The organism is Loktanella sp. R86503, from assembly GCF_042466455.1.
GTDB lineage: Bacteria > Pseudomonadota > Alphaproteobacteria > Rhodobacterales > Rhodobacteraceae > Loktanella.
Genome location: NZ_JAXHCI010000002.1, coordinates 2820756 through 3025035 on the forward strand (window position 1 = coordinate 2820756; position 204280 = coordinate 3025035).

Below are 204280 nucleotides of genomic sequence, written 5' to 3' on the forward strand. Positions count from 1 at the left end.
CAACCAGCTGATTTCCGGCGTCGCGATCAACTTTTTGGCCGCCGGCCTGACCGTCGTCATCGCGCAAAGCTGGTTCGGCCAAGGCGGCCGCACGCCCCAGCTATCTGGCGGCGCACGCTTCAACCCGATCACCCTGCCCTTTGCCGACGCCCTGCGCGACGTGCCCCTGCTTGGCCCGATCTATTACGAACTGATTTCAGGCCATACCGCACTGGTCTATATCGCCTTGCTGATCGTGCCCGTGACGTGGTGGGTGCTCTACGCCACCCGTTTTGGCCTGCGCCTGCGCGCCGTCGGCGAAAACCCGGCTGCGGTCGATACCGCTGGCGTATCCGTTGTCGGCCTGCGCTTTGTCGCTGTGGCGATCTGCGGTGTGCTTTGCGGTTTGGCCGGTGCCTACCTTGCCACTGCGCTGCAAGCCGGGTTCACCAAAGACATGAGCGCAGGCCGCGGTTATATCGCCCTTGCCGCACTGATCTTTGCCAAATGGAAACCCTGGCCCGCCCTTGGCGCAACCATGCTGTTCGGCTTTTTGCAGGCGCTTGCCCTGCGCCCCGACCTGATTCAGCGCACGCTTGGCTTCAGCGTTCAGACCCAGCTGCTGGACGCCCTGCCCTATATTCTGACTGTCGTGATCCTTGCCGGCTTCGTCGGCAAAGCCATCCCCCCAAAAGCCGGAGGCGAGCCCTACGTCAAAGAACGCTAAGCTGCCTGTTTGACACTGCCGCCGATCCGCAGTCTGGTAGGTTAAACCACTTCCAATCGGACGTTCGATGCAACTTTACCTGCCCATCGCAGAAGTTTCGGTTAACATTTTCCTAATTCTGGGATTGGGCGGGCTGGTTGGCGTCTTATCGGGTATGTTCGGCGTCGGCGGCGGCTTTTTGATCACGCCGCTGTTGTTCTTTGTCGGCATCCCGCCTGCAGTGGCGGTCGCCACCTCGACAAACCAGATCGTCGCTTCGTCCTTTTCCGCGCTGCTTGCCCACCTGAAACGGCGCACCGTCGATTTACGCATGGGCACGGTTTTGCTGATCGGCGGGCTTGCGGGATCAACCCTTGGCCTGCTGATCTTCAACTACCTGCGCAGCTTGGGCCAAGTCGATTTGCTGGTCAGCCTGTTCTACGTCGTCTTCCTTGGCATCATCGGCGCACTGATGCTGGTGGAAAGCCTCAATGCAATGCTGAAATCGCGCAAGCCCGGCGCGCGAAAAACACGCAAGCATCACTACTGGGTCCACAACCTGCCACTAAAGGTCAAGTTTCGCGTTTCCGGCCTTTATATCTCGGTCATCCCGCCTCTGCTGGTCGGCGTTCTGGTCGGCATCCTGTCCGCAATCATGGGTGTTGGCGGCGGCTTTATTATGGTGCCGGCGATGATCTATCTGCTGGGCATGCCAACCAAGGTGGTGATCGGCACTTCGCTGTTCCAGATCATCTTTGTCACCGCCTATACCACGATGCTGCATGCCACGACGAACTATACCGTCGATATCATGCTGGCCCTGCTGCTGATCCTCGGCGGCGTCATCGGGGCCCAGGTCGGCACCCGCATCGGGGCCAAGCTAAAGGCGGAAAGCCTGCGCATCCTGCTGGCTTTGCTGGTGCTGCTGGTCTGCGGCAAACTTGGCCTTGATCTGCTGCTGCAACCGGCAGAGCTTTATACCCTTAGCGCCGCAGGTGCCCTATGATCCGCGCCTTACTGACCCTGCTTTTTTTCGCCACTCAGGCGCAAAGCGAAACCATCGTTTTGGGGCTTAGTCAGGATTCCGTGTCCATCACCGCGACCTTCGACGGCTCTGACATCCTGATTTTCGGTGCCGTTAGCCGCACCGCGCCGGAACCGCAGGACATGGGCGATCTGGGCGTCATCGTTGCCGTATCCGGCCCCGACCAGACCGTATCGGTTTTTCGCAAACAACGGCGGATGGGCATCTGGATCAACACCGACGAAGTAATCGTCGACCGTGCGCCGTCCTTTTATGCCGTGGCATCCAGCGCACCGATTGACGACGTGTTAAGCGATACCGAAGACCTGCGTAACCGCGTGACCATTCCCCGCGCCATCCGGTCCGTTGGTGCCACGGTGGACGACAGTGCAAACTTTACAGAGGCGTTGATCCGCATCCGGGCCAAGGATGCGCTGTTTCAGGTCAACGAAGGCGGAGTCGATCTTGAACAGGATACGCTGTTTCGCACCGCATTTCGTCTGCCAGCTAATCTGCTGGAAGGTGACTATCTTGCCCGCATTTTTCTGACCCGCGGCGGCAAGGTGATCGACACCCACAGCACGGTCATTCCCGTTCAAAAGGTCGGGCTGGAACGCTGGCTTTATAACCTCGCCCATGTGCAGCCATTCCTGTACGGCTTGCTGTCGCTTGTCATCGCAGTCGCGGCAGGCTGGGCCGCCTCTGCCGGGGCTGCTGCACTTAAACGGTAAAAACCTTATAAATAAGGCGTTCGTTATACCCGCGGATAAGGTCGCACCCTATGCGCCGTCTTCGTCCTGCATTGTCAGGGTCAGCGGCGCCGGCCCCTTGTCCAGATCGTCGATCCGCAAGAACGGCTCTGCCGGTTTTGCCAGACGGTTACGCACGACCCAGCGCAATTGGTTTTCCGCCCGCGTGATGGCGACATAAGCCAGCCGTTTCCACAGCGGCTGCCCCGCCTCTACCCGGCCCATACGCGACGCCATTTCGATATCCGGGGCAAAGACCTGCACCGTATCCCACTGGCTGCCCTGCGCCTTGTGGATGGTCACGGCGGCACCATGCAAAAACGTTGCGCCCATCTTGGCGGCAAAGGGAATGAACGGCTCTTCGTCACCCTCATGTTCAATCTTGACGATACTCGCCGCAGACATTTGCGGATCAATCGCACCTAGCACATGCAGCTTGCTGAAACCGGGCCGCTTTCCCGGCCCCAAATAGATGACCTGCGCGCCTTTGATCAGGCCCCGCGCCTCGAGGTCCAGCCGCTTTTTGCGGTGCTTGACGGGTAATTCGATACCATCGCAGATCAACGGCTCGCCCGGCAACAGACTGTCGCCCGGTGCATCATAGGCGGCGCGAAAGGCGTGGATCAGGCGGATGCGGGTCTTGTTCGTCCAGACAAGGCAAGGCGAGCGGGCCATCAGATCCGCCTCTACCCGCTGCGCCATGACGACGCGCTCGTCCTTCTCTGCTGCCTCAGCGACCATACGCTCGAAATGGTAGAAATCCAGCATGGGATCGGCAAGCGCATGGGCCAGGTCAAGGATCGGGCTATCCGCGCTTTGCCGATGGATACGGTTCAGTGTCAGCACGCGCTTTTCCGGTAGCGTTTCAAACACCATGCCGCCACTGGATTGCACCGGCGGCAACTGCGCCGGATCGCCGAACAGGATCAGCGTAGGAAAAATTTCCTGAAGGTCTTCAAACTGTTTGGCATCCAGCATGGAGGATTCGTCGATGAATCCGATATCCAGCGCCTCTTCGCGCCGTTTCCACCCGGTGATGAAATCGCTGCCGCGCAGCCCCGCGGCGGCCAATGCGGCGGGAATGGATTTGTGCCCCTGATACGACACATAAGCCCGGTCCAGCGCAACATCAGTCAGCTGTTCCACATCCGGCCGTTCGCCCTGCCCGGCCAGCCATTCGGCAACCTTTTCGTATTCAGGATCATAGACGGGGGTGTAAAGGATCCGGTGGATCGTTGTCGCCGGCACGCCGCGATTGCGCAGCACGGATGCGGCCTTGTTCGTCGGGGCCAAAATCGCCAGCGTGCGCCGGCCGCTGCGTTTCTTACCCTCATAATCGCCCGAGACGATTTCAACCCCGGCTTTTTCTAATGCGCGGTAAAGCTCTGCCAGAAGCATGGTCTTGCCACTACCCGCCTTGCCGATCACGGCAAGAACCTCGCTCACCTCGCTTTGCGGTGGTTGGAGGAGGTCATTGTTCAGATCGACGCCAGACTGGCGCAGGGTCATTTCGACACTGTCCCAAGCGGCGGCCTGATCTTCGGAAAAGGTGATGGTGGGGGCGGGTGTGTTCATTGCGCGACCCTATCCGCCCCCGCCGCCCCCTGCCAGATGTCAGGCCGCCTTTTCTGACGATGCCTGCCCGATTACATGGCCAAAGGATCGCGCGAACCACGCCTCTGATATGGCAGAGCTAACGCCAGCCCGGCGCAACACCTTTAGCCGGTCCTCCGCGCGGTAAGGCCAAAGCCCGACGCTGATCGCATCACGCCCGCTGCCGGAACTGCCCAGCACCTCTGGCGCGGCCCCGATGGCGTTGTAGATGCGGATCATGCGGGCATCAAAAACGCCGAGCAGATGGGTCAATGAAAATGCCCGCATCAATTCCCCGCCCGCCAGCATCAGCAGGCCAGCAACGCGGGGGCTGGCACCCTGCGACAGGCAAAAGCGGGTGCATTCCCAGATCAGCGGGCTGCTGATTTCACCGTCCATCAGATCCGAAAAGTGGTCGTTTACCATGGTACGCCCCGACATCGGCAAAAAGCGCATAGACCCGCCATGCACGCCGGGTCTTTCTTCCCAGACGACATATAGCGGGTTCATCGCATCGTATTCGTCCCGTTCCCAGCCGTTCTTATCGACTGACACCTCCCATTTCAGGCGGTCGCGGAATTGGGCAGCACGGTCCTTGTGCATACTGGCTTGCAGGTCCGGGTGATGGTGAAAGTCGTTGGCATAGATATAGCGAATCATGGCGAAGGCCCCTGTCATTGCGATGGGGTAGTCTTCGGACCGGGTGGTTAAGATTATGCTGCCCTGCGAACGGTGCCTAGCTGGCCGCAACATCCGTATCAGCGTGGCGCCCAGGCCAACCGCCGGGCGCATCCTTTGCGGCCCCCCCGATCATGATCAACCCTTCCGACAAGGCGCGGGCAACTGCGTGAACGGTATTCAGTGCCCCCAACTTGTGCCGCGCGCTTTCGATGTAAGCCCGCAGGGTATGTTCGGAAATTGAAAGCAAATCAGCAGCCTGAGAGCGAGAATAGCCCATGGCCAGAAAGCTGAGCGCATCGACTTCGCGCGGGGACAGCGGGCGTACGGCTTCGGGCGTGCGCCCGGCTTCGATCTGCAGTGCCTTGGCGTTGAGGAAGTGGGCGATCACGATCAAATCGCGCTGGTTGTCGGCGGTAAAGCTATCCCATTCCGCATCGGTGGCGGTATGTGACAAGGTAAAAAGGGCGAACTGCCCATTGGGGCCGCGTATTGGAATCGTGAATCCCTAGTTGCCAACACCATGCGCAATCGAATCGGCGCGAAAGGCACGGGCTGCCTTGGATGACCAATCCATCCGCTTCCAATCGACAGGATGGAAACGCTGGAAACAGCCCGACACAACGGGATCCACGCGAATATAATCCATGTCCTGATACCGCTGCGCCCAACCGGGATCATAGGTGCCAAAACCGTATTGTTCGCCGTCGACACTGACCCAGTGATAGACGACATGATCGACATTCAGGGTCTGCCGCAGGCTGACAACCAGTTCCTGAAGTTGATCAAGCCGGTCGGTGGCTTCGAGCCGCTGCAAAAAGCGGTTCAGTTTGTTCCGCATCTATACGTACCCGGCCTGACTGGCCCTCGGATGTCGACGCGATTTCTGCCGTTGCCACGATTGCGGCTTCGCGCATCCGGTCCGCCACAAGGGGCAGACCATTCTGGAAGGCGAAAGACTCCAAATCGGCCAGAACGTCGATGATCCACTTATGTCCCACGTTCACACTCCCTTACAATTCGTTAACAGGTCATTAACAACTCACGGTAGCATGGGTTAATATTGCAAAATACTCGCTTCTTAAGCCTCCCCCGATATAGGGGGAGGCTTTCAGCATAAATAATTGACACTGCATAGGTCGGTCCCACAAGCGGCGATTTTTACCGCGGTCATCGGTCAGACAGCGCGCTGCCGGAATCAGTCATATTGATAAAGAGATTCTGAACAAGAAAAGGCGCCTGCCATAGCAGACGCCCTTTCATCAAAAGCGGTCGCCTTACCTAACCGCGGGATTCAAACTGTGCGTCTTCAAAGGTGCGCAAACCGGTGCGCGGGCTTTGAACCAGCACCGCCATGTTGCCGGGCTTGTGCTGGTTTTTGCGCATCTTGGTATGGGCGGCGGGAATGTCGTCCCAACCGAACACTTCGGACATGCACGGATCAAGGCGGCGTTCGACCATCAAGTTATTGGCGGCAGAGGCCTGCTTGAGGTTCGCAAAGTGGCTGCCCTGCAAACGTTTCTGGTGCATCCACATATAGCGCACGTCAAAGGTCAGGTTATAACCAGTTGTCCCGGCACAGATTACAACCATCCCGCCGCGCTTGCACACGAAGGTGGACACAGGGAACGTCGCCTCTCCGGGGTGTTCGAACACCATATCAACGTTATTACCCTTACCGGTAATGTCCCAGATCGCCTTGCCGAACTTGCGAGTCTCGTTGAACCATTCCTTGTATTCAGGCGTGTTTACCGTGGGCATCTGACCCCAGCATTTGAAATCATTGCGGTTCAGCACGCCCTTGGCCCCCAGCGACATGACGAATTCGCGCTTGGATTCGTCCGAGATAACGCCGATGGCATTGGCCCCTGCCGTATTGATCAGCTGGATCGCATAGGACCCAAGGCCGCCGGAGGCCCCCCAGACCAGCACGTTCTGACCGGGCTTTAGGTCGTGCGGTTCATGGCCGAACAACATGCGATAAGCGGTGGCCAGCGTCAGGGTATAGCAGGCCGATTCTTCCCATGTCAGATGCTGCGGGCGGGGCATCAATTGCTGCGACTGCACACAGGTGAACTGCGCGAAAGAGCCATCGGGGGTTTCATAACCCCAGATCCGCTGGCTGGGCGAGAACATGGGATCGCCGCCATTGCAGTGCTCGTCATCGCCGTCGTCTTGGTTGCAATGAATCACAACCTCGTCGCCGACTTTCCAACGCTTCACCTTGTCGCCCACAGCCCAAACGATGCCAGAGGCGTCGGAACCGGCGATGTGAAAATCAGCACCGTGCACGTCAAAGGGGCTGATCGGCACGCCAAGTCCGGCCCAAACGCCGTTATAATTAACGCCAGCAGCCATCACCATGACCAGCACTTCATTGCTGTCAGGCTTGGGGCAGGCCACGGTTTCCACCTCGAACGCTTTTTCGGGTTCGCCGTGCCGTTCCCGCCGGATTGTCCAAGCGTACATCTGGTCTGGCACATGCCCAAGGGGCGGCATTTCACCGATTGCATAAAGGGGCTTTGGGCTCGCCTTGGTGGCGGTGTCCAGATCAAGGGGCATGTCCGTCTCCATCATTGCATCCATCATGTTTTCGCCGCGCTGCAGAGTCGGCCTGTACGCTTGAGTATGCAAGCGCAGCGCAATGATGCAACCCCCTTGGTCTATATTTTGTAATTTTATTACGTAACGGATTTTTCTTCGGGAAAGTGATGGGCAATAGATCTGGCGTAATAGGGCAGGATGTCCCGCCCCCGATCGGTAATCGTGATCGCGTCGGGTGTGACCGCAATCAGCCCCCGCTGGGTAAACCGGGCAAGCGTATCAGCGACAAGGATTGACGGACTGCGCTGCGGCAACGGCATGTCGCGGGTATGCAGGGCATCGAGGCAAATGGTCGTTTGTGTCAGCAGGTCTGCTGCAGACAGGCCAGGATTGCGCAGCATCAGACGGGCGATCAGCGGTGCCGCCAACACCGGCACAACGGCGCGCACGCGGTCCATTAGCGCATCTGCCACCGCCTCTGTAGGGTCGCCGGTCAAATCTGGCCGCGCCTTTAGAAACAGCGAAAGTTCCAGCGGTTCGCCAAACCCGACAGATGCGGTGCCGAAGCCGTCAAAGCGCCCCGTGATACGTTGCCAGAAATGCCAGGAAATGCCGCGCAATACGGTCATGGCAGGCGGCCGGAACCGCCGTACGCCCCGTTTATCCGCATCAATCAGAAACTGATCTTCGATGACCCGATCGTAATTCAGGCCCACAGGAACAAAAATGACATCCCGCCCGCCGGGACGGTAATTGGACACAATGTAATTTAACAGGCCAAGCTTGGGCGGCCTGACCTCTCCGGTCAGGGAAAGACCACCTTCGGGAAACATGGCCTGCGTCACGCCAGCATCCGTGGCCATCTGAACATAGCGCGCCAGCACGCGGCGATACAGATCCCCGCGGGACCGGCGACGGATAAAGTAGGCACCCAACGCGCGAATCAAAGCAGAGAGTGGCCAGACCCGCGCCCATTCACCCACGGCATAGGATAGCGCACCCGCCCGGCTGACCAGATAAGTGACAAGGACGTAATCCATGTTGCTGCGGTGGTTCATCACAAAGATGATCGTCGCTTCCGGGTCCAGCTGGTTCAGCTCTTGCCGGGGAAAGGTCGCGATGCGCACACGGTAAAGCGTATTGGATAAAAATCGCGCAACCCGCATTCCAAAAGAAAAATAGGCCGTCGCGGAAAAGCTGGGAACGATTTCGCGGGCATAGCTTTTGGCTTTTTCAAAGGCGACGTTTTCGGGAACGTCATGTTCGTGGGCATAGTCAACAATCGCCTGCGTCACTTCCGGATCATAGATCAGACGCTGGATCATGTCGTAGCGCCGCGCGAGCTTGAATGGCTCTATCGGGCGGGCAAGGCGTTCATTCAGCCGCGCGATGACCCGCTCTGCTCTTTTACGAAAGAACCAGCGAACGGATGGAAACAGAAAATGCGACGCAAAGGTCACGGCCGCGAACAGCACGATAAGGACAAAGGCCCATAGGGGCAGGGTCACGGAATGCGTCATGCCGGAACCGTGACAGGTTTGCCCCGCCTCGTAAATCCCGCCATGCCGCAGCGCAGCGCTTGACGAAGGTTCAAAGTTACATATAACCGATACATATCGTAATAAAATTACGCGACCAATGACGGAGTTTTCCGATGACCGACCGCCCCTGGCTGTTTCGCACCTATGCTGGTCACTCTACCGCGACAGCGTCAAATGCGCTTTATCGCGGAAATCTGGCAAAAGGGCAGACCGGTTTATCCGTGGCTTTCGATTTGCCGACGCAGACCGGGTATGACAGCGATCACGAATTGACGCTGGGCGAAGTGGGCAAGGTTGGCGTTCCGATTTGCCACTTGGGCGATATGCGCATGCTGTTTGCAGATATTCCGCTGGACCAGATGAATACCTCTATGACGATCAACGCGACCGCGCCTTGGCTTTTGTCGCTTTATATCGCGGTGGCGCAGGAACAGGGCGCCGATATTTCCGCCCTTCAAGGGACAGTGCAAAATGACATTATCAAGGAATACCTATCGCGCGGCACATATATTTGCCCCCCTGCCCCATCATTGCGGATGATCACCGACATTGCGGCCTATACAAGGGAATTCCTTCCAAAATGGAACCCGATGAACGTGTGCTCTTATCATTTGCAAGAGGCTGGCGCGACACCAGAGGAAGAACTGGCTTTCGCCCTTGCAACCGCGACAGCAGTGCTGGACGACCTGAAAGGAAAAGTGCCCGACGCGCATTTTCCGCAAATGGTCGGACGAATCTCTTTCTTTGTGAACGCAGGCATCCGTTTCGTGACGGAACTATGCAAAATGCGCGCCTTTGTCGCCCTGTGGGATGAGATCTGCCAGACGCGCTACGGTGTCGCGGATGCTAAATACCGCCGCTTTCGGTATGGGGTGCAGGTCAATTCGCTTGGCTTGACTGAACAGCAGCCTGAAAACAACGTGTATCGCATCCTGATTGAAATGCTTGCGGTCACCTTGTCGAAAAATGCGCGTGCGCGTGCCGTGCAATTACCCGCCTGGAATGAAGCTTTGGGACTGCCACGGCCATGGGACCAGCAATGGTCCCTGCGGATGCAACAAATATTGGCATATGAAACAGACCTTTTGGAATTCGAGGACCTGTTTGACGGCAATCCGGCGATTGACCGCAAAGTGCAGGCCTTGATGGACGGTGCCCGTGCCGAATTAGCCACGATTGACAGCATGGGCGGCGCGGTCGAGGCGATTGCCTATATGAAGGGACGACTGGTGGAGTCGAATGCCGCGCGTATCCGCGGAATTGAAACAGGCGCCACCACGGTGGTGGGTGTGAACAAATGGGAAAGCGCAGAGCCATCGCCGCTGACAGCTGGCGATGATGCCATCATGGTATCCGACCCTGCAGCCGAGGCCGATCAGCTGGATCGTCTGGCACACTGGAAAGCCGCGCGCGATCCCCAAGCAGTGCAGGCAGCGCTGGACGCCTTGCGCCAGGCTGCGATTGACGGCAGCAACATCATGCCCCCGTCAATCGCAGCGGCAAAGGCCGGGGTGACGACTGGCGAATGGTCCGACGTCGTCCGGGCAGTCTTTGGCCAATACCGCGCACCGACGGGTGTCAGTGCCGCCCCGTCAAATCACATCGAAGATTTGGACGACATTCGCGCCCGCGTGGATGCCGTGTCAAAAAAACTGGGGCGAAGGCTGAAGTTTCTGGTCGGCAAACCCGGTTTGGATGGCCATTCCAACGGCGCCGAACAGATTGCAACCCGTGCGCGTGATTGCGGAATGGATATTGCCTACCAAGGTATTCGCCTGACGCCCGACGAATTGGTTCAGGCCGCCCGTGATGAAGGTGCCCATATTATCGGGCTCTCGATCCTTTCGGGCTCGCATATACCGCTGATAGAAAGCTTTATGCTTAAATTACACGCAGCCGACCTTGGTCATATTCCTGTGATCGCTGGCGGCATCATTCCGGACGATGACAGGCAACGACTGAAAAAACTGGGGGTTTCCCGCGTTTATACACCGAAAGATTTCCGGCTTAATGAAATAATGAATGATATTGTCAGCCTGGCCGACCGGTCTGAGGCCTCTGTACTATAGGATAGCATTAACTAAATATTATCGACTTAGGTGCAAATGCACTATATCGGGGCTTATTGGGACTTTTCCCGGCGCCTTTTTCAGGAGTTGAATATGAATGCCGACCTAAAATCCATGACCCGCAAGGATCTGGAAAAACTGCGCAAGGACGTTGATGCCGCGCTGAAAAGCGTCGAAAGCCGCGAATTGAAGATGGCACATGACGCCGCCGCAAAAGCGGCAGCCGATTTCGGCTATTCACTAAGCGATCTGGCCGAAATGGCCGGCGGCAAAAAGCGTGGCGGCATCAAGTCCGTTTCCGCACCAAAGTATCGCAATCCTGCCGATGCGACCCAAACATGGACTGGCAAAGGCCGTCAGCCTGATTGGTACAAGACCGAAATGGCAAACGGCACCGACCCAAGCACGTTGGAAATTTAAGCCTATTGCTGGTGGCGTCGTAAAGCTTCGAAGGTATATTCCTCGACCACTTCGCCATCAGCGCCTTTGCGGAATTGGGGGGCCACCGGCAAACACCCCACGCCGCAAATCTGCCGCGATACGCGCGTGCGACCATTTATATACCAAAAACGCCCACCCGGCGTAGAGACATATCCATTCATATAGGCAGCACTATCGCTTTCCACGTCGATGGTGCTTGGCATTTCATTGAAGTAGCCTTCGTTAAAGGTGCCATGCGTGTGATAGGATGCGATGACCGCGATATCGTCGGGGAAACGCGCGGCGCAGCTGGCCATATCACCTGCAACCGGCGCCGTACTGACCAATTCGCCGTCTCGGGTCAGACCGAGATAGCCACAATATTCACGCTGCTTTTCAAAAGACTGCGCCTGAAGGCTTGTCAGAACCGACCGGGCCAACGCCAATTCTTGCGCATCTTGGGCGTGCGCGGAAGTTGCCAAGAGCAGCGGCAGAAGGATCACGTAGCGTAGCATGGCTTTTCTTTCGATGCGGTTTCCAGCAATACTCCTGCGAAACAACAAGGAAACCAAGACATGACTATTCATATTGGCGCAAAGCCTAGTGACATTGCCGAAACTGTCCTTATGCCAGGCGACCCCTATCGCGCCAAATGGGCGGCCGAAACATTTTTGACTGATGCTGCCTGCATTAACGAAGTGCGGGGCATGTTAGGCTTCACAGGCATGTGGAAGGGCAACCGCGTCACGATCCAAGGGTCGGGCATGGGCATGCCGTCAATGTCGATCTACGCGAACGAGCTGATCAAAGACTATGACGTGAAGACCCTGATCCGGATCGGCAGCTGCGGCGGCATGCAGGACCAGACCAAAGTCCGCGACGTGGTTCTGGCCATGACCGCCTGTTCCTCTGGCACGCCGTCGGACACGATTTTTCGCGAATTGAACTATGCCCCGGTCGCAGATTTCAGCTTGCTGCAAGCCGCCCATGCTGCGGCGACCAAGCGTGGCACCCCGACGCATGTCGGAAGCATTTACTCTTCTGATACCTTCTATGCCGAACGCAACGACCTGACAGAGCAGATGATCCGTCACGGTGTCCTAGCCGTCGAAATGGAAGCGGCAGAACTCTATATACTTGCCGCCCGTTACAAGCGCCGCGCCCTGGCCGTGATGACCGTCAGCGACCACATCATCACCGGAGAAGCGCTGCCGTCGGATCAACGCGAGCGCACCTTTGGTGATATGGTCGAAATTGCATTGGAAGCTGCGTTCACCTAACGCCCATGCCCACGTGAATAAGCATTAAGGGGCGGCTCCTGCCAAGGGGCCGCCCCTTTTGGGTCCAGCACCTCCATCGCGAGGGGGTAGCAAATCGCGGCGTCAGAAGAATGCTGGGCGCTGCAATCGCCGCCGGGACAGGCGGACAGGACTGCAAGCAGGTCAATTTCAGCCAGCAGATCCAGGTAATCGCCCTTGCGCACAGGGCTCGCCTTCATGAAATATTGCCCGGTATTGGCGGTAAAGCCGGTGCACATAAATACGTTCAAGACATCGTGCACATGTGGCTCTGCATCCCGCAAAGGCAGATTTGCGGCGTCGGCCAGACCGCGGGTCAGGTTGGAATGACAGCAATGGTGATAGTCGTGACCGCCCAAAAGTCGCGCCGTATATGGATCACACCGCGTTCCGATCACATCGTGCACCGCGCCGCCATAGGCATCCCGCCCGTACCATCCCAACGTATCATGGGTAATGGTCGCGATGGGGCGCAGAAACGGAAAGTTCGACCAAAGCCGGTCGCCGGTCGTGACATGGCTGCCGTGCAGCGCACGGGTCTTGCCGGAATAAAAACGCTCTGTCAGGTCATTGGCGTTGAAAAGGTTCAGATCGCCGACCTGCGGCCCCTCTGGGCAATGAATACGCAGGACTTCCCCGGCCTTGACACGGATGGATGCAGCGTCGCGGGCCGGAACCGTCACATAAGACACAGGCTCAAGCGGCAAAGCAGCGCGATCAAGTGCGGCCTGCGGCACAGCCAGGCTGTCGTTCGGGTAGCAGATCACCGGCGCGATATCCCGCAGGTCTTGTGCATCCAAAGGTTCGCTCATGTCGCTTCCTATTCATCGTTCATTCAAAACAAAACGCCGCCCCAAGGGACGGCGTTTGCGTTTCAAAGTCCAGTCCGGATCATACGATCCGTTCGACCATCATATGTTTGATTTCCGCAATGGCTTTTGCCGGGTTCAGACCCTTAGGGCAGGTCTTGGCGCAGTTCATGATTGTGTGGCAGCGGTACAGCTTGAACGGATCTTCCAGATCATCCAGACGCTCACCCGTCGCTTCGTCACGGCTATCGACGATCCAGCGGTGCGCCGCCAAAAGGGCTGCCGGGCCAAGGTAGCGGTCAGAGTTCCACCAATAGGACGGGCAGCTGGTCGAACAGCAGGCACACATGATGCACTCGTACCGACCATCCAGCTTTTCGCGGTCTTCGATGGACTGCCTCCACTCTTTTGCGGGCGCGTTGGTTTTAGTTTCAAGCCACGGCATGATGCTGGCGTGCTGGGCATAAAAGTGCGTCAGATCGGGGATCAGGTCCTTAACCACAGGCATGTGCGGCAACGGATAGATCTTGATATCGCCCTTGGCTTCATCAAGGCCGGAAATACAGGCCAGCGTGTTCACACCGTCAATGTTCATGGCGCAGGAACCACAGATTCCTTCGCGGCAGGACCGGCGAAAGGTCAGGGTCGGGTCGATATCGGTTTTGATCTTGATCAGCGCGTCCAGAACCATCGGCCCGCAGGTGTCCAGATCGACAAAATAGGTATCCAGACGCGGGTTTTTGCCGTCATCAGGGTTCCAGCGGTAAACCTGCACCTTTTTCGTGTTCTTGGCACCCTCTGGCTTGGGCCAGGTTTTGCCCGTCACCATGCGGCTGTTTTTGGGTAGCGTGAATTCAACCATGTCTCAGGCTCCTGTCTGCAAACGGCCTTACCGGGTTGCGGTAGGCGAATAAGGGATCAGCGGTGCGGCGCCGGACAACCGGGTGTAGCATTCCGCGTAAACGACGGCCGGATCGCGGCCGCGCAAGAAATCGTCTGTCACACCGATCGAAATGCCGGACTGCAAACCGTTGCTGCTAGAGGCACCAACCGCGATGCTGCCGGTTGGTCCAGCCGCGGCCCGTGCCTCTTGGCTGCACTTGGCTTCGACCTGTTGCAGGGTCGGCGTTTTCGGCGGCGCACAGGCTGCCAGCACCGCAAAACCTGCAATCAGGCCGAAAGCGCGCATCAATACACCCGCTTCTTGGGTGCGATCTTTTTCATGTCGATCCCGCCTTCGGCTTCGGTCGTCAGCGGGTCCATATGCACCGGACGATAGGTCAGGTTCACATTGGCACCGTCAACAGTCGCAAGGCTATGCTTGCGCCATTCGTCGTCGTTGCGATCGGGGTAATCCTCGTGGGCGTGGGCACCGCGGGATTCCTTGCGCGCCTCGGCAGAGACGATAGTGGCAAGCGCATTGGGCATCAGGTTCGTCAGTTCCAGCGTTTCCATCAGGTCGCTGTTCCAGACAAGGCTGCGGTCGGTGACATGCAAATCGTCCAGCTTGGCCGCGATCTTTTTCATCGCCTCCACGCCTTCGGCCAGTGTCTTGTCCGTGCGGAAAACGGCGGCGTCAGCCTGCATCGCCTCTTGCATTTCAAGACGCAGAGCAGCGGTCGGGGTGCTGCCGTTCGCGTGGCGCAGCTTGTCGAAACGGTCAAAGGCCGCATCAACCGATGCCTGGTTCAGCGGCGCATTTTCCGTGTTAGGATTGACAATCTGACCGGCCTTGATCGCCGCGGCGCGGCCAAAGACCACAAGGTCGATCAAGGAGTTTGACCCAAGACGGTTCGCCCCGTGCACAGAGGCGCAGCCTGCCTCGCCCACGGCCATCAGGCCGGGCACAATCGCATCGGGATTTTCATCCGTCGGGTTCAGCACTTCGCCCCAATAGTTCGTAGGGATGCCGCCCATGTTGTAGTGAACGGTCGGCTGCACCGGGATCGGTTCTTTTGTCAGGTCGACGCCGGCGAAAATGCGGGCTGATTCGGTGATGCCGGGCAGGCGCAGGTCCAGCGTTTCCGGCGGCAGGTGGTTCAGGTTCAGGTGGATATGGTCCTTTTTCGGGCCAACACCGCGACCTTCGCGGATTTCCATTGTCATGCAACGGGATACCACGTCACGGGACGCAAGGTCCTTATAGGTCGGCGCATAACGCTCCATAAAGCGTTCGCCTTCGGAGTTGGTCAGGTATCCCCCTTCGCCGCGGGCACCTTCGGTAATCAGGCAGCCGGCACCGTAGATACCAGTGGGGTGAAACTGCACGAATTCCATGTCCTGCAGCTTTAACCCCTGACGCGCCACCATTCCGCCGCCGTCACCGGTGCAGGTATGGGCAGAGGTTGCGCTGAAATAGGCGCGGCCATAGCCGCCCGTGGCCAGCACGACCATCTTGGCATTAAAGACGTGCATGGTGCCGTCGTCCAGCTTCCATGCGACAACGCCCTGACACTGACCGTCTTCGGACATGATCAGGTCGATGGCGAAATATTCGATGTAGAACTCGGCCTTTTGCTTCAGCGACTGACCATAAAGCGTGTGCAGAATGGCGTGGCCGGTGCGGTCGGCTGCGGCGCAGGTGCGCTGCACGGGGGGGCCTTCACCGAATTCGGTGGTGTGGCCGCCGAAGGGGCGCTGATAGATCGTGCCTTCTTCAGTCCGGGAAAACGGCACGCCGTAGTGCTCTAGCTCATACACAGCCTTGGGAGCTTCACGCGCGAGGTATTCCATCGCGTCGGTGTCGCCCAGCCAGTCAGACCCTTTGACGGTGTCGTACATGTGCCACTGCCAGTGGTCGGGACCCATGTTCGACAAGGACGCCGCGATGCCGCCCTGCGCTGCAACAGTGTGGGACCGGGTCGGGAACACCTTGGTGATACAGGCCGTTTTCAGGCCCTGCTCGGCCAGACCCAGCGTCGCACGCAGGCCAGAGCCGCCGGCACCGACAACGATAGCGTCATAGGTGTGTGTTTCGTATTCGTAAGCAGCCATCGGTCAGTTCCTCAAGCGTTTCAAAGGGCAAGGCTGGCGACGGCAAGAACGCCGGCCGCAGCTGCGGTATAGGACAGGCAAATCATCGCAATGATCGCGACCTTTTTGGCCGTGCCGTGAACGTAGTCTTCGATCAAGGTCTGCACACCACCGCGAAAGTGGATGAAGCCGACGGCAATCGTCAGCAAGGCAACGATCGCCGGGAAGGGTCGCTGGTAATAGGCAACGACATCTTCATAGGGGGCACCATAAATGCTGCCGAAGGTGAAGATGAACAATGGGATCAAGCCGGCAAGCGCGACAGAGCTGATCATCATGTGCCAGTGATGCTGGGTGCCGGATTTCGCGGAACCCATGCCAGCGGCGCGTTTACGGTCGGTCATATAAGCCATGGTCAGAACCCCTTACAGCACGATGACAGTGAAAATCGTCAGCAGCACGGCTATCAGCACCATGGCCTGACCAAAGGTTTCCGACTTATCGACCTCTAGCATGCGACCGCTGTCCCAGATCAGGTGACGGATGCCAGCCAGCGTATGATACCAGATGCCCGCGACCGAAAAGAACATGATCAGATCGCCAAACCAGCTGGTGATGAACCCGTCAGCGGTGGCAAAGGCATCAGGGCCGGTCGCGGCGGCGACGAACCACCAGACAATCAACAACGCGGTCACGATCAGCGCATTGCCGGTAATCCGCGTAAAGATGGACGTCATCGACGTCCATTGCGGACGATAGATCGTCAGATGCGGCGAAAGCGGGCGATTGCCCCGGTTTACATCAGCCATGTCGGTTCCCTTAAGCTACGGCATCCCGCGTCCGGGTGCGCAATTGGTCTAGTTCTGCACCATCCCGAAGGTGAAGTCACGCGCAGCGACGGTCAAACTCTGCGCGAAATCGCCGCGCCCGGCAGATTTTAGGTGTATGTGATCACATAATTTAAGCGCGTGATCACAAATCTGACGCTGAACGTTGCCGCGCTATTTAAAGCGGCATCAGCGCCCAATAATCCAGATCCAGAAGAACATCCGGCAAATATTTGCCGTCATCGCCCCGCAACACGCCAGCCGTTCCTTTCGTCGCGACCAGACGCAGGCGGATTGCGCCGACGCCCGGTGCGGTGGTTTCGGCAATCTCAAGCACCTCGGACCAGGCGCGCACCGTGTCGCCGGCAAAGCAGGGATTGGCGTGGACGCCGCCGTTCAACGCAACAACCAACTGCGCATTGGCCAATCCATTGAAGGACAGGGCGCGGGCAAGGCTGATGACGTGACCGCCATAGATCAGCCGCTTACCGTCAGGCCGGTTGGTCGCGTCAAAGTGCACCTTGGCCGTGTTCTGCCAGAGGCGGGTTGCCAACATATGCTCTGCTTCTTCGACGGTCACACCGTCGACGTGGTCAATGACCTCGCCCACCCTATAGTCGTGCAGGCGGTGCGCCTCGCCCGCAAGGGTGAAATCGTAACCGCTAAAATCCAGCCCGCGCGGGATAACCAAATCTGCCGCATCAACGCGGTCCGACAAATCAGGCACAACGGCTTGCGGTGCAGGGCCGTCACCGCGTTTGCGGACCATGACCCAGCGGACATAGGACAACAGAACTTCGCCATGCTGGTTGCGACCGGTGGTCCGCACCCAGACCACACCGCTTTTGCCATTGGAATTCTGCTTGATCCCGATCACCTCGGACTTGGCCGTAATGGTATCACCGGGCCAAAGCGGGGTTTGCCAGCGGCCTTCGGCGTAACCAAGGTTGGCGACAGCGTTCAGGGACACATCGGGCACGGTTTTGCCAAAGACGGTATGGAACGTGACCAGATCGTCCAGCGGGCTGAACGGCAAACCGCAGCTTTGGGCAAAGGTATCAGAGGAATGCAAAGCGTGCCGTGCGGGATATAGCGCGTGATACAGCGCCCGTTCCCCCATCTTTATGGTGCGCGGCACGGCGTGGGTGATAACATCGCCGACCGCATAATCTTCGAAAAAGCGGCCCGCGTTGGTTTTGGTCATTGCTGGCCCAGCTTCATATCGGGGTGGTAGTCCACCGAGATATCCTTGGTCACCGCCTGCCCGCAGCGCATCACGCCGTTGGCCTGATCAAAGGCGTAGGTCGGTGTACCATAAAGCTCCCATCCTTTGGACAGGGCGTCAGAAACCTTGTGGCAAAAGGCAGAAGTGTCGTCTTCGGTCAGGAGGCGATAGATTTTGGTCATGATTTATCCGAATGGGTTGTAGCCAAGGGCAATGTGAATAGCGGCGGCGATACTAAAGACGACCAGCGTCGCGACAACGGCGATAATTTCAGATTTGATCGGCGGCGCGTGATAGGCACCGCGCGGGCCTAGCGCCTTATTCAGTACGATAATTTCGGCCACGGCCCAGACCAGCAAACCGCCAAACAAAAGGAACGACGGCGTATCGCCGTTCACCAGCAAATGCGCCACGGCCCAAAGGATGACCGCCGTTAGTTGCGGATGGCGGATCGCACGGGTGACGCGCGTACCTTTGCCAGAGGCGGCAAACAGGTAAAAGGCCAGCAGGACCAGCAAATTGTTGATCCCTGTCATGGCAGGCGTGCGGCCCCAGTAAGATGTGCCGTCAGCGATCCGGTAGCCGATGACCATGCAGACAATACCGAGAATTGATAGGATGGCCACGGTAGTGCGCCCCTTGGCCCCCATCGCGGCACGACTTTCCGGCGCAAGCCGTGTCCACAGATGGCTGCCTGACCACAAGATCAGACCTAAAAGGATAAGTGTCATGCGCTCTCCAATGCGGCGATGGCGTCAGCTTTTGCCAGCGTGGCCCGCGCCGTGACGATATGCAAGTTCTCGACGATTCGGCCATCCAGAACGGCGACCCCCTGCCCTGCGGCGACGGCGGCATCAAAAGCTGCGATCTGGCGGTGCGCAAGGTCGATATCTTCTGCTGTCGGGCCAAAGATGGCATTGGCGGTGTCCAATTGCGCAGGGTGGATCAACGACTTTCCGTCAAAGCCCATGTCGCGCCCTTCAGTGCATTCACGATGCAGGCCGTCCTGATCCTGATAGGCATTGTAAACGCCGTCGATGGCGACAATACCGGCAGCGCGCGCACCCAGCAGGCAGTGCTGCAGCGCAGTTGACAGCGCCGCGCGGGTACGGCTGCCCATATCCTTTGCCAAATCATTCGTGCCGATGACGAACCCTTCCAGCCGGGGATGAGCGGCGATGGTTTGCGCGTTCAGGATACCCAGCGGGGTTTCCATCATGGCCCATAACGGCAGGTCCGGGACCAGATCTGCAACCGCATCCAGATCGGCGGGGCTGCTGACCTTTGGCACCAGCACGCCATCACATGCCATATTTGCAGCGGCGAGGGCATCGTCAGCGCCCCAGTCTGTGTCCAGCCCATTGATCCGCACGAGCTTTAGCCGCCCACCATAGCCGCCTTGCGCCAAGGCATCACGCAGGGTGCTACGCGCCTCGATCTTGGCATCGGGGGCGACGGCGTCTTCTAGGTCGAACAGGATGACATCGCAGGTCAGTCCGCGCGCCTTGTCCAGCGCACGCGGCTTTGATCCGGGGATATAAAGGGCGGAGCGGGTGGGACGGGTCTGCATGGATTGCCTCGTAATAAGATTGCGCCAAACTGGCAAAATCTAACGCATTAATTCAAGCCCAAAATTCGGTGACGCAGCGCGTTAACCCTGCCGTGCGCCGTTTGGTCGTTTCATTTACCATGGACCTGCAGGTTTGGACCGTACCGAAAGGATATGGATATGCGCAATCGGACCGCCCACCTGCTTTTGGCTTTCAGCCTTATAACAATGCTCGCTCCGCGTGTGTTTGCACAAAACGCCGCATGTCTGTCATCACACGACATGCCCGCGGCCCTGGCCCGTACTTATGACGAACATTTGCTGGCCACAGCCCTAACACAGTATGACATGTTGATTGCCCTTTACGTCAGCGCAAAAGGAACCTGGACCATGACTGTATCACGACCTGACGGACCGGCGTGCATCATCGCATCAGGCCATGATTTCAACCTTGCGCATCGTGACGGGCTTGTTCCGGCGACCCCGACCTGACACGCGGCGGATTATCGCCGTCGCACAAAAATTCACCGGCGAGTGTGCAACCAAACACGAATTGACGGCGTTGTGTGTGCATAGAAGGGCTAGAAGCTCTGGCCCAGTAAACCACTCGTTAGGAACCAGTCATGAAACGTTTTCTTGCAACCACCGCGATTGCTCTTGTTGTTGCCAACGGCGCATTTGCCGAAAGCCACACAACGACTGATGACGCTGCCACAGACGGCGCAATGACAACCGAAGCGCCCGCAGCCACCGACGGCACAATCGTCCCAGAGGCGACAACCGACACCATGGAATCGACCGACGAAGCCATGCCAGCCGATGAAATGCCGGCAGACGATATGCCAGCCGATACCATGACCGATACGACGACAGATGAAATGACGGACCCGATGGCCGACACGGATGCTGCCGCCACCGACATGGAAACGACTGACACCATGACCGATACCGACGCACCGATGATGGAAAAAGAAGGCTACACCACTGCCGTCAACGCTGACGTCACAGCCGAAGAGCTGACGGGCCTGAATGTCTACGGTCCGAACGAGGAAGAAGTCGGCGCAATCGGTGATCTGGTCATCGCCGAAGATGGCACCGTGACCGATGTCATCGTAGACGTAGGCGGTTTTCTGGGTCTGGGTCAAAAGCCCGTTTCGATCGCCTATGACGACGTTCAGCTGATGAAGCAGAACGAAGGTGACGACATGCGCGCCTATGTGTCGATGACACAAGAGCAGCTGGAAGAGCTGCCCGAGTATGAAGCACCGATGAACTAATACACTTCGGATATGCGTTCAGGCCGCCCCCTTGTGGGCGGCCTTTTCGTTTATGGTGCCGCTATGAAAGGGCCTGCCACAGCAAACGGGTGCCCGTCGCAAGAAGCAGGACATAGGTCAGACCAAAGAAAACGCGGTCAGACACATAATGATGGGCCCGCACACCTAAAAAGGTTCCGGCAATGGCAAAAGGCGCAAGGAACAGGTCCGCAAGTGCCGTCTGCGCGTTGAATATGCCTAGAAAAAGGTAGGGCACAAACTTCATCAGGTTGATGGCCCAAAAGACGATGACCGTCGTGGCTTGATAGGTCGTTTTTTGCATGTTTTGCCCCAGCAGGAACACCGCGACCGGCGGTCCTCCGGCGTGGCTGACAAAGCTGGTAAACCCTGCTGTCAATCCGGTAATCCACGCCCAATGGCGCGAAAATGGGAAATTACCAACCCGGATAAGGCCGCGCGACCGGCCAAGCTGCCAAAAGACGAATGCGATGCAGATTGCACCGATCAACAGGCGAAATGAATCTGCATTTACGGCCGCGTAAATCAGCGCGCCAAGCACGACGCCCGGCAAGGAACCGATCAAAATATGACAGGCGGATGGGGCATCCCACTTGCGCCAATAGGGACGCAGAGATGCGGCGTCGATCAGCATCAGCAGGGGCAGCATGATTCCCAGCGCAGGCCCCGGCGGCACAACAAGTGCCAAGATCGCAGAGGCCGCGAAAGCCGCCCCGGACCCGAAGCCGGACTTGGAAATGGCAGCAAACAACACAGCCGGAATGGCGATTGCGAAAAAAAGCAGATCAAAGGTGATCATCAACAAACCTTATGAAACGTAGTGTTCCCGGGGCGAAACACCGCCGGCGACCAAGGGCCGAAAAACCCAGTCATCGGCTGTCCCCTTGCACCCCTTATGTCAAAGGAATAACCAACTCGCCAAGTTCAACCCGCATAATAGCAGGAGCCTTCCTATGGCCAGACCCAAGATTGCACTGATCGGCGCCGGACAAATCGGTGGTACGCTTGCCCACCTCGCAGCTGTAAAAGAACTGGGCGACGTCGTCCTGTTCGACATTTCCGAAGGCACGCCGCAGGGCAAGGCGCTGGATATCGCCGAATCGGGCCCCTCGGCCAAGTTTGACGGCTCTTTCAAAGGTACGAACGATTACGCCGATATCGCCGGTGCTGACGTCTGCATCGTGACCGCTGGCGTGCCGCGCAAGCCGGGCATGTCGCGTGATGATCTGCTGGGCATCAACCTGAAGGTCATGAAATCCGTCGGCGAAGGCATTGCAGCCCATGCGCCGAATGCTTTCGTCATCTGCATCACCAACCCGCTGGACGCGATGGTCTGGGCGCTGCGTGAATTTTCCGGCCTGCCGCACAAGATGGTTTGCGGTATGGCTGGCGTGCTGGACTCCGCCCGCTTTCGCCACTTTCTGGCCGAGGAATTCAACGTCTCCATGCGCGATGTGACTGCCTTTGTGCTGGGCGGCCACGGCGATACGATGGTCCCACTGACCCGCTATTCCACTGTTGGCGGCATTCCTCTGCCCGATCTGGTCGACATGGGCTGGACCACGCAGGACAAGCTGGACGCCATCGTGCAGCGTACCCGTGACGGCGGCGCAGAGATTGTCGGCCTGCTGAAAACCGGCTCTGCCTTCTACGCCCCGGCAACCTCTGCCATCGAGATGGCCGAGGCATTCCTGAAAGACCAAAAGCGTCTGCTGCCCTGCGCTGCACATGTCGATGGGGCTTACGGTCTGGATGGTTTCTATGTCGGCGTGCCCACGATTATTGGTGCCGGCGGGATTGAGCGTGTGGTCGAAATCAAGATGGACAAGACCGAGCAGGCCATGTTCGACAAGTCCGTCGATGCCGTTAAAGGCCTGGTCGCTGCTTGCAAGGAAATCGACTCGACCCTCGCTTAAGACCTGACATCATATCTGCGACGATCAAGCCGCGCTGCATCATTTGCAGCGCGGCTTTTTTCGTTTTCCGCGACCGACCAAGGCGGAAGCCTGCGCAGGATTTGGACGCCGCTGCGCGTATTGCGGCCCAAATGAAACGGTTCATGGTGTCGGCCGCGAAGCATAAAGCGCAAACCGTTAACAGATAACCCCACGCCTGCGGAGAAAATCTGCTTTGTGATCACACGTTTCGCAACTGTGATCACAAATGTCGGATTTATTGTCAGGAACTGCGACCAGTAGTTTTTTGTTAAACGCAGATATGGTTCAAGGCTACAAACCCAATCGGACAAGGGACGCGACATGAACATTCACGAATACCAGGCCAAGGCACTTTTGCGGACCTACGGGGCCCCGGTCAGTGACGGCCGCCCGGTCACGAAAGCTGAAGACGCGAAAACCGCGGCTGGCGAACTTGATGGCCCGCTGTGGGTGGTTAAGGCCCAGATCCATGCAGGCGGTCGCGGCAAAGGACACTTTGTCGAAGCTGACGCCGGCGAAAAGGGCGGTGTCCGCCTTGCTAAATCCGTTGAAGAAGCCGCACAGGAAGCCAAAAAGATGCTGGGCCGTACGTTGGTCACGCATCAGACCGGCCCTGTCGGCAAGGTCGTGAACCGCATCTACATCGAAGACGGCTCTGGCATCGAAACCGAATTGTATCTGGCGCTACTGGTCGACCGTCAGACAAGCCGTATCAGCTTTGTCTGCTCGACCGAGGGCGGCATGGACATCGAAGAAGTCGCGGCCAGCACACCGGAAAAGATTCTGTCGTTCAGCGTTGACCCGGCATCCGGCTACCAGGCATTTCATGGCCGCCGCGTCGCCTTTACGCTGGGTCTGACCGGCACGCAGGTAAAGCAGTGTGTGACCCTGATGGGCCAGCTTTACAAAGCCTTTACCGAAAAAGACATGGAAATGCTGGAAATCAACCCGCTGATCGTGACCGACAAGGGCGATCTGAAGGTGCTTGATGCCAAGATCAGCTTTGACGGTAACGCCATGTACCGCCACCCCGACATCGCATCCCTACGTGACGAGACGGAAGAAGACCCCAAGGAACTGGCCGCGTCCAAGTACGACCTGAACTACATCGCGCTGGACGGCGAAATTGGCTGCATGGTCAACGGTGCGGGTCTGGCTATGGCAACGATGGACATTATCAAGCTGTACGGCGCAGAGCCTGCCAACTTCCTTGACGTGGGCGGCGGCGCAACCAAGGAAAAGGTCACGGAAGCGTTCAAGATCATCACCTCTGATCCCAACGTCAAAGGCATTTTGGTTAACATCTTTGGCGGCATCATGCGCTGCGACGTGATCGCCGAAGGTGTGATCGCCGCAGTGAAAGAGGTCGGCTTGCAGGTTCCGCTGGTTGTGCGCCTTGAAGGCACGAACGTGGAAAAAGGAAAAGAGATCATCCGCAATTCCGGCCTTGACGTGATTGCTGCCGACGACCTGAAAGACGGCGCACAGAAGATCGTGAAGGCGGTGAAGGGGTGATCCGCTCCGTCGCCCTGCTTGCGACCTTCGGCCTGATGGCGGCTTGCAGTGATGCAACGACCGTCAGGTCCGGGCCGCAGTTGCAAAGCCCGTCGGGCGGGGCCGATACGGTCACGCCCGCTGCCGCGCAAAGCGTGCCAGCGACGCAGCAGGACGTGGTCGTCATTTCCGACGTCTCTGCGATGGCGGCGCCCACGTCTGTCGCCGAGACTGGAGATGTTGTGGCAACTTTTCGCACGGTTTGCCTTAACAACCTAGGCGATGTGCAAGCCACGCGGAGCACGGCAACGGCGCTCGGTTTTCAGCCTATGGCCGACGACAACGGCGGCTTTGCCTTGCTGAACGCCGGTGCCGACCAGACAGTGCAGGTCAACTATATGACCAACCGTCGTTTTGAATGTGCGGTTACGACCAGCGATGCCGCCGATCCAGCAGCACTGCGATCCGCCTTTTTTGGTTTGGTTGGTGCCCGCAATGTCAAAGAAGGCACGACCGTCGCCTCGACGATCAACGGTAAGTCTTTCACATTTGCCTATGACACCTCAGGGGGCGAAGCGCTCGTCATGTACCAATAAGCGCGCTGCGTCGGAGGACGACGGCACCCATTGTTTTTGCAGGGCCAGCACCGACGCATCGCTCCACAACGAAATTACAGAACGTTAGGACCACTTATGGCCATTCTCGTCAACGAAAACACCCGTGTCATCTGTCAGGGCTTCACTGGCTCGCAGGGCACATTCCACTCCGAGCAAGCGATTGCATACGGCACCAAGATGGTCGGCGGCGTAACCCCCGGCAAAGGCGGCCAGTCGCACCTTGACCTGCCGGTCTTTGATTCGGTCCACGAAGCGAAAGCCCGCACTGAAGCAAATGCATCGGTCATCTACGTCCCGCCCCCCTTCGCAGCTGATTCGATCCTCGAAGCGATCGACGCAGAGATGGAGTTGATCATCTGTATCACCGAAGGCATTCCCGTGCTGGACATGATGAAAGTCAAGCGCGCGCTGGAAGGGTCCAAATCCCGCCTGATCGGCCCGAACTGCCCCGGCGTCATCACCCCCGACGCCTGCAAGATCGGCATTATGCCTGGCCACATCCACAAGCGCGGCAGCGTCGGTGTTGTGTCCCGCTCTGGCACGCTGACCTACGAGGCCGTTAAGCAGACGACCGATTCGGGTCTGGGCCAGTCTACGGCTGTCGGTATCGGCGGCGACCCCATCAAAGGCAGCGAACACATCGACATCCTCGAAATGTTCTTGGCCGATCCAGAGACACAGTCGATCATCATGATCGGTGAAATCGGCGGCTCTGCCGAAGAGGAAGCCGCGCAGTTCCTAGCAGACGAGCGCAAGGCGGGCCGTTGGAAGCCGACCGCTGGCTTTATCGCTGGCCGCACCGCACCTCCGGGCCGCCGCATGGGTCATGCCGGCGCGATCGTGGCTGGCGGCAAGGGTGACGCGGAAAGCAAGATCGAGGCGATGAAAGCTGCTGGCATCATCGTGGCCGACAGCCCCGCAACGCTGGGCGAGGCCGTTCTGGCCGCCATCGACAAGAAGTAAACCATCATGGTGGGCCGCAGGGCCCACCACCTTCCTCGTGCGACGGGCATGTGGCCCGTCCTACCCCACAGGTGTCCAGATGAACGACCAATCCCCGAACGACGTGCTTCATGCCTCCAGTTTCCTGCAGGGGCATAACGCCGAATACGTCGAGCAGCTTTACGCACGTTATGCGGATAACCCGCAGACGGTTGATGAAAGCTGGCGGGATTTCTTTGCCGCTTTGGGTGATACGCCCGCCGATGCCAAGGCCGAGGCCGCAGGGCCAAGCTGGGGACGTATGGATTGGCCCCCCGTGCCAAGCGACGAGCTGACGCAGGCGCTTGACGGGCAGTGGGCGCAGGAACCGGCAGCGGCAGGCAAAAAGATTGCGGCCAAAGCCGAGGAAAAAGGCGTAAGCCTGACCGAAGCGCAGGTTCGGGCTGCCGTTCTGGACAGCATTCGTGCGTTGATGATCATCCGCGCCTACCGCATTCGTGGCCACCTGATCGCAGACCTTGATCCGCTGGGCATGCGTGAAGTTACGGCCCATCCGGAACTGGACCCGGCCAGCTACGGCTTTACCAAGGCTGATATGGATCGCCCCATCTTTATCGACAATGTGCTGGGTCTAGAGGTCGCCACCATGGCCGAAATTATGGCCATCGTGAAGCGGACCTACTGCGGTACTTTTGCGCTGCAGTACATGCACATTTCCAACCCCGATGAAGCGGCATGGCTGAAAGAGCGTATCGAAGGATACGGCAAGGAAATCAGCTTTACCCAAAATGGCCGCAAGGCAATCCTGAATAAGCTGGTCGAGGCCGAGGGCTTTGAAAAGTTTCTTCATGTCAAATACATGGGCACAAAGCGTTTTGGTCTGGACGGTGGCGAAAGCCTGATTCCCGCGATGGAGCAGATCATCAAACGCGGCGGCCAGCTGGGGATGGAAGAGATCGTCATCGGCATGCCCCACCGCGGCCGTCTGTCCGTGCTCGCCAATGTCATGCAAAAACCTTACCGCGCGATTTTCAATGAATTTCAGGGCGGCAGCTTCAAGCCTGAAGACGTCGAAGGATCGGGCGACGTAAAATATCACCTTGGCGCATCCTCTGACCGTGAATTTGATGGTAACACGGTTCACTTGTCGCTGACGGCCAACCCGTCCCACCTAGAGGCGGTTAACCCCGTTGTGCTGGGCAAGGTCCGCGCCAAGCAGGATCAGAAGAACGACACCGACCGCACAAAGGTGATGGCGATCCTGTTGCACGGGGATGCGGCCTTTGCAGGTCAGGGCGTTGTTGCCGAAGGTTTTCAGCTGTCCGGCATTCGCGGCCACCGCACCGGCGGTACGATGCATATCGTTGTGAACAACCAGATCGGCTTTACCACAGCGCCACACTTCAGCCGGTCCAGCCCCTACCCCACCGATATTGCGCTGATGGTCGAAGCGCCGATCTTTCATGTTAACGGTGACGATCCAGAGGCTGTGGTTCACGCCGCCCGCGTTGCCACGGAATTCCGCCAGAAATTCCACAAGGATGTGGTGCTGGATATCATCTGCTACCGCCGCTTTGGTCACAACGAAGGCGACGAGCCGATGTTCACCAACCCGGTCATGTACACAAAGATCAAAAAGCAAAAGACGACGCTGACGCTATATACAGACCGTCTGGTAAATGACGGGCTAATCCCCGAGGGCGAGATCGAGGACATGAAGGCCTCTTTCCAGTCGATGCTGAATGCAGAGTTTGAAGCCGGCAAGACCTACAAGCCTAACAAGGCTGACTGGCTTGACGGCCGCTGGTCGCACCTTGACCGGCACAAGGAAAACTACCAGCGCGGCGAAACTGCCATCAGCACAGAAACAATGGCCGATATCGGCAAGGCGCTGACGACGATGCCGGATGATTTCGCCACACACCGGACAATCGACCGTCTGCTGGACGCGAAAAAGCAGATGTTCGAAAACGGTGAAGGGTTCGACTGGGCCACCGGCGAAGCCCTGGCCTTTGGCTCGCTTGCCTTAGAAGGCTATCCGGTCCGCCTTGCGGGCCAGGACAGCACGCGCGGCACGTTTAGCCAACGGCACTCTGCGTTGATCAATCAGAACACCGAAGAGCGTTATTATCCCCTCAACCACATCCGTGAAGGTCAGGCGCATTACGAAGTCATCGATTCGATGCTGTCGGAATACGCGGTTCTGGGCTTTGAATACGGCTATTCGCTGGCCGAACCCAACGCCCTGACCCTGTGGGAAGCGCAGTTCGGTGATTTTGCAAACGGCGCGCAGATCATGTTCGATCAGTTCATCAGCTCTGGCGAAGCCAAGTGGCTGCGGATGTCGGGCCTCGTATGCCTGCTGCCGCATGGCTATGAGGGTCAGGGCCCGGAACATTCCAGCGCGCGATTGGAACGTTTCCTGACGATGTGCGGCAACGACAACTGGATTGTCGCCAACTGCACGACGCCGGCGAACTATTTCCACATCCTGCGCCGCCAGCTGCACCGCAGCTATCGCAAGCCACTTATTCTGATGACGCCGAAATCACTGCTGCGCCACAAAATGGCGGTGTCCGATGCGGCCGATTTCACGACCGGTTCGTCCTTCCACCGCGTACTTTGGGATGATGCGCAAAAGGGTCATTCCGACACTAAGCTGGTGGCGGACGACAAGATCAAGCGCGTCGTGATGTGTTCCGGCAAGGTCTACTACGACCTTCTGGAGGAACGGGACGCCCGCGGCATTACCGACACCTATATCCTGCGGTTTGAACAGTTCTATCCCTTCCCGGCGCAATCCGCCGTGGCAGAGCTGGAACGGTTTAAAAACGCAGAAATGGTCTGGTGCCAGGAAGAGCCCAAGAATCAAGGTGCATGGTCCTTTATGGAACCCAACCTTGAATGGTGCCTGACCCGGATCAAGGCAAAACATACACGGCCCGTCTATGCCGGTCGGGCGGCCTCTGCGTCGCCAGCGACAGGTCTGGCCAGCCAGCACAAAGCCCAGCAAGCGGCCCTTGTCGCCGAGGCCCTGAACATCGAAGGAATGACGAAATGAGCACCGAAGTCCGTGTCCCAACCCTGGGCGAATCCGTAACCGAAGCCACCGTCGCCACCTGGTTCAAAAAACCGGGCGACAGCGTGGAAGTCGACGAAATGCTATGCGAGCTGGAAACCGACAAGGTCACCGTCGAGGTGCCCAGCCCCGTCGCCGGCACCCTGTCCGAAATTGTCGCCGCCGAAGGCGAAACCGTTGGCGTCGATGCTTTGTTGGCGCAAATCAGCGAAGGCAGCACCGACAGCGCCGAAGCCTCCGCCCCCAAGGCAAACAGCGATGCTGCGCCGGCCGAGAAGCCGGTCGACACCCCTGCAACGGGTGGCACTGGTACGGTGAATGCCGGCCCTGAGGAAACCAAACCGCGCGATCCCGAAGACGCCCCATCTGCCCAAAAACTGATGGCTGAAAAAGGCATTGACCGCGACGCCGTGACGGCAACCGGCAAAGATGGCCGCGTGATGAAAGAGGACGTGCTGAAAGCCCTGGCGCAGCCCAAGGCCGCCGCTCCTGCAGCGGCGCCGCGTGCGGCAACCTCTGCCGATCAGGCTGACCGCGAAGAGCGGGTCAAGATGACACGCCTGCGCCAGACCATCGCTAAGCGGCTGAAGGACAGCCAGAACACTGCCGCCATGCTGACCACCTATAACGAGGTCGATATGACCGCCGTTATGGACCTGCGGAACGAATACAAAGACCTGTTCCTGAAGAAGCATGGCGTAAAGCTTGGCTTTATGTCGTTCTTTACCAAGGCCTGCATCCACGCGCTGAACGAAGTGCCGGAAGTGAACGCCGAAATCGACGGCACCGACGTTGTTTACAAGAACTATGTCAACATGGGCATCGCCGCCGGCACACCCACCGGCCTTGTCGTACCCGTGCTCAAGGACGCCGACCAGATGTCCTTTGCCGCCATTGAAAAGGCGATTGCCGAAATGGGCGGCAAGGCCCGCGACGGTAAACTGTCCATGGCCGACATGCAGGGTGGCACTTTCACCATTTCCAACGGCGGCGTTTATGGCTCGCTGATGTCCTCGCCGATTTTGAACCCCCCGCAGTCCGGTATTCTGGGCATGCACAAGATCCAGGATCGCCCCATGGCGATCAACGGTCAGGTCGTTATTCGCCCCATGATGTATCTGGCGCTGTCTTATGACCACCGCATCGTTGACGGCAAAGGCGCGGTGACGTTCCTTGTCCGCGTCAAAGAAGCATTGGACGATCCCCGCCGTCTGCTGATGGACTTGTGAACAAAACTGCCGGGCAGGCATGACTTGCCCGGCATCCACCAAACCAAAGGCCGCCATGACACCCGAACTGACTGTCCTCACCCTTGCCGGCCTATTGCAAGGCCTGCAATTTGCGCTGGTATCGGTGCGTGCGAACATGGAACTCCCCGCTGGGAAGACTATGGGTCCACGCGATCCCGATCGCCTCGGCAAGCCGATTGTGGAACAGGTCAGCCCGCGCACTGGTCGGCTGTTCAGGGCGATGAACAATCATTTCGAAGCCTTGATCATGTTCACACTCGCGGTGGTCGTTGTGACCCTTGGCGATAAGGCGACCGGACTGTCTGCGGCCTGCGCGTGGACATTCCTTGCAGCGCGCATCGCCTATATACCTGCCTATTATTTCGGCCTGACGCCTTGGCGGTCAATCATTTGGATGTTTGGCTTTCTGGCGACCATGCTTATGTTAATCTCTGCCCTTTTCTAAACGGAGGCCCCAATGGCCAGCTATGACGTCATCATCATCGGTTCCGGCCCCGGCGGCTATGTCTCGGCCATTCGCTGTGCGCAGCTTGGACTGAAAACCGCATGCGTCGAAGGGCGCGACACGCTGGGCGGCACCTGCCTGAACGTGGGTTGCATTCCATCAAAGGCGCTGCTGCACGCAACCGAAATGCTGCACGAAGCCGAGCATAACTTTGCCGAAATGGGCCTGAAGGGCAAAACGCCATCGGTCGATTGGCCGCAAATGCAGGCCTATAAGGACAAGACCGTTAGCCAGAATACCGGCGGCATCGAGTTCCTGTTCAAGAAAAACAAGGTTGATTGGATCAAAGGCTGGGGTTCGATTCCGGCCGCCGGCAAGGTCAAGGTCGGTGATGACATCCATGATGCCAAGCATATCATCATTGCCACCGGGTCCGAACCATCGCCGCTGAACGGCGTCGAGGTGGACGAAGAAACCGTCGTCACCTCGACCGGCGCGCTAAAGCTGAACAAGATCCCCAAGTCGTTGGTCGTGATCGGCGCTGGCGTGATTGGTCTGGAACTGGGCTCCGTCTATGCCCGCCTTGGTTCCGAAGTGACCGTCGTCGAATATCTGGACGCTATCACCCCCGGTCAGGACGCGGAAATTGCCCGCCAATTTCAGAAGATGCTGACAAAACAAGGTCTGAAGTTTGTACTTGGTGCCGCTGTCCAAGGCGTGAACATCAAGAACAACAAGGCGACTGTCAGCTATAAAATGCGCAAGGATGAGTCCGAGGCAGAGATTACTGCTGACACCGTGCTGCTGGCAACGGGCCGTCGACCGTTTGTTGACGGCCTCGGCCTCGACGCCCTCGGTGTAAAAATGACAGAACGCGGCCAGATCGACGTCGACGCCCGCTACCAGACAAGCACCCCCGGCATCTATGCCATCGGTGACGCGATCACCGGCCCGATGCTGGCGCATAAAGCCGAAGACGAAGGAATGGCGATTGCCGAAATCCTTGCTGGGCAGCATGGCCATGTGAACTACGGCGTTATACCCGGCGTTATCTACACCCACCCGGAGGTCGCCTCTGTTGGTGAAACAGAAGAGACTTTGAAAAAAGCCGGCCGTGCCTATAAGGTTGGCAAGTTTCCTTTCCTTGGCAATGCACGGGCAAAAGCCAACTTTATGGGGGACGGTTTTGTCAAAATCCTCGCTGACAAGGAAACCGACCGCATTCTTGGGGCTCACATCATCGGCCCCATGGCCGGCGATCTGATCCATGAAATTTGCGTCGCCATGGAATTCGGTGCAGCCGCAGAGGATCTTGCCCGCACATGCCACGCCCACCCAACCTATTCGGAAGCTGTACGCGAGGCAGCCTTGGCCTGCGGCGACGGTGCAATCCACGCGTAATTGCCGCGATAAGCCCCCGGATAACCTCCGGGGGCTTCTTTGTTTACGGCCATCGGCATCCCTGCCTGTCCCGCTTTGTCAGGTTAAAGGTATGTGGTTAAGGCAGGGTAAACACCCGCGCTCTCTGTTTTAGCAATATCCTCGGGGGACGGCGCGCAGCGCCGGGGGGCAGACAGCCCCCTCTACAGCCGGATCAGCTCGCTAGGTTTTCAAAAGCCGCAAACCTTTGGTGACATCCCCCCGCACCGCTAAACGCAACCCCGGTTCGTCACCGGCCTTCAACGCCGCCACGATCAGGCGATGATGCGTTGGTGGGTCGGTCCGGTTCAGTTTACCATATAGCGCGCACATTGTTGGCCCCAGTTGCAGCCATACAGTTTCCGTCATCGCCAGAATGGCCGGTGCCTGCGCCCGAAGGTAAAGTGTTCGGTGAAATTCAAGGTTCATGCGGATATAACCGCTGGCATCATGGCGCGTCACCATTTGGCTGACACCGTGATTAATTGCCTCCAACCGCTCAATCAAAGCAAAATGGGCCCGTGGCAGCGCCCGCGACGCAAGCTCAGGCTCCAGCAAGGCGCGCAAGGTCGCAAGCTCCTCGATTCGTTCGTTGGACAGAAGCGGCGTGCTGACCCGGCCTGTTGCCGACAATGACAGCGCCCCTTCCGATGCAAGGCGGCGGACAGCTTCACGTGCCGGTGTCATAGACACGTCGTATTCCTTGGCAATACCGCGCAGGGTCAGCACGGTGCCCGGTGCGATCTGCCCATGCAGGATACGGGTGCGCAAGGCCCGAAACACGCGGTCGTGGGCGGCCCCTGTGGGCGTGATGGGGCGAGGCTGTATCATGGCGCGATCATGGGATCAGGTGTGTAGCGGCGTCAATCGTCGAAACGCAAACGATGAAGCACCTCGCCGTTTTCGCGAAGCCACTCTCGTCGCGCTGCGTAGTCGGACATAAGGCGCCCAACGACAGCCCAAAACGCCGCCGAGTGATTCATCTGATCAAGATGGGCAACTTCATGCGCAGCCACATAATCCAGCACCTCTGGCGGGGCCATGATCAGCCGCCAGGAATACATCAACGCCCCTGCCGACGAACACGATCCCCAGCGGGACCGCGTATCGCGCAAGGTTAATCGCGAATAAGATCGGCCAATCTGTGCCGCATAACGATCTGAGGCCGCTGCAAGCGCATCACGTGCCTGCGCCTTCAGCACCGCCATTACGGCACGCGCACTGGCCCCTTCGGGTAATTCCATTCGACCATCACGGATACGCGCACGTCGCACCGTTGACGTCACGATCGGCAGGTTCGCACCGCGAAACAGCACCTCTCCCGCAGTAATGACCGAAACAGGCGGAGTGACATCCGCCAGATGTCCACGCAGCCAACTTTCACGTTCGGTCAGGAAAGCAAGCGCCTCGCGTTCCGGCGCGCGGGGCGGCATCGTCAGGGTGACTTTGCCATCCAGCCGCGACACGCGCAGGCTCAATCTGCGTGCTCCAGCCGACCGCCGCAGATCCACCGTAATCGGGGGGTTGCCAATAATCAGATCGCGGCCCATATGGATCCTTTGTTCCGCCTGCGCCAAAGGTCTTTGACACTGTGGCTGCCTTATGGCAGTGGAAAACAGGCCGCCGCAAGGGCAGCACCGACATTCAAAGGGGGAAACCCATGCCAAAAGAAGAATGGGGCACAAAGCGCCTATGTCCTGAAACGGGCAAGCGTTTCTATGACCTGAACAAGTCACCCGTGATCAGCCCCTACACGGGCAGTGTCGTAAATACCGACACTGGCAAGACCCGCACGATGGTTGCCGATTCCGAAGACGCGCAGACCAAGAAAATGCAGGTTTCGGATGAAGAGGACGATCTGGTCCTGGACGACGACGATGATGACGACGAGGATGTCGATCTGGGCGATGATGTCCTGGAAGACGACGACGATGATACCGTCAGCCTTGACGAAATCGCTGATGTTGGCAAAGGCGACGACGACTGAAAAAACTTATAGTCGGGGCGCGATTTCCCACTTGATCTCGCCCCGATGGCTGCATAGACAGCGGCACACAGACGACGCACTTCGCGTCACACGGTTTGGGGCCTTAGCTCAGCTGGGAGAGCGCTTGCATGGCATGCAAGAGGTCAGGGGTTCGATCCCCCTAGGCTCCACCAAACCACTTCATTCAAAAATATGAACTATTGGGCACTGACCGCGACCCGCGGGCTGTCCCTTGATTTATCTGACTAGCGGGCTTTCGCGTAAACATAATGAAAAGCTTGGCTTTATGCTTTGGCCAGTTTTACCAACTCACAAAGAAGTAGTACCTTAAACGCATTTGCAGTGCATCTACACGAACTGCTTGGCAAGGAAGCCGATCAAAATTTGGAGGACGGACACAGCGACAATCTCTTGCCGCTTGCCCGCATTGCCGACCAGATCGAAGAGGTATTAATCAAGCAATACCCAATACGGCACGGCGCAGCACTTAGCCTTTTGGCCGTAGCAGGACGTAGCCCTATGGCAGTAGTTGCCTTTGAAGAAGCGAATATTGTTGCCCCTAAGGGAGCCAACACCGAAGGTGTCGTACATCGACAATCGCGCCGGCAAACCGCAGCTTTAAATTGTGCCTAATAGCAGTGGCTAAGTAACCAAGGGAGCAACGAAATAGCGGTGGACTAAAGCAACAGATCGAAGTCCGCAATTTGGTTCAATGCCTGCATGTCCAAATTACCATCGCTGACCTTCATGCCGATTCTGACAGTTTCTCCGGCATCGATATCATCGCCCGATTGAATACCGTCGACGATAAAGCGCCCATCTTCAGCGACACTGACTTCAGCGCGCCAAATGCTTTCGATTTCTAGGTTTCCAAGATCGAAAGAAGCCCGCCAGTTTGTCACATCGGTATTGCCCGTATTCGTAACCTGAAGTTCCAGAATGGCACCTGAACCCCAGTTTTTGTCCATAACGAAATTGAATTCAAACGAGGCGTCTGTGTCTAAAGCAGGCGTCGCCTCTACCGGTGGCACCACAACTTCTTCGGCTGGTTTTTGCTGTTGGGCATCTGTTCCAGTTTGTCCGGCGGACTGAGCTGCGCCCAGACCCACATCTGCGGCATCGGTCGATATAACGATATCGTCGAAGTAGGCAGAAACATCGTGATCCGGCAGCCAGCCGTCTGTATTGCCGCCGAAAAACGAACTGAAGTAAAACCGATCAATCTGCGATCCGTCATCAACAAATTGCAGACCATCAAGATCCAGAACTTGCTCGCCGTCGAACCACACCTCTACTTCACCGTTCGCCCTGTTACCGGAGTTAATTTGCACCCGCTGTACAAGATTGTGCCATGTACCCTGTTCAAACTTGATTGGGTCGCCCTGCTCATCAAAAAACTTGAAGCTTTCGCCGTAAGCACCCGGTTTATCCATATGATAAAGATAAAGCTCTGCCTCGCCGTCTTCGCGCCACATATAGCGTGCCGTAAACCCGTTTGAACCGTCAACATCGTCGCCGCCACTGGCGAGGCCGTCCGACGCAAGGCCAGGAAGCTTGCCGCCGCTATGGTCATCACCGTCAAAGTCGAAATCATCTGCAAACTTTACCCAGTATGACAGATAGTATTCCCCTTCGGCCGGTATTTTCCACGACGATGCTGCGGCGGCGTTATCGTCGCTGCTATAAGTGACCTTCAGCGACTGACTGCCCGACATTGCTTCTTCATCGCTGATTGCAGCGTTCTTTGCGGTGTTCGAGCCGAATTCGAAATCCCAATCGGCCTCTTGAAGCGATCGGCTGTAAGCAAGGTCGCTACTGTGGTTTTCAAATCCCCTCCGGATCGCACCGTGAGTCGTGGATCCTTCGGAAGTTGTGTAAATTTGCGTCATTCGGCACCTCGTTGTTTCAGCGTTGCGCGAACTCAATCAAAGCACAGTGAACCAATGGCAACGGTGGCCAGCATCCCGTAATGTTTTAGGCGTGGACAGGCCTAAAATAGGAACAATTTTAGCAAAGGTCCGCTAACAAGCCACGCTTATGCAGCGCAAGAATTGAACGACAAGCACCTACAAATTGCCGTCTGTCGTGTCGCGATAGCCTTAATTAGATAAAGCGATCCTAGATTAGTGCGTCCGCCTGCAAGCCGACGCAGCATCCCATTGAAGGGCCCTATGCACGCAACGGACCGGAGGTGACGGATTTGGTAAATGCGGCATCAAGGTGCGGAAACAGGCCCTTCGTTGCATGCTGAACGAAAAGCAGGTTTTTTGAAGCAAAATTGCCGTAGGTTGGTGCCGCACAGCGCCCTTTCTGGGTATGGCTGGGAAACCTCATAACGGCTCAGGTGGCTGCCACCGCAGTCTTGGTTTGGCAGCCACCTATTGAAACATCCGGTTATGTTCAGACGTCGATGACGACCTTGCCGATCGCTTTGCCGCTTGTCAGGCGATCATAGGCATCTTCGACACGATCAAGATCAAATGCTGTATCGTCAAGCAGCGGTTTCATTGCGCCGGCGTCTACAACCTCGGCGAGCTTTGCCAAAATTTCACCGTGCTTAGCGCGGCCTTGTCCACTGAGCATTGGCAGAAGCATAAAGATGATGTGCAAGGATAAGCCCTTGAAATGTGCCGGCGACAAATCGATTTCCAGCAGGCCAACAGTGGACGCGATATTGGCGTTGAGCGCCGCTGCCTCAAAGGAATTAGTCATATTGGCACCGCCTACGGTGTCAAAAATGATGTCGAAGCCGGCACCACCGGTGTACTGCGCCACATAATCGGAAATTTTCGTTGTGGCAAAGTCGATTGCGGTCGCGCCATAGCCATGAATGACTGCCAGCTGCGCGTCGCCTGTACCCGTGCCATAGACCTCTGCGCCAAAATGTTTCGCCAGCTGCACTGCCAGATGGCCAACACCGCCTGCACCACCTTGCACCAGAACTTTTTGGCCTGCGCTGATACCAGCGCGCTCCAGCCCCTCATAGGCCGTGATGCCAACCAAGGGCATGGCTGCGGCCTCTCGCATCGAGATTGATTTGGGTTTATGGGCGATCAGTTGCGCGTCAGCCAACATGAATTCCGCAAGCGCCCCCTGAAGGTTGGCCAAACCACCCGCGCAGCCGTAGACTTCATCACCAACGGCAAAGGCGGTGACGCCTTCGCCAATCTCTTCTACGACGCCTGCGAAATCCATCCCCAACACAGCGGGAAGCGCAGGCGAGAGGGGCAGATCGGCACCCATTGACCGGATCATGGTGTCGACAGTGTTCACGCTGCTTGCAGCGATACGCACAACCACGTGGCCAGCGGTCGCGGCAGGTTTAGGAAGTTCCGCAATTTCGAATTTTGCGGTTTCGCCGTAGGACGCGATGGTTGACGCTTTCATTGGAAGTATCCTTGGATAAGTTTTGAGAAGTTTATGTAAGGGGGGCGTGGTCGTGTTTCAGAACGCGGCAAAGCCGTCCTTGGGGGCTGTCGGAACAGTCCATCGCTCAATGGCATCAATATTACTGTAGGGTGCTTCGAGCGAAGGCACCTGACGGGTTTTGCGGTCAAAGAACCTTACGCCGGGGCCGGAAAACTCCTCGCCTGGCAGGTTCAGGTTCAAGTTCAACGTCACCGAAGATGGGGTGAGTTGCATTTCGTATTTTCCTGATGTGGCCATGCAGTGCATCGGCCTGAATGAGGGTGTTTTCGTATGGATTTAGCCAAGTATGACGGCGGCCTCATCAAGGCCTCGCATCACCTCTGCGCTGTGGGCGGCATCAAGCGCGGCCGCATGGGGCTGGGCGAACTGCCGGCTATCGTTGTCAAAATATCTTCCGCTGGCTTCGGCAAAACCTGTGCCCAGCGCCGCTTCACGCAGGATATTAGCCCCGATGCTCAGATCGTTGCCCGCTAGGCCGAAGCCCTCTTTGACCATTTTGGATGCCAATAAAGAGCCGGGGTTGACCGCGATTATTACAGGCCCTTCAGGCAGTAACTTTGCCATTTCACGCGACCAAATGGTCAGCGCCAGCTTGCTTTGCGCATAGGCGTCCATATCGCTTAACCGTCCGCGTCCGCGAAAGGCATCCAGATCGACGCGCGCTTGGGCGGCCGATGAAAGGTTCACTATGCGACCGTCCTTTGCAAGGATCGGCAAAAGTTCGCGGGTTAGCACATAAGGCGCGATGGCGTTCACCATAAAGCGAACATCATAACCCTCTTTGGTGACAGTATTTGGAGTCTTGAGGATCCCTGCGTTGTTGATCACCACATCAATCTGGTCGTGATCGGCGCGAATGGTGCTGGCCAGTGCATGAACGTCAGCCATATTCGACAGGTCCGCCAAGTATTGCCCGACAGAACCTTTGATGGTTTTCGCAGCCGCTTCCAATTTGGCCACATTGCGTCCATGCAAAAGGACCCTGTGCCCCTCTGCCGCAAGCGTTTGCGCTGTCAAAAGGCCGATGCCATCAGTGGAGCCGGTGATGAGAATTGTCTTGGTCATTGAAAGGTCCTGTGACTGCCTTGGAACCAGACTTATCACTTTCTAAAATTATACAAATAAGCTATATTTGAATTCAGTATTTTGAAAAAGTATATAATATGGATACGCAATCTCTTCGCCTATTCGTCCTCGCCTGCGAGACTTTGAACATAAGTGCCGCAGGCCGCGCGCTGGGCATGGCACCAGCGGTCGCAAGCACGCGCATCGCAAAACTGGAACATCTTGTCGGCGCGGACTTGTTGCATCGATCAACCCGCAAGGTATCGCTGTCATTAGAGGGACGCGATTTCCTTCCATATGCACGCGAAATGATCGCGCTGGAGGAAGCGGCTCTCGCTGCCCTCGGGAAGGGCCGGACAACGATCAGCGGTACATTACGCTTTGCCGCGCCCAGCACTTTTGCGCAGCTCTACATTGCGCCGCTGTTGCCGCTTTTTATGGATCAGTATCCAGACCTGCGTCTTGACTTGCACCTTTCCGATTCAGAATTTGATCTGATTGAAGGAAGCTACGATCTGGCACTGCGTAACGCGGTTTTGGCCGATAGCAGCCTTACCGCGCGAAAACTGGCCGGCGATACGCGCATTTTATGTGCCTCGCCTGCCTATCTTGATCGCTATGGTTCCCCCGAAGGTCCCGAAGATTTGGCGCAACACCGATTGATTGCATTTAAGGATGCCGAGCCACGGGCGCTCGTCTCTCAAGATGGCAGGCGGGCGGAATTCGACCCAACAACCGCAACCCATTATCTGATTGTGAACGACGGCTTGACGCAAAAACTCACGACCCTTGATGGTGGTGGTATTTCAATAAACTCCATCTGGGCGGTGCAAAAAGAGCTTGCGACCGGAAGCCTGACGCGCGTTTTGCCTGACTACGAATTGGCAAATAAACCAGCGCTTTGGCTGATTTACCCCAAAAGCAACGTCGTCTCTGCCAAGGTTCGCGTGTTCATGGATTTCCTGATCGATCATTTCGGGCGTCAGAACGTAGTCCGTAAGGCATCCTGATCCCAAGATTTACATGACCCACCCAATTTGCCGTTTGCGACGACAGAGAACGCCTGACCCACGATTATTAAATGTCCGGTTAGGGCCGTATGGAAAGGCGGCCATGCCTTAAATGACGCCAGCTTCCGCGATCGCCAGCGCTTTTTCAGGTTCAACGCCAAGGTACCCGAAGAGCTGTCCATCCAGGTTTGGCCCAGCAACTGCTGAACTGCCCAAAGATTGCCTATCTTCTTATCGATCTGGGTCGCCTTCATTCGCTTTATAGCATGTGCCATCGGCACCAACCTTTAAACCAACGGATATCAGCCACTCACCGACCAAAGCGCACGTATTGGCGGGGCGAGACGTGAAGCCGTACCAGCCGCCTGCTGTTGCATCGCTAACAGGCCTGAAATTACTGCCGTGCCTTTCTTTGCTCCATGTCAGAATAAAAACGACGGAAAAACCGGGGCGCAGCGTTTTAAAACTGACACCGCGCCCAATCTTATCGAAAGCACCCACATGCGTCATCATCTTCTTCAGCGGGGCTTGGCCGTCCTTGTCGGTCTATGTGCCACCGCGGGCCATGCCCACGAAAGCGCCACTCACTGCGAGGCGGTCACAAAATCGGTCAGTGACGCGGGCTTTGACGATGTGGTCACGGTGACCTGCACCGACAATCAAGCTTTGATCGCAGGCGATACCTATCCCGACCACGAGATGATGACCGGTATCATCGGCACGAACGAACAAGTTCCAGTGCCTGCGGTGAATTATGCCTCACCCATCACATTGGAACCCGTGAGCGGGACAGAACCGCATACTCGCGATGCCGCCCTTGGTGTCGCGGTGAACGGCGTGCCAATCTATGACTACACGGCCGGCGGAGAGATGTCGCAAGCGGATCTAGGGACATATCAGGCTAATCTGGACACTGTCGCGACGGGCCAGCTTGATGCTTGTGGTGGTCATGCAGGACGCGGCGACGACTATCACTATCACGCCGCACCCACCTGCATGATTGACCAGATGGCGAACAAGGGCCCGGATGCGATCATCGGCTGGGCCTTTGATGGCTTTCCGATCTATGCAGACACCAATCCTGACGGCTCCGCCATCGCCACAGGTGTTCTGGATGTGTGTAACGGGCAAGCCGACGATGTTTTTGGCTATCGCTACCACACGTCCGAAGGTGCGCCTTACATCATCCAATGTCTGATGGGTGAAGTGCCTGACATCGACGCCCTGCCACGCGTGCGTCCATTGGGTGCAGCAGAGGGTGGACAGGGGCCAGAGGCAGGTCAGCCACCACGCGGCGGAGTTGATGATCTGGTATTCGTGCAGGATGACGACGGCACGCGGACGATGACCTATCGTTATCAGGGCGGCGACTATTACATCAAATACGCCCCGTCCGGGACCGAGAATTGCTATAACTTCGAAACACGCACCGTGACAAACGGTGGGGCGCTATTCGAACAGGAGCTATGCCGCGAATGACCCGGTTTCCTGCACTGGTCATAGCCCTGCTATGCTGCACGACCGCATTGCCCGCCGCTGCGCAGCAAACGCCGCCACCAAAGCCCGGCGAAGCCGCCCATGCAGAGGCCGCCAACTTCACCGTCACCAGTTCCGCATTTGTTAATGGTGCCGCCCTGCCTGATGATCTGCGCTGCACGCGCAGCGGTGGGGATGGCGTTTCGCCGCCGCTGTCATGGAACAATGCACCTGTTGATACACAAGCCTATGCCATTGTCATGCAACATTATCCGGTTGGCACCTATCCGGGTGTAAACGAGCCGAGCCACTATTGGCTGGTCTGGAATATTCCCGCAGGTGCAGACGGCGTGGCGAGAGGCAATCCGGAGTCCTTGGGGGTAGAGGGCAGCGACAAAGATGTTCGCGCGACGGGCTATACGCCGCCCTGTTCACCATCCGGTGCCGGTACCCATGAGTATACGATCTGGGTCTATGCTCTTGATGCGCCGCTTACTGATCTGCCGGATCAAGACGACATTAGTATTGTTTGGGCTGATGTCATGGCCGCGCTGAAGGGTCACGTCCTTGCCGGCGACTCTATCACATTCTGGAACTAGATCCCGCGGCTGAAACTGGCTTGACGTTTATAAACCGGTTATTTCCCGCGCCGATGCGACGGCCAGTGACTACGTTGCTCCCTCTGCCATTATCAGCTGCTGCCGGTAATCCTGAAGCCGGGCGTTGGCGTTACTGTCGACGAGGATCAGAACCGTAAAAAATGCGATAGCGGTCATCAGGCTTGCGCGCCAATACGGCCCGTCGAGGAAGGGGACCGCCAGCGCGCAAAGCGCGATGAGCGCAGGAAAAACCCTGAAGACAGCGATGCGGTAGTCGTTAAGCACCTTGTCGGCGCGTATGATCTCTGCGGCGATGAAACCCGCGGGATCTGCGCCAAAGGCGGACGGAACGGCGGCAAGCCGGGCTTGCGCCGGGAAGAACAGGCCGCCGCCAAGAACCAGCAATAGCACAGCTGCCACCAGCATCGGGACCGCAAAGGCCCGTGCCAGATCGGTCGCGGCCAGCTGCCGGAAGCCCATACCAGCCAAGCCAAAAGTCAGTCCAAAACTAATGAATGCGACGGCTGAGAGCATTTCGAACCGTGCCCATTCGGAAGCAGCCTTGACGATGTCCACGGGGTTACCTTTCAATTAAAGGAATGGATCCGGGTTGATCCCGATTGTCGCGGCCCGGCCCCGGATCCCAACTTACAGCTGCCAGGTGAAACCGGTGTCCGCCTCGGACCGCTTCCATAGCCGGGACATGACCGGCTTGTCGTGCGCGTGGGCGTTCAGCGTGCCGCGCCCTACGGGGCCGACAAACTCGCGGGTGCCGGTCGGACCATAAAGCGCGCGTTGCTCGGTCAGCGCCTGTTCGGTCGCGCACATGACCTCCGGATAGGCACCCTGCTCGGCTGTCTGGACCATCGGCGTCTTGGTCAACAGCCACCAGATGGCGCGCATGGTCCGACTACCGCTGGTCGAAATCAGCGAGGTTGCGGAGGAGCCGGGGTGGCAGACGAAGACTTTCACACCCGTGCGCCCCGCAGCGGCCAGCTTGTCCTGAAGCTCATAGGCAAACATCATCTGCGCCAGCTTGCTTTGGGAATAGGCCGTATTCGCGCCGTATCCCTTGTCCCAGTTCATGTCGTCAAAGCGAATAGTCTTCAGCCCCATGTTGTAGCCAAGGCTCGCCACAACCACGATCCGGCCCCTCGATTGTTCGATGCGGTCGAACAGCATGCCGCACAGGGTAAAATGGCCATAGTGGTTGGTGCCCAGCTGGCTTTCGAAACCATCATGGGTCAGCTGGCGGGATGGCACCTGCGCAATAGCGGCATTGCAGATCAGCGCGTCGATGCGCGGCGTAGTCGTCAGTACCTCTTCGGCGGCTTCGCGGACAGATACCTGCTTGGCCAAATCCATGCAAATGAAGCGCACGGCGGCGGCGTTACCGAATTCTTGCTTTAGATCCTCCACGGCGGCGGTGGATTTCTCGACACTTCGGTTCAACATCACTACCTCTGCCCCCTTGCCCAGCAGGATGCGCGCGGCCTGAAAACCTGCGCCCGCATTGGCACCGGTAATGACATAGGTCTTGCCGGCAAGGCTGCCGAGGCGTGCGGGCGTCCAGCCCTTAGGTCCGAAAGTCGTGTCAGCCATCTGTCTGATCCTCGATGTGTATATATGGAAGGGGCCGCCCGGGAATAATCCGGGCAGTAACTCTTTGCTTCAGGTGTTAAGCTGGCTGAACAGCGTGTCACCGCGCCGCCAGACCGGCAGGTAGCCGGGATATTCGGGCTTAACCGCGCTAACCTCATTGAGCCGCGCCATCTCTGCATCGCTTAAACTGATGTCTACCGCGCAAAGGTTGTCGACCAGCTGCGCTTCCTCGCGGGCACCGACAATGACGCTGGTGACGCCGGGTTTGTGTACCTGATAGAGGTCGATGTAATCGGTGCCCAGCCGCTGCAGGCTGCCCTCCACCTCTCGCATGATGGCCAGTCGGCTGGTGCCCAGATTGTTCGGGCCGGTGGTCATGCTGTTGTAAAGCTTGGTGGCGATGAGGTTGTCCGGTCGGCGCGACCCCAGCGCCACGCCAAGCATCTTTTCCGAGACGCCCGAGCTGTAAACATTGGCGGTGTCAAGGATATTGATGCCCGCCGCGATAGCCAGATCGACCATACGGGTTGCCAGCTCTTGACCTGTGGCCCCCACCAGATCGGCATAGCTGCCGCCTTCGTTGTCGAAGGTCATGGTGCCCAGCGTCAGTTCGGAAACATAAAGACCAGAATGCCCAAGCTGCTTGTATTTCATCATGATGCCCTTTGCGCCGCGGCGCTTGCGTCTGTAAACCGTAGTGTTTACATAAAAGGGACCACCCACTTAGTAAACCCCTGAGTTTACATTTTTCTGGTGACGCCGGGGATGAACGATGAAACTGACTGATAAGAAACGAAAAGATATCCTAGAGGCCGCCATCCAAGAGTTTCGCGAACAGGGGTTTCCGGCAGCTCGGGTCAACAAAATCGCAGAACTGGCGGAAGTTTCAAAGCGCACGCTCTATAAGCATTTCGAGAGCAAGGAAGTGCTGTTCCAGGCCATCACCGACATCCTGCTAGAGCAGATCGCTGCCACACCAAAGCTGCGCTATAACCCCGAAGCCTCGCTTCGCGACCAGTTGACTGCGGCGGCCCGGGATTACATTGGTCACCTTTCGGGCCAAGAATACATGGGCCTGAACCGGCTGGTGATGTCACAGCTTTTGCGCGATCAGGATTTTGCGCAGGCATTCTTTGCAAAGGCCGCGATGCAGGACGGCCCGATCCAGGAACTGATCGGCGAGGCAATGCAGGCAGGCGCGCTGCGTCAGGCCGAACCGGGCTTTGCCGCCGGGCAGCTTTTGTCGATGATCAAACATTTCCTGATGTGGCCCGAATTCCTTCTGGGTAAAAAGGCCGATCTGGACGCAGAGGCCGTCATCGCCGATTGCGTGCAGATGTTCCTGGCGCATTACTCACCAAAGTGATCGCGCCCGGCAGCTTCGTAAAAGAGGATTACAACTCAGCAGCTGGCTTGCCATCGAAACCTAGGTGCCCGCGACGCCCACGCCGCTGAACTTTCATTTAGCTGCAACTTGACCCCCATTGGGGTTTGCGCCGATTGGCGCAGGTTAAGCAATTGATTGTTAAAGCTTTCGACAAAGCCGTGATGCGCAGTCTTGCCCAGCGCGATGTAATGCCATTCGATCCGGTGCCCTTAACCCCACCGCAACATCGCGAGACCCGCCCCGTGACGATCATGAAATTTGCATTCAAGGCCTTTCGAGGCTAACTCCAACTGCAGTCGAAGTCAATTAGATGCTTAATTTCCAATTGGCAGAACACCTTTCACAGTATATTTAGAGGCTAACTGCAGGTGATTGCCATCTAGACATCATGTCATGAATTTCATCATCTAATTGAATTTATCTATTACGCCCCCCATTAAACCGCTAAATTAATTCAGGCAGAGATATACAACCACTGAGGCTCCCGCCAACAAAATCATATTCCAACAAAACTTAAATCACCTCCTCAAATTCATCAGAAGATAAAGGCAATAAGCGCCCCATTCAGCCACGCGGAAGATTGATGAACAGCCCCTACGACACCGCCTCGAGTGCATCGTATTTAGCTTTTAAAAAATTGACAGCGCAGCGCATAGCTACAAAATAGAACAAACCAATTCAAAAATATAATGTCGGGTTCAACACTCTTAGCAGCAGGCAACTTGGCAATGATCTCTTTTGCCTCCGAACTCTGGCTCATTAATGGCCCCACTGTCACAGGTGCGGCGGGTTTTCGGTTTCCCACGCGTATGGCCGTAATTAGGCTGCCGGATAATGGCGGATTATGGATATGGTCCCCGGTCGCACTGACGCCGGATGTGCGCGCCGCAGTGGATGCGCTTGGATCTGTCCGTCATCTGATTGCTCCCAATAGTCTGCATTACACATTTCTTGCAGAATGGGCCGCTGCCTATCCGGATGCGCGGATTCATGCAGCCCCCAGTTTGGACGCAAAGGTCGCAGGAACCAAGATACATTCCACCATCAGTATTGAACCGGACCCCGACTGGGCGGGGGCCATAGATCTGGTCATCGTGCGGGGCAACCGGATTACGACCGAGGTGGTGTTCTTTCACCGCGAGTCGGCGACGGCTCTTTTGACGGATCTGGTGCAACAGATCCCGCTTGGCTGGTATCGTGGATGGCGCGCTGTCGTGGCCCGACTTGATCTGATGACGGCCCCCGTGCCATCCGTACCGCGGAAGTGTCGCATTGCAACGACCGATAGAGTAGCCGCCCGAGACTCCATCAGACGCGTTTTGCAATGGCCCGCCCGACGTCTTGTCATGGCGCATGGCACTCCGATCCAGTCCGGTGGACAAGAGGCATTGCGACAAGCGTTTGCTTGGCTAAAACCGTAAATCACGTCGTCACGTTCAAAAACTACCGCTTTCGGGACAACTGAAAGGACGATTATTTTTGATCGGACCTGTCACTATTTCGTGCCGCTCGACATCCTTGTTAAAGCAACCTTCCGCTCGAACGCGATACTGAAGGTGTTGTTTTCACGGAGGCTGCTATGCAGAAGTTTCGAGAAGTTCGAATGAAGGCGCAGTCTTCCCCCTGATCGACCTCGCCAGGTGGAGTGGTATCAACACTTCACCTCGAGCCGCTCCCCCTTGTGTTGGAGCAGCGCCTCGGCCACATCCGCATTCGCCGCGCGGCAAGGTTTTAGAGCAATCTGTATAAGCAGCGGTTCTGAAGGCCTGCACCAATTCAGGGCAAAAGACATTCAGCCAACCGAAGTTGGTAGGCTTGGAAAGCCTAAGCGCGACGATGGAAAATATATGCCGCAAACGGCCGATTCACAGCAAAAGCAATGAGCCGAACCAAAACGTTAAATGATTTTAGGAGGTTTGTGCAGCGACGCATGCTTGCCGCTAAGGTCAAAACTATACGTCACTTTACAAAGATTGTCGAATGCCATGCGGAACCGACTTTTCCCGGCGAATTTTCTGAATCTTATCAGTAAGCCGTGCCAAGCAATTCCGACCCAAATGCCAAGCATTTCCGACCCAACCTGACCTTTGGTGCCAGGGCGGCAGAAAGCTCGCTATGTAGAGGAAGTTAGCATGGTCCCCCGGGTCAGCTGCCATGATGCCTCCTGACACTTCCCGCCCATACCGGCCGCCCATCCGTAGCCATTCGTTGCGGGACGCAATTCTATGAAGCGGTCATTCGCGCCATCATGAAAAATCGGATGAACTGGAGGGCGATACCATCAATAGTACTAAATACGATTGAAGATCATTTGAACTTTAGCTGGAATAAAGGTCCTGTTGCATAGCAAGGAATGCCTTTCTGACCGCTGGCAGCCCTCCCAAACGGGCCTTTCCCTCGCCTACGCTCCCAAATCGAGCTATGAGAAATGAACTCAGCTTCTTGGTGGCAAGCTCAGTCTCGCCCCGCGCCTCATAGGCACTCAGGACCGCAAGCAGCAATTCCCGCATGTCAGTTGTTTCGACTTCAGGCATGCCGTCACTTCTCAGACGGTCGGCGCGGTTGTGACGGGTCTTCGGCGGGCTTGTGAAGAGAACATAGCTCAGGACATCGAACAGGTCGCTATCAGGCGCATCCACCAATCCGCGGATATCGTTGAGCCGGTTTTGATCATACCCACGGTCAGACAGTTGACCTAGAAAGTGCTCTCTATTGTCGGGATCGCTCCACAGCTTGCGAAGCTGATCTTCATCCGCAATCAGCCCAGCCAGTTCGCCAAATAGCCGCTCAAGAAACTCGGCTGCTGAAATCGGTTTTCCCTCAGGGCTCCAGTAGGTTGTCGTTGCAATATACCGGATCGCTCTAGTCTTACCGTCTGACAGCTTGATAACAATTTTCTCACGCGGTGGTACTTCCGGCTCTTCATCATCAGGCTTAGCTGGATCACCGTCCGGCCCCGAACCTGGCCCAACAGGTGGCGTTCGAGGACTAGGCGGCTCTGGGGCAAGCGGCTCGCCGTCCCATTCAGGATCGTTGAAATTATCGTGGGCTTTTACGAAGTCCCAAATCGTGAAGAAGTCTTTGCCTTCATAGGTGCGTGTCCCGCGCCCGATAATTTGTTTGAACTCGATCATGGATCGGATTGGCCGCATCAGAACGATGTGGCGAATGTTTCGCGCATCCACGCCGGTAGAGAGCTTCTGGGAAGTGGTCAAAATCGTCGGGATCGTCTTATCATTGTCTTGGAAGTTCCGTAGATGCTGTTCGCCCACGGCCCCGTCATCCGCAGTTACGCGATGGCAGTAATTCGGGTTCGTGCCATCCTTCACTTGGTTGATCAGATCACGGACCAAGGCTGCATGGTCCTGCGTTGCGCAGAATACCAATGCCTTTTGACGCTGATTGATCTGCCCCATAAATTCCTTCACGCGGCTCAGCTCACGCTCTTCGATAACGATGCGCGTATTGAAGTCACTTTCAGTGAAAGCGTCGCCAATCTCGGCGTCACCGGCCACGAGCTCATCCTCGGGATGATAGACGTAGGCGTCGATGGTGCTGGCCATCTGCCGCACCTTGAACGGCGTCAGGAAGCCGTCCTCGATCCCGGTACGCAGAGCATAGGTATAGGCTGGCTCGCCGAAATAGGCGTAGGTGTCCGCGTTGTGTTTACGCTTGGGCGTGGCGGTCAGGCCAAGCTGCGCTGCGGGTTCAAAATACTCAAGCAGCCGCCGCCATTCGCTTTCGTCTTTGGCCCCGCCACGATGGCATTCGTCGACGACGATGAAATCGAAAAAGTCAGGCGGGTACTGCGTATAGACCGCTTTGCCTTCACCGGTCATAAAGGTCTGAAAGATCGTAAAGAACAGGCTGGCATTCTTGGGCGGCTGGCCGCCGTTTTTGCGGATCGTGTCAGGGTCGATCCGTGTCACGGCATCGTTGGGAAAGGCGCTGAACGCATTATAGGCTTGATCGGCAAGAATGTTGCGGTCGGCAAGAAACAGGATGCGCGGGCGGCGGACTGGCTCACCCGACAGGTTCCACTTGGACTGGAACAGCTTCCACGCGATCTGGAATGCAATGGATGTCTTGCCGGTACCGGTTGCCAGCGTCAGCAGAATACGCCGGTCGCCTTTGGCCAGCGCCTCAAGTGCCGCATTAACGGCCTTATGCTGGTAATAACGCAGCTCCCACTTGCCGCCGTCCGTTTCGAACTCCACAGCCCCGAAGCGTTCGCGCCAATCATTATGGGTCGTAAAGGTACGATCCCACAACTCGTCAGGTGTGGGGAACGGCAGGGCCATGTCGGCCTCGGCCCCCGTGGTCATGTCGATCTGATACCAGCTGATCCCGTTGGAGGCATAGGCAAAGCGCGACCCCAGCCGATCGGCATAGTCCTTGGCCTGACCGACGCCGTTGCGATGACTGATACCCGCGCGCTTTGCCTCCAGCACGGCCAGCTTCTGGCCTTTGTGGATCAGGACATAATCGGCAGACAGCCCCTTGCCCCGTGTGCCACCGGCCTGAATACGGCCCGGACAGATGACCTCACGACGAAGCTTACTGCCGTTCTGCCCCCAACCTGCTGCTGCAAGGACGGGGTCTATGCGCTCGGCGCGGGTATCGGCTTCGGTTTCGTCGTGAATGCTCATCAGGTCTACTCGTTAAATCACGTCAATTCGCCTGCGAAGGCTCTATGCAAAATGGATTGGCGAAGGTCGGTAATGTCTTGCAACAATGCTTGATAGCTCGATTCGAGCACAGAAACATTTTTCTGCATTTGATCAATTCGGTGGACCGCGGCCTTCTGGCTATCGCGGGGCGGGAAACTCACTGACACGGCCTTTAGCATTTTTATGGTGAATTGTTGCAAGGCGGCGCCGGATTGCGTGTCTAGGTAGAACCGCTTCATTCGTCCGGACTGCAGGAAGAAGAACAGAAACCGACAATCAATTTGTTCGCCGCATCGCAGCCAAGCAACTTGGGAGTTCAAGTTGGCACCTTCCAAATCTTCAGGAACGATCGCAACCTTGCCGATCTCCCCGCGATTGGTGAAAAGAACATCGCCACCTTTCAAGTGACCCTTCTTAAGCTCAGCATGCTTGGCATCTGAGATGTAGAGCATCTCATTTCTATCAATTGCCCCGTTTTGTATATTGCTGGACCGCAGGAAGGGTACTCCGTCAGCCACCATTTCTGATTTTTTAGGGTATTTGCTGGAATGGTTGCCATCACCAATCATGCATAGCTCTGACAATGCCTCAGCTTTCCAGCTTGGATCATCAGAGGCAAAAATCTTGTCGAGAACAACGGCCAACAACTCCTGCGCGTTTTGGAGGTTGGCTTCGGCGTGAGCGCGGGCGCGAGCCAGACCCTCGAAGGCCTCGTCCAGAACCGCAACAATCCGCTGTTGTTCTTCGAGCGGCGGGAGGGGGATTGGAAAGGCTTTCAACGGGGCGGATGATAGCTCTTTGAATGTAGCGCCGGTCCCTAAATCATTCAAAGCTTCTCTATTCATGGATAGGAAATAAAAGAGGTAAATCGAGTCCAGATTATTCCCCGGCACCATCCCTCGGCACCCCTGATTGAATGCCATCGGAACATCGTTGATAGCCAAATGACCAATAGGCGCGCGGGTTGACATAATCACCGAGTTTGACGGAACCAGCCTTGCTGAACAGCTAGCAAGGCCCTCGTCCGAAATTGTACGAGGGGTTTTCCCTATATTGCGGCCATCCATCTTTCCCATGTCTTTTGGGGTGAGCCAGTTCACGTCGCCGCCCCAGTAAGATGCAACCGACGATTTTGGGGTTCCGCCGTTAGTGACCGAACAGACATCACCGAGCGGTTTAATATTCCAGCCCGCCTTCACAGCATCCCCCGAATATTCTCTAGAATTTCCGCCGTCTCGGCATCCCGCGCCAACATGTCGGCAATAATGGCTTCAGGGCTACGCAATGCCTCGGTCTCGGGCGCATTGGGGTTCTTGACCGACAAGTCATACGTATCCTCGTCCAGATCGGCGCGGTTGACGATCCAGCTTTTCGGTCCGTTGGAGCGGGTGCGCTGCAATTCAACGAACTCGGCCAGATCGGCATCGTTCAGCGGGTTGGTCTTACCCATGCTGCGCCCCGGATCGAGTTGGTAAAACCAGATATCCCGCGTCGGCGCACCCTTTTCAAAGAACAGCACGACGGTCTTGACCCCTGCCCCCTGAAACGTGCCTTGCGGGCAATCGAGGATGGTGTGCAGTTCCGCCGCCTGCAGCAGCTCCTTGCGCAGCGCGACGCTGGCATTGTCGGTGTTGCTGAGGAAGGTGTTCTTGATGACGACAGCCGCACGCCCACCGGCCCGCAGCTTGCGGATAAAGTGTTGCAGGAACAGATAGGCCGTCTCACCCGTGCGGATCGGAAAGTTTTGCTGAACCTCGCGCCGCTCGCCGCCGCCAAAGGGGGGATTGGCAAGGATGACGTCGTGGCGGTCCTTTTCCTGAATATCCATCACGTTTTCATTGAGCGTGTTGGAGTGGATAAGGTTAGGCGCCTCGATCCCGTGCAGGACCATGTTCATGATCCCGATCACATAGGCGAGCCCCTTCTTTTCCTGCCCATAGAAGGTTTTGGTTTGCAGGGTCTCAAAGTCCGAGGCCGACAGGTTGTCGGTACGCATATGGTCATAGGCTTCGCAAAGAAAGCCCGCAGAGCCGACCGCGCCATCATAGATGGTCTCACCAATTTTGGGGTCAGTGACGCTGATCATCGCGCGGATCAACGGGCGTGGCGTATAGTATTCGCCCCCGTTCCGGCCAGCATTGCCCATACGGCGGATGCGGGTTTCGTACAGTTGCGACAGTTCGTGCCGTTCAGCTTGGGTATTGAAGGCCAAGCCGTCCACGGCCTCTAGCACATCACGCAGGACATAGCCCGAGCGGAACTTGTTACGCAGTTCGGTAAAGACCTCACCGATCTTGTATTGGATTGTGTCGGCACCGGTGGCGGACTGACGGAATGACGCCAGATAGGGAAACAGGTCCTTATCCACGAACGCAATCAAATCATCGCCAATGCGGGCGGTGTTGTGGTCAAACTTTCCATCAACTTTGGGCGCCGCCCATTTGTCCCACCGGAAGGCACCGCCGATGATCGGAGTGTAGTCGTCACCGTTTAATTCAGCGCGATCTTTGCGTTCGTTTTCAAGGTCATCGAGATATTTCAGGAAAAGCACCCAAGACGTTTGCTCGACATAGTCCAGCTCGTTTGCAATGCCTTCTTCGGACCTGAGATCCCGCTCGATTTTATTAAACGCGTTTTCGTACAAACTACTTCTCCAATTATGGGCGTATCGTCCCACCAGTCGGGGGCCGCTGCAAGAGGCCGCGACCCGCAGGCAGGTCTATTATCGAGGATTATGGGGTGCCTTTTGAAGCCAACATCGGCGTTCACCAAGCGGCAAGATCATCGGCTAAAGTCGAAAAACCGACGATCATTTGATTACGGTAGGTATGAGGCACCTGTCATATACAAGTACGAAGTTCGGAGTGACTTCCCACTGAACTTTGACAAGCCGCGACCGGAGTCCGATTGGTGTTTACGCCGTTTGGCGCAGGCTAACGAATCGCCCGCCCCACGGAGCTTTCAAACGGTGGTGTTCGCGAAACAACATCGTCCTCAGGTGATCATTGCAGATATCAGACAACACATCCAATTCAGCCAGCCGTACCAGCTGAGACTTCCAGCGCTCAACGGCCATATTCATCACTGATGCTCCTTGCGACAACCGTAAGCGCTGCAACATGCGATCGCTCGTAGGCACGAACGTGTCGGCCAGGGCAGGTGACTGTCGGAACCCCTTCCCTATCCAGTCGCCGCGCCAAATGTATCGGGGCAACCCGCTCCGATGTCGCAAGCTGTCCAAGCGTCAGGAAACGCGCTTCAAATTCCAAAATACTGGATTGGGTTATCAGCGAGTGACAATGATTGGTATCTGCGTTGAGGCGTTTGGCGTGACCAAGATACCCCGCATCCCTAAGGGCTCGAATGGCTCCGACGCCAATTTTTAGGTAGGCTGCGGCTTCCAGCGGCGTGAGGTCTTGCGTAGCGGTCGGGGTTTCGCGCACGCCAACGTCCACATCTTGCGGCACATAAATCGCCTGAAGTCCTACCGTACCTGCCCCTCGGACAAAACCGCCAACCTTGCCCTCCTGCCAAAGGGTGATCAGACGAACCAGTCCGACGCGCTGATTTTGGCAATGATCGCGGAGCGGAAGGAAAACCCCGACATCGGGCAGTTCAGGCAAGGCAACCGCTTCTGCCAAAAGCCTATTCACATCCTCAGCAAAGACATAACGCAGCGCGGTTCCGAACCGGATCGATCGCAGTATTCCATTTTCAATCAGCCCTTTCACCTGCGTCCCATGCACGTTCAACGCTACTGCCGTAGATTCGAGATTTCTCAACCCACCCCAGAAGTTGATCGCCTTGGATAACTGCTCAGGCGTTGTTTCCTTCAGCCCCGAGGATTGTGCCTCAGAGAGATTATCAACGTGACGGATCAGCCGTTTGAGAAAACCTACACTTAGCCCCGACTGTTCACGGGCGGTTTCGAACGACATGCGTTTAACGGCTGGTACCGGTCTGCCCAAGACGCGTTTCTTGGGTTTCATCGTATAGTTCCGTACTGCAAACGCATGTACGCTATCGACGATGGACTGGACCTCTGCGTCACCATCCGCTGCCCGCAGCCAAACATAAAATGCCCCCAGGTCTGTCGAGAAATAAGATCGTCGAGCACCGGGTCGAGATTTCAACTCCTCCATGCAGACCGTCAGGCTGTCTGGTCCAGCGGAGAGAACGCGTAGCCCCTCGACGCAGAACTCACGTTCAAGATCCGGGTCGACATTCGCAGGACTTGAAAGGGACGATCCACAAATAGCGGCACCAAGGCTCAAGCAAGCGCCGTGCAATTGACTGAGCTCTAACTCGCCTAGCCAATCGACCTGCGGTCCATGGTTGATCCTGTTCCTCACATACGCCTCGAATGCGGTAGGAGCATATGTCGGATCCACATCTGCGGCCTTTTTCACAACGTCGCGGTGCCGGGCAGTCTGGGCGACGACGTCGTAGGTTTCGTGCGAAGTTCCAGCACGAGGGAGCTCAACCAGAGGCGCCTTGTGATAGACGCAGCCGTGCAGACACATGACGTTCCACTCCAGAAGCTGGTGGGCACCATGACGCCCGGTCTTTTCTAGCGCCTCTTCGATACAGACCGGACAGACCCGTGTTGCCGTGCGGCGAAAGATGCCAGTACTGCTTCGGGTGTGCCCGACGCGGTAGCGTCCGATCCCGATCTTTTCAGGGTTCCATCGTGTCAAGTTCGCTCGGTCGAGCCCTGCAACATCGGCAAGTTCAGACAACTGGTCCGGATAGCCCGAGCAAAGAAACGGCCAGCTCAATCCGAAATCTGAGCAAATGTCCCGCGGAGAAATCCCGTTTCTCGCCGCGATCCGCGAGACAATACTTGCGGGAACCTCTCCGACAAAGGGAGCAACGGTCAGCCCAAGTTTCCGCTCAGGCGTTTCAGCATCACTCATCATCGCTCCCGTCATCAAAACATTGCCTTGGATTGATCCGGATGAAATCCTCAGCGAGAAACGGGTTAAGTCCCGGTATGGCCGCAGTCCGCATGAAGTAGACCTCTGCGAAATGGCGCTTGGAAAGCTCTGCTCCCAAGCCGTCAGAGCGCAGTGCGCGCGTCAGTGCTTCGACGATGAACTGTGCCAAAAGGCCAAACTCATAGTCTGCCGCGTGCATCAGCCTCGACGCGAACTGGGTCGTTCTCACGTCCTCATCGCGCGGCACCTTCGCTCTGTCACAGTAGCGCGCCACGAGGCCAAGGACATGATCCTGCCCCGCGTGCTGCGACAGGCGCTCGATCTCTATCGGATACATACGACGTGCCAACTGCGCATCCTGATTGATGATCGACTTGAGGCCGGGCATGCCAGTCAGAAGCAGACCGACCGGCCACTGACTGTTCTCCATCAGGGATTTGAGCGTATTGACGATAGCCTGCCGCTCCTTGTCGGTCTGATGCTGAGCCAAATCCTGCGCCTCGTCCATGTGCATGAAGAGAGTTTTTCGCAACTTGAACTGCTGTTTCACGAGTCCCCATATAACAGCCGCCGACCGATCACGGACAAGCGGGTAACCCGCCGCATGGAGCGCCGCCGTGGCCACGAACTTCATCGTAGCTGGCGATGGCACCTTGAGGCCCACAATTTCGTTGATGCCGTCCGGGCCGTCACAGACCAGTCGGTTCCGATATCTCCGTCTCAACTCCTGGATCGCCGTCGTCTTCCCCGCCCCTGACCGGCCTACGAGGACGATCCCCCTAAGGTCGGATACGATGCCCTCGTCGAGGTCCGCGCGGCGCTGTTCGAGAAGCTGGTCAAAATAGTTATCAAGACGATCGTAGGCCATTGTCGGGACATATGCGGACCGAATGTCTTGAATGATCTGGCGGACTTCAGGGTTATCCTTGTTCATCTTCATCGCTGAACCTCCATTCGGGTTGGGGATCGACAGAAAGAGAGGGTTGGTCAGAGGCATCACTGACGGAAGGCTCACCCTCATCGGCGTGCTCCTTGGACGCTGCAGTTTCGGAGAGAGCGCCTGTCAGGCTTGCCGTGCCTACGGACGGATTTTCCTCGACCGCCTCGCCCGGAACAGTGCCGAAACTCAGGCCAAAGAAGCTCTCGTGCTCTGCCCGGCGAATGTCCTTCGCAGATACGGTTAGAGGACCGATCTGACGCCATGCACGCTGGTGATCGTCGATCTGCTTGATACGCTCGAGTGCTGCATCGACAATCTCGATATGGAGACGCGCCGCGGCCTTGTTTGATCGGCGCAGATCGCGGATGGTCGCTTCCCATACAGCAAGAGACACACCGCGCGCATTCTGTAAGCCTGCGGGGATCGTATGCCATGCATCGTCGAACCAGACGGACAAACATCCCATGTCTTCGGGATCCATGCGCAGATCGATCTGTTGCGCACCGCGACGCTGGAAAAAGGCGGCAAGATCGCGACTGGTGTAGGCTATGCCGCAGACAAGTACGCCGTGCCGACCAAGCTGGCGTTGCAGAGGAATACCAAGGAAATGGCGCAGAGCATGGGGCGACTTGGCAGGGCTATATCCGTACAGCCCCATCAACCGATCCCAGGCATCCGCGGGTGTAGCATACTCTAAGCCGCGATGCGGACGGTGATGGTAAGCGTCGACGACGAAGCGCACCATGAGTTCCACAATGCTGTCCGCAGTATGTAATACATACTGATCGGCCGGGTAGTCGCCACGTTCTTGTGTGTTGCCAAACGTTCGACCCGTCAGAAATGGCATGAGCATGGTGCCCAAAGTTCGGAAGACGCGCTCGATGCGCGACCGCAACTTCGGCACGCCTGCTGGCAATACTTCATATCCGATCCCGAGGTCCGATAGGGCGGCTTTGAAGTCCGGGTTAACGAAGGAAGACCCGTTATCCACGACCACGTTGAAAATGTGGCCGTGCTGACTCCAAGCCTTCTTGCACCCGAGCTGTCTTGAAATCTCACTCTTGTTCCGCATGGCCAACCACAGGGTTGCCAATGCCGCCTCGACATTGGGCGTCCTTGCGACCTTGATTGCCAAGATCACACGTGTTGCAGCATCGATAGCTACGCACATCCAGAAGCGCCCAGTTCGAAGTTCGTCGAACTTGGGATCGCTCACATCGACCCCCGCGCCTTCCAAGTACGCAAGGAGATCGATCTGCCATTCGTCCATCTCTATGCGTTGCAACGGGGCTTCAATTTCAAGGCCCTGACCATATGGACCGAACTTGTTCTTGGCCTTTGCCGCACCCTCCCGAGCCGCACAGGTTTCGAACTGATCTAAACCTTCAATTCTCCGGTAAACGGTTCTCTCAGACACTTCCCGCACTGGGATCTGATCATTGAGCACGAGCGATTTGTTCAACTCACGAATGGCCCGATTTGCCTCGTCAGCCACGTGACGAACGTTGACCCGATTAGGGTGTAGATAGGTCTTAATCGCCGTCTGCAGGACATTCTCGACCTGAGAAGAAAGCCGCTTGGCGTTAGCACCGTTGAAGCGGCTTTTCTTAGCCAAGCACATGGGATCATGGGTTTTCTGCCACTCCCGCACCCAGGCCATGAGGGCTGTCCGACCCGGATGCTTCATGGAGAGTAGCTTTCCGAGCTCTGTCCCATCTTGGCCAAGCCGTATGTTCTCCAGGATTTTGGCCTCGACGCGTTTTTCCAATTCAGGGAGGAATGCGACGCACGAGTCGTTGGAGCGAGTTACCTCGCCATCTTTCTCCGCTTCGAGATAGCAGTCCACGAAAAGCTTCTTGCGAAAAATCTGGGCTTTCTCGGCGGCGCCCATTCGACTGACAAGTGAGCTTCCCGCCAGAGCTCGACGAGCAGCTTCGGCATTGGAGAAGTATCCGTACTCAATAGACGCCTTGCATTCATCGAGCATGCATTTGATGTCATCATGGCTAAAGCAGAGGAGATCCGAGCTGCCGTCCAAGGGACGCAGCTCCAGCGTACTATCCGAGACAGCGCAGACCACATGTACGGTGCCGCCTGCCATCACTGCATCCGATTTGCTTATGCGAAGTCTTACTGTCATCACCGGACCTCCGGCATCGACAAAATGCTCGCTTCGGTCACCGGAAGAGACAGGTCCGTCAAGGCGATCCCATAGAAGATCGCCTTGAACCCCGCCCGAAATGCGCGGCCCTGCAAGCCGGTCGCTGCGACGACCTGCCCCAGAGACGTTTTACGGTTCATGCCTCGGAGTATCTGCTGAACCATCGCATCGGCTTCGACATCCTCGGCCTGCCGGAACATATGAAGCAGCTCTGCATTGCGCACTTCCGCCGCGGAAAAGCTACTGTCCGTGACGAGTAGCGCATCGTCCGCGAACTGCTTCGAGGTCTGCACCTTGATCAGCGCGAACTCTCGGTCGAACTTATTTCGCTCGGCCAGCGCACCCGGCTTGACGGCGATCGCGATCTTGTTTCCGTCTTCCAAAGTGACAAGAAAATCGAAGGTGTGAAACGCGGATTTTCCCCCATGGTTTCGATAGGTGATCTGCGGAGGCTGATCCCAAATATTGACGACAGCTCTCTGCGACAGCAGCACCAAGAGACACTTCCGCTCAAGGTCACTTTCAAAGATGAGCTGCCGCCAAGCCGCACTAGCACGTAGTTTTGCGACCACGAACCCGCGTCCGCTCGCGCGTGATCGCGCCGGGAACATCCGGGTCGCACGGGTTCGCTCCGGCGGAACATAAGGTCCCCCGAAATTATCATCATACATTAGCTGCTATCCCCAGCACCCGAGGCTAGCCTCTCAGTGCAGCGGGTTCCTCTTTCATTGAGACACGAGGCCCCGGCCCACAGAATCCACTGCACGCTTGACCGGGGTCGAAAGTTGGATCATGAATGAGGTGTATCTGGCTTCAACTTGATACACCTGAAGGGCCTCTGGAGCTGCAACTCCGAGGCCTTTTGCTTTTCTAGGGCATGATTGCTCCTTCCCTTTGGAAGTCGGGGAACAGATCCTCCGGCGATGCGCCCACGGCCAAGGCCAAGGCTTCTTCAATGCGCTGAGATCGGCACATCCGCTTGCCGACCAATGTCAGCGCAGAGTCGCTAACCCCAAGCTCACGCGATATCTGCGCCAGTGATGTACCCTGAATCCTGAGTTCCGCTTTCAGACGCTCATGGGCGTCCAGATTTGCCTTTGTCGGGGTGCGCATCGGGGCGATCTCCAAGTTCCAAGGGTGCGAAATGAGCCGGATTCACATTTCAGCTAAGGAACTCCAGCCGACGTGGTCAACCTTACAAACCATTGTCCCAGAATAAAAAAATAGCTGGACCAATTGGTCCGCGCGGACCATTTGGTCCAGTCACTTTGTTTTCTTGACCTCTGACACGCTCTCTCAGGTAAGGTTCCTGAGTCGCCTCTAGAAAGCTCAGTCATTGGATCATCGGATTTGACGAAGTCAGATAAACAATACGAATCGATTGCTCGGCGGCTAGGTGCGGCCAATTTGTTGGCACTTCGCACGTCGACAGGAATGAGCCAACCGCAATTCGCCGCGGTCATCGGTTTGTCAGACCGTGCACTCCGCCGCTACGAGCGTGGAGAACGGGAGCTTCCTCTCGTTACAAGGATCGCGGTCATCCAAGCGTTCAAGAACGATCCACTCGCCAGTAATCAAATAGCCGCCGAGCTGGGTTTTTCAGACACCGACATCTCGCCAGGAACTCAGTCGCATTCGGCAAACGATGAAGGGTTCTGGAGAACAATGCGCAGAGAGAGTCAGGACCATCGGAAGCAGCAGTATTCTGCCCTTGGACAGATCTTGCTGAAGATCCGCGATAACACTTTTGCCAGCGCGACAATGTATTTCGCGGCGGAAAACATCGCATTGGCGTTCGGTCTTCCCTTCGGGTTTGAAATTAACGGAATTGATTGGATGTTTGTCGCCTCCTTCATTTTGATTGTGCTTCTATTCTCATCTGTCGTCACAGACCTGCCCCTGTTGAAAGCCGCACAGCACGTTTTCAGAAACATCAAGGCGCATGGTACATCCTAAAGGGGCATGATGGTTTGGAAGGGCGGAAAGCGGACTGACGGCGGTGCGGCGAACCGAAGCTCTTAGGACATCGGGGCGGACGCTCGTCATCGTCGCAGCACAGCTGAAGCCTGGTCTGTTACGAAGGGCGGTGAGCCGCCATTCGCTGCGCAGAGCATCAATGTCCGCGCTTCACGGGAAGCTGACCTTTCGACCGACCTGATCCGGACTTGATTGCCCAGTCTTCAGCGAACCGGGCGGTAGACATCTTCGGAGTTCAGCCGCCTGCGACAGCTTTTACTATGCAAGGGGCGCTGAGACAAAACAACCGAATCTCTGCATGTCACGCCGGCCAGAATTGGGTTGAGTTCTCTACGGTTTACAAATCTTTGTTGTAACAATCGAGGCAGCCACCGAGTCAGGGACTAAGGACGCGTTTGAACAATGCATATTAAGACAGAGGGAACGGCCAAGGTGCGCCATTCGGAGACTGGCCAACTCTTCGAGTTCGATTCGGATGAACTGAATTGGGAAGTTGTCTCAGGGCATGAGCGCGGTATGGGACCTGAGCGTCTCTGGGCCGCAGAAACAAGCCGAGACGGCTTGGGTGATCTTCGGTGGGAAATACCTGAGTATCCGGCAGGTTCATTTGGTGATCCGACAAGTCACCTAAATGGACACGATCTGGTTCAGGATTTTACTATCAGTGTTGAACATGAACCTGACGACCCAGACGCTGAACTCGATGATCAGGAAGATGAACCTGAGCCTTTTGATAGGGTTGCGGCTGCGGATGAAATGAAGGAGTGGTTTTACGAGAACTACGAGGACCCTGCGAATTCCCTGCCATACAACTCCAGAGAAGGCGGTTACCAATGGATTTATGGTGGACCGGAAACTGCGCTCGACGCCCTGCAGGATGGTTTTGCAGAAGAGTTCCCGTTTGAGTTCATCGAGAAAGTTGCATCGGACATCACTGAAGAGGCTGGGATATGGGACTGGACGCCCAAACCCGGACGCGACTGGTATGGCGAAGAAGAAGAGCCAAGGGCAGTTTCTGAGGATGATGCTGAGCGGCTGAGCCGCTTGATGCCGTTAGCAGAAGATTTGGTCCAGGACCCCGAAAGCGGCATTTTCAGCGTCCAATACAAGGAAGTATCCAAGCCAGATCTATTCACTGCAACACTGGCGCAGATAGCTGACACTATAGAAGATGTTCTGGAAAAACAATCGAATGGCTTGAATGCCGGTTCTTTAGACATTCGGAAGTTGCGGCGGACACTGGAACGATACGCAAACGATCCCCAGCGGGTCGAGATGGACCTGACTACTGTCCATCATAGTCTAACGATCCAAATCGGCTCGGGAGAGTTGCCGCCGTCGGATGAAAACCAGGCCCTTCTCTCTGCTTTGCAGGAGGGCGCGCAGGCAATTCGAGCGACCGACCCCGTTGTAGCTACAAACCGACGTATATTGCGCGAACAGGCGTTGCGCGAACTTTCTCCCGACGCCTTGAATCAAATCGCTGAAGCTGCTCCCGTTTTGGAAGCGATTACCGAGGGAGACCTCCGAGAAGAGATGCATGAGGACATTCTGTTCCTGACGGAGGAAATGCGAGCCGCGCCTCCTCGTCTGCCGGGGGTGACAAGGGCCGATGCTATAATACTTGGGCAAGACGAAGCAGTGCGCGTTCTCGGGCGTTCTGCACGGATACTAATTGCACTAAGAAGATCACCAGAGCTTATTAACAATCTCCATGATAGCACTGCCTTTAAGTCGGTAACCATTCTGACGACTTTGGCATCTTTGGTTGGCTTAGGGCTTATGCTCTTCTAAGACTACAAATTCCCAAGCCCAGACTAGGGCCGCGCGGCCGGGCTAATTCGCCTTGGTTCGCTGGATGACCTTGAATAGCTGCAAGCAGGCCGAGGAGAGCCGCGTGCGCTTCGGCAATGACTGGTGCGGCGGTGAAATCGAAAAGTCGTTGCGCCCAGTTGTGTAGGATTGATTGACGGGCCTACGTGCTGTGGCGTGAAGGTCAGCCCTCTGCATTTCGTGGTCGGGTCCCGTCACGCTCGACGTTGACGAACCGCCATGCCTTCCAGCGGCTTCTTCACGTGTCGACATTCGCAGGCACACCAGTTCTCTGTTCATTAAGCTGGAACGCCACGACCTATCGGCAGACAAGGCCAGCACTCCGAACTCGGTCAGGGGCAGTTTGCAGATGCAGCGAATGGCAGATTCGCCGGGCCGCACCGCAGCACCCGAACTCCTTGGCGAACGGCAGCAATGGGCCGAGGGTGTGTGAAAACTCAAAATCTGTGCGATGCTCGAGAACCGTTTCCCTCCATCACTGTCTGTTGCGGGCCAGATTGGAACGATCTGAGAAGAATTCCAATAGGACAGAATATTATTCTACAAGATCTGCCCCCAGACCGTTTTCACACACCCTCGGCCGTATTCCTACTTCTGCGACGACCTTAACGCTTTCAAGACATCGAGATCGCCAGCGAGGAATTGGGCGACTTCAAGACCCGTCCTCAACTCAGACGCTCCGCCTTCAGGATGCTTTACCTTTGGAAAATTCACGACTTTCCTGAATACCGTATCCAACCCAAGAACGTTGTCTCTCCATAGAATCCCATCTCCACCGCTTGGCCACTCGCAGGTAGGATCCGAGAGTAAGGCGGTATCTAAATAAAAGCTTCGACCCGGAAGCCCACCGGCGCTTCCTGAGCTTTCGGCAACATATGCTTTCGTGAAAGCAAAGTTTGCCTGAAGTTGGGGCACGACGTCAAATGATGGTCTTGCAGTTGATGCTTCCTGTATCGCTTGTTCTGCCGTCAGTTGTCCTTCACGGAAACGGCGAAGGATGGAGTTCACCTTGTCATGATTACTTTCGAATTTGGCTTTTCTACCTCTCATTCGAAATCCACAGGCAACGACCATTCTAATGCCAGGATCACCACGTTCTACTTCAGCTGCGTTGACCGCGTTGAATAATTCCCAGCTTTTTTCCAAGAAATCATGGCCGACGGAACGGCTGCGCAAGGACAGATCACGGAAGGCCGCTACACCGTCATTTATGACAAGGGTAGGAAAATGCCGGTTGCTATGTTCTGCAACAATGCGATGAAACTCCCGCATTCGACTGACGCTTGCCTTTGCGCGTTCGTCCAGCGGATTGAATGCTGCCTCAGCGATCCTGCCTCCATAACCGAGTAGGTCCCCCCAAGCCACGATCGAGACCTGAAATGGATACCTCTTTCCCTGCGCCGCGATCGGGCTATTTCTTCGAAGCTTGGTGATCATGGTCCCCATATGTGGCAAAAATCATACTTGGCATGAAAGGTATGCCAATTTCATGTGGTCCGCATTTCGAACGCCGCAATGCACCGTTCAAAGGTTAATCCAACTGCAGCAATGGACCGCGACCGACGACGCACCCTAAGGGCCCGTGCGCGCCCAGCCGCAGCGCCGCATGTCCGCTTCGAGTCGTGGGATCCGGGCGCGACATCGCGCAGGAATGACCGCTTTGACGATCACGAGTGAATAGGCAGGTGCCCCCACCGTTAATTATCAAGGTGGTATTCCCAGAATTCGAGATCATCGGCTTCAATGGGGATGTCATCGTCTTTCTTGATTGCGCGAAGATCGAAATCGGGATGAAAGTCGAGAAAGTGATCCAGAGCTTTCAGCGCCTTCTCGAGCTTGTTGAGTTTGCTTCGGTTCCAGTCGACTGGCGTGCCTTCTTCGGCAGATAGAACGCCGCGCTTGATCGCCTCCTCAAAGTCCTCCTTGTCGGCTCGATACCAGTTGATGGCAGCTGCTTTGTCATAGTGATCCATGATGACATGTTTAAAAACGGCGTCCGAAATTTGCTTCGGCCGGGCATCCACGACCGCTTCCAAGAGGACCTCAAACTGGGCTTGAAGATCATCACTGCCTTGAAACCCAGACAGAATAGTCTCGACCGCATCCGCATCCTTTGCTTCGATGAGGGCTGCGACCTTTTTCTTTTCGTCCTCCAAGAGCTCCTGCAGGGTGCCGATCTCATCTTCCTGTTCTATGATGCGCTCAAGCACTTCTTGATACGTGTCAGCCGAAACTGTAGAGGGTCCAACTAGCTTCTTTAAGGCTTGTTTGAGCGCGGATTTCCAATCTGTGCGTTTTTTGTCCCAAGTGTGCTCTGAGCGGGTTTCGAGAATGATCCCCGAGTCCTGAACCATCTTACGTAGATCTATCAGACCGGGATGGTGCGTGATGTCCCATGCCTGCTTTAGACCAAGTGTGCTCGTTACCACACTAAATTTAATTGGTGGCACCACAATGGCCAAGGAGCGGTGAGATTGTGACCAAGCCGCGCCAACTTCCATCAAACAGAACCAGCTCTCCATATAGGCGGGGGTCATGAGAAGCAGGACCAGTTTAGGTTCTTGGATCTGCTCTTTCATATACGCGTTGAAGTCTTCGCCGAAGGGGATGCCGTGACCGTCAAGCGAGCTGCAAAAGATTGCCTCATTCGGAACGCCGATGCCTTCTTTTAGAAGGTCGACCAGTTTCTCGGCAAGATGTTTGTCTTTGGTAGCATGGCTAATGAAAATATCAGTCATTCTTGTGATCGCTTGTATTGACTTAAGGCGTAAATTTTTTCGGTTCGGATCAAAAACTATGGTTGCTTCGCTCGTGCGAACGTTTGTCCCCTTCCATGCCCATAACCAATAGCACCCGAAACTTCTACGCCTGAGACGCAGGCGAAAACATTAACGTTCGCGGCTGATACAGGTAGCGAACTTCGATGCATTCGCAGCGAAAGCCGGTTCCGTTCGACACTACGGACTTTACCTTCCTGATTTCGCTGCATCAAGCACCAACGTCCGGTATGGGGAAGCTGCACCGCAGCGCCGCTCAAGCTTCGACCGACCGCTTAGGGCCGTCCGCGACTTACTGATGCTGTAAGGAGATGGCTTGGCCCCAGCGGTGGCGCTGATCGAGTATCGACCTCGAGCTTTCTCCTCCTCGCCGCTTTCTCAGCGAGAATCCTACCCCACAGTAACGTGGGGGCGCAGATAACGTAAAGGTTATTGGCAGATGAAAACATAAGTTCGCGTTCGCTTCATAAATCCCGCTCCCCGATCCTGCGTCATATTAGGGTCGTCGATAAAGGCGAACGTTTGTGGGCACTCCTGAGCAGCGAACCTCATAGCAAATTGGTGGATGCGCTGTCCAATTGACCCTTCAGTCTCGGCAATGCCTGGCGCCGCAGTGACAGCGACCATATGTTTTCGATTTCCGAGATCTTCATGGGTGAAAGAAATTTGTCCCGTCCCACCGACACCGCTGCCCTCTGCGGTTTCTTGAGCTGGCGGAGTGTAGTCGCAGCCAGCCAAAGCAATAGCCCCGGCCAAACAGACCAAATTCATTCTCATTATCTAAGCCCCCAATTCTTCAATGCTACACGGGGTGCGGTGCTGTTCACCCTCGGGAATGCAACGCCCGCGACCGCTATGGTGTTGGCTCCAACCCTTATTCGGCGGGAAGTAAATATAATGCGTGAGCTTTGCGCGTTTGATCGGTTTAAGCAACAGGTTTGGGCATGCGACGGGGTCCGCGGTAGCATACGACCAGCGCCATGAGCGCGCCTATGCGGTCGAAAAAATAACAGCTCACGCAAGGCGAACAGACGTCTGGTTAGGCTGGTCCATTTCACAGATGCTCTGACGAACAGGAAGGCGACCCGGGGAGTAGGCCGCCTGCGCATTTCGGTCGGACATGATGCCGTGACCTAGCCACGGTGTCTGGCACGCTAAGAAAATAGCAGGCCGGTGGCTTAAGCCTGCCCGGATAGAATGTGTCAGGACGCTCACGCGAAGTATCCGTCTCGTGTTGGCTGCACTCGGAATGCTGCTTCTTGCGTTGGGCGGCTGCTTGGCAGAGTGCCGCATAGCGGCATCGCTGCTCGCCCGACCGTCTGCAATGGGCCGAAAGCGTCATTCCTCTCTGAATTCGACGGAACTTACATCCTCCCGCCAGTAGACCCGGCTTAGTTCATGGGGCATCGCCAACAGAGCTACGCCAGCATTTCTAAGCTTCATCGAAAGTGCCCCCTGTGGGCGCTGTGTGACGGCGGCCAGCTCACCTAAGGATATGAAGGTCTCTTGGAACTGCTTGAGGCTATTGGCCGTGACTACGGTCGTCCCTCGACGATAACGACCAGATGCAGCCAGGCCGCACAGCAATCCGTGCTGAACCATATACGCGACGGTTTTAGCTGTGACTCGTAGCCTCCGAGCAGCCTCGCTGACGGAAATAAGGCTCCCGCATTGCGCATTCTCTTCATCTGCAGCATTGCGAGATGAAGACCCTGCGGCTCGGAAGGACATCTTTTCGCGCTCGTAGGCGTCGAGCATTTTTCGGGTCACGAAGCTCATTGGAATGATATCGCCAGCTGCGTCACGCTCTGCGAGGCCACGTGAGACCAGATCTTCTGCGTTACGCTTGGCATACCCCTCCAGCGAGAGTGACTGTTGTTCGTTCAAGGAAGCGATTCCATCCGAAGCCACCCCAAGAACGAGCACACCTTTTCTGACGGAGAAGTTGCTGAATACGTGCCGTCGCACGACGTCACGCAGGGGCTCGAACTCATCACCGAGACCCCGACTTTTCAGCCATGCCATCCAAGGCCCGAAGAGCCGACCGAAGAATCTACTATCCAACCCGTCTTCACGGGCCATCGCGGCAAGGCAGTCAGAAAGGGCCGAGGGGCCATCTTTCAAAATGTCGTAGCCCTGAGCGCCATAACTCATCCATTCTGACTCGCTATGCCCCTTCAGCGCAGCGAGTGGCCCTTTCGCAATTCTTAGGCCCAGCACTTCACACGCGCGGGACGCCACATTGAGTTCCAGTCGGTCGAACCATCGCTCGCCGCGCCCGCTCAGAATGCGGTTGGTCAGGTACAGCTCGAAAGCGCTGCAGTTCGCTTGGGCCACTGGCTGGTCCAGAATCCAGCCGTGATACTTCCGGAGCTGCGCTGCAAAATCTTTGGCATCCTTGTAGAATTTTTCGGCGGGGAGGCACACGAGCATGCATTCGTGATCCGCGCAGCTTCTGATCGACGAGAATTTCCAGTGGAGGCGACGTGATAAGCGCCATGCCTCGGCTGCGGATGGAACCTCTGCCCTGACACATTCCGGACAAACTCGCACGCGAGCGCGCTGAAAACTTTGAAGGGAGGCAAATTCATCCCGCAGGCGGAAGTGGCCATTGCTTAGATAACGGATGGACACTCTTCCCAATGCGGCCGCATCGCACCCGGCCAGCTGGGCCAATTGCTCGATGGCAACCTTTTCACCACGAAAGAGAGGATCGACGGGAAAAGCAATGTCACCGCAAAACTGCAACATGGAGCGGGCACCATTCCTGGCCGCAAGCCGCGATAGCAAGGAGGATGCCGGCTCGAACCCAGCATGCGACACCGTCAGCGGCAAACGCGGAAAGTTCGTTCCGGAGGTGGCAGGGAGGCTTTTGGCCAAACGGTTCTTCCGCAATCGGATAAAGACAGGACTGGCCTGACCTTACGATCGTAAACCCCACTGGGCAACGACGCTCTAATATCTGGAAGGTTCGGCTTTTGGGTCAGCTATCTGTCACAAAAGTCGGTTTTGTCTGGCAACTGACAAAGATAAAAATGGCGGACTGGGGAGGATTGGCGGAAAGCCAGTCATTCCAAGCCGATACGCCAGAACTTCCAACTATTGCAGCCCCTGCCCGCTCAATGGGTTATGGTGCGCACTTCCAACTTTCTGACCCGGTTCCGCCGCCGAAAACGAAAAACGCCGCACCCTCTGGCAAGGGAACGGCGCTCAAACATTCGAAAGGTGCGGACCTTCTAAAGCAACACTGCCACAAGCAGCGGTCGCGGGCAACGGGTTTGTTCGTTTGGGACCGGGCCAGTAACTCTTTCCAGACCTTCGCCAGCATGCGGGGGGCGCTGGCATGAGCCTCAATCATATGCACCCGGCCTATCAGTCCGTTGCCACGTCAATCTGCTACGCGCTGACGCTGGAAAACCCCGACGCATGGCAGGGCTTGCCTGTCATCCTGCGGGCGCGGCTGGACGAGCGCGAACGCGGGATGCTGGCCTATATGTCGCTGCGGTCGATGGACGCTGACAACGCCGCAGCGGTGGCCGGGGCGTTTGTCGGCGGGGCTGGCATGCCAGGTGCACCGCTTTTCAATCACATGGATCAGGCGGTTTTTTGGGCCGACATGGCCGAGCCTGCCGAACTGGACGCCTATGCGCTGGCCAGTTTTAACCGCATGGCACCGGCACGACAAACCGCCTTCATTAACTTCATTCAAAAGAGGGCCGCGGCATGACCTTTCAACATGGCGGCAGCTTACCCCGCCGCGATCCTTCAACCTTCGATTACCCGCCGCACAATATGGATAGCTTCGACCACCTGGCCGATATGGACCGGGCGCACATGGCGACCTTTCCCCGCATGGCCGATCCCGACAAGACGCTTTTGCCGACGACCTATGTTTGGCGCGACCCGGCGCAAATCCCGCCGCGTCCGTGGGTCTATGGCCGTCACCTATTGCGGGGGCAGGCATCGGTGACGGTTGCACCCGGTGGCCTTGGCAAGTCGTCCTTGTCGATTGTCGAAGGGCTGGCAATGGTTACTGGCCGCGACCTGTTGGGCGATCACGTCCACGGCGGGCCTAAGTCGGTCTGGCTGTTCAACTTAGAAGATCCCCGCGACGAACTCGAACGGCGCATTGCGGCAGCTATGCAACTTCACGGCATCGGCGGAAACAATCTAGGCGACCGTCTGCACATCGACAGCGGGCGCGACAGGCCGCTTTGCACGGCGATACAAACCCGCGACGGGGCGCACATCATCGAACCCGTCTTTGACGATCTGGCGCGGCAAATCAGGGGCCGCAAGATCGACGTTCTAGTGGTCGATCCTTTCGTGTCGTCGCACCAAGTTGGCGAAAACGACAACGGCGCAATCGACCTTGTGGCGAAAAAATGGGCCAAGCTGGCCGACGAGTGCAACTGCGCAATCGAGCTTGTCCACCACACCCGCAAAACGAACGGCGACGAGGCCACCACAGAGGCCGCTAGAGGGGCATCCGCGCTTTTGTCGGCTGCACGGTCGGGCCGCGTCTTAAACCGCATGACGAAGGACGAGCGCGAGTCTGCGGGCATCCCTGCCGACGACCTTTCCACATACTTCGCAGTCACCCGCGACAAAGCGAACCTAGCGCCAGCCGGGGCGCGACAGTGGCGGCACATGGCATCGGTGCAGCTTGCAAACGGCGACGACGTGGGCGTGGCCGAGCCTTGGACATGGCCGGACACCTTCGACGGCATGACAGTCAAAGACCTGCTGGCGGTGCAGAACGCAATCGAGGGCAAGTATCCCCGCTATTCCGATCAAGCAGGCGATGATTGGGCGGGCGTGATTGTGGCTGACGTTCTGGGCATGGACACCACGACAGACCGGAAGCGGATCAAGAAGATCATCGAAACATGGATCAAGGCCGGGGCGCTGGTGAAGGTCATGCACGAAGATAAAAAACGCATGAAGCGGCCATGCCTAGAGGTAGGCGAATGGGCCACCGAATGACCTGCCACACCACCCCTAAAAACATGGTGGGGCAAGGTGGGGCAAACACACCCCAAAAAGGTGCCACACCACCACCACCCCCTACGGGGGCGGTGGGTGGTGGTGGGGCGGCACACCTTAACCGCGAGGTGGTGGGGCAAATCTGCTGTCATGACACGTTGGGTAGTGCCTCCTTCTTTGCCATGACCCATGCAGCAACGACTGTAGCTATCAGATGGAAAAGTGGATTTCCCGCTATTCCTTCGACGTCGAAGCCTAGTGCGTTCAGCAAGCCAACGCTCATCATGAAGAAAAACGAGCCGCCTAAGGCGCACATAAAGACGAATGCAACGACTGCATTACGTGTTGCTGGTTTCCTAAACATTTTGATTACCTCCGTTCGATTTTCAACTTGCCTGACTCATCGAATTGCCAAGCGCAACCAGCTTCCAACACCAGCTGAAGCTCACAAGCAAACAAAGGGAACGACACAATGACCAATATGAACCAATCCCAATTCTGCGATCTGACCATTGAACAGGCAGTCGCGCACATGATGCAGCGCACCAACGACATGACGTTGATCGTGGACCGCATGTTCACCTTCGCGGCAGCGCAGGCATGCATGGACATCGGGGCGGATAAGACGGCTTCGATGATGCACTACATGATTGCGCACGTAGAGGCCGGGGCCTTCGACTACCTGGGCAAGCCAGACCCTGACGATCAGCCATATCACGAGCCGACAGAGGACGAGATCAGAGCGGGATGCACCAAGGCCATCCTAGCCACGATGGAACAGATGCTGACCGATGGTGCCACGATGGCAATGGTGATCGAAAAGCTGCTGACGGCGGCAAGCGTGGCATCGGTGCGCGAAGCAGGATCGTTCAAGGCGGCGACGTTGCTGCGAACATATGCTGACCTGCTAGACGCTGGCGCGATGGCAATGATCGAGCCGACCGACGACAGCACGGCGCACTGACACCCCGGTGGGTTTATTAAGCAGGGCCTGCCTATCCGTTCACCCGCTGCCCAGTTCTTTCACACTTTTATGGGGCTGAAACAGGGGGTACGGGTGCGAATGCGCACGCAAGCACCACAGTCGCCCGCAAATATCTGCAAAATAGCGCAGAAAACGATGCGGGCGCATCGACCAGATCACCAGAAAACCCGAATTAGACCGCGACACCAGCACGATATTGGCAGCGGTTCGTTCGCAAATGAACAGTTAGGTTGACAATGAGCAATTCAGATGCAAATATGCAGACGTTACCGGCGATTGCCGGGACAAACGTATTACCCCACCGGCGCTTGCTGGGCGGATGCGACACACGAGCGGCCTTGGCTGTTCTGAACGTATTTTGACGGGGTAAACATGCACGACACACTCCAAATCAGCACGAAGTTTTCCAGCGGCAACACAGGTTCGATCACGGGCTTGGCTTCACCGTATGGCGGCGATCCTGACAACCACGGCGATGTCGTCGCGCCGGGGGCCTTTGCCGCTTCTCTGCGTGGCGCGGATACGATCCCGATGCTTTGGCAGCACGACCATTCACAGGTCATCGGGCATTGGCACACCTTCACTGAAACCCCGGCAGGCTTGATGGTCAAAGGTCAGCTGAACCTAGATACGCCTGAAGGCCGCAATGCCTTCGCGCACCTTAAGGCTGGCGACATCAAAGGTATGTCCATCGGCTACATGGTATCACCGACAGGCCAGAAGCGATTGCCCGGTGGCGTTCGGATGCTGACAGAGGTGACGCTCAAAGAAATTAGCATCGTGACCGTTCCTGCCGCTGACAGGGCAGGCGTGACAGAGGTCAAATCGTTTGAGAGCCGCAGTGAACTGAAAGCGGCATTGCGCGACATCGGCCTGTCAAAAGCGGCGGCGGAACTAGTCGTCAAAGGCGGCTGGGCCGCGCTGTCCAAAGAATCCCCCGACATCACTGAACTGAAATCGGCGGCACTTGCAATTCAGCATGCCGCAAAATGGAAAGTCTAAGGCAATGACAAACCAAACACACGACATCGACGTGGCAGAAGCCACCCAGGAACTGCTGAACGCCGCGAAGTCCATTGGCGGCATTGAACAGCGACTTAGCAAGATGGAAGGCCACATCGCAAAGGCCGATGAAGAGGGCGAGAAAATGTTCGACGAAGTGAAATCACTCAAGATTGCGGCCAATCAACGCGCCTTTGGCGGTGAGCCTATGCAGTCCTGGGGCCGCGAATTTATCGGCAAGAAAACGTCTGAACTGTCCGACCTTTCCCGTTCCAACGGCGGCAAGGTTCAGATGGACGTGAAGGCCAATCTGACCACGAGTGCATCCTCTGGCGGCGCTATCGACGTTCCTATGCGCGATGCGACGGTCGGCTTGCCTAAACGGCGCATGATGGTTCGGTCGCTGTTGCAAGTCATTCAGACGGAAAGCGGAACGGTCGAATATGCCGACCAAACGACCCGCAATAACAATCCTTCGACCGTTGCAGAAGGCGGCGTGAAACCTGAAAGCAACTATGAATGGGAATTGAAGAACATTCCCACGCGGGTCATCGCGCATTGGGTCAAGGCGTCCGTTCAGATCCTTTCCGATGCACCGCAGATCCAAGGCCTGATCGACAGCGAATTGCGCTATGGTCTGGTGCTGGCCGAGGAGGCGCAGCTTCTGTTTGGTGACGGCACCGGGGCAAACCTGACGGGCCTTGTGCCGAACGCTGCGGCCTTTGCTGACCCTCTGGCAGCAACTGATCCGGACATGATCGACATGATCGGCAGCGCGATCCTTCAAGTCGGCTTGGCAGATCACGCGCCGGACGGCATCATCATTCACCCGTCCGATTGGTGGCGCATGCGGATGCTGAAAGACGCTGATGGCCGCTATATCCTGGGCAATCCGCAAAGCGATGTCGTCCCGAGCCTGTTTGGCTTGCCGGTCATCCCCACAAAGGCAATGCCGGTCGACAAGTTTCTTGTCGGCAGCTTTTCGGAAGCGGCAACCCTTTACGACCGCTGGCAACCGCGCGTCGAGGTTGGCTACGTGAATGACGACTTCACCCGCAACCTTGTGACGATCCGGGCAGAGGAGCGCATCGCATTGGCGGTGAAGAAGTCCGACGCGCTGGCATACGGCGACTTTGGCAACGTGGCCTAAATCTGACCGATCGGTGGCGGCGCTGATGTCGCCACCGTTCACACTGTAGGGGGCCGGATATGGCACAGAACATCGACACCGGCCTGTTGCTTCGCATGGAAGCCAGCTTGTCCAAATTCGAGAAGCAGATGGCGAAGGCAACGCAGGTCGGCACCAAAACTTCGACGGACCTAGAAAAGCGGTTCGACACGATGGGCAATCGCATGGCCGCGTCATCGAGCAAGGCCGCGACCGGCCTAGCAGGTGTCGTCAACATCGGCGGGCGTGGCCGGTTTGTCCTGCAAAACACCGCAGCGCAGCTTGGCGACATTGCCGTTCAGATGGAAATGGGGACCAGCGCCAGCAGAGTGATGGCACAGCAGCTTCCACAGCTTCTAGGCGGGTTCGGTGCGCTTGGTGGCGCTCTTGGCCTTGTGGCCCCCCTTCTAGGCACCGTGGCGGCGGTCGGCATCCCTATCGCGGCCATGTTTCTAAGCATGGGCAACGAAACCGCAGACCTTGATGACCAGCTAAAGAATCTCAATTCCAGCGTGGACGCCTACACCGCAGCAGCGGCGGCGGCACGCACACCAACTGCCGATCTAATCGAGAAATACGGCGAAGCGGAAGCAGCGGCAAGAACCTTCCTGCTGGCATTGCGTGACAGTGCCGAGGCGAAGTCTATGACCGCATTGGCGGCGACATTGCAGACGATGGCAACGCAGTTTGGCGGGCTTTCCACGGCGATGCAGTTTTCAGCAAAAGACGCCCGCGAACTTGGATCAGAAATGGATGCGACCGTCAGTAAGATTGCGGACGCCTTCGCTGTCACCAATGACGAGGCGTTGGCTTTGGGCAATGCCCTGGCAGCATTGCAGGCATCGGCCAGCGGCACTCTAGACGACCAGAACGCAGCGGCGGCAAACCTTATCGCGGTTTTGGCCGACATTGCGCCCACAACCGAAGCAGGACGGGCCGCAGCGCAATCCCTGACTGCGCAGATCAGCGAAGCGGGCCTTAAGGGGCTGGAATTGAACGCCACCGTTCAAGATGTAAACCAATCCATGATCGAGGCGGCGACGAACGCTTTCCAGATTGCCACCGGCATCGATGGCGCGTTGCCGTCTGCTGATGCGCTTCTAATCAGGATGCGCAACATCGCAGGGGCCGCATGGGACGCCGCAGCGGCCTTCACAGCGGCAAAGGATGCAGAGGCCAAGGCGGCACTGGCAAAGAAGCTGGCACCGCTTGGCGACGATGAACGCGGTTCGCAATCTGACCAAGTGCAGAGTGCTGGCGACAATCAAGCGCAGCGCAATCTGCGCGTGGCGAACGCCAGGTCATCGGCCTACCTAAACCCGCCGTCAGTCAAGGCCGCAACAGGTGGCCGGTCGCGTGGCGCTGGCAGATCCCCGGCCACGACTGAACGCCCGCTGATGGAAAGCGTTCAACAGGACATTACAGCGTTGCAACGCCAGATCGAAATGGTCGGTATGTCAAAGGCAGAGATTGCCGAACTGACGGCGCGTTATGCGCTGCTGGATGAAGCAAAGAAGCGCGGGATTGTCGTTACTGACGAACTGTCGGCGCGGATCGACGCAGAGGCCGCGCAGGTGGGCAAGCTGGCAGGGCAATACGAACAAGCGCAGGACAAGATGGCCGCGCTGGAACAACTCAACCAGCAATGGAAAGATAGCCTGATCGATGCGGCAATGGGCGTAGAGGGCGCGTTTGAAGGCGTCATTGGTGCGATTAAGCGGGCGGCAATCGAATACGCATTATTTGGTTCTGGCACCTTTGCCACTATCGGCGGCGGCGGTGGTGCGGGCGGGCTTATCGGCGCTGCATTGGGCGCAATCCCCGGCTTTGCTACTGGTACGAACAACGCGCCCGGTGGTTGGGCGACGATCAACGAACGGGGCGGCGAATTGGTGAACCTGCCGAGCGGTGCGCAAGTCATCCCGCACGACTTGTCAGCGCGAATGGTGGACAATCAGAGCCGAAGCCAGAACATGACGCAGAACATCATCGTCAACGGCGCAACCGGAAACAGCGAGATACGCCAGATGGTCGCGCAAGGCGTTCAGCAGGGCAACGCACAGATGCGCAAGGAAGTCCCTGGCATCGTGTCGCGGCATACGAAGGAAAAGGGATAGGCTGGCATCACCTGCGCACGGTCAGCGCGAACGATCCCCGTTAGTCGGTTGAGTGGGTAAACCGCCGACAAGGCACGGCCTGATCCTTTCACAGGCGCGGTGCAGGGCTGGCACGTCGGGGTAGGATCCGATGGGGCCAGCCTAATATAGCGCCTCTTCGCCTTCCGGTGTTATTTCAAACCAGCTTGAGTCATAATCGGGGTCGGTATTGGGTCGAATCCAATTCATCCGCAAGAGGCTCTGCTTAGTGACAGATCCCGCGCCAGAAAATCGCTCCCAAGGTTCTGGCGTTCCAGAAAAAGCTTCCAATACTGCACGTTCTTGTGCCGTTGGTTTGCGGACTTTCATTTGGTCCAATCCTTTTGCAGAGCCACACCTGGACCATTGCCATTTGCAGGCAGAAACACAACGCCAGCAGCTTCTAGGGCGGCTTTCATCGCAGCTATTGCCTGATCCGACACGACCCTGCGTTCGCGCTCAAAGTCCACCACGGTCGAAAGCCCCAAGCTGGAACTTTCGGCTAAGGCGGTTTGAGAGAGTCCGATCATTCCACGGGCTGCACGGCTTTGGGCTGGGGTCATATCAACAATTCTTATTGACGGGCGGTCGGCCCTAGATTAGCAACATTAATTGTTGATACACACACTGGGAGCCAAAGACAATGACCGCAACACCCAAGACGATCCAACAATGCGCGACTGATGCAACATTCCTTCACGGATTGCTGCAAGGTCTGGAAATCCTAATCAGCGAGAGCACCTCGAATTCATCGCCAGCATCGAACGCAGCTTATGCGCTTGTGAACGAACTGATTGGCAAAGCTGACCGCCTTACACGCGATCTGGAAAGCCTAGAGCGCAAAGTGGAGGCCGCAGCATGAACGAGGAAAAGAACCCTCTGCGCGACCGTTTGGACGAGGCAGATAGCATATTGGCCGACATGACCGGGCTGGCGAGTGCACTCGAAATTCTGGCTTGGGATTTTGCGCAAGAGTCGATCAAGGGCGTCCACGCGCGGATGCGCCGCGATGCGATATGCGCCATTTCAAACGCGATGGGGCGCTTGGTGGGCCGCGATGAAGCGTTCGCAAAGGAGGCTGCGAAAGCAAGCAAATCGGACGTTGCCGCATAAATTATGACAGGGGTAGTTTTATAGCTTGCATATTATGACAGGGGTGTTATTCTGCTGGAAACCACGGAGACTGGCATGGACATCTACAAGCTCAAACTATCGCAAAAAGAGGCCGCATTGGCCGCTAGCGTTACATCGCGCTCGGTCCAAAACTGGGCCGAGCGTGGATACATAGTTCCTCAATCGGATAAGATCGTTAGCCATGTCGGGGGCGGCACCAAAGGTGCAAATCGGACATTCACTTTTTATGGCGTTATGCATCTGGCAATGACGCAGGCGCTAATCAATGCGGGATTGTCCGAAGTTAAGCGGGCCGCAGCAGAGGCCGGATTGTTTGCATACGGCGGGGGCGGTGGCGACATATACGATCTTCCTGACCGTGAACCCGGCTTTCCATTCCATCCTAACTGCGGCGCAACCGTTTTCGCTGTTGGGCCGTATGGCTCGCATGACGAACTGTGGACACCGGGCAAAGCCCGCGACACGTATGGCAACCTACGGCACCGAGTTGGCGCTGGCATGGTCATGGTTGAACCTCTCGATCTGTTCCGCGATGTCGTCGGACGTCTGGGCTTCAACCCCGGCGAATTGCTGGACACTGCTTATCCCGACGCGGCCACAGCATAATGAGCAACCGCCGCACCACACAACATCTAGTAGCAACAGCACTGCAAGGCGCAAGTGCCGCTGGATTTAACGTGGTCGCGGCGGACATTCATGGCGGCGGCATTGTTCGTGTATACTTCACCGACCCGCAGGCCCCTGCCCTGCTGATGAAGGCGGACACGAAGTGCAACGAAAACGACGACATATTCGAAACGAGGTCAGGTTGAAGTATCTTAGCCAATCTGGATTTTGGCCGAGCGGCAATGCGCGTTGGTATTTCAAGGCCAAAGGCGCGAAGGCGGTTGCCATGCCCGACGCCCGCAAAGACAGCGCCGAGTTTCTTCGCGCCTATGTCGCCGCGTCTGGCAAAGCACCGGCGGCGCAGCCCAAGTCTTACACTAAGGGCAGCTTAGGCGCTGGCGTAACAGCCTATCTAGGATCATCAAACTTTCTGCGCATGGCCGACAGCACCAAGGAACGGTGGCGCTCACGTTGCGATGACATTCGCCAGGCATACGGCAGCGCCAGTTTGGAAAAGCTGACCGCCCGCAACATCAAGACGGATCTGGCGCAATTCGAGGGCCACTCTGCAAACAACCGGCTAAAGGTCTGGCGTTCGCTTTGCCACTTCTGGGACCAGCAGGGCCTTGTCGATACTAACGTCGCCAAACTTGTGTCTATGCGAGAGACTGAAAAAACAAACGGCTTCACCGCATGGACGCGGGAAGACTTCGCAGCCTTTCGCAGCCATTGGCCGATTGGATCGAAAGAACGGCTGGCGTTCGAATTGATGTATCGCACCTGCGCGGCCATTGCAGACACCTGCCGGCTCACGCGGGCGATGGTGTCCGATGACGGCTGGCTGACATACACCCGGCAGAAGTCTAAAAGCACTGCGACAGCGCCGTTTTATATCGCGGGGCCGGAATGGTTTGAAGCAACAGACGACCTACAAGCCTGCTTAGATGCAGAGCCGCAGCACATTGTATTCCTGACGACGCAGACCGGCAAAGCACGATCACCTAAGAGCGCCTCACAGTGGTTCTCTAAGGCTGCGACAGCGGCAGGCTTGGATAGCGGCAAGGCCGCACACGGCGTCCGCAAAGGCCGCGCTGCCATGTTCAAAGAGAACGGCGCGGCGGCTGACAAGCGGATGGCAATTTTAGGACACGAAACCGAAGGCGAGGCGACCCGCTACGCGAAGTCTGCGGACCTTCGAAGGATCATAGAAGGAACGGAAAACTTCCAACTTTCTAAACCTGTTCCAACTCACGACACTAAACCCCTTAAAACTAAAGGATTTAAACATGGGTAAGATGAAAATGGCGGACTGGGGAGGATTCGAACCCCCGACCCCTTGATTCGTAGTCAAGTACTCTATCCAACTGAGCTACCAATCCGCGTGTGGTGGGATTTAGCTGCAGCGCCTGACCGATGCAAGGGCTAATCGTAAAATAATCATACAGTTTCCGGACCAAGGGCAAAATCAGCTTTCGGCAGTGTGATTTCAAAGGTCGTACCGCTGCCATCGCTTTGCAAAAGCGTCAGCCGGCCACCATGGCCACGCACAAGGTCGCCCGAGATGACAAGGCCAAGTCCAGCCCCCCCCTTCCGCACGCCCCCCTGAAACGGCTGGAAAAGATGCTCTCGCGCTTTGGGGGGCAGCCCCGGCCCCGTGTCGGACACGGTGATGCGCCATAGCCTGTCATCTTCTTCTGCAGAGATGCAGATTTCGCCCGGCTTGCCGGTGGCTGTAACCGCCTGACGCGCATTGCGGACAAGGTTCGACAGCACCCGAAAGATCTGCTCTGAATCAGCACGCAGATTTAACGTCGCCGGAATATCCTCTGCAAAGGATAGCGGATAATCGCCCGCAGCCAGCCGCTCGCTTTCGACGACTTCGTCGACGATCTGTGCAAGCTCGACCCGCGCGAGTCGTGGCGCAGGTTCATCGGCGCGGCCAAAGGCAAGCGTGCTTTCGCAAAGGTGTACGGCCCGGGTAATCGACCCCACCAGCTTTGGTGCCATACGAATAACAAGCGGATCATCTGACCCTTCGATCCGGTCGGTGAACAGCTGCGCGGATGTCAGGATGTTTCGCAAATCATGACTGACCTTGGCAACGGCACCGCCCAGTTGCGCAAGGCGATCTTTCTGGCGCAGGGCTGACGTTAACTGCGTTTGCATCATTTGCAGCGCGTCTTCGGCATCCCTTAACTCGCGAAGGCCAGCACTGGGTTCGATAATGCGCCGCGCATCTTCGGGTGAATCTGCGTAGTTCTGCATGTGATCAATGACGCCCTTGATCGGACGAACCAGAATCGCCTGGACTGCAAGGAACAACAACAGGGCCGTGATGACCGAAATGATGGCCGACAGCAGCAAAACGTTCAGGCCGTATTCGATCATCGCGGTTCGCAATGGCATCTGATCCATGGTGACTTCGATCAGCTGCCCCCCGCCCTGCACGGGCGTTCCAATAACCCGAATGATCCGCGGTGACTTGTCCCAGAGGGTTGCGAGGGCTTCACGGATCAGATTTGGCCCCGATGGATCGCGCATATCGTATGTTGCTGCTATTTCATCGGGTATCGGGGATGACAAAGCCAACTGCCGCATGTCATCGCGTCGCAGAACAACGTTGAAAACGCCAGCATTTGTCAGCAGCTCGGCTTCCAGCTCTGGCGCAATCATGTCGGTGGCTTCGACGGCCAGTGACGCAATTTGCGCACGCTCCAGCCGGGCCAGCAAATAGTCCTCTCGGAAGCGGGCAACCGAGGGGACAAAAATAAAGATTTCCGCCAGCATTACAAAAATGACGGTTAGAATCAGGAACCGACCGGAAAGAGTGTTCAGCATTGCACCTCCGACGTTAGGGAAGGAAGCGCTGTACCAGCCCCACGATCCGTTTGACCATATCACTTTCGAACAGTTTGGGGGTGAAATAGGCCCCCGCCGCCCGTTTGTTCAGTTCCATATAGGTGGGATATGGTAAAACAGTATTGCTGATGGCCTGCATTTTCATCTTGTTTGCAATGGCCATGGCCCACAATGCGATCAATTCGCCGGCCATGTGCCCCGCAATTGATGCACCGACAGGCTTGCCACCCACAACCATCACCTTGATCAAACCGCGCATCTGCAGTTCGGTATTCGCGCGGTCATTATGTGCATATTCGGACCGCACGACCGTCAGCTTGTCACCATGGGCCTTTCGCGCCTGCGCTTCGGTTAGGCCAACCTGGGCAAGTTCGGGGTCGGTATAGGTTACCCAAGGGATATGGTCTGTGCGCACCTTGGACGGCAGACCCAAAACCAAAGACCGCACCAATTGCCCGCCGTGATAACCGGCAACGTGCGTGAACTGCAGGCCACCCGCAACATCGCCCGCCGCATAAACGCGCTTGTTACTGACGGAACGCAGGCTGTCATCGACCTTCAGACCCTTGCGATCATACTGCACATGCGCCTTGTCCAAATCCAGTTTGTCAACGTTCACCGCGCGCCCGACAGCCATCAAAAGATGTGAGCCGGTAAAGTCACCTTTTGGCGTATGCACGGTAACTGTGCCATCAGCCCCGCTAATTCGGCTGGCCTGCGCATCTTCGACAATTTCGATGCCTTCGCTGCGCAAATTTTCCAACACAATGGCGGCCATCTCTGGGTCGTCCTTGCCCATGGCCTTGGAACCTTCAATCACGGTCACTTTGCAGCCAAGCCGCACATGGGCCTGCGCCATTTCCATCCCGATAGGTCCACCACCGACCACCAACAGATGATCCGGCTTCTCGCGTAGGTCGAAAATGGTTTCATTGGTGTAAACTGTTACGGTATCAAGGCCATCAATCGGCGGCACAAAGGGGCCGGACCCAGTGGCAACGACAAATCGGCGCGCCTTAATGGCAGTCTCGCCGGCCTGCACTTCACTTTCGGAAATGAAACGCGCGTTTTCGCGAATAACGGTGCAACCGAATCCTTCGAATCGTTCCTGACTATCGACTGGCGCGATTGCTTCAATAACGCGGCGGACATGATCCTTGGCACCTGCGTAATTAACGTTAGGCATGGCTTGGGCGATGCCGAAATCGGGATTATCTAGGCCGGCATGAGCATGCTTTGCCGACGCCAAAAGGGCCTTGGACGGGACACATCCATAGTTCAGGCAATCGCCGCCCATCTTGTGGCCTTCGATCAGCACGACACGCGCACCCATCTGCGACGCCCCGGCTGCAATTGACAGGCCCGCAGACCCGCCGCCAATGATGCAGATATCAGTTTCGATACGGTTCATATTAAAGGCCTTTCTTGCCGCGCAGTGCATTGAGGATCAGAGGAAGGGCGGCCAGCAAGGAAAGCCCAAGGATCGGCAACAGGATTGCCGGTTGAAAGATGATGCCAAGGTCGGGGGTTTCGCCGCGCGCAAAGACTTCACCAAGGCCGGCGCCAACCGAAGTATAGACGACCGCCCCGGGCATAATGCCGAAAAAGGTCGTAATCGCGAAACGGTAAAGCGGTACGCCCACCAAGGCAGGCACCAGATTTGCAACGAAGAATGGAACGGCTGGGACCAGCCGGATCAGGAACAACATCGACCACTGGTTGCTCTCGTCATCGATACCGTCTTTGATTCGCTTGACGACACCGTCACTGGCATCCATTTTTTTCGCCAATGTCTGCCCAAGCCCCCAACGGGCCGCAAGGAACAGTGCGATCGCGCCAATTGTCGCCCCCGTTACGTTGAAAATGGCCCCTGGCAACACCGGAAAAGCTGCCGGAAAGCTGCCGAAAAGGAACCCGCCTGTCAGGGTGGCGATCGTTGCACCGGGCAGGCTGAACGCAACAATCACGGCATAGGCGGCGATAAAACCAAGAACGCACAGCAGATAGTTAGCATCGCGGAACGCCAGCAATGCTTCTCTGTTCTGGCTAAGTGCATCAAAGGAAAGATAGTCACGCAAAAGCCAGGCCCCCAGGATTGCAACCACAACAATAAGAATCAATGGCAGGCGGCGCAAAATAGGGCTTACAGTCGTCTTTTCTGACATCGTCACACTTTCTGCCGTATGGGCGTTTTACATTGCCATCTTACATGGCGCAGTGGCTTGGCGGAGGATAGACATCTCACGCGGCATTGATCCAGCAGGCTCAAACTTAAGGGGCTAAGGGCAAAACTGTAACAATTCGTTGCCATGCGTATATTGAACCGTAGCAAAACTTCCCGAACAGCGCCGTTGACACGCGGGGGCGCGCCACTTAAAGGGCAGGTCTGAATGAATGACGGGCCTCGAATCCATACCGGGTTTGGCCCCCGAACCGGAGGACACGCGATGAAGCGCACGTTCCAACCCAGCAACCGCGTCCGCAAGAACCGTCACGGTTTCCGTGCCCGGATGGCAACAGCATCTGGCCGCAAAATCATCAATGCCCGCCGCGCAAAAGGCCGGGCCAAGCTGAGCGCGTAAGCGCCTCACTTGACGATGACAGACATGATGCCGCCGGATACGCCTGATAATGGCGAATCGGCGGCTTTGTCGCGTCCGCAGGTCCTGACAAAACGGCGGGATTTTATCGCTGCAAGTCATGGCCGCCGGCAAGGCACACCCGGTATCCACCTGCAAGGTCGACCGCGTGATGACGGCACCGACTTGGTGCGCGTTGGCTATACCTGTTCGAAAAAAGTCGGCAACGCCGTGGCGCGGAACCGTGCCAAACGGCGGCTGCGTGAAATCGCGCGTATGATTTTGCCGACACACGGTCGCCCTGGCTGGGATTATGTGCTGGTTGGCCGCGCCGAAACGACCGGTAGCCTTCCTTTCAAGCAGTTGCAGTCGGACCTCATCCGCGCCCTTGCAAAGGTGCATCAGTGACGCCGCTGGCTTACGTTGTTGCCATACCCGTGCGAGCCTATCGGCTGCTCTTGTCGCCCTGGGTTGGTCACGGTTGCCGCTTTCACCCGACTTGCTCTGCCTACGCGCTGGAAGCATTGGAAAAGCACGGTGCTGCCAAAGGCGGATGGTTGACCTTGCGACGCATCGGGCGCTGCCACCCCTGGGGCGGCTCTGGCATCGACAATGTTCCCGACTAACGCCGGCCAAATGTTGGCAGAAAATTCGGAGCTTCCGATTCTTATGCGAAAGATCGGTGCCCCATCTTCCGCGACGCGCCGTCAATTTGACTAGTGTTTTGCCCCCTGCCGCAGTAGGTGATGCCATGCTTGACGAAACCGAAATTCACCCGCTGTTCTACGGCGCTCCGGACACCGTTGCTTTCAAGAAGCTGCGCAAGCGCCTTGTGCGCGACACCAGAGAGGCGATCGACCGCTACGGCATGATTGCTCCCGGTGGCAAGTGGCTTGTGTGCCTGTCCGGCGGCAAGGACAGCTACACGCTTTTGGCGGTGCTGTACGAATTGCAATGGCGCGGGCTTCTGCCGGTCGAACTGGTCGCCTGCAACCTTGATCAGGGGCAGCCGAATTTTCCGGCGACAGTGTTGCCTGAATTTCTAAAGAAAATGGGCGTACCGCATCGGATCGAGTATCGCGACACCTATTCGGTCGTCATGGACAAAACACCGCAAGGTCGTACGCTTTGCACCATGTGTTCGCGCCTGCGCCGCGCAAATCTCTACCGCATCGCCCGCGAAGAAGGGTGCACAGCCGTCGTGCTGGGCCATCACCGTGACGACATCTTGGAAACGTTTTTCCTGAACCTGTTTCATGGCGGCAAACTGGCGACCATGCCCCCCAAGCTGAAAAACGACGAAGGCGATCTGTTTCTATATCGCCCTCTGGCCCATGTCGCCGAGGCGGATTGCGACGCCTTTGCCCGCGCCATGAACTACCCCATCATTCCCTGCGACCTTTGCGGGTCGCAGGACGGCTTGCAGCGCCAGCAGATCAAACGCCTTCTGGATGGCTGGGAAACCAACAGCCCAGGACGGCGGCAGAAAATATTCTCGTCCCTGATGAACACTCGACCAAGTCACCTGCTTGATACGGCACTGTTCGATTTCGCAGGACTTGCCCTCGATCACAAAGACCCCGAAACCCCTTGACCTTTAGGGTCGGCGCGGTTTGAACCTACCCCACCAGATTTCACAGACGGACGGTTGCGACGCATGGAAGATCAAAACAAGAACCTGATCCTGGCACTTGTGCTCAGCACGCTGGTTATCATCGTCTGGACATTCCTGTTCCCGCCAGAGGTACAGGCCCCCGCCACGCTCGAGGCGGCGCAGGAACAGACCGATGCAACTGTACCAACGGCCGATCCCGTCACCGGCGGCATCGCAGCCCCGACGGATCCTGAAACTGCCGCTGCAGCCGACGCACCGCGCATCACCGTCCAAACGCCAGAACTGTCAGGCACGATTTCCCTGCTAGGTGGCCGGATCGACGACCTGAAACTGACGCAATACCACGAAACCATCGACGACACCTCGCCAGAGGTCACATTGCTGACCCCCAGCGGCACGCCTGATGCCTACTTTGCGTCCTTTGGCTGGGCCGCTGCAACCGGTATCGCCGCTGATGCCGTCCCCGGCCCCGACACCCTGTGGTCGATCGAAAGCGGAGAGGCGCTGACCCCCGACACGCCCGTTACGCTGGTCTGGGACAACGGTGCCGGCCAGATTTTCCGCAACCGTATTTCGGTTGATGACAAATACATGTTCAGCGTTGACCAAAGCGTCGAAAACAGCGGCGCAGACTCCATCAGCCTGCGCCCCTACGGCCTCCTGCGCCAAGAAGGTATGCCATCCGATCTGCAGAACTTCTTTATTCTGCACGAAGGTCTGGTCCGCATGACCGACGGAACGCTGGAAGAAGTCAAATACAAGAAAATGCTCGATTTCGCCGTCGATGACCGTGAAGGCACCAATGCGGAACGTCAGGACGTCACCTCCTCCGGCTGGATCGGCTATACCGACCACTACTGGATGACGACACTGATCCCGAACCAATCTGTGCCCTTCCGGTCCGTGGCAAAATATTTCCCCAGCCGCGACATCTTTCAGGCAGAGGCTGTCCAGGAAGCCCAGACCGTAGCCCCGGGTGCGTCAGCAAGCGTGACGACCCAACTGTTCGCCGGTGCAAAGGAATGGGAAACCATTCGTGACTATCAGGCAGCTGGCGTGACTGGCTTTGTCGACAGCATCGACTGGGGCTGGTTCTTTTTCCTGACCAAGCCGATTTTCTGGGTGCTTCACCACCTGAACCTTCTAATCGGCAACATGGGCTTCGCCATTATTGCCCTGACCTTCTTCCTGAAACTCCTCGTGTTGCCGCTGGCTTACAAATCCTATGTCAGCATGGCGAAAATGAAGGAACTTCAGCCCGAGATGGAAAAGCTGAAGGAACGTGCCGGCGACGACAAATCTCAGCTTCAGACCGGCATGATGAAGCTTTACAAGGACAACAAGGTAAACCCCGCCGCGGGCTGCTTGCCGATCCTGATCCAGATCCCGATCTTCTTCTCGCTCTACAAGGTGATCTTCGTCACTTTGGAATTGCGCCACGCCCCCTGGCTTGGCTGGATCAACGATTTGTCCGCGCCGGATCCCTCTTCGATCCTGAACCTGTTTGGCCTGCTGCCTTGGGGCACACCGGAACAGGGCAGCATCTTCTTCATCCTGTCCCTCGGCGTGCTGCCAATCCTGCTCGGCATTTCGATGTGGCTTCAGCAAAAGCTGAATCCGGCCCCCGCTGATGCGACGCAGAAAATGATCTTTGCGTGGATGCCATGGGTTTTCATGTTTATGCTGGGCGGCTTCGCATCGGGCCTGGTCCTGTACTGGATCACCAACAACACGATCACCTTTGCGCAGCAGTACCTGATCATGCGCAGCCATGGGGCCAAGCCGGACGTGTTCGGCAACATCCGCTCCACCTTCAGCCGCAAGAAACCGGCTCAGGTCGCGGCAAACAGCCCGAAAAAGCCCAAGTCCAAGTAAGACCCAAGGCGACAGCGACAAACGAAGGCACCGGACCGCAAGGTTCGGTGCCTCTTTTGTTTCAGGCTTCGCATCCGTCCGTGCCTTGCGATGACTGGACACGAACCAGTCTTGGCGTTTATGCACCGTTGATGACCGGCGGCAGGATCGCCATTGGTGCAAGACGAAAGGTGCTATCATGCAACTGCCATTCCCAGAGATCGAGATGCCCTCCGACGAAGCACTCGAAAAAGGCCGGTTGCTCTTTGCCGGAGAGACAACATTCCTCAAGGGCGTTGTCGCGATGGACGGCTTGCCCCCCGCCGACCGGCTAGAGGTTTGCTTTGCCGGCCGGTCCAATGTCGGAAAGTCCTCTTTGATTAACGCGCTGACCGGGCGCAAGGGCCTTGCCCGCGCATCCAACACCCCCGGCCGGACACAGGAAATCAACTTTTTCACCGCTGGCGATCTGTATGTCGTCGATCTGCCCGGCTACGGATTTGCCAATGCGCCCGTCGCCGTCGTCGCAAAATGGCAGGCGCTGCTGAAAAACTATCTGCAAGGGCGCCCCACACTGCGCCGCGTTTTCGTACTGATCGACGCACGCCATGGTGCCAAAGCCGTGGACGAGGAAATCATGACGCTGCTGGATCGCGCAGCAGTGACCTTTCAGGTCGTGATGACCAAGGTCGACAAGGTCAAAGGCAACGCATTGGACGCCAGCATGGCCGCCACCCGCGCCGCCATGGCCAAGCACCCGGCCGCTTTTCCCGAACTGATCCTGACCAGCTCTGAAAAAGGCGAAGGCATCGCTGCCCTGCGCGCCGTCATTGCATCCATCGAGGCCTGACCCGCACCTGCGATCATCGCTTGAGGGGGCGCGTCCGCTCCGTTATCCCTAGGCAATACCTTCCGGGAGATAGCCATGAGGACTCAGGACATGAACCGAGACTGGATTGCCACTGCGCGCACGCTGTCAGAGGCCCTGCCCTACCTGCAACGCTATTCCGGTGCCGTTGTCGTCGTGAAATTCGGCGGCAACGCCATGGGTGACGCCGATGCGATGGCAGAATTTGCCCGTGACATCGTGCTGATGAAACAGGTCGGCATGAACCCCGTGGTCGTCCACGGCGGCGGGCCGATGATTAATGAAATGCTCGATAAGCTCGGCATCAAGTCAAACTTCATTCGCGGCAAACGCGTCACCGATCAGGCGACTGTCGAAGTGGTCGAAATGGTGCTGACCGGTCTCGTCAACAAGCGCATCGTTCAGGCGATCATGGACGAAGGCGGCCGCGCCGTCGGCCTGTCAGGCAAGGATGACGATCTGATGGTCGCCGAAGTGGACGATCCAGAACTTGGCTTCGTCGGCCGCCCAGTCGAAATGAACGTGCAGGTGCTGCGCGATCTTTACGGGGCCGGCATCATCCCAGTTGTGGCACCTGTCGCGACCGGCATGGACTTTCTTGAAACGTTCAACGTCAACGGCGACACCGCCGCGGGTGCCATCGCGGGTGCCCTCAAAGCGGACCGCCTGCTGTTGCTGACGGATGTGGCCGGCGTCAAGGATGCCAATGGCGAAGTCCTGACCCAGCTGAACCCTGCCCAGATTCGCGACATGATCGCCGATGGCACCATTGCCGGCGGCATGATTCCCAAGGTCGAAACCGCGCTAAAAGCGATCGAGGACGGGGTCCGCGCCGTGGTCATTCTGGATGGGCGGCTGCCGAATGCATCCCTGCTCGAACTATTTACTGAACACGGGGCTGGCTCGATCATCCGGTCTACAGAATCGCGCGTCAAATCGCGGCAGGACTGATCATTGCCTCTTACGCTGATCCTGATGCGGCACGCTAAATCCGGTTGGGACGATCCAATTGCCACCGATCACGAACGCAGGCTGACCCCCCGCGGGATCAACGACGCGCGGGCGATGGGCGCATGGCTGCGCACGGCGGGCCTATCGCCCGATGTTGTCCTTTGCTCCGATGCGTCCCGAACCCGCCAGACGGTCGCCGAACTGATGACAAACGCTGAAACGCCGATGCTGCCCAAGGTGGCAGGCGCACTTTACAATGCCTCATCCGATGTGCTCATCCAACAGATCAAGCGGCAGACAGCAAACATATTGCTCGTGTGCGCCCATAATCCGGGCATTGGCCTAGCAGCGCGGCAACTTGCGCTAACGCCGCCGCACCACCCGCGATTTGACGATTACCCGACCGCCGCGACAACAGTCATGCAGTTCGATAATGCCCGCTGGCCTGATATCAACCGCGGCACAGTAACCCATTTCGTCATTCCCGCCGATCTGAACGCATAAGGACCGCCTGCCTTTCAGCACGCGGTCCTGTCTTCTTCTGGTTAAAAATATCCCGGGGGTGCGGGGGCTGGCCCCCGCTTTTACCGGCTCCAACCTGCGTCAGTGACCCAGAATCTGGCTCAGGAACAGCTTCGTCCGGTCCGACTGCGGGTTGTTGAAAAACGCATGCGGCTCGTTCTGTTCCACGATCTGTCCCTGATCCATAAAGATGACCCGGTTCGCCACAGCCTGGGCAAAGCCCATCTCGTGGGTCACGCACAACATGGTCATGCCCTCTTCAGCCAGCTCGATCATGGTGTCCAGAACTTCCTTGATCATCTCGGGGTCCAACGCCGAAGTCGGCTCGTCGAACAGCATGATACGCGGCTTCATGCACAGCGACCGCGCGATCGCCACACGCTGCTGTTGACCACCCGAAAGCTGACCGGGGTACTTGTTGGCCTGATCGGGAATTTTCACCTTCTCAAGGAAATGCATCGCCGTTGCTTCAGCTTCTTTCTTGGGCGTTTTACGCACCCAGATCGGGGCCAGCGTGCAGTTTTCCAAAATCGTCAGATGCGGGAACAGATTGAAGTGCTGAAAGCACATGCCAACCTCTGACCGGATCTTGTCGATATTTTTCAGGTCCGACGACAACTCTGTGCCATCGACAATGATCTGACCGGATTGATGCTCTTCCAGACGGTTGATGCAGCGGATCAGCGTCGATTTGCCGGACCCGGACGGACCGCAGATCACGATCCGCTCGCCGCGGTTCACCGTCAGGTTGATGTCGCGCAGCACGTGGAACGTGCCGTACCACTTGTTCATGTTGTTGATATCAATCGCGACTTCATCGCTGACCTGCATGGCGCTGCGATTGATTTGGCGGTCTTGAACGGCCTCTGACATTGTCATGCCTCCCTTAACGGTTTTCGCGCTGGAGCTTCTTCTCCAGGTGCAGTGAATAACGGCCCATGCTGTAGCAGGCGATAAAGAACAGCACGCCGATAAAGACGAACAATTCCCAATAGACGCCATTCCAGTCGGTGCTGGCGCGGATGGCATTCGTCAGCCCCAGCGGGTCAAGCAAACCGATGAACAGCACCAGCGTTGTGTCCTTGAACAGACCGATAAAAGTGTTCACGATACCGGGGATAGAGATTTTGAGAGCCTGCGGCAGCACGATCAACTGCATGGATTGCCAATAGGAAAGCCCCAGTGAATCGGCACCTTCGTACTGGCCTTTCGGCACAGCAGCCAAACCGCCGCGCACGACCTCTGCGATATAGGCGGCAGAGAACAGCGTCACCATGATGATAACCCGCAGCGTCAGGTCAAAATTCGTGCCAGGCGGCAGGAAGTAGTTCAGCAGCAAGGATGCTGTGAACAACCAGACGATCAGCGGCACGCCGCGAATGACCTCAATGAAACCGACGCTGAGCTTGGTAACGATAAATAGGTCCGACGCGCGGCCAAGGGCCAGGATGATCCCCAGCGGCAGCGACAGCACGATGGCGGCGACGCCGATGACGACAGACAGCAGAAAGCCGCCTAACTGGTTCGACCGCACCGATTCCAGACCGATCGGCGCGACAGAGGTCAGCGCATCAACCAGCGGTCCCATGATGAACAGCCAGTACAGCACCGGCACCAGGATCGTGGCGATCACAGCAACGATCTGGTTCACGCCGACAAGCGCGCGGAACGCTGCGACCGCAAGCACAAAACCGATTGCCATCGCGATAGGCAGCCAGATCGGCCCACCCCAGATCAAAAAGAAGATCAGGAAAGGCGAGGCCAACGAAAAGCCCATGAACCAGCGCGGAAAGTTTCCAAACAGGACCGGTGCAAGGCCCGCCAGCATGACGACCAGCGCCACGGTTGGCCGCCAGTAAAGCTCCGACGGATAAAAGCCGAACAATAGTTGCTCCCACCGGTCGCGGATGACGCCCCAGCAGGCCTTTGACGCGGCTTCGCCGCTTGCAGCTAGAATTTCACGACAGTTGGACAAGGATGTCGCCGTCCAAGTCGGGCTGACGAACCACGGCACCAGATGGCTTAGCACGACCCAGATCACATAGATCGCAATCAGGGTCATCAATCCGTTCAGCCATGTCGGAAACAGGTTTTCCCTGATCCACTTGACCGCTCCCGCCTCGGTCATGGGCGGGGGTTGCTGCGCAAGCATGCTGTCACGGACGTAAGGGGCGGTTTGTGCGTGTGTATCGCTCATCTTAACGCTCCTCAAGTTTCATAGAGTTGTTAAATACGTTCATGATGAACGAAATTGCCAAGGACAGCGCCAGATAGACGAGGCCCAGCAACAGCATACATTCCAGTGCCCGCCCCGTCTGGTTCAGCGTGATGCCGCCCAATGTTGCCCGCACATCGGCATAGCCCACGGCCAAAGCCAAAGACGAGTTCTTAGTCAGGTTCAGATACTGCGACGTCAGCGGCGGAATAATGACCCGCATCGCTTGCGGCAGGATCACAAGGCTCATCGCACGGTTCGGACGCACGCCCAGGGCGGCTGCGGCCTCTGACTGGCCTTTGGACACAGACAGAATACCCGCGCGGACGATTTCAGTGATAAAGGCACCGGTATAAAGTGACAGTGCAAGCCACAGCGCCATCAACTGATTGCTGAGCTGAAAGCCACCGCTGAAGTTGAAACCAGTCAGCTCCGGATAGCTCAGCGTCACAGGACGCCCCAGCACAAAGAACGCCAGTACGGACGGCACAATCACAATCGCGAACAAAGGCCAGACCATCGGCAGCAGGCGACCTGTATCAAACAACAGTTTTTTCGCGTAGCGGCGATAGGCGTAGGCCCCGATCAGCGATGCAATGAACACACCAACCAAAAGGCCGGAATTCGCCCCCCAGACCGGCGCGGGCAAATAGGTGCCGCGGTTTGTAACGGCAATGCTGTTCCAGATCAGCGAAGCATTCGCAGTGCCATCTTCGCCAATACGGAAATCGCGGGGCTGCGGCGTCGCTTCGGAAAAGACTGCATAGATCAAAAGGATCCACAGCAGCAGCGGCACGTTGCGGAAACCTTCGACGTAGACAGCCATTAGACGGCTGACAAGCCAGTTGCGTGACAGGCGCAAAACGCCGGCCAGAACGCCAAGGATCGTGGCCAGTACGATGCCCATGAAGGCAACCAACAAGGTGTTATAAAGACCGACAAGGGTCGCATCCCAATGCGTTCCCGCATTAGTATAGCCGACCAGCCAAGTGCCGATGCTGGACGTGATATCATAGCTGGCACGAGAGCTTAGGAAGCTGAAATCAGGCTGCAACCCTAGATTGGCAAGGTTCGCCAGCAGGTTGTTGACCAGCCAATAGATACCGACGCAGACCAGGACGAGCGTGATAACCTGGATGGTCAAAGACCGATAGCGTGTGTCGTAGATAAGCTGGCTCAGCCGAAAGCTTTCGCGTGGCGGGCTATCCGACATCGATGACATTATATTCTCCCCGGGCAATGCCAGACTTTGTTCAGGTTGCTCCGGTTGGCCCGGATGCACCACGCGCTGGCAGACGTTCTTGACGCTTTTGGATCGGATTGACGAAAGGCCCGGCAGAAACCGGGCCTTTCGCCTATATTTTTAGCGGAACGGTGGCGAGTACAGCAGGCCGCCGTCGGTCCACTGTGCGTTCAGACCACGTGCCAGACCAATCGGCGTGTTCTCACCGATGTTACGCTCAAAGATCTCGCCGTAGTTGCCGCCAGCCATGATTGCGTTCTTGGCCCAGTCAGCAGACAGACCGATCATCGCGCCCAGCTCGCCTTCGGTGCCGAGGAGACGGTTCACTTCAGGGTTGTTGGTCGGTGCTGCGGACATTTCGCCGATGTTGGCAGATGTGATGCCCAGCTCTTCAGCTGCGATCAGCGCGTTCAGCGTCCACATGGCGATATCGCCCCACTCGTTGTCGCCGTGACGGACCAGCGGGCCCAGCGGCTCTTTCGAGATGATTTCAGGCAACAGAACGTGATCGCCCGGTGCTTCGAAGGTTGCACGGGTTGCAGCCAGACCGGATGCGTCCGTGGTGTAGACGTCGCAGGCGCCAGCCAGATACTGCTGCTGGCCTTCGGCGTTCGTCTGAACGGCCACGGGCTGGTAGCTGATGTTGTTAGCGCGGAAGAAGTCGGCCAGGTTCAGCTCTGTCGTGGTGCCGGTCTGGATACAGACAGTCGCGCCGTCCAGATCCTTGGCAGAGGTCACGCCCAGCGATTTCGGGATCAGGAAGCCCTGACCGTCGTAGTAGTTCACGCCGATGAAGTCGAACTTCAGGTCGGTGTCGCGGGACATCGTCCAGGTGGTGTTACGTGCCAGCAGGTCGATCTCGCCCGAGGACAGCGCGGTGAAACGTGTCTCGCCCGTTGTCGGAACGAATTCGACAGCGTCCTTGTCGCCAAAGATTGCAGCAGCAACAGCGCGGCAAACGTCGACGTCAAAACCTTCCCAGACGCCGTTGGCGTCGGGTGCACCAAAACCGGCAAGACCGGTTACGACGCCGCAGTTCAGGTGGCCGCGTGCCTTGACGTCATCCAGCGTTGCTGCCGAAGCAGCAGCAGCGGTCAGACCGGCAACTGCCAGCGTTCCAAAAAGTACGGTCTTTTTCATTATTACCTCTTCCTGAGTACCCGCCCCTAAAGGGCAGCCAATTATTCCGTCCGTCCGGACGGTTGGGTTTGACGGGTTTCCCCCCCAATGCAAAGAGATTGGGCGGATTCCAGCCCAGAGGTCAAGAGCAACTGCCGGGACAAACGGCTGTATCTGCCTAAGTGAACGGCAGTTTGACCCATTTGGCCTGTTTCTTGACCGCTTCAGGTTGATCGGCTCAGGTTCAAAAACAACGCGGCATCAAAGAATGCCTGTTGTTTGATCGCCGCCGCCTCGGCGGCTTCCTCGTCGTCGCCCCATTGGCTGATCTGGAAATCCTCGTCGATCCGGCTCAGTGGCCAGGCATCGCCCGGCGTCAACGCGTCCTTTGCGACCGCGGCAGCCAGAATCAGGGAACCCGACAATTGCACAAGGTCATGAAAGCCCGTCAGCGCAAAAGGGTCGTAGGTTTTTACGTGATCGTGTAGCCGTATTAACGATTCGTCCGGCTGCGCAATCGGCATCACCCCTGTCGCGGTCTTCAACGGTGCCCCTAGCGCCTGAGCAGACCAGTCTAGCCAGGGATCCCAAGCCTGCGATTGGGCCGCAACCAGTTCCTCTGGATAGGCAGCGCGATAGCACAGCAGATCGCTTTCCCCGTAGGACGCGAGCATCGCGACGACAGCGTCATACTGCGGTGTCACCTTGTCGATAGCAGAGTTCGCCGCGCGCGTGGCGGGCATTGTTGTGGGGTCAATCTTCTCGCCCTGTGCCTGCCATTCGGCGGCAACACGCTCTGCCATGGCCTGCGTCGGCAGGATCAATGGTTGCTTGTACGGCGTCTTGACCGCGCGACCATCCAGATCGACGGCAAAGCCGCCGTCGCGGGCGACAGTTGTTGCATTGGTCCAGAAACGTTTTGGGGCCCAGTCGCTCATGCGGGATCTCCGATCAGGTCATCAATGGCAGCGTCCAGCGCCGCGAAGGTATCAATCAAACGGTCAGCGCCCAGCGTGTCCGGCGCGTGATAGCCCCAGCCGACACCGATGGTCGCCACACCGGCCGCGCGCGCCATATCCATATCATAGCGCGTATCGCCGACCATGACCGCGCGCTGCGGCGCAACACCGGCATCCGCAAGGCAGGTCAAAACCATCGACGGATGCGGTTTGGAGGGATGGAAATCTGATGTCTGGCCGCTGATGAACAGCCCCCGCAGGTCGTGCTGGTCAATCAGGCGATCCAGCCCGCGCTTCGACTTGCCTGTCGCGACCGCAAGCAGCGTATCATCCTGCGCCTGCAGGCGATGTAGCACGTCCAGTGCGCCCGGAAACAACGGGCTACGCCGCTTCAGGTCAGCAACCGCATGGTCATGAAATGATGCCCGGTAATGGCGCACCAATTCATTCCGCGCTCCTGTATCCAGATCGGGGCACAGCACGGCAAAGGTTTCGGGCAGCGACAGGCCGATGATAGACAACACCTCTGCCCGGGTGGGCGGGGCCAGCCCGACCGCCCCAAAAGCATGCGTCATCGCACCGAGGATTTCAGCCTGACTGTCGACAAGCGTTCCGTCCACGTCAAAAATGACAAGGCGCAGGTCAGGCATAACAGGCCCCTAGCGATCAGTCGGGCATATTAAAGGGATCAACCGGCGCATGGCTGACATGCCAGCCGACAAAGTCCCAGGTGCGCTGCATATGGTCAGGTAGCGGCGCCGTCAGATGCAGAATCGCACCGGTTTCGGGATGTTCGATCGTCAGGCTGCGGGCATGCAGGTGCATCTTGCGGCTGATGTCGCCGCCCATGCCAGCCCCCCAGCCATCGCCAAGGTTTTCTTGCTCTGTCCCGCCGTATTTGCCGTCCCCGATGATGGGATGACCGATTTCGGCCATATGGGCACGCAACTGATGGGTCCGCCCTGTGATCGGCACCAGCGCAACCCAGGCCGCGCGCTTTGCCAGCGTGTCCAGTACGGCGTAATCCGTGGTGGCCCGCTTTGCGCCCTCGGTGCTGTCGACCTCTTTAGGATGGATGCAGCGCATTTTTTCGTTCTCGCCGCCCTTGCCGTGACCGGGTGCCTTCAGCAGGCCATACTTGATCGTTGCAGCACGGGGATGGGGCACGCCAGCGACAGCGGCCCAGTAAATCTTGCGCGTGGCGTGGTGCTTCAGATTCTCTGTCAGCTGCTTGGCCGCCATGCGCGTGCGGGCCAGCACCAGAACGCCAGAGGTGTCCTTGTCCAGACGGTGCACCAGACGCGGCTTTTCGTCATAGCCGAACATCAGCGCCTCTGACATCGCATCAACGTGTCGGGTGGTGTTGGTGCCGCCCTGCGTTGCCAGCCCCGCGGGCTTGTTGATGACGATCATGTGGTCGTCGCGGTAGATCACGCAGGACTGGATCAAGGCGGCATCCGCCTTTGTCACACCCTGTTTCAGCAGGCTACGCTCTGCCTCCACCTGCGCCTCGGTCGGCAAGGGCGGGATGCGGATGCTTTGCCCCACATCCAGCCGCGTGTTCGACTTGACCCGTCCGCCATCAACGCGGATGTCGCCCTTGCGGCACAGCTTTTCGATCCGGCCCTGCGTCAGGTGCGGAAACAACCGCCGCAAGTAGCGGTCCAGCCGTTGATCGCCGTCGTCGGGCCCGATGACCCGTGTCTGAACTCCGCCGCTCATGCCAATACCATCCGTGTCAAAGTCATGCCAAAGACCAGCGCCGCCAGTCCGATAATTACGCTGCCGCCGATATAGGCGACGGCCAGATTGAACTGGCCTCTTTCCATCAGCGCCACCGCATCAAGCGAGAACGCCGAAAATGTCGTGAAGCCGCCCAGAACACCCGTCATCAGAAACGGGGCCGCCCGCAGGCCGCTCTTTTCTGCCAGCGCCACAACGACAACCCCCATCAACAAAGACCCAAGCACATTTACCGTCAGCGTCCCCCATGGGAACCCTTGGCCCATAATGCGCAGCGTCAGCAGTCCGGTCAGCCAGCGCAACGTCGCGCCGATCGCCCCGCCAAGGGCCACAGTCAAAGCAGTCAAGATCATCACCCCCTGTCGCCCGAACAGGTCAACTTGTCAATTCGTGCTGCCCTGACGCTTGACCCGCAGTCCGGCAAAGAAATCCACGCGCTTTTTCAACTCGCGTTCGAACCCCCGATCAACAGGAAGATAATAGATCCCCCGTTTCATCGTATCGGGGAAATAGTTCTGACCGGAAAAACCGTCCTCGGCGTCATGGTCATAGGCATAGCCGGTGCCAAAGCCCTGTTCCTTCATCAACTTTGTCGGCGCGTTCAAAATGTGCCGCGGCGGTGGCTCTGACCCCGTCTGCCGCGCCGCTGCCATCGCCGCCTTAAAGGCAACATAGCCTGCATTAGATTTCGGCGCGAGCGCGAGGTACGTTACCGCCTGCCCCAACGCCAGCTCGCCTTCGGGACTGCCAAGTCGTTCGTAAGTCTCCCAGGCTTGCAGGCAGACGTGCTGCGCCTGCGGATCGGCCAGCCCGATATCCTCGACCGCCATGCGGACAATCCGGCGTGCCAGATATCGCGGATCTTCGCCGCCCGTCAGCATACGGGCGAGCCAATACAGCGCAGCATCAGGATCAGATCCGCGCACCGATTTATGCAAGGCAGAGATGAGGTTGTAATGCTCTTCGCCCGACTTGTCGTATTTGGCAGCGCGTTTCATCAGGCGGGACGTCAGCGCATCCGTGCCAAGCGGTTTGTCCGTTTTCCACGCCGCCACCTGTTCGATCAGGTTCAGCAGGCTGCGCCCATCCCCATCGGCCATATTGATCAACTGATCCCGCGCCTGCGCATCAAGCGGCAACTTGCGGTCTAGATCCGCCTCTGCCCGTTGTGCCAGCCGTTCCAGATCCGTATCGTTCAGCCGCGTCAAAATCAGAACCTGCGCCCGCGACAGCAAAGCTGCGTTCAACTCGAAACTGGGGTTTTCCGTCGTGGCACCGACCAAAAGAATCGTGCCATCTTCCATGTGGGGCAGAAACCCATCCTGCTGCGCCTTGTTGAAACGGTGGATCTCGTCAACGAACAGCAGCGTGCCTTTACCGTTCTGGCGGCGCATGCGGGCCGCTTCGAATACTCTTCGCAGTTCGGGCACACCAGTGAAAATTGCGCTGATCTGGACGAAATGCAGGTCCGTCTCGTCCGCCAGCAAACGGGCAATCGTCGTCTTGCCCACACCCGGCGGCCCCCACAGCACCAGCGAAGACAGCGACCCTGACGCGAGCATGGCACCAAGCGGCGCATCTGGCCCAAGCACCTGTCCCTGCCCGATCACCTGCCCCAAAGTCTGCGGCCGCAACCGGTCCGCCAACGGGCGCGGGCCTGCGCTGGCAGAGGTTGGGGAAGAGGGGCTGTCGAATAAATCAGGCATGGTTAATATCTAGGTCCCTTTTCGCAGTATTGTAAGCCACCCCCACCGCGACCCAAAAACGAAAAAGGCCCGGTCCAGCGGACCGAGCCTTTCGCAACAGGATAACGAAAAGTGCTTACGCCTCTTCGTCGATCTCGATCAGGCGGGCCTTGTCAGCAGCGCCCTTGGCGTCGCGGTCACGGTCAACCAGCTCGATGATCGCCATCGGTGCCATGTCGCCATAACGGAAGCCAGCCTTCATAACGCGGCAGTAGCCGCCCTGACGCTCTGCGTAACGCGGGCCAAGGATTTCAAACAGCTTGGCAGTGTGAATTTCCTGCTTCAGCTGTGCGTTGGCCTGACGGCGTGCGTGCAGATCGCCGCGCTTGCCCAGCGTGATCAGCTTGTCGATGATACGCTTCAATTCTTTAGCTTTCGGCAGAGTCGTCTTGATCTGCTCATGCTCGATCAACGAACCAGCCATGTTGGCGAACATCGCCTTACGGTGCTCGTGAGTCCGGTTCAGTTTGCGGTAGCCGCTTGCGTGACGCATTTGGTCATCTCCTAATTATACTTTGTGCAGCGGTCTGATGCGTGTCAGCCGCATTATTGGGGCAGTATTGCCCTGATATTCCCCGCCATACGCGGGCATTTGGGAAAGGGGCGGATCGTGACCCGCCCCCTATTCTTAGAACTGGTCGTCGAACTTCTTGGCCAGATCTTCGATGTTGTCTGGCGGCCAGTCCTCGACATCCATGCCAAGGTGCAGGCCCATGCCCGACAGCACTTCCTTGATCTCGTTCAAGGACTTGCGGCCAAAGTTTGGCGTGCGCAGCATTTCGGCTTCGGTCTTCTGGATCAGATCGCCGATGTAGACGATGTTGTCGTTCTTCAGGCAGTTTGCCGAACGGACAGACAGTTCCAGCTCGTCGACTTTCTTCAGCAGCAGCGGGTTGAATTCCAGCCCGTCGTCGTCGCCACCGGCAGAAGCCGATTCTGGTTCGTCGAAGTTCACGAAAACCTGCAGCTGGTCCTGAAGGATGCGGGCAGCATAGGCCACAGCATCGTCAGGCGTCAGCGAGCCGTCGGTTTCGATCTTCATCGTCAGCTTGTCATAGTCCAGAACCTGACCTTCGCGGGTCGGCTGAACATCATAGCTGACCTTCTTGACCGGGGAATAGATCGCGTCGATTGCGATCATGCCGATCGGCGCATCTTCCGGCTTGTTCTTGTCAGCCGAAACATAGCCCTTACCGGTGTTGACGGTCAGTTCCATATACAGATCCGCGCCGTCATCCAGGTGACAAATCACGTGATCCTTGTTCAGAACCTCGATGCCGGATGTTTCCGAAATATCGCCAGCGGTGACGATGCCCGGACCCTTGGCCTGAACGCTCAGACGCTTGGGGCCTTCGACATCCATACGGATCGCGATACCCTTCAGGTTCAGGACGATGTCGGTGACATCTTCGCGGACACCCGAAACGGAGGAGAATTCGTGCAGGACGTTGTCGATCTGCACGGCCGTGATGGCGGCACCTTGCAGCGACGACATCAGAATGCGGCGCAGCGCGTTGCCAAGCGTCAGGCCAAAGCCACGCTCCAGCGGTTCTGCGATCAAGGTCGCTTGACGATGCGGGTCGTTGCCCGGCTTCACGTCCAGCTGTGTCGGCTTGATCAGCTCAGCCCAGTTCTTGTGGATCATAGTCCCTCCATCCTTGCTCAACTTCATGTCCAAAAAGTCGGGCGCTCGAGGTTTCAAAACGGCAGATTGGGGCCGCGCACAATCGCACGGCCCCACTCATCTTGGTGTCTAGCTTAGACCCGGCGACGCTTTGGCGGGCGGCAGCCGTTGTGAGCCATCGGCGTCACATCACGGATCGAGGTGATGTTGAAACCGGCAGCAGCCAGCGCGCGCAGCGCGGACTCACGGCCCGAACCGGGGCCCTGCACTTCGACTTCCAGCGTCTTGACGCCGTGTTCCTGGGCTTTCTTGCCACAATCTTCTGCTGCCATCTGGGCTGCGTAGGGTGTCGACTTACGCGAACCCTTGAAGCCCATCGTGCCTGCAGAGGACCAGGCAATCGCGTTGCCCTGGACGTCCGAGATCAGGATCTTGGTGTTGTTGAAAGAAGAGTTCACATGCGCAACGCCAGCTGCGATGTTCTTGGAGACCTTTTTCTTGCCGGTCCGGCGGGTATCTCGTGCCATGACGGGGACTCCTTATTTCTTCTTGCCGGCAATGGCCTTTGCGGGGCCTTTGCGGGTACGTGCGTTGGTGTGCGTACGCTGACCGCGAACGGGCAGACCACGACGGTGACGCAGGCCGCGGTAGCAGCCCAGGTCCATCAAACGCTTGATGTTCATCTGGATTTCGCGACGCAGGTCACCTTCGACGGTGACGTTTTCGTCGATGTATTCACGGATCTTCAACACTTCAGCGTCAGACAGATCGTTCACGCGGCGCGTAACGTCGATGCCTGTTGCTTCGCAGATCTTCGCTGCGGTCGTGTCGCCGATACCGGCAATATAGGTCAGGGCGATTGGAACCCGCTTTGCAGTCGGGATGTTTACGCCGGCAATACGTGCCACGTGAGCTTTCCTTTTCGTTGCGGGTCCGTGATACCAGACCCTTTTTTCACAACGCAGGCCCGACCGAACAAGCGGCGGGCCTATGTCATATCAGGTAATCCGCAGAATCGGGTGCGACCCTTGCCACGGCAGTGATTCCCTTGCGGGATGGGGGTATCTAGAGGCGTGTTGGCCGGGGGTCAAGCCCCCCAACCATTCAACGACATCAAAGAGCTTTTTTAATCTGCGAGGCGACGTCGTCCATACTGGCCAGACCATCGACCGTGCGCAAATCGCCGCGGGCGTAGTAATAGCCAACCAGCGGACTGGTCTGCTTGTAATAGGCTAGAAGCCGGGTTTTGAGGCTTTCTTCGTTGTCGTCAGCACGACGCACGAATTCAGCTTTTTCCCCGCAGCTGGTGCAAACACCGTCCGCAGGGACCGGCTTGGTCGCGTCATTATAGACTTCGCCGCAGTTGCCACAGGTCGATCGTGCGGTGATCCGCGCGACAAGCGCGTCGTCGTCGACCTTCATCTCAATCACGCGATCCAGATTTTCGCCCAGTTCGGCCAACAGGTTACCCAAGGCATCAGCCTGCGCCAGCGTCCGCGGGAAGCCGTCAAAGATATAGCCGTTCGCCGCGTCATCATTGGTCAGCTGTTCGCGAATCAGGCCAATGACAATCTCGTCCGTGACCAGCTCGCCGCGGTCCATGACATCAGCAACACGCTTGCCCATTTCGGTGCCGGACGTGCGGGCAGCCCGCAGCATGTCACCGGTGGAAAGCTGAACCATACCACGCTCGTCAACCAGACGACGCGCTTGTGTTCCTTTGCCCGCCCCCGGCGGTCCCAATAGGATAATATTCATCGACGCGCCGGTCCCCTCCGCTTGCTCGCGCTGCGCTTGCCACGCAACTGCGACTTTTCAATCAGCCCCTCATACTGGTGCGCCAGTAGGTGGGATTGAATTTGTTGTATCGTATCCATCCCTACCGAGACGATAATCAAAACCGAAGTACCACCAAAGTAGAATGGAACAGCAAACTGGCTCCGGATGATTTCCGGCAACAGGGCGACCAGCGCCAGATAGCCAGAGCCAAGAACCAGGATACGGGTTACGACATAATCCAGATACTCGGCCGTCTTCTTGCCGGGGCGGATACCGGGCACAAAACCGTTCTGGTTCTTCAGGTTTTCGGCGACCTCATCCGTCTTGAACGCCACTTCGCGTGTATAGAAGTAGGTGAAAAAGACGATCATGATCGTAAAGAACAGCAGATACAGCGGCTGCCCCGGACCGAAGTAGGCCAGAATGGTGGACATCACGACGTTGGTCGAACCGCCTGAAAATGTGCTGATCGTGGTCGGCAGCAACAACAAAGCAGAGGCAAAGATCGCGGGAATCACGCCAGCCGGGTTTACCTTGATTGGCAGGTGGCTCGACGATGCGTCATAAACCTTCATGCCGCGCTGCTGGCGGGGGTACTGGATGTGGATCTTGCGAAGGCTCCGCTCCATGAACACAACAAACGCCAGAATCGCGATAACCATCAGGATCACGCCGACAATCACAAAGGGGCTGATTGCACCCGACCGGCCCTGCGACAGGAACTGCGCCAAGGCAGCAGGCACTTCGGCAATGATGCCGACAAAGATGATCAGGGAAATACCGTTGCCGATGCCGCGACTGGTGATCTGCTCACCCACCCACATCAGGAACATGGTGCCGCCGACGATCGTGATGACGCAAGCCGCAGTAAAAAACAGGCCGGGGTTCGACGCAAGGCCGCCTGCCTCTAGCGACTTCGCAAGGCCATAGGCCTGCGCCGTGGCCAGCAAAACCGTGCCGTAACGAGTGTACTGGTTCATCTTGCGACGCCCCTGCTCACCCTCTTTCTTAAGGTTCTTCAGCGGCTCCCACATGGCACCCAAAAGCTGCACGATGATCGAGGCCGAAATATACGGCATGATGCCAAGGGCAAAGATACCCATCCGGGACAGCGCGCCACCGGTAAACATCGACAGGATGCCACCAATGCCAGCGGCTGCGTCGTCCATAAAGGCGCGCAGCTGGACGCCGTCGATGCCGGGAACCGGGATATACGTCCCAAGGCGGTACACCATCAGCATACCAATGGTGAAAAGGATGCGGCTGCGCAGCTCTGTCGCCTTACCGAAGGCGCCCCAGCTCATATTGGCGGCCATTTGTTCTGCAGCGGATGCCATGCACGTCTCTTTTATATGAAAAACGCCGCCAGTCGGATGTCCCGGTGGCGGCGTTTGGGAAAACTCAGACCCTATCTAGGCGACGAAGCCGTCGCCCGCAAGCGATCAGGCCGCTTCAGTGCCAGCCTTGGGCTTGGCAGTCACAGTCACGCTACCGCCGGCTTTTTCGATTGCCTCAATGGCACCCTTGGATGCACCGTGAACAACCAGCGTAATCTTCGATGTAATCTCGCCTTTTGCCAGAACGCGGATACCGTCCTTCAGACGACGGACCAGACCGGATGCAATCAGCGCGTCCTCGGTCAGATCGTTTTTAACGTCGATCTTGCCTTCGTCGATGAACTTCTGGATCAGGCCCAGGTTCACGACAGAATAGGTCTTGGAATTGATGTTGTTGAAACCGCGCTTTGGCAGACGCTGGTACAATGGCATCTGACCGCCTTCGTAACCACCGATCGAAACACCCGAACGGGACTTCTGACCTTTGATACCACGGCCACCGGTCTTACCTTTGCCGGAACCCGGGCCACGACCAACGCGCTTGCGGCGGTGGGTTGCGCCTTCGTTGTCGGACAGTTCATTCAGCTTAAACATTGTCGCTTCTCCTTCAGCCGGAGGACCACACCCAGCGACGGGAACGTGGCACACGGCATTACATGTGAATCGGCCCCCAACCGGGCGCAGACTGGCGGCGTATAGCCTCGGCGTTTTCCGCCGTCAAGGAACCTGATCCAGCATCGCGCCCTTCAGTCGCTGCCATTGTCGATTTCAGTCAGAATTACCTACTCCCAAACGCAAAACGCCCCGGTGAAAACCGGGGCGCGCCTGCCGTCCTCAGCCCTGACGTCTTAAAGCCCGTAAGCAGACTGCTTTGCAATTTCGGCGATGTTGTTGCGGCTGATACCGATATCCGCCAGTTCGCGCGGGCCCATGGCGCTCAGTTCGTTATAAACGCGGCGATAGACAGCCCGCTTGGCGCTGCGCTCGCGCAGATCTGCGATGGTGTCGATAATGACCTGACCAAAGGTCGAGCCGGAAACGTGCGGTGCAAGTGTATTCATATGTGCCATGAGGGCATCCAATCCATGTGCGGGCTGCCTGGGCATTTTGACCAAACAGTTCAATTTCAGTGTGCGCCTCACCTAAGCCCGCAGTCGGGGCCGCACAATCGCTGGAATCTACAAGCCGCCATGCATGAAATGCATATCATTTAGGCAGTTTGAAAACTTTGCCCCCGGCACCCTGCCCCAACGCAAAACGCCCCGGGGTTTTCCCCCGAGGCGTTCCGATAATTCCGGCAACCTGGCGGTTGCCTACAGCTTAGCCGCGCTCTTCGATGATCTTAACGAGGTGCGGGATGCTGTTGACCATGCCGCGAACAGAAGGTGTATCTTCCAGCTCGCGCTCACGGTTCATTTTGTTCAGGCCAAGGCCGACCAGCGTAGCGCGCTGAACGGCGGGGCGACGGATCGGAGAACCGATCTGCTTGACGACGATAGTTTTAGCCATGCTCAGGTCTCCTTACGCGTCAGCCGTAGCTTCAGCTTCGGTGGCGTTGTGGGCCACGTCGCTTTGCTCGGTTACGTGATCGTCACGCTTGGGCAGAATGTCGGCGACTTTCTTGCCGCGACGCTGCGCCACAGAACGGGGCGATTGTTCTTTGTTCAGACCGTCGATGGTGGCCCGGATCATGTTATAGGGGTTCTGCGAACCCAGCGACTTGGACACAACGTCCTGCACGCCAAGCATTTCGAAAACGGCACGCATCGGACCACCGGCGATGATACCGGTACCTGCTGGGGCCTGGCGCATCACAACGCGGCCAGCGCCGTGGCGGCCTTCCATGTCGTGGTGCAGGGTGCGGCCGTCCTTCAGGGCGACGCGAATCATCTGACGCTTCGCCTGCTCTGTTGCCTTGCGGATCGCCTCGGGGACCTCTTTGGCCTTGCCCTTACCGAAACCGACGCGGCCCTTTTGGTCGCCGACGACGACAAGTGCGGCGAAGCCAAAGCGCTTACCACCCTTCACGGTCTTGGACACGCGGTTGATGGCGACCAGACGGTCGGCAAATTCCGGTGCTGCTTCTTCGCGAGGACGACGGTTCCCGCGCTGTTCACGTTCTGCCATGTGTGGCATTCCTTATCTTGGTGGCTTGCGCCGCTTGGATCGATCGCAGTGGGACAAAAGCCCCCCGATCATCGAGGCGGACACCCCTGCGGGCATCCGCCTTCACTTTCGCTTAGACTTTCAGACCTGCTTCACGCGCGGCGTCGGCAACTGCCTTCACCTTGCCATGAAACAGGAAACCACCACGGTCGAAGTAGGCGGTTTCGACACCGGCTGCCTTGGCACGCTCTGCGATTGCAGCGCCCACCTTCTTGGCGGCTTCGATGTTGTTCTGACCAACGACGCCCAGTGCTTTTTCGAGAGTGGAAGCAGACGCGAGCGTCACGCCGTTCACATCGTCGATCAGCTGGACGCTGATGTTCTTGTTGGAACGGTGAACCGACAGGCGCATGCGCCCGGCGTTCACAGCCCGCAGTTTGTTCCGGACGCGCATGCGGCGCTTCAGAAACAGAGTTCTTTTGCTGTTTGCCATGATATGCGTCCTTACTTCTTCTTACCTTCTTTGCGGAAGATATACTCACCTTTGTACTTGATGCCCTTGCCCTTATAGGGCTCGGGTGCACGCCACTCGCGAATGTTCGCGGCGACCTGGCCAACAAGCTGCTGGTCGATACCTTCAACAACGATTTCGGTCTGCTTGGGGGCCGTCACAGTGACGCCCTCAGGCACTTCGAAGTTCACATCGTGGCTGTAACCGAGCGCCAATTTCAGGACTTTGTCGCCCTGCATTGTTGCACGATAACCAACGCCGTTGATTTCAAGCTCTTTCTTGAAACCAGTGGTGACGCCGGTGACGAGGTTTTCCACCATTGAGCGAGTCATGCCCCACTGCTGACGGGCGCGCTTGGACTTGCCACGCGGCGTCACAGTGATTGCATTATCCTCGACCGAAAGGGTCACGTCGTCGGTTGCCTTAAAGGAACGTGTCCCTTTAGGGCCTTTTACTTCGATGGTCTGGCCGGAGACTGTCGCCTCAACCCCGGAGGGCAGCTCGACCGGCTTCTTACCAATACGAGACATTATGCTCTCCTTAGAATACGGTGCAAAGCACTTCGCCGCCGACGTTGGCTGCGCGTGCATTTGCATCAGACATCACACCTTTGGAGGTGGAGACAATCGAAACACCGAGGCCCTGACGGACGGACGGCAGATCATTGACGGCCATGTAGACGCGACGACCGGGCTTGGAAACCCGCTTCACTTCGCGAATGACGGCATCGCCTTCGTAGTACTTCAGGCTGATGGCAAATGCGGGGTGACCGTCCTTGCCGTCTTTCTTTTCGTAACCGCGGATGTAGCCTTCGTCGGCCAGCACATCCAGCACCCAGCCACGCAGCTTGGACGCAGGTGTTTCCACCACGCTCTTGCCGCGCATCTGGCCGTTACGAATGCGTGTCAGCATATCACCGATAGGATCGTTCATAATAAATTCTCCTTACCAGCTCGACTTGACCATGCCGGGGATTTCGCCATTGGAACCAAGGTTCCGCAGCGCGATCCGGCTGATCTTGAGTTTGCGGTAATAGGCGTGAGGACGCCCGGTCAACTGGCAACGGTTGTGCAGACGCACGGCAGAAGAGTTGCGCGGCAGCTTGGCCAAAGCCATTGTTGCCTTGAAACGCTCTTCGACGGGCTTCTCTTGGTCGTTGATGATCGCTTTCAGTGCTGCACGCTTCTCAGCATACTGCGCCACCAGCTTTTCGCGCTTCTTCTCGCGCTCGATCATGGATTTCTTAGCCATATCTAATATTCTCCCAATCAGCTGTTGAAAGGCATGTTGAACGCTTTCAACAGGCTCTTGGCTTCAGCGTCGGTTTTGGCGGTGGTGCAGATCACGATGTCCATGCCCCAGTTCTCATCGATCTTGTCAAAGTTGATCTCTGGGAACACCAGGTGCTCTTTCAGACCGGTGGCATAGTTGCCACGGCCATCAAAGGATTTGCCAGACACGCCGCGGAAGTCGCGGATACGCGGCATTGCGACGGTGATCAGACGGTCCAGGAATTCGTACATCTTGTCGCCACGCAGGGTCACTTTCGCACCCAGCGGCATATCCTCACGAACGCGGAAACCAGCGATGGATTTCTTGGCGCGTGTGGTCAGGGCCTTCTGGCCAGCGATCGTCGACAGATCTTCCTGAGCAGACTTGGCTTTCTTGCTGTCGCGGACAGCTTCAGCACCACAGCCGATGTTCAGAACGATTTTGTCCAGCTTGGGGACTTCCATCTGGTTCTTGTAGCCGAATTCCTCGATCAGCTTGGCACGGATCGTGTCAATGTACTGCTGCTTGAGGCGCGGGGTGTAGTTTGCTTGATCGAGCATCAGAGTGCATCCCCTGTGGTCTTGGCAAAGCGCACCTTGTTTTCGCCGTCCATACGGAAACCGACGCGGGTCGCTTTACCGTTGGCATCGACGATAGCCAGGTTGCTCAGCTGGATCGGCATCGGCTTGGGCGTACGACCGCCCTCGGACGATTGCGACTGCTTGGCGTGACGGATCGCGATGTTCACACCCTCGACGACGGCCTTGCCGGCCTTCGGATCGACAGACTTGATCTCGCCGGTCAGACCTTTGTCTTTACCAGCCAGCACGATGACCTTGTCACCTTTGCGAAGTTTGGCAGCCATTACAGCACCTCCGGCGCAAGAGAGATGATTTTCATGAAGTTCTTGGCGCGCAGCTCACGAACAACCGGTCCGAAGATACGCGTACCGACGGGCTCGTTGTTGTTGTTCAGGATAACGGCAGCATTGCGATCAAAACGGATCGCGGTGCCATCTTCGCGGCGAACTTCTTTGGCGGTGCGTACGACGACGGCCTTGCGGACGTCACCTTTCTTTACGCGACCACGGGGAATTGCTTCTTTGACCGACACCACGATGATGTCACCCACGGAAGCATACCGGCGGTGCGAACCGCCCAGAACCTTAATGCACTGAACACGGCGAGCGCCGCTGTTGTCAGCAACATCCAGGTTGGTCTGCATCTGGATCATTTGGTTACCTTTCGACCTTTAAGGCACTTTGTCGATTTCTGTCCGACGGGCCCTAGGGTTTCGTTAAACTGTTGGTGGCGCAGCTTATGCTACGATCACTTCCCAGCGTTTCGTCTTGGACTTGGGTGCGCATTCCTGAATGCGAACCTGATCGCCAACGTTGAACGTGTTGTTCTCGTCGTGGGCGCGATATTTCTTGGACTTACGCACAGTCTTGTGCAGCAGCGGGTGCTTGAAGCGACGCTCGACCGAAACGGTTACGGTCTGCTCGTTCTGGTTCGACGTCACGACGCCTGTCAGGATACGCTTTGGCATGCTTTAGGCCTCCGACTTGGCAGCATCAGCTGCTTTTTGATTGAGAATCGTCTTCACGCGCGCAGCGGAACGACGTGCGTTCCGGATGCCTGCAGTGTTTTCCAGCTGGCCGGTGGCCTGCTGAAAACGCAGATTGAAGGACTCTTTCTTAAGGTTTACAAGCTCTTCCCGAAGCTGATCGGGCGTCTTGTCACGCAGTTCGTTGGCTTTCATGCCATTTCCTTTCAACATCACTGGAGGGCCCAAAAGGGTCACCCGTCGTCCAGTGGAGTTCATGATGAAGCGCTCCTCTACAGGTGTATCCCCCATGTGGCAACCCCTTAAAGCGCTGTAAAATTGGGTTTTGGATTGCGCCACCCTATGTTTGGGCAGACCGTTAATATTGCATTAACGATTACACACCATCGAAAGGTCTACTGATGTTTAAGCTCCCCCTCGCCCTGATTGCGCTGCTGACCCTGACAGCTTGCAATTCCTATAACCCTGCCGCAGCGGCTGCCCAGGACGCACATAACGAAAGGCTCAAGCAGACGGTGTCACCGGAAGGTCAGCAGCTGCCGGAAAACATCGCCTCGTTGCGGGTTGCCGCTCAGTAACCGAAGTGTTGCTTGTTGAACGCCGGCAGCGATGCAGTATCTGACAGCGAACAGCATCCGCAGCACAGGGGATTCGATAAAATGGCGACCAGAACTGTCATCGGCTTTTGCGCTTTGGCCGCAATCCTGCAGGCAGGTGCCGCGTCCGCCGGTGCCTGCGATTACCGGCTAAGCTCTTTGATCGGCAAAGGGTCCGCTGCGGTCGCCTCTACCGGCAGCAGCGTTACCAGCGCTGCCGGCAATGCTCTTGGCTATTACACCCTGACGGATGCCGCGACCGGTGCCTCTTTGCTTGGGTCGGCAGCGGCTAGCACAACAGCCGCCGGCGCCGCCGGTCTGGTTGCCAGCACAGGGTCAGGTCTGGGTGCGGCAGGCGCGGCGCTGGTGTCGCCCATCGGGATCGCAGTCGGTGTGGTCCTGGCCGTCGGCGTCGCCGGCTCCGAAGGTTACTGCTACTTCAAGGATGAACGGATCACCGACTATGACGACGTGCTTAGCGTCGTTGAAAGCCTGGCTGCCAATGCTGACCCGCTTTATTTCGAACTGATCAAGCCCAGCACGCCGCTTGCGCAGCAGGACATCCTGATCATCGCCGATGGCACAGGTGCTTTCACGAAATACGAGGTCGCCAAGCTTTATATCGTCAACGGCGCACTTAAATATCGCGCGCCGCTGCGGGACAAGACGATCGGCAATATCAGCCTTGATATCGTGCCGGCCGCGGCAGAATAATCAATCGCCCCAGCGATAGTTAAAGCTGACGCTGATCCTGTCCTCTTCGGCCATGTTCATCGGCACCTCGTGACGCAGCCAGCTTTCCCACAGCAGCACGTCACCGACATCCGGCGCAACATAGATGAACTGGCGTAGCGCTTCCTCTGCCCCCTTCTGGCGGCTGGGGGCCGCCATCATCATCGGCAGACGCGGGTCTTCGAACTTGATAGCAGAGGTGCCCTTGGGCATTGCCACATAGGTCGTGCCTGAAATTACCGAATGCGGGTGGATATGCGCCGTATGAATCCCACCCTCTGGCAGGATGTTAATCCACAGATCTTCCAGCTTCAGTTTCTTGTCACCCAGATCAAACGCCAGATCGGCAGCAAAGGCTTTAACGTGCTTATCCAATGCCTTTTTCAATGTCTTGAATATCGGCATCCGCCACGGCAGATCCGTCAATGACGCATAGGACGTATAGCCCGGAAAATCATGCTCCTCACACCATTCCTGCCCTGCCTCGTCATCTTCGGCAATGGACAGACATGTCGCCTCCAGCTCGGCGGCATCGATGGGCTTGCCATGCTCTGACAGCTTGGCGCGATAAAGGCGGGTCACGAAGAGTGAGGATATATCTGACATGCCGCTCTCATATCGCAGCGCCCCCGCCCTGGCGAGAGTAGAGTTGCGCATCTTGATTTGGGTCAAGGTGACGTGGGCCGCGGTGCGTTAAAACGGCGCGGTCAGAAGGAGACGACGATGTCAAACACCCCCCACGAGCTATCCGAAGAATTCCCCGCGCAGGCCGATCAGATTAAATCTCTGCGTACAACAAACGCGCATTTTGCAAAACTGGCTGATACCTATCACGAGGTAAACCGCGCCGTTCACCGCGCCGAAACCGACGTAGAGCCCACTTCGGACGCGCATATGGCTGACCTGCGCAAACAGCGCCTGCACCTGAAAGACCAGATTGCCGCCGCCCTTTCTGCTGCGAATAACTAAGAAGACCCGCAAAACAAAAAGCCCCCGCCGATCGCTCGGCGGGGGCTTCTTTTTCACACGGGCAATAGGCCCGGCATTTTACCAGTCTTCGCGAACGACCGTGCGGGTCTTGATCGGAAGCTTCATCGCAGCAAGGCGCAGCGCCTCGCGTGCAGTCACTTCATCAACACCGTCGATTTCGAACATCACGCGGCCAGGCTTAACCTTGGCAGCCCAGAAGTCGACGGAACCCTTACCTTTACCCATACGCACTTCGACGGGCTTGGAGGTGACGGGCAGATCCGGGAAAATACGGATCCAGACGCGGCCCTGACGCTTCATGTGACGCGTCATGGCACGACGTGCAGCTTCGATCTGGCGTGCAGTGATCCGCTCGGGCTCAACAGCCTTCAGACCATAGGTGCCGAAGTTCAGGTCAGACCCGCCCTTCGCGTCGCCATGGATCCGGCCCTTGTGCATCTTGCGGAATTTGGTGCGCTTTGGTTGCAGCATCTTGTGTTACTCCTTAGCGATCACGGCGCGGGCCACCAGGACCGCGCGGAACAGCGCCTTCCTGAAGCTCGGCGTGCTTGCGATCATGTCCGGTTGGGTCGTGCTCCATCAGCTCGCCTTTGAAGATCCAGACCTTGATCCCGATGATGCCATAGGGGGTCATTGCTTCGTACAGCGCATAGTCGATGTCGGCACGCAGCGTGTGCAAAGGCACGCGGCCTTCACGGTACCACTCGGTCCGGGCAATCTCGGCACCGCCAAGACGGCCGGCCAGGTTCACACGGATACCGCCAGCACCCATACGCATGGTGTTCTGCACGGCGCGCTTCATGGCACGGCGGAAGGACACACGACGCTCGAGCTGCTGACCGATGTTTTCAGCAACCAGGGCTGCGTCCATCTCGGGCTTGCGGACTTCGACGATGTTCAGGTGCAGTTCGGACTTCGTCAGTTTGGACAGCTTCAGACGCAGACCTTCGATGTCCGCACCCTTCTTGCCGATGATGACGCCCGGACGGGCTGCGTGGATCGTGACGCGGCACTTGCGGTGCGGACGCTCGATGATCACGTGGCTGATGCCGGCCTGACGGCACTCTTTGCGGATGAACGCCTTGATGGCGAGGTCTTCCAGCAGCAGATTGCCATAGTCCTTGGTATCTGCATACCAGCGGCTGTCCCAGGTACGGTTGACCTGCAGACGCATGCCGATGGGATTGACTTTGTTACCCATTATGCTTGCTCCTCAATCTGGCGTACCAGGATTGTGATTTCCGAGAACGGCTTGACGATCTTGCCGAACCGGCCACGAGCCCGCGGACGACCGCGCTTCATGATCAGGTTCTTGCCCACATAGGCCTCGGCGACGACCAGTTCATCGACGTCCAGGTTGTGGTTGTTCTCGGCGTTGGCGATTGCCGACTGAAGACACTTCTTCACGTCGCCAGCAATACGCTTCTTGCTGAAGGTCAGGTCCGTCAGGGCCTTCTCAACCTTCTTGCCGCGGATCAGCGCAGCAACCAGGTTCAGCTTTTGCGGGCTGGTACGCAGCATGCGCAGCTTTGCGCGGGCTTCGTTGTCGGCCACGCGGCGGGGATTCTTGTCCTTGCTCATGGCTTACTTCCGCTTCGCTTTTTTGTCGGCGGCGTGACCGTAATAGGTCCGCGTCGGGGAATACTCACCGAACTTCTGACCGATCATGTCTTCGCTGACGTTGACAGGGATATGCTTCTTGCCGTTGTACACACCAAACGTCAGGCCCACAAACTGGGGCAGGATCGTGGAGCGACGCGACCAGATCTTGATAACTTCGTTGCGGCCGCCTTCGCGGACCGCTTCGGCCTTCTTCAACACATAGGCGTCGACGAAAGGGCCTTTCCATACAGAGCGAGCCATATTAGCGGCCTTTCTTCTTCTGGTGACGCGAACGGACGATCAGACGCGAGGACGCCTTGTTCTTGTCGCGAGTCTTGTTGCCCTTGGTGCCCTTGCCCCACGGGGTGACCGGGTGACGACCACCGGAGGTCCGACCTTCACCACCACCATGCGGGTGGTCGATCGGGTTCATAGCGACACCGCGAACGGACGGACGCACGCCGTAGTGGCGCATACGACCGGCTTTACCGAGGTTCTGGTTGCTGTTGTCAGGGTTGGACACGGCACCGATGGTGGCCATGCATTCCTGACGGACCAGACGCAGTTCGCCCGAGGACAAACGGATCTGAGCGTAGCCGCCGTCACGACCAACGAACTGGGCATAGGTGCCAGCAGCGCGTGCGATCTGGCCGCCCTTGCCCTGCTTCAGCTCGATGTTATGAACGATGGTACCGATCGGCATGCCGCTGAAGGGCATGGCGTTGCCCGGCTTGATGTCAGCCTTGGCCGATGCGATGACCTTGTCACCGATCGAAACACGCTGCGGTGCCAGGATGTAATTCTGTGTGCCGTCTTCGTACTGGATCAGCGCGATGAAAGCGGTGCGGTTCGGGTCGTATTCGATACGAACGATAACAGCGGACATGTCCAGCTTGTTACGCTTGAAATCGACGATGCGGTAAAGACGCTTAGCGCCCCCACCAATACGACGCATGGTGATCCGTCCGGTGTTGTTCCGGCCGCCCGACTTTGTCAGACCCTGCGTAAGGGCCTTGACGGGACGTCCTTTCCAAAGCTCCGAACGGTCGATCAGCACCAGCCCACGCTGGCCCGGCGTCGTCGGTTTGTACGACTTGAGTGCCATGTTTCTGTCTTCCGTTTGCTTGGCGGCAACTCTTGCGAACTGCCTGAAGTGAAGGGCCCCGAAGGTCCCAAAGAATAAACCAAACGGCCCCGGAACGAATCCGAGGCCGGGTGATTGGCGGCTGATAGCAGGGAGGGGGTGAGGTGGCAAGGGGGGGGGAGCAGACCATGCACCCACGGCACAATGGAATATAAGCACTTTAAATTCACCCGATCATTTCACTCAGAAAATGAGCTTATGATTGCCTCCGTATCGTCTACAATAGACTGAAGTAGAAAGCTCTTTATCTCCCGACCGCATTCGAGACTAATAGAATTGGAAATCCCCATTTTTCCATGCGAAAATGAGTTGCGCAACGCGGATATGATTGCAAGAACTTGGAGATCATCACCGTCCTGAAATTTCTTTATTCTTTTTTTCAGACGATCGTCCGACATTGCTTTTGAAAGACTTGCCAACTGATGATCCTTCAGAGAGCTACGTACACCTTTTGCAGCTTTGCTAAAATCGGGTTTAGCAGCGCTTTTCGGAAAGTCCTGCCACTTCGAACCAAGCATTCTCTGATGCGTCTCAAGTGCAACAAACGAAAGCATTACCATTAGCTGTGCGGAATACCCCTCAATTGAATCTGTTCCCAGCTTTACGCCCTCCGAGACGTCGTCTGTCCCCATCAAGCCATCACAATACTTCGCCAGTCGATACTTCGATGCCGCAGAGGACAACATTTTAACATGGGGCACAGGCGACGATTCGATTGAGAACCCCCAACTCATAGGCGTAACCTTCGGACTGGCAGCACTTGCGAGACATGCCAATTGTAACTTCTTATAGTGTGCTGGCATCCAGGCATCTGACACTGATATTTTTATATTCAATTTGCTTTCCCAGAACATTTTCAAAGTAGCACGTCAGACCAGAAGGGTCACCGCAACCACAAGTTGATTTTCCCGACGAATATCACGAGCAATATATCTAGCAAACAAGAAAGGCCCCCCGCTTTCGCAGGGGGCCTTTTTTCAGTCTAACCGTAAAGCCAGTCTTACAGACCGGTGGACACGTCGATGGAGTTACCCTCTTCGAGCGTCACATAGGCCTTCTTGACGTCCTTACGGGTACCAAGCGAACCGCGGAAGCGCTTCACTTTACCTTTGGTGATCGTCGTGTTGACGGCCTTGACCTTCACACCGAACAGGGCCTCAACGGCCTGCTTGATCATCGGCTTGTTGGCGTCGATCGCCACCTCGAAAACAACGCCGTTGTTCTCGGATGTCTGGGTCGCCTTTTCCGTGATGATCGGCTTGCGGATCACATCGTAGTGTTCTGCCTTCGCGCTCATTTCAGTCGAGCCTCCAGTGCTTCGAGACCGGCCTTCGTGATGACCAGGGTATCGCTTTTCAGGATATCATAGACGTTCGCGCCCATGGAGGGCAGGACGTCCAGATTGGCCAGGTTGCGCGCTGCGCGGGCGAAGTCAGCGTTGACCTCGGCACCGTCGATGATCAGCGCACGCTTCCAGCCGCGATCGTTCACGTGCTTTGCCAGCGCCGCAGTCTTGGCGTTGTCGACAGCCAGTTGGTCGATCACGACCAGCTCGCCAGCCATCATTTTGGCGGACAGCGCGTGACGCAGACCCAGCTTGCGGAACTTCTTGGTCAGCTCGTGGCCGTGGCTACGCGGGGTTGGACCCTTGTAAACACCACCGTGACGGAAGATCGGCGCGCCTTTGGAACCGTGACGTGCGCCACCGGTGCCTTTTTGGCGATAGATCTTCTTGGTCGAGTAGGACACGTCCGAACGGCCCAGCGTGGCGTGTGTGCCCTGCTGTGCGTTGTTGCGCTGCCAACGGACCACACGGTGCAGGATGTCCGCACGCGGCTCCAACCCGAAGATCGCATCGTCCAGTTCCACGGAACCAGCGGATGCGCCGTCGATCTTGATTGCATCAGCCTTCATTGTTGTCACCCTCGTTTGCGGCGTCGTCCGCCGGGGTTTCGTTTGCGGCCTCGGCTTCAGCTGCCTCAAGTGCGGCCTGCTCTGCTTCAGCGGCGGCCTTTGCGGCTGCTGCTTCTTCAGCGGCTGCGGCTGCTGCTGCTTCTTCGGCCAGACGCTTGGCTTCTTCGTCCATGGACTTCAGACCAGCGGGGTAGATCACGCCTTCGGGCGTCGCCTTTTTGACGGCATCCTTAACAGTGACCCATGCGCCCTTGGAACCGGGAACAGCACCCTTGACCATGATCAAGCCACGGTCGGGATCGGTCTTGATGACCTGCAGGTTCTGGGTGGTAACACGGGCAGAGCCCATGTGACCGGCCATCTTCTTACCTTTGAAGATGCGGCCCGGATCCTGACACTGACCAACGGAACCGTGCGAACGGTGCGACACGGACACACCGTGCGACGCGCGCAGACCACCGAAATTGTGACGCTTCATGACACCGGCAAAACCTTTACCGATCGATGTGCCGGAGATGTCTACAAACTGACCAGCGAAGTAGTGGTTCGCAGTGATTTCTTCGCCAACGGCGATCATGTTTTCGGTCGCGACGCGGAATTCAGCAACCTTGCGCTTGGGTTCCACATTCGCCTTGGCGAAGTGGCCACGCATCGGTGCGCTGACGCGCTTGACCTTGGCTGTGCCTGCGCCCAGCTGAACGGCAGTGTAGCCGTCACGCTCGGGCGTGCGCTGTGCGACGACCTGCAGGTTTTCCAGGGCAAGGACGGTTACCGGGATCTGGCGGCCGTCTTCCATGAACAAGCGGGTCATGCCCAGCTTCTTCGCGATCAATCCTGTACGGAGCATATTCAATATCCTCCTTAAACGCTGATCTGCACGTCCACGCCAGCGGCGAGGTCGAGCTTCATCAGGGCGTCAACGGTCTGCGGGGTCGGATCGACGATATCAAGCAGGCGCTTGTGCGTACGGATCTCGAACTGGTCGCGCGACTTCTTGTCGATGTGCGGACCGCGCAGAACGGTGAATTTTTCGATCTTGTTCGGCAGCGGGATCGGGCCACGGACCGAAGCGCCGGTGCGCTTAGCGGTGGAGACGATCTCTGCGGTGGAGGCGTCGAGGACGCGGTAGTCAAACGCCTTCAGGCGGATGCGGATGTTCTGGCTGGCTGCCATGTGACATCACCCCTTAACTAGGGCTTAGATCGGAGAGGAGGAGACAGGCTCATCCGGCCCCCTCGTCGCGTCTTATGGTAACTTAAAAAGGGCACGCAAAGCGCACCCTTGGTGAGTTGGGGCCGTATAGGGCGAGTCGCTGCCTGTGTCTAGGGGCTTTACCCAAAGTTCTGCCTTGGATGTTGCAGTGTTTTTACATTTGCCGAGGTAATTGCCATCCGCAGCGAACAAGGTTGCCAACCGGCTTGGTGCGATAAATACATTTCAAAAAGTAAATGTTTCGCGTGCGATACATATTATGTAAAACGCCTATGCCCTGTTAGCAAAGGCTAATTCAGTCTGAATATTGGCCGTTAGGCACCCGCGCTGCACGCCAACATTCGGGCTTTTTTCGCGCGCCCTTAACACCCAATTTACCTTGATTGTAGAAACGATAAACGCCTTTTGGCAAAGGCCACTTCAATGCCCCCCACCAAACAAAAAGGCCGCCCCCTTTCGGAAGCGGCCTTCTTTGTCTTCAATGATCGGCCGAGTGGGACATTCTCGTGGTTTGCAAGCAAACCACTGCCATGTCCCACCCGTCACGTTTGGGCTGCGCCCAAGCCGTGACGTGCTTACTCGAGGATCTTGGACACGACGCCAGCACCGACGGTACGGCCGCCTTCACGGATGGCGAAGCGCAGACCGTCTTCCATTGCGATCGGTGCGATCAGCTCGACGTTGAACTTCAGGTTGTCGCCGGGCATGACCATTTCCGTGCCCTCGGGCAGGATCACGGTGCCGGTCACGTCCGTTGTACGGAAGTAGAACTGCGGGCGGTAGTTCGCGAAGAACGGTGTGTGACGACCGCCTTCTTCCTTGTTCAGGATGTAGGCCTCGGCCTCGAACTTGGTGTGCGGTGCAACCGACTTGGGCTTGCACAGAACCTGACCACGCTCAACGCCGTCACGGTCGATGCCGCGCAGCAGGATACCGACGTTGTCGCCAGCCTCACCGGAGTCCAGCAGCTTGCGGAACATCTCGACGCCCGTGCAAGTGGTGGTCTTGGTGTCGCGGATACCGACGATTTCGATGCTGTCGCCAACGTTGATCACGCCACGCTCGATACGGCCGGTCACAACAGTACCGCGGCCAGAGATCGAGAACACGTCCTCGATCGGCATCAGGAACGGCAGATCGACGGCACGTGCCGGTGTCGGGATGTATTCGTCAACAGCAGCCATCAGTGCCTTGATCGACTCTTCACCGATTTCAGGCTGGGTGCCGTTCATGGCGTGCAGTGCGGAACCGCGGATGATCGGAATATCGTCGCCGGGGTACTCGTAAGAGGACAGCAGCTCGCGGATTTCCATCTCGACGAGCTCCAGCAGCTCTTCGTCGTCTACCTGGTCAACCTTGTTCATGTAGACGACCATGTAGGGGATACCCACCTGGCGGCCCAGCAGGATGTGCTCGCGCGTTTGCGGCATGGGGCCGTCTGCAGCGTTCACAACCAGGATCGCGCCGTCCATCTGGGCAGCACCGGTGATCATGTTCTTGACGTAGTCGGCGTGGCCGGGGCAGTCAACGTGAGCGTAGTGACGGGTCTCAGTCTCGTATTCCACGTGCGCGGTAGAGATGGTGATGCCGCGGGCCTTCTCTTCGGGGGCGCCGTCGATCTGGTCGTATGCGCGGAAGTCGCCGAAGTACTTGGTGATTGCCGCCGTCAGCGTCGTCTTGCCGTGGTCAACGTGACCGATGGTCCCGATGTTCACGTGCGGTTTGTTGCGTTCGAACTTTGCCTTAGCCATGATGGCCTCCTTGGTATGCGAATAAGATGAGGGGCGCGGGGTTTCCCCCGCGCAGCCCGATTAAGCGTATTTCTTCTGGATCTCGTCAGAGATGTTCTGCGGCACCGGCTCGTAGTGGTCGAACTGCATGGTGAAGTTCGCACGACCCGACGACATCGAACGCAGGTTGTTGATGTAGCCGAACATGTTGGCCAGCGGCACGAAGGCGTCGATGACGTTCGCGTTGCCGCGGCTGTCCTGACCCTGCACCATACCGCGACGGGAGGTGAGGTCGCCGATGATGCCACCGGTGTACTCTTCCGGGGTCACGACTTCGACCTTCATGATCGGTTCAAGCAGCTTTGCGCCGGCCTTACGCATACCTTCACGCATACACATACGTGCAGCGATTTCGAATGCGAGGACCGAGGAGTCCACGTCGTGGAACTTGCCTTCCAGCAGCTGCACCTTGAAGTCGATGACCGGGAAACCTGCCAGCGGACCGGAGTCCATGACCGACTTGATACCCTTTTCAACGCCCGGAATGTATTCCTTGGGCACCGAACCACCGACAATCTTGGACTCGAAGGAGTAACCTTCGCCCGGCTCTGTCGGCATGATGTTCAGCGTGACTTCACCAAACTGACCCGAACCACCCGACTGCTTCTTGTGGGTGTAGGTGTGCTTGACTTCGTGGCCGATGGTTTCGCGATAAGCCACCTGCGGTGCACCGATGTTCGCCTCGACCTTGAATTCGCGCTTCATGCGGTCAACCAGGATGTCGAGGTGAAGTTCGCCCATGCCGCGCATGATGGTTTGACCGGATTCGAAATCGGTTTCCACGCGGAACGAGGGGTCTTCGGCTGCCAGGCGTGCGAGGGCAAGGCCCATCTTTTCCTGGTCGGCTTTGGTCTTGGGCTCGACCGCGATTTCGATCACGGGCTCGGGGAAGGTCATCGTTTCCAGCACGACCGGATCGTTCTGTGCACACAGGGTGTCACCGGTGGTTGTGTTCTTCAGACCGCCCAGAGCGATGATGTCGCCGGCGAAGGCTTCCTCGATCTCTTCACGCTGGATCGAGTGCATCATCATCATACGACCCACACGCTCTTTGTGCCCCTTGGTGGAGTTGAGCATGGTGTCGCCCTTGTTCAGCTTGCCCGAGTAGATACGGGTAAACGTCAAGGAGCCGACGAAGGGGTCGTTCATGATCTTGAAGGCCAGGCCAGAGAACGGCATGTCATCATCCGCACGGCGGGGGATGTTGCGTGTCTCTGTTTCGTCGCCAGGCTTGAAGCCCATGTAGTCGACAACGTCCAGCGGGCTGGGCAGGTAGTCGACAACAGCGTTCAGCAAAGGCTGCACGCCTTTGTTCTTGAAGGCGGAACCAGCCAGAACGGGAACGAACTTCATGGCCAGCGTACCCTTGCGGATCAGCTTGCGCAGCGTGTCCGCATCGGGCTCTTGACCGTCGAGGTAGGCCATCATGGCCTCGTCGTCCATTTCCACGGCCAGCTCGACCAGGGCAGCGTGATACTCTGCTGCCTTGTCTTTGTAGCTGTCACGGATCGGCTTACGGACCCAAGATGCACCCAGATCTTCGCCCTCGTAGACCCACTCTTCCATGGAAACGAGGTCGATGATGCCTTCCAGCTCGGTCTCTGCACCGATGGGCAACTGAACCGGTGCGGTCTTTGCGCCGGTGCGGTCTTCGATCATCTCGATGCACTTGTAGAAGTCAGCGCCGATCTTGTCCATTTTGTTGACGAACACGATCCGCGGCACCTTGTAGCGGTCAGCCTGACGCCACACGGTTTCGGTCTGGGGCTCGACACCGGCGTTGGCGTCCAGCACGCAGATCGCGCCGTCAAGCACAGCCAGCGAACGCTCGACTTCGATGGTGAAGTCAACGTGGCCGGGGGTGTCGATGATGTTCATGCGGAACTTGGTGTCCGACGTGCCATCAGCGGTCGGATCTTCCTGGCGCTGCCAGAAGGTCGTTGTCGCAGCAGAGGTAATCGTGATGCCCCGCTCCTGCTCCTGCTCCATCCAGTCCATCGTCGCGGCGCCGTCATGGACTTCGCCGATGTTGTGGGATTTGCCCGTGTAATACAGGATCCGCTCGGAGCAGGTGGTCTTACCTGCGTCGATGTGCGCCATGATCCCGAAGTTACGGTAGCGCTCAAGTTTATAGTCGCGTGCCATGAAAGGTGCTCCTGCTTACCAGCGGTAGTGGCTGAACGCTTTGTTCGCGTCGGCCATTTTGTGGGTGTCTTCGCGCTTTTTGACGGCTGTGCCGCGGTTGTTGACCGCATCCAGCAGTTCGCCGGCAAGACGCTCTTCCATTGTGTTTTCGTTGCGCTTTTTCGCAGCAGCGATCAACCAACGGATTGCCAGTGCTTCGCGGCGCTCCGGGCGGACTTCGACGGGAACCTGGTAGGTCGCACCACCGACGCGGCGCGAGCGCACTTCGACGGACGGCTTGATGTTCTCAAGGCACTCGTGGAACACTTCCACGGGGGACTTCTTCAGCTTGCCTTCGACGCGGTCGAATGCGTTGTAAACAATCCGTTCAGCAACGGCTTTTTTGCCGTCGATCATCAGGTTGTTCATAAATTTGGTCAGAACGGTATCACCGAACTTTGCGTCCGGCAGGACCTGGCGTTTTTCAGCGGCGTGACGACGTGACATGTCTTTTTCCTCTTATCAAGTTGCGGGCGAAATCCCGGCATCGTGCCGGGTCGGCCGAGTTTCTTACTTCGGCCGCTTCGCGCCATACTTGGAGCGACGCTGCTTACGGTCTTTAACGCCTTGGGTATCCAGAACACCGCGCAGGATGTGGTAACGGACACCGGGAAGGTCTTTTACACGGCCGCCACGGATCAGGACGACAGAGTGTTCCTGAAGGTTGTGGCTTTCGCCGCCGATGTAGGAGATGACTTCGAAGCCATTGGTCAAACGGACCTTGGCAACCTTACGCATAGCCGAGTTCGGCTTCTTTGGCGTGGTGGTGTAGACGCGTGTGCAGACGCCGCGCTTTTGCGGGCAGCCTTCAAGGTGCATCGATTTCGAACGGACTACTTTAGGCTGACGCGGCTTGCGGATCAGCTGCTGGATCGTTGGCATTGGGCTTTTGTCCCCATCTTTCTTGTGTGGCGACCACCGGGGGCCGCGGATTGATGACGCGTGCAACTCCGATTGGAACAGCACAAAAAATCCGCAGTCGAACCCTTACCGGAGGTTCGGTGCGGTGGGTAACAGAGGAACAAGGCGATAGTTGCCCGGTTCTTGACCACTTCAACTTTGGATTCGGATTTGGACGGACTTCGCCCTACCCGGATGAGGGGCCGTATAGGCTCTTGAAGGTAGGGTGTCAACACATGGGCACGGCCACCGCAAGCCTATGTGTTTTCTAGCGGATCCGGTCAGGGACAACGCGCCGTTTGAGGCTGATCCGCTGTTCTCTGAGCAGGGTAAAGACACCTGTGGCCACAACGATTCCCGCCCCGATCAGTGTCAGGGTGTTGGGAAACTCGCCAAAGGCCACGACCCCGAGGATGATGGCGGTCAGCAGGCTGGCGTAGCGGAACGGGGCGACGAAGCCGATCTCTCCGACGCGCATGGCGGCGACGGAAAAGATGTAGCCGAAGATGACAAAGACGGTGGCCCCCGCCAGATTGAACGCCTCTCTCCCGCTCAGGGGCTGCCAGTCATCCCAAATTGACACAAAGCCGGCAAAGGCTGTGATGCCGATGGCAGCGACGAGGGACACCATCAGGGACGGCACGGACCGCGATAGCTTTCGCACGATCAGATCACGCAGGGTGACACATGCGACTGCACCCAAGGCGTAAAGGGAGAAGATGTTAAAATCCGCCCCGCCCGGCCGGACAATCAGCATAACGCCGCCAAATCCGACAAGAATGGCCAGCAAACGCCGCCACCCCAGCGCCTCGCCCATGAACAGGGCTCCGGCTAGGCTGACGCTAAGCGGCAAGACCTGCATGATCGCGCTGACGTTGGCGATCGGCATGTGGAACAGGGCGGATATAAAGAAGTAGGCCCCGCCGATTTCCCCGGCGGTGCGCAGCAACATGATGATCCAGTCACGACGCGGCAGGTTGAATTGCAACTGCCCCAAGACGCGGGCCATGATAATCAGGCAGATCGTCACGCCCAGACCGCGCAGGCACAATAACTGAGAGAGCGGCAGCGCATCCCCCAAGGCCTTGGTAAAGGCATCGTTGATGGTAAATGTGACCATTGCGCCCGTCATCAGGGCCGCGCCGCGCATGTTGTCTGAAATCTGTGCCATGGCAACGGCGTAGCAGCGCCCCCTGCCCCGCGCCAGAGCCTGCGTGCAAACAATGCGCTTTTTCATGTAACGGATTCGGGCGACCAAACGAAAAAGGCCCCCGCATCCAGCGGGGGCCTTTCGTGTGTGACCAGTGGCCAGTCTTACTCGTCGCGGCTTTCCGGCGTGTCGACGATCACGGTATCGAATGCATCACCGCCAACCACATCATCGCTTGCCGGTGCGGGCGTCGGGGCTGCCAGACGTGCGGCCTCTTCTGCTTCTTCACGGCGCGTTTCGATGACGACGTTGTCACGCGAGGATGCAATGCCGCGGATCCGGCTGGTGGCACCGCCGGTGCCAGCCGGGATCAGACGACCCACGATGACGTTCTCTTTCAGACCGACCAGCTTGTCCCGCTTGCCCTGAACCGAAGCTTCGGTCAGCACGCGCGTGGTTTCCTGGAAGGATGCAGCAGAGATGAAGCTGCGGGTTTGCAGCGACGCCTTGGTGATACCCAGCAGGATCGGTTCGCCCGTTGCCGGACGGTCGCCGCGGGCCAGAACCTTGGCATTGGCTTCGTCAAACTCGGCCTTGTCCACGGTTTCACCCTTCAGAAGAACGGTATCACCGCTGTCCTGAATTTCCCACTTCTGCAGCATCTGACGCACGATGACTTCGATGTGCTTATCGTTAATCTTCACACCCTGCAGGCGGTAAACATCCTGCACCTCGTCGATCATGTAGTCAGCCAGCGCCTCGACACCCATGACCGCAAGAATATCGTGCGGAGCCGGGTTGCCGTCCATGATGTAGTCACCCTTCTGGACGAAGTCGCCTTCGGCCACGGGGATGTGCTTGCCTTTCGGCACCATGTATTCGACGCGGGTTTCAGAGTCGTCCGCCGCTTCGATCGCGATGCGACGCTTGTTTTTGTAGTCCTTGCCAAAGCGGACGTAGCCGTCGATTTCCGCGATGATGGCGTGATCCTTCGGGCGACGTGCCTCGAAGAGTTCGGCCACACGCGGCAGACCACCGGTGATGTCCTTGGTTTTGGCACCTTCACGCGGAATACGCGCAACAACGTCACCGGCCTGAATGTCTTCGCCGTCTTCTACGGACAGAACAGCGTCAACAGACATGGCATAGGATACGGGGTTGCCGTCATCCTTCAGCGCGGGTTCCCCGTCGGGGCCTGCGATGATGATCTTTGGTGCCAGCTCGTTGCCCTTGGGGGCTGCGCGCCAGTCGGACACAATACGCTGGGTCATACCTGTCGCATCATCGGTTTCTTCGCGCATGGCGATACCGTTGATCAGGTCGACATAACGCACCTTACCACCTTTTTCGGCGATGATCGGCAGTGTGAATGGATCCCATTCAAACAGCTTGTCGCCGCGGTGGACGTCCTGACCTTCTTTGACAAAGACCTTGGAGCCGTAACCGACCTTGTGGTTAGCACGTTCGACGCCATTGCCGTCGACAATCGCCAGAACCATGTTCCGGCCCATGACGACATGTTCGCCTGCGGTGTTATCCAGCAACGATGCATTGCGGAATTCCACCTTGCCGGGCTGGCTGGCTTCCAGGAACGACTGCTGACCACCCTGGGCCACACCGCCGATGTGGAACGTCCGCATCGTCAGCTGGGTGCCGGGTTCACCGATGGACTGCGCGGCAATGATGCCGACAGCTTCGCCGATGTTCACGCGGGTACCGCGCGCCAGGTCGCGGCCGTAGCAGGTGGCGCAAACGCCGTCTTCGGCCTCGCAGGTCAGTGGCGACCGGATGCGCATTTTCGCAACACCGGCCATGTCGATCATGTCGGCCTTGCGCTCGTCGATCAGCTCGCCGGCTTCGACGATCACTTCGTCGGTGCCGGGCTTAAGCACGTCATCCGCGGACACACGGCCCAGAACACGTTCTGCCAGCGACGATACAACTTCGCCGTCGTTTACGGCTGCTTCTGCCGTGATGGCACGGTCGGTGCCGCAGTCGATTTCGCGAATGATGCAGTCCTGCGCAACGTCCACCAGACGTCGTGTCAGATAACCCGAGTTCGCCGTCTTCAACGCCGTATCCGACAGACCCTTACGGGCACCGTGGGTGGAGTTGAAGTATTCAAGAACGGTCAGACCTTCCTTGAAGTTCGAGATGATCGGCGTCTCGATGATCTCGCCCGACGGCTTGGCCATCAGACCACGCATACCGCCCAGCTGCTTCATCTGGGTAACAGAACCACGCGCACCGGAGTGGGCCATCATGTAGACCGAGTTCGGCTCGTTTTCAGCGCCGTTCGCGTCTACGCCCGCCTTGGAGATGGTGGACATCATGGCGTCGGTAACCTTGTCGTTACACTTCGACCAGGCATCGACGACCTTGTTGTACTTTTCGCCCTGCGTAATCAGGCCGTCCATGTACTGCTGTTCAAAGTCCTTCACCAGATCGCGCGTTTCTTCGACCAGCGGCCACTTTGTATCGGGAACGACCATGTCGTCCTTACCAAAGGAGATGCCGGCCTTGAACGCTTCGCGGAAACCCATGGTCATGATCTGGTCACAGAAGATGACGGATTCTTTCTGGCCGCAGTAACGATACACGGTGTCGATGACCTGCTGCACTTCTTTCTTGCGCAGCAGACGGTTGACTAGGCTGAACGGTGCCTTTGCGTTCAGTGGCAGAAGCGCACCCAGCCGCAGACGGCCCGGAGTCGTTTCAAAGCGAACGGTGATTTCGTTGCCTTCGTCATCGATCTGGCTCATGCGCGCCTGAATTTTGGCGTGCAGGTGTACTTCACCAGAGGTCAGAGCGTGTTCGACTTCTTCGATGTTCGAGAAGGACATGCCTTCACCCTTCATCCCGTCGCGCTGGATCGTGGTGTAGTACAGACCCAAGATCATGTCCTGAGATGGAACAATGATCGGCGCGCCGTTGGCAGGCGACAGCACGTTGTTCGTGGACATCATCAGAACGCGTGCTTCGAGCTGGGCTTCCAGCGAAAGGGGCACGTGGACAGCCATCTGGTCGCCGTCAAAGTCAGCGTTGAACGCGGAACAGACCAGCGGGTGCAGCTGAATTGCCTTGCCTTCGATCAGGACCGGTTCGAACGCCTGAATACCAAGACGGTGCAGCGTGGGCGCACGGTTCAGCATGACGGGGTGTTCGCGGATGACCTCATCCAGAATATCCCAAACCTCGGGACGTTCCTTTTCCACCAGCTTTTTCGCCTGCTTCACGGTCGAAGACAGACCCTTGGCTTCCAGACGCGAGTAAATGAACGGCTTGAACAGTTCGAGCGCCATCTTCTTTGGCAGACCGCACTGGTGCAGCTTCAATTCCGGGCCGGTCACGATGACCGAACGACCAGAAAAGTCGACGCGCTTACCCAAAAGGTTCTGACGGAAGCGGCCCTGCTTACCTTTCAGCATGTCGGACAGCGACTTCAGCGGGCGCTTGTTGGCACCAGTGATGACGCGGCCACGGCGGCCGTTGTCGAACAAGGCATCGACAGATTCCTGCAGCATCCGCTTTTCGTTGCGGACAATGATGTCAGGTGCGCGCAATTCGATCAGACGCTTCAGACGGTTGTTCCGGTTGATCACGCGGCGATACAGATCGTTCAGGTCGGAGGTCGCAAAACGGCCACCATCCAGCGGCACCAGCGGGCGCAGTTCTGGCGGGATGACCGGAATGACGGTCAGAACCATCCATTCAGGACGGTTGCCGGATTCGATGAAGTTTTCGACGATCTTCAGACGCTTGATGATCTTCTTGGGCTTCAGCTCGCCAGTTGCCTCTTTCAGATCAGCGCGCAGCTGCTCTGCTTCGGCGTCCAGATCAATCTGGGCCAGCATCTCGCGGATGGCTTCTGCACCAATGTTCGCCTGGAATGCATCGGCGCCGTAGGCGTCCTGTGCGTCGTTGAATTCTTCCTCGGTCATCAGCTGACCATAGGTAAGGTCAGTCAGACCGGGTTCGATCACAACGTAGTTTTCAAAGTACAGAATGCGTTCCAGGTCGCGCAGAGTCATGTCCAGCATCAGACCGATGCGGCTTGGCAGCGACTTCAGGAACCAGATGTGCGCGACAGGCGCAGCCAGCTCGATGTGGCCCATCCGCTCGCGGCGGACCTTCTGCAGCGTGACTTCAACACCGCACTTTTCGCAGACAACGCCGCGATATTTCATGCGCTTGTATTTGCCGCACAGGCATTCGTAATCTTTGATCGGGCCAAAGATACGCGCGCAGAACAGACCGTCCCGCTCTGGCTTGAACGTACGGTAGTTGATGGTCTCTGGCTTTTTAATCTCGCCAAAGGACCACGACAGGATCCGCTCTGGCGATGCCAGCGATACCTTGATTTCGTCAAACGTTTTGACCGGGGCAACCGGGTTAAACGGATTGTTTGTCAGTTCCTGGTTCATCTTCAATTCCTTGAATTGGGGTGCAGTGGGGGCCGACAGGAAAAGCCTTCGTCATAGAGACCTTTCCTGCCGCAAGAATTTTCGAAAAGAAAATTCTTACTCGCCGTCCTCCGCATCCAGGAGTTCCATGTTGAGGCCGAGGCCCCGGACTTCTTTGACCAGAACGTTGAACGATTCCGGCACGCCGGCTTCGAAGTTGTCCTCGCCTTTGACGATGCTCTCATAGACCTTGGTCCGGCCAGCCACGTCGTCCGATTTCACAGTCAGCATTTCCTGCAGGGTGTAGGCAGCACCGTAAGCTTCAAGTGCCCAAACCTCCATCTCACCGAAGCGCTGACCACCGAACTGCGCTTTACCACCCAGCGGCTGCTGCGTGACAAGTGAGTACGGTCCCGTGGAACGGGCGTGGATCTTGTCGTCGACAAGGTGGTGCAGCTTCAGCAGGTATTTCACACCCACCGTCACCTTGCGGCTGAACTGCTCGCCGGTACGACCGTCGAACAGGACCGACTGGCCAGAGGTGTCGAAACCGGCCCGCGTCAGCGAGTCGTTCACGTCAGCCTCTTTTGCACCGTCGAAGACCGGTGTTGCGATCGGCACGCCGCGGGTCACGTTGCCTGCGATTTCCAGCATCTCGGAGTCGTCCATGCCTTCGATGCCTTCATCGTAAACTTCGTCGCCGTAGACGATGCGCAGCGCTTCACGGACCGGAGTCAGATCGCCGGAACGGCGATAGGCACCCAGCGCCTCGTCGATCTGCAGACCCAGACCGCGTGCGGCCCAACCCATATGGGTTTCAAGGATCTGACCGACATTCATGCGCGACGGCACGCCCAGCGGGTTCAGACAGAAGTCGACAGGGGTACCATCCGCAAGGAACGGCATGTCCTCCATCGGGACCACTTTCGAAATCACACCCTTGTTGCCGTGACGGCCGGCCATTTTGTCGCCCGGCTGCAGCTTGCGCTTCACCGCGACGAAGACCTTGACCATCTTCATCACACCCGGCGGCAGATCGTCGCCACGGCGGACCTTTTCGACCTTGTCTTCGAAGCGCGCATCCATCGTCTTTTTCTGGATCTCGTACTGCTCGTTCAAGGCTTCAACGATCTGCGCGTCGGCTTCGTCCTTTAGTGCCAGCTGCCACCACTGACCGCGGGACAGTTCGGACACCGACTCTCCTGTGATCACGGTGTTCGCCTTGAAGCCGCGAGGGCCCTTCACTGCGACTTTACCTTCGATCATCGACCACAGACGGGCATAGATGTTGCGATCAAGGATCGCCATCTCGTCGTCACGGTCACGCGACAGGCGCTCGACCTCTTCGCGCTCGATCTGCAGGGCGCGTTCGTCCTTTTCCACACCGTGGCGGTTGAACACGCGCACTTCGACGACCGTACCAAAGTCACCCGGCGGCAGACGCAGGGATGTGTCACGCACATCAGAGGCTTTTTCGCCAAAGATCGCGCGCAGCAGCTTTTCTTCGGGCGTCATCGGGCTTTCGCCCTTTGGCGTAATCTTGCCCACCAGAATGTCTGCTGGCCCGACCTCCGCACCGATGTATACGATACCTGCTTCGTCAAGGTTGCGCAGTGCTTCCTCGCCGACGTTCGGAATATCGCGGGTGATTTCCTCTGGCCCAAGCTTCGTATCACGGGCCGCGACTTCGAATTCATCGATGTGGATCGATGTGAAGACGTCGTCACGGGTAATCCGCTCCGAGATCAGGATCGAGTCTTCGTAGTTGTAGCCATTCCACGGCATGAAGGCGACGACGACGTTCTTACCCAGCGCCAGTTCACCCATATCGGTGGATGGCCCGTCGGCAATAACTTCGCCCTTCAGAACCGTATCGCCCACCTTCACCAGCGGACGCTGGTTGATGCAGGTGTTCTGGTTCGAACGCTGGAACTTGCGCATGCGGTAAATGTCGACGCCCGCATCGCCCAACTCCAGATCGGACGTAGCACGCACGACGATACGCTGCGCATCGACCTGGTCGATGATGCCTGCGCGCTTTGCCATGATTGCAGCGCCGGAATCGCGAGCGACGACTTCTTCGATGCCCGTGCCGACCAGCGGTGCTTCTGCTTGAAGCAGCGGCACAGCCTGACGCTGCATGTTCGATCCCATCAAAGCGCGGTTAGCGTCGTCGTTTTCCAGGAACGGAATCAGCGATGCCGCGACCGAGACCAGCTGCTTTGGCGACACGTCGATCAGGTCCACGTTTTCACGCGGGGACAGCGTGTAATCGCCGTTCTTGCGGGTCGAGACCAGTTCGTTTTCGAAACCGCCAGCTTCGGTCAGGTTCGCGTTGGCCTGCGCCACGGTGTGACGCATTTCTTCGGTGGCGGACATGTAGGATACGTCGTCCGTCACCTTACCATCGACGACTTTGCGATAGGGTGTTTCGATAAAGCCGTATTTGTTCACACGGGCAAAGGTTGCCAGCGAGTTGATCAGACCAATGTTCGGGCCTTCCGGCGTTTCAATCGGACACATCCGGCCATAGTGGGTCGGGTGAACGTCGCGGACTTCAAAGCCGGCACGTTCGCGGGTCAGACCGCCCGGTCCCAGTGCGGACAGACGACGCTTGTGCGTGACTTCCGACAGCGGGTTTGTTTGGTCCATGAACTGCGACAGCTGAGACGAGCCGAAGAATTCGCGCACTGCAGCGGCAGCAGGCTTTGCGTTGATCAGATCCTGCGGCATGACCGTGTCGATTTCGACGCTGGACATACGCTCCTTGATCGCGCGCTCCATGCGCAGCAGGCCAACCCGGTACTGGTTTTCCATCAGCTCGCCGACAGACCGCACGCGGCGGTTGCCGAGGTGGTCGATGTCGTCGATATCGCCTTTGCCGTCGCGCAGTTCGACCAGCGCCTTGATGCAGGCGATGATGTCTTCGCGGCGCAGGGTGCGCTGCGTGTCTTCTGCATCCAGATCAAGACGCATGTTCATCTTGACGCGGCCCACAGCAGACAGATCGTAGCGGTCGGCGTCAAAGAACAACGTGTCGAACAGCGCAGAGGCCGCATCGACGGTTGGCGGCTCGCCCGGGCGCATGACGCGGTAAATATCCATGAGCGCGGTTTCGCGGTTCATGTTCTTATCAGCCGCCATCGTGTTGCGCATGTAGGCGCCGACGTTGATGTTATCGATATCCAGAACCGGGATCGTGGTGACGCCTGCGTCGATCAGATCCTTCAGTGTACCGCCGATGACGTCGCCGGACTTGTCCATCTCGAGGGTCAGCTCGTCGCCAGCTTCGACAAAGATCGCGCCGGTGTCTTCGTCGATGATGTCCCGTGCAACAAACTTGCCGACGATGTGGTTGTAGGGAACCAGCAGCTCGGTGACATTGCCTTCGTCAATCAGTTTCTTGACCGAACGCGGCGTGACCTTTTCGCCAGCCTTGGCAATCACTTCGCCAGTCGCGGCGTCGATCAGGTCATAGGTCGGACGGGTGCCACGAACGCGTTCCGGGAAGAACTTTGTCGTCCAGGCGTTTGCCTTGGCGTCCAGCTTGAATTCGACGGTGTTGTAATAGGCATCCATGATGGATTCCTGGTCCAGACCCAACGAATACAGCAGGGTCGTGACAGGCAGCTTACGACGACGGTCGATGCGGCAGAATACCAGATCCTTGGCGTCGAATTCGAAATCCAGCCAGGAACCGCGGTATGGAATGATACGGCAAGCAAACAGCAGCTTACCGGAGCTGTGGGTCTTACCCTTGTCGTGATCAAAGAACACACCGGGGGAACGGTGCATCTGGGACACGATCACGCGCTCTGTGCCGTTCACAATGAACGTACCGTTTTGCGTCATCAAAGGCATATCGCCCATGAAAACGTCCTGCTCCTTGATGTCCTTGACGGACTTGGCACCGGTATCTTCGTCTACATCGAACACGATCAGGCGCAGCGTGACCTTCAGCGGGGCGCTGTAGGTCATATCGCGCTGCTGGCACTCTTCTACGTCGTACTTGGGCTTTTCCAGTTCGTACTTCACGAATTCCAGAACGGCGGTTTCGTTGAAATCCTTGATCGGGAAAACCGACTGGAACACGCCCATAATACCTTCGCCGTCCAGCGGGGTCGGGCTGTCGCCAGAGCGCAGAAACAGGTCATAGGACGATTTCTGAACCTCAATCAGGTTCGGCATCTCCAGGACTTCACGAATTTTGCCGTAGTACTTGCGCAGGCGTTTCTGGCCGAGGAAAGAAGAAGCCATATCTAATGTCACCTTATATCTGTCTGTCGCACATCACGCTGCCCGGGCTGCAGCATGGTCTGCTTATGACTGGGGGCGTGCCGTCCATACGTGACCCTTGTCCCACCAAAGGCCTCCCGACGGAGCCACCTACCCAAAAGGGGGGCTGAATGATCAGCCAACCTTTAAGACAGGTGCGGCTGGACCTGCGACATTCGCAGATCCAGCCATTTTTTGTAGTGCGGGTGAGGTCGATTTTTCGTCGAAAAATCGGAACTCCAAATCTTCGCAGAAGATTTGGCCCGCGAGAGGCTTAGGCCAGCTCGACCGTTGCGCCAGCTGCTTCCAGCTTTGCTTTGATCTCGTCGGCTTCTGCTTTGGAAGCGCCTTCTTTGACCTTGCCGCCAGCTTCGACCAGATCCTTGGCTTCTTTCAGGCCAAGACCGGTGATGCCGCGAACTTCTTTGATCACGTTGATCTTCTGAGCGCCGGCATCCTTCAGGACGACGTCGAACTCGGTCTTTTCTTCAGCAGCTGCGCCGGCGTCGCCAGCAGGGCCTGCCATCATCACAGCGCCGCCAGCAGCGGGCTCGATGCCGTACTCATCCTTCAGGATGGTTTTCAGTTCTTGTGCTTCGAGAAGGGTCAGACCAACGATCTCTTCAGCCAGTTTTTTCAGATCAGCCATTTTATATGCTTTCCGTTTGCTTAATTGTGTTCCAACGTCAGGGCATTCAAGCCCCAAGGCAGTCGAGTTGCTTTATGCAGCTTTCTCTTCGATGGTCGAAAGAATGCTCGCGATGTTCGAAGCAGGCGCGCCAATGGCCCCGGCGATGTTGCTTGCAGGTGCCCCGATGCAACCCGCGATGGAAGCGATAAGCTCCTCGCGGCTTGGCATCCCGGCAACGGCTTTCACACCGGCTGGATCCAGAGCGGTCTCACCCATTGCACCACCCAGAATAACGAGCTTCTCGTTCTTCTTGGCATATGCATCAACCACTTTCGCCGCAGCGACAGGGTCTTCGGAATAGGCAAGGACCGTCATGCCCGTCAGGTATTCAGCAATAGAAGCGCTGGGTTTACCTTCAAGGGCGATCTTGGCGAGCTTGTTCTTGGCAACGCGCACGGAACCGCCTGCTTCACGCATGGAAGCGCGCAGATCCTGCATTTCGGCAACTGTCATACCCTCGTAGTGGGCAACCACTACGACGCCAGAGCTTTCAAAGATCTGGCCGAGTTCTTCGACCAGCTTCTCTTTTTGTGCTCTATCCACAGTTTTACTCCAAGTTTGGGGGTTTCCCCCCGGCTCAATTTTGCCCCCGGACTTCAGGGAGCGTTCGGGTCCGTTTCAGGGTCCCGAGGCCAATATCGCCCGAGGTCTAAACCCCGGAAATCTTGTTCTCGTTTCCCATCTCAGGAAGGAATTATGACAGGCGATTGCCTGTACCCTCCGTCTCGGACAGCACAGCGGCGATCGTTTGCCGCTGTGAAATGGCGCACCCCCGAAAGGCTGCGCCAAATGCGATTAGTTGCCGCTGGCAGAAGCGACGTCGACAGACACGCCCGGGCCCATGGTCGAGGTCAGGTTGACCTTCTTCATGTATGTGCCCTTTGCGCCGGCGGGACGTGCTTTTTGCACAGCGTCTACAAATGCCTTCAGGTTCTCCTCCAGCTGCTCTTGGCTAAAGGAAGCCTTGCCGATACCAGCGTGAACAACGCCGGCTTTTTCAGCGCGGAACTGGACCTGGCCGCCTTTGGCGTCCTTGACGGCAGTCGCGACATCAGGCGTCACTGTGCCGACGCGAGGGTTTGGCATCAGGTTGCGCGGGCCTAGGATCTTGCCCAGACGGCCAACGACGCCCATCATGTCAGGAGTCGCGATGCACCAATCAAAGTCGATCGTGCCGCCCTGAATGGTTTCCATCAGGTCTTCTGCACCGACGATGTCTGCACCGGCCGCTTTGGCTTCGTCAGCTTTGTCGCCACGCGCGAACACAGCAACGCGAACAGTCTTACCGGTGCCGTGTGGCAGCGTGACCGTGCCGCGGACCATCTGGTCAGCGTGGCGGGGGTCAACACCCAGAACCATTGCGATTTCGACTGTTTCGTCGAACTTTGCAGTTGCAGCGGCTTTCACCAGCGACACGGCCTCAGCGACCTTGACGTTTGCTTTGCCTTCGAATGCAGCCCGTGCGGCTACCGTACGTTTACCCAGCTTTGCCATTACTTCACCTCGATGCCCATGGACCGGGCAGAGCCCGCGATGATCAGCATGGCGCCCTCGACGGACGTCGCATTCAGATCTTTCATCTTTGCTTCGGCGATTTCACGCACCTGCTTGGCAGAGATCGAACCGGCAGTCGTGCGGCCCGGAAGCTTGGAACCAGAAGACAGCTTTGCAGCTTTCTTGATGTAATAGGACGCGGGCGGCGTCTTGATTTCCATCGAGAACGACTTGTCGGCGTAATACGTGATTACGGTCGGGCAAGGTGCGTCTTTTTCCATGTCTGCAGTCTTGGCGTTGAACGCCTTGCAGAATTCCATGATGTTGATGCCGCGCTGACCCAGTGCTGGGCCGACGGGCGGGCTTGGCTTTGCGTTGCCGGCCGGAACCTGCAACTTCAGCTGGCCTACTACTTTCTTGGCCATGAGGCCTCTCCTTCATTCAGCGGCGGATCAGATCCGCCCTACAAGTAGCCCCTAGGCGGGGCCAGTTTGCCGTGGTTCGCGAAACCGCTCCCACGTCCGAAACACGTCAGCCCTGCTTAGAGACCTGCGTGAATTCCAGTTCGACCGGGGTTGCCCGGCCAAAAATCGAAACCGTCACCTTAAGGCGCTGGTTTTCATCATCGACTTCCTCGACCAGACCATCGAAGTCCTCGAACGGACCGTCGTTGACCTTGACCTTTTCACCGATCTCGAAGTGGATCAGCGTACGCGGGCTTTCTTCGCCCTCTTGCACGCGGCCAAGGATGGCCTGCACTTCAGCATCGCGCATCGGGCTCGGGCGGCCTTGCGGGCCCAGGAATCCGGTGACGCGGTTGATCGAGTTGATCAGGTGGTAACCTTCATCCGACAGCTCCATGTGCACCAGCACGTAACCGGGCATAAAGCGACGCTCTGTCGTCACCTTCTTGTTCCGGCGAATTTCGATGACTTCTTCGGTCGGAACCAGAACCTCATCGATTTGATCTTCAAGGCCCTGCTCTGCAACCTTCTGACGGATAGTCTCTGCGATCTTTTTTTCGAAGTTCGACAGAACGCTAACCGAATACCAACGTTTCGCCATGTTCCTCGCACCTCGCAACGACGGTCAACACCCAAGGGGCAAGCCGCATAAATTCCAATTTTGTCAGCCGCTTGCGCCGCCTGTCCGGACAATAAATTTTGGCGTGCAACACGATTCGCCGCACGCCATCCGGGTAAGTTGTGGGCTATTACCGCCGAAGCCACCCGAATTCAAGGGGGCATAGGCAGTTTGTCGCCGCGGTCTCGGCCGTTAGCTACCGAAGTAGGTCAGAATGAATTGCAGACCTTGACGGATCACCAGATCGACGATGCTGAAGAATGTCGCCATCAGCGCGGCCATGATAAACACCATGACAGTGGTCAAAACCACCTCGCGGCGGGTCGGCCAGACGACCTTTGCGATTTCTGCGCGGGTCTCGTTGATGAACTTGACGGGATTCGTTGCCATGACAGCGTCCTTCGATTGACTGTGCGCAGATACGGGGTTTGGCGCGGCATTTCAACCCTGCCATCGCGACCTTATGGCCGCAACAGATCGACGCCAGCCATAGCCAAGATTTGATCAACCTGCGCAGTATAGAATTCGCGCGACAAGGCAAGCTCTTCGGCAGTGAATGCGTTAAAGGGCGGATGGTCCGGGCCGACAGGCCAGGTCTGGCGCGCCTCGACCGGATCAACCTTGCGTCCCGGTTCCGCGCCCAGAACCCGCGCAACAGCCGTGCGGGACAAGCCGCCATGAATGGCCTGCGGCAATGGCGCGACGGGAAGATCGCAACCACCCAGCATGCGGTGGCAGATTTGGTCGAAGACAGAAAGGTAATCCTCGTAGCACCAGATCGTCAGACGGTTGACACCGGGAGTTGCGCGCAGGCGTGTGATGACATCGACCCAGTCCACAGCCCCAAGCGGTTGCTGCTTCTTAAACTGGTCCGATGCGATGACATGCCCCGCCATCATAACCTGCCCATAGGCCGAGTTCAGAAATCCGGCGGGATCGCGGATCGCAAAGCACAGATCCACCCCCCGCTCGGGGGAGAGGACCGGAATCAGCATGCCCAACCGTTCACGCGCGCGCGGGTAGAGCGGCAGGCGCACGCGGCCCTGGCGGGTTTGCAGCACGCCAAGGAAGTTTTCCTCGCTGACGACAAAGCGTTTGGCCCGGCCAACCAGCTTGTCGCGCACCTGTGCCGGATCAGGGGCATGGCCGGTCACAGAGCGTTTGATCGGCAGGTCGAACAAGGCTTCCAGGCTTTGCCCGCCCCCGCGCAAATGCGGCGGCATCATCGTGCGAATGCCGCGCTGCCACAGCGGGATGCGTTGGGCGATCAGGGAATGTTGCAGGTGTGTCGTCGCCGTCTTGTGCGCACCAAGATGCAGCACAACAGTTGGCGCTGATGATGTGACTGACATTGGCTTCGCCCCCGACGGGAAAGATGGCGGAGGACTGGCAGGGGCACACGGGCTCGAACCGTGGGCCTACGGTTTTGGAGACCGTCGCTCTACCAACTGAGCTATACCCCTAAGGCCGCTGTCCGATTAGCCCGAACCGGGATCAGGATCAAGAGGCCATGCGCCCCTATCGTGCGAAAGCGTCAGAAAAACGCCGTCACCCCTATCAGGTCAGAGTGGAACATTCCCCCTGCCCCGCCCGTTGCACCCGCAAGCACATCATAAAAGGAGAAGACATCATGGCGATGAACACCCTCAAAGATATCTACCTCGACCAGTTGCAGGACCTGTGGAGCGCGAACACGCAGTCCCTGTCCGCGGTGACAGAGTTGGGTCGCGCCGCAACCGACAAAGAGCTGAGCGAAGCGCTGATTGCGGGCGGCAACGGCATCAGCGACGGCATCGCCGCGCTGGAAAAACTATGCGCCGACCATGGGATTGCGCCGAACGCCGAGCATTGCAAAGGCATGGAAGGGCTTGTGAAAGAGGCGCGTGCGCACGGTTTGTCAGATGACATTTCCGATCTGGACGTGCGCGACGCGGCGATCATTCCGCAGTATCAACGCATGGTCCATTATGCCCTGGCTGGCTACGGCACATTGGTTGCCTTTGCGAACCGCCTTGGTCTGGATGGCGACGCGGCCGTTTTGGAAAAGTGTCTAGACCAGACCTACGACGGCGACCGTCACATGACGGCGATCGCGACAAAAGGCGGCGTGAATAAAGACGCTGTCGCCTAACAGCTATTACATTTGCGGGTCAATCAGGCCACCCTTCGGGGTGGCCTTTTTATTAGCCCCCCACCAAGCAAAAAAGGCCGCCTCCTTTCGGAAGCGGCCTTCTTGGTCTTCAATGATCGACCGAGTGGGACATTCTCGTGGTTTGCAAGCAAGCCACTGCCATGTCCCACCCGTCACGTTTGGGCTGCGCCCAAGCCGTGACGTGCTTACTCGAGGATCTTGGACACGACGCCAGCGCCGACGGTACGGCCGCCTTCACGGATGGCGAAGCGCAGACCGTCTTCCATTGCGATCGGTGCGATCAGCTCGACGTTGAACTTCAGGTTGTCGCCGGGCATGACCATTTCCGTGCCCTCGGGCAGGATCACGGTGCCGGTCACGTCCGTTGTACGGAAGTAGAACTGCGGACGGTAGTTCGCGAAGAACGGTGTGTGACGACCGCCTTCTTCCTTGTTCAGGATGTAGGCCTCTGCCTCGAACTTGGTGTGCGGTGCAACCGACTTGGGCTTGCACAAAACCTGACCACGCTCAACGCCGTCACGGTCGATGCCGCGCAGCAGGATACCGACGTTGTCGCCAGCCTCACCGGAGTCCAGCAGCTTGCGGAACATCTCGACGCCCGTGCAAGTGGTGGTCTTGGTGTCGCGGATACCGACGATTTCAATGCTGTCGCCAACGTTGATCACGCCACGCTCGATACGGCCGGTCACAACAGTACCGCGGCCAGAGATCGAGAACACGTCCTCGATCGGCATCAGGAACGGCAGATCGACGGCACGTGCCGGTGTCGGGATGTATTCGTCAACAGCAGCCATCAGTGCCTTGATCGACTCTTCGCCGATTTCAGGCTGGGTGCCGTTCATGGCGTGCAGTGCGGAACCGCGGATGATCGGAATATCGTCGCCGGGGTACTCGTAAGAGGACAGCAGCTCGCGGATTTCCATTTCGACGAGCTCCAGCAGCTCTTCGTCGTCAACCTGGTCAACCTTGTTCATGTAGACGACCATGTAGGGGATACCCACCTGGCGGCCCAGCAGGATGTGCTCGCGCGTTTGCGGCATGGGGCCGTCTGCAGCGTTCACAACCAAGATCGCGCCGTCCATCTGGGCAGCACCGGTGATCATGTTCTTGACGTAGTCGGCGTGGCCGGGGCAGTCAACGTGAGCGTAGTGACGGGTCTCGGTCTCGTATTCCACGTGCGCGGTAGAGATGGTGATGCCGCGGGCCTTCTCTTCGGGGGCGCCGTCGATCTGGTCGTATGCGCGGAAGTCGCCGAAGTACTTGGTGATTGCCGCCGTCAGCGTCGTCTTGCCGTGGTCAACGTGACCGATGGTCCCGATGTTCACGTGCGGTTTGTTGCGTTCGAACTTTGCCTTAGCCATGATCGGCCCCCTTAATAAATGCGGGGCCGTCCTGACCCCGCTTGAAGCATCGCGGGCGATGTATGGCGGATCGCAGGGGAAATCAACCCGTCATATGCCAAGGCTGGCCCGCAAGCCAAAGCGGCCCGGTGATTTTTCACCGGGCCGCTGCATGATTGTCGCCAGAAAGAAACAAACAGTGCGGCTAACCTTGTTCGAAGCGATTGGATTTCGGGAAACCGTGCGGTGCCCGTTTACCGACGCCGCCGCGGGCCGCCTTCCATTCGGTCAGATCGGCTTCTGTGCGGGTCTTGCCACCGCCCATCGTCCAGGACAGGCCATCGGCCCAGGCAAAGGTGGTGACATCGCCCAACCCGCCGTCCAGTTCCAGCGTACCCTGCCGGCCAAAGACCTTTTTATACTTTTGCAGGCGCACACCTTTGCCGCGGCCCATTTCCGGCAGTTCATCCAGCGCAAAGACCAGGAAGCGGCCGTTTTCACTGACGACCGCCACGTGATCGCCCGTCACCGGGCGCACGACCTTGGCGACGCCTTCCTTGACGTTCAGCACCTGCTTGCCGGCGCGGGTTTGGGCGATGATGTCGTCTTCTGGCACGACGAAACCGTCACCTTCGGACGACGCGACAAGCAGGCGCCCGCCGGGGCGGTGGATCAGCAGGTCAACGATCTGCGCCTCGTTCGGCAAATCAACCATCAGGCGCAGCGGCTCTCCCATGCCGCGCCCGCCGGGCAAGGTGCTGGCCTGCACGGTATAGAACCGCCCGGTCGAGGCGAACACCAGCAGCCGATCCGTCGTTTCCGCGTGAAACGCGAATCGCGGACCATCGCCGTCCTTGAATTTCAACTCGCGGTCCAGCGGCACGTGGCCGGTCAAGGCACGAATCCAGCCCATTTGCGAGCAGACGACCGTAATCGGTTCTTTCGCGATCATGGCTTCCAACGGCACATCAGCAACTTCGCCGGCTTCGGCAAAGGTCGTGCGCCGCGCGCCGCCGATGCTGTCCTTACCGAACTGTTTGCGTGTCTCGCGCAGTTGTTCCGCGATACGCTTCCACTGCAGGCTTTCGTCATCCATCAGGTCCTCTAGACCTGCTCGCTCTTCCATCAGGGCGTCGCGTTCGGCAATTAGCTCCTTTTCCTCCAGACGGCGCAGGGACCGCAGTCGCATGTTCAGGATTGCCTCGACCTGCACTTCGGTCAGGCTGATCTCTGGATCGGCCCCGGCCACCATGGGCGAAACATAGCTTTTTTCATCCAGCGCGCGGACGTGATCCTTGGACCAGTCCTCGATCATCAACGCCTTTTTGGGATCGTCATCATAGCGGATGATGTCGATGACCCGATCAAGGTTAAGGAAGGCGATGATAAAGCCTTCGAGCACTTCGAGCCGGTGATCGATCTTTTCCAGACGGTATTGCGACCGGCGCAGCAGCACGTCCCGGCGGTGATCAAGGAAAGCGCGCAGCACTTCCTTGACGCTGCAGACCTTGGGCACAAGACCGTCGATCAGCACGTTCATGTTCAGGCTGAACCGGATTTCCAGATCGGAGTTGCGGAACAACATGCCCATCATCATGTCCGGTTCAACCGTCTTTGCGCGGGGTTCCAGCACGATGCGGATATCGTCGGCGGATTCGTCGCGCACATCGGCCAGCAGCGGGACCTTTTTGGTTTGCACAATTTCGGCCAGCTTTTCGATCAGCCGGGATTTGGGCACCTGATAGGGGATTTCGGTTATGACAACCTGCCATTGACCGCGGCCCAGATCCTCTACCTCGTATCTTGCGCGCAAACGGATGCTGCCGCGCCCGGTGCGATAGGCGTCGGCAATCGCCTGTGGCTTTTCAACGATAACACCGCCGGTCGGAAAGTCGGGACCGGGAATGTATTGCATCAAGGTATCGTCGCCGGCGTTCGGCGATTTGATCAGATGCAGACAGGCGTCGATCAATTCGTGCAGATTATGAGGCGGAATATTCGTCGCCATGCCGACGGCGATACCGCTAGATCCGTTGGCCAGCAGATTTGGAAAGGCGGCCGGAAAGACGACGGGCTCTTCCAGTGTGCCATCATAGTTCGGGCGATAATCGACGGCGTTCTCGTTCAACCCTTCCATCAGGGCTTCGGCAGCGGCGGTCATCCGCGCTTCGGTATAACGGGCAGCAGCGGGGTTATCCCCGTCGATGTTGCCAAAGTTGCCCTGACCATCAACCAGCGGGTAGCGGACGTTGAAGTCCTGCGCCAAACGCGCCATCGCGTCATAAATCGCGGCATCGCCGTGCGGGTGGTAGTTACCCATCACGTCGCCTGAAATCTTGGCCGACTTACGGAAGCCCCCGTTTGACGCCAGCTTCAATTCCCGCATCGCATAGAGGATTCGGCGGTGCACAGGTTTCAGACCGTCGCGCGCATCGGGCAGCGCACGGTTCATGATCGTCGATAACGCGTAGGTCAGATACCGCTCGCCAATCGCGTGGCGCAGCGTTTCGGTTACGTCGTTCGGGTTTGGGCTGTCGTCGATTTTATCGCTCATGACCGGCAGACTTAGCGAAGCGCCAGATCATCGTAAAGACGGCAGTGGGGCCGTGGGGCGGGAAATTCCCCGCATGCGGAACCGGGAATCACGTTAAGGTGTTCACATTCGGGCTGCAGCGGCCTATCGCATCACGTCTTGGGAAGGGCTTCGTCATGGGCAAATTCATCATCGGAACCTTTGTGATCCTTGCCTGGGCTTTTTACGCCATGTCAGGCGGCGCATCATTTGAACCCGAAACGCGCCTTGCAAAAGCGCCGCCCCCCGCATCAGAGGCATCCGCACCGGTAGAGGTGCCCGTGACCACCCTCGCCGCCCCTGTGCCGGTGCCCACGCCGCCCGTCCCCGCGCCAGAGGCGGAGCTTGTCGAAGCTGCAACGCAGGTCGCTGCGACCTTTGATGGTGCCACGGCAGAGGTTACAGGCATCACCCCCGAATTTACGTCGCTGGCTGCACCTGCACCGGCTGACGTCGCCAGCCCGGACCTTGGATCGCTGCGGCTTGTCGATGCGCGGGCCGTGAACATGCGCGCAGGGCCCGATACCAGCTTTGATGTGCTCGACACTTTGCCGCGCGGCACCCAGACCGAAGTTGTCGAAAACGACGGCAACGGCTGGGTACGGGTCCGTGTCATCAATACGGGTCAGATGGGCTGGATGGCCGAACGCCTTTTGACGCCAAGCTAAATCGCTTGCGCCCCCGCGCCGCGCGGATCAAACAAGGCGCATGACACAGCGCACCGTTTTGATCACAGGATGTTCGTCCGGTATCGGATATGATGCGGCCCACGGGCTGCGGGATGCCGGGTGGCGCGTTTTCGCGTCATGCCGAAAGGCAAGTGACTGCGAAAGGTTGCGCAGCGAAGGTTTCGATAGCCCGTTGATCGATTATGCCGACACGGACAGCATTGCCGCCGGGCTTGCGCAGGTACTGGCCGCGACGGGTGGCACGCTTGATGCGCTTTACAACAATGGTGCCTTTGCCTGCCCCGGCGCGGTCGAAGATCTTCCGCGCGGCGGGCTAGAAGCGATTTTCCAGACAAATGTGTTTGGCGTCCATGACCTGACCTGCCGGGTGATTCCCGTGATGCGCGCGCAGGGCCATGGCCGCATCGTGAACTGTTCGTCCGTTCTGGGACTGGTCGCCTATAAATGGCGCGGGGCCTATGTGGCAACAAAGTTCGCGCTGGAAGGGCTGACCGACGTGCTGCGGCTGGAAATGCGGGACACCCCGATCAAGGTGATCCTGCTGGAACCCGGCCCTATTGCATCCCGCATCCGCGAAAATGCCATTCCGCATTTCGAGCGTTGGTTCACGCCGGAAACCTCTGCCCGTGCGGCGCAATATCCCGAACTGACCAAGCGGCTGTACGAAGGCGGGGACGACAAATTCCAGCTACCTGCCAGTGCGGTGACCGCAAAACTGCGCCATGCGCTGGAACATCCGCGGCCAAAGGCGCGCTATTTCATCACGACTCCGACCTATCTTGCGGCTATCATGCGGCGCTTGCTGCCCGTTTGGGCGCAGGATGCGCTGATTTCACGCAACTAGCCGATCTGGCCTTTGCGCCCTGCGGTGCTATGTCGGATGCAACACCAACCGGGGGACTTATGGCCGACGATCCACTTTTCATTCTGGTCGCAGTTGCCTGCCTTGCCGTTCTGGCCGTGCTGGTCCTTGGCATCGGCAGTTTCGGCAAAGGCGGCGAATACAATCGCAAGAACGCGAACAAGATCATGCGTTGGCGGGTCGGGCTGCAGGCCGTCGCGATCGCGATGATCCTTTTGTTCGTCTATCTTCGAGGGCACTAAAAAATGGTCGTACTGAACAAGATTTACACGCGCACAGGCGATGCGGGCGAAACCGCCCTTGGCAATGGCAACCGGGTCAAGAAATACGACGACCGGGTCAATACCTACGGCACCGTCGATGAAACCAACGCCACCGTCGGCATGGCGCGGATCTATGCGGTTGGCGATATGGATGACCAGCTTGCGATGATTCAAAACGATCTGTTCGATCTGGGCGCGGATCTGTGCCGCCCTGACATGGCGAATGACGCAAGCGCCGAATACCCGCCCCTGCGAATTTCCGATGCGCAGGTTGATCGGTTGGAACAGCAGATCGACGCCATGACCCAGGCGGTAGAGCCGCTGCGCAGCTTCGTTCTGCCCGGCGGGACAGCTTTGGCGGCGCATCTGCATCTGTGCCGCACCGTAAGCCGCAGGGCTGAACGGTTGTGCGTGGCCTTGGCCACCGAAGAAGACGTGAACCCTGCCGCGCTGAAATATCTGAACCGGCTGTCCGATTGGTTCTTTCAGGCCAGCCGGATTGCGAACGATGATGGCAGATCCGACGTGCTTTGGGTGCCGGGCGCAAACCGCTGACGCGCCCGCCCTACGTTGACGTGCACGTCAGGACGCTGCGTCGAAGCCGTTTTGCCCTGTTGCCTTTCGGGCGCGGTTGATGTCTCAAAAGGCAAGATTTGTAAAAGATGGGAGTGATACGCGATGAAGGTATTGGTGCCGGTCAAACGCGTGATCGACTATAACGTGAAGGTTCGCGTCAAAGCGGACGGTTCGGGTGTCGATCTGGCCAACGTAAAAATGTCGATGAACCCTTTTGACGAAATCGCCGTCGAAGAGGCGATCCGCCTGCGTGAAGCAGGTAAAGTCGAAGAAGTCGTCGCCGTGTCTATTGGCGTGAAGCAGGCGCAGGAAACACTGCGCACCGCTTTGGCCATGGGCGCAGACCGTGCGATTCTGGTCGTGGCGGCGGACGATGTGCATACGGACATTGAACCGCTGGCCGTCGCAAAGATCCTTAAAGCGATCGTTGACGATGAACAGCCGGGCTTGGTGCTGTGCGGCAAGCAGGCGATTGACAACGACATGAACGCCACCGGCCAGATGTTGGCGGCGCTGATGGGCTGGTCGCAGGCCACCTTTGCATCCGAAGTCGGCATTGACGGCGATCATGCGACAGTCACACGCGAAGTCGACGGCGGCCTGCAGACCATCAAGGTCAAGATGCCGACTGTCGTGACGGTCGATCTGCGCCTGAACGAGCCGCGCTATGCGTCGCTGCCGAACATCATGAAGGCCAAGAAAAAGCCGCTGGATGAAAAGACGCCTGCTGATTACGGCGTTGACGTCAGCCCGCGCCTGACCGTGGTAAAGACAAGCGAACCTGCGACACGCTCTGCCGGGATCATTGTGAAATCCGTTGACGAACTTGTTGCGAAACTTAAAGAAGCGGGGGCTGTGTAATGGCTGTTCTTCTGATTGGTGAAGTAACCGACGGCGCGCTGAACGCCGATGCCACCGGCAAGGCCGTTGCCGCTGTAAAATCGCTTGGCGATGTGACGGTCCTGTGTGCGGGTGCCTCTGCATCGGCAGCAGCAGCCGAAGCGGCCAAGATTGACGGCGTGGCAAAGGTGCTTTGCGCCGAAGATGCCGCGCTTGGGCATCGTCTGGCCGAACCGACAGCCGACCTGATTGTCAAGCTGGCTGGCGACTATAGCCACATCGCGGCACCCGGCACGACAGACGCCAAGAACATCATGCCCCGCGTTGCGGCCCTGTTGGATTGCCAGATCATTTCCGAAGTGACGGCCATCGTGGACGCGGATACGTTCGAGCGTCCGATCTACGCAGGCAACGCCATTCAGACGGTGAAATCGGCTGACGCAACCAAGGTCCTGACGGTGCGGACGGCAGCATTCGATGCGGCTGGCATGGGCGGTTCCGCAGCGGTCGAAACCATCGACGCGGCCGGCAATCCGAACTTGTCCGAATGGATTGAAGACAAGGTCGCAGCCTCTGACCGGCCGGAACTGACATCGGCGGGTATCGTTGTGTCGGGCGGCCGTGGACTTGGGTCCGAGGAAAGCTTTGCCATGATCGAAAAGCTGGCGGACAAGCTGGGTGCTGCTGTCGGTGCATCCCGCGCCGCCGTCGATTCGGGCTATGCACCGAACGATTGGCAGGTTGGTCAGACCGGTAAGGTCGTCGCGCCAGAACTGTATGTCGCTGTCGGCATTTCCGGCGCAATCCAGCATTTGGCCGGTATGAAGGACAGCAAGATCATCGTCGCAATCAACAAGGACGAAGAAGCACCTATATTCCAAGTGGCTGACTATGGCCTTGTCGCCGACCTGTTCGACGCGGTGCCGGAACTGACCGACAAACTGTAAGCACAAACTGATCTGATCAGAAAAGGCGCGCTGTTCCAGTGCGCCTTTTTTGTTGCGCTACACGGCGTGGTGCAGGAATTCGCGCAGCGCAGGGACAAGCTTTGCTGCGGCTTCCTGATGGCTGCCAATGCTCATCATTTCCGACGCGGCCTTTGCCTGAGCGGGGGAAAAATACATTCCTTTTGTGCCCATTGCCAAAGCAACCGGACTCGGCTGCGCTTCGATCACGTCCAAAACCTGCGGGCGAAGCTGATCAATCATGCTGGCGGAAATGAACAGGGGGTCGGCGGAAAGTTTCCCGGGCCGCGTATCCCAAGGGGCATCGGACAACGGCTCTTTTGAGAACCAGAGCAAGATGCTGCGCGGTCCGATCTGGTTCAGCATGTTGCGCATCCGCGCGACCCAGGCCTCTCTCAGCTCTGACACGACGATATCGAAACGTTCGGGGGATTTTGCGTAAAGAGTGGTCAGCATGTGGCGGGTGAACGTGAAATCGGCAAAATCCACGTCAGAGTAGATGGCCTGCATCACGGTCGATGCGCGCAAAAAGCGGTCATTTCTGCGGGGGTGCACGGAATAGAACCGGTTCGAAAGATAATTCGCCCCCATGACCTGAACGACAGTGACTTTCGCATCGTGACAGGTGGCCATGATCGTCGGGTCGTTCACAAACGCATCAACACCCCCATTCACACAGCCCAGATTGACACAGGTTTGTCCAATTTCACGTTCCACCAAAGAGGCAAGCGGTCGATCAATGAATTTGCCAAACGTTTCCGTCCCGCCAATAAACGCAACGTAAGGTGTATCCAGCCGCCGTTTTGGGCCGCGGAAAAAAATGCGGGATAGCCCATAGCGACAAGGGGCATAGTGCAGTCCGGCACTATCGATTTCATCATGCTTCATACGCTTCACCACAGATCGTTTCGTCATCTTTGGATTGCAGATTCGCGGATTTGGATTTCGAATTCGCTAAGTTAGGGATTTGAGCCGAATTTTAATTATGACGGGCGCTTGATGGTCCTATGCACGGCGGCCTATGCTGCCGCACGTCAGGCAAAGGATCACAGACATGGCAATTGAACGCGTTGGTATCGTGGGGGCCGGCCAGATGGGCAACGGCATCGCACATGTCTTTGCAGTTGCAGGATATGATGTGCTTTTGACGGATGTCAGTCAGGACGCGCTGGACCGTGCTGTCGCCTTGATCGATCGTAATCTGACGCGCCAAGTGACCAAGGATCTGATTGACGAACCGGCGAAAACGGCAGCGATGAAACGCATTGTAACGACGGCGACCCTGACCGACCTTGGCCAGACGGATCTGATCATCGAAGCCGCGACAGAACGTGAAACGATCAAACAGGCCATTTTCGAAGACCTGATTCCCCACCTGAAACAAGACACGATTCTGACGTCAAATACCTCTTCCATCTCGATCACGCGTCTTGCGTCCCGCACCGACCGGCCGGAACGGTTCATGGGCTTTCACTTTATGAACCCGGTTCCGATCATGCAGCTGGTGGAATTGATTCGCGGCATCGCGACGGACGAACAGACCTTTCGAACCTGCGAGGCCGTCGTCGCGCGGCTGGGCAAAACCTCGACCGCATCAGAAGATTTTCCCGCCTTCATCGTCAACCGCATTCTAATGCCGATGATTAACGAGGCAATCTATACGCTGTATGAAGGTGTGGGATCGGTGCAGTCGATTGATACATCGTTGAAACTGGGCGCAAATCATCCGATGGGGCCGCTGGAACTGGCTGATTTCATCGGTCTTGATACCTGCCTGGCCATCATGAACGTTCTGCATGACGGTCTGGCTGACACGAAATACCGCCCCTGCCCCTTGCTGACCAAATACGTAGAGGCAGGCTGGCTTGGCCGCAAATCGCAGCGCGGTTTTTACGATTACCGCGGCGACACCCCCGTGCCGACACGCTGACCCAAAGCCAGCGTGTCGGTGCGAAGCCACGCCATCAATCCGCGTGGGTCGGACATCCGCTCTCTTATGTCGTCATAGGGAATTGCCGTTCCGATGACGGGCGCAAAATCCGTGTTTCGGGTGCGTGCGACTTCGTGCAGCAAAAGGCTTTGGCGTAGCAGCGGTGAAATCCGGTTCGCAATCTGATAGGCGCGCGAATTGGCCCCGGGGAAAAAGCAAGGCACGACCGTCGCGCCGGACATGCGGATCAACTTCGCGGTAAAGACATTCCATTCCGCTTCTTTCGCTGGGGCAAAGGCACGCGGCGCGGAAGCGACAACGCCGGACGGAAACAATGCAATCAATCCGTTCTGTGACAGATGATCCATCGCCTGCCGGCGCATTTCGATCATCCTGGCCTGCGCATCCGGCTGGTGTGGGAACGGCACTGAAATCATGTACCGCGTCGCCTCCTCGTCCAAGGAGGTCAGCAGAGAACGACTAAGTATGCGATAATCCGACCGCCGCTTGCCGATCAGTTCTGCCAGCACCATGCCGTCAACCATGCCATGGGGGTGGTTCGCGACAAGGACAACAGGCCCCGTTTTAGGGATATTGGCAATCTGTTCGACCGGCGTCGTGACGCGAATGCCCTGCGCGGCCAATGTCGCAGACCAGAACGCCTGTCCCTTGGCCGGACCTGCCCGTTCATAAGCCCGCACCATGCGTATGACAGTCGCCTTTCCCGTCAGCCATTCCACTGTCCGGATAAACCCCTGACGAAATGGGCCGTCAAAGGACGACGCATAGCTGAGGGTCCGCCTGTCATAGACGACCGGGCTTGGTTTTGGCGCGGTCGCCGCGCTGCCTGCTTTAACCGCCTTCGCCGAATTTGTCATCGATCAGCGCCGTTATTGCATCTGACAAAGCTTGCGCGTCGGGCCCGCGCGTGTCCACGTCAATCCAGCTGCCGACAGTTGCGGCCAGCATCAGCAATCCCATGATGCTGTCACCGCCCGCCTGCATACCGTCCTTGCTGACGGTCGCTGTGGCATCAAACGCCTCGACGACTTCGACCAATTTTGCCGAAGCGCGGGCATGCAGCCCTTTGACGTTCTGAATCTTGAGGCGCGTTTGAGCCATTATTACTGCGGTCCAACGATATGAGAATTGATATAACGGTGCGCCGCCTCAATGGCCGCATTGACCGCGTCCGGCACCGATTTTCCGCGCGATTTTGCCAGCTTGATCAGCATAGGAAGGTTGGCGCCATAAAGGATGCGGCGGTTGTCCGGGCTGCAAGCACGCAGGCTAAGATTACTGGGCGAGCCACCAAACATATCGGTAACGATGATGACCCCCTGCCCGGTATCGACAGCATCGGCAGCATCGCAGATTTCGGCCTGCTTGGCATTGCGGTCATCGTCCGGCGCGATTGCAATGGCCTGTATGCCATCCTGGCGGCCGACAACATGTTCGACTGCCAAAAGATATTCCCGCGCCAGGTTCCCGTGCGCCACGATGACGATTCCGATCAAGCGTTCTGTCCCCGCACTCCGCTGGCCCCAGACCCAATCCCAGTTCCGTCGCGGCGTTCCATTTCCCTATGCCGTTTAGATACGGGCCAGCCGTCTTGCGCAAGGGATGCTGCAAGGCTTTCCGCCAACACGACGGACCGGTGTTGCCCGCCGGTACACCCAAGGCCGATCGACAGGTGCGCGCGCCCTTCATCCTTGTGGGCCGGCAGCACCAGATCAAGCAGCGCCTTAATCTGCGCGACAAACGGATCAAACCGCGGATCCCGCCCCACGTAGGCCGCAACATCGGCATCACGGCCATCCATTGCCCGCAAAAGCGGGTCCCAATGGGGATTACGCAAAAACCGGCAGTCGAACACCATGTCCAGCCCGCGCGGCAGTCCCCGCTTGTAAGAAAAGGATTGCACTGAAATACCCAGCAGCTTGCCTTTGCCCTGCGCAAACAGACGCTCGACCTCGCTACGCAGGTCATGGGGCGACAAATCGGACGTATCGATCAGCACATCGGCACGGGCGCGAATCGGGCCGAGAAGCTCTTTCTCGGCGGCGATTCCGGCCAGGGGTGGCCCGGCGGGCGCAAGCGGGTGGTGGCGGCGCGTTTCCGAATAGCGGCGGATGAGTACATCGTCATCGGAATCCAGAAACAGGACCTGCGCCTCGTGTCCCATCACGCGGCTAAGGCGGTCAATCGCCTCTATCAGCGCGTTGGTGCTGAAATCACGGTTTCGCACATCAAGCCCCAAGGCAAGCGGCCCGGCAATTGGCCCGTCCAGAAGACGCGGTAATAAGGACAGGGGAAGGTTGTCGATAACCTCGAAACCGATGTCTTCCAGCGCGTTAATCGCGGTCGAGCGCCCAGCGCCAGAAGGCCCGGTGACCAGCACAATGCGGGGGCCTGAACGATCCTGAGAAGATGAGGCGGCGTCAGTCATCAAGCGATCCGGCCCGCGCGCAGGTATTGCAATAGGGCTGGTGCAAAGGATACGCCGATTGGCCGCTGAATTAAAGGCAAGTTACATCCCAAAAGCGTTATGGCCTGCACCTGCGGCAATCGTTCCTCTGATGTCAGGTCCAGATTGACCACACAAACCAGCGGTGCCGGCGAGGCAGGTCTGGCGCGCAGGATGCCGACGCCCCGCGCCTCTATCATGCCGCGCAAAATGGCAGGGCAGCTGGCCATGACCTGATCTGCATGGCGGGACAGGATGATGCGATCATCACCGATCAGGCCGGCCCCGAACGCCATCAGCTCCAGCGCGAGCGACGATTTTCCTGAACCGGACGCCCCTTTGATCAGCAAGGCTCGCCCGTTCAGGGACACTGCACTCGCATGGACCGTTTCGGGCACGGCTTAGACCGGCAAACCCACGACGAACCGCGCGCCAAGCGGATCTGAAGTGACGTCAACTTCAGTCGGGCGGATGTTTTCGGCCCAGATGACACCGCCATGCGCCTCTACGATTTGTTTGCTGATGGCGAGGCCCAAGCCAGAGTTATTGCCAAACTGACCTTCTGGCCGTTCCGAATAGAAGCGTTTGAAAATCTTGGTCAGCGCACCGTCGGGAATTCCGGGACCGGTATCTTCGACCACGACAAGAATCCGGTTTTCGCGGCGCCGCGCCCAGACCCGAATAGCATCGCCTTCTTCGCAGAACGAAATCGCATTGGTAATTAGGTTAACAAACACCTGCGCCAGACGCCCCTCAAGGCCCTGAACCATAATCGCATGATCAGGAAGATCAGAGATGTATTCGATCCCCTTGCTGTCTGCTTCGCGGCTTAGGAATTCATTCAGATTACCCAGCATCCGAAGGAGGTCGAACGTCTCTTCCTCTTCCTTTACCAATTCTGAATCAAGGCGCGATGCATTGGAAATGTCGGAAACCAGACGATCCAGACGGCGCACATCATGCTCGATAACCTCAAGCAGTTTTTCGCGGTGCTCTTCTTTCTTGACGATCCGCAGGGACCCGACGGCAGACCGAAGCGAGGCAAGCGGGTTTTTAATCTCGTGCGCGACGTCAGCCGCGAACTGCTCGTTACCTTCGATCCGCTCGTACAGGGCCTGCACCATGCCACGCAACGCACCGGATAGCCGGCCAATTTCATCCGGACGGGCGGTCAAATCAGGAATGCGAACGCGCGTCGGTGCCATTTTGCGCGCATTCTTGTCGCGGCCAAGTTCCGCGGCGGCAGCCAGATCGGCCAGCGGATTTGCAATGGTCGAGGCAAGAACAAGGCTCAGAATGACGCTGACCGCCATACTGACCAGAAACAGGCGCAATACCTGTTCGCGCTCTCTGCTGACCAGCGCGTCAAGCTCTCCGGCGGCGCTGGTGATGGATACGACGCCAACGGGGCGACCATTCTGTTCGATCGCGGTCGCCACGGCGAAGTTTGTGCCCAGCGATGTCTGAAGCGCGCTGACTTCGATACCGCGCTCCATGACACGGGCGACATCTTCGGCGCTAAGCGGCAGGGCATCCGTGTCGGCGCCTTGATCCGACGGGACCAGATTGCGCAATCGGGTCCACGTCTGCGACAGGGCGTCAGTGATGAAGGTACGGCTGTCGCTGGGCTGCAGTTCCTGAACCGCCGCCGTGCTTGGCGTACCCGTCGCAGTCGCAAGCTGCCGGCCGGACGGCCCAAAGATGGTGACAACGATGCCGCCGCGCAGGTCCATATCATTCAAGGTACGAACGACATCAATGCCATCACCGCTTGCCAGATCAACGGGTGCAGTCAAAGGCATCCGCGCTTCCAGCACATCGGCAATCAGCTCCGCCTCGTTCACCAGGCCAGAGGCACGCTGATACGCAAGATTGTCGCGCGACGGGTTCAGGTACAACACGCCTGCAACAAGCAGGGTCATAGCCAGCAGGTTAAAGGTGATGATCTTGCGCGCAATCGGCGAAGAACGCAGGTTCACCATTTTCCGCTTTTTACGATGGCGCAGCATTTCCTGTTCACCGGCAGATTGCGGCGCGATCCAGTCGTCGCCCAGCACAAGATCCGGCTCGTTCCGGGCGGCACGGCGCACGGAATTCAGATCACGGACATCAATATGGCGGGCGGCGTCGCTCATGATCAGGCTTCGTTGTACCGGTAACCGATACCATAAAGGGTTTCGATTGCGGAAAATTCGTCGTCGGCCTGACGCATCTTTTTGCGCAAACGCTTGATGTGGCTGTCGATCGTGCGGTCATCCACATAGATCTGATCGTCGTAAGCAACGTCCATCAATTGATCCCGCGATTTCACAAAACCGGGCCGTTGCGCCAACGCCTGCAACAGCAGGAATTCCGTGACCGTCAACGACACATCGTTGCCCTTCCACTTTACCGCATGCCGCAAGGGGTCCATGGTCAGCTCGCCGCGCACCATGACCTTGTTTTCCTCAGTCTCTTCTACGACTTCGCCGCCGATGACATCCTGACGGCGCAGCAATGCACGAATACGTTCGACCAGCAGGCGCTGGCTAAAGGGCTTTTTGACGTAGTCATCGGCTCCCATCCGCAGGCCTAGAACTTCGTCGATCTCATCGTCTTTCGATGTCAGAAAAATCACCGGCATCGATGTTTTCTGCCGCAGGCGCTGCAGCAAATCCATGCCGTCCATACGCGGCATTTTGATATCCAGAACAGCCATATCCGGCATGCGCTTGTTAAAGGCATCCAGCGCGGACTGGCCGTCGTTATATGTTTCCACCTCGAAGCCTTCAGCTTCGAGCGTCATTGACACGGATGTCAGAATATTTCGATCGTCATCGACAAGTGCGATCCTGGCCATGGGTTTTCCCCTACTGCTCGATTGTTGTTATTAACTGCTTTTCCCCGAATCTTTCATGCTTTTGCCATAGCGAATCAACCCTCTATTGCGAATCAAGCGCTGATCCGTGCCTTATTTGCGGCACAAAACGCAAAGGAATGGCTAATGGGTCACAAAGTTGCGCAAACGGGCTGCTTGGTTGCGCTAACATGTCGCTGGTTGCGCTAACGTCGCAAATCCGCCCTGTTCGGTCGCAAAAACATGGTGCTAAGAGGAATGAGCCAAAGAGGCCATAAACCCCAAGGAGCGCACCAATGGACCACGGAACGGTCAACCCCGCGATGAAACTTGAAGACCAAGGCATCACCGGACTGGGCGCTGTCTATTATAACCTGTCCGCTGCCGAGCTTCAGACTGCTGCTGTTGCAAAGGGTGAAGGCATTAACGGCAAAGGCGGCACTTTCTTGGTGACCACGGGCAAACACACGGGCCGGTCGCCTAAGGACAAGTTCGTCGTACGCACGCCAGAGGTCGAAGATACGATTTGGTGGGACAACAACCCGCCGATGGACCCGGCCAAGTTCGACACGCTCTACACTGATATGCTTTCCCACTTGAACGGCGGCACTGCCTATGTACAGGATCTGTTCGGCGGGGCGGACCCTGCCTACCGGCTGGATGTACGTGTTGTGACAGAACTTGCCTGGCATGGCCTGTTCATCCGCCACTTGCTGCGCCGCCCTGACCCATCCGAATTGAACAGCTTTGTGCCGGAATTCACGATCATCAACGCACCCAGTTTCAAAGCCGACCCAGCCAAGCACGGCTGCCGGAGCGAAACCGTCATTGCGTTGAACCTTGCGAAAAAGTTGATCCTGATCGGCGGCACCGAATACGCTGGCGAAAACAAAAAGTCGGTCTTTACGCTTTTGAATTACCTGCTGCCCGATCAGGGCATCATGCCGATGCATTGCTCTGCCAATCACGCGACCGGAAATCCTGTTGATACGGCTGTCTTTTTCGGCCTGTCAGGCACGGGCAAGACCACCTTGTCCGCGGACCCGTCCCGCACGCTGATCGGTGACGATGAACACGGATGGTCAGACCGCGGCGTCTTTAACTTCGAAGGCGGCTGCTACGCCAAGACGATCAATCTTCGGGCAGAGGCAGAGCCGGAAATCTATGCCACCTGCTCCATGCCGCATACGGTGATCGAAAATATGGTCTACGATCCGGATACGCTGGAGCTCGACTTTGACGACACCAGCCTGACCGCAAACATGCGCTGCGCCTATCCGCTCGACTATATCTCTAACGCGTCGGAAACAGCGCTTGGTGGCCATCCCAAAAATATCATCATGCTGACCTGCGATGCCTTTGGTGTGCTGCCGCCGATCAGCCGACTAACACCGGCGCAGGCGATGTATCACTTCCTATCCGGCTTCACATCCAAGGTTGCCGGCACCGAACGCGGCGTGACAGAGCCAGAGCCGACCTTTTCCACCTGCTTTGGCGCGCCGTTCATGCCCCGCCGGCCAGAGGTTTACGGCAAGCTGTTGCAGGAAAAGATTGCGACCCACGGTGCTACTTGCTGGCTGGTCAACACCGGCTGGACCGGCGGGGCCTATGGCACAGGTTCGCGGATGCCGATCAAGGCGACCCGCGCCCTACTGACCGCCGCCCTTGACGGCAGCCTAGCAGAGGAAAGCTTTCGCAAGGATCCAAACTTTGGCTTTGATGTTCCGGTCGCATGCGACGGCGTCGATACGGCCCTTTTGAACCCGCGCAGCACTTGGGCCGATCCTGCGGCCTATGATGCGCAGGCCGCAAAACTGGTGCAGATGTTTTCCGACAACTTTGCCAAATACGTTCCCTTTATCGACGAAGATGTCAAAGCTGCCGCTATCGGCTAAGGAACGCTGTTTTGCCAAATGGTGCCTTTCCAGCGCCGCAGGAATGATTAGGGTCGGGCCATGCGCCTGACCCTTTTCATATCTGCCCTGCTTACAATGCCGGTGGCTGCCGCAGCTGAAACCTATGTCAGCCCGGCGATCGGTGCTTTGGAAAACGGCGTCATCTGCCCGCCGCCGTCGGTGGGCGATGCCCCGGCCCCCGGCACCGTCGCCGGCGTGACCCACCTGGTGGACGAAGATCCGCCTTTTGTATCCACGTCCCGCCGGGTTCCGGCCGTGCTGGGCATCGGATTCGGGGTGAAAACCCTGACCGCCGACATCATGGGCCTGCCCGAGGTGACAATGACCGTCACCCACCCGCCCATGGGCAAGGATGGCGCGACACAGCAAAGCTTTTTGACGCGGATCGACGGCGGCACCCCGTCGCTGACGTTCTACCAGTTCGATTTCGCCTATGAACTGGTGCAAGGCACATGGGAAATGGAAGCGGTCAAAGATGGCAAGGTGCTGTATCGGACCACGTTCGACGTTGTCGCACCCAAGGATGCGCCAGAGCTGGCCCGCATCTGCGGCTTTGAGGAGCTGCTGTCCTAGGTCAGCCCATCACTCCGCGCCGGATCAGGTTTGCCCCGGCGACAATCAAGACAAGCAGCGTCACCTTGCGGAACATGTCCTGATTGAACCGGTCACCCAGCCGAAAACCGGCCCACATGCCAATCACTGCGGGCACCACCAGCAGGGCGGACAGCTGCCATGTATGCGCGTTCAGTACACCTGATTTCAGGTGGCCAAGGCATAGCATGACAGACCCCAGACCATAGATGACGCCTTGCACGGCCATTTGCTTTGCCCGCGGTGTGCGCAACGCCAGCAGATACAGCACTGTTGGCGGCCCCCATGTGCCAGCCAGACCGCCAAGCGTGCCTGCCGACAGCCCGGCACCCCATTCGAACGGTCGGCGCAGATGTGCCGGAATTGTGGGCTGCCAACCCAAAAGCTGCACGGCACACAGCGCGACGACCGGAACGCCAAGGATCACAAACATCGCATCGGCCGAAATTGCGGTCAAAAACTGGGCGGAAACCAGGATCATTACGCAGACGATCAACAGATAACGCCAATGTTCGGCAACCGCCGACCGCGCGGGGCCAAGTCCGGACCGCGCAATCTGCCATCCGTTGCTGACCAGAATCGGCAGGATAATTCCTGCAACAACAAGCTGTGGATCAATCACGATGCCCATGCCGCTGATCATGATCAGCGGCATCGCAAAGCCGACGGCCCCCTTGATGAAACCGCCAAGCAGCGTCACCAGACACGCGAACAGAACGATATGAAGCGGAATTACAGCAAGGATATCAGTCATATTGGCGGCACCTTGCGCGATCCGTCCTTAAAGTGCCACGCAAATCAACCGCGACATTTTAGTATGCGACATAGATATATTTCGCATTAATGTTGCGCTGCAAATGCAAACACTTTATCCGTGCAACTGCAACATAAAGGGAAAAGCGGATGGCACACGACGGAGCAGGCCCCATGACACACACAGCCATTCTTGCAGACTTGACCGATCTGACCCGATCCGCACTGGCGGCTGTTCTGTCCTATACCGACCAGGCGAAATCCGCCGTAGCCACGCTTGTCAGCGAAAACGGCCGCGTTTCGGCGCAGCTGATCGACCAGCACCAGCCCGCGGCACATGGATTGGCTTGGCTTGCGACATATGCGCAGGCTTTGCAGCAAATGCAGTCCTGGGCTGACCGGCTGGCCGCCAACAACCGCTTTGGCGAAGTCGAGGCCCTGATCCTGCAGATCGCCTTTGGCGAATATCTGTCCCAGATCGCCGGCGGCATTCCGATGAACCAGACCGAAGTTGTGCGCGCCACCGACTTTGGCCTGACGCCTGCCGACCTTGCGCCTCTGAACGCCCCTGCGCCCGCGGCTCTGATGGCCGGCGGCAATACGCAAGCGGCCCGTTCCATGCTGGCGCAGCTGATGCAGGACCGCACGGCAGAGCTAACAGTCGGCGCATCGGGCCTTGATGAAGAGCTTGAGATGATTCGAGACCAATTCCGGCGTTTCAGCCGGGAAAAAGTCGAACCCTTTGCCCATGACTGGCACTTGAAAGATGAACTGATCCCGATGGAGATCATCGACGAAATGGCCGAGTTGGGCGTCTTTGGCTTGACCATTCCAGAAGATTTCGGCGGTTTTGGCCTGTCCAAATCCGCCATGTGCGTGGTGTCAGAGGAGCTTTCGCGTGGCTATATCGGCGTTGGCTCGCTTGGGACGCGGTCCGAAATCGCGGCAGAGCTGATCCTGTGCGGCGGCACAGAGGCGCAAAAGCAGCAGTGGCTGCCGAAGCTTGCCAGTGGTGAAACCCTGCCGACTGCAGTGTTCACAGAGCCGAATACAGGCTCTGATCTGGGTGCCTTGCGCACCCGCGCCGTCCCCGATGACGACGATTGGAAAATTACCGGCAACAAGACGTGGATCACCCACGCCGCCCGCACCCATGTGATGACGGTGCTGGCACGAACCGACCCTGACACGACCGACTATCGCGGCCTATCGATGTTTCTGGCCGAAAAGACCCCCGGCACGGACGCGGCCCCCTTTCCCGATCCCGGCCTGACCGGAGGCGAGATCGAGGTCCTCGGTTATCGCGGAATGAAGGAATACGAACTGGCCTTCGATGGCTTTGCGGTGAAAGGTGAAAACCTGCTGGGCGGACAGACGGGCAAGGGGTTCAAGCAGTTAATGCAGACCTTTGAATCGGCGCGCATTCAAACCGCCGCCCGTGCGATTGGCGTGGCGCAATCCGCCCTTGATGAAGGCATGAAATATGCCCAAGACCGCAAGCAATTCGGCAAATCGCTGATCGACTTTCCCCGCGTATCCGGCAAACTGGCCATGATGGCAGTCGAAATTATGGTTGCCCGCCAGCTGACCTATTTCAGCGCCCACGAAAAGGACGAAGGCCGCCGCTGCGACCTGGAGGCGGGGATGGCAAAGCTGCTAGGTGCCCGCGTCGCCTGGTCCTGCGCTGACAATGCGCTGCAAATCCACGGCGGCAACGGGTTCGCGCTGGAATACAAGATCAGCCGTATTCTGTGCGATGCCCGTATTCTGAACATCTTTGAAGGGGCCGCCGAAATTCAGGCGCAGGTGATCGCCCGCCGCCTGCTGGATTAGGCGGGCTGCGCGCGGGGCAATCCCAAACGTGGATGCAGGTTGCCGGCGACGATATAGCCGGCGGCCAGCCCCATGCCGCAGGCTGCAAAGATCCCCGCCACCGGGGCGACGAACAGGATCATCGCGGCCACAGCGGGTGTTGTAATACCCGACGCATCCCGAAAGGTCGCATAGACAGCAACCATTTCCGTCCGTTCAGCCGGGCGCACCGCCATCAGAAACGGCAGACCGCCGCAAACATCCAGCAGAACCAGCGCAACAGATCCGGCCATGATGCAGCCCACCGTCAGCCACGGCCAGCCTGACAATAAAAAGCCCACCATGAACAGACTGGCAGAGATGGCAAACCCCAGCCGCACGCCACGCCTTACACCGATCCGTCTGACCCTGCGCAGCATCAGCGGTGTCGTGAACAGCAGCCCGTTGCTTAGGCTTAGTGCGATCGCCGCGACCTTGTCGCCAAGGCCCGCCTCGATGCAGAATATGGGCAGATAAACGATATAGACCCACCATCCGCAGGATCGCATGACTGCAAAGAACCAGCCGGCAATCAATCGTGGCTGCGCGGCAAACCGCCCTAGGTAAGCCAGCGGATTGGGCGCGGGAGCCTGCGCCCGTGCAATCTGTCGGCCATTCCCAAGCCGCAACCGCCAGAACTCCAACGCCAGACCCAGCGCAAAGATGCCAGCCAGAATGAACGGCGCAGGGGCCCACCAGTTCAGCAGCGTCACCCCAAGGATTGGCCCGACGCTCCATGGCACGGCGCTATAAACCATGCGCATCGCTTCATTGCGGCCCAGCTCGATCCGGTTGATGTAGTCAAGAACATAGGCGTTCAGGCATATGGTAAAGGTCACCGTGCCGACCGCGTTGAACAGCAACACAAGCGCCTTTCCCTGTGCGCCACCGAACAAGGCCATCAAAACGCCCGCAAGGTAGAACGCGCAGGCCAGTGTCAGCATCCAGCGGCGCGGGATATAGCGCGCAGCGTAAGGCACCATCAGCCCGAAAAACATCGATCCTATGCCGACGCACAGGTAAATCCGACTGACCACCGCCGCATCGCCATAGGCGCGATAGATCACAAGCGGCATAACCGACAGCAAGGTCGCGCGGATGCACGCCTCTAGCGCGGACAGACGGGCGAAATCGCTGATCTTGGGCGTCGGGGCGTGGGTCAGGTAAAGCGGAGCGCGAGGCGCAATCATGGCGCGGGGACCTTGTTGGACCCTTTGGCTGTGACAGCGCCTGCCGGGCAGCGCTTTTCCAAATGCGACACCCGGTGTCGATTATGCCTGCAGGACGCCATCCAGCAATCTGTCATCCATCCTGTCACCATGCAGCACGCTGACATCCCCCGTCGGTTCGAATACGACGGCACGGATCTGGGAAAATTCCAGCGCATTCGCCTCGCGCAGTTTGCCGACAAGGTCGCCGGTCGTCATGCCAGAACGGTGCAGGTTGTCTTTCAGAATTTCACCGTCCCGCATGATCAGCAGCGGGTCGTTATCCGTGACGTCGACCAACCCCTTGAACCGGGACCGGGCCTGCGCAATGACGGATTGCACTGTGAATAGCGTCGCCAAGGCCAGAGCGCCTTGCCAGAACGGCGTTGTCGTCGACATTGCCGTCGTCGCCACGACAGAGCCGATGGCCACAGTCACCGCAAAATCAAAACCCGACATTTTCGAAAACGACCGCAATCCAAACACGCGTGTCAGCGCCACGACAAAGACGATAGCCCCGATGGATTGCAGTATGATCTGAACGAATGGTGCAAGCATCATGTTCCTCCTTCAAAGGGGCAACACGCGCCTGCCGGTGATCGTTCCACCGAAGGTCAATCCGATCGCTGTATCGCGTCCAGCAACCTGTTCCGGGCGGGCAGCACGCGGTCAGCATCCAGCGACCGCAACAGGCGATGTTCAACGAAATAGCCGGTCGTCGCCAAAGCTTTTATGATTTCCGGCGTCGTAGCCTCGCCCTTTCCGGCCAGAACGGGCGGTAGCAACAGCAGACGGCTGGCCCATTCGCCTGCCGCCTCTCGGCTGACAGCGCGGCCAGACCGGGGCGACACAAAGGCAAGGTCTTCGTTCACGCCGCGGACCGCGCAGGCGCTTAGATCCATGCCAAAGCCCAGATCGTCGAGCAGGGCCTGTTCCCACCGCAGATAGGCAAGCGGCCAGATGTCAGTCTGCCCCAGCAGATCCAGCAGCTGAACGGTTTGCGAATATAGGTCGGCGTGTGCTTCGCGTTCGGGCAGCACAACGGACAACAGGCCGCAGACGGCATTCAGACCCGCAAGGGCAAGGCGGTCGCTCATTGCGTTGACGGCCCGGCTGCGCAACGGCTCGACCGTGAATGACCCCAGATGATTATCCAGCCGCGCCTTCCACGTCACGGCGATCTGTGCCCCCGGCTGAAGCGACGGCGCAATCTTGCGACTGATCCCGCCCCGCACGGCGCCGGCGTGACGCCCGTGTTCAATCGTAAAGACTTCGACAATCGCCGAGGTCTCTCCATGCGGGCGCACGCGGAGCACGGCGCCTTCGTCCTGCCAGCTGATCATAGGCGCAATCCTATCACCATATTTCAGGCGACCATAGCTTTACCGATGGCTTGGCTGCCCACGAGGGGGCGCATCAATCCAGTCCGGGCTGATCCAGCAGGTGGCGACCTTGACGATCTTCCACCTCGATCACCCATAGATCGCTGTCGAACCCGCGCTGTTTCGCGATAGAGGCGTCGACATCCGCCTCTGCCCCTTCGGCCAGCGTGACCCAGACGCGGTCGCCCGACATCAGATCAAACGACCGGTTAAATGCCGCGGCCTGCCCGTCCAGCGTATTAAGTTTGATCAACACCGCACCCGCTGTTGCATCACCGCGAGCGACCACGAAAGCCGGAATATCCAATACCCGCAGCCGTGCAAGATAGGCACTGACCCAAAGGTCCGCCGTCAGGCGTGGTTCAGGCATCGCCGTCTTTGAAGTTCAGGCCCATTTCGTCGTAACGCTCTTTGTCTTCCAGCCAGTTCGACCGCACTTTGACCTGCAGAAACAGATGCACCTTGCGCCCGAGCAACTCTTCCATCTCGGCGCGGGCGGCTTGGCCAACGGCCTTGATCGTCTCGCCCTTGTTGCCCAGCACGATGCCTTTGTGACCGTCGCGGATCACATAGATCAGTTGGTCAATCTTGGCGGAACCATCTGGGCGCTCTTCCCAGTTTTCGGTTTCCACCGTCAATTGGTAAGGCAGTTCCTGATGCAGGCGCAGCGTCAGTTTTTCCCGCGTCATTTCAGCGGCAATATTGCGCAGCGGCGAGTCGGAAATTTCATCGTCCGGATAAAGCCACGGCCCCGCAGGTACAGCCCCGGCAAGCCAGTGTTTCAGCGCGTCGCAGCCATGGCCACGCTCTGCGCTGATCATGAACGTTTCCTCGAAGGCAAAAGCCTCGTTCATTTGCTGCGACAGCTGCAGCAGGGCCTCGGTCTTGACCCGGTCAATCTTGTTAATCGCCAGCGCGACCTTGGCCTTGCCGACCCGTTCGGCAAGCACTTCCAAAATGGCCTTCACCCCGGCGGTGATACCGCGATGCGCCTCGATCAGCAGTACGACAACATCGGCGTCGCCAGCGCCGCCCCAGGCGGCGGCAACCATTGCACGGTCGAGGCGGCGCTTGGGCGCAAACAGACCGGGAGTATCAACAAAGACCAATTGGGATGCGCCATCCTGCGCCACACCGCGAATACGCGCGCGGGTGGTCTGGACCTTATGCGTCACGATGCTGACCTTTGCGCCCACCATCCGGTTCAGCAGCGTGGATTTGCCTGCGTTCGGCTCGCCTATCAAGGCGACAAAGCCTGCGCGTGTTTCGTCCGTCATTGTCCGACCCTTTCGAGCAGGGCCTGCGCCGCTGCTTGTTCCGCCTGCCGCTTGGCCCCTGCGGTTGCCTCGGCATGCTCGCCGGATTCTAGTGTAACACGAATTGTGAAAACCGGCTGATGATCCGGTCCTGTGCGCGCAACTTCGGTATAAACCGGCGGAGGTGCACCGCGCCCCTGCGCCCATTCCTGCAGCGCTGTCTTTGCATCGCGGGCGTCAGCGGCAACGCTGCCAACACGCGATTTCCAATGCTTCAGGATCACCTTGCGGGCCGCGTCATAGCCAGCGTCATAATAAACCGCAGCGATGACCGCTTCCATTGCATCAGCCAAAAGGGCTTCTTTACGGCGCCCGCCGGATTGCATTTCAGAGCGGCCCAGCTTCAACACCTCGCCCAGCCCGATGTCCCGCGCCACAGCGGCACAGGTTTCGCGGCGCACCAAGGCATTGTAGCGCGGTGCCAGCAGCCCTTCGGCAGCACCCGGATCAGCTTGCAACAGCGCTTCGGCAATCACGAGTCCAAGCACACGGTCGCCCAGAAACTCCAGCCGCTGGTTGTCGTCGCGGTGTACGCTGGACATGCTGGAATGCGTCACCGCGCGCACCAAAAGAGCCGGGTCGGCAAAGTCATGACCCACGCGGGCGGCAAAGCCCGTCAATTGTGCTGATAGCTTCACTCGATCCCCTTGAAGAAACGATCGCTGCGCCAGGTCCAGAATGCCAGCATGGATGCCCCGGCAGAGGAAAAGATAACCCGATCCGCGCGGCCGACAATGTCTTCGCGCGGCACAAAGCCGACGCCGTTCAGCGACTGAGGCACGCGGCTGTCAGTGGAATTATCGCGGTTGTCACCCATGAAGAAGAAGTTGTCGGCAGGCACCGTGAAGACGCCGGTATTATCAAGCGAGCGGTTGCCGATATTCAGGATATCGTGGCTGACGCCGCCCAGCAGTGTTTCGGTGCTGCGTTCCTTGATGCAGTCCGCCCCCGGACCGACTGGCGCATTGGCACAGGACGGCAACGCCTGCTCGGGTCCTTGTGGTGCGTAGGTTTCAACAAATATGCCGTTGTCTTCGACCTTCACCGCTTCACCATTAATATAAAGCAGGCCGTCCTTCATCTGGATTTTATCGCCCGGAAGACCGATCAGACGCTTGATGAAATCGCGTCCTGTCACAGGGTGGCGGAAAACGACGACATCGCCCCGTTCCGGATCGGACCCGAACAGACGTTCGGTTTTACCCTGGAACGCACCGCAAAAGTCATCGGCACCGATATCGACGCCAAGCGCAGGGATCAGGATCGACGGGCAAGAGGCGTAGGAGTAACCGTAAGCCATTTTGTTGACGAACAAAAAGTCGCCAATCAACAGCGTGTCCTTCATTGATCCCGATGGAATCCAAAAGGGCTGGAACAAAATTGTGCGGAAAAGACCGGCAATCAACAGGGCGTATACCACTGTTTTCACGGTCTCGATCACTCCGGCCACCACGCCCGTCTTTTCGGCCATCGCAATTTTTCCTAATTCAAGCTTTGCAGGGCTACATGATCGCACGCACTCTGCCTGTCAAGGTAGGGTGCCCGCCCCCGCGGTGCTGGCGTACGCCATGCAAGCGGTCTTATTCTACAACGGGCCGCGCCTCGATCATGACAAAGGCTTGGGCCCAGGGGTGGTCGTCGGTCAGGGTCACATGAATGATTGCCTCGTGACCCGGCGGGGTCATCTTGTCCAAGCGATCCTTGGCCCAGCCAGTGACTTCCATCACGGGCTGGCCGGTATGCAGGTTGCTGACAGCCATGTCCTTCCAGGCGATTCCCATGCGCAGGCCGGTGCCCAGCGCCTTGGAACACGCCTCTTTCGCAGCCCAGCGCTTCGCATAGGTGCCAGGCGTGTCCTTGCGCCGTTCTGCCTTGGCCTGCTCGGTCGGGGTAAAGACGCGGTTGCGAAAACGGTCACCGAACCGGTCCAGCGTGGCTGCGATCCGGTCAATGTTCGCCAGATCCGTTCCGATACCAAGGATCATACCCGCGCCGCATCCATACAGCGCCGCATCTCGCCAATGGCGTCTGGCAAGCCGCGGTAAATCGCCTCTCCGATGATGAAGTGGCCGATGTTCAACTCTCGCACCTCGCGCAGGGCGGCAATGGGGCCGACGCTGTCATAGGTCAGACCGTGGCCCACGTGGATTTCAAGCCCCAGTGAATGACCAAAGGCCGCCGCTTCGGTCAGGCGCGCCAGCTCGCGGTCGCGATCAACCCAGCGCCCTTCGGCCCAGGCGTCGGCATAGGCACCTGCATGCAGTTCGATCACCGGCGCGCCAATGCGGTGCGCGGCTTCAACCTGATTCCGATCGGCAGCGATAAACAGCGACACCCGGCAGCCTGCATCGCGCAACGGGGCAATATAATCGGCAAGGACGTTGGCCTGACGCGCGACGTCCAGCCCGCCTTCGGTCGTGCGCTCCTCGCGCTTTTCCGGCACGAGGCAAACGGCGTGGGGCTGGGTCGCAAGTGCGATGCGCTGCATTTCAGCCGTGGCCGCCATTTCAAAGTTTAGCGGCACGCGCAGCGCAGACTTAAGCCCGGCCATGTCGTCATCACGGATATGGCGGCGATCCTCGCGCAGGTGTGCCGTGATGCCATCAGCACCGGCATCCTGCGCCATCAGCGCGGCGCGCACAGGGTCGGGATTGTCCCCGCCCCGCGCATTGCGCACGGTGGCCACGTGGTCGATGTTAACACCCAGTCGCAGCTTTTCAGTCATCGCGTCACTCCTTCTCTGCGTCGCATTTGCGTCCCGCATCATTTCGTGCCGGCGTCCTTGGGCGATCCCAGCGATTCCAGCTTGGCGCGTAAGATATTGCGCCGGCGTTTCTGATAGGCCTGCAGCACAGGCACGGACAGATAATAGGCTGCGGTTGCGGTGAAGATACCGGGCAAAACGCCGCCGATCATATAGGGGTAGAAAATGTCGAAATAGAATATCGACAAGCCCTGCCAGTCCATTTGTTCAGGCGTAAAGATCGCGATGACGTTGTGCCACAGATCAGCGCCCGCATCGGCAAACTTTTCGCCAAGCGAAATCGGCGGGCCGTGCAGCTTGCTACCCAGCAACCAGTGACCTGTTTTCAGCGAGACGGCCGCGATCGGGACATAGGTCAGCGGGTTGCCAAAGAATGTTGCCATCAAGGCAGCCAGTATATTGCCGCGCAATACGCGTGCGATCAGCGCAGCCACAATAAAGTGCAGCCCGTAAAATGGGGTAAACGTGGTAAAGACCCCCGCCCAAATGCCGCGCCCGATTTTTTCCGGCGTATCAGGCAGACGGCGAACCCGATGTTTGACGTAGGAAAAGGCCCGGCCCCATCCGCCACGCGGATAGACGGCAGCGGTCACGACCTGCCAGATCGGCCGCCTATCCCTGCGCTTGAACACCCCGTGTCCTTCCTCGAGCTTTAGCCCGCGTGATGTGAACCGGCTTGGCCGGGATCGCGCAGACGGCTGACGCCTGAAACGTTGCTGTCGGCTTCGACCGCCGTCATGACCCGGTGCATGTGTTCGGTATCACTTAGGTCGATATCAACCAAAAGCCGGTAATAGTCCGGCTTGCGGTCAATAAACTTAAGATCGGAAATATTGGCTTTCTGCTCGCCGATCAGGGTACAGATGCGGCCCAGCACGCCGGCGTCATTGGTGATCGATATATCAAAGGTTACGGTATTCACAGCGCGGTGCTGTCCGTCTTGCCAGCGCAAATCAACCCAGCGGTCCGGCTGGTCTTCGTAGTCGGCAAGGGCCGCACAATCGATCGCATGCACGACAACGCCTTGTCCGCGATAGGTAATACCGACAATCCGTTCACCCGGCACCGGCTGGCAACACCGGGCGCGATGGTGTGACTGGTCCACCTCCAGGCCGACAACGGCGCGGTTCGGATCAATTTCGTCCCCAGAGCTTTGGGCAAGATCGGGATAGATGGCGCGAACAATATCACGGGCACTGATGTCGGCGCTGCCAAGGCTGGCCAGCATGTCATCGACACCGTCCAGGGCAAGCGCCTTGGCCGCAGTGCGCAGCGCCTTTTCCGTAAGTTTCTTGCCGACATTTTCGAAGGCAACGCGTACCAGCTCACGGCCCAGACGGACAAAGCGTTCGCGATCCGCCTCGCGCAGGCTGCGCCTGATCGCGGTCTTGGCGCGGCCAGTCGTCGCGATATCCACCCAGGTCGCCTGCGGCTTTTGACCTTCGGCGGTAATGATTTCTACACTTTGACCATTCTTCAACCGGGTCCAGAGCGGGACACGAATGCCGTCGACCTTGGCCCCGACGCAGGCCATACCGATGCGCGTGTGAATCGCGAAGGCAAAGTCGATAGGGGTCGCGCCGCGGGGCAGCTTGATCACATCCCCCTTGGGGGTGAAGCAGAACACCTGATCGGTAAACATCTCGAGCTTGACGGCTTCAAGAAAGTCGTCGTGATCGCCGTCTTCGTCCAGCCGTTCAGTCAGCTTGGAAATCCAGTGCACCGGATCGACGGCAAAGCGGTTTTCGACCCGTTCGCCATTGCGATAGGACCAATGCGCCGCAACGCCGGTTTCGGCAACTTCGTGCATTTCACGGGTGCGGATCTGAACCTCTACCCGCTTACCGTCGCGGCCCGACACGGTCGTATGAATCGACCGGTATCCGTTCGTCTTGGGCTGACTGATATAATCTTTGAACCGCCCCGGCACAGCACGCCAGCGTTGGTGGATCGCACCCAGCACGCGGTAGCAGTCCGCCTCTGTCGCTGTGATAATGCGGAAACCATAGATGTCGGACAGACGCGAAAAGCCCATGTCCTTTTCCTGCATCTTGCGCCAGATCGAATAAGGTTTTTTGGCGCGGCCCATGACTTCGGCCTGAATACCGGCCTTTTCGAGTTCGACCCGCATATCAGCGGTGATGCGGGCGACAACATCCCCCGCCTCGCGCTGAAGTGTGATAAAGCGGCGGATAATGCTGTTGCGCGCTTCCGGATTCAGCACGCGAAAGGCCAGATCCTCCAGCTCTTCGCGCATCCACTGCATCCCCATGCGCCCCGCAAGCGGCGCATAGATATCCATGGTTTCATGGGCCTTTTGCGCCTGCTTTTCCGGCCGCATCGATTTAATCGTGCGCATGTTGTGCAACCGGTCGGCCAGCTTAACCAGCGTGACCCGCAAGTCCTTGCTGGTAGCCATGAACAGCTTGCGGAAATTCTCGGCCTCTTTCGATTCCCGGCTGGTCAACTGAAGGTTGGTCAGCTTGGTGACACCGTCCACAAGTTCCGCAATTTCACGGCTGAACCGGTCGTGGACAATCTTGAAAGAGGCGGGCGTGTCTTCGATCGTGTCGTGCAGCAGGGCCGTGACAAGCGTTGCGTCATCCATTTGCATTTCTGCAAGGATCTGGGTGACGGCGATAGGGTGGGTAAAATAAGGCTCGCCAGAATGGCGGAACTGCCCCTCGTGCATCTCTTCGCCAAAGGCGAAGGCGTCGCGCAACAGCGCTTCGTTTGTACGGGGGTTATATGTGCGGACCAGCGCGATCAGGTCATCTGCTGTGTTCATGCTGGTCCGGCACTTCTTTCTTTTGGGCCGGTGTTGGCCCTTAACGCTGTCCTTGCGCTTCCATCAGGGCGCGCAGCAGCTTTTCCTCGCTCATATCGTCTTCTACAGGCTTGTCAGCCTCTGCGCCCATCAACAGCGCCATCGAGTCTTCTTCAGGCTCGTCGACTTCGATCTGGGTCTGGTTCGCTTCGATCATACGCTCGCGCAGATCATCGGCCTGCTGTGTTTCTTCTGCGATTTCACGCAGGGAAACGACGGGGTTCTTATCGTTGTCGCGGCTGACGGTGACGGGCGAGCCGGCAGCGATTTCACGGGCGCGATGCGCGGCGAGCATGACAAGCTCAAACCGGTTCGGGACCTTGTCGACACAGTCTTCGACGGTAACGCGGGCCATCGGCACACTCCAATTCTGTCCAGGCGTGGATGCAAGACCTGCACTTAGCCCGCCACATCTTAAATGACAAGCCGGTTTTGCGATCTGTCAAGTCTGTTCTGTATCCTACACGCCCACCTTATCACCGATTGGCCGGATTTCAGCGAGATCAGAAGCAGGCAGCGCATCGCGCATTTGCACGATACTCTGCCCCAGCACAGGATGCACCCAATCTGGCGCAACCTGCGCCAAGGGCACCAAGACAAAGGCACGGTCCTGCATCCGGGGGTGCGGCAGAATCAATTCGGTCGGTGCCTCAACCCCCTGACGCTTTGCCGGCAGGTTGCGCCAATGCGATTGCACGGCAATATCAGGGAAAACAGCGTCCCCCACACCGATCAGGTCCAAATCAAGGGTGCGCGGCCCCCAGCGGACTTCGCGCGTCCGCTCTGCCTCTGCCTCGATTTTGTGCAAGATTGCAAGTAGGTCCGCCGGCGGCAGGGTCGTGCGTATCGCCATGGCAGCGTTTACAAAATCAGGCCCGATCCCGGCCGGAAAAGCGGGCGAAGAATACAGGCCGCTGAATATATCAGCACCGATTCCCAGCGCTTTCAGCAGTTGCTGCCTGCCATTTAGTACAAATGATCTAGGTAAATTGTTACCAGATGAGGTATTGCTACCCAACAAAATAAGCGCGATGTCGCCCTTCATATCGATTTGGCCAGCTTGCATGGTTGTTTTCCTAGTAACATATACAAGAAATTGTGTGTCACGATCCACCGCCATCGACACGTCACTACTAGCACCGGCCAGCGAGTCGGAAAGGAACCTTCATGTTTTATCGGGACGAGCGGCTCGCGCTCTTCATCGATGGTGCGAACCTATACGCCGCCGCCAAGGCGCTGGGGTTCGATATCGACTACAAACTGCTGCGACAGGAATTCATGCGCCGCGGCAAACTGCTGCGTGCATTCTACTATACGGCGCTGCTTGAGAACGAAGAATACTCTCCTATCCGTCCGCTGGTGGATTGGTTGAACTACAACGGCTTTGCGATGGTGACAAAGCCGGCCAAGGAATACACGGATTCCATGGGCCGCCGTAAGGTCAAGGGCAACATGGACATCGAATTGACCGTCGATGCGATGGAACTGGCCCCTCACGTGGATCACATCGTGCTGTTTTCCGGCGACGGCGATTTTCGCCCGTTGGTGGAATCGTTGCAGCGCAAAGGCGTGCGCGTCTCGGTCGTATCCACCATTCGCAGCCAGCCCCCCATGATATCGGACGAACTGCGTCGCCAATGCGATAACTTTATCGAACTCGAAGAACTGCGCGATGTTGTTGGCCGCCCGACCCGGGAACACGCCGAACAGGACGAAAACGCCAACTGACCGTGACCGACCCGTAGTTCGCCGTCCCGGCGTTCTGCGGGTGTCACGCTTTGCATGCGCCCAGCCTTTACGCCTGCCCCCTGCGCGACTACCTATGGCACACCCCAGGAGCGACGCGCTAATGACCCTACCCCCACTGACCCTTTATCTTGCAGCCCCCCGCGGCTTTTGCGCAGGCGTAGACCGCGCGATCAAGATCGTAGAGATGGCTTTGGAAAAATGGGGCGCGCCGGTCTATGTACGGCACGAAATCGTGCACAACAAATTCGTCGTCGATGGGCTGCGTGATAAAGGTGCAGTTTTTGTCGAAACGCTGGACGAATGCCCCGATGACCGCCCGGTCATCTTTTCCGCCCACGGTGTGCCAAAAGCTGTGCCTGCAGCCGCCGCAAAGCGCGAAATGATCTATGTCGACGCTACCTGCCCTCTTGTCAGCAAGGTGCATATCGAAGCCCAGCGCCACGCCGACAACGGCCTGCAGATGGTCATGATCGGCCACGCGGGGCATCCTGAAACAATCGGCACCATGGGTCAGCTTCCTGAAGGCGAGGTGCTGCTGGTGGAAACCGTCAATGACGTCGCCCATGTGACCCCGCGCGATGCGGAACGTCTGGCCTTTGTCACACAGACCACCTTGTCCGTCGATGACACCATCGACATCGTCACTGCCCTAAAACAGCGGTTTCCGGCGATCATTGGCCCCCACAAAGAAGACATTTGCTACGCCACGACAAACCGCCAGGAAGCGGTGAAGGCCATGGCACCGAAATGCGATGCAATGCTTGTCGTCGGGGCGCCCAATTCCAGCAATTCCAAACGCCTGGTCGAAGTCGGCACAAAGGCCGGCTGCAGCTATAGCCAACTGGTGCAGCGCGCTGCTGACATTGACTGGCGTGCGCTGGACGGGATCACATCCATGGGCATCACGGCGGGCGCATCCGCGCCGGAAGTGCTGATCAACGAAGTAATCGACGCTTTCAAGGATCGCTATGACGTCACTGTCGAGATGGTAGAGACCGCCGTCGAAAACGTGGAATTCAAAGTGCCCCGGGTTCTGCGCGAAACGGCCTGATATTCGGCAGCCTTTGGCAATTGGCAACGATTGCACCGCACCCGTGGCCTGACCTAAACTGCGGCACACCGGCCCGCCAAAGGATTGCTGATGTTCAAACCCATCCCCCGCGCCCCGCTTCTTCTGGGACTTGCAGGCTTGCTGCCGTTTTTCTGGGGCACACTCACCTATCTGAATGCGCCGCTTGGCGAATGGGCCTTGCTGACACTTGGCGGGCGCTTTAGCGCACCATTCGTGCAACTGTCCTATGGCACGATCATCCTATCCTTCATGTCCGGCGTCCTGTGGGGTTTTGCCACGCGGGACACCCATTGGACCAGCTACGCCCTGTCAGTCATTCCCGCGCTTTGGGCTTTTTTCATGGTTGGCGGCGGACCGACGTCTGCCGCGTTGAACCTATGTATCGGCTTTATCGGACTGCTGTTACTGGACCTGCATTTCTGGCAGCGCCGGGCCACACCGTCATGGTGGCTATCCCTGCGGCTTTTGCTGACTGCGCTCGTGGTATTGTCGCTGTTACCGCTTGCCTTCGGATAGTTCAGACCCTCTGCTTACGTCGCATCCCCCGCGAAAAGGGCTGGACAAGCACTGCGCGGGCATTGATGACGCCCATCTCTTGATCCAAGTCCGAAAGACACCGATGCCCGACCTTTTTGCCTATACCGACGGAGCCTGCTCTGGAAACCCCGGGCCGGGCGGTTGGGGTTGCCTGATGATCGCCCGCGAAGGGGGCACGATTATCAAACAAAAGGACCTGAACGGCGGGGCTGCACAGACCACGAATAACCAGATGGAGTTGTTGGCCGCAATTTCGGCGCTGGAAAGCCTGACCAAACCCAGCAAGATCACGATCGTCACGGACTCGGTTTATGTCAAAGACGGGATCACAAGCTGGATTCACGGCTGGAAAAAGCGCGGCTGGAAGACCGCCGCAAACAAGCCCGTCAAAAACGAGGAATTGTGGAAGCGCCTTGATGCCGCGACCAAATCGCATGATGTGACCTGGCAGTGGGTCAAGGGGCACGCCGGCCACCCGGAAAACGAACGCGCCGACGAACTGGCGCGTGCCGGCATGGCCCCGTTCAAGTCGTAGACATTTCGCTTTTCTAAACACCTAGCCGAAAGCACTGCTTTTATGCCCCTGCTGACAGCGCTCGAATATGCCTCTGTCTTTGTGTTTGCGCTGACAGGTGCACTTGTCGCCAGCCGGGCGCAACTTGACCTGATCGGTTTTGTCTTTATCGGCGCGCTGACCGCTGTCGGTGGTGGAACCGTGCGTGATGTCATCCTCAATCGCGACACGGTTTTCTGGGTCGCAAACCCTAGCATCATCGGCGTAGCCGCAACGGCCGCGATCATCGTATTCTTTACCGCGCATCTGCTAGAAAGCCGTTATCGAGGAATCATCTGGCTGGATGCACTGGCACTGGCTGTCGCTGTCCCCTCTGGCGTTGGTGTTGCCCTTGCGATGGGGCAAAGCTGGCCCGTGATCATCATCATGGGCATCACCACCGGATGTATCGGCGGTCTGATGCGTGACGTGGTCTGCAACGAGGTGCCATTGGTCCTGAAACAAGGCGAACTCTACGTGACGTGCGCCCTTGCCGGGGCATCGACAACGGTGATCGCCCTCGCCTTCGGACTGCCTGAAGATATCGCATTGCTGGCCTGCGCGGGGGCAACCTTTGCCTTGCGCTCAGGCTCTATCGCGTTCGGCTGGTGTCTGCCGGTCTACAAAAGCTTTCCGCCGCGCCAATAACGTGGCCGGGGATGGCGGGCGGGGCGTCGTGACATTGCCAAAGGCGATGACACGCGCGCCGTTCCGTCAGACTTTCAGGACGATCTTGCCGATGTGATCCCCGGCTTCCATGCGGGCATGGGCCTTTGCCGCGTCTTCCAGTGCGAATTCAAGATCCATCACGGGTCCGACCCGCCCCGCGGCCAAAAGCGGCCAGACCTTTGAACGCAACTCATCAGCGATGCGGGCCTTGGCCAGATCGCTTTGCGGGCGCAGCGTGCTGCCCGTCAGGGTCAGACGACGGGTCATCATCTGAACCATGTTCAGCTCTGCCTTCATGCCTTGCAGAAACGCGATCTGTACCAGGCGGCCATCATCGGCCAGCGCATTGATATTGCGCTGCATATAGCTGCCACCAACCATATCAAGGATCAGGTCGGCCCCGCCTTCGGCTTTTACGACCTCGACAAAATCATCCTGTTTGTAATTGATCCCTATTTCAGCCCCCAGTGTGCGGCATGCGTCCAGCTTGTCCTCTGATCCGGCGGTGGTAAAGACCCGCGCGCCCAGGACATGCGCCAGCTGGATCGCGGTTGTGCCGATCCCGCTTGACCCGCCATGGACAAGGATGCGCTCACCGGCTTGCAACCCGCCGCGCATAAAGACGTTGGACCAGACGGTGAAATAAGTCTCTGGCAGGCAGGCGGCCTGTTTCATATCCATACCATCCGGCACAGGCAGACAATGCGCGGCAGGGGTTGTGACATATTCCGCGTAACCGCCGCCCGGCAGCAACGCGCAAACGGCGTCGCCGACTTTCACATCCGTGACCTGTGATCCAACCAACGACACCTCGCCCGAGCATTCCAGCCCCGGCAAATCTGATGCGCCCTTGGGCGGCGCATACAGTCCCGCTCGCTGCAACGCATCGGGCCGGTTCACGCCTGCATAGGCAACCTTGATGACGACCTGATCGGGTCCGGGCAGCGGCATCTTTCGTTCACATAGCTTCAGAACATCCGGCCCGCCGGGCTTGCTGATCTCGACGGCCCTCATTGCTCGCCACCGGTCCGCCACATCCCGGGAACCTTGACATCGGGCACACGCATCGGGGCTTTGACCATGCCAAAGAGCCGATTAAGCGGACCCGTCAGCGGCTTGAGGAACTGGTTGTTGTTGACCTGCGCCTTGATTTTTTCGATCTGCATAACCTCGTCGATGCGCCGGTCGATAAAGGCATCGGTATCGGCGTAATCCTCACTTTGATCGCCCAGCCAATATAGGACGACAGAAGCCCAGACCGCCGACAAGGTCGCGCGCTTGGTGTACCAGTTCACATCATCCGAAGTATCGCCAAGCGTGGTCCAGATCGCATCTGCCGTGCCCCAGATCAGCTTGGCCCCATCAGCAGCCAGATGCGGTAGCGCGAACAATGCCGTACCGCGTCGCACGGCTTCCTTATCCTCAATCACGTCCAGCCGGATGCGAATCGCGCGGGCAACACGGTCGCGAAAGCGCAGATCGTTCAGATTTTCCAGGCCAAGCTGTTGCACCATGGCGCGGTCGCCTTGCGTATGGAACAGCACGGCCATATCGGTCGCACCGCGGGGAAACAGGCTGCGCGCACGATCCTGGCTGATGTCGGTTGCAGCCACTGCCGCAGTGAAAATGGCAGGGGACCAGCCATCAAACGCGACGTTCGGCAAAGCCGCGTCCAAAAGCTGCAACTTTGCGGGATCGGGGGCGGAAAGGGGCATAACAGGTCCTTTTGTTCGAGACTGGACAACCTAGCGCGATGTTGCTATGTGCCCACTTCCTGCAATTTTTGCAAATTTAACTTAGAGAGGTGGTGAAAACCACATGCAGGTTAGTGTTCGTGATAACAACGTCGATCAGGCGTTGCGTGCTCTGAAGAAGAAACTTCAGCGTGAAGGCGTGTTTCGTGAAATGAAGCTGAAGCAGCATTTCGAGAAGCCCTCCGTCCGCAAGGCGCGCGAGAAAGCCGAAGCCATCCGCCGTCAGCGTAAGCTGGCGCGCAAGAAGGCCCAGCGCGAAGGTTTGCTGTAAGGCAACCCGCCTCTCTGGCGACGACATGAATGGACCCCCGCACTGGCAACAGGCGGGGGTTTTTTCATAGCCTTTTCGCCAGATTTCACTGATCCGAAAGATTTCGGCCCCATGTTCGGGTCAGATCTGAAGGATGCCTCATGCCATATCCCCCCAAAAGCCTGCCCGGCGGTGCCAATTTCGACCGACAGCCTTTCGAGCACCGATTTACCATGGCGTTTCAGCCTATCTATGACCTGCGCACCGGCAGAATTTTTGCACATGAGGCGCTTGCGCGCGGCGGAATGAATGGCACAGCGGCGGGCGTCATCAAATCGGTCACGGCGCGCACGCGCTATAGCTTTGACCGGAAATGCCGTATCAAGGCAATTGCCATGGCATCGGCACTTGGCCTTCAAACCAAGCTAAGCGTCAACTGCATGCCCAATGCAGTGCTTGATCCAGACAGCTGCATCAGTGCGACGCTGATGGCCGCTGAACACTACGGGTTCGATGCTGCGAACCTGATTTTCGAATTTACCGAAATGGAATACCTACGTGATCCACAGCATATGCGCGCCATAATCGCCAGCTATCGCAAACGCGGCTTGATGACGGCCATCGATAATTTCGGAACGTGTTTTGCGGGGCTGGGCGCGCTGTGTGACATGAAAACCGATCTGATCAAGATCGACAAGCGGATCGTGCGCGGCATCGAATCCGACCAACGGCGGCAGCGCATGATTGGTTCAATCGTCCGCATGTGCAGCGAACTTGGCACAGGGATTATTGCCGAAGGCATCGAAACGCAGGCGGAATTCGACGTGCTGCGTGACGCGGGCATTACGCAGTTTCAGGGGTTTTACTTGGGACAGCCGATGCTGGAAGGATTGCGCACCGCGCCGCGCGTCCCTCTTCCCATTGCAGCATAGCGGGATCGTTAAAGGATGCGATCCTTTGGCCCGGCGCGCAGAGCCGGTATCAACTCGGCAATCACTTCACGGTTTTTGCCCGTGGCGCGCGCGAGCAACTCTTGCGTTAAAGCCAGATGATGCGCGCGGCACATGCGATCCGTCATCGTATAGGGCAGCGCGGCCGTAAAGCTGGCAGCAAACAGCGCTGCAAAATCGACGTGGGGATATCTGACACGTTGCGTGGTCAGCGGCTGCAAACCCCCATCGTGTAACAAAGCATCCTGCAGCCCCGCATGCAGCCAGTTCAGGCAATTCATCGCGGTAAACGGATCGTTAAAGCCCGGCGACAACGCCCGCGCAATCATCTCGACCAGTTGGTCTGCAATAAAGGCCGTAGACTGCACCTCTGTCCGGTCATTTCCCGTAGCAAAGGCGCTTTGCAAGGTGGCGATCTGTTTGTCGTCAAGCGGGGATACCGTAAACACGGACAGCACGTCAGTATGGGGCGTGACGAAGTCACCGGCAGACCGGTGCACCTGAATGATCCAGTCGTTTTCGCAGGCGCAGGTATACAAAGTGTCCTGATCAAGCTGCTGGATATATCCGCGCGCAGGCAGGGTCACATCGACCTGTCTTGCTTGCGGGGCGGGTTTGATATCCTCGACCTCTACCTTGGACCGCTCTGCGATCAATGATTTGATATTTGCGCTGAACTGATGACCAAGGTCAGAGCTGATATTCGATACATTGATCGTCTCTGGCACGTGATGAATGTAGTAGATAATCGTGAAGACAGACACGAGGGTTAGAAAAAGCGTGACCGTCAATCCGGCATAGGGCACGAAAGCCGCATCGCCGCCACGCACCGCACGCAGCATGGCGATGTTAAAAACAAAGGTCCCCAACAAAAGCCCGAAACTGATCTGCGTTCCGCGGTCCCGCATGAAATTTCCGATTAGACGCGGACCAAAGGTGTCAGCCGCAAAGGAAACCGCCACAAGTGTCATAGAAAACATCACGCCGGCCACCCCGATCACGGCCGTCGCAAGGGTCGACAACGTGTCGCGTGCACCGTCCGGATCAATGGCAGTTAACCACGCTGGCAGCAGACCCGCAGCAAAGCCGGGTTGCGCATCGACCCATTCAACCAAGGCTGCCAAGCCCAGCGCACCTAAAACAAGGATTGATGGCCAGAACCAGTAACTGGTCCGCATTTCGCGCAGGATTTGCCGGCCAATAGCCCGAGATTTCAAAATCGCCATGTCCTACCTGCCCTGTCAGATGCCAGCATAACCAAGCAACATGTTCCGCCCCGCAAATATTTCAACGCGAACCTGTAGGTTGCCAAGCTGCATCCAGCATGCGCCAAAATTTTCGCACGGATGTGCATATGACCCGGAACCAAAGCAGTGGATTTGACGTTTACAGACCACAAACGCACTTTCCCCGTGCTTTGCGCGACTGGCCAGACCCAATGTTTCCCCGGCATTCCAAGAGGCCAGTCGCCCCCCCCCCTTGCTTCGATCGCCCGAATGGAACCGAAATCCTGGATGCTTGTTATGTTTGCAAAGAGGAGAGACCCATGAGCGATTTTAAGGAAGGCGACCGCGTCAAGTGGAATTGGGGCAACGGGACCGGGACTGGCAAGGTTGTCAAACGCTATACCCGCAAGACGACGTTGACCATCAAGGGCAACGACGTGACCCGCGATGCATCCGAAGACGAACCCGCGTTTCGCATCGAACAAGACGATGGCGACGAAGTTTTCAAGTCAATCACGGAAATCGAGGCCGCCTGATGTCCTTCGCCGATATCGCGCGGACTGCGGGGCTTGTTTACTATCCGGACACCGAACCCGGGATCAAGCGTCGCCGCGCAGGACGCGGGTTTAGCTACACCGCGCCTGATGGCACGCGGATTGATGACAAGGACGAACGCGCCCGCATCGCAGCCATTGCGGTGCCACCGGCCTATGGCGATGTCTGGATTTCCCCCATGATGCGCGGGCATCTACAGGCAACGGGCCTGGATGACAAAGAACGCAAGCAGTACCGCTATCACGCTGACTGGACAGACCACCACGCTCAGCTGAAATTCGACAAGCTGGTTGGATTTGCGCAGACCCTGCCAAAGCTGCGGCGCTGGATCACGACAAACCTGCGCGGCGCTGCGGGCGCGCACGACACCGCGATAGCGGCAACCTTGGCATTGATTGACCGCGCATCATTGCGGGTCGGGCACAGCGTTTATACCGCCGAAAACGGCAGCTATGGTGCCACCACCATGTTGCGCGAACACGGCGATTTTCAAAATGGCCGTGTGCGGCTTTCGTATATTGGCAAGGGCAATGCCCAGATATCCAAGGACTTTTATGCGCCGCGCCTGGCTGCCGTACTTGAAGCTTGCCAAGACTTGCCTGGCGCCGAAATCATCACCTGGCAAGACGACACCGGCGCATCCCGCGCTGTGCGGTCAGAACAGATTAACGAAACCCTTCATCATATCTGCGGCGATTGCATCACGGCGAAAACGATGCGCACGTGGAACGGCACACTCGCCGCCTTTAACGTCGCACTTTCCGCGACAGACCTGACAATCAAGCAGATGACAGAAGCTGCAGCCGAAACGCTTCATAATACGCCGACCGTCGCGCGGAACAGCTACATACATCCGGCGGTGATTCAATTATCAGAAAGTGACGAGCCGACACGCTGTGCCATGTTGGACGGCGTGCGCACCGTACATTCCGAACAAGGTCTTCGGTCAGGCGAAGCAGCACTGGCTGCGTTCCTGGATGGCAGTTGACTACATCAGGGGGCGTTTGGGAACCGGCTCCAGCTCTACTTTTGCGATGACGGCCAGTCGGGCCAGATCGTTGATTGTCAATTGCCCGTCAGACCAGTTCGCCAGCTGTCTGTCCCGCAACTTGGATAATGTCTTGTTCGTATGAACCAGCGATAGACCCATCGCATCTGCCAGATCCTGCTGCCGGAACGGCAGCGCCATACTGCGGTTGTGAACCAAGCCGATTTGCTGCCCGCGCAGAAATATGCGCAAAAGCGCCCATGATAGTGCCTCTATGGCAGATCGGCGACCAACGGCGGTCAAGGCTTCACCCAAGAAATGCTCTTCGACCGCGGCCAGCCATGTGATGTCAAAGCCGCGTTCAGGGTGCGTTTTATAAAAATTCCAAAGCTCTGAGCGGTTGAACACGCAAAGGGTCATCTTGGACGATGCTTCGACGGAATGGGCCATCTCTCCCATGACGCCGGCCTGCAGGCCGATGAAATCACCGGGAAACACAAAATTCACGACCTGACGGCCGCCGTCCAATGTCGTTTTGTAACGCAAGCCCATGCCGCGAAGCGCCGTGAAAAGCTGTGGACTGTTGGACCCTTCGATCAGCAGGGGGGTGCCTGCTTCGATTATCAATTCGCCGACCTTGAACTTTTGCATCGCCCTGACGTCTTGATCGGACATCGGCTTGAACAAAGGGTGTCGCCGCAGAGGACATTGGCTGCAGGGGGTCGCCATGTGATGTCCTTGTCAGGTAAACCTATAAATTCCGCGATAATCCTGGCCGCGGGATGTTCGTTAAATCATGTGGAAACCGGCGGGACGCACGCGCCCCGCCCGCAAATCGGTTCAGACGCTTAACGTTTCTGTCGACGAAAAGAACATGGCCTGCGCCACAGCAGAGCGGACCTGCTCTTCGGTATAGGGTTTGGCAATCAGGAACGCGGGCTCTGGCTTGTTGCCCGTCAGCAAACGTTCCGGGAACGCTGTGATGAAAATCACCGGCATGTCGCCAAACTCAGTCAGCAGTTCATTAACAGCGTCGATACCAGAGGAGTTGTCGGCCAGCTGGATGTCGGCAAGGATCATATCCGGACGTTCAGATTTGCCCAGAGTGATGGCACCGGAATGTGTCCGTGCAATCCCCGTTACCTTGTGGCCCATGTCGGACACGAGGGATTCCAGATCCATTGCAATGATGGCTTCATCTTCGATGATCAAGATACGACCCGCGACGCTGTCGGCCATTTCACGGTGGGCGACGTCGATCAGGTGAACGACCTCTGACTCTTCGATGGACATGATGTCGGCGATTTCAGCATGGCTGAACTCCTCGATCGTGTGCAGCAAAAGCGCCTCTCTTGTGTTTGCAGTCAGCTTGGCCAGGTGGCGCTGCGCAGCCCCTTCGATCCCGACAGCGCTTTCGCCAAGCGCAGAAGTATCGGTGCTGGCCCACAGAATGTGCAGGGTTTTGAAAAGTGCGGATTTCGCCGAAATTTGCGTATCGAAAATGCTGCGATCTTCAAGGATCGCCTCAAGAGTAGCAGCAGCATATGCATCACCGCTTGACTGCGTTCCGGTCAGGGCCCGCGCGTAGCGACGCAAATACGGCAGGTAAGTGCCGATCGCTGTGGTGATATCCTGCTGTGCGGTGCCGTTTGACATAATGTTTTTCTTCCTGTCTTACCCTTACACGGGAACCAAACGCTGCCATCGGCGTTTAGGTTCCTCAAGGCTTATATATTTTCAGTTAACAGCAGGCGGGCGAATGTCCAACGAAACTCCAAGTGAAAGGGCGCGCCAGCAGATTGACGCCAACCTTAAACGCGTTTTCCGCGAACAGGAACAGGCCGAGTTGCCTGATCGGCTGAAAGATCTGCTGGCCCAACTCAAGGCGTCTGAAACGTCCCAACAGGACAGCAAATCATGACCAGTGACCCGCGCGACGAGTTGGTTGTCCATCTGCCCGCGCTGCGTGCATTCGCAATTTCATTGACGCGTAACGGATCCGTCGCTGACGACATGGTTCAGGACACTGTCGTCAAGGCATGGACCAACATCGAAAAGTTCGAGCCGGGCACGAACATGCGGGCGTGGCTGTTTACCATCCTGCGCAATACCTTTTATTCAAGCCGTCGCAAGTCAAAGCGAGAGGTCGCAGACGTTGACGGTATCTTTACCGAGAACATGGCAGAAAAGCCTGCTCATGATGGCCACTTGCAAATGACCGATTTTCGTACCGCCTTCGCCAAGCTACCTGACGAACAGCGCGAAACGCTGATCCTCGTCGGTGCGTCTGGCTTTTCGTATGAAGAAGCGGCCGACATGTGCGGCGTTGCTGTCGGCACGATCAAAAGCCGGGCAAACCGTGGTCGCAAGCGGCTTGCTGAACTGATGCACCTTGAATCAGACGGCCCCGTTGAATTGACCGACAAGATTACGGTCGCTGTTGTGGCGAATAACGGTAATTCGGCCTTTTGATGACGTCCGGATCGGAAGTGCAGGGGGAACGCTGGCCGTTCTTGCAAAGCCTCCCGTTCCGGGTTGTGGCTTTTCTATCCCTTGCATTACTGCCGATCGGTCTGCTGGCCATCTGGCAGACACAGAACCTTGACGAAACCCTGCAGGCGCGCACGCGACTGTCGCTGGTTGCGCTGACGGAAATTGCGGTGTCGGGTGAACGGCAGGTCCTGCAACGGGCCGTCGGTGCGGCGTCGGGCCAAGCTGTCACCTACGGCCTGACCGCAGACGATCCCATTGTGTGCAGCGAATCCTTCAAGGCATTTCAGGACGCTGATCCGGCCATCAGTTTTGCCGGCTTCCTGCCGCCCAGCGGCCGTGTGGACTGCTCTTCTGAACCAGAACCTTTTTCGATTGGTCCGTCAGAGCGCGTCGCCAATATTGCGACATCGCCGCTAACAACACTGATCCCGCGCCTTCGGGCAGATGCCCCCGGCGGTCGCACGGCGGTGCTGACGCAGCCCGTTGTTCGCGGCGATGATGTGATCGGCCAGATCGTTTTGACGATCCTGACTGAATCCATGTCCCAGATGCCGGACCTGAACGACCAGAACCAACCTTTATCGCTGGCGATCTTCAACCGCGACGGTAGGGTGATCACCGTTCAGGGCGAGGCGCATGTCCCCGCAGAAGAAGCTATTGCCGAAGATATCGTGCGTCGCCTAGGCCCGGAACCCACAGCCTTTGCCGGTCAAAACGCCCAAGGCGAACGCCGGATCTTTGTCGTTCTGACTCTTGTTCCCGATCTGGCCTATGCGGTTGCAGGCTGGGCCCCCACAGATGGTGTGCTGTCATCCACCGCTTACACGCTGCCCTCCTTTTTCCTGCCCGCGCTCATGTGGCTGGCAAGCCTTTTGGTGGCCTATTTCGCGGTGCATCGCCTGGTTGTCAGCCCCGTGCAGGACCTTGGCAGCCGCATGCGGCGCTTTGCCTCTGACCGAGCGTTGCCGCAGCCCAAAAATACCGAAATGCTGCCGCAGGAATTGTTCGACCTTGAACAGACATTCATCAACATGGCCTATGACCTGATTGATGACGAGGCGCGCATGGAAAACAGCCTGCGCGAAAAGAATGTTCTGCTGAAAGAAATTCATCACCGGGTCAAAAACAACCTTCAGATGATTTCTTCGATCATGAACATGCAAATTCGCGCTGCCAAGACGGACGAAAGCCGCCATGCGTTGCGGCGCCTGCAGGACCGTGTCCTTGGCCTCGCGACGGTTCACCGCGTTCTTTACCAATCGAAAGAGCTGTCTCGCGCCGATGCCGCGCCGTTAATGACTGATATCTGCGCCAGCGTATTCAATGACCTGGCGGAAGCACGACCACATGCCGTTCACGCGCTGGAAGTCGATAACTTCACTCTCGTCCCTGATCAGGCTGTGCCACTGGCGCTTTTGGTCAGCGAAGTCGGATCAAACGCGATCAAGAACTTGCCTGACACGGCGTCTCCCGCCCCGTTTTTAAATTTCAGTCTGCGCATTGTGTCACCAGGCATGGCGCAATTCCGGTGCCGCAATTCTGGCGGATCGCTTATCGACAAGGTCGCGCCAGATGGCGGTGTGGGCCGGCAGTTGATACGTGCCTTTGCAACCCAGCTTGGTGGCACGGTAGAGGTGCAGGACCGCGACGGCATCCACACGATCAGCGTGGAATTCCCGATCACGACTGCCATTCCCGACGCATTGGACTATTAAACACGCCTTTGGTGCTGATGTATTTCTGCACCGCGGCGATGAATTCCGCCTCACATGGAACCTATCTTTCTGCCGCTTGTTAGTCCGGCAGCGAAGGATGGGTTTTTCTATGACGTTAAGTGTTTTTCTTGCAAGTATGACCGCAATCGGCATTGCTGCTGTCGTTATCTATGCATTGACATCAAGGCGGCAGACAGAACATCCGCAGCAGCATCGGATCGCCCATAATCAGACCGATTATCGGCGCACGGAACACCGCAGCAATCGCTGAACGAAAAAAGGCCCGCATTTGGCGGGCCTTTTCGATCGGAATAAAGTGGTTTAGCGACGCAGCTGGTCGCGGATTTCCAGCAGAACGTCCAGTTCGGACGGGCCGGTTTCGACTTCGGGTGCAACGTCATCAGGCTTTTCCGCTTGCGCCTTCAGCTTGTTGACGAACTTAACCAGCATGAACACGACAAATGCGATGATCAAAAAGTTGATGCAGGCGGTAATGAACGCGCCGTAAGCAAACACAGCAGCCCCGGCATCACGTGCGACCTGAAGACCAGCGTTTGCCGGCACTTCACCAGAAAGCACAACATACATGTTGCTGAAGTCAACGCCGCCGAGCACAAGGCCGATGATCGGGTTGATCAGATCACCCACCAGCGAGGTGACGATAGCTGTGAAGGCAGCACCGATGATAATACCGACCGCCAGGTCCATGACATTGCCCTTGGCGATGAAATCCTTAAATTCGTTTAGCATCTTGCGTCCCCACACTGATTTATTCTGCGGCGGAATGCCGCAAGTTTGTTTCCAGCAGTCGTATAGATCAAATTTCCTGATCCAGTAGGGGTTTTTTTCGCAAATTTCCCCCTCTGGGCCGGTTTGGCACCAAACCGACCCAAAGAAAGCGACCAATTAGCCGCGCAGTGTGCCGCCCGTGGCCTTTTCGACTTTGGCAACGATCTGCTTGGCGACCGCTTCGATTTGCGCCTCGGTCAAGGTCGCATCTGTCGGCTGAAGGCGGACCGTGATGGCAAGGGATTTGCGTCCTTCACCCACAGCGCCGCCAATGAATTCATCAAAGACCCGCACGTCGGCGATCAATGCCTTGTCAGCCCCGGCAGCGGCATTCACCAGTGTCAGCGCCTCGACCTGGGCATCGACAACAAATGCAAAGTCACGCTCTACCGCTTGCAGATCGGTGGCCACCAATGCCGCGCGGGTGTTCACCTTGTTGCGCGGCAGCGGAATTTCCGACGGGAACAGGGTAAAGCCGACGGCCGTGCCCTTGATATCCAGCGCACGCAGCACCTTGGGATGCAATTCACCGAACACACCCAGCACCTTCTTTGGCCCCAGACAGATCTGGCCATGACGGCCGGGGTGCCACCAGCCCTCACCGCCGCGCATGATCTGCACCTTGGCCGGCGCACCCATCGCGGCAAGGATCGCCTCGGCATCGGCCTTGGCGTCGAACACATCGACGGGGCGCATATCACCATGCACCGACTTCGGCCCGGTGCGCCCGATCAGGATACCGCTGACGCAGGGGCGTTGTTCGCCCGGCTCTCCGCCATCGAAAATGTCACCAACTTCGAACAAGGCTACGTCATTGAAACCGCGGGCCTGATTGCGGGCGGCGGCCTGCAGCAGACCGGGCAACAAGGCCGGACGCATATGCGACATTTCAGATGAAATAGGGTTTTCTAAGCGTGTCACATCCGTGCCACCCCCAAAAAGCGCCGCAGCGGCCTGATCAATGAACGTATAAGTCACACATTCATTGTAGCCAAGCGCCGCCGCGGTACGCCGCGCGGCACCTGCGCGGACCTGCGACGGCGTCAAAACAGGCTTTGGCACGCCGGGCTGGGTGCGCGGCATCGGCACGCCGACCAGCTTGGTTAGGGATGCAATGCGGGCAACCTCTTCGACCAGATCAGCCTCGCCTTGGACGTCACCGCGCCAGCTGGGAACATGCGCCATGTCACCATCCAGAACAAAGCCCAGCGCCGTCAGCGTCGCGCGCTGCGTTTCGGCCGGAATATCCATACCGACAAGGCTGACAACGCGGTCGGTATCCAGCTTATAAGCGCGATCCACCTGTGGCACAGCACCCGCCATGACAACGTCAGAGGCTTCGCCCCCAACAACCGCAAGGATCACTGCAACGGCATGATCCAGCCCGTCGGGCGTAAAGGCGGGGTCGATGCCACGTTCAAACCGGTAACGCGCATCGGAATTAATCTTCAAAGCGCGGCCTGTGTAGGCGATCTGCACGGGGTCCCAGTAGGCGCTTTCGACGAACACGTTGACCGTTTCGGCCGTGCAGCCAGTGGCCGCCCCGCCCATGACACCAGCAATGCTTTGCACGCCAGCATCGTCAGAGATAACGATCTGGCCGGCAGACAGCGTGTAGGTCTTGTCGTCCAGCGCCACGATCTCTTCGCCGCCCTTGGCGCGGTGAACACGCAGATTGCCCTGAACCTTGTCCGCGTCAAAGACGTGCAGCGGGCGGTTCAGATCGTAGGTCAAATAGTTCGTCACATCGACGAGGAATGAAATCGGGCGCAGCCCGATCGCGCGCAGACGGGTCTGCAACCATTCCGGGCTAGCACCGTTTTTAACGCCCTTGATCAGGCGACCGGCAAAAACCGGACAACCGTCCCGTGTGTCGTCGTCAATGCTGACAGCGATGCCAGACGCGCCTTTGCCCGCAATCTGCGGTGCCTCCAGCGGCTTGAGCGTGCCCAGACCGCGGGCGGCCAGATCGCGAGCAATGCCGCGCACGCCCAGCGCATCAGCGCGGTTAGGCGTGATCGCAATTTCGATCACCGGATCAACGCGGGCCGGATCATGTTCCGCCAGCCAGTCGGCAAAGCTGTCGCCAACGGTGCCTTCGGCCAGTTCGATGATGCCGTCATGCTCTTCCGACAGCTCTAGCTCGCGCTCTGATGCCATCATACCAAAGCTTTCGATGCCGCGGATTTTGCCCACACCGATGGTCGTGTCGATACCGGGGACGTAAACGCCGGGGCTGGCAACCACGACGGTGATCCCCTGCCGTGCATTGGGCGCGCCGCAAATGATCTGCTCTACCCCTTTGCCAGTGCGCACCTGGCATACCCGCAGCTTGTCAGCGTCGGGATGCTTTTCCGCGCTTTCCACGTAACCGATGGTAAAGGGGCGCAGCACTTCGGCGGGGTTTTCGATGCCTTCGACCTCTAGCCCAAGGTCGGTCAGAGCTTCGGCAATTTCTTCAACCGAGGCTTCTGTTTCAAGGTGAGTTTTCAGCCAAGACAGGGTGAATTTCATCGCGCGCACTTTCGCCAGATCAACGTTTGCGCGTTCTTAGCGCATCACCATGCCGGGTGAAAGCACTGCCGGTCCTTGTTTTCCGTTCATGCCCCTTCCCCGGCAGGACACCGGGAAAGGGAATCTGCGATCACTCGTACAGCGACGGCAGCCAAAGCGAGACGCCGGGGATGTAGGTGACCAGCATCAGCGCGACAAAAATCGCCAGATAGAACGGCCAGATCGTCTTTAGCGCTTGTTCAATCTTGATCCGGCCGACTGCGCAGCCGACGAACAAACAGGTTCCGACAGGCGGTGTGCACAGGCCAAGGCCAAGGTTGATCAGCAGCATGATACCGAACTGGGTCGGGTCCATTCCAAGCCCTTTGGCGATGGGCAGAAAGATTGGCGTACAGATCAGGATCAGCGCGGCCATGTCCATGATCATGCCAAGCAGCAGCAGGATCACGTTGATCATCAGCAGGATTATGATCGGATTGTCCGAAATGGACACCAGCAGATCGCTTAGCTTTGCGGGGACCTGATACAGCGCCAGCAGATAGGCAAAGGAGCTGGCAAAGGCGATCAGGATCATCACCATGGCCGTCGTGCGCACAGCACCTGTCACCGAAATGACGAACTGCTGCCAGCTTAGGCTGCGATAATAGAACCGCGTCAGCAGGACAGCATAGATCGCGCCAAAAGCACCTGACTCAGTGACGGTAAATACGCCTGACAGCGTGCCGCCGACGATGATGACAGCCGTCATGAAACCCGGAATCGCATCGGCGGCAGTCCGGCCGACCGTGCCCCAGCCGGGAAAGGGCTCTGACGGGTAGTTATCCTTGACCGAGATGATATAGGCGGCAACCGCAAGGCTGACGCACATCAAAATGCCGGGGATCACACCAGCCAGAAACAGCTTTGACACCGAAATGCCGCCGCCTGCGGCCACAGCAAAGATGATCATGTTATGGCTTGGCGGAATGACGATACCTGCGATGGACGAGGTTACCGTCACGTTCACCGCAAAGTCAGGGCGATAACCACGTTCCTTCATCACCGGCACCAGCAAGGAGCCAAGCGCCGAAATGTCTGCAACAGCAGAGCCGGAAATGCCACCAAACAGCATGGACGAGAAAATGTTCACCATCGCAAGGCCACCCTTGAAGTGGCCAACAAGGGCAGAGGCAAGGCCGACAAGCCGCTTGGCAATGCCACCATGCAACATGATTTCGCCCGCAAAGACAAAGAACGGGATCGCCAGCAGCGAAAACACCGACACACCAGCGGTCGCCCGCTGAAAGGTGATCAGCATTGGAAAGCCTTCGTACCAGAAGGCCGAAGCGGCGGCGATGCCCATGGCAAAGGCAACCGGAACCCCGATTACAACGCCTGCGCTAAAAACGAGGAGCAGAATAGCTAGGCCCACGGTCAGACTTCCTTGAATTCGGCGTTCAGATCCCAGGATCCAAAACGCATGATGCGGATAAGACCGCGCACAGCCGCAAACAGCATGACCAAAGCGCCACATGACGTGATGGCGAGGGTGCGAAAGCTTTCGGGAATATCCAGCATTGGCAACATGGTATCCCAACCAAAGCGCATCAGCGTAATCCCCGCAAACAGCATGATGGCACCAAAGGCGGCCAGCATGGCGTCGATCGCAATAAGTGTGACCTTTTGTGCGGTTGTCGGCAGCATGTCCCGGAAAAGGGTCACGCCGATATGGGTGTCTTCACCAACACCAACGGCCGCCCCCAGAAATGCGACATAGCAGATCAGCAGCAAGGCCAGCTGTTCCACCCAGGTTGGTGTCACGTTCATGACGTAGCGGCCAAAGACCAACCAGCCGAATGTTACGATTAAAACGACCAAAGAAACCGAGGCGACCAACATGCAGATTGCACGCAGCACTGCCATCACTCGCTCGGCCGCACGGATCATCGGCGTATCTTGCGTCATCGCAACCTCTGATAAATGGGATATGGAACGAAAGGGACCCGCCCGATGCCGGGCGGGTCCAAATTGCAGTGCTGCTTATTCAGCGTTGCGGATCAGATTGACGAGGTCAGTCAGGTCAGGGTTGTCAGCCAAAAAGGCTTCGTATACCGGGCCCATCGCGTCTTGGAACGGCTGCTTGTCCTCAACCGTATTCACCTCGGTGCCGCCGGCCTTGATGACCTCCATGCTGGCCGCTTCACGCTCTGCCCACAACTCGCGCTGAAGGTTGGCGCTGTTCCGACCGGCCGTCATAACGATGTCCTGCTGCTCTGGCGTCAGCTTTTCCCAAGTCTTCAGGCTCATGCACAGACACTCGGGAATGATCAGATGCTCTGTCAGGGAATAGTATTTGGCAACTTCGTAATGGTTGGTCGATTCGTATGATGGTGGGTTGTTTTCCGCACCATCGACGACGCCGGTCTTGATCGACTGATAGACTTCACCAAAGGCCATTGGCGTAGCGTTGCCATCCATGGCCTCGACCATCTGCACGAACAGATCGTTGCTCATCACGCGGATTTTCAGGCCCTCGACATCAGCAGGCGTATTGATGGGCTGAACCGAATTATAGAACGACCGTGCACCGGCGTCATACCAGCCAAGCGGCACGATACCTTTGGCCTTCATCCCTTCGCCGATCGCCTCGCCCGCAGCGCCGTCCATCAGGGCATACATGTCAGGGATGCTTTTAAAGATGAAAGGCAGGGACACGACGTTGGTTTCGGGAATGGCCTGGCCCATTGGCCCAAGGCTGAATTCACCAAAATCGATCACGCCAAGGCGAACCTGCTCGATGGCGTCGGGCTGATCACCCAGCACGCCGTTGTGAAATGTCTTGGCTGTCAGTTCGCCGCCGGTCTTTTCAGCAATTTCTTCGGCGAATGATTCCATTGCGATGGAAACCGGATAATCTTCGACGTGGATGTTCCAGCCGCGCAGCTCTTGCGCGCCAGCGGATGTTGCCATCCCCATCGTTGCGCAAAGCAATGCGCCGGACATCATTAATGTGTTCTTTGAAAAAATAGTCATGTGATCCTCCCCGATCTTTTTGACTGGCTGGCGCTTTGATCGAAACCTCCCTCAATCAAATCGCCAAACGGTAAATCTGGAATACTAGTAAACAACAGGCTCTGTCAATTCTTAACGTTATGTAACGAAAGCCGGCATCGGACAGGCCCCACGCGGACAGGCGGTCGTTCGATGTGATTGCAAAATGCCACTCCTTTCCAAGGATGGCATGGCGCAACGGTACAATTGAAATGCCGCGAAACAGACGATCAGATTTCGTCGTCGAAGTAATCCGGATTGCGTACCTTGATCGTGTCGATGGTGACATCAAGGCGTGACAAATGCCCTGCCCCTGCCTCTGCGGCCTTTTCGGCCTGACCGGTTTTGACCATTTCTGCGATCAGCAGGTGATCGTCGATCAACTCTGGCATCCGGGCCTCTTTTGACAGGCTTAGCAGGCAAAGACGGTCCACCTTCGCCTTCTCTTCAGAGATAATGTCGAAAGCAAACGGCACACCGGCGATTTTGCACAGGGTTTTATGGAACGCATAGTCGTGCTTGCCAAAAGTCGCATAATCACCGGCGGCGCACGCCGCCTGCTGTTGCGCGATACAATCATCCAGCAGGTCAGCCCCGCCCTTGTCACAAAGCCCGGCAGCACGGCGCAGCACGTCCAGTTCGACCGCCCGGCGCAAATATCGCGACTTTTCGATCGCGGCACTGGAAAAGCGGCGCACTTCCGTCGCGCGTTGCGGACGGATCAGCAAAAGATCCATATTCGCCAAACGGCTAAAGGCGTCGCGAACCGGTTGGCGGGACACACCAAACTGTGCGGCAACGTCCGCTTCTGATATCTTGGCCCCGGGTAACAGCCGCAGGGTTGCAATTTCGTCGAACAGAAAATCTGCCACTGTATCAACGGCAGTCCGGCCATAGCTCATCTGTGCGGCTTGCTTCATATCAATCCCTCCCGGTCGCGCCCCATTAAAGCCTTTGTATTCGAAAATCCATATCTCGGCACTGTAGCGGACGATCTTCGTCAAAGGCACGCCATCTCTATACTAGTATACCAGAGGAACTCTTGCTATTGTTTTATCATGGCAGCGTTACTGACCGGTAAGTTGCCACCCGCCGGGGGTTACCTTGGCGCACTGCACACAAGGAATGACCCGATGGCCAATCCGGCACCCGCCGACCAGATCCCGTTGAATTCTGACACCCTGAACCTGCTGAAGGGTATCAGCACCGCAACCATTGCCACGCTGCTTTACAAAAAGGGGTTTCGCACCTGTTATATCCAAGGGGTTGCGCCACTTGGTGCAGGTCAGGATCGCATGGTCGGACCCGCGTTTACCCTGCGCTACATCGTGGCGCGCGAAGACACCGATCCGCTGACTGCCTTTCGTGAACGCGATCACCCCCAGCGTGTCGCCATTGAAACATGCCCGGAAGGTTATGTTCTGGTCATGGATTGCCGCGGCGATGCAACGGCAGCCTCTGCCGGTTCGATCCTTTTGACACGCCTTCAGGTACGCGGCGGCGCGGGCGTTGTGTCCGATGGCGGCATCCGCGATGCGGCCGGGGCTGCCGCGCTGCAAATGCCTGTCTTTGCCGCCAAACCGTCGGCCCCGACCAACCTGACCCGCCACCACGCTGTCGACATTGATGTGCCCATCAGCTGCGGCAACGCCGCCGTTTATCCCGGCGACATTATCGTTGGTGATGCCGATGGCGTCATGGTCATACCCCGCCATCTGGCCGGCGAAATTGCAGTCGAAGGTGCCCCGATGGAGGTATTCGAAGATTTCGTGCTTGAGGAAGTTATGAACGGTCGCCCGATCATCGGCCTTTATCCACCGACCGACCCGGACACGCTGATCCGCTTTGAGGCGTGGAAAGGCCGTTAAGCGGCGTGGAAAGGCCGTTAAGCGGCGCGCGCCAGACTGGCGATCTCTTGCGAGAGGTCGTCAGCCAGCCGCTGCATCGCGACGGGATCGGTTTCGCGCTGCGCCTGAATTTTCAGACCGAAGATATAGGTCTGCATCCGTTGGGCCAGCCGTTCCGGATCAGACTCTGCCGGGATTTCGCCAAAAGCCTGCGCGTTGACAAACGCCTGCGTCAGATGCTGCCGCACCTTTTCCAGATGATTAAGCACGGCACCGCGCAACGCTGGGCTGTCAGTCTGGATTTCCAACAAGGATTTCACCAGCATGCAGGCGGTTGACGGCTTTTCGCAGGGTTCCAGCCCGCCAAGCGACACCAGATAGCCGCGCAGCGCAGCAAGGGGCGACGTTGCATTGGCGATTGTGGCGGACAGTTCCGCCTCCATCCGGCCCGCATATAGATCCAGCGCCTCGTGAAACAACGCCTCTTTGCTTTGAAAGGCGGCATAGATCGAACCGGGGCGCATTTTCAGCGCGGCTTCAAGATCCTTTAAGGATGTCGCGTTGTATCCCTTCACCCAGAACAGGTTCATCGCGGACTGCAAGGCCGCTTCGCGATCATATGACGGGTCACGGGGCATGCGGGTTAGATATACCTTTAAGCTGCTCTTTCAAAGACCCGCACCATATTTGAGCGATCACTCTTTTATTACTTGAGTGATCGCTCAAATATATCCATACACCGCCTCAGAAGCGGCACACTTCCGGTGTCGCACGACAGGAGTTTGATATGTCCACGCTTGACCGTCTTGACGAAACCAACGCCCCCGAAAAATCCATCCCGCTGATTGAAAAGTCCAAAGCTGCATTTGGCCGCCTTCCCGGCCTGCATAGCGTTCTGGCCGGCTCTCCTGCCGCATTCGAAGGCTATCAGGTTCTGCATCGCCTGTTCGCAGAAGAAACCGCTTTCGACGCCGATGAAAAAACTGTTGTCTGGCAGACCATTAACGTCGAACATGCCTGCCACTATTGCGTGCCTGCGCACACTGGCATCGCCAAGATGATGAAAGTCGACGACGCGATCTCTGATGCGCTGCGTGACGAAACGCCCCTGCCTACGGCCAAGCTGGAAGCCCTGCGCACCTTCACCCTTGCCATGGTGCGCGAGCGCGGTAATGTCAGCGATGACACGCTGCAGGCTTTCTATGACGCAGGATACGAACAGCGTCATGTGCTCGAAGTCATCCTTGGTCTCGCGCAGAAGGTTATGAGCAACTACACCAACCACATCGCAAACACGCCCGTCGACGCGATCATGGAAAAATTTGCTTGGACCCCCGTGTCCGAGCGCTAAGCGCCCTGGCCCGGCGCACTTCGCATGCGCCGGGCCAATCTGACAGGCTCGTCACGATGCCGCGATCATTGCCCGATCATACCTAGCGCCGGAACTACAGAGGCATGCTGCACACGTCGGCCGCCACGTGATGGCCGCAAGGGGGCGCCTCTACGTTTGGCGAAACATCAGTGATTGCGGCTGGCGGCTCGCCCGATGGGGCGTCTGCACGCGCGGCAGATAACCCCGCATCAATAACAGCCAGCATCCCCAATGCAAAAATCGCAGCCAGAACACAGGACGGTCGCCACCGCCCATTGACCGCATAATAAGTCTGCGACGTGTTTCCGCGCCTTTGCTGCAAGCGTGTCTGCGTCATGGTCATATTGCTCCTGTGATGGCATTATTCGCCTTGTACAAAAGCTGTTTGCCACCGCGCAAAGGAGCCAGAGTGGAGCAATTATGCAGCCAAAGTGCAGCCTGTGAAAAAGGGCCTGACGATGCATCGGCAACAACCGCGTTAGCGGATGTCACCAACCATCCTAGCCATCAAAGGCATAGCCGACCCCATAGACAGAGCGGATAGGATCACTCGCACTCACGGCCGCAACCTTGCGGCGGATATTGCGGATATGGCTATCGATTGTGCGGTCGAATACGTCAGTATCGCCGGGAAAAGCGTGTTCAAGCAGGGCGTTACGGGAAAACACACGGCCCGGCCGGTTGGCCAGACACTGCAATATCATGAATTCGCGGCGCGTCAGGTCCAATGCCTGCCCGTCAAGAGTCGCAACCCACCGCTCCGGGTCCATAAAAATGCGTTCCTTCGGCGCATCCGCACCCAACATGCGCCCCGCACTGCGCCGCAAGATGGCCTGCACCCGGGCAACCAGTTCACGTGGCGAATAAGGTTTGCACAGGTAATCATCCGCCCCCATCCCCAAGCCCAATAGGCGGTCGATTTCCTCGACCTTAGCGGTTGTCATGATGATCGGGACATCACTGCTGCGCCGCACCTCCTGGCAGATCGTCAGACCGTCGACCCCCGGCAACATCAGATCCAGCACAACCAGATCATAGTGACCCGCCAACGCCGCATCAGCCGCTCCGGTCCCTTCGGCCTGCGTATCAACCTGCATACCGGCGGCAATCAGGTAATCGCGGACGACCTCGGCCAAGGCGATTTCATCTTCGATAATGAGGATACGCGCGGTCATGCAGGGCCCTTTGGCAATATGATTGCAACGCACAACCCGCCAAGCTCTGACAGGCTGGCGGAAATGGTGCCGCCGTGGCTTTCCACGATGGCCTGACAGACCGACAACCCCAGCCCGGACCCGCCATAAGCCCGAGAGCGAGAGGATTCGGCCCGGTAGAACCGTTCGAACAGGCGCGGAATATCCTGCGGGTCCGGACCCGGCGGCGTGTCATCCACAGTCAGGTGAAACGCGTCGCCGGCATCGACGATCCGCAGCCGCACGGTGCCCGGCGCATTAGTGTATCGCGCTGCATTCTGCATCAGGTTGTCGATGACCTGACCGATGCGGATCCGGTCGCAAATCAGCGGGGCGGTGCTGGGCATATCAAGCGAGATGGTCAGATTTTTGTCCGCCAGATGTGGTTTCACCACCTCTGTCACATCCAGAACGATGTGGCACAAATCCTCCGGGCGCATGGTGGCGGTCATCCCGCCTTCACGCGTGTGGGAGAGCGTTTTGATATCCTGCACTAGCCGCGACAGCCGCAACACGGCAGAATGCATGGCCGCCATCGTCAGCGCATTCGGAACGCGGATACCGTCCTGCACCGCTTCGATCTGCGCCCGCAGGGTCGCAAGCGGCGTCTGCAATTCGTGACTGGTGTTCGACATCCACTCTCGCTCTGCCTTGTCTGTGCGTTCCAGCGTCGCGGCAAGCGCGTTATAGTGCCCGACCAGCTGCCCCAATTCGTCAGTCCGGTCCTGTGGAATACGGGCCGTATAATCGCCTGCGGCCATCGTTTTCGCCCCCGCCGCCAGATGCCGGATCGGGATCAGGATTTGCCGCGATACGAACCAGGCTGCCAGCGCAGAAACGCCGATTGCAATGAGTGCAGTCAAACCAAGCGAAGCGTATTGTCCGCGCAGAAAGAACTGATCGCCGCTGCTGGCCTCTGTCAGCGGTGCACGCAGCGCCAGATACCCAAGGACCGGACCAACCGCACAATCACCGTCGGCACAAATCGTGCGTCGCTCGATCATGCCGGACTGAATTGGGGCACCGGCAATCCAGTTGCCCGCCGCCCCCAGCAAGGTCAGCCGTTCAAGCATAGGCAGTCCGCCCATGCCGGGCGGCCCAGCGGGTGGGCGCGGTCCGGGTTTGTCAGACGCAGATGCAGGCTCCGGCCGTGCAGGGCGCATATCGTATTCACGGACCAGATCGCCCCATGCGGCCGGGTTCGCGGCCAGATCAGCCCATCCGGGTGGTGTCGTAAAATCCTGCGCCAGGGCCGTGGCCAGATTGTCAAAGCGGGACAACTCTCCTCGCAGCAGATAGCGGGCAAATCCGTCGCGCATGGATAGCGCCACGAGCAACGCCATGATGGCAACCACGGCAACAGCCGTGGCCGCAATCGCGACGAACAAGCGGACGGCAAGTGAGGACTGGATTCGGCTCATGCCGCGCAGTGTCACACAAATATGCAGGAATAATGAACGCCTCTTTCCGGTTTCCCGCAAACAGTAGGCTTGCGCAGGCACGCGTTGAAACGTCAGGTGCCGCCTGCCTCTCCGGTTTTCCATTTTCCTTTGAAAAGCCGCATATGAAAGGCCGGAAACTTGACCAGTTCTTCAACCAGCAACAGGGTAAAGACCCAAGTCACCGACAGGTCGAAATATAAAACCATGATCGCGGTCAGGGGGATACGGACAAGCCACTGCCCCCCGACGAAGATGTTCATCACATAGATCGTGTCGCCCCCCGCCCGCAGCGTATTGCCGCAGATCGCGTTGGACCCCTTGGGAAATGGCAAAAGCAGAAGGACAGGCAAAAAGCTGAATAAGGCCGATTTCGTTTCGGCCTGCAGCCCCTGATAAATCCAACCGGATGCAAGGCAGACGATCAGATAGGTCACAGACACCAACGCCGCGGCGACAAAGGCAATGCGCCATGCCCGGCGCAGAAAGATATCCAGCGCCGCACTGCTGTACGCTTTTCCCAGCAATTGCGCCACGATGATGCCGGTCGCCTGCGCCCAGGTGATACCAATCGTGCCCGCGATCTGCACCCAGGGCATGATCAGGGTCATAGCTGCAAACTGATTCACGCTCATTTTCGCATAGATCAGCGCCGCGGCACTATTGGCCACTGTGCTGCTGCCGAATGTCGCGGCGATGGGCAGCGCAAATATCAGATGCCGCTTAGTAGCGGTCCAGAACGACCCTTGCCGCCACCCTGTCACATCACGATACCAGCGATTCTGGCGATAAAACACGGTGCCCAGAAAGACAGCGCGCAAGACAGACGATACCGCACTGCCCACGGCCGCGCCGGTCAGCCCCATTTGTGGTAGACCGAACAGACCGTAAATCAGCACGACACTGCACAAAACATTCGCCGGAACCGCGATCAGATAGCTATAGAACGGCACCCGCGTCTGCCCGCTGCCGTCGAAATGACCCGACAGGCACTGACAGACAGCTTCACTCAGCACGACAAACATGAACACGCCCAAGTAACGCTGGGCCTGTGCGGCGATGTCAGGGGTATGCGCCAGCCCCTCCACGATGCCGCCAACAAACAGATAGACACCAATGATACCAATCAGGGCAACGCAAAGGTTGATGGCCAATCCGCAATAAAACCCCGATTTCAGATCGACAGGATGGTTGGCACCGAACGCGACCGCGACCCGGATTTGCGTCGCGTTGGAAAAGGCGAGCAGGATGCCTAAAAGCAACGTCCCGATCGCAGCCGCCAGCCCCATGGCGGCAAGCGATTCTTCACCCAGCGCCGCAACCAGCAGGGAATCCGTCACCACGATGCCGTGCAGCATCATCGCCTTTAGCGTCAGCGGCCAGGCCAGTTGAAATATATTCCATGTTGTCGGAATAGGCGCGGCTTTGGCGGCTTCGGTCATGTTCTGCAATCTTTACAAGTGATTAATGCATTCCGCTTGGCGCACAACCTAAGCCTGTGCAGACACGCAATTGGGCAATCATGCCAAAGCGTACACTCGGGGATCATATTTCGTCTTTCATGGTATTCCATCGCCGTGCGATAGAAATAAGCAGCCACAAAACAATCAGTTACATCGGCGGGTCATCGCTGATGCCTGAAGTTTTCGGCCATTCCTCTTCAATTAATTCTAGTATGCCAGATCGTTTACTAGTATACCAGATAAACCAGCAGGGTTTACAGGATTCGTGCCGGTAGGAGGAAACGGCGCATCGCGCTGTGGATTGCGTTTGTGGGGGAGATTTCATGTCAGGCGTGCAGCTAAAGGGCATCGTAAAGAAATATGGCGCGGTCGAGGTCGTTCACGGGATCGATCTGGATGTCGCTGAAAAAGAATTTGTGGTGCTCGTTGGCCCGTCGGGTTGCGGTAAATCGACCACTTTGCGGATGATCGCCGGGCTAGAGGAAATTTCTGGCGGAGAGTTGACCATCGACGGTCGCATCATGAACCGCACGGCCCCCAAGGATCGCGATGTGGCCATGGTGTTCCAGAACTACGCGCTTTACCCGCACCTCAACGTGGCCGACAACATCGCTTTCGGTTTGAAAATCCGCAAGGAAAGCAAGGATCACATCGCTTCTGCCGTCAAGGAAGTCAGCGGTATTCTTGGCCTGACCGACTATCTGGAACGCCGCCCGGCTGATCTGTCCGGCGGTCAGCGCCAGCGGGTTGCCATGGGCCGCGCGATTGTGCGCCGCCCGAAAGTATTCCTGTTCGACGAACCCCTGTCGAACCTTGACGCAAAACTGCGCACCCAGATGCGGGCTGAAATCAAACGTCTGCACAAGCGTCTTGGCGTGACCAGCATCTACGTTACCCACGACCAGGTCGAGGCGATGACGCTGGCCGACAAGATTGTCGTGATGCACGACGGCCGTATCGAACAGATCGGCACCCCGATGGAACTGTTCCTGAACCCGGCCAACGCTTTCGTTGCAGGCTTCCTTGGTGCCCCGCCGATGAACCAGATCAAGGCGACCATCGCCGCCGGCGACACCGGCCCGGTAGCGAAATTCGGCGATCAGACACTTGCGCTTGCACCGCTGGCAGATCTGCAAAATGCCGTCGGGCGCGAAGTCATCGTCGGCGTTCGCCCTGAATACGCGGCAATCGTGACCGAAAAGCAGCCCGGCGCAGTCCAGTGCGAACTAGAACTGGTCGAAACGCTGGGGTCAGAGGCATTGCTGCACATGACCCTTGGCGTTGCGCCCTTCGTCATCCGCACGGAAACCCTTGGCAATCTTGGCCGACTGAATGCCGTCAACGGCTTTACCGTCGCGCCAGAGCTGATCAAGGTCTTCGACGGCAAAACCGGGGTGGCCCTGTCCGGCCAGACGCGTGCCGCATGACCATGCAAGAGGATCATACTGGCGGATCGACAGAGAAACTCGTCGCCGAAGCCAAAGAAGCCCAGCGTTACCGCCACCCCAGCCGGATACAGAAAGTCGGCGATCACATGCGCCGCGAATGGCAGCTTTATCTGCTGCTGGCCCCGACAATTATCTGGCTGTTAGTGTTTCTGTATACGCCAATGTATGGCCTGCAGATCGCGTTCAAGGATTACAGTATCTTTCGCGGTGTGGCGAACAGCCCGTGGATCGGGCTTGAACATTTCCATACCCTGTTTGGCAGCGAACAGTTTATTCGCGCGCTGAAAAACACGGTTTATATCAGCCTTCTTAGCCTTGCCTTTGGCTTTCCTGTGCCAATCCTGCTGGCGCTGATGTTTAACGAAGTGCTGAACCAGACCTTTAAGAAGACCGCGCAGACCATCGTCTATCTGCCGCACTTCATCTCTTCGGTGATCATCGCCGGTATCGTCATTACCGCGTTTTCCCCGTCCGCCGGTATCGTGAACACCATTCTGGAATGGTTCGGCGCCGATCCCATCTACTTCCTGACCAAGGCCGAATGGTTCCGCCCGATTTTCGTCGGCACCACGATCTGGCAAGAGGCCGGTTTCCAATCGATCGTCTATCTGGCCGCCATCGCTGGCGTGTCGCCAACGCTTTACGAAAGCGCAGTCGTCGACGGCGCGTCGCGCTGGCAGATGATGTGGAAAATTACCGTTCCGTCGATCATGCCGACGATCATCATCATGCTGATCATCCGCATCGGCAACATGCTCGAAGTGTCGTTCGAGATGATCATCCTGCTGTACCAGCCGGCCACCTACTCCACCGCCGATGTCGTGAACACCTTCATCTATCGGCAAGGTTTGCAGGGCGGGCAGTACGATCTTGCCGCCGCTGCGGGTCTATTCAACGCCGTCGTCGCATTCGTTCTGGTGATGACCGCGAACACTGTATCCAAGCGCTATTCGCGCACATCGCTTTGGTAGGGGATAGAAATCATGGCTAAAATGAACCTCTACTCGCGCGGCGACAAAGCCTTCGTGATCCTGAACATGGTGCTGATTGGCATGTTCACCATCTCGGCGCTCTATCCGTTCATCTACATCGCATCCCTCTCCATGAGCTCCGGCTTCGAGGCACGCGCTGGCAACGTGCTTCTGACCCCGGTGGGCTTTACGCTAGAGGCGTACAGCCGCGTGTTGTCAGAGCCGATGTTCTGGATTTCGTACAAGAACACATTCATCTACACTATTGGCGGCACGCTGATGAGCCTTGCGTTCATCATTCCAGGTGCCTACGCCCTGTCCCGGCCCCAGCTTTACGGGCGCCGTTTCTGGAACCTGATGGTGGCCTTCACCATGTGGTTCCACGCCGGGATGATCCCGTTCTTCCTGAACATGCGGGATCTGAACCTGCTGGACAGCTACTTTGGTATCATCATCGGTTTTGCGGTCAGCGGCTTTAATATCATCCTGCTGCGCAACTTTTTCGAAGGCATCCCCCAGTCCTTCGAAGAGGCCGCCCGCATGGACGGTGCCAATGAATTTCAGGTTTTGTGGAAGGTCTACATGCCTTTGTCGAAACCGGCCATCGCGACCGTTGCACTGTTCTGCATCGTATCGCGCTGGAACGGGTTCTTCTGGGCGATGATCCTGCTGCAAGACGAAAGCAAGATCCCACTGCAGGTCTATCTGCGCCACGTCATCATGGAACTGTCTGACGACGAAGAATTCGCCAGCACCCTGATCAACGCGGCCTATTCCTTTGAAACGGTCAGCGCGGCGATCATCGTCTGTTCGATCATCCCGATCCTGCTGATCTACCCGTTCCTGCAGAAATACTTCAACAAAGGCATCCTTCTGGGAGGGGTGAAAGAATAACGAACGACCGCATCTAGGGAGGAAACCAAATGCGACATCTTACACTGACTTCGGCGATCCTGATGACTACGGCGATGACCGCGCCCGCGTTTGCGGAAAGCCATCTGCAAATCGTTGACGAGCCGCTGGAATTGACGATCCACATGCACTGGCCCCGCGCACAAGGCTACGGCGTGGGCGGCGATGCATCCAAGATCTATCCGGTCGAAGAAGCCGCGCGCGCGATGACCAACATCCACCTGAAGGATGCGACCGCCGGTGCCAACTCTACCGAAAGCGCCGAAGCGATGAACCTGCTGCTGGCGCAGGGCAAGCTGCCCGACATCGTCGGCGGCCACCTGATCCAGCAGCCCGTGAACCAGTACGGCCCAGAAGGCGCATTCGTTCCGCTGAACGATCTGGTGAAGGAACACGCGCCCAACATCCAAAAGTTCTGGGACGAGCACCCGGAGCTGCAGCAGGCGATTTCCGCCTACGACGGCAACTATTACTACATCCCCTATCTGCCCGATGGTGAATTTGCCCGCGCTTGGTACATCCGCCAGGATTGGCTGGACGCGCTGGGTCTGGAACAGCCGCAGACCGTCGACGAATACTACGACGTGCTGGTTGCCTTCCGTGACGGCGATCCGAACGGCAACGGCAAGAAGGACGAAATCCCCTTCTTCTCGCGCCAGTGGGAAGAGGTGAACCGCCTGCTGACTCTGTTCGATGCCCGTTCTTCCGGCTCTGATACCTACCACGACTTCTATGTCGATGATGCTGGCGGTATCGTTCACCCCTATGCGCAGGAAGCCTACCGTGATGGTCTGGCCGAAATCGCAAAGTGGTATGCCGAAGGTCTGATTGACCCCGAAATCTTTACCCGCGGTTCGTCCTCGCGCGATTATCTGCTGTCGGAAAACTTGGGCGGCTCGACTCATGACTGGTTCGCATCCACCTCTGGTTACAACTCCGCGCTGGCAGACAAGGTTGAAGGCTTCAACTTCATCCCCTTTCTGCCCCCGGCGTCCAAGGCCGGCGTCCGCATGGAAGAGCATCGCCGCATTCCGATCAAACCCGACGGCTGGGCCATCAGCTTCATGAACGAACACCCCGTCGAGACGATCAAGTACTTTGACTTTTTCTTCACCGAAGAAGGCCGCAATCTGGCGAACTTCGGCGTCGAAGGTAAAACATGGGATATGGTCGATGGTGAGCCGACCTTTAAACCCGAAGTGCTGAACAGCGACGTGGCTGTAAACAGCCAGATGTATCTGGAAGGTGCCCAGATCCAGCGCGGTTTCTATCAGGACTACCGCTATGAAATCCAGTGGACCTCTCCTGAGGCACTGGAAGGCATCGCCATGTACGAGGAAAACGACCTGCTGATCCCGCAGTTCCTTGGTGTGGCCTTCGACAAGGAAGAGCAGGAAATCTACGACAAGTACTGGCCGTCGATCCGCACCTATATGCTGGAACGCCAGCAAGCCTGGATCCTTGGTTCCGGCGACGTGCAGGCCGAATGGGATGACTACGCAGCCACCCTCGACAAGATGGGTTACCCGCAGGTCATCGAAGTCATGAACTCTGCCTACGCACGTCAGTATCAGTAACAGTTCCTCCCGAGCAGAGGTGCGGCCGCCCCGGTGGCCGCACTTCAACTTTATCCTTTGATCCGATCAGAAAGCACTCCGATGCCTCCTCGCACGACACCCATGCTGGACGAGCCCAAGACTGGACGTCTGACCATTCAATACGGGCCAGCCGACGGCTTTGCCGTGGCAGAAAACCCGCCGCGTTTCACATGGCTTCCAGTGATCGAGGACGAGGCACAATACGTGCTGCGTATGTCGACCGACCCGTCCTATCCGGCGAAATCGACCCATACCTTTTCCGGCATCGCGCTGAACTTTTTCACGCCTGATACCGTGTTGCCCGCCGGCGATTACGTCTGGTCCTACGCTGTCTGTGACGACGCGGGCCAAGCCGTCACCGCATGGAGCACCGATCGCAGCTTTACCGTCGCGGCAGACCTGCCCGAAACGCCGCTGGCCAGCCGCAAGACACGCTTTGCCATGGCAAACCGCAGTCACCCGCGCCTGTGGCTGACGCCGGACCGGCTTGACCAATTCCGCAGCGACGTTGCGGCTGACGCCGATCATTGCACATGGTCCACCTTCTTTGAAAAATCCGTTCTGCCGTGGATGGACCGGGACATCATGCCCGAACCTGCGGGCTATCCGGATCATAAGCGCACCGCGCCGATCTGGCGCCAGACCTATATCGACTGTCAGGAACTGCTTTACGCGATCCGCCATCTGGCCATCGGCGGACAGGTCACCCGCGACGCCGACATGCTGGCCCGTGCCAAGGACTGGCTGCTGTCTGCCGCGGCCTGGAATCCGGCCGGCACGACGTCGCGCAGCTATACCGACGAATGGGCGTTCCGCGTGAACGTTGCCCTCGCTTGGGGTTATGACTGGCTTTACGACCAGCTGACCGAAGAAGAGCGCACGACCGTGCGCACTGCCCTGCTGGCCCGCACCCGCGAAACCGCAGACCACATCATCAAGCACGCGAATATTCACCTGTTCCCCTTTGACAGTCACGCTGTGCGTGCCGTGTCTGCCGTGCTGATCCCGGCATCCATCGCCCTGCTTGACGACGCACCAGAGGCCGAAGACTGGCTGAACTATTCCATTGAATTCCTGTTCACCGTCTATTCGCCTTGGGGTGACAAGGACGGCGGCTGGGCTGAAGGTCCGCACTATTGGATGACCGGCATGGCCTATCTGATCGACGCTGCGAACCTGCTGAAAGGGTACACAGGCATCAACCTTTATGACCGCCCGTTCTTTCAACGCACCGGCGATTTCCCGCTTTACACCAAGGCACCCGATACCCGCCGCGCCACCTTTGGCGATGACAGCACCATGGGCGATCTGCCCGCGGTCAAGATCGGCTATAACCTGCGCCAATACGCCGGCGTCACCGGCAACGGTGCCTATCAGTGGTATTACGACGAAATCAAACGCACCAACCCAGGCACGGAACAGATGTTCTATAACTGGGGCTGGTGGGACTTCAACTTTGACGAACTTGCCTATCGCACGGATTTCCCGATCATCGATGCCGTCCCCCCTGCGGATGACGACCAGTTCCGCTGGTTCAAAGGCATCGGTTGGGTCGCGATCCAGCACCGGATGCAAGAGCCGGAAAACCATATCCAGTTCGTGATGAAATCCTCGCCCTATGGCTCGATCAGTCACAGCCATGGCGACCAGAATGCGTTCTGTCTGGCAGGGTTTGGCGAAGATCTTGCGATCCAGTCCGGCTACTACGTCGCCTTTAACAGCACCATGCACCAGAACTGGCGCCGCCAGACGGTGTCCAAGAACGCCATTCTGGTCAACGGCAAGGGTCAGTATGCGGGCAAGGACAAATCGCTTGCGATGCAGTCCACCGGCAAGATCAATATCGCCGAAGACCGCGGCGATCACATCTATATACAGGGCGACGCCACAGCGGCCTATCAGACACTGTCGCCTGAAATTACCTCTGTGCTGCGCGACGTCTATTTCGTGAACAACGAATACTTCGTCATCGTCGATTCCATCGATGCTGATGAACCGGTCGAGGTTGATTTTCTGTTGCACGCCAATGCCCCCATGACGCTGGGCGACACCACATTCCGCTACACAGGCGAGAATGCTGGCTTTTACGGCCAGTTCCTGTGGTCAGAGGCCGGCGTGCCGACCCTGACCCAGCAAACCGGCTTTCCCGATGTTGACCCGTCAGAGATCGCGGGGCTGCCCGTCAGCACCTGTCTGAAGGCGACATTCCCGAAGGCCATCCGCCATCGCATCGCAACCTTGCTGGTGCCCTATCCTACAGCCGCGCCGCGCCGGATCTTCAGCTTCTTGGACGATCAGGGCTACGACTGCGACCTGTACTTCACCGATGCCGATGACCGCTCTTTCCGCGTCATTGTGCCCAAAACATTCGACGTCGGCACATTGCCGGCTTGACCAAAAAACAGGAAGGAAGACACATGAAACTTCAAGGTAAAACAGCGATCATCACGGGCGGCGGCCGCGACATCGGCCGCGCCTGCGCAATTCGCTTGGCAGAAGAAGGCGCAAACGTCGCCATCAACTACTTTTCCAGCAGCGAAGGTGCAGACAGCGCCGTGGCTGAAATCACGGCAGCCGGCGGCAAGGCCTTTGCCCTGCAGGGCGACCTGAACACCCAAGAAGGCGTTGATGCGCTGGTGGGCAAAGCTGTCGCAGATTTCGGCAGCGTCGACATTCTGGTTAACAACACCGGCGGCCTGATCGCACGCAAGAAAATCTCCGAGATGTCGTTAGAGCATTGGAATGCGGTCATGGATCTGAACCTGACTAGCACATTCCTGATGGTCAAAGCATGCCTGGAACACATGGAATCCGGCACAATCGTCAACTTGGCCAGCCAAGCTGGCCGTGACGGCGGTGGCCCGGGTTCGGTTGCCTATGCAGCGTCCAAAGGTGCGGTCATGACGATGACTCGCGGCCTTGCAAAAGAGCTTGGCCCAAACATTCGCGTCAACGCGCTTTGCCCTGGCATGATCGATACGGACTTCCACAACGTCCACACCAAGCCAGAGGTCCGCACCTTTGTCGAAAACGCATCCCCGGTAAAGCGTCAGGGCATGCCCGTCGATATCGCAAATCTGGTGTTGTTCCTGGCCTGCGACGACAGCGCGTTCATCACGGGCGCAAACGTCGACATCAACGGTGGCATGCTGTTCAGCTAATTGCTGCAGTCGTTCAAAGGCGGGCCATGATCTGGCCCGCCTTTTTCCGCTTATAAAAAGTCGTCGCGCCGCGGCGTAAAGCAATCCACCAACAATCCCGGTTCTAGGCAGACGCAACCATGCACCACATTTGATGCTACAACAAAGCTGTCGCCTGGACCCACTTCGGTCTCTACGCCGTCAACCGTAAAGCGAAACCGCCCTTCTTTGACAAAGGTCGATTGCACATGCGGATGATTGTGCAGCGCGCCCTCTGCGCCTTTGGCGTCGAACCGAAAGGCGACAACCATCAGATCAGGATGATCGGCCAGCACCTGCCGCGTTACATGCTCGCCAGTACTGACGACCGGAAATTCACTCATATCATTTGCCTCCTGTGATATGCCCGCCCTTGCCCGCCTTTCATGCGCAATGCAGATCCTTGATCTGGTGCAGAAGTTGCAGGCAAGACTTATCGTTAATCTTGCAACCAATCCGCCGGGTTGCAATGGTATACTAGTCTAACATGCGAAGGCTGCAACATGACCTCCACGCCCATCCTGTCCCCAACCGCCCCCTCCACAGCGCTCCGCTTTCTTTCGATCGGTGAATGCATGGTCGAAATGGCACCCGGCGATGCACCCGGGGCGTTCCAGATGGGTTTTGCCGGTGATACCTTTAACACGGCTTGGTACATGCGCGCCCTGCGGCCCGATATCGCCACACAGTACTTTACCAAGGTCGGCACGGATGCCGTATCGGACGCGATGTTGAAAAAGATGACAGACGCGGGCATCGACGTCTCTCATGTCGTGCCGTCCAAGACCCGTACAGTCGGTCTTTACATGATTTCGCTGGATCAAGGCGAACGCAGCTTTTCTTATTGGCGGTCCCAATCTGCGGCAAGGCAGCTGGCTGATGATACGCAGGCTCTGGCGCAAGCCATGGGGGCGGCGGACCTGATCTATCTTTCCGGGATCACGATCGCCATCCTCGACCCTGCCGGCCGCGATGCCCTGCTTGACGCGATCCAATCAGCCCGTCGCCACGGCAAAACCGTCGCTTTCGATTCAAACCTTCGCCCGCGCCTTTGGGCGAACGAAAAACAGATGACATTGACCGTTATGCGGTTTGCCCAAGCTTGTGATATCGTTCTGCCCTCTTTTGACGACGAAGCCGCATATTTCGGAGATGCGACCATTCAAGACACCCTCGACCGTTACCGCACCGCGGGCGCGACAACGGTTGTGGTCAAGAATGGTGCCGGACAGGTCCTATACTGGCACGCAGGTCAGTCCAGCACCGTCACGCCGCCCCCGGTCCCCCATATCGTAGACACAACCTCTGCCGGCGACAGCTTTAATGCCGGCTTTTTCGCAGGCTTGGATCGGGAAATGCCGATGGAGGATCGCATCCTCGCGGCCTCACGTGTGGCGGCCCAGGTCATCGGCGCAAAAGGCGCGCTGGTCGAATTAAAAGAGAGCTGAGTAGCCGTCGCAGTCTGGCTGACATTCCAAATGGCCCGGTTATCTAAGCCACTAAAAAATTGTTCCTGCGATAAAGCCGCGCGCAGAGCGGATATTCAAGGATCTGTGCCCGAAGTTCCCACCAGCTTTGCGTAGGGTCTTTGGGTTAAACCTTTAGTGCTAGTGACCTGCCCCCAGGTCGTCCCTCAGTCATAACGAGAGTCCTTGGGTTTGATAGTCGTCGGTTTCGGGTGTGGCAAGCGCGCCGGGCGCGATGCCATCAAGTAGCTCAAGCGCTCGGCGCGCTTCTGCGGGGGTCTTGTTGCAGAGCGATGAATGCGGCCTGACGTTATTGTAATCGTAGCGCCAGAGGGCCAGCGTTCGGCGGGCGTCGGCCAAGCTGTCGAAGATTTCCTCGTTGAGGCATTCGTCGCGCAAGCTGCCGTTGAATGACTCGATGTAGGCGTTCTGCTGCGGCTTGCCCGGGTCGATGTAATGCCACTCGACCTTGTTGTCGTTCGCCCATTTCAAGATCGCTTTGCTGATGAACTCCGTTCCGTTGTCAGAAACGATGCAGGCGGGTTTTCCATAGACCCGGACCAGAGCATCCAACTCACGTGCGACCCTGGCACCGGAGATGCTGGTGTCAGGAACCAAGCATAGGTTTTCGCGGCAACAATCGTCATTCACCGCCAGAATGCGGAACTTCCGGCAAGCCCCGAAGGTGTCGGAAAGAAGTCCAGCGACCAACGCTGGTTCGGCCGAGACGGCACTGGATCGGTGTGCGGCTGCCTCGCGCCCGTTTCCGGCCTCTGCGGCGGCGCACTGACAGGCCCTCTTCCCGGTAAATCCGGTAAAGCTTCTTTTCGTTCATGATCATGCCCACGCGCTCCAGCAGAACGCCAATACGCCGGTAGCCGAACCGGCGCCGCTTTTCAGCAATCTTGTTCATTTCGAGACGGATCTCCGGGTTGTCGGGCGGCCTCTCGCGCCGCACGGTCTTCGGATCGACACCGATCAAGACGCAGACCCGGCGTTGAGAGATCGGATGATCCCGCATCGCGCGCAGCACTGCGTCCCGCCGTTGCATCGGCGTCGTCAGGGCTTTCCCAAGAGATCCTTCAGCACAACATTGTCCAGCATGACATCTGCCACCAAGCGCTTCAGCTTCGCGTTCTCATCCTCAAGCTGCTTCAGCCGCTTGGCATCGGACAGGTCCATCCCGCCATACTTGGCTTTCAGTTTGTAGAACGTCGCAGGGCTCAGGCCGTGCTTCCGACACAGCTCCGCCGTCGGCAAACCAGCCTCCTGCTCTTTGATCATCCCGATAATCTGCGCTTCGGTGAAACGGCTTTTCCTCATGTCGTCTGCTCCTTCAGGGTTGGGCAGACTCTACATTAGACTGAGGGATTTCGCGGGGGGCAGGTCACTAGGTGTAGCTCGGCGCGGCTGTGTTTTCTGCATGCAGGGGGCGTGCCAAACGCAAAAGGCCTCCCGAGGGAGGCCATTTCGCGATTGAGTAGGATTTCTTG

General features: G+C 57.7%; 215 protein-coding genes, 3 tRNA genes and 2 pseudogenes (1 of these 220 running past the window's edge). 81 read left to right on the forward strand and 139 right to left on the reverse strand.

Annotated elements, in window-relative coordinates; genetic code table 11:
- The 3 genes from SJY10_RS14865 to SJY10_RS14875 all read left to right on the forward strand — a co-directional run.
- Positions 1-706 carry the 3' portion of an ABC transporter permease gene (locus tag SJY10_RS14865; protein ID WP_386684027.1) on the forward strand. It extends 263 nt beyond the left edge of the window, so only the last 706 of its 969 coding nucleotides appear in the window; its start codon lies beyond the left edge, outside the window; its stop codon occupies positions 704-706.
- 67 nt (positions 707-773) lie between these two features.
- Positions 774-1691 (forward strand): sulfite exporter TauE/SafE family protein, encoded by a 918-nt coding sequence (locus SJY10_RS14870; protein ID WP_386684029.1) that lies wholly within the window; start codon positions 774-776, stop codon positions 1689-1691.
- A complete protein-coding gene (locus tag SJY10_RS14875) occupies positions 1688-2440 on the forward strand; it encodes a TIGR02186 family protein (RefSeq protein ID WP_386684031.1) in 753 nt (250 codons plus the stop codon). The genes SJY10_RS14870 and SJY10_RS14875 overlap by 4 nt, the downstream gene beginning before the upstream one ends.
- Before the next feature lie 48 nt (positions 2441-2488).
- On the opposite strand, the gene SJY10_RS14880 is transcribed toward SJY10_RS14875, so the two are convergent.
- The 5 genes and pseudogenes from SJY10_RS14880 to SJY10_RS14900 form a co-directional block, all read right to left on the reverse strand.
- Entirely contained in the window at positions 2489-4033 is a 1545-nt protein-coding gene (locus SJY10_RS14880) for an ATP-dependent RecD-like DNA helicase (RefSeq protein ID WP_386684033.1), read from the reverse strand.
- Positions 4034-4072: 39 nt separating this feature from the next.
- Positions 4073-4711, reverse strand: coding sequence for an acyl-homoserine-lactone synthase (locus SJY10_RS14885; RefSeq protein ID WP_386684035.1), 639 nt, complete (start codon positions 4709-4711; stop codon positions 4073-4075).
- A gap of 76 nt (positions 4712-4787) precedes the next feature.
- Positions 4788-5570 (reverse strand): annotated as a pseudogene (locus SJY10_RS14890) (autoinducer binding domain-containing protein).
- A gap of 440 nt (positions 5571-6010) precedes the next feature.
- The gene (gene ccrA / locus SJY10_RS14895; protein WP_386684721.1) at positions 6011-7303 is read right to left on the reverse strand and encodes a crotonyl-CoA carboxylase/reductase; all 1293 of its coding nucleotides are present in this window, start codon (positions 7301-7303) and stop codon (positions 6011-6013) included.
- A gap of 107 nt (positions 7304-7410) precedes the next feature.
- A complete protein-coding gene (locus SJY10_RS14900) occupies positions 7411-8793 on the reverse strand; it encodes a 1-acyl-sn-glycerol-3-phosphate acyltransferase (RefSeq protein WP_386684037.1) in 1383 nt (460 codons plus the stop codon).
- A gap of 134 nt (positions 8794-8927) precedes the next feature.
- Here SJY10_RS14900 and SJY10_RS14905 point away from each other — a divergent pair, with 134 nt between their 5' ends.
- A complete protein-coding gene (locus tag SJY10_RS14905; protein ID WP_386684040.1) occupies positions 8928-10883 on the forward strand; it encodes a methylmalonyl-CoA mutase family protein in 1956 nt (651 codons plus the stop codon).
- Between the two features lie 93 nt (positions 10884-10976).
- Positions 10977-11303: an H-NS family nucleoid-associated regulatory protein gene (locus SJY10_RS14910; protein ID WP_386684043.1), complete on the forward strand. Its 327-nt coding sequence runs from the start codon at positions 10977-10979 to the stop codon at positions 11301-11303.
- A 2-nt stretch (positions 11304-11305) separates the two neighbouring features.
- Here SJY10_RS14910 and SJY10_RS14915 read toward each other — a convergent pair whose 3' ends face one another.
- Positions 11306-11890: a DUF4329 domain-containing protein gene (locus SJY10_RS14915; RefSeq protein WP_386684046.1), complete on the reverse strand. Its 585-nt coding sequence runs from the start codon at positions 11888-11890 to the stop codon at positions 11306-11308.
- Here SJY10_RS14915 and deoD point away from each other — a divergent pair.
- Positions 11879-12583 (forward strand): purine-nucleoside phosphorylase, encoded by a 705-nt coding sequence (gene deoD / locus SJY10_RS14920; RefSeq protein ID WP_386684048.1) that lies wholly within the window; start codon positions 11879-11881, stop codon positions 12581-12583. The two genes, SJY10_RS14915 and deoD, sit on opposite strands and share 12 nt — an antisense overlap.
- Here deoD and SJY10_RS14925 read toward each other — a convergent pair.
- From SJY10_RS14925 to SJY10_RS14970, 10 genes are all read right to left on the reverse strand, one after another.
- Positions 12580-13413, reverse strand: coding sequence for an urea carboxylase-associated family protein (locus tag SJY10_RS14925; RefSeq protein ID WP_386684051.1), 834 nt, complete (start codon positions 13411-13413; stop codon positions 12580-12582). The genes deoD and SJY10_RS14925 overlap by 4 nt on opposite strands.
- A gap of 79 nt (positions 13414-13492) precedes the next feature.
- The gene (locus SJY10_RS14930; protein ID WP_386684053.1) at positions 13493-14272 is read right to left on the reverse strand and encodes a succinate dehydrogenase iron-sulfur subunit; all 780 of its coding nucleotides are present in this window, start codon (positions 14270-14272) and stop codon (positions 13493-13495) included.
- Between the two features lie 27 nt (positions 14273-14299).
- Positions 14300-14599 (reverse strand): hypothetical protein, encoded by a 300-nt coding sequence (locus SJY10_RS14935; RefSeq protein WP_386684055.1) that lies wholly within the window; start codon positions 14597-14599, stop codon positions 14300-14302.
- Positions 14599-16404, reverse strand: coding sequence for a succinate dehydrogenase flavoprotein subunit (gene sdhA / locus SJY10_RS14940; RefSeq protein ID WP_386684057.1), 1806 nt, complete (start codon positions 16402-16404; stop codon positions 14599-14601). The genes SJY10_RS14935 and sdhA overlap by 1 nt, the downstream gene beginning before the upstream one ends.
- Positions 16405-16424: 20 nt before the next feature.
- Complete coding sequence (gene sdhD, locus SJY10_RS14945) at positions 16425-16796, reverse strand: succinate dehydrogenase, hydrophobic membrane anchor protein (RefSeq protein ID WP_090189530.1); 372 nt, start codon at positions 16794-16796, stop codon at positions 16425-16427.
- Between the two features lie 12 nt (positions 16797-16808).
- On the reverse strand, positions 16809-17192 hold the full coding sequence (sdhC, locus tag SJY10_RS14950) for a succinate dehydrogenase, cytochrome b556 subunit (protein WP_386684060.1): 384 nt from the start codon (positions 17190-17192) through the stop codon (positions 16809-16811).
- A 196-nt stretch (positions 17193-17388) separates the two neighbouring features.
- Positions 17389-18414, reverse strand: a complete 1026-nt coding sequence (locus SJY10_RS14955) for a MaoC family dehydratase (RefSeq protein WP_386684062.1) — start codon at positions 18412-18414, stop codon at positions 17389-17391.
- Positions 18411-18617 carry a DUF1737 domain-containing protein gene (locus tag SJY10_RS14960; RefSeq protein WP_386684064.1) on the reverse strand — a complete coding sequence of 69 codons (207 nt, stop codon included), beginning with the start codon at positions 18615-18617 and terminating at the stop codon, positions 18411-18413. The genes SJY10_RS14955 and SJY10_RS14960 overlap by 4 nt, the downstream gene beginning before the upstream one ends.
- 3 nt (positions 18618-18620) lie before the next feature.
- Positions 18621-19166, reverse strand: coding sequence for an NnrU family protein (locus SJY10_RS14965; RefSeq protein WP_386684066.1), 546 nt, complete (start codon positions 19164-19166; stop codon positions 18621-18623).
- The gene (locus SJY10_RS14970; RefSeq protein ID WP_386684068.1) at positions 19163-20005 is read right to left on the reverse strand and encodes an HpcH/HpaI aldolase/citrate lyase family protein; all 843 of its coding nucleotides are present in this window, start codon (positions 20003-20005) and stop codon (positions 19163-19165) included. The genes SJY10_RS14965 and SJY10_RS14970 overlap by 4 nt, the downstream gene beginning before the upstream one ends.
- A 159-nt stretch (positions 20006-20164) precedes the next feature.
- On the opposite strand from SJY10_RS14970, the gene SJY10_RS14975 reads away from it, so the two are divergent.
- Together SJY10_RS14975 and SJY10_RS14980 are read left to right on the forward strand one after the other, a co-directional pair.
- The gene (locus SJY10_RS14975; protein ID WP_386684070.1) at positions 20165-20476 is read left to right on the forward strand and encodes a hypothetical protein; all 312 of its coding nucleotides are present in this window, start codon (positions 20165-20167) and stop codon (positions 20474-20476) included.
- Positions 20477-20607: 131 nt separating this feature from the next.
- On the forward strand, positions 20608-21261 hold the full coding sequence (locus tag SJY10_RS14980; RefSeq protein ID WP_386684072.1) for a PRC-barrel domain-containing protein: 654 nt from the start codon (positions 20608-20610) through the stop codon (positions 21259-21261).
- Between the two features lie 61 nt (positions 21262-21322).
- On the opposite strand, the gene SJY10_RS14985 is transcribed toward SJY10_RS14980, so the two are convergent.
- Entirely contained in the window at positions 21323-22078 is a 756-nt protein-coding gene (locus SJY10_RS14985; RefSeq protein WP_386684074.1) for a sulfite exporter TauE/SafE family protein, read from the reverse strand.
- A gap of 154 nt (positions 22079-22232) precedes the next feature.
- Between SJY10_RS14985 and mdh the strand changes: the two genes are divergently transcribed.
- The 8 genes from mdh to lpdA all read left to right on the forward strand — a co-directional run bounded on the left by mdh (position 22233) and on the right by lpdA (position 32444).
- Complete coding sequence (mdh, locus tag SJY10_RS14990) at positions 22233-23195, forward strand: malate dehydrogenase (protein ID WP_386684076.1); 963 nt, start codon at positions 22233-22235, stop codon at positions 23193-23195.
- Between the two features lie 342 nt (positions 23196-23537).
- Entirely contained in the window at positions 23538-24731 is a 1194-nt protein-coding gene (sucC, locus tag SJY10_RS14995; protein WP_386684078.1) for an ADP-forming succinate--CoA ligase subunit beta, read from the forward strand.
- Positions 24728-25306: a hypothetical protein gene (locus SJY10_RS15000; protein ID WP_386684080.1), complete on the forward strand. Its 579-nt coding sequence runs from the start codon at positions 24728-24730 to the stop codon at positions 25304-25306. The genes sucC and SJY10_RS15000 overlap by 4 nt, the downstream gene beginning before the upstream one ends.
- 96 nt (positions 25307-25402) lie before the next feature.
- Positions 25403-26290, forward strand: a complete 888-nt coding sequence (sucD, locus tag SJY10_RS15005) for a succinate--CoA ligase subunit alpha (protein WP_386684082.1) — start codon at positions 25403-25405, stop codon at positions 26288-26290.
- 79 nt (positions 26291-26369) lie between these two features.
- A complete protein-coding gene (locus SJY10_RS15010; RefSeq protein ID WP_386684084.1) occupies positions 26370-29330 on the forward strand; it encodes a 2-oxoglutarate dehydrogenase E1 component in 2961 nt (986 codons plus the stop codon).
- Positions 29327-30577 (forward strand): 2-oxoglutarate dehydrogenase complex dihydrolipoyllysine-residue succinyltransferase, encoded by a 1251-nt coding sequence (odhB, locus tag SJY10_RS15015; protein ID WP_386684086.1) that lies wholly within the window; start codon positions 29327-29329, stop codon positions 30575-30577. The genes SJY10_RS15010 and odhB overlap by 4 nt, the downstream gene beginning before the upstream one ends.
- 55 nt (positions 30578-30632) lie before the next feature.
- On the forward strand, positions 30633-31043 hold the full coding sequence (locus SJY10_RS15020) for an MAPEG family protein (RefSeq protein ID WP_386684088.1): 411 nt from the start codon (positions 30633-30635) through the stop codon (positions 31041-31043).
- Positions 31044-31055: 12 nt separating this feature from the next.
- Positions 31056-32444: a dihydrolipoyl dehydrogenase gene (gene lpdA / locus SJY10_RS15025; protein ID WP_386684090.1), complete on the forward strand. Its 1389-nt coding sequence runs from the start codon at positions 31056-31058 to the stop codon at positions 32442-32444.
- A gap of 201 nt (positions 32445-32645) precedes the next feature.
- Here lpdA and SJY10_RS15030 read toward each other — a convergent pair whose 3' ends face one another.
- Together SJY10_RS15030 and SJY10_RS15035 are read right to left on the reverse strand one after the other, a co-directional pair.
- Positions 32646-33293: a GntR family transcriptional regulator gene (locus tag SJY10_RS15030; RefSeq protein WP_386684092.1), complete on the reverse strand. Its 648-nt coding sequence runs from the start codon at positions 33291-33293 to the stop codon at positions 32646-32648.
- Between the two features lie 32 nt (positions 33294-33325).
- Entirely contained in the window at positions 33326-34012 is a 687-nt protein-coding gene (locus tag SJY10_RS15035; protein ID WP_386684094.1) for a M48 family metallopeptidase, read from the reverse strand.
- A gap of 110 nt (positions 34013-34122) precedes the next feature.
- On the opposite strand from SJY10_RS15035, the gene SJY10_RS15040 reads away from it, so the two are divergent.
- The 3 genes from SJY10_RS15040 (at position 34123) to SJY10_RS15050 (ending at position 35082) form a co-directional block, all read left to right on the forward strand.
- Positions 34123-34449 carry a TIGR02300 family protein gene (locus SJY10_RS15040; protein WP_386684096.1) on the forward strand — a complete coding sequence of 109 codons (327 nt, stop codon included), beginning with the start codon at positions 34123-34125 and terminating at the stop codon, positions 34447-34449.
- A gap of 97 nt (positions 34450-34546) precedes the next feature.
- A tRNA-Ala gene (locus tag SJY10_RS15045) sits at positions 34547-34622 on the forward strand.
- 118 nt (positions 34623-34740) lie between these two features.
- On the forward strand, positions 34741-35082 hold the full coding sequence (locus SJY10_RS15050) for a hypothetical protein (RefSeq protein ID WP_386684098.1): 342 nt from the start codon (positions 34741-34743) through the stop codon (positions 35080-35082).
- Positions 35083-35126: 44 nt separating this feature from the next.
- Here the strand turns inward: SJY10_RS15050 and SJY10_RS15055 are convergent, their stop codons facing one another.
- From SJY10_RS15055 to SJY10_RS15070, 4 genes are all read right to left on the reverse strand, one after another.
- Positions 35127-36338 carry a polysaccharide lyase gene (locus SJY10_RS15055; protein WP_386684100.1) on the reverse strand — a complete coding sequence of 404 codons (1212 nt, stop codon included), beginning with the start codon at positions 36336-36338 and terminating at the stop codon, positions 35127-35129.
- A 511-nt stretch (positions 36339-36849) separates the two neighbouring features.
- Positions 36850-37836 (reverse strand): zinc-dependent alcohol dehydrogenase family protein, encoded by a 987-nt coding sequence (locus tag SJY10_RS15060; protein WP_386684102.1) that lies wholly within the window; start codon positions 37834-37836, stop codon positions 36850-36852.
- Between the two features lie 57 nt (positions 37837-37893).
- A complete protein-coding gene (locus SJY10_RS15065) occupies positions 37894-38091 on the reverse strand; it encodes a hypothetical protein (protein WP_386684104.1) in 198 nt (65 codons plus the stop codon).
- 63 nt (positions 38092-38154) lie between these two features.
- Positions 38155-38943, reverse strand: coding sequence for an SDR family NAD(P)-dependent oxidoreductase (locus SJY10_RS15070; RefSeq protein ID WP_386684106.1), 789 nt, complete (start codon positions 38941-38943; stop codon positions 38155-38157).
- A 98-nt stretch (positions 38944-39041) separates the two neighbouring features.
- Between SJY10_RS15070 and SJY10_RS15075 the strand changes: the two genes are divergently transcribed.
- Positions 39042-39953, forward strand: a complete 912-nt coding sequence (locus SJY10_RS15075; protein WP_386684108.1) for a LysR family transcriptional regulator — start codon at positions 39042-39044, stop codon at positions 39951-39953.
- A 231-nt stretch (positions 39954-40184) separates the two neighbouring features.
- Here SJY10_RS15075 and SJY10_RS15080 read toward each other — a convergent pair whose 3' ends face one another.
- Positions 40185-40454: a hypothetical protein gene (locus tag SJY10_RS15080; protein ID WP_386684110.1), complete on the reverse strand. Its 270-nt coding sequence runs from the start codon at positions 40452-40454 to the stop codon at positions 40185-40187.
- Here SJY10_RS15080 and SJY10_RS15085 point away from each other — a divergent pair, their 5' ends adjacent.
- Together SJY10_RS15085 and SJY10_RS15090 are read left to right on the forward strand one after the other, a co-directional pair.
- On the forward strand, positions 40455-41432 hold the full coding sequence (locus SJY10_RS15085) for a YHYH protein (RefSeq protein ID WP_386684112.1): 978 nt from the start codon (positions 40455-40457) through the stop codon (positions 41430-41432).
- Positions 41420-42028 carry a YbhB/YbcL family Raf kinase inhibitor-like protein gene (locus tag SJY10_RS15090; protein ID WP_386684114.1) on the forward strand — a complete coding sequence of 203 codons (609 nt, stop codon included), beginning with the start codon at positions 41420-41422 and terminating at the stop codon, positions 42026-42028. The genes SJY10_RS15085 and SJY10_RS15090 overlap by 13 nt, the downstream gene beginning before the upstream one ends.
- A 69-nt stretch (positions 42029-42097) precedes the next feature.
- Here SJY10_RS15090 and SJY10_RS15095 read toward each other — a convergent pair whose 3' ends face one another.
- The 3 genes from SJY10_RS15095 to SJY10_RS15105 form a co-directional block, all read right to left on the reverse strand.
- Positions 42098-42604, reverse strand: coding sequence for a hypothetical protein (locus SJY10_RS15095; RefSeq protein ID WP_386684116.1), 507 nt, complete (start codon positions 42602-42604; stop codon positions 42098-42100).
- Positions 42605-42676: 72 nt separating this feature from the next.
- Positions 42677-43630, reverse strand: a complete 954-nt coding sequence (locus tag SJY10_RS15100; protein ID WP_386684119.1) for an SDR family oxidoreductase — start codon at positions 43628-43630, stop codon at positions 42677-42679.
- A gap of 69 nt (positions 43631-43699) precedes the next feature.
- Positions 43700-44287 carry an aldo/keto reductase gene (locus tag SJY10_RS15105; RefSeq protein ID WP_386684121.1) on the reverse strand — a complete coding sequence of 196 codons (588 nt, stop codon included), beginning with the start codon at positions 44285-44287 and terminating at the stop codon, positions 43700-43702.
- 115 nt (positions 44288-44402) lie between these two features.
- On the opposite strand from SJY10_RS15105, the gene SJY10_RS15110 reads away from it, so the two are divergent.
- Positions 44403-44996: a TetR/AcrR family transcriptional regulator gene (locus tag SJY10_RS15110; RefSeq protein ID WP_386684123.1), complete on the forward strand. Its 594-nt coding sequence runs from the start codon at positions 44403-44405 to the stop codon at positions 44994-44996.
- Between the two features lie 749 nt (positions 44997-45745).
- Positions 45746-46438 carry a DUF4336 domain-containing protein gene (locus SJY10_RS15115; RefSeq protein WP_386684125.1) on the forward strand — a complete coding sequence of 231 codons (693 nt, stop codon included), beginning with the start codon at positions 45746-45748 and terminating at the stop codon, positions 46436-46438.
- Between the two features lie 897 nt (positions 46439-47335).
- On the opposite strand, the gene hsdR is transcribed toward SJY10_RS15115, so the two are convergent.
- The 8 genes from hsdR to SJY10_RS15155 all read right to left on the reverse strand — a co-directional run bounded on the left by hsdR (position 47336) and on the right by SJY10_RS15155 (position 58838).
- Entirely contained in the window at positions 47336-49666 is a 2331-nt protein-coding gene (gene hsdR, locus SJY10_RS15120) for an EcoAI/FtnUII family type I restriction enzme subunit R (RefSeq protein ID WP_386684127.1), read from the reverse strand.
- Positions 49667-49683: 17 nt separating this feature from the next.
- The gene (locus SJY10_RS15125) at positions 49684-50886 is read right to left on the reverse strand and encodes a restriction endonuclease subunit S (protein ID WP_386684129.1); all 1203 of its coding nucleotides are present in this window, start codon (positions 50884-50886) and stop codon (positions 49684-49686) included.
- Positions 50883-52331, reverse strand: coding sequence for an N-6 DNA methylase (locus tag SJY10_RS15130; protein ID WP_386684132.1), 1449 nt, complete (start codon positions 52329-52331; stop codon positions 50883-50885). The genes SJY10_RS15125 and SJY10_RS15130 overlap by 4 nt, the downstream gene beginning before the upstream one ends.
- 421 nt (positions 52332-52752) lie before the next feature.
- Entirely contained in the window at positions 52753-54618 is a 1866-nt protein-coding gene (locus tag SJY10_RS15135; RefSeq protein ID WP_386684134.1) for a TniQ family protein, read from the reverse strand.
- On the reverse strand, positions 54596-55564 hold the full coding sequence (locus SJY10_RS15140; RefSeq protein ID WP_386684136.1) for an ATP-binding protein: 969 nt from the start codon (positions 55562-55564) through the stop codon (positions 54596-54598). The genes SJY10_RS15135 and SJY10_RS15140 overlap by 23 nt, the downstream gene beginning before the upstream one ends.
- Positions 55545-57665, reverse strand: coding sequence for a hypothetical protein (locus SJY10_RS15145; RefSeq protein ID WP_386684138.1), 2121 nt, complete (start codon positions 57663-57665; stop codon positions 55545-55547). The genes SJY10_RS15140 and SJY10_RS15145 overlap by 20 nt, the downstream gene beginning before the upstream one ends.
- Positions 57666-57703: 38 nt before the next feature.
- The gene (locus SJY10_RS15150) at positions 57704-58396 is read right to left on the reverse strand and encodes a TnsA endonuclease N-terminal domain-containing protein (RefSeq protein ID WP_386684140.1); all 693 of its coding nucleotides are present in this window, start codon (positions 58394-58396) and stop codon (positions 57704-57706) included.
- Positions 58397-58595: 199 nt separating this feature from the next.
- The gene (locus SJY10_RS15155; RefSeq protein WP_386684142.1) at positions 58596-58838 is read right to left on the reverse strand and encodes a transcriptional regulator; all 243 of its coding nucleotides are present in this window, start codon (positions 58836-58838) and stop codon (positions 58596-58598) included.
- A gap of 237 nt (positions 58839-59075) precedes the next feature.
- Between SJY10_RS15155 and SJY10_RS15160 the strand changes: the two genes are divergently transcribed.
- Together SJY10_RS15160 and SJY10_RS15165 are read left to right on the forward strand one after the other, a co-directional pair.
- Entirely contained in the window at positions 59076-59681 is a 606-nt protein-coding gene (locus tag SJY10_RS15160; RefSeq protein ID WP_386684144.1) for a helix-turn-helix domain-containing protein, read from the forward strand.
- Between the two features lie 423 nt (positions 59682-60104).
- Complete coding sequence (locus SJY10_RS15165) at positions 60105-61496, forward strand: hypothetical protein (RefSeq protein WP_386684147.1); 1392 nt, start codon at positions 60105-60107, stop codon at positions 61494-61496.
- Between the two features lie 627 nt (positions 61497-62123).
- Here the strand turns inward: SJY10_RS15165 and SJY10_RS15170 are convergent.
- The 3 genes from SJY10_RS15170 to SJY10_RS15180 all read right to left on the reverse strand — a co-directional run bounded on the left by SJY10_RS15170 (position 62124) and on the right by SJY10_RS15180 (position 67192).
- A complete protein-coding gene (locus SJY10_RS15170) occupies positions 62124-62972 on the reverse strand; it encodes a hypothetical protein (RefSeq protein ID WP_386684149.1) in 849 nt (282 codons plus the stop codon).
- Between the two features lie 260 nt (positions 62973-63232).
- Positions 63233-64273 (reverse strand): toll/interleukin-1 receptor domain-containing protein, encoded by a 1041-nt coding sequence (locus SJY10_RS15175; protein ID WP_386684151.1) that lies wholly within the window; start codon positions 64271-64273, stop codon positions 63233-63235.
- Positions 64274-65650: 1377 nt separating this feature from the next.
- On the reverse strand, positions 65651-67192 hold the full coding sequence (locus SJY10_RS15180) for a TniQ family protein (RefSeq protein ID WP_386684153.1): 1542 nt from the start codon (positions 67190-67192) through the stop codon (positions 65651-65653).
- 155 nt (positions 67193-67347) lie between these two features.
- Here SJY10_RS15180 and SJY10_RS15185 point away from each other — a divergent pair, with 155 nt between their 5' ends.
- The 8 genes from SJY10_RS15185 (at position 67348) to SJY10_RS15220 (ending at position 74570) form a co-directional block, all read left to right on the forward strand.
- Positions 67348-67659, forward strand: a complete 312-nt coding sequence (locus tag SJY10_RS15185; protein WP_386684156.1) for a hypothetical protein — start codon at positions 67348-67350, stop codon at positions 67657-67659.
- Positions 67656-68039, forward strand: a complete 384-nt coding sequence (locus tag SJY10_RS15190) for a hypothetical protein (protein ID WP_386684158.1) — start codon at positions 67656-67658, stop codon at positions 68037-68039. Before SJY10_RS15185 ends, SJY10_RS15190 begins: the two co-directional genes overlap by 4 nt.
- Positions 68036-69298 (forward strand): AAA family ATPase, encoded by a 1263-nt coding sequence (locus SJY10_RS15195; RefSeq protein ID WP_386684161.1) that lies wholly within the window; start codon positions 68036-68038, stop codon positions 69296-69298. Before SJY10_RS15190 ends, SJY10_RS15195 begins: the two co-directional genes overlap by 4 nt.
- Complete coding sequence (locus tag SJY10_RS15200) at positions 69295-69774, forward strand: hypothetical protein (RefSeq protein WP_386684164.1); 480 nt, start codon at positions 69295-69297, stop codon at positions 69772-69774. Before SJY10_RS15195 ends, SJY10_RS15200 begins: the two co-directional genes overlap by 4 nt.
- Positions 69771-70262: a hypothetical protein gene (locus tag SJY10_RS15205; protein ID WP_386684166.1), complete on the forward strand. Its 492-nt coding sequence runs from the start codon at positions 69771-69773 to the stop codon at positions 70260-70262. Before SJY10_RS15200 ends, SJY10_RS15205 begins: the two co-directional genes overlap by 4 nt.
- Positions 70263-70655: 393 nt before the next feature.
- Positions 70656-71285, forward strand: coding sequence for an HK97 family phage prohead protease (locus SJY10_RS15210; protein ID WP_386684169.1), 630 nt, complete (start codon positions 70656-70658; stop codon positions 71283-71285).
- Positions 71286-71289: 4 nt separating this feature from the next.
- Positions 71290-72435, forward strand: a complete 1146-nt coding sequence (locus SJY10_RS15215; RefSeq protein WP_386684172.1) for a phage major capsid protein — start codon at positions 71290-71292, stop codon at positions 72433-72435.
- A gap of 59 nt (positions 72436-72494) precedes the next feature.
- Complete coding sequence (locus SJY10_RS15220) at positions 72495-74570, forward strand: hypothetical protein (protein ID WP_386684175.1); 2076 nt, start codon at positions 72495-72497, stop codon at positions 74568-74570.
- Positions 74571-74711: 141 nt separating this feature from the next.
- Here SJY10_RS15220 and SJY10_RS15225 read toward each other — a convergent pair whose 3' ends face one another.
- Together SJY10_RS15225 and SJY10_RS15230 are read right to left on the reverse strand one after the other, a co-directional pair.
- Positions 74712-74918, reverse strand: a complete 207-nt coding sequence (locus SJY10_RS15225; RefSeq protein WP_386684177.1) for a hypothetical protein — start codon at positions 74916-74918, stop codon at positions 74712-74714.
- Positions 74915-75151 carry a transcriptional regulator gene (locus SJY10_RS15230; RefSeq protein WP_386682989.1) on the reverse strand — a complete coding sequence of 79 codons (237 nt, stop codon included), beginning with the start codon at positions 75149-75151 and terminating at the stop codon, positions 74915-74917. Before SJY10_RS15230 ends, SJY10_RS15225 begins: the two co-directional genes overlap by 4 nt.
- A gap of 80 nt (positions 75152-75231) precedes the next feature.
- On the opposite strand from SJY10_RS15230, the gene SJY10_RS15235 reads away from it, so the two are divergent.
- From SJY10_RS15235 to SJY10_RS15250, 4 genes are all read left to right on the forward strand, one after another.
- Positions 75232-75450 (forward strand): hypothetical protein, encoded by a 219-nt coding sequence (locus SJY10_RS15235; protein ID WP_386684179.1) that lies wholly within the window; start codon positions 75232-75234, stop codon positions 75448-75450.
- The gene (locus SJY10_RS15240) at positions 75447-75701 is read left to right on the forward strand and encodes a hypothetical protein (RefSeq protein ID WP_386684181.1); all 255 of its coding nucleotides are present in this window, start codon (positions 75447-75449) and stop codon (positions 75699-75701) included. The genes SJY10_RS15235 and SJY10_RS15240 overlap by 4 nt, the downstream gene beginning before the upstream one ends.
- Before the next feature lie 75 nt (positions 75702-75776).
- Entirely contained in the window at positions 75777-76328 is a 552-nt protein-coding gene (locus tag SJY10_RS15245; protein ID WP_386684183.1) for a hypothetical protein, read from the forward strand.
- A 163-nt stretch (positions 76329-76491) separates the two neighbouring features.
- A complete protein-coding gene (locus SJY10_RS15250; protein ID WP_386684186.1) occupies positions 76492-77622 on the forward strand; it encodes a tyrosine-type recombinase/integrase in 1131 nt (376 codons plus the stop codon).
- Positions 77623-77630: 8 nt separating this feature from the next.
- Here the strand turns inward: SJY10_RS15250 and SJY10_RS15255 are convergent.
- The 4 genes from SJY10_RS15255 to SJY10_RS15270 form a co-directional block, all read right to left on the reverse strand.
- Positions 77631-77707: transfer RNA gene (locus SJY10_RS15255), tRNA-Arg, on the reverse strand.
- A 58-nt stretch (positions 77708-77765) separates the two neighbouring features.
- Positions 77766-79166 carry a sensor histidine kinase gene (locus SJY10_RS15260; RefSeq protein WP_386684188.1) on the reverse strand — a complete coding sequence of 467 codons (1401 nt, stop codon included), beginning with the start codon at positions 79164-79166 and terminating at the stop codon, positions 77766-77768.
- A gap of 13 nt (positions 79167-79179) precedes the next feature.
- Positions 79180-80598, reverse strand: coding sequence for a dihydrolipoyl dehydrogenase family protein (locus SJY10_RS15265; protein ID WP_386684190.1), 1419 nt, complete (start codon positions 80596-80598; stop codon positions 79180-79182).
- Position 80599: 1 nt separating this feature from the next.
- Positions 80600-81352, reverse strand: a complete 753-nt coding sequence (locus SJY10_RS15270) for a TVP38/TMEM64 family protein (RefSeq protein WP_386684191.1) — start codon at positions 81350-81352, stop codon at positions 80600-80602.
- A gap of 282 nt (positions 81353-81634) precedes the next feature.
- Between SJY10_RS15270 and rpmH the strand changes: the two genes are divergently transcribed.
- The 8 genes from rpmH to SJY10_RS15310 all read left to right on the forward strand — a co-directional run bounded on the left by rpmH (position 81635) and on the right by SJY10_RS15310 (position 87558).
- On the forward strand, positions 81635-81769 hold the full coding sequence (gene rpmH, locus SJY10_RS15275; protein WP_386684193.1) for a 50S ribosomal protein L34: 135 nt from the start codon (positions 81635-81637) through the stop codon (positions 81767-81769).
- A gap of 24 nt (positions 81770-81793) precedes the next feature.
- The gene (gene rnpA, locus SJY10_RS15280) at positions 81794-82174 is read left to right on the forward strand and encodes a ribonuclease P protein component (RefSeq protein ID WP_386684723.1); all 381 of its coding nucleotides are present in this window, start codon (positions 81794-81796) and stop codon (positions 82172-82174) included.
- The gene (yidD, locus tag SJY10_RS15285; protein WP_386684195.1) at positions 82171-82392 is read left to right on the forward strand and encodes a membrane protein insertion efficiency factor YidD; all 222 of its coding nucleotides are present in this window, start codon (positions 82171-82173) and stop codon (positions 82390-82392) included. Before rnpA ends, yidD begins: the two co-directional genes overlap by 4 nt.
- A 125-nt stretch (positions 82393-82517) precedes the next feature.
- Complete coding sequence (ttcA, locus tag SJY10_RS15290) at positions 82518-83360, forward strand: tRNA 2-thiocytidine(32) synthetase TtcA (RefSeq protein WP_386684197.1); 843 nt, start codon at positions 82518-82520, stop codon at positions 83358-83360.
- Positions 83361-83423: 63 nt separating this feature from the next.
- Positions 83424-85256, forward strand: coding sequence for a membrane protein insertase YidC (gene yidC / locus SJY10_RS15295; RefSeq protein ID WP_386684199.1), 1833 nt, complete (start codon positions 83424-83426; stop codon positions 85254-85256).
- Between the two features lie 178 nt (positions 85257-85434).
- Entirely contained in the window at positions 85435-86085 is a 651-nt protein-coding gene (yihA, locus tag SJY10_RS15300; RefSeq protein ID WP_386684201.1) for a ribosome biogenesis GTP-binding protein YihA/YsxC, read from the forward strand.
- Between the two features lie 90 nt (positions 86086-86175).
- Positions 86176-87054 (forward strand): acetylglutamate kinase, encoded by an 879-nt coding sequence (argB, locus tag SJY10_RS15305; RefSeq protein ID WP_386684203.1) that lies wholly within the window; start codon positions 86176-86178, stop codon positions 87052-87054.
- Positions 87055-87057: 3 nt separating this feature from the next.
- A complete protein-coding gene (locus SJY10_RS15310; protein ID WP_386684205.1) occupies positions 87058-87558 on the forward strand; it encodes a SixA phosphatase family protein in 501 nt (166 codons plus the stop codon).
- 99 nt (positions 87559-87657) lie between these two features.
- Here SJY10_RS15310 and SJY10_RS15315 read toward each other — a convergent pair whose 3' ends face one another.
- The 28 genes from SJY10_RS15315 to rpmC all read right to left on the reverse strand — a co-directional run bounded on the left by SJY10_RS15315 (position 87658) and on the right by rpmC (position 106990).
- The gene (locus SJY10_RS15315; protein ID WP_090189651.1) at positions 87658-88449 is read right to left on the reverse strand and encodes an amino acid ABC transporter ATP-binding protein; all 792 of its coding nucleotides are present in this window, start codon (positions 88447-88449) and stop codon (positions 87658-87660) included.
- Between the two features lie 13 nt (positions 88450-88462).
- Complete coding sequence (locus tag SJY10_RS15320) at positions 88463-89773, reverse strand: amino acid ABC transporter permease (RefSeq protein WP_386684207.1); 1311 nt, start codon at positions 89771-89773, stop codon at positions 88463-88465.
- Position 89774: 1 nt separating this feature from the next.
- The gene (locus SJY10_RS15325) at positions 89775-91013 is read right to left on the reverse strand and encodes an amino acid ABC transporter permease (protein ID WP_386684209.1); all 1239 of its coding nucleotides are present in this window, start codon (positions 91011-91013) and stop codon (positions 89775-89777) included.
- A gap of 141 nt (positions 91014-91154) precedes the next feature.
- On the reverse strand, positions 91155-92174 hold the full coding sequence (locus tag SJY10_RS15330) for an amino acid ABC transporter substrate-binding protein (RefSeq protein ID WP_386684211.1): 1020 nt from the start codon (positions 92172-92174) through the stop codon (positions 91155-91157).
- Positions 92175-92377: 203 nt separating this feature from the next.
- Positions 92378-93091, reverse strand: a complete 714-nt coding sequence (locus SJY10_RS15335; RefSeq protein WP_386684213.1) for an ATP12 family chaperone protein — start codon at positions 93089-93091, stop codon at positions 92378-92380.
- Complete coding sequence (locus SJY10_RS15340) at positions 93088-93762, reverse strand: HAD-IA family hydrolase (RefSeq protein ID WP_386684215.1); 675 nt, start codon at positions 93760-93762, stop codon at positions 93088-93090. Before SJY10_RS15340 ends, SJY10_RS15335 begins: the two co-directional genes overlap by 4 nt.
- 16 nt (positions 93763-93778) lie before the next feature.
- Positions 93779-94834, reverse strand: a complete 1056-nt coding sequence (locus SJY10_RS15345) for an RluA family pseudouridine synthase (RefSeq protein WP_386684217.1) — start codon at positions 94832-94834, stop codon at positions 93779-93781.
- Complete coding sequence (crcB, locus tag SJY10_RS15350; protein WP_386684219.1) at positions 94831-95208, reverse strand: fluoride efflux transporter CrcB; 378 nt, start codon at positions 95206-95208, stop codon at positions 94831-94833. The genes SJY10_RS15345 and crcB overlap by 4 nt, the downstream gene beginning before the upstream one ends.
- A 30-nt stretch (positions 95209-95238) precedes the next feature.
- A complete protein-coding gene (locus SJY10_RS15355; RefSeq protein ID WP_386684221.1) occupies positions 95239-96561 on the reverse strand; it encodes a replication-associated recombination protein A in 1323 nt (440 codons plus the stop codon).
- Between the two features lie 115 nt (positions 96562-96676).
- Positions 96677-97093: a 50S ribosomal protein L17 gene (gene rplQ / locus SJY10_RS15360; RefSeq protein WP_386684223.1), complete on the reverse strand. Its 417-nt coding sequence runs from the start codon at positions 97091-97093 to the stop codon at positions 96677-96679.
- Between the two features lie 135 nt (positions 97094-97228).
- Positions 97229-98245, reverse strand: a complete 1017-nt coding sequence (locus tag SJY10_RS15365) for a DNA-directed RNA polymerase subunit alpha (RefSeq protein ID WP_386684225.1) — start codon at positions 98243-98245, stop codon at positions 97229-97231.
- A gap of 113 nt (positions 98246-98358) precedes the next feature.
- Positions 98359-98751 (reverse strand): 30S ribosomal protein S11, encoded by a 393-nt coding sequence (rpsK, locus tag SJY10_RS15370; RefSeq protein ID WP_386684227.1) that lies wholly within the window; start codon positions 98749-98751, stop codon positions 98359-98361.
- Between the two features lie 12 nt (positions 98752-98763).
- Positions 98764-99132 (reverse strand): 30S ribosomal protein S13, encoded by a 369-nt coding sequence (rpsM, locus tag SJY10_RS15375; protein WP_386684229.1) that lies wholly within the window; start codon positions 99130-99132, stop codon positions 98764-98766.
- Between the two features lie 205 nt (positions 99133-99337).
- Entirely contained in the window at positions 99338-99982 is a 645-nt protein-coding gene (locus SJY10_RS15380; protein ID WP_386684231.1) for an adenylate kinase, read from the reverse strand.
- Positions 99979-101340, reverse strand: coding sequence for a preprotein translocase subunit SecY (gene secY, locus SJY10_RS15385; protein ID WP_386684233.1), 1362 nt, complete (start codon positions 101338-101340; stop codon positions 99979-99981). Before secY ends, SJY10_RS15380 begins: the two co-directional genes overlap by 4 nt.
- Before the next feature lie 105 nt (positions 101341-101445).
- Positions 101446-101934: a 50S ribosomal protein L15 gene (gene rplO / locus SJY10_RS15390; RefSeq protein WP_386684235.1), complete on the reverse strand. Its 489-nt coding sequence runs from the start codon at positions 101932-101934 to the stop codon at positions 101446-101448.
- 254 nt (positions 101935-102188) lie between these two features.
- Positions 102189-102410 carry a DUF1127 domain-containing protein gene (locus SJY10_RS15395; protein WP_386684237.1) on the reverse strand — a complete coding sequence of 74 codons (222 nt, stop codon included), beginning with the start codon at positions 102408-102410 and terminating at the stop codon, positions 102189-102191.
- 250 nt (positions 102411-102660) lie between these two features.
- Positions 102661-102849: a 50S ribosomal protein L30 gene (gene rpmD / locus SJY10_RS15400; RefSeq protein ID WP_090189679.1), complete on the reverse strand. Its 189-nt coding sequence runs from the start codon at positions 102847-102849 to the stop codon at positions 102661-102663.
- A gap of 12 nt (positions 102850-102861) precedes the next feature.
- Positions 102862-103467 (reverse strand): 30S ribosomal protein S5, encoded by a 606-nt coding sequence (gene rpsE, locus SJY10_RS15405; RefSeq protein WP_386684239.1) that lies wholly within the window; start codon positions 103465-103467, stop codon positions 102862-102864.
- Positions 103468-103579: 112 nt separating this feature from the next.
- The gene (rplR, locus tag SJY10_RS15410) at positions 103580-103939 is read right to left on the reverse strand and encodes a 50S ribosomal protein L18 (RefSeq protein WP_386684241.1); all 360 of its coding nucleotides are present in this window, start codon (positions 103937-103939) and stop codon (positions 103580-103582) included.
- Positions 103940-103950: 11 nt separating this feature from the next.
- Positions 103951-104487, reverse strand: a complete 537-nt coding sequence (gene rplF, locus SJY10_RS15415; protein ID WP_386684243.1) for a 50S ribosomal protein L6 — start codon at positions 104485-104487, stop codon at positions 103951-103953.
- 10 nt (positions 104488-104497) lie between these two features.
- Positions 104498-104890 carry a 30S ribosomal protein S8 gene (rpsH, locus tag SJY10_RS15420; RefSeq protein ID WP_386684245.1) on the reverse strand — a complete coding sequence of 131 codons (393 nt, stop codon included), beginning with the start codon at positions 104888-104890 and terminating at the stop codon, positions 104498-104500.
- Between the two features lie 12 nt (positions 104891-104902).
- Positions 104903-105208 (reverse strand): 30S ribosomal protein S14, encoded by a 306-nt coding sequence (gene rpsN / locus SJY10_RS15425; RefSeq protein WP_090189688.1) that lies wholly within the window; start codon positions 105206-105208, stop codon positions 104903-104905.
- Positions 105209-105225: 17 nt separating this feature from the next.
- A complete protein-coding gene (gene rplE / locus SJY10_RS15430; protein ID WP_386684248.1) occupies positions 105226-105789 on the reverse strand; it encodes a 50S ribosomal protein L5 in 564 nt (187 codons plus the stop codon).
- Positions 105789-106094: a 50S ribosomal protein L24 gene (gene rplX / locus SJY10_RS15435; RefSeq protein WP_386684250.1), complete on the reverse strand. Its 306-nt coding sequence runs from the start codon at positions 106092-106094 to the stop codon at positions 105789-105791. The genes rplE and rplX overlap by 1 nt, the downstream gene beginning before the upstream one ends.
- Positions 106094-106462, reverse strand: coding sequence for a 50S ribosomal protein L14 (gene rplN / locus SJY10_RS15440; RefSeq protein ID WP_009574016.1), 369 nt, complete (start codon positions 106460-106462; stop codon positions 106094-106096). Before rplN ends, rplX begins: the two co-directional genes overlap by 1 nt.
- 84 nt (positions 106463-106546) lie before the next feature.
- The gene (gene rpsQ / locus SJY10_RS15445; RefSeq protein WP_386684252.1) at positions 106547-106777 is read right to left on the reverse strand and encodes a 30S ribosomal protein S17; all 231 of its coding nucleotides are present in this window, start codon (positions 106775-106777) and stop codon (positions 106547-106549) included.
- A 3-nt stretch (positions 106778-106780) separates the two neighbouring features.
- Entirely contained in the window at positions 106781-106990 is a 210-nt protein-coding gene (gene rpmC, locus SJY10_RS15450) for a 50S ribosomal protein L29 (protein WP_386684725.1), read from the reverse strand.
- Between the two features lie 206 nt (positions 106991-107196).
- On the opposite strand from rpmC, the gene SJY10_RS15455 reads away from it, so the two are divergent.
- Positions 107197-107373, forward strand: a complete 177-nt coding sequence (locus SJY10_RS15455) for a hypothetical protein (RefSeq protein ID WP_386684254.1) — start codon at positions 107197-107199, stop codon at positions 107371-107373.
- A gap of 81 nt (positions 107374-107454) precedes the next feature.
- Positions 107455-108105: a hypothetical protein gene (locus tag SJY10_RS15460; RefSeq protein ID WP_386684256.1), complete on the forward strand. Its 651-nt coding sequence runs from the start codon at positions 107455-107457 to the stop codon at positions 108103-108105.
- Here SJY10_RS15460 and SJY10_RS15465 read toward each other — a convergent pair whose 3' ends face one another.
- Positions 108106-108729 carry a TIGR02466 family protein gene (locus tag SJY10_RS15465; RefSeq protein ID WP_386684258.1) on the reverse strand — a complete coding sequence of 208 codons (624 nt, stop codon included), beginning with the start codon at positions 108727-108729 and terminating at the stop codon, positions 108106-108108.
- Positions 108730-108846: 117 nt separating this feature from the next.
- Here SJY10_RS15465 and SJY10_RS15470 point away from each other — a divergent pair, with 117 nt between their 5' ends.
- Complete coding sequence (locus SJY10_RS15470; protein WP_386684260.1) at positions 108847-109092, forward strand: YdcH family protein; 246 nt, start codon at positions 108847-108849, stop codon at positions 109090-109092.
- Between the two features lie 78 nt (positions 109093-109170).
- On the opposite strand, the gene rplP is transcribed toward SJY10_RS15470, so the two are convergent.
- The 25 genes from rplP to SJY10_RS15595 all read right to left on the reverse strand — a co-directional run bounded on the left by rplP (position 109171) and on the right by SJY10_RS15595 (position 134418).
- Positions 109171-109584: a 50S ribosomal protein L16 gene (gene rplP, locus SJY10_RS15475; RefSeq protein WP_072857162.1), complete on the reverse strand. Its 414-nt coding sequence runs from the start codon at positions 109582-109584 to the stop codon at positions 109171-109173.
- 13 nt (positions 109585-109597) lie between these two features.
- Positions 109598-110314 carry a 30S ribosomal protein S3 gene (gene rpsC, locus SJY10_RS15480; protein ID WP_386684263.1) on the reverse strand — a complete coding sequence of 239 codons (717 nt, stop codon included), beginning with the start codon at positions 110312-110314 and terminating at the stop codon, positions 109598-109600.
- Positions 110314-110694, reverse strand: coding sequence for a 50S ribosomal protein L22 (gene rplV, locus SJY10_RS15485; protein WP_090189709.1), 381 nt, complete (start codon positions 110692-110694; stop codon positions 110314-110316). Before rplV ends, rpsC begins: the two co-directional genes overlap by 1 nt.
- Before the next feature lie 3 nt (positions 110695-110697).
- The gene (rpsS, locus tag SJY10_RS15490; protein ID WP_090189711.1) at positions 110698-110976 is read right to left on the reverse strand and encodes a 30S ribosomal protein S19; all 279 of its coding nucleotides are present in this window, start codon (positions 110974-110976) and stop codon (positions 110698-110700) included.
- 1 nt (position 110977) lies between these two features.
- Positions 110978-111820: a 50S ribosomal protein L2 gene (gene rplB / locus SJY10_RS15495; protein ID WP_090189713.1), complete on the reverse strand. Its 843-nt coding sequence runs from the start codon at positions 111818-111820 to the stop codon at positions 110978-110980.
- 218 nt (positions 111821-112038) lie between these two features.
- Positions 112039-112593, reverse strand: coding sequence for a hypothetical protein (locus SJY10_RS15500; RefSeq protein WP_386684266.1), 555 nt, complete (start codon positions 112591-112593; stop codon positions 112039-112041).
- Between the two features lie 266 nt (positions 112594-112859).
- A complete protein-coding gene (locus tag SJY10_RS15505; protein ID WP_090189717.1) occupies positions 112860-113156 on the reverse strand; it encodes a 50S ribosomal protein L23 in 297 nt (98 codons plus the stop codon).
- Positions 113153-113773, reverse strand: a complete 621-nt coding sequence (gene rplD / locus SJY10_RS15510) for a 50S ribosomal protein L4 (protein WP_386684268.1) — start codon at positions 113771-113773, stop codon at positions 113153-113155. Before rplD ends, SJY10_RS15505 begins: the two co-directional genes overlap by 4 nt.
- Positions 113763-114620 (reverse strand): 50S ribosomal protein L3, encoded by an 858-nt coding sequence (gene rplC, locus SJY10_RS15515; protein WP_386684270.1) that lies wholly within the window; start codon positions 114618-114620, stop codon positions 113763-113765. Before rplC ends, rplD begins: the two co-directional genes overlap by 11 nt.
- A gap of 14 nt (positions 114621-114634) precedes the next feature.
- Positions 114635-114946: a 30S ribosomal protein S10 gene (gene rpsJ, locus SJY10_RS15520; RefSeq protein ID WP_056032218.1), complete on the reverse strand. Its 312-nt coding sequence runs from the start codon at positions 114944-114946 to the stop codon at positions 114635-114637.
- 614 nt (positions 114947-115560) lie between these two features.
- On the reverse strand, positions 115561-116736 hold the full coding sequence (gene tuf, locus SJY10_RS15525; RefSeq protein WP_386684272.1) for an elongation factor Tu: 1176 nt from the start codon (positions 116734-116736) through the stop codon (positions 115561-115563).
- 60 nt (positions 116737-116796) lie between these two features.
- Positions 116797-118920, reverse strand: a complete 2124-nt coding sequence (gene fusA / locus SJY10_RS15530) for an elongation factor G (protein ID WP_386684274.1) — start codon at positions 118918-118920, stop codon at positions 116797-116799.
- A 15-nt stretch (positions 118921-118935) separates the two neighbouring features.
- The gene (gene rpsG / locus SJY10_RS15535) at positions 118936-119406 is read right to left on the reverse strand and encodes a 30S ribosomal protein S7 (RefSeq protein ID WP_386684276.1); all 471 of its coding nucleotides are present in this window, start codon (positions 119404-119406) and stop codon (positions 118936-118938) included.
- Positions 119407-119469: 63 nt separating this feature from the next.
- Positions 119470-119841, reverse strand: a complete 372-nt coding sequence (rpsL, locus tag SJY10_RS15540) for a 30S ribosomal protein S12 (protein ID WP_090191912.1) — start codon at positions 119839-119841, stop codon at positions 119470-119472.
- A gap of 286 nt (positions 119842-120127) precedes the next feature.
- Complete coding sequence (locus SJY10_RS15545) at positions 120128-121030, reverse strand: DMT family transporter (protein WP_386684279.1); 903 nt, start codon at positions 121028-121030, stop codon at positions 120128-120130.
- 143 nt (positions 121031-121173) lie between these two features.
- A complete protein-coding gene (gene rpoC / locus SJY10_RS15550) occupies positions 121174-125433 on the reverse strand; it encodes a DNA-directed RNA polymerase subunit beta' (RefSeq protein WP_386684281.1) in 4260 nt (1419 codons plus the stop codon).
- A 96-nt stretch (positions 125434-125529) separates the two neighbouring features.
- Positions 125530-129669 (reverse strand): DNA-directed RNA polymerase subunit beta, encoded by a 4140-nt coding sequence (gene rpoB, locus SJY10_RS15555; protein ID WP_386684283.1) that lies wholly within the window; start codon positions 129667-129669, stop codon positions 125530-125532.
- A gap of 292 nt (positions 129670-129961) precedes the next feature.
- Positions 129962-130336: a 50S ribosomal protein L7/L12 gene (gene rplL, locus SJY10_RS15560; protein WP_386684285.1), complete on the reverse strand. Its 375-nt coding sequence runs from the start codon at positions 130334-130336 to the stop codon at positions 129962-129964.
- A gap of 72 nt (positions 130337-130408) precedes the next feature.
- Positions 130409-130921 carry a 50S ribosomal protein L10 gene (gene rplJ, locus SJY10_RS15565; protein ID WP_386684287.1) on the reverse strand — a complete coding sequence of 171 codons (513 nt, stop codon included), beginning with the start codon at positions 130919-130921 and terminating at the stop codon, positions 130409-130411.
- Between the two features lie 252 nt (positions 130922-131173).
- Entirely contained in the window at positions 131174-131872 is a 699-nt protein-coding gene (gene rplA, locus SJY10_RS15570) for a 50S ribosomal protein L1 (RefSeq protein WP_386684288.1), read from the reverse strand.
- A complete protein-coding gene (gene rplK, locus SJY10_RS15575; RefSeq protein ID WP_386684290.1) occupies positions 131872-132297 on the reverse strand; it encodes a 50S ribosomal protein L11 in 426 nt (141 codons plus the stop codon). Before rplK ends, rplA begins: the two co-directional genes overlap by 1 nt.
- Positions 132298-132403: 106 nt before the next feature.
- Positions 132404-132937: a transcription termination/antitermination protein NusG gene (gene nusG, locus SJY10_RS15580; protein WP_386684292.1), complete on the reverse strand. Its 534-nt coding sequence runs from the start codon at positions 132935-132937 to the stop codon at positions 132404-132406.
- A 210-nt stretch (positions 132938-133147) separates the two neighbouring features.
- Positions 133148-133345 (reverse strand): preprotein translocase subunit SecE, encoded by a 198-nt coding sequence (gene secE, locus SJY10_RS15585; RefSeq protein ID WP_386684294.1) that lies wholly within the window; start codon positions 133343-133345, stop codon positions 133148-133150.
- A gap of 71 nt (positions 133346-133416) precedes the next feature.
- Positions 133417-134307 carry a hypothetical protein gene (locus tag SJY10_RS15590; protein WP_386684296.1) on the reverse strand — a complete coding sequence of 297 codons (891 nt, stop codon included), beginning with the start codon at positions 134305-134307 and terminating at the stop codon, positions 133417-133419.
- Positions 134308-134342: 35 nt separating this feature from the next.
- Positions 134343-134418: transfer RNA gene (locus SJY10_RS15595), tRNA-Trp, on the reverse strand.
- A 167-nt stretch (positions 134419-134585) separates the two neighbouring features.
- Between SJY10_RS15595 and SJY10_RS15600 the strand changes: the two genes are divergently transcribed.
- Positions 134586-135086: a ferritin-like domain-containing protein gene (locus tag SJY10_RS15600; protein WP_386684298.1), complete on the forward strand. Its 501-nt coding sequence runs from the start codon at positions 134586-134588 to the stop codon at positions 135084-135086.
- Between the two features lie 206 nt (positions 135087-135292).
- On the opposite strand, the gene tuf (SJY10_RS15605) is transcribed toward SJY10_RS15600, so the two are convergent.
- Together tuf (SJY10_RS15605) and SJY10_RS15610 are read right to left on the reverse strand one after the other, a co-directional pair.
- Positions 135293-136468: an elongation factor Tu gene (gene tuf, locus SJY10_RS15605; RefSeq protein WP_386684272.1), complete on the reverse strand. Its 1176-nt coding sequence runs from the start codon at positions 136466-136468 to the stop codon at positions 135293-135295.
- Between the two features lie 184 nt (positions 136469-136652).
- Complete coding sequence (locus SJY10_RS15610) at positions 136653-139001, reverse strand: DNA topoisomerase IV subunit A (protein ID WP_386684300.1); 2349 nt, start codon at positions 138999-139001, stop codon at positions 136653-136655.
- 155 nt (positions 139002-139156) lie between these two features.
- Between SJY10_RS15610 and SJY10_RS15615 the strand changes: the two genes are divergently transcribed.
- The 6 genes from SJY10_RS15615 (at position 139157) to SJY10_RS15640 (ending at position 143196) form a co-directional block, all read left to right on the forward strand.
- Entirely contained in the window at positions 139157-139687 is a 531-nt protein-coding gene (locus SJY10_RS15615) for an SH3 domain-containing protein (RefSeq protein ID WP_386684302.1), read from the forward strand.
- Between the two features lie 40 nt (positions 139688-139727).
- Positions 139728-140552: an SDR family NAD(P)-dependent oxidoreductase gene (locus tag SJY10_RS15620; protein WP_386684304.1), complete on the forward strand. Its 825-nt coding sequence runs from the start codon at positions 139728-139730 to the stop codon at positions 140550-140552.
- A 59-nt stretch (positions 140553-140611) separates the two neighbouring features.
- On the forward strand, positions 140612-140812 hold the full coding sequence (locus SJY10_RS15625; protein ID WP_386684306.1) for a twin transmembrane helix small protein: 201 nt from the start codon (positions 140612-140614) through the stop codon (positions 140810-140812).
- A 3-nt stretch (positions 140813-140815) separates the two neighbouring features.
- Entirely contained in the window at positions 140816-141388 is a 573-nt protein-coding gene (locus SJY10_RS15630; RefSeq protein ID WP_386684308.1) for a cob(I)yrinic acid a,c-diamide adenosyltransferase, read from the forward strand.
- Between the two features lie 123 nt (positions 141389-141511).
- The gene (locus SJY10_RS15635; RefSeq protein WP_386684310.1) at positions 141512-142270 is read left to right on the forward strand and encodes an electron transfer flavoprotein subunit beta/FixA family protein; all 759 of its coding nucleotides are present in this window, start codon (positions 141512-141514) and stop codon (positions 142268-142270) included.
- Positions 142270-143196 (forward strand): electron transfer flavoprotein subunit alpha/FixB family protein, encoded by a 927-nt coding sequence (locus SJY10_RS15640; protein WP_386684312.1) that lies wholly within the window; start codon positions 142270-142272, stop codon positions 143194-143196. Before SJY10_RS15635 ends, SJY10_RS15640 begins: the two co-directional genes overlap by 1 nt.
- Before the next feature lie 57 nt (positions 143197-143253).
- On the opposite strand, the gene SJY10_RS15645 is transcribed toward SJY10_RS15640, so the two are convergent.
- Positions 143254-144102: a DUF6473 family protein gene (locus tag SJY10_RS15645; RefSeq protein WP_386684728.1), complete on the reverse strand. Its 849-nt coding sequence runs from the start codon at positions 144100-144102 to the stop codon at positions 143254-143256.
- A gap of 166 nt (positions 144103-144268) precedes the next feature.
- Between SJY10_RS15645 and SJY10_RS15650 the strand changes: the two genes are divergently transcribed.
- Positions 144269-145144 (forward strand): 3-hydroxybutyryl-CoA dehydrogenase, encoded by an 876-nt coding sequence (locus SJY10_RS15650; protein WP_386684314.1) that lies wholly within the window; start codon positions 144269-144271, stop codon positions 145142-145144.
- Here the strand turns inward: SJY10_RS15650 and SJY10_RS15655 are convergent.
- Genes SJY10_RS15655 through SJY10_RS15685 form a run of 7 tightly spaced genes read right to left on the reverse strand, consistent with a single transcriptional unit; the run spans position 145111 to position 150450 of the window.
- Positions 145111-146022 carry a lysophospholipid acyltransferase family protein gene (locus SJY10_RS15655; RefSeq protein ID WP_386684316.1) on the reverse strand — a complete coding sequence of 304 codons (912 nt, stop codon included), beginning with the start codon at positions 146020-146022 and terminating at the stop codon, positions 145111-145113. The genes SJY10_RS15650 and SJY10_RS15655 overlap by 34 nt on opposite strands.
- Positions 145997-146266, reverse strand: a complete 270-nt coding sequence (locus SJY10_RS15660) for an HPr family phosphocarrier protein (protein WP_386684318.1) — start codon at positions 146264-146266, stop codon at positions 145997-145999. Before SJY10_RS15660 ends, SJY10_RS15655 begins: the two co-directional genes overlap by 26 nt.
- A 2-nt stretch (positions 146267-146268) precedes the next feature.
- Positions 146269-146661 carry a PTS sugar transporter subunit IIA gene (locus tag SJY10_RS15665; RefSeq protein ID WP_090190653.1) on the reverse strand — a complete coding sequence of 131 codons (393 nt, stop codon included), beginning with the start codon at positions 146659-146661 and terminating at the stop codon, positions 146269-146271.
- Positions 146658-147593, reverse strand: a complete 936-nt coding sequence (gene rapZ, locus SJY10_RS15670) for an RNase adapter RapZ (RefSeq protein ID WP_386684320.1) — start codon at positions 147591-147593, stop codon at positions 146658-146660. Before rapZ ends, SJY10_RS15665 begins: the two co-directional genes overlap by 4 nt.
- Positions 147593-148009 (reverse strand): HPr kinase/phosphorylase, encoded by a 417-nt coding sequence (locus SJY10_RS15675; RefSeq protein ID WP_386684323.1) that lies wholly within the window; start codon positions 148007-148009, stop codon positions 147593-147595. The genes rapZ and SJY10_RS15675 overlap by 1 nt, the downstream gene beginning before the upstream one ends.
- Before the next feature lie 3 nt (positions 148010-148012).
- On the reverse strand, positions 148013-149746 hold the full coding sequence (locus SJY10_RS15680; RefSeq protein WP_386684326.1) for a sensor histidine kinase: 1734 nt from the start codon (positions 149744-149746) through the stop codon (positions 148013-148015).
- A 2-nt stretch (positions 149747-149748) separates the two neighbouring features.
- Positions 149749-150450, reverse strand: a complete 702-nt coding sequence (locus SJY10_RS15685) for a response regulator transcription factor (RefSeq protein WP_386684328.1) — start codon at positions 150448-150450, stop codon at positions 149749-149751.
- Between the two features lie 293 nt (positions 150451-150743).
- Here SJY10_RS15685 and SJY10_RS15690 point away from each other — a divergent pair, with 293 nt between their 5' ends.
- Together SJY10_RS15690 and SJY10_RS15695 are read left to right on the forward strand one after the other, a co-directional pair.
- On the forward strand, positions 150744-152342 hold the full coding sequence (locus SJY10_RS15690) for a phosphoenolpyruvate carboxykinase (protein ID WP_386684331.1): 1599 nt from the start codon (positions 150744-150746) through the stop codon (positions 152340-152342).
- A gap of 60 nt (positions 152343-152402) precedes the next feature.
- Positions 152403-152936, forward strand: coding sequence for a DUF3859 domain-containing protein (locus tag SJY10_RS15695; protein WP_386684334.1), 534 nt, complete (start codon positions 152403-152405; stop codon positions 152934-152936).
- Position 152937: 1 nt separating this feature from the next.
- Here the strand turns inward: SJY10_RS15695 and SJY10_RS15700 are convergent, their stop codons facing one another.
- Complete coding sequence (locus SJY10_RS15700; RefSeq protein ID WP_386684336.1) at positions 152938-153708, reverse strand: sulfite exporter TauE/SafE family protein; 771 nt, start codon at positions 153706-153708, stop codon at positions 152938-152940.
- 149 nt (positions 153709-153857) lie between these two features.
- Between SJY10_RS15700 and SJY10_RS15705 the strand changes: the two genes are divergently transcribed.
- Positions 153858-155540: an acyl-CoA dehydrogenase family protein gene (locus SJY10_RS15705; protein ID WP_386684338.1), complete on the forward strand. Its 1683-nt coding sequence runs from the start codon at positions 153858-153860 to the stop codon at positions 155538-155540.
- On the opposite strand, the gene SJY10_RS15710 is transcribed toward SJY10_RS15705, so the two are convergent.
- The 13 genes from SJY10_RS15710 to folK form a co-directional block, all read right to left on the reverse strand.
- Complete coding sequence (locus SJY10_RS15710) at positions 155537-156748, reverse strand: MFS transporter (protein ID WP_386684340.1); 1212 nt, start codon at positions 156746-156748, stop codon at positions 155537-155539. The two genes, SJY10_RS15705 and SJY10_RS15710, sit on opposite strands and share 4 nt — an antisense overlap.
- An 81-nt stretch (positions 156749-156829) precedes the next feature.
- Entirely contained in the window at positions 156830-157327 is a 498-nt protein-coding gene (locus SJY10_RS15715) for a DUF421 domain-containing protein (protein ID WP_386684343.1), read from the reverse strand.
- 53 nt (positions 157328-157380) lie between these two features.
- Entirely contained in the window at positions 157381-158109 is a 729-nt protein-coding gene (gene recO / locus SJY10_RS15720) for a DNA repair protein RecO (protein WP_386684345.1), read from the reverse strand.
- A gap of 73 nt (positions 158110-158182) precedes the next feature.
- A complete protein-coding gene (locus SJY10_RS15725; RefSeq protein WP_386684348.1) occupies positions 158183-158518 on the reverse strand; it encodes a DUF1491 family protein in 336 nt (111 codons plus the stop codon).
- On the reverse strand, positions 158511-159425 hold the full coding sequence (gene era / locus SJY10_RS15730) for a GTPase Era (RefSeq protein WP_386684350.1): 915 nt from the start codon (positions 159423-159425) through the stop codon (positions 158511-158513). The genes SJY10_RS15725 and era overlap by 8 nt, the downstream gene beginning before the upstream one ends.
- A complete protein-coding gene (gene rnc, locus SJY10_RS15735; RefSeq protein WP_386684352.1) occupies positions 159422-160102 on the reverse strand; it encodes a ribonuclease III in 681 nt (226 codons plus the stop codon). The genes era and rnc overlap by 4 nt, the downstream gene beginning before the upstream one ends.
- Positions 160099-160935, reverse strand: coding sequence for a signal peptidase I (gene lepB, locus SJY10_RS15740; protein WP_386684355.1), 837 nt, complete (start codon positions 160933-160935; stop codon positions 160099-160101). The genes rnc and lepB overlap by 4 nt, the downstream gene beginning before the upstream one ends.
- Positions 160936-161044: 109 nt before the next feature.
- A complete protein-coding gene (gene acpS, locus SJY10_RS15745) occupies positions 161045-161449 on the reverse strand; it encodes a holo-ACP synthase (RefSeq protein WP_386684358.1) in 405 nt (134 codons plus the stop codon).
- Complete coding sequence (locus tag SJY10_RS15750) at positions 161446-162189, reverse strand: pyridoxine 5'-phosphate synthase (protein WP_386684360.1); 744 nt, start codon at positions 162187-162189, stop codon at positions 161446-161448. Before SJY10_RS15750 ends, acpS begins: the two co-directional genes overlap by 4 nt.
- 38 nt (positions 162190-162227) lie before the next feature.
- Positions 162228-162860 carry a DUF2062 domain-containing protein gene (locus tag SJY10_RS15755; protein WP_386684362.1) on the reverse strand — a complete coding sequence of 211 codons (633 nt, stop codon included), beginning with the start codon at positions 162858-162860 and terminating at the stop codon, positions 162228-162230.
- Positions 162861-162880: 20 nt separating this feature from the next.
- Positions 162881-165016 carry a RelA/SpoT family protein gene (locus SJY10_RS15760; protein ID WP_386684364.1) on the reverse strand — a complete coding sequence of 712 codons (2136 nt, stop codon included), beginning with the start codon at positions 165014-165016 and terminating at the stop codon, positions 162881-162883.
- Positions 165017-165056: 40 nt separating this feature from the next.
- The gene (rpoZ, locus tag SJY10_RS15765) at positions 165057-165410 is read right to left on the reverse strand and encodes a DNA-directed RNA polymerase subunit omega (protein ID WP_090190625.1); all 354 of its coding nucleotides are present in this window, start codon (positions 165408-165410) and stop codon (positions 165057-165059) included.
- 105 nt (positions 165411-165515) lie between these two features.
- Positions 165516-166175, reverse strand: a complete 660-nt coding sequence (gene folK / locus SJY10_RS15770) for a 2-amino-4-hydroxy-6-hydroxymethyldihydropteridine diphosphokinase (protein WP_386684366.1) — start codon at positions 166173-166175, stop codon at positions 165516-165518.
- A 47-nt stretch (positions 166176-166222) separates the two neighbouring features.
- Between folK and SJY10_RS15775 the strand changes: the two genes are divergently transcribed.
- From SJY10_RS15775 to SJY10_RS15795, 5 genes are all read left to right on the forward strand, one after another.
- The gene (locus tag SJY10_RS15775) at positions 166223-166783 is read left to right on the forward strand and encodes an NYN domain-containing protein (protein WP_386684368.1); all 561 of its coding nucleotides are present in this window, start codon (positions 166223-166225) and stop codon (positions 166781-166783) included.
- Between the two features lie 121 nt (positions 166784-166904).
- Positions 166905-167855 carry a 4-hydroxy-3-methylbut-2-enyl diphosphate reductase gene (gene ispH, locus SJY10_RS15780; protein ID WP_386684371.1) on the forward strand — a complete coding sequence of 317 codons (951 nt, stop codon included), beginning with the start codon at positions 166905-166907 and terminating at the stop codon, positions 167853-167855.
- Between the two features lie 90 nt (positions 167856-167945).
- A complete protein-coding gene (locus SJY10_RS15785) occupies positions 167946-168392 on the forward strand; it encodes a DUF3429 domain-containing protein (protein WP_386684373.1) in 447 nt (148 codons plus the stop codon).
- 103 nt (positions 168393-168495) lie between these two features.
- The gene (gene rnhA, locus SJY10_RS15790) at positions 168496-168948 is read left to right on the forward strand and encodes a ribonuclease HI (RefSeq protein ID WP_386684375.1); all 453 of its coding nucleotides are present in this window, start codon (positions 168496-168498) and stop codon (positions 168946-168948) included.
- 42 nt (positions 168949-168990) lie between these two features.
- Positions 168991-169614, forward strand: coding sequence for a trimeric intracellular cation channel family protein (locus tag SJY10_RS15795; RefSeq protein WP_386684377.1), 624 nt, complete (start codon positions 168991-168993; stop codon positions 169612-169614).
- Positions 169615-169680: 66 nt separating this feature from the next.
- Here SJY10_RS15795 and SJY10_RS15800 read toward each other — a convergent pair whose 3' ends face one another.
- Together SJY10_RS15800 and SJY10_RS15805 are read right to left on the reverse strand one after the other, a co-directional pair.
- Complete coding sequence (locus SJY10_RS15800; protein WP_386684379.1) at positions 169681-170649, reverse strand: NAD(P)H-quinone oxidoreductase; 969 nt, start codon at positions 170647-170649, stop codon at positions 169681-169683.
- On the reverse strand, positions 170646-171350 hold the full coding sequence (locus tag SJY10_RS15805) for a COQ9 family protein (RefSeq protein ID WP_386684381.1): 705 nt from the start codon (positions 171348-171350) through the stop codon (positions 170646-170648). Before SJY10_RS15805 ends, SJY10_RS15800 begins: the two co-directional genes overlap by 4 nt.
- A gap of 103 nt (positions 171351-171453) precedes the next feature.
- On the opposite strand from SJY10_RS15805, the gene rpsU reads away from it, so the two are divergent.
- Positions 171454-171660, forward strand: coding sequence for a 30S ribosomal protein S21 (rpsU, locus tag SJY10_RS15810; RefSeq protein WP_072857096.1), 207 nt, complete (start codon positions 171454-171456; stop codon positions 171658-171660).
- 140 nt (positions 171661-171800) lie between these two features.
- Positions 171801-172571 (forward strand): EAL domain-containing protein, encoded by a 771-nt coding sequence (locus tag SJY10_RS15815; protein ID WP_386684384.1) that lies wholly within the window; start codon positions 171801-171803, stop codon positions 172569-172571.
- Positions 172572-172579: 8 nt separating this feature from the next.
- On the opposite strand, the gene SJY10_RS15820 is transcribed toward SJY10_RS15815, so the two are convergent.
- Positions 172580-173815 (reverse strand): DUF2254 domain-containing protein, encoded by a 1236-nt coding sequence (locus tag SJY10_RS15820; protein WP_386684386.1) that lies wholly within the window; start codon positions 173813-173815, stop codon positions 172580-172582.
- Between the two features lie 320 nt (positions 173816-174135).
- Here SJY10_RS15820 and SJY10_RS15825 point away from each other — a divergent pair, with 320 nt between their 5' ends.
- Positions 174136-174351: a DUF2945 domain-containing protein gene (locus tag SJY10_RS15825; protein ID WP_386684388.1), complete on the forward strand. Its 216-nt coding sequence runs from the start codon at positions 174136-174138 to the stop codon at positions 174349-174351.
- Positions 174351-175358 (forward strand): DNA topoisomerase IB, encoded by a 1008-nt coding sequence (locus SJY10_RS15830; RefSeq protein WP_386684390.1) that lies wholly within the window; start codon positions 174351-174353, stop codon positions 175356-175358. The genes SJY10_RS15825 and SJY10_RS15830 overlap by 1 nt, the downstream gene beginning before the upstream one ends.
- Here the strand turns inward: SJY10_RS15830 and SJY10_RS15835 are convergent, their stop codons facing one another.
- Both SJY10_RS15835 and SJY10_RS15840 read right to left on the reverse strand, forming a co-directional pair.
- Positions 175359-176087: a Crp/Fnr family transcriptional regulator gene (locus tag SJY10_RS15835; protein ID WP_386684392.1), complete on the reverse strand. Its 729-nt coding sequence runs from the start codon at positions 176085-176087 to the stop codon at positions 175359-175361.
- 111 nt (positions 176088-176198) lie between these two features.
- The gene (locus tag SJY10_RS15840) at positions 176199-177014 is read right to left on the reverse strand and encodes a response regulator (protein ID WP_386684394.1); all 816 of its coding nucleotides are present in this window, start codon (positions 177012-177014) and stop codon (positions 176199-176201) included.
- A gap of 103 nt (positions 177015-177117) precedes the next feature.
- On the opposite strand from SJY10_RS15840, the gene SJY10_RS15845 reads away from it, so the two are divergent.
- Genes SJY10_RS15845 through SJY10_RS15855 form a run of 3 tightly spaced genes read left to right on the forward strand, consistent with a single transcriptional unit; the run spans position 177118 to position 179566 of the window.
- Complete coding sequence (locus SJY10_RS15845; protein WP_386684395.1) at positions 177118-177279, forward strand: NepR family anti-sigma factor; 162 nt, start codon at positions 177118-177120, stop codon at positions 177277-177279.
- Positions 177276-177830, forward strand: coding sequence for an RNA polymerase sigma factor (locus tag SJY10_RS15850; protein WP_386684397.1), 555 nt, complete (start codon positions 177276-177278; stop codon positions 177828-177830). Before SJY10_RS15845 ends, SJY10_RS15850 begins: the two co-directional genes overlap by 4 nt.
- A complete protein-coding gene (locus SJY10_RS15855; RefSeq protein WP_386684399.1) occupies positions 177830-179566 on the forward strand; it encodes a sensor histidine kinase in 1737 nt (578 codons plus the stop codon). The genes SJY10_RS15850 and SJY10_RS15855 overlap by 1 nt, the downstream gene beginning before the upstream one ends.
- A 321-nt stretch (positions 179567-179887) precedes the next feature.
- Here the strand turns inward: SJY10_RS15855 and mscL are convergent, their stop codons facing one another.
- The 6 genes from mscL to SJY10_RS15885 form a co-directional block, all read right to left on the reverse strand.
- Complete coding sequence (gene mscL, locus SJY10_RS15860; RefSeq protein WP_386684401.1) at positions 179888-180316, reverse strand: large conductance mechanosensitive channel protein MscL; 429 nt, start codon at positions 180314-180316, stop codon at positions 179888-179890.
- Between the two features lie 156 nt (positions 180317-180472).
- Positions 180473-182869 carry a phenylalanine--tRNA ligase subunit beta gene (gene pheT / locus SJY10_RS15865; RefSeq protein WP_386684403.1) on the reverse strand — a complete coding sequence of 799 codons (2397 nt, stop codon included), beginning with the start codon at positions 182867-182869 and terminating at the stop codon, positions 180473-180475.
- Between the two features lie 130 nt (positions 182870-182999).
- Complete coding sequence (locus SJY10_RS15870; protein ID WP_386684405.1) at positions 183000-184280, reverse strand: TRAP transporter large permease; 1281 nt, start codon at positions 184278-184280, stop codon at positions 183000-183002.
- 2 nt (positions 184281-184282) lie between these two features.
- Positions 184283-184813, reverse strand: coding sequence for a TRAP transporter small permease (locus SJY10_RS15875; protein ID WP_386684407.1), 531 nt, complete (start codon positions 184811-184813; stop codon positions 184283-184285).
- Between the two features lie 75 nt (positions 184814-184888).
- Positions 184889-185881: a TRAP transporter substrate-binding protein gene (locus tag SJY10_RS15880; RefSeq protein ID WP_386684409.1), complete on the reverse strand. Its 993-nt coding sequence runs from the start codon at positions 185879-185881 to the stop codon at positions 184889-184891.
- 248 nt (positions 185882-186129) lie between these two features.
- Positions 186130-186819: a GntR family transcriptional regulator gene (locus tag SJY10_RS15885; RefSeq protein WP_386684410.1), complete on the reverse strand. Its 690-nt coding sequence runs from the start codon at positions 186817-186819 to the stop codon at positions 186130-186132.
- A gap of 213 nt (positions 186820-187032) precedes the next feature.
- Between SJY10_RS15885 and SJY10_RS15890 the strand changes: the two genes are divergently transcribed.
- The gene (locus tag SJY10_RS15890; protein ID WP_386684412.1) at positions 187033-187767 is read left to right on the forward strand and encodes a ribonuclease activity regulator RraA; all 735 of its coding nucleotides are present in this window, start codon (positions 187033-187035) and stop codon (positions 187765-187767) included.
- A 17-nt stretch (positions 187768-187784) separates the two neighbouring features.
- Here SJY10_RS15890 and SJY10_RS15895 read toward each other — a convergent pair whose 3' ends face one another.
- Positions 187785-188384, reverse strand: a complete 600-nt coding sequence (locus tag SJY10_RS15895) for a TetR/AcrR family transcriptional regulator (protein ID WP_386684414.1) — start codon at positions 188382-188384, stop codon at positions 187785-187787.
- Positions 188385-188533: 149 nt separating this feature from the next.
- Between SJY10_RS15895 and SJY10_RS15900 the strand changes: the two genes are divergently transcribed.
- Positions 188534-189097 carry a carboxymuconolactone decarboxylase family protein gene (locus SJY10_RS15900; protein ID WP_386684416.1) on the forward strand — a complete coding sequence of 188 codons (564 nt, stop codon included), beginning with the start codon at positions 188534-188536 and terminating at the stop codon, positions 189095-189097.
- A gap of 521 nt (positions 189098-189618) precedes the next feature.
- On the opposite strand, the gene SJY10_RS15905 is transcribed toward SJY10_RS15900, so the two are convergent.
- The 3 genes from SJY10_RS15905 to SJY10_RS15915 all read right to left on the reverse strand — a co-directional run bounded on the left by SJY10_RS15905 (position 189619) and on the right by SJY10_RS15915 (position 193192).
- Positions 189619-190293 carry a response regulator gene (locus SJY10_RS15905; RefSeq protein ID WP_386684418.1) on the reverse strand — a complete coding sequence of 225 codons (675 nt, stop codon included), beginning with the start codon at positions 190291-190293 and terminating at the stop codon, positions 189619-189621.
- A complete protein-coding gene (locus tag SJY10_RS15910; protein ID WP_386684420.1) occupies positions 190290-191732 on the reverse strand; it encodes an ATP-binding protein in 1443 nt (480 codons plus the stop codon). The genes SJY10_RS15905 and SJY10_RS15910 overlap by 4 nt, the downstream gene beginning before the upstream one ends.
- A 92-nt stretch (positions 191733-191824) precedes the next feature.
- A complete protein-coding gene (locus SJY10_RS15915) occupies positions 191825-193192 on the reverse strand; it encodes an MATE family efflux transporter (RefSeq protein WP_386684422.1) in 1368 nt (455 codons plus the stop codon).
- 344 nt (positions 193193-193536) lie between these two features.
- Between SJY10_RS15915 and SJY10_RS15920 the strand changes: the two genes are divergently transcribed.
- The 6 genes from SJY10_RS15920 (at position 193537) to SJY10_RS15945 (ending at position 201303) form a co-directional block, all read left to right on the forward strand.
- A complete protein-coding gene (locus SJY10_RS15920; protein WP_386684424.1) occupies positions 193537-194640 on the forward strand; it encodes an ABC transporter ATP-binding protein in 1104 nt (367 codons plus the stop codon).
- Positions 194637-195632 (forward strand): ABC transporter permease, encoded by a 996-nt coding sequence (locus tag SJY10_RS15925; protein WP_386684426.1) that lies wholly within the window; start codon positions 194637-194639, stop codon positions 195630-195632. The genes SJY10_RS15920 and SJY10_RS15925 overlap by 4 nt, the downstream gene beginning before the upstream one ends.
- A 12-nt stretch (positions 195633-195644) precedes the next feature.
- Complete coding sequence (locus SJY10_RS15930; protein WP_386684428.1) at positions 195645-196526, forward strand: carbohydrate ABC transporter permease; 882 nt, start codon at positions 195645-195647, stop codon at positions 196524-196526.
- Between the two features lie 29 nt (positions 196527-196555).
- Positions 196556-198121, forward strand: a complete 1566-nt coding sequence (locus tag SJY10_RS15935; RefSeq protein ID WP_386684430.1) for a sugar ABC transporter permease — start codon at positions 196556-196558, stop codon at positions 198119-198121.
- 81 nt (positions 198122-198202) lie between these two features.
- Positions 198203-200536 carry a DUF4962 domain-containing protein gene (locus SJY10_RS15940; RefSeq protein ID WP_386684432.1) on the forward strand — a complete coding sequence of 778 codons (2334 nt, stop codon included), beginning with the start codon at positions 198203-198205 and terminating at the stop codon, positions 200534-200536.
- A 23-nt stretch (positions 200537-200559) separates the two neighbouring features.
- The gene (locus tag SJY10_RS15945; RefSeq protein WP_386684433.1) at positions 200560-201303 is read left to right on the forward strand and encodes an SDR family NAD(P)-dependent oxidoreductase; all 744 of its coding nucleotides are present in this window, start codon (positions 200560-200562) and stop codon (positions 201301-201303) included.
- Between the two features lie 50 nt (positions 201304-201353).
- Here SJY10_RS15945 and SJY10_RS15950 read toward each other — a convergent pair whose 3' ends face one another.
- Positions 201354-201665, reverse strand: coding sequence for a cupin domain-containing protein (locus SJY10_RS15950; RefSeq protein ID WP_386684434.1), 312 nt, complete (start codon positions 201663-201665; stop codon positions 201354-201356).
- 159 nt (positions 201666-201824) lie between these two features.
- Here SJY10_RS15950 and SJY10_RS15955 point away from each other — a divergent pair, with 159 nt between their 5' ends.
- A complete protein-coding gene (locus tag SJY10_RS15955; RefSeq protein ID WP_386684436.1) occupies positions 201825-202769 on the forward strand; it encodes a sugar kinase in 945 nt (314 codons plus the stop codon).
- 189 nt (positions 202770-202958) lie between these two features.
- Here the strand turns inward: SJY10_RS15955 and SJY10_RS15960 are convergent.
- Positions 202959-204110, reverse strand: a pseudogene (locus SJY10_RS15960) (IS3 family transposase).
- Positions 204111-204280 lie beyond the last annotated feature (170 nt).

What these genes read in the sequence shown, in the direction of transcription:
- sdhC (WP_386684060.1), bottom strand. Translation starts at nt 17,192, where the DNA reads ATGGCTGATGTAAACCGGGGCAATCGCCCGCTTTCGCCGCATCTGACG.
- SJY10_RS15930 (WP_386684428.1), top strand. Translation starts at nt 195,645, where the DNA reads ATGGCTAAAATGAACCTCTACTCGCGCGGCGACAAAGCCTTCGTGATC.
- rpmD (WP_090189679.1), bottom strand. Translation starts at nt 102,849, where the DNA reads ATGGCTAAAACTATCGTCGTCAAGCAGATCGGTTCTCCGATCCGTCGC.
- rplX (WP_386684250.1), bottom strand. Translation starts at nt 106,094, where the DNA reads ATGGCTGCCAAACTTCGCAAAGGTGACAAGGTCATCGTGCTGGCTGGT.
- SJY10_RS15955 (WP_386684436.1), top strand. Translation starts at nt 201,825, where the DNA reads ATGACCTCCACGCCCATCCTGTCCCCAACCGCCCCCTCCACAGCGCTC.
- SJY10_RS15020 (WP_386684088.1), top strand. Translation starts at nt 30,633, where the DNA reads ATGACACCCGAACTGACTGTCCTCACCCTTGCCGGCCTATTGCAAGGC.
- SJY10_RS14935 (WP_386684055.1), bottom strand. Translation starts at nt 14,599, where the DNA reads ATGCGCGCTTTCGGCCTGATTGCAGGTTTTGCGGTGCTGGCAGCCTGT.
- SJY10_RS15345 (WP_386684217.1), bottom strand. Translation starts at nt 94,834, where the DNA reads ATGAGCGGCGGAGTTCAGACACGGGTCATCGGGCCCGACGACGGCGAT.
- SJY10_RS15335 (WP_386684213.1), bottom strand. Translation starts at nt 93,091, where the DNA reads ATGAGCGACTGGGCCCCAAAACGTTTCTGGACCAATGCAACAACTGTC.
- SJY10_RS14870 (WP_386684029.1), top strand. Translation starts at nt 774, where the DNA reads ATGCAACTTTACCTGCCCATCGCAGAAGTTTCGGTTAACATTTTCCTA.
- SJY10_RS15625 (WP_386684306.1), top strand. Translation starts at nt 140,612, where the DNA reads ATGGCCGACGATCCACTTTTCATTCTGGTCGCAGTTGCCTGCCTTGCC.
- SJY10_RS15655 (WP_386684316.1), bottom strand. Translation starts at nt 146,022, where the DNA reads ATGACAAATTCGGCGAAGGCGGTTAAAGCAGGCAGCGCGGCGACCGCG.
- SJY10_RS15395 (WP_386684237.1), bottom strand. Translation starts at nt 102,410, where the DNA reads ATGGCACATATGAATACACTTGCACCGCACGTTTCCGGCTCGACCTTT.
- SJY10_RS15270 (WP_386684191.1), bottom strand. Translation starts at nt 81,352, where the DNA reads ATGTCAGAAAAGACGACTGTAAGCCCTATTTTGCGCCGCCTGCCATTG.
- SJY10_RS15205 (WP_386684166.1), top strand. Translation starts at nt 69,771, where the DNA reads ATGACCAATATGAACCAATCCCAATTCTGCGATCTGACCATTGAACAG.
- SJY10_RS15115 (WP_386684125.1), top strand. Translation starts at nt 45,746, where the DNA reads ATGATCTCTTTTGCCTCCGAACTCTGGCTCATTAATGGCCCCACTGTC.
- SJY10_RS15265 (WP_386684190.1), bottom strand. Translation starts at nt 80,598, where the DNA reads ATGAACCGTATCGAAACTGATATCTGCATCATTGGCGGCGGGTCTGCG.
- SJY10_RS14975 (WP_386684070.1), top strand. Translation starts at nt 20,165, where the DNA reads ATGCGCAATCGGACCGCCCACCTGCTTTTGGCTTTCAGCCTTATAACA.
- yihA (WP_386684201.1), top strand. Translation starts at nt 85,435, where the DNA reads ATGCAACTGCCATTCCCAGAGATCGAGATGCCCTCCGACGAAGCACTC.
- rpsN (WP_090189688.1), bottom strand. Translation starts at nt 105,208, where the DNA reads ATGGCTAAGAAATCCATGATCGAGCGCGAGAAGAAGCGCGAAAAGCTG.
- SJY10_RS14875 (WP_386684031.1), top strand. Translation starts at nt 1,688, where the DNA reads ATGATCCGCGCCTTACTGACCCTGCTTTTTTTCGCCACTCAGGCGCAA.
- SJY10_RS15640 (WP_386684312.1), top strand. Translation starts at nt 142,270, where the DNA reads ATGGCTGTTCTTCTGATTGGTGAAGTAACCGACGGCGCGCTGAACGCC.
- SJY10_RS15465 (WP_386684258.1), bottom strand. Translation starts at nt 108,729, where the DNA reads ATGTCAGATATATCCTCACTCTTCGTGACCCGCCTTTATCGCGCCAAG.
- rpsK (WP_386684227.1), bottom strand. Translation starts at nt 98,751, where the DNA reads ATGGCACGAGATACCCGCCGGACCGGCAAGAAAAAGGTCTCCAAGAAC.
- SJY10_RS15225 (WP_386684177.1), bottom strand. Translation starts at nt 74,918, where the DNA reads ATGAAAGTCCGCAAACCAACGGCACAAGAACGTGCAGTATTGGAAGCT.
- SJY10_RS15065 (WP_386684104.1), bottom strand. Translation starts at nt 38,091, where the DNA reads ATGCAACTCACCCCATCTTCGGTGACGTTGAACTTGAACCTGAACCTG.
- SJY10_RS14930 (WP_386684053.1), bottom strand. Translation starts at nt 14,272, where the DNA reads ATGGTTGAATTCACGCTACCCAAAAACAGCCGCATGGTGACGGGCAAA.
- ttcA (WP_386684197.1), top strand. Translation starts at nt 82,518, where the DNA reads ATGCTTGACGAAACCGAAATTCACCCGCTGTTCTACGGCGCTCCGGAC.
- deoD (WP_386684048.1), top strand. Translation starts at nt 11,879, where the DNA reads ATGACTATTCATATTGGCGCAAAGCCTAGTGACATTGCCGAAACTGTC.
- SJY10_RS15085 (WP_386684112.1), top strand. Translation starts at nt 40,455, where the DNA reads ATGCGTCATCATCTTCTTCAGCGGGGCTTGGCCGTCCTTGTCGGTCTA.
- SJY10_RS15615 (WP_386684302.1), top strand. Translation starts at nt 139,157, where the DNA reads ATGGGCAAATTCATCATCGGAACCTTTGTGATCCTTGCCTGGGCTTTT.
- rplP (WP_072857162.1), bottom strand. Translation starts at nt 109,584, where the DNA reads ATGCTGCAACCAAAGCGCACCAAATTCCGCAAGATGCACAAGGGCCGG.
- SJY10_RS15010 (WP_386684084.1), top strand. Translation starts at nt 26,370, where the DNA reads ATGAACGACCAATCCCCGAACGACGTGCTTCATGCCTCCAGTTTCCTG.
- SJY10_RS15660 (WP_386684318.1), bottom strand. Translation starts at nt 146,266, where the DNA reads ATGGCTCAAACGCGCCTCAAGATTCAGAACGTCAAAGGGCTGCATGCC.
- SJY10_RS15200 (WP_386684164.1), top strand. Translation starts at nt 69,295, where the DNA reads ATGACCTGCCACACCACCCCTAAAAACATGGTGGGGCAAGGTGGGGCA.
- rpsC (WP_386684263.1), bottom strand. Translation starts at nt 110,314, where the DNA reads ATGGGTAACAAAGTCAATCCCATCGGCATGCGTCTGCAGGTCAACCGT.
- SJY10_RS15835 (WP_386684392.1), bottom strand. Translation starts at nt 176,087, where the DNA reads ATGGCGACCCCCTGCAGCCAATGTCCTCTGCGGCGACACCCTTTGTTC.
- SJY10_RS15715 (WP_386684343.1), bottom strand. Translation starts at nt 157,327, where the DNA reads ATGATGCTTGCACCATTCGTTCAGATCATACTGCAATCCATCGGGGCT.
- SJY10_RS15685 (WP_386684328.1), bottom strand. Translation starts at nt 150,450, where the DNA reads ATGGCCAGGATCGCACTTGTCGATGACGATCGAAATATTCTGACATCC.
- SJY10_RS15100 (WP_386684119.1), bottom strand. Translation starts at nt 43,630, where the DNA reads ATGGCTGACACGACTTTCGGACCTAAGGGCTGGACGCCCGCACGCCTC.
- rapZ (WP_386684320.1), bottom strand. Translation starts at nt 147,593, where the DNA reads ATGACTGACGCCGCCTCATCTTCTCAGGATCGTTCAGGCCCCCGCATT.
- SJY10_RS15760 (WP_386684364.1), bottom strand. Translation starts at nt 165,016, where the DNA reads ATGAACACAGCAGATGACCTGATCGCGCTGGTCCGCACATATAACCCC.
- SJY10_RS15135 (WP_386684134.1), bottom strand. Translation starts at nt 54,618, where the DNA reads ATGACGGGAGCGATGATGAGTGATGCTGAAACGCCTGAGCGGAAACTT.
- SJY10_RS15355 (WP_386684221.1), bottom strand. Translation starts at nt 96,561, where the DNA reads ATGCCTGATTTATTCGACAGCCCCTCTTCCCCAACCTCTGCCAGCGCA.
- SJY10_RS15710 (WP_386684340.1), bottom strand. Translation starts at nt 156,748, where the DNA reads ATGATTGCGCCTCGCGCTCCGCTTTACCTGACCCACGCCCCGACGCCC.
- rplN (WP_009574016.1), bottom strand. Translation starts at nt 106,462, where the DNA reads ATGATCCAGATGCAGACCAACCTGGATGTTGCTGACAACAGCGGCGCT.
- SJY10_RS15175 (WP_386684151.1), bottom strand. Translation starts at nt 64,273, where the DNA reads ATGACTGATATTTTCATTAGCCATGCTACCAAAGACAAACATCTTGCC.
- SJY10_RS15500 (WP_386684266.1), bottom strand. Translation starts at nt 112,593, where the DNA reads ATGAGTTGGGGGTTCTCAATCGAATCGTCGCCTGTGCCCCATGTTAAA.
- SJY10_RS15795 (WP_386684377.1), top strand. Translation starts at nt 168,991, where the DNA reads ATGCCCCTGCTGACAGCGCTCGAATATGCCTCTGTCTTTGTGTTTGCG.
- rpsQ (WP_386684252.1), bottom strand. Translation starts at nt 106,777, where the DNA reads ATGCCAAAGCGTATCCTGACAGGCGTCGTGACGTCGAACCAGAACGAG.
- odhB (WP_386684086.1), top strand. Translation starts at nt 29,327, where the DNA reads ATGAGCACCGAAGTCCGTGTCCCAACCCTGGGCGAATCCGTAACCGAA.
- crcB (WP_386684219.1), bottom strand. Translation starts at nt 95,208, where the DNA reads ATGATCTTGACTGCTTTGACTGTGGCCCTTGGCGGGGCGATCGGCGCG.
- SJY10_RS15110 (WP_386684123.1), top strand. Translation starts at nt 44,403, where the DNA reads ATGAAACTGACTGATAAGAAACGAAAAGATATCCTAGAGGCCGCCATC.
- rplQ (WP_386684223.1), bottom strand. Translation starts at nt 97,093, where the DNA reads ATGCGTCACGCAAGCGGCTACCGCAAACTGAACCGGACTCACGAGCAC.
- rpsE (WP_386684239.1), bottom strand. Translation starts at nt 103,467, where the DNA reads ATGGCAGAACGTGAACAGCGCGGGAACCGTCGTCCTCGCGAAGAAGCA.
- rplV (WP_090189709.1), bottom strand. Translation starts at nt 110,694, where the DNA reads ATGAGCAAGGACAAGAATCCCCGCCGCGTGGCCGACAACGAAGCCCGC.
- ispH (WP_386684371.1), top strand. Translation starts at nt 166,905, where the DNA reads ATGACCCTACCCCCACTGACCCTTTATCTTGCAGCCCCCCGCGGCTTT.
- SJY10_RS15705 (WP_386684338.1), top strand. Translation starts at nt 153,858, where the DNA reads ATGGCACACGACGGAGCAGGCCCCATGACACACACAGCCATTCTTGCA.
- rpmH (WP_386684193.1), top strand. Translation starts at nt 81,635, where the DNA reads ATGAAGCGCACGTTCCAACCCAGCAACCGCGTCCGCAAGAACCGTCAC.
- SJY10_RS15460 (WP_386684256.1), top strand. Translation starts at nt 107,455, where the DNA reads ATGGCGACCAGAACTGTCATCGGCTTTTGCGCTTTGGCCGCAATCCTG.
- SJY10_RS15630 (WP_386684308.1), top strand. Translation starts at nt 140,816, where the DNA reads ATGGTCGTACTGAACAAGATTTACACGCGCACAGGCGATGCGGGCGAA.
- SJY10_RS15895 (WP_386684414.1), bottom strand. Translation starts at nt 188,384, where the DNA reads ATGCCCCGTGACCCGTCATATGATCGCGAAGCGGCCTTGCAGTCCGCG.
- SJY10_RS15910 (WP_386684420.1), bottom strand. Translation starts at nt 191,732, where the DNA reads ATGAGCCGAATCCAGTCCTCACTTGCCGTCCGCTTGTTCGTCGCGATT.
- SJY10_RS14885 (WP_386684035.1), bottom strand. Translation starts at nt 4,711, where the DNA reads ATGATTCGCTATATCTATGCCAACGACTTTCACCATCACCCGGACCTG.
- SJY10_RS15240 (WP_386684181.1), top strand. Translation starts at nt 75,447, where the DNA reads ATGAACGAGGAAAAGAACCCTCTGCGCGACCGTTTGGACGAGGCAGAT.
- SJY10_RS15260 (WP_386684188.1), bottom strand. Translation starts at nt 79,166, where the DNA reads ATGCTGAACACTCTTTCCGGTCGGTTCCTGATTCTAACCGTCATTTTT.
- tuf (WP_386684272.1), bottom strand. Translation starts at nt 136,468, where the DNA reads ATGGCTAAGGCAAAGTTCGAACGCAACAAACCGCACGTGAACATCGGG.
- SJY10_RS15900 (WP_386684416.1), top strand. Translation starts at nt 188,534, where the DNA reads ATGTCCACGCTTGACCGTCTTGACGAAACCAACGCCCCCGAAAAATCC.
- SJY10_RS14915 (WP_386684046.1), bottom strand. Translation starts at nt 11,890, where the DNA reads ATGAATAGTCATGTCTTGGTTTCCTTGTTGTTTCGCAGGAGTATTGCT.
- SJY10_RS15885 (WP_386684410.1), bottom strand. Translation starts at nt 186,819, where the DNA reads ATGAAGCAAGCCGCACAGATGAGCTATGGCCGGACTGCCGTTGATACA.
- rplB (WP_090189713.1), bottom strand. Translation starts at nt 111,820, where the DNA reads ATGGCACTCAAGTCGTACAAACCGACGACGCCGGGCCAGCGTGGGCTG.
- SJY10_RS15170 (WP_386684149.1), bottom strand. Translation starts at nt 62,972, where the DNA reads ATGATCACCAAGCTTCGAAGAAATAGCCCGATCGCGGCGCAGGGAAAG.
- sdhA (WP_386684057.1), bottom strand. Translation starts at nt 16,404, where the DNA reads ATGGCTGCTTACGAATACGAAACACACACCTATGACGCTATCGTTGTC.
- rpsG (WP_386684276.1), bottom strand. Translation starts at nt 119,406, where the DNA reads ATGTCACGTCGTCACGCCGCTGAAAAACGCCAGGTCCTGCCGGACGCA.
- SJY10_RS15880 (WP_386684409.1), bottom strand. Translation starts at nt 185,881, where the DNA reads ATGACTATTTTTTCAAAGAACACATTAATGATGTCCGGCGCATTGCTT.
- SJY10_RS15155 (WP_386684142.1), bottom strand. Translation starts at nt 58,838, where the DNA reads ATGCGCACCCCGACAAAGGCAAATCTGGACGCCCATGAGCGTCTGAAA.
- folK (WP_386684366.1), bottom strand. Translation starts at nt 166,175, where the DNA reads ATGGCGGTGGATCGTGACACACAATTTCTTGTATATGTTACTAGGAAA.
- SJY10_RS15680 (WP_386684326.1), bottom strand. Translation starts at nt 149,746, where the DNA reads ATGAGCGACGCCGCCCGCCATATTGATGTCCGTGATCTGAATTCCGTG.
- SJY10_RS15650 (WP_386684314.1), top strand. Translation starts at nt 144,269, where the DNA reads ATGGCAATTGAACGCGTTGGTATCGTGGGGGCCGGCCAGATGGGCAAC.
- SJY10_RS15610 (WP_386684300.1), bottom strand. Translation starts at nt 139,001, where the DNA reads ATGAGCGATAAAATCGACGACAGCCCAAACCCGAACGACGTAACCGAA.
- SJY10_RS15875 (WP_386684407.1), bottom strand. Translation starts at nt 184,813, where the DNA reads ATGACGCAAGATACGCCGATGATCCGTGCGGCCGAGCGAGTGATGGCA.
- SJY10_RS15950 (WP_386684434.1), bottom strand. Translation starts at nt 201,665, where the DNA reads ATGAGTGAATTTCCGGTCGTCAGTACTGGCGAGCATGTAACGCGGCAG.
- SJY10_RS14965 (WP_386684066.1), bottom strand. Translation starts at nt 19,166, where the DNA reads ATGACACTTATCCTTTTAGGTCTGATCTTGTGGTCAGGCAGCCATCTG.
- SJY10_RS15330 (WP_386684211.1), bottom strand. Translation starts at nt 92,174, where the DNA reads ATGAAAAAGACCGTACTTTTTGGAACGCTGGCAGTTGCCGGTCTGACC.
- SJY10_RS15105 (WP_386684121.1), bottom strand. Translation starts at nt 44,287, where the DNA reads ATGATGAAATACAAGCAGCTTGGGCATTCTGGTCTTTATGTTTCCGAA.
- rplK (WP_386684290.1), bottom strand. Translation starts at nt 132,297, where the DNA reads ATGGCCAAGAAAGTAGTAGGCCAGCTGAAGTTGCAGGTTCCGGCCGGC.
- SJY10_RS15165 (WP_386684147.1), top strand. Translation starts at nt 60,105, where the DNA reads ATGCATATTAAGACAGAGGGAACGGCCAAGGTGCGCCATTCGGAGACT.
- rplD (WP_386684268.1), bottom strand. Translation starts at nt 113,773, where the DNA reads ATGAAGGCTGATGCAATCAAGATCGACGGCGCATCCGCTGGTTCCGTG.
- SJY10_RS14970 (WP_386684068.1), bottom strand. Translation starts at nt 20,005, where the DNA reads ATGCAGACCCGTCCCACCCGCTCCGCCCTTTATATCCCCGGATCAAAG.
- SJY10_RS15365 (WP_386684225.1), bottom strand. Translation starts at nt 98,245, where the DNA reads ATGATCCACAAGAACTGGGCTGAGCTGATCAAGCCGACACAGCTGGAC.
- pheT (WP_386684403.1), bottom strand. Translation starts at nt 182,869, where the DNA reads ATGAAATTCACCCTGTCTTGGCTGAAAACTCACCTTGAAACAGAAGCC.
- SJY10_RS14900 (WP_386684037.1), bottom strand. Translation starts at nt 8,793, where the DNA reads ATGACGCATTCCGTGACCCTGCCCCTATGGGCCTTTGTCCTTATCGTG.
- SJY10_RS15830 (WP_386684390.1), top strand. Translation starts at nt 174,351, where the DNA reads ATGTCCTTCGCCGATATCGCGCGGACTGCGGGGCTTGTTTACTATCCG.
- SJY10_RS15645 (WP_386684728.1), bottom strand. Translation starts at nt 144,102, where the DNA reads ATGAAGCATGATGAAATCGATAGTGCCGGACTGCACTATGCCCCTTGT.
- SJY10_RS15230 (WP_386682989.1), bottom strand. Translation starts at nt 75,151, where the DNA reads ATGACCCCAGCCCAAAGCCGTGCAGCCCGTGGAATGATCGGACTCTCT.
- hsdR (WP_386684127.1), bottom strand. Translation starts at nt 49,666, where the DNA reads ATGAGCATTCACGACGAAACCGAAGCCGATACCCGCGCCGAGCGCATA.
- SJY10_RS14980 (WP_386684072.1), top strand. Translation starts at nt 20,608, where the DNA reads ATGAAACGTTTTCTTGCAACCACCGCGATTGCTCTTGTTGTTGCCAAC.
- SJY10_RS15060 (WP_386684102.1), bottom strand. Translation starts at nt 37,836, where the DNA reads ATGAAAGCGTCAACCATCGCGTCCTACGGCGAAACCGCAAAATTCGAA.
- SJY10_RS15600 (WP_386684298.1), top strand. Translation starts at nt 134,586, where the DNA reads ATGGCGATGAACACCCTCAAAGATATCTACCTCGACCAGTTGCAGGAC.
- SJY10_RS15800 (WP_386684379.1), bottom strand. Translation starts at nt 170,649, where the DNA reads ATGAGGGCCGTCGAGATCAGCAAGCCCGGCGGGCCGGATGTTCTGAAG.
- acpS (WP_386684358.1), bottom strand. Translation starts at nt 161,449, where the DNA reads ATGATCCTTGGTATCGGAACGGATCTGGCGAACATTGACCGGATCGCA.
- recO (WP_386684345.1), bottom strand. Translation starts at nt 158,109, where the DNA reads ATGATCAGCTGGCAGGACGAAGGCGCCGTGCTCCGCGTGCGCCCGCAT.
- SJY10_RS15820 (WP_386684386.1), bottom strand. Translation starts at nt 173,815, where the DNA reads ATGGCGATTTTGAAATCTCGGGCTATTGGCCGGCAAATCCTGCGCGAA.
- SJY10_RS15090 (WP_386684114.1), top strand. Translation starts at nt 41,420, where the DNA reads ATGCCGCGAATGACCCGGTTTCCTGCACTGGTCATAGCCCTGCTATGC.
- SJY10_RS15785 (WP_386684373.1), top strand. Translation starts at nt 167,946, where the DNA reads ATGTTCAAACCCATCCCCCGCGCCCCGCTTCTTCTGGGACTTGCAGGC.
- rpsL (WP_090191912.1), bottom strand. Translation starts at nt 119,841, where the DNA reads ATGCCAACGATCCAGCAGCTGATCCGCAAGCCGCGTCAGCCTAAAGTA.
- SJY10_RS14910 (WP_386684043.1), top strand. Translation starts at nt 10,977, where the DNA reads ATGAATGCCGACCTAAAATCCATGACCCGCAAGGATCTGGAAAAACTG.
- SJY10_RS15150 (WP_386684140.1), bottom strand. Translation starts at nt 58,396, where the DNA reads ATGTATGATGATAATTTCGGGGGACCTTATGTTCCGCCGGAGCGAACC.
- rpsU (WP_072857096.1), top strand. Translation starts at nt 171,454, where the DNA reads ATGCAGGTTAGTGTTCGTGATAACAACGTCGATCAGGCGTTGCGTGCT.
- rplA (WP_386684288.1), bottom strand. Translation starts at nt 131,872, where the DNA reads ATGGCAAAGCTGGGTAAACGTACGGTAGCCGCACGGGCTGCATTCGAA.
- SJY10_RS15195 (WP_386684161.1), top strand. Translation starts at nt 68,036, where the DNA reads ATGACCTTTCAACATGGCGGCAGCTTACCCCGCCGCGATCCTTCAACC.
- SJY10_RS15825 (WP_386684388.1), top strand. Translation starts at nt 174,136, where the DNA reads ATGAGCGATTTTAAGGAAGGCGACCGCGTCAAGTGGAATTGGGGCAAC.
- SJY10_RS15750 (WP_386684360.1), bottom strand. Translation starts at nt 162,189, where the DNA reads ATGACTGAAAAGCTGCGACTGGGTGTTAACATCGACCACGTGGCCACC.
- SJY10_RS15855 (WP_386684399.1), top strand. Translation starts at nt 177,830, where the DNA reads ATGACGTCCGGATCGGAAGTGCAGGGGGAACGCTGGCCGTTCTTGCAA.
- yidC (WP_386684199.1), top strand. Translation starts at nt 83,424, where the DNA reads ATGGAAGATCAAAACAAGAACCTGATCCTGGCACTTGTGCTCAGCACG.
- SJY10_RS14905 (WP_386684040.1), top strand. Translation starts at nt 8,928, where the DNA reads ATGACCGACCGCCCCTGGCTGTTTCGCACCTATGCTGGTCACTCTACC.
- SJY10_RS15245 (WP_386684183.1), top strand. Translation starts at nt 75,777, where the DNA reads ATGGACATCTACAAGCTCAAACTATCGCAAAAAGAGGCCGCATTGGCC.
- tuf (WP_386684272.1), bottom strand. Translation starts at nt 116,736, where the DNA reads ATGGCTAAGGCAAAGTTCGAACGCAACAAACCGCACGTGAACATCGGG.
- lepB (WP_386684355.1), bottom strand. Translation starts at nt 160,935, where the DNA reads ATGGCCGAAAAGACGGGCGTGGTGGCCGGAGTGATCGAGACCGTGAAA.
- SJY10_RS15235 (WP_386684179.1), top strand. Translation starts at nt 75,232, where the DNA reads ATGACCGCAACACCCAAGACGATCCAACAATGCGCGACTGATGCAACA.
- SJY10_RS15635 (WP_386684310.1), top strand. Translation starts at nt 141,512, where the DNA reads ATGAAGGTATTGGTGCCGGTCAAACGCGTGATCGACTATAACGTGAAG.
- SJY10_RS15850 (WP_386684397.1), top strand. Translation starts at nt 177,276, where the DNA reads ATGACCAGTGACCCGCGCGACGAGTTGGTTGTCCATCTGCCCGCGCTG.
- SJY10_RS15320 (WP_386684207.1), bottom strand. Translation starts at nt 89,773, where the DNA reads ATGAGCGATACACACGCACAAACCGCCCCTTACGTCCGTGACAGCATG.
- rpmC (WP_386684725.1), bottom strand. Translation starts at nt 106,990, where the DNA reads ATGAAAGCCAACGAACTGCGTGACAAGACGCCCGATCAGCTTCGGGAA.
- rplR (WP_386684241.1), bottom strand. Translation starts at nt 103,939, where the DNA reads ATGGCAAACAGCAAAAGAACTCTGTTTCTGAAGCGCCGCATGCGCGTC.
- ccrA (WP_386684721.1), bottom strand. Translation starts at nt 7,303, where the DNA reads ATGGAGACGGACATGCCCCTTGATCTGGACACCGCCACCAAGGCGAGC.
- SJY10_RS15505 (WP_090189717.1), bottom strand. Translation starts at nt 113,156, where the DNA reads ATGAGCGCGAAGGCAGAACACTACGATGTGATCCGCAAGCCGATCATC.
- SJY10_RS15325 (WP_386684209.1), bottom strand. Translation starts at nt 91,013, where the DNA reads ATGTCATCGATGTCGGATAGCCCGCCACGCGAAAGCTTTCGGCTGAGC.
- SJY10_RS15545 (WP_386684279.1), bottom strand. Translation starts at nt 121,030, where the DNA reads ATGGCACAGATTTCAGACAACATGCGCGGCGCGGCCCTGATGACGGGC.
- SJY10_RS15775 (WP_386684368.1), top strand. Translation starts at nt 166,223, where the DNA reads ATGTTTTATCGGGACGAGCGGCTCGCGCTCTTCATCGATGGTGCGAAC.
- SJY10_RS15935 (WP_386684430.1), top strand. Translation starts at nt 196,556, where the DNA reads ATGCGACATCTTACACTGACTTCGGCGATCCTGATGACTACGGCGATG.
- rpsS (WP_090189711.1), bottom strand. Translation starts at nt 110,976, where the DNA reads ATGGCTCGCTCTGTATGGAAAGGCCCTTTCGTCGACGCCTATGTGTTG.
- SJY10_RS15805 (WP_386684381.1), bottom strand. Translation starts at nt 171,350, where the DNA reads ATGCCCCTTTCCGCCCCCGATCCCGCAAAGTTGCAGCTTTTGGACGCG.
- rplE (WP_386684248.1), bottom strand. Translation starts at nt 105,789, where the DNA reads ATGCTCGATCAAGCAAACTACACCCCGCGCCTCAAGCAGCAGTACATT.
- fusA (WP_386684274.1), bottom strand. Translation starts at nt 118,920, where the DNA reads ATGGCACGCGACTATAAACTTGAGCGCTACCGTAACTTCGGGATCATG.
- SJY10_RS15925 (WP_386684426.1), top strand. Translation starts at nt 194,637, where the DNA reads ATGACCATGCAAGAGGATCATACTGGCGGATCGACAGAGAAACTCGTC.
- era (WP_386684350.1), bottom strand. Translation starts at nt 159,425, where the DNA reads ATGACGGACGAAACACGCGCAGGCTTTGTCGCCTTGATAGGCGAGCCG.
- secE (WP_386684294.1), bottom strand. Translation starts at nt 133,345, where the DNA reads ATGGCAACGAATCCCGTCAAGTTCATCAACGAGACCCGCGCAGAAATC.
- argB (WP_386684203.1), top strand. Translation starts at nt 86,176, where the DNA reads ATGAACCGAGACTGGATTGCCACTGCGCGCACGCTGTCAGAGGCCCTG.
- rplO (WP_386684235.1), bottom strand. Translation starts at nt 101,934, where the DNA reads ATGTTTAAGCTGAATGAACTGTCCGACAACGAAGGCGCAACCCACCGC.
- SJY10_RS15210 (WP_386684169.1), top strand. Translation starts at nt 70,656, where the DNA reads ATGCACGACACACTCCAAATCAGCACGAAGTTTTCCAGCGGCAACACA.
- SJY10_RS15690 (WP_386684331.1), top strand. Translation starts at nt 150,744, where the DNA reads ATGGACCACGGAACGGTCAACCCCGCGATGAAACTTGAAGACCAAGGC.
- rpoC (WP_386684281.1), bottom strand. Translation starts at nt 125,433, where the DNA reads ATGAACCAGGAACTGACAAACAATCCGTTTAACCCGGTTGCCCCGGTC.
- SJY10_RS15075 (WP_386684108.1), top strand. Translation starts at nt 39,042, where the DNA reads ATGGATACGCAATCTCTTCGCCTATTCGTCCTCGCCTGCGAGACTTTG.
- SJY10_RS15695 (WP_386684334.1), top strand. Translation starts at nt 152,403, where the DNA reads ATGCGCCTGACCCTTTTCATATCTGCCCTGCTTACAATGCCGGTGGCT.
- SJY10_RS15145 (WP_386684138.1), bottom strand. Translation starts at nt 57,665, where the DNA reads ATGGCAGGCGGCACCGTACATGTGGTCTGCGCTGTCTCGGATAGTACG.
- SJY10_RS15905 (WP_386684418.1), bottom strand. Translation starts at nt 190,293, where the DNA reads ATGACCGCGCGTATCCTCATTATCGAAGATGAAATCGCCTTGGCCGAG.
- rpoZ (WP_090190625.1), bottom strand. Translation starts at nt 165,410, where the DNA reads ATGGCCCGCGTTACCGTCGAAGACTGTGTCGACAAGGTCCCGAACCGG.
- SJY10_RS14985 (WP_386684074.1), bottom strand. Translation starts at nt 22,078, where the DNA reads ATGATCACCTTTGATCTGCTTTTTTTCGCAATCGCCATTCCGGCTGTG.
- SJY10_RS15470 (WP_386684260.1), top strand. Translation starts at nt 108,847, where the DNA reads ATGTCAAACACCCCCCACGAGCTATCCGAAGAATTCCCCGCGCAGGCC.
- SJY10_RS15700 (WP_386684336.1), bottom strand. Translation starts at nt 153,708, where the DNA reads ATGACTGATATCCTTGCTGTAATTCCGCTTCATATCGTTCTGTTCGCG.
- SJY10_RS15070 (WP_386684106.1), bottom strand. Translation starts at nt 38,943, where the DNA reads ATGACCAAGACAATTCTCATCACCGGCTCCACTGATGGCATCGGCCTT.
- SJY10_RS15940 (WP_386684432.1), top strand. Translation starts at nt 198,203, where the DNA reads ATGCCTCCTCGCACGACACCCATGCTGGACGAGCCCAAGACTGGACGT.
- SJY10_RS15455 (WP_386684254.1), top strand. Translation starts at nt 107,197, where the DNA reads ATGTTTAAGCTCCCCCTCGCCCTGATTGCGCTGCTGACCCTGACAGCT.
- secY (WP_386684233.1), bottom strand. Translation starts at nt 101,340, where the DNA reads ATGGCATCCGCTGCAGAACAAATGGCCGCCAATATGAGCTGGGGCGCC.
- SJY10_RS15190 (WP_386684158.1), top strand. Translation starts at nt 67,656, where the DNA reads ATGAGCCTCAATCATATGCACCCGGCCTATCAGTCCGTTGCCACGTCA.
- SJY10_RS15140 (WP_386684136.1), bottom strand. Translation starts at nt 55,564, where the DNA reads ATGAAGATGAACAAGGATAACCCTGAAGTCCGCCAGATCATTCAAGAC.
- SJY10_RS15040 (WP_386684096.1), top strand. Translation starts at nt 34,123, where the DNA reads ATGCCAAAAGAAGAATGGGGCACAAAGCGCCTATGTCCTGAAACGGGC.
- nusG (WP_386684292.1), bottom strand. Translation starts at nt 132,937, where the DNA reads ATGGCGAAACGTTGGTATTCGGTTAGCGTTCTGTCGAACTTCGAAAAA.
- sucC (WP_386684078.1), top strand. Translation starts at nt 23,538, where the DNA reads ATGAACATTCACGAATACCAGGCCAAGGCACTTTTGCGGACCTACGGG.
- SJY10_RS14925 (WP_386684051.1), bottom strand. Translation starts at nt 13,413, where the DNA reads ATGAGCGAACCTTTGGATGCACAAGACCTGCGGGATATCGCGCCGGTG.
- mscL (WP_386684401.1), bottom strand. Translation starts at nt 180,316, where the DNA reads ATGCTAAACGAATTTAAGGATTTCATCGCCAAGGGCAATGTCATGGAC.
- SJY10_RS14955 (WP_386684062.1), bottom strand. Translation starts at nt 18,414, where the DNA reads ATGACCAAAACCAACGCGGGCCGCTTTTTCGAAGATTATGCGGTCGGC.
- SJY10_RS15215 (WP_386684172.1), top strand. Translation starts at nt 71,290, where the DNA reads ATGACAAACCAAACACACGACATCGACGTGGCAGAAGCCACCCAGGAA.
- SJY10_RS15725 (WP_386684348.1), bottom strand. Translation starts at nt 158,518, where the DNA reads ATGCCTGAACCACGCCTGACGGCGGACCTTTGGGTCAGTGCCTATCTT.
- SJY10_RS15185 (WP_386684156.1), top strand. Translation starts at nt 67,348, where the DNA reads ATGGCGGACTGGGGAGGATTGGCGGAAAGCCAGTCATTCCAAGCCGAT.
- rnhA (WP_386684375.1), top strand. Translation starts at nt 168,496, where the DNA reads ATGCCCGACCTTTTTGCCTATACCGACGGAGCCTGCTCTGGAAACCCC.
- mdh (WP_386684076.1), top strand. Translation starts at nt 22,233, where the DNA reads ATGGCCAGACCCAAGATTGCACTGATCGGCGCCGGACAAATCGGTGGT.
- SJY10_RS15340 (WP_386684215.1), bottom strand. Translation starts at nt 93,762, where the DNA reads ATGCCTGACCTGCGCCTTGTCATTTTTGACGTGGACGGAACGCTTGTC.
- SJY10_RS14880 (WP_386684033.1), bottom strand. Translation starts at nt 4,033, where the DNA reads ATGAACACACCCGCCCCCACCATCACCTTTTCCGAAGATCAGGCCGCC.
- SJY10_RS15035 (WP_386684094.1), bottom strand. Translation starts at nt 34,012, where the DNA reads ATGGGCCGCGATCTGATTATTGGCAACCCCCCGATTACGGTGGATCTG.
- rplC (WP_386684270.1), bottom strand. Translation starts at nt 114,620, where the DNA reads ATGCTCCGTACAGGATTGATCGCGAAGAAGCTGGGCATGACCCGCTTG.
- rpsJ (WP_056032218.1), bottom strand. Translation starts at nt 114,946, where the DNA reads ATGGCAGCCAGCCAGAACATCCGCATCCGCCTGAAGGCGTTTGACTAC.
- SJY10_RS15915 (WP_386684422.1), bottom strand. Translation starts at nt 193,192, where the DNA reads ATGACCGAAGCCGCCAAAGCCGCGCCTATTCCGACAACATGGAATATA.
- SJY10_RS15590 (WP_386684296.1), bottom strand. Translation starts at nt 134,307, where the DNA reads ATGTCAGTCACATCATCAGCGCCAACTGTTGTGCTGCATCTTGGTGCG.
- SJY10_RS15220 (WP_386684175.1), top strand. Translation starts at nt 72,495, where the DNA reads ATGGCACAGAACATCGACACCGGCCTGTTGCTTCGCATGGAAGCCAGC.
- rplL (WP_386684285.1), bottom strand. Translation starts at nt 130,336, where the DNA reads ATGGCTGATCTGAAAAAACTGGCTGAAGAGATCGTTGGTCTGACCCTT.
- SJY10_RS15315 (WP_090189651.1), bottom strand. Translation starts at nt 88,449, where the DNA reads ATGTCAGAGGCCGTTCAAGACCGCCAAATCAATCGCAGCGCCATGCAG.
- rpsH (WP_386684245.1), bottom strand. Translation starts at nt 104,890, where the DNA reads ATGAACGATCCTATCGGTGATATGCTGACACGCATTCGTAACGGCCAG.
- lpdA (WP_386684090.1), top strand. Translation starts at nt 31,056, where the DNA reads ATGGCCAGCTATGACGTCATCATCATCGGTTCCGGCCCCGGCGGCTAT.
- SJY10_RS15840 (WP_386684394.1), bottom strand. Translation starts at nt 177,014, where the DNA reads ATGTCAAACGGCACCGCACAGCAGGATATCACCACAGCGATCGGCACT.
- SJY10_RS15055 (WP_386684100.1), bottom strand. Translation starts at nt 36,338, where the DNA reads ATGACGCAAATTTACACAACTTCCGAAGGATCCACGACTCACGGTGCG.
- SJY10_RS15815 (WP_386684384.1), top strand. Translation starts at nt 171,801, where the DNA reads ATGCCATATCCCCCCAAAAGCCTGCCCGGCGGTGCCAATTTCGACCGA.
- sdhD (WP_090189530.1), bottom strand. Translation starts at nt 16,796, where the DNA reads ATGGCTTATATGACCGACCGTAAACGCGCCGCTGGCATGGGTTCCGCG.
- rnpA (WP_386684723.1), top strand. Translation starts at nt 81,794, where the DNA reads ATGATGCCGCCGGATACGCCTGATAATGGCGAATCGGCGGCTTTGTCG.
- SJY10_RS15845 (WP_386684395.1), top strand. Translation starts at nt 177,118, where the DNA reads ATGTCCAACGAAACTCCAAGTGAAAGGGCGCGCCAGCAGATTGACGCC.
- SJY10_RS15620 (WP_386684304.1), top strand. Translation starts at nt 139,728, where the DNA reads ATGACACAGCGCACCGTTTTGATCACAGGATGTTCGTCCGGTATCGGA.
- rplF (WP_386684243.1), bottom strand. Translation starts at nt 104,487, where the DNA reads ATGTCTCGTATTGGTAAGAAGCCGGTCGAGCTGCCCTCCGGGGTTGAG.
- SJY10_RS15945 (WP_386684433.1), top strand. Translation starts at nt 200,560, where the DNA reads ATGAAACTTCAAGGTAAAACAGCGATCATCACGGGCGGCGGCCGCGAC.
- SJY10_RS15380 (WP_386684231.1), bottom strand. Translation starts at nt 99,982, where the DNA reads ATGAATATTATCCTATTGGGACCGCCGGGGGCGGGCAAAGGAACACAA.
- SJY10_RS15030 (WP_386684092.1), bottom strand. Translation starts at nt 33,293, where the DNA reads ATGATACAGCCTCGCCCCATCACGCCCACAGGGGCCGCCCACGACCGC.
- SJY10_RS14960 (WP_386684064.1), bottom strand. Translation starts at nt 18,617, where the DNA reads ATGACCAAAATCTATCGCCTCCTGACCGAAGACGACACTTCTGCCTTT.
- rpoB (WP_386684283.1), bottom strand. Translation starts at nt 129,669, where the DNA reads ATGGCTTCTTCTTTCCTCGGCCAGAAACGCCTGCGCAAGTACTACGGC.
- sucD (WP_386684082.1), top strand. Translation starts at nt 25,403, where the DNA reads ATGGCCATTCTCGTCAACGAAAACACCCGTGTCATCTGTCAGGGCTTC.
- SJY10_RS15920 (WP_386684424.1), top strand. Translation starts at nt 193,537, where the DNA reads ATGTCAGGCGTGCAGCTAAAGGGCATCGTAAAGAAATATGGCGCGGTC.
- SJY10_RS15890 (WP_386684412.1), top strand. Translation starts at nt 187,033, where the DNA reads ATGGCCAATCCGGCACCCGCCGACCAGATCCCGTTGAATTCTGACACC.